Origin of the sequence: Streptomyces sp. HPF1205, from assembly GCF_020400825.1 — a bacterium.
Classification (GTDB): Bacteria; Actinomycetota; Actinomycetes; order Streptomycetales; family Streptomycetaceae; genus Actinacidiphila.
In genome coordinates, this window is the sequence record NZ_JAINVH010000007.1 from 1 (window position 1) to 230,686 (window position 230,686).

Genomic DNA, 230,686 nt, shown 5'->3' on the forward strand with positions numbered 1-230,686 from the left:
GGTGGTGTTGTCCGAGGAGCGCCGCACCTGGTACAGCGGCCCGTTGTAGGCGGCGTACAGGGCGCGCGTGGTGCTGTGCGCGGCCACGCACGGCGTGCCGCCGGACGCGTAGATGTCGCACGGGCCGGACGTGGCCGCCTGCGCCGTACCGGCCGTGGCCGAAGCCCCGACCAGCGCACCCGCGACAAGGGCCGCCGCCGCCCCCGCCCGGGCCAGCACCTTCAGCGAAGGCCGGCGCGAGCGTACGGGCGTGACGGCACGCGCGCCGTCCGGTGCGGCATCGGACGTACCGCGACGTCTCACCGCCGCGAGCAGTCGTTCGACGCCTCTGCCGACTCCGGGCCGGCGCCTGAGGTCTGTGGTCCGCATGTGATCTCCCTACCGTGTGGATGCACCATGATCGACCGTCATAGTTAGCGCTAACAATCAGTGGACGCTCAAAGCGTCGTTGCGCGATGGGATTTCTGAAAGGTTTCGGGGGGAGACGGTCCTCCCAACGCCGCAGCCGTGTCAAGGGGTGCGACATCCGAATCGGACAGCGGCCCGCCGGTACGCCGCAAATCGGGTACCGCGGCCCGGCGGCGGGAAGGGATACGAGAAGGGGGACGGCAGGGGCGCGGGAGGAGTGCGCGGGGGACCCTCGGCCGACTGCCGCGGCGGCGGGCGGGGTGCGCAACTGCGCCGCGTGCGGCAAGGGTTGACAGAGCGTGGCCCGTGAGGCACGCTGCCGCCGTTGGCAGTCAGACATCCCATCTTCCCTCAGGGGAAGCGGGTTGCACGGCTCTTGTGTTGTTAGCGCTAACTACGACAGAGTCGCACATCAGCGCACTTGGCGTCCCTCCCCCCACCGCCAGGAGACCCCGATGAACAGCAGCTTCTGGTCGACCGCCGGCGTGTCCGCCCAGGCCCCGGCTCCGGCTCCGGTCGGGCGGCCTGCGGTCGGTGTCCCGCCCGCCGCCGCGGCGCCGGCTGCCGCGGCGCCGGCTGCCGCGGCGCCGGCTGCCGCGCCCGACCGTGCGCGGCAGGCACCCGCGAGGCCGCCCCGCAGGTCCCGCGCGACGCATGCGGTCCCGATCCCGGCCGGCGTGGGACCTTCACCCCGCACGTGACGGCCGGGGCCGGTGGAGACCGGCCGATACCTGCCGATACCTGCCGAACCGCGGCCGGCGACCGGCGTTCGGCGCCGGGTGGCCGCGGCCGTGGTCAGCCGCAGCCGCACCCGCGGTCAGGCGAGGGCGAGGAAGAGCTTCTCCAGTTCCGCCTCGGTCATGGGAGGCGCCGTGTCGTCAGCCGCGGCCATGCACTGGCGCATGCCGCTTGCGACGATCTTGAATCCGGCGCGGTCGAGGGCGCGGGAGACGGCGGCGAGCTGGGTGACGACGTCCTTGCAGTCGCGGCCGGCCTCGATCATGGCGATGACCCCGGACAACTGGCCCTGTGCCCGGCGCAGGCGGTTGAGTACCGACTGCGCGGCATCCTCGTCCACTGCCATTCCCATGGCCGCGCCTCCTGTCCGACGTATACGTTCACGTGTTCCCGATGGTACCCCAGGGGGTATAGGACGGGGCGGCGCCGACGGTCCCGGTCCAGGTCCCGGCGGCGGCACCGCCCCCGGGTGGTTCACCCGTGCGAGAAGCGCACGGACGGCAGCACCCGTCGCAGCCACGACGGGCTCCACCAAGCGGCGTGGCCGGTCAGCCGCAGCAGAACCGGCAGCAGCACCAGCCGTACGAGGACCGCGTCCAGCAGGACCGCCACGCCGAGCACGATGCCCATCTCCTTGGGCGGAAGCGGTCCGGACAGGGCGAAGGTGAAGAAGACGGCGACCATGACGGCGGCGGCGGCGAAGATCACCCGGCCGGAATGGGCCATGGCGCCGACCATGGCGTCCTTGACGTCCTTGCTGCGTTCGTAGTGTTCCTTGGCGGACGCGAGCAGGAAGACGGTGTAGTCCATGGCGATGGCGAAGATCATGGCGAAGAAGAACACCGGTGCCCAGCCGTCCAGGAAGCCCTGCGAGGTGAAGCCGAGCAGACCCGCGCCGTGTCCGTCCTGGAAGATCAGGCGGGCCACCCCGAAGGCGGCGCCGGTGGACAGCAGGCTCGCCGCGGCGCCGAGTGCGGCGATCAGCGGCGCCTGCAGGGCGACGAGCAGCAGCAGGAAGCCCAGGCCCAGTACCACCGCGATGACGAGGGGCGTTTTGCCGGTCAGCAGGTGCTGCAGGTCGAGGTTCTCCACCGAGGCGCCGCCGACCAGGCTGCCGTGGGGCAGATCGGCCCGCAGGCTGTCCACGGTCCGGGACAGTGCGGGGTCGGACGGGTCGACCTTCGGGACCGCCTGGATCATCGACCACCCCGAGTGGTCCGTCGCGGCCTGCGGCGGCATGACGGCGGCGATGCCCGGCGTGTGCTCGGCCGTCGCCGCGGCCCGGCCGGCCGAGGCGGACGGTACGGCGATCTGCAGGGCGCCCGGGGCGCCCGGGCCGAACGCCTGCTGCACGGCGGTGTAGCCGGTCCGGGCCGAGGCGTCGTGGGGCAGGACGTCGATGGACGGCATCGCGGTACGCAGGCCGATCACCGGGGCGGCCAGTGCCAGCAGCACGACCAGGGACGCGGCGCCGTAGGCCACGGGCCGGCGCCACAGGCGCTCACCCCAGGCCGCGAACCGCCGGGAGCGGTGCTCGCCGGCCTTGACCCAGGGCAGCGCGACCGCGTCGACGCGGTGTCCGAGTTTCGCCAGTACGGCGGGCAGCAGCGTCAACGTGGCGGCCAGGACGAAGGCGACCGCGAGCATGATGCCGCCGGCCATGGAGCGGAAGGCGGGGGAGGGCACGAGCATCACGGCCGACAGGCTGACCAGGACGGTGGCGCCGGACAGTGCGACGGCCTTGCCCGCGGTGTCCATGGTCTCGGCAACCGCCTCGACGGTGCCCCGGGAGCGTCCCACCCGGGCGCCGCGGAACCGCATGACCATGAACAGGGCGTAGTCGATGCCCAGGGCGAGGGCGAACATCATCGCGAAGTTCATCGCCCAGATCGACACCGGCGTCAGATGTGTCAGGAGTACGAGGGAGCCGGCCGAGGCGCCCAGTCCCGCCATGGTCAGCAGCAGTGGCAGCCCGGCGGCGACCAGGGAACCGAAGGCCAGGACCAGGATGACCAGGGTCACCGGCCAGGACAGGATCTCCGAGTGCATCATCGCGTTGTGGTTGGCGGTGTTGAAGTCGCTCCACAGCACGGACGCGCCCGTGGCGGTCACGGTCACGCCGTGCCCCGACAGCGCGGCCAGCGGCCCCTTGAGGTCGTCGGCCGCGCGCACCATCCCGTTCGGGTCGGCCTTGGCGCCCGCCAGGACGACGGCGGTGTGCCCGTCGGGGCTGATCGTCGCGCCCGGCCGCGGCGGTACGACGGCCGCGATCCGGGAGTCGGCTCGTACGATCCCCTCGGCCTGGTCGATCACCTGCCGCACGGCGGGGTCGCTCACCGGCCGGTCGGCGTGCACCACGACCTGGACGGCGGACGAGGCATTGCCCCCGAAGTGCTGCTGGGCGATCTGCCGCACCGCCACCGACTGGGATCCGCTCGCCTGCCATCCCGCACCCGACAGCGCCGTCTCCACCTTCGGCGCGAAGGCGCCGAGGACGGCCACCACGACCACCCACAGCAGGAAGACGGTCCTGGCGTGGGTCGCCGACCAGACACCCAGCCGGCCGAACGGCCCGGGGGAGCCGGAGGGACCGGAAGGAAGGGGTCGCAGACCCGACGAGTCGACTCCGGGTGAGGGCGAGGACGTCATGCAGCAAGCCTCCTGCGGTGGATCACGGGCGGTGCGCGTCAATACCCCTGGGGGTATCCATGGAGGCAACCGTAGACGGAGCCGGACCGTAGGCGCAAATACCCGCGGGGGTATACATGAGGCAGGGGGTCGGCCGGCCGGTGCCACGCCTCCGGGGGGCGCCTTCTTCGCGTAGGCTGGCGGATATGGACATTTCACCCATCGGGGTCGCGTGTCCGCTGTCGGGCGGGCGACGTCCCGCCCCGCTCCGTGTCCCGTTCCGCTGCCGAGGGCGGCGGTAGCGGTGGGTACCGCGTCGACCGCTTCCCGGGCCGACACCGGCATGCTCCTCACCACGGTCCGCCTGCTGCCGTTCGTGGTGCTGGTGGCGGCCGGGGCGCTGCTGGTGGTGACTCCGCCCGGGGATCATTACGGGTTGCTGCTCTCGATCGTGCCGTTCCTGGCCGCGGCGGTGCACGGTGTGTACCTCACGGCGCTGATCGGCGCGCTGACGGTGGCCCTGTACGCCGGCGTGGGCCTGTCCCGGCACGACGACGACGTCGACGTGACGCTGGTCAAGCTGGCCTTCCTCACCGCGGCCTCGGCGACGGCCGTGCTGTTCAGCCAGGCCAGAGCGAGGGAACGGCGGCTGAACAAGGCACAGGACGTCGCCCTCGGGCTCCAGCAGGGCCTGATGCCCGGCTCGCTGAACGGGAACCACGCCGTGGAGGTGTGCCACCGGTACGCGCCCACCGACAGCGAGGCGGGCGTCGGCGGCGACTGGTGCGACGTGATCCGGCTGTCCGGTGCGCGGGTCGCGCTGGTCATGGGCGATGTCGTCGGACACGGTGTCCATGCCGCGGCCACCATGGGGCGGCTGCGCACGGCGGTGCGCACGCTGGCCGATCTCGACCTGCCGCCCGACGAACTGATGTCCAGGCTGGACGACATGGCCGCGCAGCTCGCCGAGGAGGACGAGACCCGCGACCTGGGCGCGACCTTTCTCTTCGCGGTGTACGACCCGGTCCTCGGCACGTGCACGCTCGCCAGCGCCGGCCATCCCCCGCCCGCCGTGCTCAGGCCCGGCGCCGTGGCCGAGTACCCGCGGCTCGCGGAGCATCCGCCGCTCGGCATCGGCGGCACCCCGTTCACCACGACCACACTGGACCTCGCCGAGGGCACCGTGCTCGCCCTGTTCACCGACGGGCTGCTCGACCTGCGCCACCGTACGACCGACGCGGCCCTCGCGGGCGTGGCGGCGGCGCTCGGGCCCGCCGAACGGCCGCTGGCGGAGATCTGCGACGACGTCTACAGCCTCGCTCCCTCCGGCAGCGACGACGACGTCACCGTGCTCCTTGTCCGCGTGCGCGCGGTCCAGGCGGATCACGTGGCCGCGTGGGAGTTCCCCGCCGACGAGAGGTCGCCCGGCGAAGCACGGGCGGCGGCGAGCCGGCAGATGCGGGCCTGGGGACTGTTCGACGAGGTCTTCGCCACCGAGCTGGTGGTCACCGAACTCGTGACCAACGCCGTCCGCCACGCCTCCCCGCCCATCGTGCTGCGGCTGATCAGGACCGACACGCTCGTCTGCGAGGTCTCCGACGGCAGCGGCACCGCCCCGCACATGCGCCTGCCGCGCCTCCTGGACGAGGGCGGCCGCGGCCTGTTCATCGTCGGCCGGCTGGCCCGCCGCTGGGGAACCCGCTACTGCGACACCGGAAAGACCATCTGGGTGGAGCAGGCGCTCCCGGACCCGGCGAAACAGGCGGCCGGCCGCGCCGCCCCGGCCGGCGGCCCGCTTGACGGCCATGCTCTCCCGCCATGAGCCCGTGAGCCCGTACGGGTCAGGAAGCCGCCGCCCGCCCCCCGGCCACCCCCGGCATCACGTGATCGGGCCGGACGGACACGCGGGCGGAGCCGCATACAGGTGGTGAGTGCGCTCAACTGCATTGAGCAGGAAGGGAGTCAGGCGCAACGTACTTGCGCCGGCAAGGCCGACACGCCACCGTTGGTGAGGGGAGCGCGGCAGGGGGTGGCTGGTCCTTGGAGAGGACGTACAGGGCGGGGGACCTCATCGGCGGCCGTTACCGGCTTGTGGAATCCCTCGGGTCCGGTGGCATGGGGGCGGTGTGGCGAGCGCACCACGAACAGCTCGACATCGACGTCGCGATCAAGCAGCTCGCCATGTCCGGGACGGTCGAGGAGGGTGAACGCCGGCAACGAGTGGAACGAGCCCGGCGCGAAGGGCGCACGGTCGCCCGGCTGGAACCCCACCCCCATGTCGTCGGAGTACGCGACCTGATCGAGGAGGACGGTCTCCCCTGGCTGGTCATGGACCTCGTTCCGGGGTCGTCGCTCAGGGGACTCGTCCGGCGGCAGGGGCCATTGAGCGTCGCCAGGACGGTGGCCATCGCCTGCCAACTTCTCGATGCCTTGCGCGCCATCCATCAGCAGGACGTCCTCCACCGCGACATCAAGCCGGACAACGTGCTGATCAAGAAAGGCCGCCAAGGCGATCACGCCGTCCTGGTGGACTTCGGGATCGCCCTCCACACGAAGGATCAGCGGCTCACGGACACCGGGCTGGTCATCGGCACACCCGAATACCTCGACCCGGAACGGCTCACGGACAAGCCCCTCGGTCCCGGCTCCGATCTGTTCAGTCTTGGTGCCACCCTCTACTTCGCGCTGGAGGGGCGTTCTCCGTTCTCGGGGAAGAACCACCCGGCCATCCTGCATGCCATCCTCTACGAGCGTCCGTTGTCCATGCGGCGTGCCGGGCCGCTCGCACCTCTGATCACCGATCTTCTGCAGCCCGACCTGGCTGACAGGCCGAGCGTCGAAGAGGCGCTGCATCGCGCTGACGAACTGCTGCAGATCGCTTCCGCGGCCACGGCCCAGGCTCCGGACGGCGGGGCCGCAGGGAGGCGTGGTACGCGGAAGGAGGTGCCCCCGCCCCCGACCAGGGTGGACAGGCACGGGGAAGGCGGGACGAACGGCGGCGTCGGCGCGGAGGGGCCCAAGCGGAGGCAGCCCCGTCCGCTGGTCTTCGACGAGCGAGTGCCGGCGCATCTGCGCCCGGCGCTGGCGGGGTGGCTGAGCCACAGCACTCAGGGAACTCTCCGTACCCAGGTAGCTGCGAAGGTGCGCTTCACGGCTTACAAAGGCTGGGACGGTTATGTCGATTTCGGCAAGATGAGCGACCGGCAGCTCTGGGAAGCAACCGACTACGTTCTGCGGGTGGGGCCGAACTCCTTCTCCTCGCACTCCAACCCCAGGTCGGAACTTCGTGACCTCCTGGCAGTGGCGGAGGCCCCCTATCGAGTGGCCGGCAACGGAAAGCGTCTCAAACCGGCGGGATCGCCCCGGAATACTACGGGCGCGTCCCTGCTCCGGCATGTCATTTCCGTGGAGAGGCAGGCCGGCTCCGCAGGCGCCCCCGGCGATCACGACAGCGGCGATCACGACAGCGGCGATTACGAGGAGGCCGGCTTCTTCGCCACCGTTGCCGTCATGACGTTGGCCGCTGTGGCGGGCCTGGTGGGCGTGGGCGTCGTCCTCACTCCGGTGCTTCTCCCGCTGTTGTTGGGGACCGGGCACGCGGCCCTGGTGTCCGGTGATTCACCCGGGGTGCGTGTCTGGCCGACCCTCGTGGCGATCGCTCTCGACCTGGGAGGATTGGCCGCCTGGATTTACGTCCTTGACGATCTCTTCCAGGCGGAGGAGCCCTTCAAGGCCGGAATCACCGTCTTCCTCTTTACCGGCGTGACGGCCTATGCCTGCGGGTCCGCCTTCCATGGAGACCTGTCGTTCATCGACCAGTGGGGGAAAACGGTCACGGGTTGGCTGTTGCACCGCGGCTGAGGACTTCGGCGCCACGGGGTACCCGGAGATCCCGCCCCGCGACCAGGCTTTGCGTCGGCGCTGCACCGAACGGACGCAGGGATCATGAACCGTCAGCCCTCCCGACACCACCCTTTGAAGGTCAGTAACTCGCCAGCGCCTCGTCCAGATAAGCCTGCACCGCCTCGAAGAGGCCGTAAGGGACGTACCGCGGGATCTCGGCGCGGGTGCACCAGGCCAGTTCGGCGAGTTCCTCTTCGTCTGCCACGCGGGCGGTTCCGGCCACGACGCTGCAGGCGGTGTACGACATCGTGCGGTGCGTCTTCGGGTGGACTCGTGCGCCGAGGAACTTCACCGGGGCGACGGTCAGGCCGGTCTCTTCGTGTGCCTCACGTACGGCGGCCTGTTCCGGGGACTCGCCGGCCTCGATCTCTCCCGCGGGGAACTGCCAGGACAGCTGGCCTTCCTGCACACGTCGGCGGACCATGAGGACGCGGCCTTCGTGGGTGATGATTGCGGCCGAGATACCAGGGCGCTCCTCGGGGGGCTGGTCCGTCATGTCTGTTCCTCCAGAGCGGCGAGGATCGGTGGGAAGATCGTGTCGGCGGGGATGAAGCGGGTCACCGCGTCCCGGCGTGCCCACGCAACGTCGACGTTTTCGACGATGTCGGTATTGGCCGCTTCGCCGGCCAGGTAGTCGCAGAGGAAGTATTCGCACTGCACGCCCGTGAGGGGGTGGAGGCGGCTGCCGAGAAACCGCCTGATGGCGCAGTGCACGCCGGTCTCGGCGAGGGTCTCCCGTACGGTGGCTGTCTCCGGTCGCATTCCTGGTTTGATCACACCGGCCGGGAATTGCCAGGTGAGTCCGGAGGCGTCGTTGTCGCGGCGGCACACCAGAAGGACATCCCCTTGCCGCACGACGACGGCGATGGCGACGCGGAGCGGCTGCGGCTCTCGCGCTCCGGGTGGCAGGCCGGCACCGTGGTCGTCTTGGCCCCGGGACAACAGTGCGAATCTCGCGCGTACGGCCGGAACCGCTCGCTCGTACGCCTCGTCGAGCAGTTGCTGCATTTCCGCCCGTGGGATCACCGTTGGGTCGGCATGCCAGGCGGCAACCGTGCGTAAGGCTATGCCCAAGTGGCCGGCGAAGGCTTCGTTGGTCATGCGCAGAGCCGCCTGGAGGGCGCAGGCGTTGCGGCCGTTCCAGACCTTGACCACGTCCATGTGTACCTCCCCCCTCCCCATGGTCCATGCCGGAAGCGACTGCTGCACAGGCGCTGCACAGCCATTGCACCGCCCATGCATGGTGCCGGCCGCAATCGGACGGTTGACTTGCAGGCAGGCAGTCCTCTCCCCGTCAACGACTCAACCCCTCGGAAGCGACTATGTCCCGTCGAAGACCTCCTGACGTCCTGTCGAAGTTCTCGAAGAAGATTCCGACTGCCGGGAAGACGACGCCACCGCCATCGCAAGAGCATGCGAGGCACGCATCCCGTCGCGGGACGCCGACGGAGACGGGGACTGCCTGACACCGCTGGTTCGCCGGTCCGGTTCCTGACGGCAGTCGGGCGGCAGCGCTCGGCCTGGGCGCAGGTAATCTCGGGCGAAATGACGCGCTGAATGGTCGTCATATTGCTTGGCGGAAAGCTGAAAGGGAATCGATGGCCCAGGAGCAGGAACAGACGGCGGAGCGCACCCTGGTGCTCCTCAAGCCCGACGCGGTCGTCCGCGGCTTCGCCGGCAAGATCATCGCTCGCTTCGAGGACGCGGCGCTGAAGATCGTCGGCATCAAGATGAAGCGGATGGACGCCGACTTCACCCGGCGCCACTACTTCGACCTGGAGGAACGCCTCGGCACCGAGGTCTACGACCTCACGGCCGCGTTCATGCAGCAGGGCCCGGTCATCGCTCTGGTGCTGGAGGGCTTCGACGCGGTGGCGACGGTGCGCAAGATCGTGGGGAGCACGTACCCCAACGAGGCACCGGCCGGCACGGTACGAGGGGACCTTTCGCACTACAGCAAGGGCGCGAGCGTCGCCTCGGGCAAGGCCGTGGCCAACCTGGTGCACGCCTCCGGGAACCGGGAGGAGGCGGCTCAGGAGGTCGAGCTCTGGTTCGACAAGGACGAGCTCCACGACTACCGCACGCTGGCGGAGATCTTCACCTACTGAGCGGTCCGACGTCACCGATGAGACCTCGGTGCGTTGAGCAGCACAGGAGCACCACAGCACGAGAGAGGACGTCATGACCGATGAGACCCGCGCCCCTTCGGTGGGCGAACTGGAGGCCGACTTCCAGCGGGAATTAGCCGCGGACCGCTGGGCCGCGGCTGAGACGGCCTACGCCCTCGCGGTACGCAACCGGGACGCCGGCGACTGGCGGCAATCCCGTGAGTGGGTCGAGCAATGCCTTCGCCTCCTGGAGGGCTTCCCGAGCGACACCGAGGAGCAGGTGGCCACCAGGCGGGTTTCCGTCGGCGGGGTCCTGCTTCCGAACTACCTGCATGAGGGCGTCGTCCGGGACCGCTTCGGCCGGCTCGCCTGACCCTCCGCGTCCGGTACGGACGATGGTGCCGGCGGTGCGGCCGGCCCAGCCCGCGACCGCACCGCCGAGCATGAACACCACCCGACACCCGTTCTGAGCAACCGAGGCACCCCAGCGTCATGTGCCTCGGCCGGCAGAGCCATGCCTGGAAGGGCTGAACTGTTGGCCATCGAGATCGAGATGCGAGCGCGCTTCGACGAGCTCGCCCACGACCGGCTGATCACCCGCCTCGAACGCGAGGGCGAGGACCTCGGCCGCGACGACAAACGCATCTACTTCTACGTACTGCCCGACAAGCTGCTGAAGGTCACTGACAACATCGCAGCCGGATCGGCCAAGATCACGCTCAAGGCGGGCAAAATCGGTCAGGGGGCCGCTTTCCCCGAGACCGAGATCCCCATCGCCCGCGAGGACGTCGACGCGGCCGTCCGCATCTTCAACCACCTCGGCTTCGAAGGTGAGATGCACGAGGCCTTCAACCAGCGCCGCAACTTCCGCTTCCGCGGCGTCGAGATCGCGGTGAAGTGGAGCGAGGCGTGGGGGCACCACGCCGAGTTCGAGGTCCTGCTCGCCGACACGTCCGGCCAGGCCGCCCTGGACGAAGCCGAGGCTCGTATTCGCGCGGTCGCCCGGGAACTGGACGTGACCTTGATGAGCGAACAGGAGCTCGCCGACTTCACCGCCGCCTTCGAGGCAGCCGAACGCGCCCGCAAGGCCGGCGCGGAGCAACCCACCACCGTCCGCTGACTTTCCGATCGCCGCAGACCCAAGGGGGGATTGGCCGAGATGAGCACGACCCCGCCGACCGAGAGCCTGGTCGAGCTGGCCGCACGCAAGCAGCTACCGCGCCACCAATACACCGATCACGCCACCGTGCGATGGATCGAGGCTAACCGACCGGACTTCCCGCGCCACTCGACGGCCGGCCTCAGCCGCGCGTCCCAGCGGCTACTCCAACGATCCGCAACCCCGACGGACTGGTGGGCCGAGGCCCAGGTCACCGACTCCCTGCACGGCGTACGGCACGCGATGCGTACGGCGGCGCTGTCCGCACTGCTGGCCGAGGACGCCGGACTGCGCGACGAGGAGACCGCCGACCTCGTACTCGCCGCGGCCCTCCACGACTGCCGCCGCCTCCACGACCGGGACGACCGGGGACACGGCAATCGCGCCGCGCTCTGGCTCACGCGGAACGCGGACGCGGTCTGGGGGCACTTCGGTCTCACGGCCACGCCCCTGCGCATCGATCGAGCCGCGACCGCGGTCCGGCTCCACGACGTGCCGTACCCCGACTTCAGCCCCGACGACGAAGCCGACTACGCCAGGACCGGCTGGGTCTGTGACCTCCTCAAAGCCGCCGACGCACTCGACCGGTACCGCCAGCCGAAGCTTGGCTGGTGGCCGGACGCCCACCAGGTCCGCAGCGACGCCTTCGACCGTTTTCGCGCCACAGCCTTCGACCTCGTCGTGCGATCCGAGACCGCACACCTGGCAGGACTGGGCAGCGCCGGCGCCGTCTTCGAGGCGTTACGCCAGGGGGAACTGATCTCCTGATGGACTTCCTCGACACCTACCAGGAGTGGGCCGACGCCCACGTCTTCTTCGACACGGCCCTCATACCCGGTCCGGCCCGGCACTCCATCGACCCACTCGCCGCCCGGACGGCGGCATGGGAAAGCCGCCTGGTCCAGCACACGCCCAACGGGCACCTCCTGCGCGGCAACGCCCTCTTCCGCACCCTCACCAACGAGCGCACGCTGCACCTGCTGCACGTCACCCACGCGCTCGAAGAGATCAGTGAACACGGCGTCCTCCACCCCTCCGGCGGCTGCCTGGTCGGCAGCATCTACTGCGCCCCGCTCACCCCCGCGGGCAGCGGCTTCCGCATGCACAACCTCGGGGCCTACGTCCTCGACAAGGAAGCGCCGGCCTTCGTCGCGAAGACGGGCGCACCCGGCCGCAGGCCCACGCCGCTGATCTTCGAGATCACGCTGCCGGCCCAGGCGTACCGCGGCCTGGCCGGCATCGACTACCTGCGTCTGGGCTCCATCCACCTGCGGATCTACAGCCGACTTGAGTACCTGCTGTCCAAGGCCGAGCGGCACCGACTGCGCGAGACCGTTCTCAGCCGCACGAAGAACTCCACGACCTTCCTCGCGCTGGCCGCCGCGATCACCTACGAGGGCGCACGGGTGCGGCCCGAGTCCTTCCTGCGCGTGCTGGACGAGGCCATCCCCCGCCTGCCCATCCTCGGCTACCTGTACTTCGAGGCACTGGCGGAGTACCTCATGCTGCACTCGACGAGCCCGCAGACCATGCAGCGGGCCGAAGCCGGCGAATTCAACAACTGGCTGTACAAGGACATGCTGTTCGCGTCCTTCCCCCACATGGCCGGCAAGTTCGACCTCGCGAAATTCCGGCCCTCCCCGGGAGACCTGGACGCGCTCCTGGCCCGCATCGACCCCAGCGTCGATGCCTCACACGCCCGCAGCTACCTGAGCGAGCGGATCAGCTACCTGGCCGCCGCCCGCCTCTTCACGCCTGGCCAGGTCCCGGAAGCCTGGCACCACAGGCGCTGGGAATTCGACAGCCTCACGCACCAGCTCGGTCCGCTGCTCGGCCACCTGATCCACCGCGAACTGCGCACCTTCGGCCGCTACCCCGACTTCTACTTCTACTACGACCAGCACAAAGCCTTGCAGGCATGGAACTACTGGAACCACATGGACATCGTGGTCCCCTTCAACGGCACCTTCCCGAAAGGCGAGGTCGGCATCAACCCCGCGTACCCCGACCTGCAGTACCGCGTCTGGCGGGCCGAACGCGACGAAGCCGGTCACCTGCACCCGGCCGAAGAGCTGGCACTGACCATCGCGCCCCGGCTGGTGGACATCAAGCACACCCTCATGCGCAACAACAAGTGGGCGGAGCCGGCGGAGCCCGCCTCGGTGTGAGCGACGGACAGACGCGCCGACGAGCCTTTCCGGCCCCCTGGACCACCTGAGCTTTCGAACCCCGAGGAGACGCGAACCATGACCATCGATCGCGACACCGCACGTGCCGACCTGCACCACTTCGGCGCGCAGACCGCCGCCCTTCTCACGGACCCGGCGACCACGCACGGCCTCGCCCGCACGCTGCGGGCAGTCGCGAAGGAACTCGAACTCGCCCGCCACCACCGGGCCGGCCAGAAAGCCTGGCCCGACGGCCGGATCGACGAGAAGCCGGCGAAGGTGCAGATCGGCGGCGGGGCACACCGTATCGACGGCTTCTTCGACATCGACGCCGTCCCGCCGGCCGACCTTTTATGGGACGTACGGGAAGGCATCCCGCTGCACGACGCCACCGTACGGTTCCTGTTCTCCGAACACTTCCTGGAGCACGTCGACTACCCCCGCTCGGCCAAGAAGTACGCCCGCGAGACCCACCGCGTCCTCGCGCCCGGCGGTCAGGTGGTGACCGGAGTGCCGGACGCCGCGCACGTCCTCAAGCAGTACCCGGCCCCTCCGGCGGAGGCGACCGAGATGATCGAGCGCTGGTACGCGAACCGGAACTGCCGCGAGGACATCGACACGTTCCTGGACCTGATCAACTACGTCTTCCGCGACCAGGACGACGACCCCACGTACAACCCCCACTACTGGGCCTACGACTTCGAGAAGCTGGTCCAGCTGTTCACGGAAGCCGGGTTCAGGAAAGTGGAGCCCTGGCCCTTCGACCCTCGGATCGCGAACCCGAAGCGGGAGTGGGGCAGCGTGTACGTGGTGGCGACGAAATAGCTCTTTCTCCGTAGGAAGCTCGGAGCTGAACAGTGCCACCCCGACGGTCGGGGCTACGCCGGGGATCGGGAAGAGCCGAGTAATTGAGCGATGGTCAGACGGCTTCCCGGGACGCCGTCCGGAATCCCGGCGATCGAACCGATGCCGTCCAGCCCGGTCTGCCACGCGCCCGGCACGGCCGGTCCCGACACCGCCGAGAGCGGGTGCGGCGGGTCGGCGGCGAAGACGAAATGCCACACTGTCCGCCATTCGTCCATTCGTCCATTCGTCCATTCGTCCATTCGTCTTCGGTGAGCCTGAGTACACGCGCGACGTCTTCGAGGACGCCCCTTCTCAGGCCTCGTGTCAGGTGTCTGCGCTGTCGTGGCCCCTCGGCCACCGCGTCATGGTGCGTCCTCGCAAACGTTTTCTTCACATCAAACTCAACTGCCCCCGAGAGCACGCCAGTCACGCCGGACGGGACGAACCCCGGACAAATCCGGGTTCCCCGTGGGGCCGGTTGTCGGCAGTCTTGGGGAGCAGTGCGGCGGGCAAAGGGGGCTATGGGAGCCGGCGTCGCGTTCTCGCCAGGACTTCAAGGAGCCGCACATGGGATTTCTCGCCACTCGCGCCGCCGCACGCAAGGCCGCGCCGCAGTCGTTGCCAATCGGACCGTGGCTGGAGCAGGCGCGTGCCGCCACGCCGTTCGTGCCGGAGGACCGACTGCCCGCGTGGGCCGGGATCAGCACGGTGCTGACCGCGCCGGTCTCGTACAACACGAGTGTGATGCCGGACGGGCGGCACAACTCCCTTGCCAGATGGCTGCGCGAGCAGCCCTCGGTGCTGCGGTTCGACCACGGTCCATCCGGTGCCGCCACGCTGGACCTGGGCGGTGTGCGGGGGCTCGGTGAGTGGAAGCAGGACTGGTCGCTGCGCTTCACCCGGGCGCAGTCGCCAGCCGAGTGCGTCGCGGACGTTCCGGTCTACGCGACCCGGGACGGCTCGATGGTGAACGCGGAGGCGCTGGACCGGATCCGGGGTGTGCTGGCGGAGACCTTGCTGCGCGGACCTGGGCTGCGCGTACGCGAGGGCCGGCCGGACCCGGGCGGGCAGATCGCACCGGTGCCGCTGGAGTACTCGAACTCGCCCGTGGGCGGCGACTTCTTCGCCCCGCCGGACGAGTCGGCTGCGGGATCCTGGCCAGTCGCGGTGCCGTCCGCGCTGATCGTCGAGCGCGCGGGGTTCTTCCGCTTCCGTACCGGGCAGGACGCCGAGCCGGGGGTGGAACTGGTGTATCTGGCCCCGGACGGGGATCCGGCGGGCGGCGTGCTGCGGGTGCGTCCGAACGGTCCCGAGGGCTGTCTGCTGGACGCCCCGGCGGTAGCCAGTGATGTGCCGGCCCAGGTCCGCTGGAAGCGGCGGCTGGCCACGGCCCTGAACTGGCTGAGTGTGTCGCGGACCCTTTCGGCGGGCGCGCAGGACCTGGCCCGGTTCCGTGACGCGGTGGTCGGCGCCGTGGGGACGAACGCGGGATGGCAGGCGGTGTGGTCGGAGCAGGTGCCGGCGCCCGCCTGGCGGCTGGCCCCCGGCGGCGAGTTCCCGGTGTGCGTGCGGCTGCGCAGCGAACGCGGCTTCCAGGGCGCGGACTGCGGGAAGCGTGCCATGGACTCCGTGGCCGCGTTCCGGTGCGGCTACGGCTCGGTCACCGGCCGGAACACGATGTGGGGTTCGCGCCGGCCGTCCCAGCTCACCTTGGACCAGGGCCGCAGCATGCTGCCGCGGGTGCGTTTCGGCTGCCACACCGAGGAGTCGGACGCCGTCTCGGGTGCGGTGATCCCCGACCCCGCCCACTTCTGGGAGGTGCAGTGGGGGATGGTCGCGGGCTCCTGGAACGACACGGTGCTCACCGTCACCGCGATGAGCCGGATACGCGACGTTCTGCCCTACGCGCAGGAGCTCCAGGCCTACCTCGACGCGTACTGCGACCTGGCACTGGCCTACGACCCGGACATCCGGTTCACTACCGTGTACGTCACCTGCTGAGCCGGCCACCCCAACCGGCCGTCCGGCACCGCCCGGGCCGGTGCGCCGCCGCACGGCACGGGCATCCGGCACCACGCACCCGCCTCCGGCACCTGCTGTCCGGCACCCGAGGAAAGCGAGCATGGAATGAAACGAGCGGCTCTGGTGGCGGCGCTGGTCGCGACCGCCGCTGCCGCGTTGAGCGCGTGCGGTGGTTCGGGCGGTCCAGCGGACGCGAGTTCGACCACGCGGGCGTCCGCGTCCACGGCCGCCCCGGACGCCGCGCAGACGGCGGGCGCCACCGCCACCGCCACACCGGCGAGTCCGACCACGCCTGCCTGGTCGGCGCTGCCGCCCTCACCGAAGTTCTACGACGCCACGCAGACCACCAGCGACGGCTACAAGCAGACGATGCACCTGACGCTCTACCCGGCGATACCGGGCCGCGACCTGGACGTGCTCAAAGCGGCCTGGGCGGCGGTCGGCGGCAAGGGCGACATACCCTGCCTGGACGCCTCCGGCATCAGCGGGTCCACCACCGTCACCATCCCGACACAGAGCAGCGTCTACGCCATCGGACGGCTGTCGGTCGTCAACGACACGCCGGACTTCGGTGACGGCGGCATGATGTGGGACTTCGTGGCGCCGGGGCTGTCGTACGGCGCGGCGATGGGGTTTGAGTACTCCGACAAGACCGAGTGCGACGGCTTGGACTCGGGCACCCTCACCAAGCCCCACTGGACCGGCACGATCTGGGGCTCCCTGCCGGTCGTCGTCGCGTACGGCGACGTGGTCAACCCGAAGCACCCCGCCGGGGACTACGACAAGATCGCCAAGGCTCCGCTGCGCCTGCTGGAGACCGGCAACGTGCAGAAGGTCACCATCACCTCGGGCACTACGCGGCTGCCGGACGGCATCGAGCTGGTCCCGATCGACCCGGCCTGGCTCAGTGACGCCAAGACACACATCCAGAGGTAGAACCACGCGCCGCACCGGCCTCGCGGGTCACGTCAGCGGCGCGGTGAAGCCGGCGCGTCGTCGCGGAAGTGGGGAGCCGCGCAGACGGGCTGAGCCTCGAACGGGCCGGAGTGGGTGGGGCCAGGACCGCGCGTCACTGCGGCCTGTCCGGCGTCGGGTTGGTGGTCGGCCCGAACGCAGCGCTCGGGGAACAGGTCGGTCACGTGGACGGTCCGGGTGTGTTCCCCCGCGCCGACGATTACCCGGATGCCGACGAAGTAGTCGGAGAGGAATCGGCGACAGCGATCGCACGGGGTATTGCCCCGCGTCCGCAGTCACCCGCGGCCACATTTCGACGGCCAGGGCGACGCTGTTGCCAAAATCGGCACCGGACATGGAGTACTCGCACATCGTCGGGCCACGCATGTCGGGGCAGGCACCGTCTTCCGGAGAATTTGGCCGGCCATGCCCAGGGTCATGAGATCGCACGGCTGCGTGTTTCTCCGCCTTCGGTCCGGAGCCGGAGGACGACTTCGCGCCCGTGGCCGCCGCCATGGACGTGTCGGCACCCGCAGCCGGCGTCACCGCCTTGCCGGAAGCGCCGCCGTCACACGCCACCGTCCCACCCGAGCACCACGCCGACGAGTACCACCGCTGCCCGCCTCAGCCACCACCGCACGCTGATCATGGTTTCCCCCACCCCCGACCATCGGCGCCGCCGATCGTCGTCCCGAACTGCCGTGCCGCCAGTGTCGGAGCCACTGGTGCCTGGCTGAACCCGGATTCGTCCGGGGTCCGATCGGCCCGGGCCTGGGGCAAGATGTGCACGTGTCCTCGCCACCGCCTACCGCACCCTCGCCGACCACGCACGACGGGCCCGGGCGCAGAGGACTGTGGCCGTGGTGGCCGTGGTGGGGCGAGGGGACTCTGTCGACGACCGCGGCCGGCGCGGAGTTGGCCGTGGTGATCGCGTTCGTGTCGCTGCGGATCGGCACGCTGCTGGACATCCTGCCCGCGGCCCCGCACGGGCTGGCCCGGGCGTCCGACTCGGGCCTCGACGCGGCGTTGATGGGCGTCGCGCTGGTGGAGACGGTGGCGCTGTGCACGGTGGCGGTGCGTCGGCGGCGATATCCGGCAGGGTGGTGGGCGTGGCTCGACGTGGGTGTGGCGATGGCGGTCCTGCTGTGTGAGCCCTGGTATCTGCATCCCGAGGACTGGGCCGGGACATGGACGGCATGGGGCGGGGCGCTCAGCGTGAACGCGGTGTTCGGCGCGGCCATCGGTTTCCCGGCCCGGTGGCAGACCGCAGTCGCGACGTGCGGGGTCGCCACGGCTTACGCATTTCCCAGCGTAGTGTTGTCGCACGCGCACGCCTCGATCGCGGCCAGCAACCTGGTCAGCTACGCCGTGTTCGCTGTGGCGGCCCGGTCGTCGGCCACGTTCGTCCGCCGCCTGGCCCGTGACGCGGACCTCTCACGCGAGCATGCCGCGATCGCGGCCAGACAGGCCGAGCGGGACCGGCACCGGCTGCTGCTGCACGATCATGGCACGATCCTGCGCCTGCTGTCCGAACCGGGTCTTGAGCCCGCGTTGGTGGAGGCGCTGCGCCGTCAGGCCGCCGCCGGGGCGCTCCGGGTGCGGAGCTTCCTGGCTCAGCCGGATGGTGCGACGGCCGGAGCGCCGGGAACCTTGGCTGCCTTGGTGAGGCGTGCGGGGGAAAGCTTCAGCGATCTGCCGATTGATTACGCGGTGGACCTCGCGACCGACGTGATGATTCCTCCGGCGGTCGCCGACGCGCTGCAGGAGGCGCTGGCGACGGTGCTGCACAACGTGCGCACCTACGCCGCGGCCAGCCATGTCGTCGTCCACGCCGACGCCCCGCCGGGACTGGGCTGCTGGGAGGTCAGCGTCCGCGACGACGGACACGGATTCGACCAGTCCCGTCGACCGCTCGGCTTCGGGCTACGGGTACAGGTGAGCCGTGCGCTGGCCGAGGTCGGAGTGGAATCACAGATCCGGTCCGCAGTCGGCGCGGGGACCGTCGTGCTGCTGCGCGGAAGGTTGGAGGGCCAGTGAGCGCCCCTCAGGGACGAGGCGTTCCCGGAAGGGAGGGGATCCGTGTTGTCGTCGTCGATGACGACACGGTGATCCGGGAGGGACTGCCCCGCCTCATTCCAGAACTGCACGTGCACATGACGGTCAGCAGTGTGGAAGAACTACTGGCCGCGCAGCCGGAGACGGACGTCGTCCTGCTCGATCTGGTGCTGACCGGTACCGGCCGCACCGGCGTACGCCAAGGAGCGGTCGCCGTCGAAGCCGTTGCGCGAGCCGGGTACCGGGTGTTGATCTACACCAACGAGCGCCGCCGCGAGGTGCTGGTCGGCTGTATGGCAGCAGGTGCTCGGGGCGTGATCCACAAGGCGGAGCCACTGGTGGCCCTGGCCGAGGCAGTGGCGGAGGTGGCGGCCGGCCGCGTGGTCGTCACGCAGGCCCTGGTGGGGCTGGCGGAGTTGGCGGAGCGCCGGGGCACTCTGCCCAGCCTGACAACGCGGCAGCGGGAGATTCTGTCGGCCAGGGCCCGTGGGGAGACGTTCCGCAGCATCGCCGATCGGCTGTTCATCAGCAAGAAGACAGCCGAGGAGCACATGGCCGTGGTGACCGCGAAGTTCGCCGATTTCCTGCGCGACCACTCCCCCGCCGACCTGGAGCGAGAGCTGGGTCTCGGCCCTGGGGACCTCCTCGATCCCCGGTAGACAGGCAGACGTGTGCGCGCCCGTCAACCGGCCCCTGACCACCGGCCAGAAATTGTCGAACACGGCGCTGGCTGCCGTCCGCGCCCCGGTCGAGCACGGCTTCGCCCACCTCAAGAACTGGCGCGTCCTCGGCAAGCTCCGCACCGACCCGAATGGGGCGACCGCCCTGGTCAGGGCCCTGCTGGTCCTCACGAACCGCGAAGTCGCCCGCTGACCGATGATCTTCACGACAGGCACCCGCCCGCGACCAGCCCGAGTATCCCGAACCCCACGCACACCGGACCCGTGACCAACAACTTCGCGATGCACACCGCTCAATGAACGACGCCACCCTGGGCGCGGGGCCCCCGGCGAGTGCCTGGGGCGGGCCGGCAGGGGGTCCGATCCCCCTGCCGACCGTACGGCCCGTGTCCCCGCCGGAGACGCGCCCGGACTGCACCGGACCTGCGTCAGGCCGCGGCCAGCGCCTCGGTCGGGGGCAGCCGGGCCGCCCGGACGGACGGGTACACCCCGGCCGCCATACCGATGAGCAGCGCGGCGCCGAGCCCGCCGGCCACGGACGGGAGCGGGACGACCGGCGGCCAGCCCTGGAACGTGGCGTAGCCGAGGACCGCGAGGGCCCCGGCGGTCGCGCCCACCGCGCCGCCGGCCGCGGAGAGGATCACGGCCTCGGTGAGGAACTGGCCTCTGATCTGGCCGCGGTTGGCGCCCAGGGCCCGGCGCAGGCCGATCTCCCGCCGGCGCTCCAGTACGGAGATGATCATGGTGTTGGCCACGCCGATGCCGCCGACCAGCAACGCCACCCCGGCCAGGCCCAGGAAGAGGGACGAGAAGGTGTGCTGGGTGGCGCGTTTGGCGGCGAGCGCGTCCGAGGGCCGGCTGACCTCCACCAGCCCGGGCAGTTGCGGGTAGAGCGTGGCGGGCAGCACCGCTCGGACGTCTTCCAGCGCGTCCTCGCGGGCCTTGACGTACACCACCGTGGGGTGCCCGTCGAAGGCGAGGTAGTGCGCCGCGGCGGACCAGCCGACCATGACCGACTGCTCCAGCTGCGGGGTGAGCGGCATGGGGTCGAGAATGCCGATGACGGTGAACAGCCGTTTGTCGATGATGACCTGCGGCAGCGGCCCGTTCGCCGGGAGCTGCCGGAAGCCCAGCCATGAGGCTGCCTGGTAGCCGAGCACCACTGTCGGGAACCCGTCCGTGGCCGGTGAGAGGAACCTGCCGGTGTGCACCCGGCCGCCGACGGCCGGCAGCAGGTCCTCCCGGGCGGCGAGCACGCTGATGCCCACGCTGTCGCTGGGGTCGGACCGGTCGCTGCGCCGTACGTCGCGGTGGGTGTTGGCGACGGCGCTCACCTCGGTCACCGGCCCGATGCGCCGGGCCATCGCGTCCGCGTCCGGCGGCAGCAGCACCGGCGGCGTCTGATTCGGCTGCGGCTGGGCCTGGAGCAGGTTGGTGCCCAGCGCCGTCAGCTGCTCCAGCAGTCCCTTCTGGCTGGAGGCGGGGATCCCGGTGACGACGATCATCGTGGCGATGCCGATGGAGATTCCCAGCGCCGACAGGGCCGCCCGCAGCCTGCGCACCCGCAGTCCGACGAGTCCCAGCAGCAGGACGTCCCCGGGGGACAACCGCACCGGCCCGGGAGCGGTGGTGCCCGTGGTCCTTGTCCGGCTCATCGTCCGGCTCATCGTCCGGCTCATCCGGCGGCCTCCTTCGTCAGGCCGTCCCGCACCGGGTGCGGCACCCGGCCCGCGCCGGAACGGGTGTCGGCCACGATCCGGCCGTCCCGCAGCTCGACCCGGCGCGGCAGCAGCGCGGCGATCTCCCGGTCGTGGGTGATGACGGCGATGGTGGTGCCCTCCGCGTTGAGGCGGGTGAGCAGGTCGAGGACGGCCCGGCCGTTGGCGCTGTCCAGGGCGCCGGTGGGCTCGTCGGCCAGGACCAGGGCCGGGGAGTTGACCAGGGCGCGGGCGATGGCCACGCGCTGGCGTTCGCCGCCGGAGAGCTGGTGCGGAAGGTGGCGGAGGCGGTGCGCCATGCCGACGCGGGCCAGCGCCTCCTCGGCCAGCGGGCGGCGCCGGCGGCGCGGGACCCCGGCGTACAGCAGCCCGGTGGCCACGTTCTCGGTCGCGCTCAGCCCGTCGGTGAGGTGGAACTGCTGGAACACGAAGCCGAGCCAGCGCGCCCGCAGCACCGACAACCGCCGGTCGGGCAGGGTCGCGACGTCCTGGCCGGCGACCTCCACGGTGCCCTCGGTCGGCAGGTCGAGCGTGCCCATCAGGTGCAGCAGGGTCGACTTGCCCGAGCCCGACGGGCCGACGACCGCGAGCAGTTCACCCGCGGTGACGGTGAGGGAGACACGGTCGAGGGCGGTCACTCCGCCCGGGTGGACCTTGCTGGCGTCGCGCAGGCGCAGGACGTCCCGGCCGGCCGCGGGGCCCCTGCCGGAGTAGGGCACCGGCCCGGTGCCGGCGGCCTGGCCCGTCATGACGCGGTCTCCACCCGCAGGCCCGCGGTCACGCCCGGCCCGCTCACCTCGACCCGGCCGGCCGCGAACAGCCCGGTGGTGACGGCGATCAGTGTGCCGTCGGTGCGCTGCAACGCGTACCCGCCCTCCTTCAGCGCCACCAGCGCGGTAACGGGGACGGCCAGCACGCCGTGCCGGGTCGTGGTGGTGAACCGGACGGTGACCGGGGCCGCGTCCAGCGCCGCGAGGTCCTTCGGGTGCACTGGCGCGACCGTGACGTCCACGGTGGGCGGTGAGTTCGGATCCTGCTGGCCCGAACCGGCGTCGTTGGCACCGGCCTGGACCGTGGTACTGACCGCCGTCACGGTGCCGGGCACCAACCGCTCGTCCGGCAGCGTGATCGTCACCGCGGCCCCGATCCTGATGCCGCTCTCGTCGCCGGCCTCGACGGGCACGGTGATCCGGCGGCCGGTCGTGGTGACCGACATCAGCGTCTCCTGCACCGGGTCGCCCAGGTGCGCCTGGACCTGACCGATCCGTACCGGTCCGGGCAGCACGACGGCCTGCCCGACGCCCAGCGTGCCGGTCGCGGTCATCCCGATGTGCTGCTGCCAGCGTTTGACGGCAGCGGCCAGTTCCGCCGTGTACGTGGCGCCGCGGCCGTCGGTGTCCGGCGGACGGTAACCGATGTCGTACCCCAGCGCCCGCAGATTGTCGGCGACGACGGTGACGTCGCGGCCCCGCAGCGGCGCCTGCTTGCCGGACGGCGCCTTGAGCGTACGGAAGAGGGGAGTGCTGCCGTAGAGGACGACCACCGGCTGGTCGTCGGCGCGGTAGAGCGCGTGGCCGCGGGTCACCGTGGACCCGGCCGCCGCCAGCGCCGTGACCACACCGGTACCGTGGCCGGTCACCGGCGTCCGCGGGCCGAAACCGAGGGTGCCGGGCAGGCTCCGGCTGTCGGACAGGTCGGTTCTCGTCACGGTCGCGACGTGCACCCTTGCGGCGCTCGACGGGGGTTTCGGGGGCTTGCGGGCGTGGGTGTGCAGGGCGACGGCGCCCGTGGCGAGGCCGCCGGCCACGAGAAGGAGGGCGGCCAGCGAGGCTGGCCGGGCCCGGGACCGCCGGGGGCGGACGTGACCGGTGGCCCCCGGCTGGACGGGCTCCGCGCGCCCGGCCGCCGGCTCCGTCGGCAGGGGAACGCCGGACGGTGCGGGCTCAGGTGCGGAATCGGCGCCGGACGGCGCGGGTTCACCTGCGGGATCGGCGCCGGACGGCGCGGGGCGCGGGTCGCGGGGGGGTACGGACTCGGTCACGGCGCTACTTCCCCGTCCCGCCGCCGAAGGCCTGCCGCTGGCACTGCTCCTCGATCTTGCCCTCGTCCGCCGGGACTTGGGTGGTGCTGCTGTCGTAGGTCCAGCCGAGGCCGCCCGGGTCCACGCTGGTGTCCGGCACGAGATGGACCTTGACGCCGTGGGCGCGCATGCAGGAGATCTCGGCGAGCATGTCGTCCCGGTAGTGCGGGTTGAGCGCCGGGTTCAGCTCCGGCGGTTCCTGCGGGAGCTTGTTCACGCAGGCCGCGCTCGCCTGCTTGGGGACGGGATCGGCGACCGTCTTGGGCGCGCCGCCCACCGCCTCGGCGCGGCCGGTGTTCCAGTGGGCGCCATGCGCGACCAGGCACTCGTCCCACGCGTGAATCATCGCCTCGCGTTCGGCAGGCGTGTCGTCAAGGCGCTCCTGCGGTCGCGCCGAGGAGTCGCTGCCGGTGCCGGAGCTCGCTCCGTTGCCCGCGCCCGTGGAGGTGGCGGAGGTGCCAGGAGTCGCACCGGCCGCGGGATTGGTGGCCGCCGAGGAGGCCGGGAGCGAGGCGACGCCGGGATCCGTACGGCCGCCGCCCGCGCACCCGGCCAGTGCGAGCAGGCACACCGCCGCGGCGGACGCGGGGAACAGCAGGCGGCGCGGGCGCGGGGCAACGGCTGGGTGTGGAGCAACGGCCGGGCGCAGGGCAGGGGATCGGCGCGGGGCAGGGTTCGGTGACATGCCCGGGGACGCTAAGGCGCGGATGTCAGGAGATTGTCAGGAAGCCGTAGTCCTCCGGTGGTCTCCGGGCCGCCGACGCCCACGGGCGGGCCGGCGACCGGAACCCGTTCCTAGACTCGACGCCATGTGCGCACACGTGGTGGTCGCCGAGGACGACCCCAAGCAGGCGGAACTGATACGCCGTTACCTGGCGAACGAAGGTCACCGGGTGGCCGTCGTGCACGACGGCCGGGCCGCGCTCGACGAGGCCCGGGCCTGCCGGCCCGACCTGATGGTGCTGGACGTCATGATGCCGAGGGTCGACGGCCTGGACGTGTGCAGGGCGCTGCGCGCCGATCCCGCGCTGGCCGGTCTGCCGGTGCTGATGCTCACCGCCCGTTCCGCCGAGGACGATCTGCTGCTGGGCCTCGACCTGGGCGCGGACGACTACATGACCAAGCCGTACAGTCCCCGCGAACTGATGGCCCGGGTCCGTACGCTGCTGCGCCGCGCGGCCTCGACGGCCTCACCCGCCCCGGCCACCGACCCGGTGCTGCGCGTCGGCCCGGTCGCCGTCGACCCGGTGCGCCACGAGGTCAGCTGCGACGGCCGCCCCGTCGCCTGCACCCCGGGCGAATTCGCCCTGCTGGCGCTGCTCGCCGCCGAGCCGGGCCGGGTCTTCAGCCGGGCCCAGATCATCCAGCACCTGCACGGCTTCGACCGCTATTTCACCTCGCGCACGGTCGACGTACACGTGATGAACCTGCGCCGCAAGATCGAGCCCGCCCCCGAGCGTCCGGTACGGCTCCTGACGGTCTACGGCGTGGGCTACAAGCTGGTGCCGGGTCCGGACCGCACGCCCGGCGCGGACGCGCCCGCCACGCCGGGCAAGGACGCCCTCGATGGCGCGTGACGTCCCGCTGCGCCGCAGCCTGCCCGTCAAGCTGATGGTGCTCGCCACGCTCGTGGCGGCCGGCTCGATCGCCGCGACCGCCTGGCTGACCGTCCACATCACGGCCGTCGGGATCCGGCAGGAGCAGGGGCAGGCACTCACCGACGACGCGAAGGCGTACGACGTGCTGCTCGGCTGGGCCGCCACCCACCACGACTGGCAGGGTGCCGCCGGGACCGTGCGGGCGCTGGCCAAGGACACCGGGCTGCGGATCACCCTCACGGACACCCACCGCCGGGTCCTGCTGGACTCGGCGGGAAACGCGGCACCCGGATCCCGGAACTCCGCGGTGAATCCGGCGGGCCCGGCCGACGGCGGAACTCCGGCGGACGCCGCGGACTCCGGGAGGGACAAGGGCGCCGCGCTTCCCGCACAGGCGTCCGCGACAGTCGACCCCCTGGCGGTGGACACCGCCCTGATCGCCCGCACCCAGAGCCAGGCCAGGCCCGCGCCCACAGGGCTGCCGGCCGCGGTGCCGTGCCCGCGGCGCACCCGGTGCCTGCCTACGCCGGCTCCCGTGGCGCACACCGCGGAGCAGCCCCGGCAGGCCACGGCGGTGCCGCCGCCGTCCGGTACCGGCACCATCGACGCCCGAGCGGTCGGGCCGTTCCTGCTGCCGTCCGCCGAACGCGCGGACCTGCGCATCGGCGCACTGCGCATCGCCGCCTGCCTGCGCGACCGGCTGCACCTGGACGCGCAGGTGGTGAGCACCCCGAGCGGACGGCCGTACATCCGCACCGCACTGACCGGCCTGTACCTGCCCACCGACTGCAACACCAGCGCGCTCTCCAGGCCCACCCCCACCGAGACCCGTGCCCTGCGGCGGCTCGACGACCTCGCCGACACCTGCCTGCACCGCGAGGGCGCCGGGCCGGTCCGGATCGGACTGGATTTCAGCTGGACGCCGACCGGCCGGCGCACCGCCACCGGTGACGCGGCCGCCGCCTCCTGCGTGGACGCCGCCCGCCGGCAGCAGCTCACGCCCTATGTCGCCCCGCCCGCACTGCTGTTCGTCAGCAGCCCGCGCCAGCCCGCGGCCACCTTCCTCGATCTCTCCCCCGCCAACCGGGCCCGGGTCGCCGAGGTGACCGGGCTGGTCCTGCTGGTCACGCTGGCGGTCACCGCACTGGCCGGAACCCGCATGGTCCGCCCGTTGCGGGCGCTGGCGGGCGCGGCCCGGCGGATGACGGACGGCGACCTGGGCGCGCGGGTGAAGGTGACCGCCGGCGACGAGATGGGCCGGGTCGGCGTCGCCTTCAACACGATGGCCGAACGCCGCCAGGAGTCCGAGGCGTTGCGGAAGGCGATGGTCGGGGACGTGGCCCACGAGCTGCGGAACCCACTGAGCAACATCCGCGGCTGGCTCGAGGCCGCGCAGGACGGACTGGTGGTCCCCGACCGCGACCTGGTGGCGTCCCTGCTCGACGAGGCGGTACTGCTGCAGCACGTCATCGACGACCTGCGGGACCTGTCGGCGGCCGACGCGGGCGGACTGCGCCTGCACCCCGAGCCGCTGGACCTGGCCGAGCTCGTCGCCCAGGTCTCGACCGCTCACCGCGGCGCCGCCGAGGCAGCCGGCGTCACCCTGCGCACCGAAGCACCGGATCACCTACCGCTGACCGCCGACCCGGTCCGTCTGCGGCAGGCCGTCGGCAACCTGGTCTCGAACGCCGTCCGCCACACCCCGCCCGGCGGCATGGTCACCGTGCGCGCGGCGCTCTCCGGCCCCGACCGGGCGGTGATCGAGGTGGCCGACACCGGCACCGGCATCGCGCCGGCCGACCTGCCGCGTGTCTTCGACCGCTTCTGGCGCGCCGACAAGTCCCGCACCCGCCGCACCGGCGGCAGCGGGCTCGGCCTGTCCATCGTCCGCAAACTCGCCGAAGCCCACGGCGGCACCGTCACCGCCGCCAGCACTCCCGGCCGGGGCTCGGTCTTCACCCTGACCCTCCCCGCGCCCAGGGTTTCGACGTAGTCGGTGAGTGTCCGGTGCGTGATCACGCCGGGCCGGGGAGTTCCAGGGGGCGGCGGGCGCCGCGCGAGTTCCCGGTGCAAGCCCGAGCCGCAGCCCCCGCCGTGCTCCAGGAGCCAGGGAATTCAGGCGCTACAACCTCAGCACTCGATCACGTTCACCGCGAGCCCGCCGCGGGCGGTCTCCTTGTACTTGACCTTCATGTCGGCCCCGGTTTCCTTCATGGTCTTGATGACCTTGTCCAGGGAGACGTGGTGGCGGCCGTCGCCGCGCATCGCCATGCGGGCGGCGGTGACGGCCTTGACCGCGGCCATGCCATTGCGTTCGATGCAGGGGATCTGGACGAGGCCGCCGACCGGGTCGCAGGTGAGGCCGAGGTTGTGCTCCATGCCGATCTCGGCGGCGTTCTCGACCTGTTCCGGGGTGCCGCCGAGGACTTCGGCCAGGCCCGCGGCGGCCATCGAGCAGGCGGAGCCGACCTCGCCCTGGCAGCCGACCTCGGCGCCGGAGATCGAGGCGTTCTCCTTGAAGAGCATGCCGATGGCGCCCGCGGCCAGCAGGAAGCGGACGATCGCGTCCTCCTGCTCGGCCTGCGAACCGCCGCCGTCGGCGACGAAGTTGACGTAGTAGTGCAGGACGGCGGGGATGATGCCGGCCGCGCCGTTGGTCGGGGCGGTCACCACCCGGCCGCCGGCCGCGTTCTCCTCGTTGACCGCCATGGCGTAGAGCGTGACCCATTCCATGGCGTGCGCCGCCGGGTCGCCGGCGGCGCGCAGCTGGCGCGCGGACTGCGCCGCGCGGCGGCGGACCTTCAACCCGCCCGGGAGGATGCCCTCACGGGTCATGCCGCGCCGCACGCACGCCTGCATGACCTGCCAGATCTCCAGCAGGCCGGCCCGCACCTCGGCCTCCGAGCGCCACGCCTTCTCGTTCTCCAGCATCAGCGCGGAGATCGACAGCCCCGTGTCCGCCGACAGCCGCAGCAGTTCGTCGCCGGTGCGGAACGGGTGCCGCAGCACCGTGTCGTCCAGCTTGATCCGGTCCTGGCCGACCGCGTCCTCGTCCACCACGAAGCCGCCGCCCACCGAGTAGTACGTCTTCTCCAGCAGCGTCCCGCCGTCGGCGTCGTACGCGGCCAGCGTCATCCCGTTCGCGTGGTACGGCAGCGCCCGGCGCCGGTGCAGCACGATGTGCTCCGCCGGGTCGAACGCGATCTCGTGCGCGCCCAGCACGTTCAGCCGTTTCGCCGCGGTGACCCGGGCGACCTCCTCGTCGGCCCCCTCCACGTCCACCGTGCGCGGCGAGTGGCCGGACAGGCCGAGCAGCACCGCCTTCGGGGTGCCGTGCCCATGGCCGGTCGCGCCCAGCGAACCGAACAGCTCCGCGCGCACCGCGGCGGTGTGCGCGAGCAGGGCCTCGTTCTTCAGGCGGTGCGCGAAGATGCCGGCGGCGCGCATCGGCCCCACGGTGTGCGAACTGGACGGGCCTATTCCGATGGAGAACAGGTCGAACACGGAAATGGCCACGGGGTGCTCCGGGGGTGGTCGGGGGTGGAGGTGCGGTCGCCCGGGGGCGCGGGTCCCCCGGCACCGGGCCGGGGGACGGGCCGCGCCCTTCCGGGGCCGCGCCTTACGTGTACAGCGGGTACTTCGCGGTCAGCGCGGTGACCCTGGCCCGCAGCGCCACCGCGTCGTGTTCCGGGGCCAGGGCGGCCGCGATGATGTCCGCGACCTCGCGGAAGTCGTCCGCGCCGAAGCCCCGGGTGGCCAGCGCGGGCGTGCCGATGCGCAGCCCCGAGGTGACCATCGGCGGGCGGGGGTCGTTGGGGATGGCGTTGCGGTTGACGGTGATGCCGACCTCGTGGAGCCGGTCCTCGGCCTGGCGGCCGTCGAGGGCGGACTCGCGCAGGTCGACCAGGACCAGGTGGACGTCGGTGCCGCCGGACAGGACGGCTACGCCGGCCTCGGCCATGTCGGGCCGCGACAGCCGCTCGGCCAGGATCCTGGCGCCCTCCAGCGTGCGGGACTGCCGGTCGCGGAACTCGTCGGTCGCCGCCGCCTTGAACGCCACCGCCTTGGCGGCGATCACGTGCTCCAGCGGGCCGCCCTGCTGACCGGGGAAGACCGCCGAGTTGATCTTCTTGGCCAGGTCGGCGCGGGAGAGGATCACGCCGCCGCGCGGGCCGCCGAGGGTCTTGTGGGTGGTGGTGGTCACCACGTCCGCGTACGGGACGGGGGAGGGGTGCAGCCCGGCCGCGACCAGGCCCGCGAAGTGCGCCATGTCGACCATCAGGTAGGCGCCCACCTCGTCGGCGATGCGCCGGAACTCGGCGAAGTCGAGCTGCCGGGGGTAGGCCGACCAGCCCGCGACGATGAGCCGGGGCCGGTGCCGCTGGGCCAGCTTCTCCACCTCGGCCATGTCGACCAGGCCGGTGTGCTCGTCCACGTGGTAGGCGACCACGTCGTAGAGCTTGCCGGAGAAGTTGATCTTCATGCCGTGGGTGAGGTGCCCGCCGTGCGCCAGGTCCAGGCCGAGGATGGTGTCGCCGGGCGACAGCAGCGCGAACATCGCGGCCGCGTTGGCCTGCGCGCCCGAGTGCGGCTGGACGTTGGCGGCCTCGGCCCCGAACAGCTCCTTGACCCGGTCGATCGCGAGCTGCTCGATCACGTCGACGTGCTCGCAGCCGCCGTAATAGCGGCGTCCGGGGTATCCCTCGGCGTACTTGTTGGTCAGCACCGAGCCCTGCGCCTGGAGGACCGCCACCGGAGCGAAGTTCTCCGAGGCGATCATCTCCAGGGTGGACTGCTGGCGGTGCAGCTCGGCGTCGACCGCGGCGGCGACGTCCGGGTCGAACTCGTGCAGGGACTGGTTCAGCAGCGACATGGCTTCTTCCTGGTAGAGGGCCGGAAGGCGGGGCGCGCCACGAGGGCGGCGCGCCCCTGGCCGTTCCGGGCCGGCGAGGCGGGCGGGGCCGGCCGAGCGGGCGGGACGGGCGCGGCCGGCGAGGCCGGTGGGGCCGGTGGGGCGGTTACGGAACCGGCGGGGGCGCGGCCGGGCCCCGCCCGTCAGTCCGCGATGAAGGCGTCGTACTCGGCGGAGGACAGCAGCTCGGCCCCCTCGCCGTCGGCGACCCGCACCTTGAACAGCCAGCCGCCCTCGAAGGGCGCGGTGTTGACCAGCGACGGGTCGTCGGACACGTCCTGGTTGACCTCCGTCACCTCGCCGGACACCGGCGAGTACAGCTCGCTGACGGACTTGGTGGACTCCAGCTCACCGCAGGGCTCGCCGGCGGTCACCGTCGAGCCGGCCTCGGGGAGCTGCACGAACACGACGTCGCCCAGCGCGTCGGCGGCGTGCGAGGTGATGCCCACGGTGGCCACCCCGTCCTCGGGGGCCGACAGCCACTCGTGCTCCTTGCTGTAGCGCAGCTGCTCAGGATTGATGCTCATGACCGAATTCTCCCGGATGTGTAGGGGTACGGGCGCAAGGGCCGCGGCCGTACGGACGTAAAGCCTGCAGGAAGGCGGGACCGGACGCTCAGCGAGTCCGCTTGTAGAACGGCAGCGCGACCACCGTGTGCGGCTCCCGGCTGCCCCGGATGTCCACCGCGACACCCGGCGAGCCGGGGCCTGCGTGGGCCGCGTCCACGTAGGCCATGGCGATCGGCACCCCGAGGGTGGGGGACGGGGCGCCGGAGGTGACCTCGCCGATCACCGCGCCCGAGGCGTCCGTCACCGGATAGCCGGCCCGCGGCACCCGGCGGCCCTCGGCGACGAGCCCGACCAGCGTGCGCGGCGGCGTCGCCGCGGCCTTCTCGGCGGCCACCGCGAGGGCCTCGCGTCCCACGAAGTCCCCGGGCTTGTCGAACTTCACCACCCGGCCCAGGCCCGCGTCGAACGGCGTGACCCCGGCCGTCAGCTCGTGCCCGTACAGCGGCATGCCCGCCTCCAGGCGCAGCGTGTCCCGGCAGGACAGGCCGCACGGCACCAGGCCCGCTCCCGCACCGGCCGCGGTGAGCGCCTCCCACAGCCGCACGGCGTCGCCCGGCGCCACGAACAGCTCGAAGCCGTCCTCTCCCGTGTAGCCGGTGCGGGCGATCAGCGCGGACACCCCGGCCACCGTGCCGGGCAGGCCCGCGTAGTACTTCAGGCCGTCCAGGTCGGCGTCGGTGAGCGAGGCCAGGATCGCCGGGGCCTGCGGACCCTGCACGGCGAGCAGCGCGTACGCGTCCCGGTCGTCGCGTACGGACGCCTCGAAGCCGGCCGCCCGCTCGGTGACCGCGTCCAGCACCACCTGGGCGTTGGCCGCGTTGGCGACGATCATGTACTCCCGCTCGGCCAGCCGGTAGACGATCAGGTCGTCCAGGATGCCGCCGTCGGGCGCGCAGATCATCGTGTAGCGGGCGCGGCCCACTGCCAGCGCCGACAGGTGGCCGACCAGGGCGTGGTCGAGCGCCTCGCCGGCCTGCGGCCCGGTCACGGTGATCTCGCCCATGTGCGAGAGGTCGAACAGCCCGGCCCGGGTGCGTACGGCCTGGTGCTCCTCGCGCTCGCTGGTGTACCGCAGCGGCATCTGCCAGCCCGCGAAGTCGGTCATCGTCGCGCCCAGCGCGCGGTGCAGCGCGTCGAGCGCGGTACGGCGGGATTCGCTCATCGGTCGGGTGCTCCCAGGGGTTACGAGGGCGAGTACGGGTACGAGGCCACTGCGGCCTCCCCATCTGTCATCGGAACCTGAGAGGTTCACCGTGAACCCCGGACCCGGGACCACGGCTTGCACCTTGGGTGGGAGGAGCCCTGCGGCCCCTCCGCTTTTCAGATCTGCCTCGCCCGCGCGGTATCTGTGCCTGAGAGATTCAAGGGAGGACTTGCTCCTTCGGCGCCCGGCCCGCCCTGCGCGGACGGGTACGGGACTCTCCCGCGCGGCCTCCAACGGCCGGTATGCAAGTTGTGGCGCCCATCATTGCATGCCCGGCGGCCCGCGGCCGCTAGGGTGTGGCGGCAGGCCACGGCACAAGGGCGGACAAGGGTGGACATGGAGAATCCGGCGCCGTACACGGCGCCGTACATATGGCCGGCCAACGAGCTGGAAGAGGTGCTCGGCGCCAGCCTGGGCAACCCCGGGGCCACGCCCAGGCTGCTGGAGGTCCTGCGCCGGTCCCGGGTGTGGGTACCGCTGCCCAACGGCGGCGGCCCGGACGCGAGGGACCTCGACCTGCCCACCGTGGAACTGGGCGGGGCGCCCTACGTGCCGGTGTTCAGCTCCGAGCAGCAGTTCCGGCAGGCGGCCGACGGCATGTCGTGCACGGTCGCGCCCGTGCACGAGTTCGCCCGCGGGCTGCCGCCGATGGTCGGCATCGCCGTCAACCCGGGCGGGGCGGTCGGGATCCCGCTGCCGCCGGCCGCCGTGGCCGAACTGTGCCGGCCCGACCGCGGCCGCGACATGCCGTCGGGGGCCCGGGTGCGGCTGTGGGAGCCCGGACACGAGGAGGAGCCGGTCGATTTCCTGGCGGCGGCGGCCGGCGAGTTCGCGGTGACCCCGGTGGTGCTCAGCGCGCGGCGCGCGGTGGCCGTGGTCGAGGACGAGCCGCCGGCCCTGTTCGTCGGTGTGGAGCTCGACCGCTGGCAGGAGGAGGACCGCACCGCCGCCCTCGACGCCCTCGGCCGCGCGCTCGGCGCCGCCGCGCCGCCCTGGCCGGTCCACCTGATCCTGCTCGACGTGGCGCAGGACCCGGTGGGCGACTGGATGCTGGAGGCCGTGCGGCCCTTCTTCACCCGCGACTGACGACTCGACCCGCGACGGGCGGCTTCGCGACAGGTGACCGCGCTACGGGGGCTTCGTTACGGGCGGCTTCGCGACGGACGGCTTCGTTACGGACGGCCCGGCGACCCGGCGGCCTCGCGACCGGCGGCTTCACGGCCGACGACGCCGGTCACCGGGCGCGGTGGGGCCGTCGCCGGCCCGGTGACCGGCATATATGCGCCGTATAGGCCGCTTATAGACCGGACCGCTTGAGTCGATCAGCATTCCACCGGGAACACTCGACCTGATTTGATGGCGTGGCGCGCACCCGCGTGCGCCACGCCGGGCGGGCGACGGCGGAACGGGCCCGGCGACCGGCCGGACCAGGAGAAGAACCGACAGGGGAAGGGGCGGTCCCACGTGATCGCGGGCGCGCAAGGCGGCGCGGCGGCGGCCGGCCATGTGGAGCAGGTGCTGCTCCAGGTGGCACCCGGCCGCTTCGACGCATACGAGAACCTGCTCGCGTCGCTGGCCGGCGACCAGGTGTGGATGCTGCTGTGGCAGGGGTCCGCGGGGTCGCCCGACGCGCAGTACGGCAGCATGCACGTCGGCGGGCACCCGTACGCGCCCTGCTTCACCTCCCCGCGCGAACTGGCCGCCAGCGGCTGGACCCGGGACCACGAGATCGTCTCCGGGCGGGACATCGCGCTCACCCTCTACCCCGACCGGTGCGGGCTGTGGCTGAACCCGCACGCCGCGGGAGGCGGTGTCGGCATCCCCTGGCTGGACCTGCGGCGCATCGCCGTCGGCCTCGACCTGCTGCCGGCCGGCCCCCTGCAGATCACCGAACCGACCCTGCAGATACCGCAGTTCTACGCGCTGCTGGACCAGGCGGCCCACCGTACGCCCGCGGTGCGCGCGCTGCGCCGGGCGTGGGTGCGGCCCGCCCTCGGCGAGCCCTACCTGGCCATCGGGGTCGAGGTCTACGACGGTTCGCCGCAGGCGGTGGACTCGGTGCGGCTGATGATGCGGCAGGCGGTGGCCGGCGTACCGGCCGGGGTCGCCGTCTCCACGGTGGCCATGTCCGACCCGTACGACCCGGTCGCGATGTGGCTGCGCGCCTACGCCCCGCCCTTCTTCGACCGCGACTACGGTACGGGACCGGGCTGGCGGGCCCCGAGGGGCTACTGAGGGTTCCACCGGGACGCCCCCGGGCCGGCAACGCTATGTGCCGCTGACCGCCGTCGCCATCAGGCCCAGCGGGGGGCTGCCCAGTTTCAGCAGCTCGCCGTGGAAGCGGGCCAGTGAGAAACCGTGCCCCCATTTCTTGCGGGCCTTCTCGCGCAGCCGCATGATCTCCAGCTTGCCCCAGGTGTAGCGGCCGTACCCGGCGTCGAAGGTGCCGCGGCGCGCCTCCGACGCCGCGGCGGCGGGGGCGAGGTGGGCGTCACGGACGAACAGGCGGGTCGCCTCGTCGAGGGTCAGCCCGCCGGTGTGCAGGCCGATCGCGACGGTGAGGCGGGTGACCCGGACCAGGGCCTCCAGGGCGACGCCGATGGCGAAGCGCGGGTCGCGCGGGCGGAAGCCCTCCTCCAGGCACACCTCCTCGACGTAGTGCGCCCAGCCCTCGGTGAAGGCGAGGCTGTGCAGGGTGCGGCGCACCTCGCTCCGTACGCGGCGCAGGGCGCGGCCGTGCGCGAAGTGGCCGGGGGCGACCTCGTGGACGGTGATCGCGGGCAGGCTGGTGCGGGAGAAGACGCTCAGCCACTCCTCGCGTTCGTCCGCCGGCCAGTCGGGCTCGGGAGGGGTGACGTGGTACCAGGACGGCGTCTCCGGCTCGCCGGGGGCCGCCCACGTCATCATGGCCATCGCCCACCGGCGCGAGGGCGGGGCGGGCCCGACCAGGCACTCGCCGTCGAGGAAGGGCACCAGGCCGTGCGCGCGGGTGAAGTCGATGACCTCGTCGGTGAGCCGGGCGGCCTCGGGGATGACGTGCTCGGCGTCGGGGTGGTCGGCCATCAGGGCCGGGATCAGCTCGTCGACCGGCCGGTGCGGGTCCAGCGCCCGGCAGGACTCGGTGAGCAGGCCGGTCAGGCGGGCCCGCTCGCGGTCCGCGGCCTCGGCGAGATCGCCCAGGTCCACCCGCAGCCCCTCGGCGCTGCCCATGAGTGCGGCCAGCGCCTCGCCGCCGAGCCGCGGGTCCGGGTCGCCGTGCCGCGCGGCCGCCTCCAGGTGCGCCACGAGCCGCGCGTGCGCCTTCACGGCGGCGGCCTCTTCCGGACCGGCCGCCGGGTCGAGGCCGGCGGCGAGGCCACGGGCCGCCCCCAGCAGCGCCTGGGCGACCGGCGCGCTCACCAGGTCCAGCGACGCGATCGACCCACGGACGGCGTCCGGCCAGCCGGCCAAGTGCCGCGCGCGGGCCTTCCCGCGCTCCTTGCGGCGCGCGTACTCCCGGTCGTAGCAGGCGAGTTCGAGGTTGGACAGGTGCGGGTACGGGTCGCGCCGGTGCAACTCCAGCACCCCGTACTGGATCCGCAGGCTCTCCTCGAAGACCGCCAGGTGGGCCTCGTCGTGCGCGTCGGGCAGCGGCCCGGAGCGGCTCGCCGCCGCCATCGCCGTCAGCGCGCCGTGCACGCCGTCGGGCGAGAGGTCCTGCAGGCGGCCGTCGTACTCGTGCAGGCCGGCCATCTCCCGGGAGACGGGCATCATCAGGTCGCATACCGCGCGCAGCCGATCGGTCACCACCAGACCGTACCCCCACGGTACGCACGGGTAACGGACGAAGAATCGGCACATCACAGTTGCGCATCCCTTCGCCGTGAGGTCTGGCGGGTGATCGCCAAGGCACACAAGAATCCAGCGTCAGAGGCCGTGTGCCGTACAACCGCGTTTGCGTCGCGGAGCGGCCGGGCACATTGCACGACTTATGACTGAAGCCGCTACAGCGGCGGGCGCGCGCCGGTAACCCGCCGGCGAGAGGGGTCAGCTTCACCATGACCGCACCGATAGAGACCACCCCTGGGCAGGCAGAGGCACAGCCCGAAGCCATCCTCGAAGGGGCGGGAGGCGGCGCCATCGAGGGGCGCTCCCTCGGGCGGATCGCCTGGACGCGTTTCAAGCGTGACAAGGTTGCCGTCGCCGGTGGCGTGGTGGTCGTCCTGCTGATCCTGCTGGCGATCCTCGCCAAACCGATCGAGAGCATCTTCGGTCTGGACCCGAACGAGTTCCACCAGAACCTGATCGACCCGTCCACCACCGTCCCCAAGGGCGGCATGGGCGGCATGAGCCTGCACCACCTGCTGGGCGTCGACCCCCAGTACGGCCGCGACCTGCTGGCCCGCATCATCGAGGGCTCGTGGGTGTCGCTGCTGGTCGCCACCGGCTCCACCCTGCTGTCGGTGGTGCTGGGCGCGGTCCTCGGCGTGATCGCCGGGTACTACGGCGGCTGGGTGGACAGCCTGATCAGCCGGGCGATGGACATGTTCCTGGCGTTCCCGCTGCTGCTGTTCGCCATCTCGATCTCGGCCTCGCTGCAGGACGGCGCGTTCGGCCTGAGCGGGCTGCCACTGCGCATCGGTGTGCTGATCTTCGTGATCGGCTTCTTCAGCTGGCCCTACATGGGCCGGATCGTCCGCGGGCAGACGCTGAGCCTGCGGGAACGGGAGTTCGTGGAGGCCGCCCGCAGCCTGGGCGCCCGCGGGCCGTACATCCTGTTCCGCGAACTGATGCCCAACCTGGTCGCGCCGATCCTGGTCTACTCGACCCTGCTGATCCCGACCAACATCCTCTTCGAGGCAGCGCTGAGCTTCCTCGGCGTGGGCATCGCGCCGCCGCAGGCGTCCTGGGGCGGCATGCTCAACTCGGCGGTCGACCTGTTCTACGCCGACCCCGAGTTCATGATCGTGCCGGGTGTGGCGATCTTCATCACCGTGCTGGCCTTCAACCTCCTCGGGGACGGGCTGCGGGACGCGCTGGACCCGCGCAGCAAGTGACCACGGACCACGAGACACCGGTACCAGCGCCGTGCACCGCCGCGGACACCGCGTACCACCGCAACCAACGACATGGCCGGGGCGCCATCGCAACCCCGGCCGGCGAACATCACCGATCTGGGAGGCTTTCCTCGGCATGAACAGCAGAAAAGCGACAGCGGCGCTGGCGCTTGCCACGGCACTGGCCCTGGGAGCATCCGCGTGCAACAGCAGCTCCAAGAGTGACGACGGCAAGAAGTCCGGTGGTACGCAGGGTTCGTCCGCCGCGAAGGACGCCGCCCTCACCAGCATCGTGAACCCCTCCTCCGCGAAGGGGGGCACGGTGACCATGGAGAACTCCGACGTCCCGGACTCCCTGGACCCGGGCAACACGTACTACGGCTGGGTGCAGAACTTCTCCCGGCTCTACGCGCGTACGCTGCTGACCTTCAAGCCGGCCGCCGGCAAGGACGGCCTGACCGTCGTGCCCGACCTGGCGACCGGTCTCGGCCAGGCCAGCGCGGACGCCAAGACCTGGACGTACCACATCCGGGCCGGCCTGAAGTACGACGACGGCACGCCGATCACCACCAAGGACATCAAGTACGCGATCGAGCGCAGCAACTTCGCGCCCGAGGCCCTGTCCAACGGCCCGACGTACTTCAAGGCGTACCTGGCCAACGACAGCTCCTACAAGGGTCCCTACAAGGACAAGAGCCCGAACGGGCTGGCGTCCATCGAGACCCCGGACGACACCACGATCGTCTTCCACCTGTCGAAGCCGTTCGCCGACTTCGACTACCTGGCGACCTTCTCCCAGACGGCCCCCGTGCCGCAGGCGAAGGACACCGGCGCCGGCTACGTGCAGCACATCGTGTCCTCCGGCCCGTACAAGTTCGCCTCGTACCAGGACGGCGTGGGCGCGGACCTGGTCCGCAACCCGCAGTGGCAGCAGGCGACCGACCCGGTCCGCAAGGCGCTGCCGAACGAGATCAAGATCAAGTTCAAGATCGACGCGAACACGATCGACAACAACCTGATCGCGGGCAACACCACGGTGGACTCCGGCGGCACCGGTGTGCAGTCGAACACCCAGGCCAAGGTGATCAGCCCGAAGTACGCCAAGAACACCGACGACTCCTACGCGGGCGCCACCTCGTACCTGGCGATCAACCCGCACGTGAAGCCGTTCGACAACCCCGACTGCCGCAAGGCGATCGAGTACGCGATCGACAAGGTCTCGGTCCAGACCGCCATCGGCGGCCCGGTCAAGGGTGACGTGGCCACCACGCTGCTGCCCCCGACCGTCAACGGCTACAGCAAGTTCGACGAGTTCGCGACCCCGGACAACAAGGGCGACGCGGCCAAGGCCAAGCAGCTGCTGACCTCGTGCGGCAAGCCGGGCGGGTTCTCCACCAACCTGACCGCGCGCAGCGACCGCCCGGCCGAGATGGCCGAGGCGACCGCGATCCAGAACTCGCTGAAGCAGATCGGCATCACCGCCAACATCAAGAGCTTCCCGGCCGGCAAGTACTTCTCGAACTTCGCCGGTGTCCCGAGCTACGTGCACGACCACCAGCTCGGCCTGATGCTCACCGCGTGGGGCGCCGACTGGCCGACCGGCTACGGCTTCCTGGACCAGATCGTCGACGGCAGCGCCATCAAGCCGTCCGGCGGCAACAACCTCCAGGAGCTGAACGACCCGGCCATCAACAAGGCGCTGGCCGACGCGATCTCCAACACCGACGCCGCGGCCCGTACCAAGGCGTGGGGCGACATCGACAAGATGGTCGTGGACACCGCGACCGTCGTGCCGCTGATCTACCGCAAGAACCTGCTCTACCGCCCGGACTCGGCGACCAACGTCACCGTCACCCAGGCGTACCTGGGCATGTACGACTACCTGCTGCTGGGCTCCTCCAAGTAATCGGCCCTGGCAGCACCGAAGGAACACGAACACCGGAAGGCAGGTGAAGGCATCGGGGCCCGCCGGTTCGGCTGAGAACCGGACCGGCGGCCCCGGCGCCGACCCGCTGTGACTGCGTACATCATTCGACGCGTGATCGCCGCGATTTTCCTGGTGCTGGTCGTCAGCGCGGTCACCTTCTTGATCTTCTTCTGGGTGCCGAAGCTGGGCGGGCAGACCACCACGCAACTCGCCACCCAGTACGTCGGCAAGGACGCCAACCCGGAGTCCATCGCCGCGGTCAAGAAGAACCTGGGCTTCGACCTGCCGCTCTACGAGCAGTACTGGCACTTCATCAAGGGCATCGTCGCGGGTGCCCACTACAAGTTCGGGCCCGACGCGGCGTACTGCCACCGGCCCTGCTTCGGCTACTCCTTCAAGAACCACGTGGAGGTGTGGCCGCAGATCAAGCAGCGCATCCCGATCACCTTCTCGCTGGCCATCGGCGCGGCCGTGATCTGGGTGGTGTCCGGCGTGGCCATCGGCGTCGTCTCCGCGCTGAAGCGCGGCACGATCATCGACCGGCTGTCCATGGGCATCGCGCTGGCCGGCGTGTCGCTGCCGATCTTCTTCACCGGCCTGGTGCTGCTGGGCCTGTTCTCCTACAAGTGGGCGATCTGGCAGAACGTCCAGTACGTGGCGTTCACCTCCAATCCCGGCCAGTGGGCGTGGAACCTGATCCTGCCCTGGGTCAGCCTCGCCTTCCTGTACTCCGCGCTGTACGCCAGGCTCACCCGGGCCGGCATGCTGGAGACGATGGGCGAGGACTACATCCGCACCGCGCGGGCCAAGGGCCTGCCCGAGCGGGTCGTGGTCGGCAAGCACGGCCTGCGGGCCGCGCTCTCCCCGATCGTCACGATCTTCGGCATGGACTTCGGCCTGCTCATCGGCGGCGCGATCCTCACCGAGAGCGTCTTCTCCTTCAAGGGCGTCGGCGAGTACGCGGTCGAGGGCATCACCGGCAACGACCTGCCGATCGTGATGGGCGTCACCATGGTGGCCGCCACCTTCATCGTCGTCTGCAACCTCTTGGTGGACCTGCTGTACGCCGCCATCGACCCCCGGGTGAGGTTCTCGTGAGCACCGACGGCGGCGACGTGACCAAGGACGAGCGGACGAAGGCCGATTCGGTGAACGACGAGCAGGCGAGCGACGAGCGGGCGCAGGCCGGTCCGCCGCAGGACGCGCAGGTACAGGACGAGCAGGTACAGGACGAGCAGGCACAGGACGGCCCCGCGCGGACCGACCTGAGCAAGCCCGGCCCGGTGGCGGCCGCCGCCGTAAGTGAGCCGGTCGCGGTCGCCCCGGCCGCCCCCGCCGGCGACGCCTACCTGTCCGTACGCAACCTGCGCATCCACTTCGACACCGACGACGGCCTGGTCAAGTCGGTCGACGGCGTCAGCTTCGACCTGCAACGCGGCCGTACCCTCGGCATCGTGGGCGAGTCCGGATCCGGCAAGTCCGTGACGTCGCTGGGCATCATGGGCCTGCACCGCACCGCGCGGGCCCGGATCTCGGGCGAGGTCTGGCTGGACGGCAAGGACCTGGTGGCCGCCGACCCGGACGAGGTACGCAGGCTGCGCGGCCGCAAGATGGCCATGATCTTCCAGGACCCGCTGTCGGCGATGCACCCCTACTACACGGTGGGCGCGCAGATCGTCGAGGCGTACCGGGTGCACAACAAGGTGCCCAAGAAGGTCGCCGCCGAGCGGGCCATGGAGATGCTGGACCGGGTGGGCATCCCCGAGCCGCGCAAGCGGTTCCGGGACTACCCGCACCAGTTCTCCGGCGGTATGCGGCAGCGCGCGATGATCGCCATGGCGCTGGTCAACAACCCCGAACTGCTCATCGCGGACGAGCCGACCACCGCGCTCGACGTGACCGTGCAGGCGCAGATCCTGGACCTGATCCGGGACCTGCAGAAGGAGTTCGGCTCCGCGGTCATCATGATCACGCACGATCTGGGCGTGGTCGCCGAGGTCGCCGACGAGCTGCTGGTGATGTACGCCGGCCGGGCCGTGGAACGCGGCACCGCCGAGAAGGTGTTCACCGAGCCGCAGCACCCGTACACCTGGGGCCTGCTCGGCTCGATGCCCCGACTGGACCGGGAGCGCAGCGAGCGGCTGAACCCGGTCAAGGGCTCCCCGCCCAGCCTGATCAACGTGCCGTCCGGCTGCGCCTTCCACCCGCGCTGCCCGTACGCCTCGCTGAACGGCGGCTCCTCCGAGACGGTCGTCCCCGAGCTGCGGGAAGTGGCCGACGGCCACCTCGCGGCCTGCCACCTGGCGGTTGACGAGCGGACCCGGATCTGGACCGAAGAGATAGAACCGAAGCTGTGAGCGATGTTGTGAAGGGCCAGGACCCCACCGTGGCTGAGTCATCGGCGAGCACCTCGCTGGAAAAGAACGCCGCGTCCGAGCAGCCGCGCGACGCCGAGGCGTCCGCCGTGCCGCGGCAGCCGTCGGGGGAACCGCTGCTGAAGGTGACCGGGCTGGTCAAGCACTTCCCGATCACCAAGGGGCTGCTGCGCCGCCAGGTCGGCGCCGTGCAGGCCGTGGACGGGCTCGACTTCGAGGTCGGCGCGGGCGAGACGCTCGGCGTCGTCGGCGAGTCGGGCTGCGGCAAGTCGACGATGGGCCGGCTGATCACCCGGCTGCTGGAGCCGACCGGCGGGAAGATCGAGTTCGAGGGCCGGGACATCACGCACCTGGGCACCGCGGCGATGCGCCCGATGCGGCGCGACGTCCAGATGATCTTCCAGGACCCGTACTCCTCGCTGAACCCCCGCCACACCATCGGCACCATCGTGGGCGCGCCCTTCAAACTGCAGAAGGTGGCCACCGAGGCCGGGGTGAAGAAGGAGGTCCAGGGGCTGCTGGAGCTCGTGGGCCTGAGCCCGGAGCACTACAACCGCTACCCGCACGAGTTCTCCGGCGGTCAGCGGCAGCGCATCGGCATCGCCCGCGCGCTGGCCCTCAAGCCGAAGCTGGTCGTCGCCGACGAGCCGGTCTCCGCGCTGGACGTCTCCATCCAGGCCCAGGTCGTCAACCTCCTCGACGACCTCCAGGGGGAGCTCGGCCTCACCTACGTGATCATCGCCCACGACCTGTCGGTCATCCGGCACGTCTCCGACCGCATCGCGGTGATGTACCTGGGCAAGATCGTGGAGCTCGGCGACCGCGAGGCGCTGTACTCCGCGCCCCTCCACCCGTACACCAACGCGCTGATGTCCGCGGTGCCGGTGCCGGACCCCAAGCGGAAGCAGCAGCGCGAGCGGATCCTGCTCAACGGGGACGTCCCGTCGCCGATCGCGCCGCCCAGCGGCTGCCGCTTCCACACCCGGTGCTGGAAGGCGACCGAGGTGTGCAGGACGGTGGAGCCGCCGCTGGCCGCGCTGGCGACCGGGCACAAGGTGGCCTGCCACCACCCGGAGAACGCGCCGGACCAGAAGCCCGGCGAGTAGCCGGTTCACGCGTTACGGAAGGGGCGGCGCCGCGGCGCCGCCCCTTCGCCGTTCCCGGGACCGGATCCGCCTCGCTGTTCCCGGTCCAGGTCGCGGCCGGACGCCGGGGGTCAGATCTGGCCGGCCGCGCGGGCGCGCTCGGCCGCGGGCCCGATGGCCTTCACGACCGTCGCGATGTCCTCGGCGGTCGTGGTGTGGCCCAGCGAGAAGCGCAGGGTGGCGCGGGCGAGTTCGGGCGCCTGGCCCATCGCGAGCAGCACATGGCTGGGCTGGGCCACCCCGGCGGTGCACGCCGAGCCGGTGGAGCAGGCGATGCCCTGGGCGTCCAGCAGGAGCAGCAGTGCGTCCCCGTCGCAGCCGGGGAACGAGAAGTGCGCGTTGGCCGGCAGCCGGCCCTCGGGGGAGGGGTCGCCGTTGAGGACCGCGTCGGGAACGGCCGCGCGCACCCCGCGCACCAGCTCGTCGCGCAGCGCCCCCACCGTGCGGGCGAAGTCCGCCCGCCGCTCGGCGGCGAGCCGCGCCGCGGTGGCGAAGGCCGCGATGGCCGGCACGTCGAGCGTCCCGGACCGGCTGCGCTCCTGCTCGCCGCCGTGCAGCAGCGGTACGGGGGTGTCCTCGCGCCGCAGTACGAGCGCACCCACCCCGTAGGGGCCGCCGACCTTGTGCCCGGTGACCGTCAGGGCGTCCAGGCCGGCGGCGGCGAAGTCCACCTCCGTCTGGCCGAACGCCTGCACCGCGTCCGAGTGCGAGGGGATGCCGAAACCGCGCGCCACCTCGGCCAGTTCGCGTACCGGCAGGATCGTCCCGACCTCGTTGTTCGCCCACATCGCGGTAACCAGGGCGACATCCCGCGGCGCCTTCTCGATCGCCGCTCGCAGCGCCTGCGGGTGCACCCGGCCGAACCCGTCGACCTCCAGCCACTCCACGACGGCGCCCTCGTGGTCGGCCAGCCAGTGCACGGCGTCCAGCACCGCGTGGTGCTCCACGGGGCTCGCCAGCACCCGCACCCGGCGGGGATCCTCCGCGCGCCGGGCCCAGAACAGGCCCTTGACGGCGAGGTTGTCCGCCTCGGTGCCGCCGCCGGTGAACACGATCTCGCTCGGCCGCGCCCCGAGCGCCGCCGCCAGTTCCTCGCGGGCCTCCTCGACGGTACGGCGGGCCCGCCGCCCCGCGGCGTGCAGGGCGTTCGCGTTCCCGGTCACCGTCAGGTGCGCGGTCATCGCCTGTACCGCTTCCGGCACCATGGGCGTGGTGGCGGCGTGATCGAGGTAGACCATGGTGGTCCGATTCTACGTGGCACCGGCCGTGCGGGGATCGCCGGGCGGGGCCCGGGCGGCGCGAGCGCCGTGCGGGTCGGCCGGGCGGGTCAGCAGCCGCGGGGGTCAGCCGCGGGGGGCACGGGCCAGTTGGCGGGCCTGAGCGACCAGGCGGTCGCGGGAGTCCCAGACCTCGACGTCCTCCTCCAGGAGCCCGCCGGCCAGGTTGCGGGTGGAGATCGCGACCCTGAGGGGGCCGGGGGCGGGCTTGGCGCGCAGGTGGACGGTCAGTTCGAGGGTGGGCGTCCAGCCCTTCAGGCCCAGGTCGAAGGCGGTCGGCGGCAGGGCGTCGACGGCGAGCAGCAGGGAGAGCGTGTCGTGCTCGCGCCCGTCGGCGAGGCCGAGCCATCCGCGCATCCGCCCGGCGCCGGAGGGCGCCCCCACGGCCCACCCCGCGGTGGCGGGGTCGAGCCGCAGGTCGAGCCGGTCGAGGATGGCTGTCGTGCCGGTGACGGGACCGGCTCCGGCCGGCGCGTCCTCGGATCCCACGCAGCTCTCGTACGACGGCATCGCGGGCGGCAGCGCGGAGGTCAGGACCTGCGGGGGCAGGGCGTCGAGGTCCGCGTACCCGGCGATGACCCGGATCCGCTCGACCTCGCGCCCCTCCTCGTCGGTCTGGAACAAGGACGCCTGCCCGGTGGCCATCGTCCGCCCCGTCCGCACGGTCTGCGTCCTGATCACGGCCGGCCCCGGCTGCGAGGCCGTCAGGTAGTGCGCGGTGATCGTGATCGGGTCCGGGTGCGGCAGCTCCTCGCGCAGCGCCCGCGCGAGGACCGCCAGCAGGTACCCCCCGTTGACCGCGGCTATGATCGCCCACCCCGCCGACAGGTGCGTGTCGTACGTCCCCGGCTCCTCCGGCCGGGCCACGACCGCGGTGTCCCGGTCGAACTCGCTGTCCCCGATGGCCGCGCGGGCCGCTGCATATGCCATGAGCCGTAGGTTACCCATCAGTAGGCGCCGGTTGTAAAGTCCTCCCCGGCGCAACGCTGAGCAAGCGCTCAGTTCTTCCCGGCCGCCAGGAGGCCGGGCGCGGGCGCCGTCCCCCCGCGCAGCGCCCGCGTCACCTCGGCCACCCGCCGCCCCAGCGCGCTCGCCGTGCGCAGGTCGGTGGCGGGCGGCGCGGCGTCCGGTCCCGCGTCCACGTCCGACTGGGCCATCGCCCCCAGCCAACTGCCCAGCCGGTTGAGCTCCTCCGGCGAACCCGCGGCCGTGCGCCAGCCCGCCTGCTCCGCCAGGCCGACCCAGATCATCCCGTGCTGCGCGGCGAACACGGCCAGGTCGACCAGGGTGTTGAGCTTGTCCCCGCTCATGGCGCCGCTGTTGGTGAACCCGGCCGCGACCTTGTCCCGCCAGCGCATCCCGTCGTTCATCGGCTCGCTGGTCAGCTCGGCGAACCGCTTGAAGGCCGCCGACGGGCCCCCCATGTACGTCGGCGTCCCGAACACGATCGCGTCCGCCGCGTCCAGGGCCCGCCACAGCGACGCCTCACCCGGATCGTCGACCACGAGCAGGTCCGCGACCGTCCCCGGCACGCTCAGGGCGCCGTCCGCGACCGCCCGCGCCTGCCGGGCGGTGTGCCCGTATCCGCTGTGGAAGGCGACCGCGATCCGCACCGCGTCCGCCGCCTTTTGGTTCACGGTCATGCCGTTGCACTCCTTGCTGCTCGTTGCCGTTCGTTGCCGCTCGGCCGTCCGAGGGCATGCGAAGGGCCGGTCCCGCCGCGGGGAGAAGCGGCTGGGCACCGGCCCGGTAGACTGACGGACGTCGAGGTCACAGGCGCCGCACACCCGCCACGAATCCGTCACCGCGTATGACGAAACGGCGCAGGGAAAGGTGACCGATGGACGAGCGGGAAGTTCTGGCCGGGCGTTTCGAGGCCGACCGCGGCCGGCTGCGGGCGGTCGCGTACCGCATGCTCGGCTCGCTCAGCGACGCGGACGACGCCGTGCAGGAGACCTGGCTGCGGCTGCACCGCGCGGACGCCTCGGGCGGCGGCCGGGTGGAGAACCTGCCCGGATGGCTGACCACCGTGCTGGGCCGGGTGTGCCTGGACATGCTGCGCGCCCGCCGGGCCCGGCGCGACGACCCGGCCGGGAGCGACGTGCCCGCGGCGGCCGACGGCGTGGGCGACCCCGAGGAAGAGGCCCTGCTGGCCGACTCGGTGAGCCGCGCGCTGCTGGTCGTACTGGAACGGCTGTCCCCCGCCGAGCGGGTCGCGTTCGTGCTGCACGACCTGTTCGCGGTGCCCTTCGACGAGATCGGCCCCGTCGTGGGCCGCTCCCCGGTCACCGCCAAGAAGCTCGCCAGCCGCGCCCGGTCGCGGGTCAGGGGCGCCGACGCGGCCGGCGGCACCGACCGCGCGACCCACCGGCGGGTGGTGGAGGCGTTCCTGGCCGCCGCCCGGGGCCGGGATCTGGCCGGACTGCTCGCCGTCCTCGACCCCGATGTCGTACGGCGGGCCGACCCCGCCGCCCTGCCGCCCGGCGTGCCCGCCGAGATCCGGGGCGCCCGGGCCGTGGTCGAGGAGACGGTGCTGCTCGCCGAACGCTCCGCCTTCGCCGAACCCGCCCTCGTCGGCGGCTCGGTCGGCCTCGTCGTGGCCCCCTACGGCCGCCTGGCCCTCGCCCTTGCCGTCACCGTCGAGCACGACCGGATCACTTCGTACGAGGTCGTCGCCGACCCGGCCCGGCTGGCCCGGCTCGACCTCGCGGTGCTGGACCTCCCGGCGGAGGCGGCCTGAGCGGCCTCGGCGACCTGGCCCGCGCGGGTACGCCCGGCGCCCGCGCGGGCGGGCCCGGGGACCGTCAGGGCGCCGAGTCCTTCACCCTCGGCGAGATGGCGTAGGCGTGGGTCGGCGAGGTGGAGTGCGGCGGATGGGGCGCGGTCGTGACGCGGCCGTAGGCGTCGACGCCTATCACGTCGTCGAATCGGCTGACCTTCGCGCACTTGCCCTTGTCGCTGCCCAGTTGCGAGTTCGCGCCGTCGAGGGCGGACTTGCGCTGGGTGTTCGAGGCCTCGGTCCTCGCGCCGGGGAAGGTCGTGCCGGTCGTCCAGTCGGAGCCGATGACGAGGACGACGCCGGGGACCGACGCGCTCTGCCGCAGGTCCTTGGCGGGTATGCCCAGCGCGTTGGCGACGGCCCGCGCCTGCGCCGCCTGACCGGCGGGGTAGGTGAGGGAGGTCGTGGCCGCCGGGGCGCCGGTGACGGCGGAGGTCCGCTTGCTGAAGCCGCGGTCGGTGAGCTCGCCGGCCACCGCCGACGCGCGGCCCTTGACCAGCACGCCGTCGACCGCGGCGCCGTTGCGGACCTGTACGGCTATCGAGGAGGGCGGCACGGTGGGCGCGGCCGACGCCGTGGGGGAGGCGGACGCGGCGACCTTGCCGCCGCCGGGGGTGGTCAGCGACTGGTCGGAGGCGATGGTACGGAACAGCGCCGACGCCCCCGGCTGCACGAGGTGCGTCTCGTAGACGCCGTTCACCTTCGCGTCGGCGGTCTGGAGCGTGGCGAAGGTGACCCGGCTGGTCGGGACCTTGTTCAGGTCCTCGCCCAGGCCGGCCAGCCGGGTGAGGGAGTGCAGCGACTTGTCCACCGTCAGCGACTTGGTCGCCGCGTTGGCGAGCCGCCACATCTTGGTGGGGCTGCCGAGCGTCCCCTCGTCCTTGAGCTTGTTGAGCAGCGCGGTGAGGAAGATGTGCTGGCCCTCGGTCCGGCCGCGGCTGTCGCTGGAGTCGCCGAAACCGTGCCGGGTGCGAAGGAACTCCAGCGCCGCCTCGCCCTTGAGGACGTGCGGCCCCGCCTTGAGCTTGAGGTGGCTGTACGGGTCGTAGACGTTGGCGTCGACGCAGACCTTGACGCCGCCCACCGCGTTGGACATGGACACCACGCCGGTGAAGTCGACCATCATGAAGTGGTCGATGGGGATGCCGGTCAGTTCGTGGACGGCGACCACGCTGCACCCCGGGCCGCCGGCGAGAGCCGTGTTGATCATCACGTTGTGCTGCGGGCCCATGCTCCGGTGGTCGTTGTCGTGGCAGCCGCTCCAGTCCGCGCGAAGGTCGCGCGGCACGCTCATCACGGTGGCGTTGGAGCGGTCCGCGGATATGTGCACGACCATCTCCACGTCCGCGCGCTCCCCGCCGGCCTCCTTGCAGGCGCCGCCGAGCTTGCAGTCCTCGGCGCTGTTGCGGCCGTCGGAGCCGATGACCAGGATGTTGATGGGTGTGCGCCCGAAGGCGTCCGGCTTCTCGTGGCCCGCGCCGTCCTTGCCGTTCGCCGACAGGTCGTCGGTGTGGATGTTGCTGTTGAGCTTCCAGTACACATAGGCCGCCGCACCGCCCGTCGCCAGGACGACGAAGCCCATCACCAGTCCGATGATCTTCAGTGCCCGCCGCCCGCGCCGCTTCCCGCCACCGCGGGCCGCCTTGCGCGCCGCCGCCCGCCCGCCGGGCGGCGGGGCCGCCGCGCCACCGGACCCGGAGCCCGCTCCCGCTTCCGTGCCCCGACCCGGTCTCGCTCCCGGTCCCCCCGGCGGAGCCGCCTGAGGGGCCGGGGCGGGGTCGGGCCCGGCCGGACGCGCGCCGGCGCGGCGCCGGCCGGCACCGTGGCCCCGCCCGGCGCCGTGGCCGCGGTGACCGTGGGTGGGCTCGCTCATGCTCGTATCCCCTGTGACGTCGGACCCAGGCGGGCTGGGACGGCCGAGTCGGCCGCCCTGTACGACCCCTCAAACCTCCGACTGGTTGCATTCCGCTCACGATCACGGCGCCGCGACGCCCCCCCCGCCGGACACCGGCGAAGGGGCCGGGACCTGCGGCGGATCCGAGCCGGGCCCGAGCCGGGGCGCGGGCGCGGGCAGGGGCCGGGCCCGGGCCCCGGCGGCCGGGGTCACGGACCGCCGGCCGTTCCGTCCGCGGGGGTGCCGAGGCGGCCGGCCCGCCCGCGGCCGGTGACCGCGCTAACCCATCCACCGCCCGTCGCGCATGACGGTCCGGCCGCGCAGTTCGGGCTCGCCGCGCCAGGCCTGGACGGTCCTCGGGACGACCCGCAGGTAGACGAAGGGGTCCGCCTCCGTGCGCGGGTCCCAGCCGAATTTGGCGGTGTAGGCGTCGGCCGCCTCGGCCGGCGCCTCCCGGCCGGGGAAGCACCGGGCCTCGCCGTGCAGCAGCACCACGTCGAAGGAGTCCGGCAGCGCCAGACGTACGCGCGGCTCCTCGCGGACGTTGCGGACCGTGGCGGACGCCGCGCCGGTGGCCGTCCACACCGCGGTCCCGTCCCACAGGAACCACAGCGGCACCTGGTGCGGACCGTGTTCGGGATGAGCCGTCGAGACCCACAGGTCGCGCTCGGCGGCGAGCCGTGCCAGGGTGTCGCGCCGGCGCTCGGACGGTGTACGACGAGATGTTTCCGCGTTCTCCACGGGCATCGACGCTAGCCGTCCGGTGTGCGCGGCACATGAGCCGCGGGACCTACGCCCGGCGACCGAGGGCCGCGCCGGCCGTCGGCCCGCGGCCAGGAAGCCCGGAGGGACCCGCGCTCACCGGTCGGGCGCGTCGCTCCCGCCGGGCACCTCGAAAAGGTGGACGGAGCCCGGGACCTCGGCGAAGCCGCCCACGCGAACGACGGGGCCGACGGGTCCGGTGGAGCCGGCCGGGGCGGGGTGCGCGGTCGCGGTGATCGTGGCGGGGGCGCCGAGCCGGTCGCCCATGTCGACGGTGAGGTCGGCGGCGCCGCGGCCGGCGAGGTGGGCGGCCAGGCAGGCGGTGCTGTTGGCGTTGGCGATGTCCTCGGGGACACCGATCGACGGGGCGAACATGCGGGCCGCGAGCCGGCCGGAGGGGGAGGGCGGGGAGTAGGCGTAGCACCCCAGCAGGCCGAGCCGGTCGCAGGCTTCCCGCAGCTGTCCGGGGTCCGGGGCGAGCGCGGCCAGCGCGCCGCGCGACCGTACGGGGACCAGCAGCCGCCACCGTCCCACCGAGGCGGCCCGCGGTGCCGAGGCCAGTTCGTCCGCGCCGATCCCGAGCGCGGACAGCACGAGGCCGCTCTCGGCGGCCGCCGGTTCGCGCAGGTTCACGGGACCGGGGTCGAAGTCGGCCATGAGCCGCCCTCCCCGCCGTACGCATCGGCCGTCGAACACGCGGCCCGCGGTGCGCAGGCGGGCGCGGTGGCCCGAGGTTTCCGCCGTACCGTCCCGTGCGGCCAGGTACGCCAGCGCGGCTACCGTCCCGTGGCCGCACGCGGGCAGTTCGCCCTCGGCGGTGAAGAAGCGCAAGCCCACCTCGGGGCCGCCGGGCGCGGCCCGCGCGCCGCGGTCCGGGGGTACGGAGACGAAGACGGCGTGCGAGGTGCCCGTGGCCGCGGCCACCCGGCGGCGCTCCTCGTCGCTCAGCGGCGCCTCGTCCAGCACGGCGGTGGGGCTGCCGCCCGCGCCGTCGCGCAGGCAGGCGCGCACGATCGTGACGGGCAGCCGGCCGCCGCTCACCGGTGGCCGCCGCGGGGACCGGTCGGGATCACGCCCGTACAGTACCAACCGCCGTACCGACCGCCGTGGCAGGACCGGGCCGCTGCGGCCGGGGGGCCGCGGGGCGGGCCGTTACCCTGGTCGGGTGAACGACTTCAAGAAGCTGCGGGTGCTGGCGGCCATGAGCGGCGGCGTGGACTCCGCGGTCGCGGCCGCCCGGGCCGCGGAGGCGGGCCACGACGTGACCGGCGTGCACCTGGCGCTGTCGGCGAACCCGCAGAGCTTCCGTACCGGGGCGCGCGGCTGCTGCACGGTGGAGGACTCCAGGGACGCGCGGCGCGCCGCCGACGTCATCGGCATCCCCTTCTACGTGTGGGACCTCGCCGAGCGGTTCCGCGAGGACGTGATCGAGGACTTCGTCGCCGAATACGCGGCCGGGCGCACCCCCAACCCGTGCCTGCGGTGCAACGAGAAGATCAAGTTCGCGGCGCTGCTCGACAAGGCGCTCGCGCTGGGCTTCGACGCGGTCTGCACCGGCCACTACGCGAGCGTCGTCACCCGGGAGGACGGCACCCGCGAACTGCACCGCGCCGCCGACGCCGCCAAGGACCAGTCGTACGTCCTCGGCGTACTCGACGAGCGGCAGCTCGCGCACGCGATGTTCCCGCTCGGCGACACGCGGACCACCAAGGACGAGATCCGGGCCGAGGCCGAGCGGCGCGGCCTGGCGGTGGCGAAGAAGCCGGACAGCCACGACATCTGCTTCATCGCCGACGGCGACACCCAGCGGTTCCTGGCCGAGCGGCTCGGCCGCGCGCAGGGCGCGATCGTGGACCGGACGGGCGAGCGCCTGGGCACGCACGAGGGCGCGTACGGCTTCACCATCGGCCAGCGCAAGGGCCTGCGCATCGGCCGGCCCGCGCCGGACGGCAAGCCGCGGTACGTCCTGGACATCTCGCCGGTCGACAACACCGTCACCGTCGGCCCCGCCGAGGCGCTCGACGTGACGGGTCTGACCGCCGTGCGCCCCCGGTGGTGCGGCAACCCGCCGGCCGGCCCCGCCGCGTACACCGCGCAGACGCGCGCGCACGGCGCGGACGTGCCCGTGACCGCCGAGCTGCGCGGCGACGAGCTGCGCGTTTCCTTCGCCGAGCCCGTGCGCGGCATCGCCCCCGGCCAGGCCGTCGTGCTCTACGACGGCACACGGGTCGTCGGCTCGGCCACCATCGCCGCCACGTCCGGGCCCGCGCAGGTGGCGGCCGGGGCGTCGGCGAAGGCCGCGGCCGGGGTCCCTGCGACGTCGAAGGCCGCGGTGGGGGAGTGAACATCGGGGTCTTCCTCTCGGCCGCGGACCTGGGCGAGCGGTACACCGTGCCGGCCAAGGAGTTCGGGCGCCTGATCGGCGAGGGCGGGCACACCCTGGTGTGGGGCGGGTCGGAGTCCGGGCTGATGAAAGCGGTCGCGGACAGCGTCCAGGAGGCCGGCGGGCGGCTGGTCGGCGTCTCGGTCACCTTCCTGCACCACGTGGCCAGGACGAACGCCGACGAGATGGTCGTCGCCCGGGACCTCGCCGAGCGCAAGGCCGAGCTGCTGCGCCGCTCCGACGCGATCGTGATCATGGTCGGCGGGACCGGCACCCTGGACGAGGCCACCGAGATCATGGAGCTGAAGAAGCACGGGCTGCACGCCAAACCGGTGGTGCTGCTCAACACCGCCGGTTTCTACGACGGCCTGGAGCTGCAGCTGCGCAGGATGGAGTCGGACGGCTTCCTGCCGGTGCCGCTGGACGAGCTGCTGTACATCGCCGACGACGGGCGGGACGCCCTGGCGTACCTGCGAAGCCGCCTGGAGGAGCGGCCGGCCGGACCGGAGCCCGCCGTGGCCGTCCAGGCCGCGGAACTCTCGGAGTTCGGGGACGAGGACGAGGAGGACCAGCGGTGAGCGTCCATCTCGTCACCGGGGCCGGATCCGGCATCGGCGGCGCGGTCGCCCGCAGGCTGCTGGAGCGCGGCGACGAACTGTGGCTGCTGGCGCGCGACGCCGGCCGGGCCAGGGAGCTGGCCGGGCGCTTCCCGGGCGCGAGGACGCTGGTCGGCGACCTCGCCGAGCCGGCCCGGCTGTCGTGGGCGCTCGGCCACCAGTCCCCGCCCGACCGCCTGGACTCGCTGCTGCACGTCGCCGGCACGGTCGAACTCGGCGCGGTCGGCGACCTCACCCCCAAGGTCTGGAACGAGACCCTCGCCGTCAACCTCGTCGGCCCCGCGGAGCTCACCCGCCTCCTGCTGCCCCAGCTGCGCCTCTCGCGCGGCCACGTCGTCCTGGTCAACTCCGGCGCGGGCCTGGCCGCGCACGCCGAGTGGTCCGCCTACGCGGCGAGCAAGCACGGCCTGCGCGCCCTCGCCGACTCCCTGCGGGCCGAGGAACACGCGAACGGCGTCCGCGTCACCTCCGTCTACCCCGGCCGCACCGCCACCCCGATGCAGGAGAAGGTCCACCGCCAGGAGGGCAAGCCCTACGACCCGGCGCGCTGGATCGACCCGGAGTCGGTGGCGACGGCCGTGCTCGCCGCCCTCGACCTGCCGCGCGACGCCGAGGTCACCGACCTGACGGTACGGCCGGGCCGCTGAGCGGCCCCCGCGTGGCGCCGGGCGCCGGGGCGGGCGCCGGCTGTCCTACGCTGCGGGCGTGACTGGGAAGAGCGAGTTCAAGCCGGCCGAGGGCACGGCGACAGGGGTCGGGTCGATGCCGGGCGGCGACGCCCGGGAAGCGGCGAAGGTGGCCACGGAAGCGGTCGAGGGCATGCCGTTCCTGGCCGAGCTGCCCGCGCGCGGGCCGGGCGCGGACATGACCGGGCGGACCCTGGGGATGCTGGTCGAGCTGTACGCGCGGCTGGAGCCGAGCGGGTGGCGGTTCGGCGACCGGCCGGGCCGCGACACCCGGCGGGCCCGGGCCTGGCTGGGGGAGGACCTCGACGCCCTGGAGGAGTTCACGCAAGGGTACGAGGGCCCGCTGAAGGTGCAGGCCGTCGGCCCGTGGACGCTCGCGGCGGCGGTGGAGCTGAGGAGCGGGGAGGCCGCCCTGCGCGACGCCGGCGCCTGCCGGGACCTGGCCGCCTCCCTCGCCGAGGGCCTGCGCGCGCACCTGGCCGACGTACGCCGCCGCGTCCCGGGCGCCGACATCGTCCTGCAGCTCGACGAGCCGTCCCTGACCGCGGTGCTCAGGGGGGAGGTCCGCACCGCCAGCGGCTACCGCACCTACCGCGCGGTGGACCGGGCCGTCGCCGAGGGCACCCTGCGGGACATGATCGAGGCGGCCGGCACTCCCGTCATCGTCCACTCCTGCGCCCCCCAGGTGCCCTTCGCGCTGCTGCGCCGGGCCGGGGCCGCGGGTGTCTCGTTCGATTTCGCACTGCTCACGGAGAGTGAGTGGGACGCCTTCGGGGAGGCCGCCGAGGCGGGCACCGCGCTGTTCACCGGTGTCGTGCCGGGCACGGATGCCCCGTTGTCGGACCCTGCCGGTAGCGTCAGTGGTGTTCGGGCGCTGTGGCGCAGGCTGGGGCTGGTGCCGGAGGCTTTGGCGACCTCCGTCGCCGTGACCCCGTCCTGCGGCCTGGCGGGGGCCTCACCGGCCTATGCCCGTGCGGCGCTGGCGCACTGCGTGAGGGCCGCGCGCTCGCTCGTCGACAACCCGGAGTGAGAGGACGACAGACGTGGCAGCCGTTGAGGACGCCGGCTCGGTGGACATCCCCGCCGAGGCCCGGGAGCAGCACGCACGCCTGGCCGAGCAGATCGAGGAGCACCGCTTCCGGTACTACGTGAACGACGCCCCGGTCATCAGCGACGCCGACTTCGACCGGCTGCTGCGCCGGCTGGAGGCGCTGGAGGACGAGCACCCCGGCCTGCGCACCCCAGACTCGCCCACCCAGAAGGTCGCCGGGGCGTACGAGACGGAGTTCACCTCCGTCCAGCACCGCGAGCGCATGCTCTCGCTGGACAACGCGTTCGCCGAGGAGGAGCTGACCACCTGGGCCGACCGCGTCGCCGCCGAGCTGGGCCCGCCGGACAACGCGCACTCGCCGTACCACTTCCTGTGCGAGCTGAAGGTCGACGGCCTCGCGGTCAACCTCACGTACGAGAACGGGCGGCTGACCCGCGCCGCCACCCGCGGCGACGGCCGCACCGGCGAGGACATCACGCCCAACGTGCGCACCATCGCCGACATCCCCGACCGGCTCGCGGGCGACACCGTCCCCGACCTGGTGGAGATCCGCGGCGAGGTCTACTTCCCCGGCGAGGAGTTCGAGGCGCTCAACGAGCGGCTGGTGGCGGCCGGCGAGAAGCCGTTCGCCAACCCGCGCAACGCGGCGGCCGGTTCGCTGCGCCAGAAGGACCCGCGGATCACCGCGAGCCGCCCGCTGCGGATGGTCGTGCACGGCGTCGGCGCCCGCACCGGCTTCGACATCGCCCGCCAGTCGCAGGGGTACGAGCGCTTGCGCGAGTGGGGCCTGCCGACCTCCACCCACTTCAGGGTGCTCGGCTCGCTCGCCGAGGTGCGGGACTTCATCGACTACTACGGCGAGCACCGGCACGACGTGGAGCACGAGATCGACGGCGTCGTCGTCAAGGTGGACGAACTCCCGCTGCAGGGCCGCCTCGGCTCCACCTCGCGGGCGCCGCGCTGGGCCATCGCCTGGAAGTACGCCCCCGAGGAGGTCAACACCAAGCTGGTGGACATCCGCGTCGGCGTGGGCCGCACCGGGCGGGTGACGCCGTACGCGGTGGTCGAGCCGGTCACCGTCGCCGGCTCCGAGGTCGAGTTCGCCACCCTGCACAACCAGGAGGTGGTGAAGAAGAAGGGCGTCCTCATCGGCGACACCGTGGTGCTGCGCAAGGCGGGCGACGTCATCCCGGAGATCCTCGGACCCGTCGCCGACCTGCGCGACGGCAGCGAGCGGGAGTTCGTGATGCCGTCGCGGTGCCCGGACTGCGGCACCGCCCTGCAGCCCATGAAGGAAGGGGACATCGACCTGCGGTGCCCCAACGCCCGCTACTGCCCCGCCCAGTTGCGCGAGCGCGTCTTCTACCTGGCCGGCCGCCGCAGCCTGGACATCGAGGGGCTCGGTTACGTGGCGGCGGTCGCCCTGACCCAGCCGCTGGACGCCGAGCCGCCGGTGAAGGACGAGGGCGACCTGTTCTCGCTGGACGTCGAGCGGCTGCTGCCCATCCGCTCCTACGTGCTGGACCAGGACAGCGGTCTGCCCAAGCGCGACCCGGAGACCGGCGAGGAGAAGATCGTCACCTTCTTCGCCAACCAGAAGGGTGAGCCCAAGAAGAACACCCTGCTGATGCTGGACAACATCGCCGCCGCCAAGCAGCGGCCGCTGGCCCGGATCCTCACCGGACTGTCGATCCGGCACGTCGGCCCGGTCGCCGCCGAGGCGCTGGCCCGGGAGTTCCGCGACCTGGACCGGATCCGGGACGCCGCCGAGGAGGAGCTGGCGGCGGTCGACGGCGTCGGGCCGACCATCGCCGCCTCCGTCAAGCAGTGGTTCGCCGAGGACTGGCACCTGGCGATCATCGAGAAGTGGCGCGCGGCCGGGGTGCGGTTCACCGAGGAGGGCTCCGACGAGGGACCCCGCCCGCTGCAGGGACTCACCGTGGTGGTGACCGGGACGCTCGCGGGCCACACCCGGGACGGCGCGAAGGAGGCGCTGGGCGCCGCGGGAGCCAAGGTCACCGGTTCGGTCTCCAAGAAGACGGACTTCGTGGTCGTCGGCGACAACCCCGGAAGCAAGTACGACAAGGCCGTGTCGCTCAAAGTGCCGGTGCTGGACGAGGAAGGATTCGGAGTACTGCTCGAACAAGGTCCCGAGGCCGCCCGGGAAGTCGCCGTCAATCCGGCCGAACCCGGGGGTGAATAAGCCCCGAAAGGGCTCGAAGAGTATGTGAACGGCGCGCCGACGAAGCGCGAACCCGGTCCGAACGGGGTCCGAACATCCCGCAGATGTCACCCGATCGGCCGATTTCGGAACAGCGCGACGCCGCAGGTCGCAATCCGGCAACCGAAGCCGATCCGTGCCCGAGGGGGCGTCAGGCGGCCTACTGTTGAGAGGCGCGCCCGCCGGCCTGACCATCCAGCGGCCTCAGCGGGACTTCTCGCGGGCAACGGCGCGGTGCGGAGCCGGTTCCTCCGGTTCCAGCGGGCTGAAACCGGCTTCACCGGGCTGTGAGAAGGACGGACGGGCATGGAACCGACGGAGAGCGCCGGAGCGGCGCCGCTGCCCAGCAGCCCTGCCGCGTCCGTACTCCCCGCCCCGCCAGGACCTGTTGTGGGCGTCGCCGTGCCCGTCGCGGCGGCCGTGGCGCTCACCGCGGGCATCACCCGGATGACGGATCGCGGCCACGCGCTCTTTCCCGGTGGCACCACCGGGTGGGCGTTCGCGATCCTGACCGGCATCATCGTCGGCCATCTGGTCGCCATGGGCCGCGACCGCTGGTGGGGCGGCACCGGCTCCGGCGCCGCGCTCACCCTGGCCATGCTGCTGCTGTACGGGTGGGTGCCCGCCGTCCTGGTCAGCCTCGCCGTGGTGGCGCTGGTCGGCGCCGCCCGCCGGCACCGCTGGCGGCAGGCCGCCCTGCACGGCGCCATCGACGTCCTCGGCATCGGCGCCGGCGCCCTCGTCCTGCAACTCCTGGGCCACCACCCCTCGGTGGAGCGGCCCTGGGAGCCCGACGAGTGGACGCTGTCGGCGGCGCCGGTCGTCGCCCTGGCCGCGCTGGCCTACCTCGCGGCCACCCGCGTCCTGCTGTGGTGGGCGTTCGCCCCCCGCCACGGCGGGCTGCCCACCGTGGCCCGCACCGCGCTGCTGCGGCAGGGCATGGTCGGCGTCGCGCTGCTCGGCATCTCGCCGCTGATCCTCGTCGTCGCCTGCGACATGCCCGCGGTGGTGCCGCTGTTCGCGGTGCCGCTGATCGCCCTGGACTCCACGCTGTGGATCGCGCACGCCCGCGCGGAGGAGCAGTTGCGCGACCCGCTGACCGGCCTGCCCAACCGCCAGTGGCTGCTGGAGCGGGCCCGGCAGGCGCTGGACACCGCGCGCGAGAGCGCCAAGGGCGGCACCAAACGGGGCCGGACGGGCATCCGCCGCTTCGGACCGCGCCGGGCCGGTGCCCGGCAGGCCGCGCCGCGCCGGGCGGCCCTGCGCCGGGCCCGCGACCCGTACCGCGTCCTGGGCGCCGAGACCGACGCCCAGGACAGGGTCGCGCTGATCCTCATCGACCTCGACAAGTTCCGGTCCGTCAACGACACGCTCGGCCACCTGGCGGGCGACCGGCTGCTGCTCCAGATCGCCGACCGGCTGCGGCTGGCGCTGCCGCGCGGCGCCGAGGCGGCGCGGCTGGGCGGCGACGAGTTCGCGGTGCTGCTGCCGTCCTGCCCCTCGCCGACCCGCGCCCAGCGGATCGGCCGCGCGCTCGTGGCGGCGCTCGGCTCACCGATCGGCCTCGACGGCCTCACCCTGGTGCTGGAGGCGAGCGCCGGGGTGGCCGTCTTCCCCGACCACGCGCTGGACGCGGAGGGGCTGCTGCGGCGGGCGGACGTGGCGATGTACCAGGCCAAGCGGGACCGCAGCGGTGTCGAGGTCTACGAGGCCACCCGCGACGCGAACACCCCCGACCGGCTCGGGCTGCTCGGCGACCTGCGGCGGGCCCTGGACTCCGGCCAGGTCGAGCTCCACTACCAGCCCAAGGTCCGCTTCGACGGCAAGGTGGCCGGCCTGGAGGCGCTGGTGCGCTGGGTGCACCCGGAGCGCGGGCGGGTCAACCCCGAGGAGTTCATCGCGATGGCCGAGACCTCCGGGCTGATGCCGCAGCTCACCGAGTACGTGCTCGACACCGCGCTGGCGCAGATCGCCCGCTGGCGGCGGATGGGCCTGGAGGTGCCGGTCGCCGTCAACGTGTCGCCGCGCGACGTCCACAGTCCGGGCTTCGCCGGGGCGGTGGCCGCGCGGCTGGCCCGGCACCAGGTGCCGCCCGGCTCCCTGCAACTGGAGATCACCGAGCACGTGCTGCTGGAGGACCCGCAGCGGGCCGCCGACACCTTAAACGGCCTCACCGGGCACGGCGTGAAGATGTCCCTGGACGACTTCGGCACCGGGTACTCCTCACTGGTCCACCTGCGGCGGCTGCCGGTCAGCGAGCTCAAGATCGACCGGTCCTTCGTCGCCCGCCTGGTGGCCGACGCCGAGGACGCGGAGATCGTCCGGTGCACGGTGGACCTCGCCCACTCCCTCGGGCTCCTCGTGGTCGCCGAGGGCGTCGAGGACGACGAGACATGGGAGCGGCTGCGGGACCTGCGCTGCGACGCCGTCCAGGGCTGGCTGGTCGCCGCGGCCATGCCCCCCGAGGAGGCGACGAGCTGGCTGCGCGCCCGCGGCGAACGCGGCTGGCAGCGCCCGGCCGCCGCCCTGCCGGCCCCGCAGGACCTCCCTCCCGGACACACCAGGGAACACCCTGAACGCCTCGAACGCTCCGAACGCCTCGAACGCCGCGAACCCGCCGACCACCGCGCGGAACACGCCCGCGTCCCCGGCGCGACCGGCCGGCTGAGCGGCTGAGCGGCTGAGTGGCTGAACGTCCGAGCGGTTGAGCGGCTGAGTGGCTGAACGTCCGAGCGGTTGAGCGGGCTGAACGACCGGCCGCCCGAAGACCCGCGGGAGCAGCGGCGCACCCGGGCGGGGCGCGCGGGCGAAGGCAGGACCCGGGCGGCGGCCGGGGGCGAGGGCAGGACGCGGGCGCAGACGGCGACCCGCCCGGCGCGGCCGGGGCCCCGGGCAATCGTTTAGCGGTCAGCCCGTGCGGGCCCATAGGATTGGGCCACAATCGTCATCTCAACCCCCAGAGGACCCCTGCATGGCTGGCATCACCCGCGAGGAGGTCGCTCACCTGGGGAAGCTCGCACGACTGGAGCTTTCCCCCGAGGAGCTGGACCACTTCGCCGGACAGCTCGACGACATCATCGGCGCCGTCGCGCGGGTGGCCGAGGTGGCCGGCGAGGACGTACCGCCGACCTCCCACCCGCTGCCCCTGACCAACGTGATGCGCCCGGACACCGTGCGCCCCGGGCTCACCGCCCAGGAGGCACTGGCGGCGGCGCCCGCGCAGGAGCAGCAGCGGTTCAAGGTGCCGCAGATCCTCGGGGAGGACTGAGATGACCGACATCACCAGGCTGACCGCGGCCGAGACCGCCGCGAAGATCGCGAGCGGTGAGCTGACCGCCGTCGAGGTGACCGAGGCCCACCTGGCCAGGATCGACGCCGTCGACGAGAAGGTGCACGCCTTCCTGCACGTCGACCGCGAGGGCGCCCTGGCGCAGGCCAGGGCGGTGGACGACAAGCGTGCCAAGGGCGAGCCGCTCGGCCCGCTGGCCGGCGTCCCGCTGGCGATGAAGGACATCTTCACCACCAAGGGCGTGCCCACCACCTGCGGCTCGAAGATCCTGGAGGGCTGGATCCCGCCCTACGACTCCACGGTGACCACCCGGCTGAAGGAGGCCGGCGTGGTGATCCTGGGCAAGACCAACATGGACGAGTTCGCGATGGGCTCCTCCACCGAGAACAGCGCGTTCGGCCCGACCGGCAACCCGTGGGACCTCACCCGCATCCCCGGCGGCTCCGGCGGCGGAAGCGCCGCGGCCCTGGCCTCCTACCAGGCGCCGCTGGCCATCGGCACCGACACCGGCGGCTCCATCCGCCAGCCCGCCGCCGTGACCGCGACGGTCGGCGTGAAGCCCACGTACGGCGGGGTGTCCCGGTACGGGATGGTCGCCTTCTCCTCGTCCCTGGACCAGGGCGGCCCCTGCGCCCGCACGGTCCTGGACGCCGCCCTGCTGCACGAGGTGCTGGCCGGGCACGACCCGCTGGACTCCACCTCCATCGACGCGCCCGTCCCGCCGGTCGTCGAGGCGGCCAGGAACGGCGACGTCAAGGGCCTGCGGGTCGGCGTGGTCAAGGAGTTCGGCGGCGAGGGCTACCAGGCCGGCGTGGTCCAGCGGTTCAACGAGTCGGTGGAACTGCTGCGCGAGCTCGGTGCCGAGGTCGTGGAGATCTCCTGCCCCTCGTTCACCTACGCCCTGGCCGCGTACTACCTGATCGCCCCCTCGGAGTGCTCCAGCAACCTGGCCCGCTTCGACGCGATGCGGTACGGCCTGCGGGTCGGCGACGACGGCACCCGCTCCGCCGAGGAGGTCACCTCGCTGACCCGCGAGGCCGGGTTCGGCCCCGAGGTCAAGCGCCGGGTGATCCTGGGCACGTACGCCCTCAGCTCCGGCTACTACGACGCCTACTACGGCTCCGCGCAGAAGGTCAGGACCCTCATCACCAAGGACTTCGAGAAGGCGTTCGAGGCGGTGGACGTCATCGTGTCGCCCACCACACCGACGACGGCGTTCCCGATCGGTGAGCGGGCAGACGACCCGATGGCGATGTACCTGGCCGACCTGTGCACCATCCCGGCCAACCTGGCGGGGAACGCGGCCATGTCGCTGCCCTGCGGCCTCGCGCCGGAGGATGGTCTTCCGGTGGGGCTGCAGATCATCGCGCCCGCACTCAAGGACGACCGGCTCTACCGGGTCGGCGCCGCCGTAGAGGCCGCCTTCGTGAAGAAGTGGGGCCATCCGCTGCTCGAGGAGGCACCGCAGCTGTGAGCACCGTGAAGAAGACCACCTCGCCGTCGGGCAAGGACAAGGCCAAGGGCAAGAGCAAGCCGGCCACGTACCTGGCCATCGGCAGCACCCTGTTCGCCGCGTTCAGCAACATCAAGAAGGTCCGCTCGGCGCGCGGCGAGGGCGACACCCTGCAACTGGTCGACGCCGTCATCCGGGTGGCCGCCGTGGCCACCGGCGTCGCCCTGCTCGTCCGCGAGCTGCGCCAGGGCCACGACGACGTCCTGACGGACTGACGACCGGACGCACTGAGAAGGTAGAGGGAACTGTGACCGTCACGGATCTGCTGTCCTACGACGACGCGCTCGCGGCGTACGACCCGGTGATGGGCCTGGAGGTCCACGTCGAACTGGGCACGGCGACCAAGATGTTCTGCGGCTGCGCGACCGAACCCGGCGCCGAGCCCAACTCGCAGGTGTGCCCCACCTGCCTGGGCCTGCCCGGCTCGCTGCCCGTGGTCAACGCCACGGCCGTGGAGTCCGCCGTCAAGATCGGCCTGGCGCTGAACTGCGAGATCGCCGAGTGGTGCCGGTTCGCCCGGAAGAACTACTTCTATCCGGACATGCCGAAGAACTTCCAGACCTCGCAGTACGACGAGCCGATCGCCTTCAACGGCTACCTCGACGTCCAGCTGGAGGACGGCGAGGTGTTCCGGGTGCACATCGAGCGCGCCCACATGGAGGAGGACACCGGCAAGTCCACCCACGTCGGCGGCGCCACCGGGCGGATCCACGGCGCCACGTACTCCCTGCTGGACTACAACCGGGCCGGCATCCCGCTGATCGAGATCGTCACCAAGCCGATCGAGGGCGCGGGGGAGCGGGCCCCTGAGGTCGCCAAGGCGTACGTCGCCGAGCTGCGCGAGCTGATCAGGGCGCTCGGCGTCTCCGAGGCGCGCATGGAGCGCGGCCAGATGCGCTGCGACGTCAACCTGTCGCTGCGGCCGCGCGGCGAGCGCGCGTTCGGCACCCGCAGCGAGACCAAGAACGTCAACTCGCTGCGCAGCGTGGAGCGGGCGGCCCGGTTCGAGATCCAGCGGCACGCCGCGGTCCTCTCCTCCGGGGGCACGATCGTGCAGGAGACCCGGCACTTCCACGAGGAGGACGGCTCGACCACCTCCGGGCGGGTCAAGGAGGAGGCCGAGGACTACCGGTACTTCCCCGAGCCCGACCTGGTGCCGGTGGCCCCGGCCCGGGACTGGGTCGAGGAGCTGCGGGGCGGCCTGCCCGAGCTGCCGCGGCTGCGCCGGGGGCGGCTGCAGGAGGAGTGGGGCATCTCCGACCACGAGATGCAGTCGGTGCTCAACGCCGGGGCGATCGACCTCATCGTGGCCACCATCGAGGCGGGCGCGGACGCGGCCTCCGCCCGCAAGTGGTGGATGGGCGAACTCGCCCGGCACGCCAACGAGGCCGGCGTCGAGCTGGCCGAGGTGGCCATCACGCCCGCCCAGGTGGCCCGCGTCTCGGCGCTGGTCGCCGCGGGCGACCTCAACGACAAGCTGGCGCGGCAGGTCATCGAGGGCGTGCTGGCCGGCGAGGGCGACCCGGACGCGGTGGTCGAGCGGCGCGGCCTGAAGGTCGTGTCCGACGACAGCGCGCTCGGCGCGGCCGTGGACCAGGCGATCGCGGACAACGCCGCGATCGCCGACAAGATCCGCGGCGGCAACCTGGCGGCGGCCGGCGCCCTCATCGGCGCCGTGATGAAGCTGACCCGCGGCCAGGCCGACGCGCGCCGGGTGCGCGAGCTCGTCCTCGACAAGCTCGGCGTGCAGGGCTGACCACCGACCCGGCGACCGGCCCGACCACCGGCTCGGCCACCGGCCCCGGAAACGGACATAACGGTCTGCGTGTAAGGCAGTTGTAAAGGCGGCACCCCTCGACGGGGTGCCGCCTTTATGCGTACCAAACACCCATCAGGTTCCCTCTCGTGACTGTTGTGAGGAACCGCACGAACCACCCAAACGATCTCTTCCGGCTGGCACAGTGGAGCGGACGTACCGACAGGGGGATGCCCGGTCGTCCGACCACAACGCATTCGTCTGCTGGGAACGGAAGAGGCAATGGCCGCACTCGCCCGATGGTGCCTACGCCGCCGCCTCGTCGTCGTTCTCCTGTGGGTCGCCACCCTGGGCGGGCTGGCCGCGGCGGCGGCCGTCGCGGGCCCCGCGTACTCCCGGCACTACGACGTCGGCGGCACCGAGGCGGGCCACGCCTCCGACCTGCTGCGCCAGGCGTTCCCCGGCCAGGCGGGCGACAGCGACACCATCGTCTGGCACACCCGGCACGGCGGCGTCAGGGCACCGGCCGTCGAACAGACCATGACCCGGGTCCTCGACCGCGCCAGGACCCTGCCCGGCGTGAGCGCCGTCGACAGCCCGTACGGCAGCGACGGCGCCGGCCGGATCAGCCGGGACGGCCGCACCGCGTACGCCACCGTCACCTTCGCGCAGGACGCCGAGAGCGTGAGCGCCGGCCAGGCCAGGGCCCTGGTGGCCACCGCCACGTCCGCTCGCGGCCCGGACCTCGACGTGCAACTGGGCGGCGAGGCGGTCGGCACCACCGAGACAGCCGGCGCCCACCTCAGCGAAGTCGTCGGGATCGCGGTCGCCGCCGTGGTGCTGCTGGTCGCCTTCGGGTCGTTCGCCGCGATGCTGCTGCCGCTGGCGACCGCGGTGATGGGCGTCGGCACCGCGTACATGGCGGTGGTGCTGCTCGGCCACGCCATGACCGTGGCGGACTTCGCGCCCATGCTCGGCATGCTGGTCGGCCTCGGCGTCGGCATCGACTACGCGCTGTTCATCGTGACCCGTCACCGCCGCGGCCTCAAAGGAGGCCTGACCGTCACCGAGTCGGCCGAACAGGCGCTTTCCACCACAGGGCGCGCGGTGATCTTCGCCGGCGGCACGGTGTGCGTGGCCCTGCTGGGCATGCTGGTGCTGGGGCTGGGCTTCCTGGTCGGGGTCGCCGTCGCCTCCTCCCTCACCGTGCTGCTGACCGTCGCCGCCTCGATCACCCTGCTGCCCGCCCTGCTCGGCTTCATCGGGCCGCGGGCGCTCAGCCGGCGCGAACGGCGGCGGCTGGCCGAGCACGGGCCCCGGCCCGAAGTGCCCAACGGGGTCGCCGCGCGCTGGTCGGCGTTCGTGGAGCGGCACCCGCGGGTGCTGGCGACGGCCGCCGCCGCCGTCGTCCTGCTCCTGGCGCTGCCCACCCTCACCCTGCACCTCGGCACCTCCGACCAGGGCAACGGCCCGCGCACCGCCACCACCCGGCAGGCGTACGACATGCTCGCCGAGGGCTTCGGGCCCGGCAGCAACGGCCCGCTGACCCTGGTCGCGACCGCCGCGCCCGCCGGCGCCGGCCGGGCGGCCGTACCCACCGCCGCCGACCGGCTCGCCCTCGACCGCCTCCTCGACCGCCTCCCCGGCACCCTGCGGCACACCCCCGGCGTCGCCTCGGTCTCCGTCGGCGGCACCGACCGCGCCGGCGGCACCGGGGTGATCACCGTCGTCCCCGACAGCGCCCCCCAGTCGGCCGCCACTTCGCACCTGGTCGAGCGGCTGCGCCACCAGGTGCTGCCGGCCGCCGAGAAGGGCACGGGGCTGAAGGTGTACGTCGGCGGCATCACCGCGGGCTACGACGACTTCGCCGCCGTCGTCGTCGGCAAACTGCCGCTGTTCGTCGGGTGCGTCGTCGGGCTCGGCTGCCTCCTGTTGCTGCTCGCGTTCCGCTCCATCGGCGTCCCCGTCAAGGCCGCGGTGATGAACATCGCCGCCGTCGCCTCGTCCTTCGGGGTGGTCACCGCGATCTTCCAGTGGGGCTGGGGCAGCGAGTGGCTGGGGCTGGGCCGGGCCGGGCCCGTCGAGCCGTTCCTGCCGGTCATCATGGTCGCGGTGCTCTTCGGGCTGTCCATGGACTACCAGGTGTTCCTGGTCAGCCGGATCTACGAGGAGTGGCGCGAGACCCGCGACAACCGCGTCGCGGTGCGTGTCGGCCTCGCCGAGACGAGCCGGGTGATCAACTCGGCCGCGGTCATCATGATCGCCGTCTTCCTGGCCTTCGTGCTCAGCGGCGACCGGGTCATCGCGATGTTCGGCATCGGCCTGGCCTCGGCGGTCGCGCTGGACGCCTTCGTCCTGCGCACCCTGCTGGTGCCCGCGCTGATGCACCTGCTGGGCGCCGCCAACTGGTGGCTGCCCGGCTGGCTGGAGCGGCGGCTGCCCCGGTTCAGCATCGAACCGGTCGCCACCGCCGCCCCCGCCCTCACGGTCTGCGAGGTGTGCGCCGCGCGCTGCGGCGGTCAGTGCACCAGCGTCGGGTTGGCCAGCACCGCCGTACCGCAGCCGTCGCCGTTGTCGTTGGCCGCCCACTCCACGCGCAGCCGCAGCGCCCCGGACACGTTGAAGTCCTCCTGATAGGGCTTGCCCAGCGTGAGCTGCTTCTGGAACAGCTGGTTGCCGTCCGCCTTGACGGTGACCAGCACCGGCAGGTTCTTGCCGTTGTCGTCCAGGCCGAGCGTCACCTTGAACTCGCTCCAGTTGCGCCCGAGGTTGTACTCCGTGTAGCCGCTGCCGCCGAAGCAGGTGTTGGTGACCAGCGCGTTGTAGTACTGGGTGCCGTTGACCGCCGCGTTCTGGGTCTCGAACGAGTCGTTGCCGTCCACCGGGTTCTCCGTGGTCAGCAGTTCTGTGGTGCCCGGCGTCATGGTGACCTCGCTGGTGGGCGTGTCCGTGGCCGAGGGGTCGCTGGACGTGTCGGTGCCCGGCGTCTGGGCGGCGGCCGACGGCGAGGACTGGGCGGGGGTGCGGGACGGCGGGTTCGCCGGGGCGGACGTGTGCTGCTTGGCGGAGGCGTTGTCGTCCTTCTTGCCGTGCCCGGACAGCGCCACCCCCGCGTACGCGCCGCCGCCGATCAGCAGCGCGGCCACCACCAGCGCGCCGATCACCTGCGGCTTGCGGCTGCGCCGCTCGGCCGCGCCGCCTCCGGAACCGCCCTTGCCGCCGCTCCCGCCGCCGTCGCCCGAGGGCGGCAGGCCGCCCGAGCCGAGGACGGCCGTCCGCTCCGACCGGCCGGCCTCCTCCGGTTCCGACCTGGGAAGCGGTGTGGTGGGCCCGGTCGCCTCCCGCGCGTCAGCGGCGGGCGCGGCCTCGCCGGGCACGGACCGCGGCCCGGACGCGGGCCCGGCGTCCGCCCCGGACCCGGGCCCGGAATCCGGTACGGCCTCCCGTACCGGCTCGGGTATCGGCCGCGCGGCGGACTGCTGCTGTACGGCGGCCTGCTGTATGGGTGGCTGCTGCACGGCGGGCTGTTGCTGTACGGGCGGCCGGTCCGGCTGCCGGGGCGGCTCGGCCGCCGGCGGGGTGTGCGCGGGCGGCGGGGTGTACGCCGGGACCGGCGGCGCCGCGGGCGCGGCCGGCACCACCGGGTCGGCGACGGTCGGGGCGACGCCGCCGGGCGCGTGCGCCGGAGGCGGCGGCGTGGCCGGAGCGGGCGGGACCGCCGGGGGAGCCGACGGCGTCTTCGGGGCACCCATAGGCAGGGGCGGCCGGGTGGTGGTCGAGATGACCGCGGGCCGCAGCTCCTTGACCCACGCGCCCAGCGAGTCGGGCCGCTGCGCCGGGTCGACGGCGAAGATCGAGGCGATCCTCGCCGCCTTGTCCTCGTCGAGCATGGTCAGCTCGGGCAGGTCCAGCAGGGCCGCCCGCAGCGTCTCCGGCATGGTCGCCGGGGACAGCCCGCTGAGCAGGAAGTAGGCGATCGCGCCGAACGCGTACCGGTCGGTCGCCGGGGTCCGCTTGCCCTCGAACACCTCGGGCGCGGCGAATCCGGGCGTGAACCACACCTCGGCGGTCTGGTGGTCGGCGGTGAGCTTGCTCAGGCCGAAGTCCACCAGCGTCGCCTGGCCGTTGGCGTCGATCATGACGTTGCCCGGCGACAGGTCGCCGTGCACGACCGTACGTCCCGAGGGCGTGGCCGTACCGCTGTGCAGCCAGTCCAGCACGTCGGCGAGCTGCTCCAGGCAGCGCACCGCCTCGCGCCGCTCGGCCGGTGTGGCCAGCGCGCGCTCGGCCCGCCAGTCGCGCAGGTCCAGGCCCTCCACGTGGTTCATCACCAAGTAGAGTGCGCGGCCGCCGGTGCCCTCCCCCGCCGCTCCCGCGGGATGCGCCGAGGGCCCCTCGAAGTGCTCGCGGATGCCCACCACGCCGAGGCGGTGCACAAAGCGCAGCAGTTCGGCCTGCTCCCGCCACTTCTCGCTGATCTTCGCGAACATCTCCTGCGACAGTGTCTGCCGCGCGTCCAGCACCTTCACGACGACCGGTTCGGTCGCCCCGCTGAGCTCCAGCTCCGCCAGATACAGGACCGCCTCGCCGCCGCGGCCGATCGACCGGAGCAGCCGGTATCGGTCGGGTGCGTTGTCCGGGCCGATGTAGAGACCGGTGTCAACCACGTGCGCCTTATCCCTCCCTGCTCCCTGGGCGGTGACCTGAATCCACCGGCGTCCAGGGGGAGTTCAGGGTCCCGCGCGTGTCGTCGGGCGGTCAAGCCGCGTTGCAGGCCCGTGACACGCGCAGCACGAGGTTGCGGCGTAAGGCACCTCAGTGGCTCCTGAGCCGTTTCTAAGGCCCCCTCATCCGCACGGCGGCGGCCTGCTGAGTACCCGGCTGAGTACCCGGGCGTCCATCGCGGCCCCGAAGTTCGGGAAGGTGCCCGATGTGGCGGACCCCCCTGGGAAACGAAGCTTGAGTCAGCAAGGAAGCCGACAAGAAAAGGGCAACGGCCCGAAGGGGAGATCCGGATGTTCGCGTACGAACTCCACCAGGAACGCCACAACGACCTCCGGCACCGCGCCGACCACTGGCGGCTGCTGCGGGAGGTCAAGGCCGCCCGCACGGCACAGCGCCGGGCCCGCCGGGTCACGTCCGGGAGCACGGCACGGTCCGATACCGAGGGGGCGTCTTCCCCGCACGGTTCCCTCGGTTCCCCCGGATCGCCCGGCGCGGTCCGGCGCGCGCGCCGCCCGCGCCCGGCGGCATGAGTACGGCGGGTGCCGTCGCCACGGCGGCCGTGACCGCGGGCGCGGCGGGCGCACGGGATGCGGCCGCGGTCGGCGCACGGGATGCGGCCGCGGTGGCCACACGGGATGCGGTGACCGCGGCCACGGGGGGCGCGGTCACCGCACTGCGCGGCCGGGTAATCGGTGTCCCGTCCAGGGGCGGCCGTGACATCCTCGGGACTGTGCAGACCCAAGTGCTCAGCCCAGTGTTCATCGGCAGGGACGCCGAGCTGAACCGCCTGGCCGCAGCGCTCGCCGCCACCCACGGCGGCGAGCCGCAGGCGGTGCTGATCGGCGGCGAGGCGGGGGTGGGCAAGACCCGGCTCGTCGAGCGGTTCCTGGCCGCGGTGCGGGAGACGGGCGCCGTGACCGCGGTGGGCGGCTGCGTGGAGATCGGCGCGGACGGACTGCCGTTCGCGCCGGTCGCGACCGCGCTGCGCGATCTGCACCGCACGCTCGGCGCGGAGCTGACGGCCGCCGTCGCCGGACAGGAGAACGAGCTGGCCCGGCTGCTGCCCGACCTGGGCGAGAACGGCGGCGCGGTCCGCGACCCGCACGACGAGGAGGGCCGGGTCCGGCTGTTCGAACTGACCGCCCGCCTGCTGGAGCGGCTCGGCGCCGACCGCACCCTGGTCGTGGTCGTGGAGGACCTGCACTGGGCCGACCGCTCCACCCGCGAGCTGCTCGCGTACCTCTTCCGCTCGCTGCAACGCGCCCGGGTGCTGGTCGCCGCCACCTACCGCACCGACGACATCCACCGCCGGCACCCGCTGCGGCCCTTCCTCGCCGAGACCGACCGGCTGCGCACGGTGGACCGGATCGAACTGCCCCGGTTCAACCACGACGAGGTGCGCCGCCAGCTCGCCGCGATCCTGGGCGCCGAGCCCGAGCGGGCCGTGGTGGACCAGATCTTCGCCCGCTCCGACGGCAACCCCTTCTTCGTCGAGGAGCTGGCCTGCAGCGTCCGCAAGGGCTGCGCCCCCGTCGGCATCAGCGACTCCCTGCGCGACCTGCTGCTGGTCCGGGTCGAGGCGCTGTCCGACGACGCCCAGCGGGTCGCCAAGTTCGTCGCCGAGGGCGGCAACGCCGTCGAGTACCGGCTGCTGGAGGCGATCTCCGGCCTCGACGAGGACCGCCTGCTGGACGCGCTGCGCACCGCCGTCGGCGCGAACATCCTGCTGCCCACCGAGAACGGCGACGGATACCGCTTCCGCCACTCCCTGGTCCGCGAGGCCGTCGGCGACGACCTGCTGCCCGGCGAGCGCAGCCGTATCAACCGGCACTACGCCGAGGCCGTCGAGGCCGACCCCACGCTCGTACGTGCCGACGAGCGCGCCGCCCGCCTGGCCAGCTACTGGTACGCCGCCCACGACCCCGCCAAGGCGCTGCCCGCCGTCCTGCGCGCCTCCGTCGAGGCCCGGCACCGGCACGCGTACGCCGAGCAGTACCGGCTGCTGGAGCGGGCGCTGGAGCTGTGGGACGACACACCGCGTGCCGTACGCGACGAACTGCGCCCGATGGACTACGCCGAGTCCTACCCCCAGTGCGGCTGCGACCCCGACGCCCCGCTGAGCTTCCTCGACCTGCTCGCCGAGGTCACCGTCGCCGCGCGGATGGGCGGCGAGCGGGAGCGGGCGTACGCGATCGCCAAGCGCGGCCTGAAGCTGATGGAGCGCGACAAGGAGGACGACCCGCTGCGCGCGGCCTGGTTCTGGGCCCAGCGGTCCCGGCTGACCGAGGACCTCGGCCGCGGCGACGGCTGGGAGGAGCTGTCCCGGGCCCGCGAATTGGTACGGGGGCTGCCGCCGTCCGCGGCCCAGGCCGAGGTACTGGCCAGCATCGCCGGCTGGATCATGATCCACAAGTCCGGCGCGGAGGGCATCGCCATCGCCCGCCGGGCCGTCGACCTCGCCCGGCTGTCCCGGGCCCGCGACACCGAACTCCACGCCCGCGTCACCCTCGGCCTCCTCCAAGCGGACGCCGGCGACGTCGAGGCCGGGATCGCCGAGGTCGAGGACGTGCGCCGGCTCATCGGCGAGCAGCAGGTCCCGCCCGGCATGATCGCCCGCACCTACGGCAACCTGTCCTCCGTCCTGGAGAGCGCCGGCCGCTCCGAGGAGGCGCTGCGGGTGGTCCGCGAGGGCAAGCGCCTGACCGGGATGGGGGTCTCCCGCCTCACCAGCTCCTGGATGCTGATCAACGAGGCCGAGTCGCTGATCTCCCTGGGCCGGTACGAGGACGCCGCCGTGCCCCTGGCCGCCGCGGACCGCGCCATCGACAAGTCCTACCTGCGGGCCGGCCTGGAGATCATGAGCGGCTTCCGGGCGCTGGCGATCGGCGACACCGGCGCGGCGGCCCGGCACCACACCGCCGCCCTGGCCGGCATCGTCCACGACACGCAGCCCCAGCACATCCTGCCGGTCCGCACCCTGGCCATCCAACTGGCCGCCGCCCAGGGCCGGTTCGCCGACGCGCGGCGCGAGCTGCTGGCCGGGCTCGCGGCGGGGTTCCCGGCCGGCACCTCCCGCTTCGCCTGGCCGACGCTCGCGATCGGGGCGGCGGCGGAGGCCGACGGCCCGGGCGCCGAACCCGGCGTCCTGGAACGGATCAGGGCCACGGCCCGCGAACTGCCCCGGCCGGTACCGCTGTACGAGGCGTACGCCTTCCTGGTCGACGCCGAGCTCGCCCGGGCCGAGGGCCGCGTCGAACCCGAACTGTGGGCGGTCGCCCAGGAAGCGTTCGCCAAGGAGGAGCGGCCCGTCGAACTGGCCGCCGTGCGGTACCGCCACGCCGAGGCCCTGCTGGCCTCCGGCGGCGCGGAGTTCCGCGAGCGCGCCGGGTGCCTGCTCGCCGAGGCGCACGCCGTCGCCTCCGAGGCGGGCGCGCGCCCGCTGGCCGACAGCGTCACCAGGCTCGCCCAGCGCGCCCGCCTCACGCTCCACCACCCGGCCGCCGCCTCGGGTGCGCCGGCCGACCCGGCCGACCCGCGCCTCACGGCCCGCGAACGCGATGTGCTCCGCCTGGTCTCGGAGGGCCGCACGAACCGCCAGATCGCGCAGGCCCTGTTCATCTCGCCGAAGACGGCGAGCGTGCACGTCTCCAACATCCTGGCGAAGCTCGCGGTCTCGACCAGGGGAGAGGCGGCGGCCACCGCGCACCGCCTGGGCCTGTTCGCCGACTGAGCGGCGCCGACGCGCCGAGCGGGGGGAGTGCCGGGCGGGCGGGGGCGGCGCGCGTCGGGGGGTGCGGGTCGGGCGCGCGGGTGCGGGCGTGAGGCGCGGGGCGCGCGGGGTGTCGCGCGGGCGTGAGGCCCGGGCGTGATGCGCGGGCGCCGGGCGGGTGTCGCGCCCCGCGCGCCGGGGGCGTGCGGGCGGCGCCGCGCGGCACGCCCGCGGCTGCCGGCCGGTGCGCGCGAGCCGGGTCAGCTCACCTCGACGCGGAGGATGCGGTCGTCACCCGGATGGGGCGTGCCGCGCCCGTCGGTGTTGCTCGTGGTCACCAGCAGCGTGTGGTCGTCGAGCGCGACCACCGTCCGCAGCCGCCCGTACTTCTTGGTGAGGAACGCCTGCGGGGCCGCCGCCGCGGTGGTGCCGCGCAGCGGGACGCGCCACAGGCGCTCGCCCTTGAGCGAGGCCACCCACACGCAGCCGCCCGCGTAGGCGATCCCGCTGGGCGACGCCTGGTCGGTGGGCCACTGGGCGACGGGGTCGACGTACGCCGGGTTGTGGGCGATGCCCTCGACGACCGGCCAGCCGTAGTTCCTGCCCGGCTGGATGTAATTGAGCTCGTCCCACTTGTCCTGGCCGAACTCCGAGGCCCACAGATGCCCGGCCGGGTCCCAGGCCAGCCCCTGGACGTTGCGGTGGCCGGGGGAGTAGACCAGCGATCCGGGGACGGGGTTGTCCTGCGGCGGCTGCCCGTCCGGGGTCATGCGCAGGATCTTCCCGCCGAGCGAGGACATGTCCTGGGCCAGCGGGCGGTCGCCCGTCTCGCCGGTCCCCGCGTACAGCATCCCGTCAGGTCCGAACGCGATGCGCCCGCCGTTGTGGATGGTCCCGCTCGGAATGCCGCGCAGGATCGTGTCGGGCGCCCCGAGCTGCTCGCCCCGGGGCCGCGACGGGTCGTAGATCATGCGCGCGACCCGGTTGTCCGAGTCCGTGGTGAAGTACGCGTAGACGAGCTTGTCGGACCCGAAGTCGGGGGAGACCGCGAGCCCCAGCAGGCCGTTCTCACCGCCCTGCGTGTGGGTGACGCCGGGCACGGTGCCGACCGGGGTGACCGTGCCCTTGTCCACGTCGACCCGGGAGATCGTGCCGCTGTCGCGGGAGCCGACCAGGAGTGTGCCGTCGGGGAGCGCGGCCACGCCCCAGGGGCTGGTGAGGGAGGTGGCGACGGTGCCCGTCACCTTCGCCGTGCCCGTGGCGGGCGCGGCCGAGGGCGTGTCGCCGGGCGAGGCGGTCGCCTGGGCCGAACCGGTGCCGGACGCGGAGGGAACGGGGGCCGGTGCCGACGCCCCGCCGGACCTCGCCGGGGGCGAGACCAGGGGCGACACCTTCCCGCCGCCGCCCCCGCACCCTCCCAGGACCACGGCGGCCACCGCGGCGGCGGCCAGGGCCCCGGCGGCACGGTTTCGGGCGGCGGCGGTACTCACGGCTGGACCTCGCAACGTCACGGCTCCCTCTCGTCCAGCCAAGCACACCACACGGCGCCCCGCCCCCGCGTGACTTTCCCGATCATGCGGCTCGCGCCGTGAGGGGCGTGGGTCGGCGCGGGCGGCCCGCTCAGTCCCACGAGCCCCTGGCCGGGGGCAGGGCGGCGATCTCCGCCATGTCGGCCGCGGTCAGCCGCAGGTCCGCGGCGCCCGCGTTCTCCGCGACCCAGCGGGAGGACTTCGCACCGGGGACCGCGACCACCGCGGGGCCCTGGGCCAGCGCCCAGGCGAGGGCCACCTGCGCGGCCGTGGCGCCATGGCGCCGGGCCACCCGCCGCAGCCCGGCGACGATCGGCTGGTTGGCGGCCATCATCTCGGCGGTGAAGCGCGGGTGGCGGGCCCGCACGTCGTCCGGTTCGAAGCCCTCACCGGGGGTGAGCGTGCCGGTGAGGAAACCGTTCCCCAACGGCATCGCGGCAAGGAAGCCGATGCCGCGCGCACCGCACCACGGCAGCAGGCGGTCGAGGGCCTCGGGCGCCCACACCGACAGTTCGGCCTGGACGCAGGTGACCGGGAACACCTGCTGGGCGCGGACGAGCTGACGCAGCGTCTCGTCGTACAGCCCCGAGCCGGCGCGCCGGTCGGCCCGCGCGCCCACCGCGCACAACCCCAGTGCGCGCACCTTCCCGGCCGCGACCAGCTCGGCCATCGCGCCCCACGTCTCCTCGATGGGCACCTCGGGGTCGACCCGGTGCAGCTGGTAGAGGTCGATGACGTCGGTCTGCAGGCGGCGCAGCGAGGCGTCGCAGGCCCGGCGCACGTACCCGGGCCTGCCGTTGGCCACGATGTGCTGGTCGCCCACCAGCAGGCCGCACTTGGTGGCGACGAACGCCTCCTCACGGCGCTCCTTGAGCACCCGGCCGAGCAGCAGTTCGTTGGTGAACGGGCCGTACATGTCGGCGGTGTCCAGCAGTGTCGCGCCGTGGTCGAGCGCGGTGTGCACCGCCCGCAGCGATTGCTCGCCGTCCCGTCGCGAGGCGGAGTACGCCCAGGTCATCGGCATGCACCCCAGTCCGACCGCGCCCACTCCCAAGGCCGCCGCCCCGACCGTCCTGCGCTCCACCCGCCCGACCTCCCTCAAGCGCCCCCACTGTGTCATAGCCTCCTGACCATGACCGACACACCCACCACGGCCGGCCCGGGAGGCGACCGCCCGCAAGTGTGGCTGTCCGTACCGCCCGACGGAATCGACGGACTGCCCGACACGTACGAGTACCTGTTCTGGGACGGCACCGGCCCGGACTTTCCCGGCGACCCCGGCGAGGCCGTCTTCTACGTCGTCCCCTACATGAAGGGCCCGACCGCAGGCGCCCTCCCGCTGCCGCGCATGCGCAACGTACGCGTGGTGCAGACCCTGACCGCCGGAGTGGACACCATCGTGCCCCACCTGCGTGAACTGCCGCCCGGCGTGCGACTGTGCAACGCCCGCGGGGTGCACGAGGCCAGCACCGCCGAGCTCGCCCTGGCCCTGATCCTCGCCTCGCTGCGCGGCATCCCCCGCTTCGTGCGCGGCCAGGACAACGAGAAGTGGTACGCGGGCTTCTACCCCGCGCTGGCCGACCGCACGGTGCTCATAGTCGGGTACGGGTCGATCGGCGCCGCGGTCGAGGACCGGCTGCTGCCCTTCGAATGCGAGGTGCTCCGGGTGGCCAGAGGGGCGCGTACGACGGCGCGCGGCCCGGTGCACGCCGTGGACGAGCTGCCCGCGCTCCTGCCGCTCGCCGATGTCGTCGTCGTGACCACTCCGCTGACCGAGCAGACCCGCGGACTGGTCGACGCGTCCTTCCTGGCGGCCATGAAGGACGGAAGTCTGCTGGTCAACGTGGCACGCGGCCGCGTCGTGGACACCAAGGCGCTGCTCACCGAGACGGAATCGGGCCGGCTGACCGCGGCACTGGATGTCACCGACCCCGAACCGCTGCCGCCCGGGCACCCGTTGTGGCACGCGCCCGGCGTGCTGATCAGCCCGCACGTCGGCGGGAGCACCTCCGCGTTCCTGCCCCGCGCCCACCGTCTGATCCGTTCCCAGCTCACGCGGTTCGCGAGCGGCCGGCCGCTGGAGAACGTGGTCGCGACGAGCTGACGTCCGCAGCCGCCACGGGCCGCCCGTGACCCTGGCATACGCCTCCGGACCAGGCGTCCCGCCCGCCGGGCGTGACTGGCACCGGGTGACTGCGAGCGGTATTCAACAACCCTCTTTCTGATTACGCTCAGTAGAAAACCCCTGTCGCTGAGTGACGACCCTGGTGTATCGTCCCAATCCGGGGGCACGTAGCAACCGTGAGAGTGCGGAGTGCGACGTTGGGAACGACGAGCAAGTGAGGGGGGCGACGGGCGATGCACGGCGCACACCTGACCACCACCGCGCGGCCCGCTGGACCGCGCCGACGAGACCTGGCCCGGCGATGAGCGCCACCGGAGCGGTGCTCGCCGCGCCGAAGGCCCGCGGGGCCAGGGCCTGCCTGCTGCCGCAACTCCTGGTCGCCCTGCTGTGCGGCGGCTATACCGTCGGCGCCGCCCTGGGCTGGGGCTGCGGCGAAGTCTCCCTGGTCATGGGCGACTTCGGGCTCGCCGCCGGTTCCGCGAGCGCCTGCGTGTCCGCGCTGCTGTACGCCCGCCGGGTCGCCGGTCCCGCCCGGCCCGCCTGGGTGCTGTTCGCGCTGTCCTCCGCCATGAGCGCGCTGGGCAACTCCATCTGGGGGTGGTACGAGGTGGTGCTGCGCGAGCCCGTGCCGCAGCCCTCGGTCGCCGACTTCTGCTTCCTGATGTTCGCCCCGCCCGCCATCATCGGCCTGCTGGTCCTGGCCAAGCGCCCGGTGACCAGGGCCGGCTGGGTCTGCCTGACCCTGGACACCTGGCTGATCGGCGGCTCGCTGCTCACCCTGTCGTGGAGCCTGGCGCTGGCCAGGACCGCGTCCGACGACGGCCCCAGCACCGCCCGCACCGCGCTGTCGCTGGCGTACCCGCTGCTGGACATCGTGCTCGTCAGCATGGTGCTCGCCCTGCACTTCCGCCGCTCGGCGGTCAACCGCGCCGCGGTCAACACCGCCATCGCGGCCCTGGCCCTGACCGTGCTGTGCGACGCGCTGTTCACCTCTCCGCTGCTGCGCGCCCACTACCGCTCCGGCCAGATCCTCGACGCCGGCTGGTTCGCCGGCAGCCTGCTGATGGCGTACGCGCCCTGGGCGGGCCCCCGCCGGCCGCAGCCGCGGCGGACCGGCGCCACCACCCGCAAGGTCGCCGGCTCGCTCACCGCCCTGACCCCCTACCTCGCCGCGGCCGTCTGCACCCTCGGCATCCTCTACAACGTCATCACCGGCCAGAAGTGCGACCGCGTGGTGCTCTTCACCGGCTGCACGGTCGTCATGGCGCTGGTGGTGCGCCAGGGCATCATGCTGCTCGACAACATCGCCCTCACCCAGGAGCTCGCCCAGAAGGAGAACCACTTCCGCTCCCTGGTGCAGGGCTCCAGCGACGTCATCATGATCGCCGCGCCCACCGGCGTCCTGCGGTACGTCAGCCCCGCCGCGCAGGGCGTCTACGGCCGCGACCCGGAGGAAATGGTCGGCACCGAGCTCGCCGCCCACATCCACCCCGGCGACCTGGGACGCGTGGTGCACGAGGTGCGCCGCTTCCTCGCCGCGCCGCCCGGCGAGGAACCCGCCACCCGTATCGAGTGCCGCATCCGCTCCGGGCACGCGAGGGACCGGGGGAAGGACCGGGCGGGGGACGGCGCCACCGACGGCGCCGGCCCGGCGGCCCCGCCCGGCGACGAGGCGGGCTGGCTCCACGTCGAGTCGAGCGTCAAGCGCTACCAGGGCGGGCTGATCTTCAACAGCCGCGACGTCACCGAGCGGGTGCGGCTGCAGGCCCAGCTCCAGCACAACGCCTCGCACGACCCGCTGACCGACCTGCCCAACCGGGCACTGTTCACCGAGCGGGTGGACCGCGCCCTCGGCGGCCGCCGGGCCGGCGACGGGCGGGCCGCGGTGCTCTACGTCGACCTCGACGGCTTCAAGGCCGTCAACGACACCATCGGCCACCAAGCGGGTGACGACCTGCTGGTCCAGGCCGCCCACCGGCTGCAGGCCGCCCTTCGCGCGGGCGACACGGCCGCCCGTCTCGGCGGCGACGAATTCGCGGCCCTCATCACCGGCCCCGAAGGGGGCGGGACCGGCGAGCGGCAGGTCAGGGAGATCGCCGACCGGCTGCGGGCCGTGCTGAGCGAGCCGTACCCGATGCCGGGAGCCCCGGGCGACGAGATGCGGGTCGGCGCCAGCGTCGGCGTGGCCTTCGCCGAACCCGGCATCGGCCCCGCCGAGCTGATGCGCCGGGCCGACCTGGCGATGTACCGGGCCAAGCAGGGCGGTAAGGGCCGGGTGGAGCTGTACGCACCGCAGCCGCCGGCCGAGGCCGTCCGCCGCACCGAGCGGGCGGACCGGCTGCGCCGGGCCCTGGACGACGGCGAGTTCACCCTGCTGCACCAGCCGGTGGTCGAGCTGTCCGGCGGCCGGATCACCGCTGTGGCGGCCCAGGCCCGCCGACGGGCCGGCCACGGCGCCCCGGCCGTCCCGGCCGATTTCAGCGGCGTGCAGTTCACCGCGGCCGGCCTCCCCGCCGTCGACTTCCGCGCCGCGGAGTCCGGAGATGCCGAGTTCGCAGCCGCCGAGTTGGCAGCCGCCGAGTTGGCAGCCGCCGAGCCGGGCGCCGAGGGGGCGCGCGAGGAGAGCGGCCGGGAGTTAGAGCCGGGGCGGCTGCTGGAGCGGGCCGTGGCACAGGCCGCGCTGCGCTACGCCGCGGGCCACCGCATCCCCGTCTCGGTGCGGCTGCCCGCCCGCCGGCTGCTCCACCGCGACCTGCCCCCAGGCGCCTTCGCCGCCCTGCTCGACCGCCACCAACTGCCGCCCGGCGGCCTGCTGCTGGAACTGGCCGGCGGCGACCCCCGCATCACCCACGAGGAGCTGGCGCACCGCCTCGCCGCGTTGCGCCGGCTCGGCGTGCGGATCGCCCTCGGCGGCTTCGGCGCCGCGTACGGCGGCCCGGCGGCCCTGTGCCGCCTCCCGGTGGACGAGATCAGGCTGGACCGCCTGCTGTGCGAGGGTGTGGCGGAGTCCCCCCGGCTGCAGAAGATCACCGGGGGTCTGCTGCGGATCGCCGCCGACCTGGGCGTGCGGACCGTCGCCGAGGGCGTGGACCGCCCGGAGCAGGTGCTGGCGCTGCGCGCCCTGGGTTGTGCCCAGGGCGTGGGCATGGCCTTCTCCGGCCCGCTGGACGAGCACCGGCTGCGCGGCGCGCTCAGCCGCGGCCGCTTCCCCGTACCCCGGGAGGCGGAATCCGCCGCGCGGGATTCCCCGCCCCCCGGAGGCCCCGCGCGGGACCTCGTACGGCGGGAAACCCCACGTGAACAGGTCGCCTCGCGAGCGGTGCCGTCAGCCACACGGCGTTCGAATGCTGAGACGCCGGTCCCACCGGCTTGACACCCCCCGGGGCACCGGAGGAGGGTCGACCCCATGCGCACCCGAATTCTCGTACTTGGAAAGCGCGTCGGCTGACCGAGACCCCGCAGTCTCGCACCCACCGGCGCGCTCCCCTCGCTTGCCTGACGGCACGAGGGGTTTTTTGTTGTCCGGCCCCCAGACAAACCCTCATCTTCGAGAGAAGAGAACGCAGATGACCGAGCAGGCCACCGGGTCCCACCATCCGCAGCAGCGGACCCGCAGCGCGGCGCCCGCCGCCGCCCCCGCCGAGCGCGTGACGGGCGCACAGGCCCTCATCCGCTCCCTCGAGGCCGTCGGGGCCGACACCGTATTCGGCATCCCGGGTGGCGCGATCCTGCCGGCGTACGACCCCCTGATGGACTCCTCCCGGGTGCGCCACGTCCTGGTCCGCCACGAGCAGGGCGCCGGGCACGCCGCCACCGGCTACGCCCAGGCCACCGGCAAGGTCGGCGTGTGCATGGCCACCTCGGGGCCGGGCGCGACCAACCTGGTCACCCCGATCGCCGACGCCCACATGGACTCGGTGCCGATCGTCGCCATCACCGGACAGGTCGCCTCGAAGTCCATCGGCACCGACGCCTTCCAGGAGGCGGACATCTGCGGCATCACCATGCCGATCACCAAGCACAACTTCCTGGTCACCGAGGCCGCCGACATCCCGCGCACCATCGCCGAGGCGTTCCACATCGCCTCCACCGGCCGCCCCGGCCCGGTGCTGGTCGACATCGCCAAGGACGCGCTGCAGAACGAGACCACCTTCTCCTGGCCGCCGCAGCAGGACCTGCCCGGCTACCGCCCGGTGACCAAGCCGCACGCCAAGCAGATCCGCGAGGCCGCCCGGCTGATCAACGAGGCCAGGCGCCCGGTGCTGTACGTCGGCGGCGGCGTGCTCAAGGCGCGCGCCACCGCCGAGCTGCGCATCCTCGCCGAGCTGACCGGCGCCCCCGTCACCACCACCTTGATGGCGCTGGGCGCGTTCCCCGACAGCCACCCGCAGCACCTGGGCATGCCCGGCATGCACGGCAGCGTCGCGGCCGTCACCGCCCTGCAGCGCGCCGACCTGATCGTGGCCCTCGGCGCCCGCTTCGACGACCGCGTGACCGGCAAGCTGGACACCTTCGCGCCCTTCGCCAAGGTCGTGCACGCCGACATCGACCCGGCCGAGATCTCCAAGAACCGGGTGGCCGACGTCCCGATCGTCGGTGACGCCCGCGAGGTGCTCGCCGACCTGATCGTCGCCGTCCAGGCCGAGCACGAGGCCGGCCACAAGGGCGACTACAGCGAATGGCGCGAGCAGCTCGACTCCTGGCGCGCGACCTACCCGCTCGGCTACGACCTGCCCGCCGACGGCAGCCTGTCCCCGCAGCAGGTCATCGAGCGCATCGGCGAGCTCGCCCCGGACAACACGCTGTACGCGGCGGGCGTCGGCCAGCACCAGATGTGGGCCGCCCAGTTCATCAAGTACGAGAAGCCCGGCACGTGGTTCAACTCCGGCGGCGCCGGCACCATGGGCTACGCGGTGCCCGCCGCCATGGGCGCCAAGGCCGGCTGCCCCGACGCGACCGTGTGGGCCATCGACGGCGACGGCTGCTTCCAGATGACCAACCAGGAGCTGGTCACCTGCGCCCTGAACAACATCCCCATCAAGGTCGCCATCATCAACAACGGCGCCCTGGGCATGGTCCGCCAGTGGCAGAACCTCTTCTACGGCGAGCGGTTCTCCAACACCGTGCTGCACGACGGCGCCGAGGGCGTGCCCGGCTCGGCCCGCGGCGTCGGCTCGGTCCGCAACCGCGGCACCCGCGTCCCGGACTTCGTCAAGCTCGCCGAGGCCATGGGCTGCGTGGGCCTGCGCTGCGAGTCCCCGGCCGATCTGGACAAGGTCATCGCCGAGGCCAACGCGATCAACGACCGTCCGGTCGTGGTGGACTTCATCGTGCACGAGGACGCCATGGTGTGGCCGATGGTCGCCGCCGGCACGTCCAACGACGAGATCATGGCCGCCCGCGACGTCCGCCCCGACTTCAGCGACGAGCTGGACGACTGAGGCCCCGCGAAGGCACGAGAGAGGCAACGGTTCAGACCATGTCCAAGCACACGCTGTCCGTCCTGGTGGAGAACAAGCCCGGCGTCCTGGCCAGGATCACCGCCCTGTTCTCCCGGCGCGGCTTCAACATCGACTCGCTCGCCGTGGGCACCACCGAGCACCCGGAGATCTCCCGGATCACCATCGTCGTCAACGTCATCGACGAGCTGCCGCTGGAACAGGTGACCAAGCAGCTCAACAAGCTCGTCAACGTGCTGAAGATCGTCGAGCTCGACCCCGCCGCGGCCGTGCAGCGGGAGCTGGTGCTGGTGAAGGTGCGCGCCGACAACGACACCCGCTCGCAGATCGTGGAGATCGTCCAGCTCTTCCGCGCCAAGACCGTGGACGTCTCGCCCGAGGCGGTCACCGTCGAGGCCACCGGCAGCGCGGACAAGCTGGAGGCCATGCTGAAGATGCTGGAGCCGTTCGGCATCAAGGAGCTGGTCCAGTCCGGCACCATCGCCATCGGCCGCGGCGCCCGCTCCATCACCGACCGCAGCCTGCGCGCCCTCGACCGGTCCGCGTAGCCCACGCCCGGTGGCCGCCCCGCGGCGGCCACCGGCCACCGGGCACCCGCCACCCGCCGCACCCGCTCGCGGCATCCGCCGCGCCGCCGCGGCCACCCGCCCGGGTGAGACCGCGCCCGCATCGCGAGACCCCGGAACGCACCCGCGCCCACCAGTCGTACGGTGGGCCGTACAACCCGAACCAAGGAGAGACCAGAAGTGGCCGAGCTGTTCTACGACGACGACGCCGACCTGTCCATCATCCAGGGCCGCAAGGTCGCGGTCATCGGCTACGGCAGCCAGGGCCACGCCCACGCGCTGTCGCTGCGCGACTCGGGCGTCGACGTCCGCGTCGGCCTGCACGAGGGGTCGAAGTCCAAGGCCGAGGCCGAGGAGCAGGGCCTGCGCGTCGTCACGGTCGCCGAAGCCGCGGAAGAGGCCGACGTGATCATGATCCTGGTCCCGGACCCGATCCAGGCCCGTGTCTACGAGGAGTCGATCAAGGACCACCTCAAGGACGGCGACGCCATCTTCTTCGGCCACGGCCTGAACATCCGCTACGGCTTCATCAAGCCGCCGGCCGGCGTGGACGTCTGCATGGTCGCCCCCAAGGGCCCCGGCCACCTGGTGCGCCGGCAGTACGAGGAGGGCCGCGGCGTCCCCTGCATCGCCGCGGTGGAGCAGGACGCGACCGGCAAGGCGTTCGCGCTGGCCCTGTCGTACGCCAAGGGCATCGGCGGCACCCGCGCCGGCGTCATCAAGACCACCTTCACCGAGGAGACCGAGACCGACCTGTTCGGCGAGCAGGCGGTGCTGTGCGGCGGCACCGCCGCGCTGGTCAAGGCCGGTTTCGAGACGCTGGTCGAGGCCGGTTACCAGCCGGAGATCGCGTACTTCGAGTGCCTGCACGAGCTCAAGCTGATCGTCGACCTGATGTACGAGGGCGGCCTGCAGAAGATGCGCTGGTCGGTCTCCGAGACCGCCGAGTGGGGCGACTACATCTCCGGCCCGCGGATCATCAACGAGAACACCAAGGCCGAGATGAAGAAGATCCTCGCCGAGATCCAGGACGGCTCCTTCGCCAACAACTGGATCGCCGAGTACAACGCGGGCCTGCCGAGGTACAACGAATACAAGAAGGCCGACGAGAACCACCTGCTGGAGACCACCGGCCGCAAGCTCCGCAAGCTGATGAGCTGGGTGGACGAGGAGGCGTAAGCCCTGGTCCGCGAGCTCACCCGTACGGGCCCCCGGCCGCCTCGCGCCGGGGGCTTTGTACGAAGCGAAGCAACCCCTCCGGGTGATACTTCCATTTCGGCGAAGGCCGCGGTTCGCACCGCCGATACACTCCCTTAACAAGCGCGTCAGGCTCACAGCGTCGTGCGTCTTCCACGCGGCAAGCCATCCCCGCCTCCCTGGAGCGGTCGCACGGGACCGGCCGCCCACGAAGGACAAGTGAGGACCACGTGAGCCAGAAGCCTGTCGTACTCATCGCAGAAGAGCTGTCGCCCGCCACGGTCGACGCCCTGGGCCCGGACTTCGAGATCCGGCACTGCAACGGCGCGGACCGGGCAGACCTGCTGTCCGCGATCCCCGAGGCCGACGCCATCCTGATCCGCAGCGCCACCAAGGTGGACGCCGAGGCCATCGCCGCCGCCCGTAAGCTGCGGGTGGTCGCCCGGGCCGGCGTCGGCCTGGACAACGTCGACGTGGCGGCCGCCACCAAGGCCGGCGTCATGGTCGTCAACGCGCCGACCTCCAACATCGTCACCGCCGCCGAGCTCGCCTGCGGTCTGATCATCGCCACGGCCCGCAACATCGCGCCGGCCAACGCGGCGCTCAAGGCCGGCGAGTGGAAACGCAACAAGTACACCGGCGTCGAGCTGAGCGAGAAGACCCTCGGCGTCGTCGGCCTCGGCCGCATCGGCGTCCTGGTCGCCCAGCGGATGTCCGCCTTCGGCATGAAGGTCGTCGCCTACGACCCGTACGTGCAGCCGGCCAAGGCCGCGCAGATGGGCGTCAAGCTCCTCACCCTCGACGAGCTGCTGGAGACGTCCGACTTCATCACCGTCCACCTGCCCAAGACCCCCGAGACCCTCGGCCTGATCGGCGACGAGGCGCTGCACAAGGTCAAGCCGTCGGTGCGGATCGTCAACGCCGCCCGCGGCGGCATCGTGGACGAGGAGGCGCTGGCCTCCGCGCTCAAGGAGGGCCGGGTCGCGGGCGCGGGCCTGGACGTGTACGCGAAGGAGCCGTGCACCGACTCGCCGCTGTTCCAGTTCGACAACGTGGTGGCCACCCCGCACCTGGGCGCCTCCACCGACGAGGCCCAGGAGAAGGCGGGCATCGCGGTCGCCAAGTCGGTACGGCTGGCGCTGGCCGGCGAGCTGGTGCCGGACGCGGTCAACGTCCAGGGCGGGGTCATCGCCGAGGACGTCAAGCCCGGCCTGCCGCTGGCCGAGAAGCTCGGCCGGATCTTCACCGCGCTGGCAGGCGAGGTCGCCGCCCGGCTCGACGTCGAGGTGTGCGGCGAGATCACCCAGCACGACGTCAAGATCCTCGAACTGAGCGCGCTCAAGGGCGTGTTCGAGGACGTCGTCGCCGAGACGGTCTCCTACGTCAACGCGCCGCTGTTCGCCCAGGAGCGCGGGGTCGAGGTCCGCCTGACCACCAGCTCCGAGTCGCCCAACCACCGCAACCTGGTCACCGTCCGCGGCACCCTCGCCGACGGCAGCGAGGTCTCGGTCTCCGGCACGCTCGCCGGCCCCAAGCACCTCCAGAAGATCGTCGCGGTCGGCGAGTACGACGTCGACCTGGCGCTCGCCGACCACATGGCCTTCCTGCGGTACACCGACCGCCCCGGTGTCGTCGGCACCATCGGCCGCATCCTGGGCGAGGTCGGCGTCAACATCGCCGGCATGCAGGTCGCCCGCGCGGCCGCCGGCGGCGACGCCCTGGTCGCCCTGACGATCGACTCGACCATCCCGGCGGGCGTCCTGACCGACATCGCCTCCGAGATCGGCGCGAGCTCGGCCCGGCCGGTGAACCTGACGGACTGACCGCGGGACGTAGGAACGTACGTCAACGTCAACGTCGTGGCCGCTCTTCACTCGTTTGAAGGGTGGCCACGGTCTTTCCCTCCAACGCGTGTTCGCCGTGCGCAACCATGCCCGGTATGGATGATGTTCAGCGGCTCGACGAACCTCTGCCCGCCTGGATCCTGCCGCCCCCGGGCGGATTCTGCAGCGACGACCTCGACCACCTCCCCGACCTGCCGCCGCACACCGAGCTCATCGACGGGGCTCTGGTATTCAGGGGAGGACAGAGGTCCTGTCACTCATCGGCATCGAGCCGGGTCGCAGGTGTACGTGCCGATCGCGTGCCGGGGAGCCGAGGCCCGTCGCGGCACATGACTCTCGTACTGAGTCACTGCGACCTGTCCGAGCCTACTTCGTCATGGATACCCCCGCGGGCGGCGTCCTTCACCGGTGACGAGCCCGGTTGTCCGGCTGACGACGTCGTCCTCGCCGGACTGTGGCTCCGCTCCGGGGCGGGCATCCCGTATCTCTGGCTGGTCGAACGCGGCGCGACGGGCCGACCGACGGTCCACCTGTACGAAAGGGACGGCGTCACGGGCACGTACGTCGTGACCGGTGTCCACCACGACCACCTCAAGCTCTCCGTCCCCTTCACCATCGACATCGACCTCACCGAGATCGACGACATGTAGGACGGCCGGGCCCGTGCGGCCGACGTTCTACAGGCGCGCCGCCTTCAGGGCCATGTGCAGCAGCAGGCGGGCCTCGCCGTCGGAGAGGTCGAGGCCGGTGAGCTGCTCGATGCGCGAGAGGCGGTAGTAGAGGGTCTGGCGGTGGATCGCGAGGGCGGTGGCGGTGCGGCCGGCCTGGCCCGCGTGGTCGAGGAAGACCTCGGCCGTGTGCGCCAGTTCGTGGTGGGCCGGGGTGAGGAGGGGGGCCACCGCGGGGTCCGGGGGAGTGCCGGAGGGCAGCGCGGTCAGCAGGCGGTACGGGCCGAGGCCGGCCCACTTCGCGATCGGGCCGAGCAGCGGCTGGGCGTGCGCGGCCCTGGCCGAGTCGACCGCCTCGCGCCAGGCCTCGGGCAGCTCGGCCAGGAAGGCCCGGCCCCCGCTCACCCCGGCGACGGCGTCGGCGGCCCCCACCTGGTCCAGCAGCCGCGCCGCGGCCGTACGGGCCGCCGCCAGCAGATGCGCCGACCGCAGCCGTACGAGCAGGGCGATCAGCTCACCGCGCGCCACCGCGCCGGCCGCCCCGCGGGAGGCGGGCACGCGTGCGAGCGCCGCCGCCGACGGGATGCTGCGCAGGCCGGGCAGCTCGCTCGGGGCCTCCGCCTCGCCGCCGTCCGCGGACTCGCGCCCGGCTGGCAGCCGGACGCACACCATCGCGTGCGCCTCGTCCGCGTCCGGGCCCAGCGCCGTGCGCAGCGCGTCCTCCGCGGAGTCACGGGCGGCCCGGTTGCTCGCAGTGAGCAGCGCGCGCAGGGCGCGCCCCGCCTCCGCGCCCGCCAGGGACAGCGCGGCCAGCCGCTCGCCGATCCGGGCGGCCACCGCCATGGCGGCCCGGAGCTGCTCGGGGGTGTGCTCGGCCTCGTCCAGCAGCCACACGTAGCCGTAGACGAAGCCGCCGTGCCGCACCGGCAGGCACAGCCGGCCCCGCAGCACGCCTGCCGCGGGCGCCGCCGGGATGCGGACCGGGCCGGTCGCGTGCGCGATCCCGTACCGCTCGAACCAGGCGCGGACCTCGGCGGTGGAGCGGCGGGTCAGGATGGACCGGGTGCGGACCGGGTCCATCGCGGCCGCGTCCTCGCTGTCGTGCACCCCGAAGGCGATCAGCCGGAAGTCCCGGTCCTCCAGCGTCGCGGGCGCTCCGAGAAGCGCCGACACCTCGTCCACCAGCTCCTGGAAATCACCGTACTCACCGGCCACACCGCCATTGTCCCTCATCCCCCTCATACATCTGTATGAGGGACGGCCCGGTGATGCGTGACAGGTGTCGATGGCCGCCGGGGTAAGCGAACCCTAGATTCACGCTGACGGGCTCGCTCGCCGGCGACCCCGGCCCCGCGCGTCCGCCGCACCTGCCGATCCGTCCTCCGCCTGCGGCGGGGGCACCCAAGTCCGCGCCCAAGGAGATCCCAGTGCTCGGTCCCGTGCTGCTCGCCGCCTCGCGCAGCGACCGTATGCGCCGCGCCGTCGCCGCCGCCCCCGTCACGCGCCCCGTGGTGAACCGATTCATCGCGGGCGCCGACCTGGACCCGGCCATGGACACCGTCCGCGCCCTCACCTCCGCCGGCCTCGACGTCACGCTCGACCACCTCGGCGAGGACGTCACCGACCGGGCCACCGCGCACGCCACCCGCGACGCCTACCTGCGGCTGCTGGAGGCACTGCGCAAGGAGGACCTCGGCCCGCGCGCCGAGGTCTCGGTCAAGCTCTCCGCCTTCGGCCAGGCCCTCCCCGACGGCGGCCACGACATCGCGCTGGCGGGCGTGCGCGAGGTCGCCGCGCTGGCCACCGACATCGGCACCACCGTCACTCTCGACATGGAGGACCACACCACCGTCGACTCGACGCTGGCCATCCTCCACGAGCTGCGCCGCGACCACCCCGGAACGGGCGCGGTCCTGCAGGCGTACCTCTTCCGCACCGAGGACGACGCCCGCGCGCTGGCCACCGAGGGCTCCCGGGTGCGGCTGGTCAAGGGCGCCTACAAGGAGCCCGCGCGGGTCGCCTTCCAGAACAAGCGCGAGGTCGACAAGGCGTACGTGCGCGCCATGCGGATCCTGTTCGCGGGCCCCGGCCACCCCATGGTCGGCTCGCACGACCCCCGGATGATCGCCATCGCCCAGGAACTGGCCGCCCGCAACCACCGCGCGCCCGGCTCGTACGAGTTCCAGATGCTCTACGGCATCCGCACCGCCGAGCAGCGCCGCCTCGCCGAGGCGGGCGAGCGGATGCGCGTCTACGTGCCGTACGGCGCGGACTGGTACGGGTACTTCATGCGCCGGCTGGCCGAGCGCCCGGCGAACCTCGCCTTCTTCCTGCGCTCGTTCGCGCCCGCGGGCCGCTGACCGACGCGGTGCCGCCCACCCCACCCCGTACCGCCGCCGAACCCTCTCACAAGGAGAAACCCCTCATGGACGCTGTGACCCAGGTCCCCGCGCCGGTCAACGAGCCGGTGCGCACCTACGCGCCGGGCAGCCCCGAGCGGGCCCGGCTGGAGCAGAAGCTGAAGGAGCTGGCCGGCAACCCGGTCGACCTGCCGGTGTTCATCGGCGGCGAGGAGCGCATGGGCGGCGGCGAGCGCTTCGACGTCGTGCAGCCGCACAACCACGGCGCGCGCCTGGGCACGTACGCCAACGCGACCGCCCAGGACGCGCGCGACGCCGTCGACGCGGCGCTCGCGGCCGCCCCCGCCTGGCGCGCGATGTCCTTCGACGACCGCGCCGCGATCTTCCTGCGCGCCGCCGAACTGCTGGCCGGGCCCTGGCGCGAGACGCTGGCCGCCTCCACCATGCTCGGGCAGTCCAAGACCGTGCAGCAGGCCGAGATCGACAGCCCCTGCGAGCTGGTCGACTTCTGGCGGTTCAACGTCCACTACGCCCGGCAGATCCTCGCCGAGCAGCCGGCGGCCAACTCCCCGGGCGTGTGGAACCGGCTGGACCACCGCCCGCTGGAAGGTTTCGTCTACGCGATCACGCCCTTCAACTTCACCGCGATCGCCGGCAACCTGCCCACCGCGCCCGCCCTCATGGGCAACGTGGTGCTGTGGAAGCCGTCCCCGACCCAGACCCACTCCGCGGTGCTGCTGATGCGCCTGCTGAAGGAGGCCGGGCTGCCGGACGGCGTGATCAACCTGCTCACCGGCGACGGCATCGCCGTCTCCGAGGTCGCCCTGGTCCACCCGGACCTGGCCGGCATCCACTTCACCGGCTCCACCAGGACCTTCCGCCACCTGTGGCGCACGGTCGGCGAGAACATCGAGCGCTACCGGTCCTACCCGCGGATCGTCGGTGAGACCGGCGGCAAGGACTTCGTCGTCGCCCACCCCTCCGCCGACCCCGCCGTGCTCAAGACGGCGCTGACCCGCGGCTCCTTCGAGTACCAGGGCCAGAAGTGCTCGGCCTCCTCCCGCGCGTACATCCCGCGCTCGCTGTGGGAGGGCGGCTTCAAGGAGGAGTTCGCCGCCGAGGTCGACGGCATCACCATGGGCGACGTCACCGACCTGTCCAACTTCATCGGCGCCCTCATCGACGAGCGCGCCTTCGCCAAGAACAAGGCCGCGATCGACCGGGCCAAGGCCGACCCGGACGTCGAGATCGTGGCCGGCGGCACCTACGACGACTCCGTCGGCTGGTTCGTCCGCCCGACCGTCCTGGTCTGCGCCGACCCGGCCAACGAGGTCTTCCGCGAGGAGTACTTCGGCCCGATCCTGGCGGTGCACGTCTACGAGGACGACCGGTTCGACGAGATGCTCGACCAGATGGAGTCGGTGGCGGCGTACGCGCTGACGGGCTCGGTCATCGCCAACGACCGCGCCGCCGCGGCCCACGTCATGGACAAGCTCCGGTTCGCCGCCGGGAACTTCTACGTCAACGACAAGTCGACCGGGGCCGTCGTCGGCCAGCAGCCCTTCGGCGGCGGGCGCGCCTCGGGCACCAACGACAAGGCCGGCGCCGCCCAGAACCTCATGCGCTGGACCTCGACGCGGGCGATCAAGGAGACGCTCGTGCCGCCCACCGACTACCGCTACCCGCACCAGGGTTAGGCCCGGGGGTCCCTGGGCCCCTTGGCTGAGTGGCCCCAGGGCCGAGGTCCCGGACCCCGCCCGGCCGGTCCGTACCCTGCCCGGCCGGTCCGTGCACCGCCCGCCCGTACACCCCCGCGCACGGCCCCTGCTCACCGGTCCTCCATCCGGTGAGCAGGGGCTTTGCCGTTGCGCGGCCCTCCTTCGAGTGAAGTCCGTCTCAGATAGTAGGAAGTCCGAGTAATTGTGGCGACAGGACGGCCCGGCTGCCCTAGCGTTGTAGGGAGCCGAACGTCTCGCTCCATCCAGCGAGCGGCGGACCGGGCCCCGCGGACCACCCTCCCGCGCCTCGCCCCTCCGCCCCGTTCCGTGGCGAACCCCTCACCCCAGCGATGTCTCCTGGAGTTGATCACCATGGACGAGACCGCCCGCCAGAACGCCCAGCGCGCCCTCCAGCGCTCCCTCGACCGCCGTGACAACGGGGGCAGCACGGGCCACGAATAAGCCGCCGCCCGGGAGCGGGTCCTGCCTGCCGGACCAGCATGCGGACAGCCGTGTCAGCAGGTGGAACCCCGGAGTAGGGTTCGCGCATGTCTCGCAGCATCAGCCTCGCAGTGATCCCCGGTGACGGAATCGGCCAGGAAGTCGTGACGGAAGGGCTGAAAGTCCTCGCCGCGGTCCTCCCGCAGGACGTCAAGCTGGAGACCAGGAGCTACGACTTCGGCGCCAAGCGCTACCACGCGACCGGCCAGACCCTCACCGACGGCGACCTCGCGGAGCTGAAGGCGCACGACGCCATCTTGCTCGGCGCGATCGGCGACCCGTCCGTGCCGTCCGGCGTACTGGAGCGCGGCTTCCTGCTCAAACTGCGGTTCGCCTTCGACCACCATGTGAACCTGCGTCCCAGCAGGCTCTTCCCCGGCGTGCCCACGCCGCTGTCCGGACAGCCCGACATCGACTTCGTGGTGATCCGCGAGGGCACCGAGGGCCCGTACACCGGCAACGGCGGTGCGATCAGGACCGGCACCGAGCACGAGGTCGCCACCGAGGTCAGCCTCAACACCGCCTACGGCATCGAGCGCGTCGTCCGCTACGCCTACGAGCGCGCCCAGGCCCGCCCGCGCAAGAAGCTCACCCTGGTGCACAAGAACAACGTCCTGGTGCACGCCGGCCGCCTGTGGAGCCGGATCTTCGAGGCGGTGGGCGCGGAGTACCCCGACGTCACCACCGACTACCTGCACGTGGACGCCGCGACGATCTTCCTGGTCACGCAGCCGGAGCGGTTCGACGTGATCGTCACCGACAACCTCTTCGGCGACATCATCACCGACCTCGCCGCGGCCGTCTCCGGCGGCATCGGCGTGGCCGCCAGCGGCAACATCAACCCGTCGGGCGCGTTCCCGTCCATGTTCGAGCCGGTGCACGGCTCGGCCCCGGACATCGCCGGCCAGTCGAAGGCCGACCCGACCGCGACCGTCCTGTCCGTCGCCCTGCTGCTGCGGCACCTCGGCTTCGAGCCGGAGGCCGCGCGGATCGACGCCGCCGTCCAGGCCGACCTCGCCGGGCGGGCCGGGCAGCCGGCGCGGTCCACCGTCGAGATCGGCGACGCGCTGGCCGCGCGGGCCTCCGCCTGATACGAGCCCGGCCGCCAGGCCGGCACGACCGCTGCGGGAGGCCCGGCCGTCCCCGGGCCTCCCCGGCACCCCGCACTTCCGGCACCCCGTACCCCGCGAAGCGCCCGCACGTCCGGCACCCCGCATTCCCGGCATCTCCCGTACTCCCCGGCATAGGTCGCACGCCCGCGCCTTGTGATAATCAGAGGCGGGGGCCGCGGTATGAGGGAGAACTCGGACGTCCTACTACTTCGGTCCACTTCGGTTCTCAATTCGGTTCTTACCAGCCCGGGACCACCCCGTGACGACGGCGAAACGGTGAAGGACACTGACATGACGACGCCAACGATCGAGCTCAAGCCCTCCGCGCATCCCCTCTCCGACGCCGAGCGGCAGGCGATCCTCGCCAGCCCCGGCTTCGGCCGCCACTTCACCGACCACATGGTCACCATCAAGTGGACCGAGGGCCGCGGCTGGCACGACGCCCAGCTCGTTCCGTACGCGCCGCTGTCGCTCGACCCGGCCAACATGACGCTGCACTACGCCCAGACGATCTTCGAGGGCCTCAAGGCGTACCGCCAGCCCGACGGCGGCGTCGCCACCTTCCGCCCCGAGGCCAACGCCCGCCGCTTCCAGGCGTCCGCCCGTCGCCTGGCCATGCCGGAACTGCCCGTCGAGACGTTCATCGACGCCTGCGACGCCCTGGTGCGGCAGGACCGCGCCTGGGTGCCGGACGAGGGCGAGACCTCCCTCTACCTGCGGCCCTTCATGTTCGCCACCGAAGTGGGCCTCGGTGTCCGCCCGGCCAACGAGTACCTCTTCCTGGTCATCGCCTCCCCGGCCGGCGCCTACTTCTCCGGCGGCGTCAAGCCCGTGTCCGTCTGGCTCTCCGAGGAGTACGTGCGGGCCGCCCCCGGCGGCACCGGCGCCGCCAAGGCCGGCGGCAACTACGCCGCCTCCCTGGTCGCCCAGGCCCAGGCCATCGAGCACGGCTGCGACCAGGTCGTCTGGCTCGACGCGATCGAGCGCCGCTGGATCGAGGAGATGGGCGGGATGAACCTGTACTTCGTGTACGGGGACGGGTCCGCGGGCAGCCCCAGGCGAATCGTCACTCCTGAGCTGTCCGGGTCCCTCCTGCCCGGCATCACCCGCGATTCCCTGCTCACCATCGCCACCGACCTCGGCTACGAGGTGGCCGAGGGCCGCATCGGCGTGGACGACTGGCGGCGGGGGAACGAGGACGGCTCCCTCACCGAGGTCTTCGCCTGCGGCACCGCGGCGGTCATCACGCCCGTGGGATCCGTGAAGTCCACCCGCGCGGACTGGACCGTCGCCGACGGCGAACCCGGCGAGGTGACCATGCGGCTGCGCGGCGCCCTGCTCGACATCCAGACCGGGCAGGCCCCCGACCCGCACGGCTGGATGCACCGGCTCGGCGCCTGACGCGCCCGGCCGGGCGGCGGTGTCCCCGTCCCGGTTTCGGACGAGCCCCCTCCCGGATGATGAGACACATTCGGGAGGAGCCGTCCGGTGTGCAACACTGACCTCGTGTTCTCGCTGGCCCCGATGATTATTGGCAGCAGGCACGCCGGTCCGCGGTGACCGGTTCCGTCGAACCCCAACGGAACGCTCACCGTGTCCCAGACCCGCGTGCAACCCTTCGCTTCCCGCGAGGGGTTTTTTCGTTTCCGGCTCACCCACGCCGGAGGCGACGTACGTGGAGTCGGTGCTTCCGGGAGGCCATGGCGCCCCCGGGGGACTTCCCGCTCTCACCCGACAGGAGTACGCAGGCCATGACCGCGGAACTGGACGACAGCTTTCACGTCTTCGACACCACGCTGCGCGACGGCGCCCAGCGTGAAGGGATCAACCTCACCGTCGCCGACAAGCTGACGATCGCCCGGCACCTGGACGACTTCGGGGTGGGCTTCATCGAGGGCGGCTGGCCGGGCGCCAACCCGCGCGACACGGAGTTCTTCGCCCGGGCGGCGACCGAGCTGGAACTGCGCCACGCCACCCTCGTCGCGTTCGGGGCCACCCGCCGGGCCGGTACGAGCGCGGCCGAGGACCCGCAGGTCAAGGCGCTGCTCGACGCCGGGGCGCCGGTGGTCACGCTGGTCGCCAAGTCGCACGACCGCCACGTGGAGCTGGCGCTGCGCACCACGCTGGAGGAGAACCTGGAGATGGTGCGGGACACGGTCGCCTACCTCTGCGCCCAGGGCCGCAGGGTGTTCGTGGACTGCGAGCACTTCTTCGACGGCTACCGGGCCAACGCCGAGTACGCGCTCGCGGTCGTGCGTGCCGCGCACGAGGCCGGCGCGTCGGTGGTCGTCCTGTGCGACACCAACGGCGGCATGCTGCCCGCCCAGGTGCAGGCGGTCACCGCGGACGTGCTCGCCGCCACCGGGGCCCGGCTGGGCATCCACGCCCAGGACGACACCGGGTGCGCGGTCGCCAACACGCTCGCCGCGGTGGACGCGGGCGCCACCCATGTCCAGTGCACCGCCAACGGCTACGGCGAGCGGGTCGGCAACGCCAACCTCTTCCCCGTCGTCGCCGCCCTGGAGATCAAGCACGGCCGCCGGGTGCTGCCCGAGGGCGCGCTGGGCGAGATGACCCGGATCTCGCACGCCATCGCCGAGGTCGTCAACCTCCCGCCGTCCACCCATCAGCCCTACGTGGGCGTGTCGGCGTTCGCGCACAAGGCCGGGCTGCATGCCTCGGCCATCAAGGTCGACCCCGACCTCTACCAGCACATCGACCCCGAGCGGGTCGGCAACACCATGCGGATGCTGGTCTCCGACATGGCCGGGCGCGCGACGGTGGAGCTGAAGGGCAAGGAGCTCGGCATCGACCTCGGCGACGACCGCGAGCTGGTCGGACGGGTCGTGGAGGCGGTCAAGGAACGCGAGCTGAAGGGCTACACGTACGAGGCCGCCGACGCCTCGTTCGCACTGCTGCTGCGCGGCGAGCTGGACCGGGCCGCGGCCGGCCGGCCGCGCCGCTTCTTCCGTACCGAGTCCTGGCGGGCCATCACCGAGGACCGGCCCGACGGCACCCACGCCAACGAGGCCACGGTGAAGCTGTGGGCGAAGGGCGAGCGCATCGTCACCACCGCCGAGGGCAACGGCCCGGTCAACGCCCTGGACCGGGCCCTCCGGGTGGCGCTCGAACGCATCTACCCCCAACTGGCCTCGTTCGCCCTGGTCGACTACAAGGTCCGCATCCTGGAAGGGCGCTACGGCACCGACTCGACCACCCGGGTTCTCATCACCACCACCGACGGCAGCGCCGAGTGGTCCACCGTCGGCGTCGCCGACAACGTCATCGCCGCCTCCTGGCAGGCCCTCGACGACGCCTACGCCTACGGGCTGCTGCGGGCCGGCCTGGAACCGCACGAGTAGTCCCGCCCGCCGCACGCGGCCACCGAAACGGCCACCGAAGCGGCCACGGAAACCGGTCGCCGGGGCGCCCCGCCGCCAGTAAGGTGCCCCGGTGACCCGATCACCCCACGACGTCGTCGTACGCGAGGCGCGGCCGCAGGACGCCGCCGCCATCGCCCACGTGCACACAGCCTCGCGTGAGGCGACCATGCCGTACCTGCCGCCGCGCAAGCGGACCGACGCCGAGGTGGAGGCGTGGGTGCGGGACGTCGTACTCCCCTCGTCGCGGGTGTGGGTGGCCGAGGCGGACGGGGAGCTGGTCGGGTACGCGGCGGTCGCGGACGGCACCTTGAACGCGCTGTACCTGCTCGCGCACGCGCGGCGGCAGGGGATGGGCACACTGCTGCTGGCCGAGGCGCGGCGGGCGTGCCCGCGGGGGCTCGACCTGTTCGTCTTCCAGCGCAACACCGACGCGCGGGCGTTCTACGAGCACCACGGCTTCACGGTGGTCGACACGAACGACGGGTCCCGGAATATGGAGCGCGAACCCGATATGACGATGCGGTGGGAGCCGGTGACCAACGGCACACGTACTGACGGGTAACCACCCGGGCCGCCCGGTCATAGGGTGAGCGCGGCAGGTGCGTGTGCGCGCGTGCCCGGCAACTCCCCACCCTCGACCGACAACCCGGGAGAACGTATGCGCTCGGCGAAGGACTTCTTCCGCCCGCTGGCCGTGGGGGCGCCCGCCCCCGTGCGCGAAGTGCCGTTCCGGCCCTCACGGATGATCCACTTCTTCGACCCCGGCAACGAGAGGATGGCGGCCAAGGTCCCCGCCCTCGCGCCGCAGGTGGACGTGCTGCTCGGCAACCTGGAGGACGCCGTCCAGGCGGACCGCAAGGAGGCGGCGCGGGCCGGACTGGTGGGCATCGCCAAGGCGACGGACTTCGGCGGCACCCAGCTGTGGACCCGCGTCAACAGCCTGGACTCGCCCTGGGCGCTGGACGATCTGCTCACCCTGGTCACCGAGATCGGCGACAAGCTCGACGTCGTCATGGTGCCCAAGGTCGAGGGGCCCCAGGACATCCACTACGTGGACCGGCTGCTGGCCCAGCTGGAGGCCAAGGCACGGATCGGGCGCCCCATCCTGGTGCACGCCATCCTGGAGACGGCCACCGGCGTCGCCAATGTCGAGGAGATCGCCGGCGCCAGTCCCCGGATGCAGGGCATCTCGCTGGGCCCGGCCGACCTCGCCGCCAGTCGGCGGATGAAGACCACCCGGGTCGGCGGCGGCCACCCCGGCTACCTGGTCCGCGAGGACCCCAAGCCCGGCGACGGGCCCCGCGCCACGTACCAGCAGGACCTGTGGCACTACACCATCGCCCGCATGGTCGACGCCTGCGCCGCGCACGGGATCCTGCCGTACTACGGGCCGTTCGGCGACATCCAGGACCTGGCCGCGTGCGAGGACCAGTTCCGCAACGCCTTCCTGCTGGGCTGCGTCGGCGCCTGGACGCTGCACCCGGCCCAGATCGCCGTGGCCAAGCGGGTGTTCTCGCCGGAGCCCGAGGACGTCGCCTGGGCGCGGCGGGTGATCGACGCCATGGGCGACGGTACGGGGGCGGTGATGATCGACGGCAAGATGCAGGACGACGCCACCTACAAGCAGTGCCTGGTGGTGTCCGAGCTGGCGGACGCGCTGGCCGCCCGCGACCCCGAACTGGCCGACGCGTACGCCGCCGCCGAGAAGGAGAACGCCCGATGAGCGACACCGCCCCGCGTCCGCGCCGCTCCGTGCTCTACATGCCCGGCGCCAACGAACGCGCCTTGGAGAAGGCCAAATCCCTTCCCACCGACGCCCTCATCCTCGACCTGGAGGACTCCGTCGCCCCCGACGCCAAGGAGGAGGCCAGGAAGCGGGTCGCGGCCGCCGCGGCGAGCGGTGAGTACGGCTACCGCGAGGTGACCGTCCGGGTCAACGCGCCCGGCACCCCGTGGCACGCCGACGACCTGCGGGCGGCCGCCGAGGCCGGTCCCGACGCGGTGGTCGTCCCCAAGGTGGACCACCCCGACACGGTCAGGGCGGTCGAGGCCGCGCTGGAGGCGGCCGGCGCCCCGGACCGTACCGCCGTCTGGGCGATGATCGAGACACCGGTCGCGGTGTTCGGGGCGCGGGCCATCGCGGCGGCGTCCGAGCGGCTGACGGTCCTGGTCATGGGCACCAACGACCTGGCCAAGGAACTGCGCGCCGAGCACGTGCCGGGCCGCGAGCCCCTGCTCACCGGCCTGTCCCTCGCCCTCCTGGCCGCGAGGGCGACCGGAAAAGTGATTTTGGACGGTGTCTACAACGACGTGCAGGATCTGTCCGGCTTTGAGGCCGAGACCCTCCAAGGCCGGCGGCTGGGCTTCGACGGCAAGACGCTGATCCACCCCAAGCAGATCGAAGCGTGTAACAGGATCTTCTCACCGGCGGACGCCGACGTGGAACGCTCGCGCCGTATCATCCGCGCGTTCGAAGAGGCCACGTCACAGGGCCGCGGAGTGGCCACCGTGGACGGCAGGATGATCGAGAATCTGCATGTCGAGGAGGCCCGGCGGGTGCTCGCGCTGGCGGGGGCGATCGCCGGACGCTGAGCCGCGATTCTAAAGCCGCGCTAAATCCGGCGGCCGGAACGGACAAATCGCGGGGTCCCGGCCATGTGGCGCGGGACCCCGCTCACGTGCGGTTCTGTGGGGATCCACCAGTAGGAGTCGGCGGACACTGTACAAAGTCGCTGCTCCGTTCCCGACCCCCCACTCGTACTGTCGGTACATGACCATTTCGCAAGAGGTGCCTGTCGAGGCGAACGACGCCCGCGGGCGTGTGGCCGAGCTTCACGCTATCCGTGAGGAAGCGCGGCGCGGTCCGAGCGAGAAGGCGACACAGGCCCAGAAGGCCAAGGGCAAGCTGACGGCTCGTGAGCGGATCGACCTGCTGCTGGACGAGGGGTCGTTCCACGAGGTGGAGCCCTTGCGGCGGCACCGGGCGAGCGGGTTCGGCCTGGAGCTCAAGCGTCCGTACACCGACGGTGTGATCACCGGGTGGGGCACGGTCCACGGGCGCACGGTCTTCGTCTACGCCCACGACTTCCGGATCTTCGGCGGCGCGCTCGGGGAGGCGCACGCCCAGAAGATCCACAAAATCATGGACATGGCGATCACGGCGGGCGCACCGCTGATCTCCCTCAACGACGGTGCCGGCGCCCGTATCCAGGAGGGCGTCTCGGCCCTGGCCGGGTACGGCGGCATCTTCCAGCGCAACACCCGCGCCTCGGGCGTCATCCCGCAGATCAGCGTGATGCTCGGCCCCTGCGCGGGCGGCGCCGCGTACTCCCCGGCGCTGACCGACTTCGTGTTCATGGTCCGCGAGACCTCGCAGATGTTCATCACCGGCCCGGACGTCGTGCAGGCCGTCACCGGCGAGGAGATCAGCCAGAACGGGCTGGGCGGCGCCGACGTGCACTCCACCGTCTCCGGCGTCGCGCACTTCGCGTACGACGACGAGCAGACGTGCTTGGAGGAGGTGCGCTACCTGCTGTCGCTGCTGCCGCAGAACAACCGGGAGAACCCGCCGGCGGTGGAGTGCCACGACCCGGCCGACCGGCGCGGCGACGTGCTGCTCGACGTGGTGCCGGCGGACGCCAACCGCTCGTACGACATGCACAAGGTGATCGAGGAGATCGTCGACGAGGGCGAGTACCTGGAGGTCCACGAGCGCTGGGCCACCAACATCATCTGCGCCCTGTCCCGGCTGGACGGCCAGGTGGTGGGCATCATCGCCAACCAGCCCGCGTCGCTGGCCGGCGTGCTGGACATCGAGGCGTCCGAGAAGGCCGCCCGCTTCGTCCAGATGTGCGACGCCTTCAACATCCCGCTGGTCACGCTGCTGGACGTGCCGGGCTTCCTGCCCGGCGTCTCCCAGGAGCACGGCGGCATCATCCGGCACGGCGCGAAACTGCTGTACGCGTACTGCAACGCCACGGTGCCGCGGATCTCGCTGATCCTGCGCAAGGCGTACGGCGGCGCGTACATCGTGATGGACAGCCAGTCCATCGGCGCGGACCTGACCTTCGCCTGGCCGACGAACGAGATCGCGGTGATGGGCGCGGAGGGCGCCGCCAACGTGATCTTCCGGCGGCAGATCGCCGGCTCCGACGACCCGGACGCGACGCGGGCACGGGTGGTCAAGGAGTACAAGGCCGAGCTGATGCACCCGTACTACGCCGCCGAGCGCGGCCTGGTGCACGACGTGATCGACCCGGCCGAGACCCGCGAGGTGCTGATCTCCTCGCTGGCGATGCTGCGGACGAAGCACGCCGACCTGCCCTCCCGCAAGCACGGCAACCCGCCGCAGTGACCCGTTCCCCGCGACCGGGCGACCCGACGACCCGATGACCCGTGACCCGATGACCCGATGACCCGATGACCATGGAGACCACAGTGAGCACCTCCGCCGATTCCCTGGTGCGTGTCGAGAAGGGGCACGCCGAGCCCGAGGAGGTCGCGGCACTCGCCGCGATCCTGCTCGCCCGCGCCGCCGCGGAGCCGGCCGGCGGGCACCGCGGGACGCCCGCCCGCTCGGTCGCCGGCTGGCGCCGCCTGGAGCGCGCCCGCGGCTTCCGCGCGCCCCACTCCTGGCAGGGCTGAACCGCGGCGCCGCGCCCCGGCACACGCGACGGGCCCCGTACTTCCACCGCGGAAGTACGGGGCCCGTCGCGTGCCCGCGGGCCGTGCGGGCGCCTACCGCAGCCTGGCCATCAGCGCGTGCTCGACCAGTGTGATCAGCGCGCTCTTCGCCTCCGCCCGGTGCCGGGCGTCGGTGGTGATGATGGGCGCCTCCGGGCCGATCTGGAGGGCCTCGCGCACCTCCTCGGGGCCGTACGGCTGGTGGCCGTCGAAGCCGTTGAGGGCGATGACGAACGGCAGGCCGCTGTTCTCGAAGTAGTCCACCGCCGGGAAGCAGTCCGCCAGGCGGCGCGTGTCGACGAGCACGATCGCGCCGATCGCGCCGCGCACCAGGTCGTCCCACATGAACCAGAACCGGTCCTGGCCGGGTGTGCCGAACAGGTACAGGATCAGGTCCTCGTCCAGCGTGATGCGGCCGAAGTCCATGGCCACCGTCGTGGTGGTCTTGTCCGGCGCGTGCGTCAGGTCGTCGATGCCGGCCGACGCGGAGGTCATCACGGCTTCGGTGCGCAGCGGGTTGATCTCCGAGACGGCACCGACGAACGTGGTCTTGCCCACGCCGAAGCCACCCGCCACCACGATCTTCGCCGACGTGGTGGCGCGGGCCGGGCCGCTAGAGCTTCCGAAGTCCACTGAGCACCCTTTCAAGCAGTGTCACATCTGGCTGACCGCCCGCGGACTCGTCGCCGCCGGGCTGGTGGATCGCGACCAGCCCCGCCTCGGCCAGGTCCGCGACCAGGATGCGGACGACGCCGAGCGGGATGGTCAGCAGCGCGGAGATCTCCGCCACCGACCTGACCTCCCGGCACAGCACGCAGATCCGCTGGTGTTCCGGCAGTTGGCCCCGCAGCCGGTCGGCATCGGCGGTGGTGCTGACCAGCGCCTCGATCGCCAGCTGGTAGCGGGGCCTGGTCCGGCCGCCGGTCATCGCGTACGGGCGCACCAGGCCGGAGGGGGGCCGCGACTGGCGGCCGCCCGGGCCCCCGCCGTTCCCGGCCCCGCCGGGCGAGCTCCCACCGGCGGTGGGAGCCGTTCGCAGCGGGGACCGCGGTGGCGCGTACGGCTCGATCCGCGGCTGCCGGTGCTGCGGCCCGGGTTCGGGAGTGGGCGCGGAGGGGAAGGCATACGGGTTCGCGGGCTGCTGGTGCCGGTCGCCGTACGGATCTCCGCCGGGAGACGTGCTCACGGATCCTCCTCCTGGTACCGCCGCTGTGTCGTCCGAGCGCCTGGCAGGTGCCCGGACGAGGCCGCGGGTTCCGTCAGTTGAGCAGGCTGCCCTGCAGTTCGGCCCTGAGGTCCGGGGTGAGTACGGTGCCCGCTCGGTCGACGAGCAGGGCCATTTCGTATCCGACGAGGCCGATGTCGCACTCGGGGTGGGCGAGTACGGCCAGGGAGGAGCCGTCGGAGACGGACATGATGAACAGGAAGCCGCGTTCCATCTCGACCACTGTCTGGTTGACGTTCCCGCCCTCGAAGATGCGGGAGGCCCCGGCGGTGAGGGAGGTCAGGCCTGAGGCGACGGCGGCGAGCTGGTCGGCGCGGTCGCGCGGGAATCCGTCGGACATCGCGAGCAGCAGGCCGTCGGCGGAGACCACAACGGTGTGGGACACCCCGGGGGTGTTGTCCACGAAGTTGGTGATCAACCAGTTCAGGTTCTGTGCCGCCTGGCTCATCGGACTCAACTAACGCTCCTGGTTGTGGGGGCCGCCGAACCGGCTGTCGGTGGCCTGGCCGTTCGTGTCAGTTCCAGCAGTGCGCCCTTGCTGGACGCCACGCCGCAGATTACTCAACCTGCCGCGGACGTCCTCCGGTGCGCGGGAGACCTGTGGGCCGCCCTGCGGGGTCTGCGCCGCGGCACCCGGGACCAGATTGGCCCGGGGGACGCGGCGGGGCAGGCCGGAGGGGGTGACCCCGCCTGCCTTGGGCTCGCGGACCTGCTCGGCCCGCTGCCAGTGCTCGTCGTTGGTGGACCGCCAGCCGCTGTCGTCCGGTTCGGCTTCGGCTGGTGGCTCGGCTGACTCCTGTGCGGGCTGCTTCGGCTGTTCCTGCGACGAACTGTCCTGCCGACGCTCGCGGCGGGGCAAGCCTGCGTCCGTCAGCGAAGGCGAGACTACGCTCTCCCGCGGTGCTTGCGGGAGCGGCGTTACCGATTCCGTTACCTCCGGTTCAGCCGCGGGCCAGTCGTCCTGAGCGGCCGGGTAACCGGGGAACCGCGGGGTGTGACCGGGCTGCTCGTCATACCCGGGATCGTACGCCTGTGCGGCGAAACCGTTCTCCTCGTAGCCCGCGGGCTGCTGCGGGAAGGCGGCGCCGTCCTGTGCGTAGGCGCCGTCCTGCGCGTAGGTGCCCTCCTGCGGGTAGCCGCCGTCTTCGGCGTAGCCGGCCTCCTGCGCGAAGGCCGGGCCGTCGGGCTCGGTGAAGTTCCCGGTCCTGAAGCCCTGCTCGTACGCCTGCTGCTGGTACGCGGGGTCGTAGCTCTGGTCGTAGCCCGTTTCGTAGCCCTGGTCGAAGGCGGCGGCCGGTGCGCCCGGCTGCTCGTACGGCGCGTCCGGCTGCTCGTACCCCTGGCCGCCGAAACCGGGCTCGTACGGCTGTTCCCCGTACTCCGCCGGCTCCTGCCGCTGGTGGGGCAGCTCGGCCTCCTCCTGCGGGGTTCCGGCGGCCGCTTCGAGCTGGGCGCGGCGCTCCTCGCGCATCAGGGAGCGGCCCACCGGGTTCAGCGACTCGTAGCGCGAGTCGTCGAAGCCCAGCTCGGCGGCGGTGCGGCGGCCCGCCGCGGCGGCGTCCTCGTCGTGCTCGGGGACGATCCGCGAGACCGTGAAGTCCCGGTCCTCCTCCACCCGCGGCTCCTCGCCGCCACCGCCGTGGGTGATCGGCTCGGGCAGCATCACCAGCGACGTGGTGCCGGCCTGCTCGCCGGAAGGCCGCAGCTGGACCCGGATGCCGTGCCGGTCGGCCAGCCGCCCGACCACGAACAGGCCCATCCGCTTGGCCACCTCGACGTCGACCGTGGGCGGGTTGGCCAGCTTGTGGTTGATGTCGGCGAAGTCCGCCGTCGTCAGGCCGATGCCGCGGTCGTGGATCTCGATCATCACCCGGCCGTCCGGCAGCCGGGTCGCGGTCACCCGGACCTTGGTCTGCGGCGAGGAGAAGGTGGTGGCGTTCTCCAGCAGCTCGGCGAGCAGATGCACCAGGTCGGTGACCGCGCTGCCGTGGATATCCGTCTCCGGGATGCCCACCAGCTCGATCCGCTCGTACGCCTCCACCTCCGAGGCGGCCGCGCGCATCACGTCCACCAGCGGCACCGGCTGGTTCCACTGGCGGGCCGTCTCCTCGCCCGCCAGGACCAGGAGGTTCTCGCCGTTGCGGCGCATACGGGTGGCCAGGTGGTCGAGGTCGAAGAGGTTCGCGAGCTGCTCGGGGTCGCCCTCGTTGTTCTCCAGATCGGTGATCAGGGTGAGCTGGCGCTCGATGAGGCCCTGGTTGCGCAGGGACAGGTTGGTGAAGATCGCGTTGACGTTGCCGCGCAGCAGCGCCTGCTCGGCGGCCAGCCGCACCGCCTCCCGGTGCACCTGGTCGAAGGCGCGGGCCACCTCGCCGATCTCGTCCCGGGTGTTGATCGGGATGGGCGCGACTTGGGTGTCCACCCGGCCGGGGTCGGTGCGCGAGAGCTGGTCGACCAGGGCCGGCAGCCGGGTCTCGGCGATGTCGAAGGCCGCGCCGCGCAGCCGGCGCATGCTGCGGCTCATCGAGCGGGCCATCATCGCCGCCAGCACGAAGGCCAGGATCAGGGCGGCGACCACGATCGCGGAGTTGACGATCGCGTCCCGCCGGGCGTTGTCGGCGATCTTCTTCGCGTCGTGCGCGGCCTGGGCGGCCAGGGCGACCTCGACCGTGCGGTAGGCGTCGAAGGACAGCGTGGAGGCGCCGAAGTAGGAGTCCGCCGTGATGCCCTCGGCGCGGAGCTGGGCGGCGGTGCGGCCGGGCGTCGCGATCTCGGTGACCATCTTGGTCAGGTCCGGCGGCACGACGAACGCGGTGTGGGCGGCCTCCGCCTTGCGCTGCGCGTCGGCCGTCGCGGCCTGGCCCTTCTTCTGCGCGGCGTCCTGCGCGTCCTGCAGCCGCGCCTGGTCGGCCGCCGTGCCACCGCCCTTGAACTCCTCGAGCGCGATGCCCTGGAGGTACTCGTACGAGCCCAGCGCCGTCTTCTGCTGCGCCAGCTCCTTCGGCGGCACCGGCTTCTCCACCAGGATGTGGGTGCCGATCGACCGGGTCAGCGACTCGGCCGCCTTGGCCAGCGAGACGGCGTACAGCGTCCTGCCGTACGCGGTGATGTTGCTGGTGCCGTAACCGAGTTCGTTGGCCAGCTCCATCAGCGGGTGCTGGATCTTCACGTACCATTCCTCGGTTTGCACACCGGGCAGCTGCCGGGTGTACGCGGCCTTGCGCAGCGCCGGCAGTTGCGGCTCCACCTGGCGGAAGTTGGCCACCCGGCGTTCGAGGTCGGACGTGTGCGGCATGCCGGCCGCGGCGTCGTCGAAGGTCTTGGCGGCGGCGTCGGTGGCGTCGCGGGCCGCGGTGACCGCGGGATCGTCACGCCTGCCGGCCAGCAGCGGAACCGCCGTGATGTCCCGCTCGTTGATCAGGGCGGTGCTGTACGCGGCGGCCGCCCGCACCAGGTTCGCGGTGCGCACCGCGTCCTGGGCCTGTCGCCAGGTGTCCCGCGAGCTGTTCACCCGGAAGCCGCCGAAGACCAGGGCGACCAGCACGGGGACGAGGAGGATGACGTTCAGCCGGGTGGCCATCCGCCAGTTGCGCATGGACCACCGGCCGCCCGGGTCGGGCAGCGGCGCGGTCTCGACGGCCGCCGGGTCCGCCGGCCCGCCGCGTGGCTGCGGCCCTGGGCGCTGGGGCGGCGTGAAGTTGCCCCGCGGGCCCTGTCCGGTGCCCGCCTCGGCTCGCCTGGTGTTCCTCACTGGACCAACAACCTCTCGGCGACGGCGTCACGACAGCCGTTCGTACTCTTGGGTTCTGCGAATTCCAGCACGTCATGGCGGTGCTAGCCAAACGTTCCGGAGATGGGGACTGGTGTGCGAACGGGCAAAGTAAAACGGGCATAAGCCTAAAGCATCGGCAAACCATATGACAGACGTGCGCGCAATGGCACCGGGTGAGCGCGAGCCGTGTTCGTTGACCGATGAAACTCCCCCGAAATGTTATGAAGACGGGGACCCGCCGTGTCCTGCGACACGGTGGGTCCCCGTCTTCCGATACCGCCCACGATCTGGCAACTTCCCGGCGGCGGAGGGCAGTTGCCATGTCCCGCCGCCCGGGCCGTCCGGAGGCTACTTCAGCCGCGCGAGCAGCGCGTGCTCGACCAGTGTGATCAGCGCGCTCTTCGCCTCCGCCCGGTGCCGGGCGTCGGTGGTGATGATGGGCGCCTCCGGGCCGATCTGGAGGGCCTCGCGCACCTCCTCCGGCCGGTAGGGCTGGTGCCCGTCGAAGCCGTTGAGGGCGATGACGAACGGCAGGCCGCTGTTCTCGAAGTAGTCCACCGCCGGGAAGCAGTCCGCGAGCCTGCGGGTGTCCACCAGCACCACGGCGCCGATCGCGCCGCGCACCAGGTCGTCCCACATGAACCAGAACCGGTCCTGGCCGGGCGTACCGAACAGGTACAGGATCAGGTCGTCGTCCAGCGTGATGCGGCCGAAGTCCATGGCCACCGTGGTGGTGGTCTTGTCCTGCACATGGCTCAGGTCGTCGATGCCCGCCGACGCGGAGGTCATCACGGCCTCCGTGCGCAGCGGGTTGATCTCCGACACCGCGCCGACGAACGTGGTCTTGCCCACGCCGAAGCCCCCCGCCACCACGATTTTCGCGGAGGTCGTGGACCGCATCGGCGGCGCGCCGTACGCGGCCTGCGGCTGCGGCCTAGAGCTTCCGAAGTCCACTGAGCACCCTCTCAAGCAGAGTCACATCCGGCTGGCCGCCTGCCTCGCCGGTACCCGGCTGGTGGATGGCGACCATCCCCGCCTCGGCGAGGTCGGCCACGAGGATCCGGGCCACGCCGAGCGGAATGGCGAGCAGAGCGGAGATCTCGGCCACCGACTTGATCTCCCGGGTCAGGTGGCATATCCGCTGGTGTTCGGGGAGCAGCCCCGCATACTGCACCGGGTCCGCGGTCGTGCTGACCAGCGCCTCGATGGCGAGCTGGTAGCGGGGCCTGGTGCGGCCACCGGTCATGGCGTACGGCCGCACCAGCGGCTGGTCGCCTTCCACCCCGTACGACGCATGGTGGGGAGCGCCGTACGGGCCCGGCGAGGCGGGTGGCGGGGTCATGAGGGTCCTCCGTGTCCGGGCAGTGCTGTGGCTGGTGGTGCCGTGCTTCGCTGATGCGGAATGACGGGAACGTGCGGTTGACGCTTCGAGGAGGCTAGGCGTCGCGGTTCGTGCGGATTTCTCTGTGCGTGTTTCTCAGCGCGTGTTTCTCAGTGCATGAGGCTGCCCTGGAGCTCGGCCCTGAGGTCCGGGGTGAGTACGGTGCCCGCTCGGTCGACGAGCAGGGCCATTTCGTATCCGACGAGGCCGATGTCGCACTCGGGGTGGGCGAGTACGGCCAGGGAGGAGCCGTCGGAGACGGACATGATGAACAGGAAGCCGCGTTCCATCTCGACCACTGTCTGGTTGACGCTGCCGCCCTCGAAGATGCGGGAGGCCCCGGCGGTCAGGGAGGTCAGGCCTGAGGCGACGGCGGCGAGCTGGTCGGCGCGGTCGCGCGGGAATCCGTCGGACATCGCGAGCAGCAGGCCGTCGGCGGAGACCACAACGGTGTGGGACACCCCGGGGGTGTTGTCCACGAAGTTGGTGATCAACCAGTTCAGATTCTGTGCCGCCTGGCTCATCGCACTCAACTAACGCTCCTGGTTGTTCGTGCCAAAGCCGCGGCCGTCGGTGCTGCCGCCGGCCTGGCGGCCTTGCTGGATACCCCTACGGAGGCTGGTCAGGCGACCGCGGACGTCGTCGGGGGCCCGGGAGACCTGCGGACCGCCCTGGGGCGCCGGCGGCTGCGCGGCGCCGCCCGGTACCAGGTTCGCCCGCGGCACCCGGCGGGGCAGACCCGAGGGGGTCACGCCGCCCGCCGAAGGTTCGCGCACTTGCTCGGCCCGCTGCCGCAGCGCGTCGTTGGGCGAGGTGCGCCAGTTCGGGGTCTCGCGGGGCAGCGGCTGGGCGACCGGCGCGGCAGGCGCCGCCTGGCCCGCCGGGGCGCCGTTCGGCCGCTGCGGACCGCCCGCGCCGGGTCCGGTGGTACGGGGCCGCTGCGGCGGCGCCGTACGGCCCACCGGACGCGGCGGCGGGGCCTGCTGGCCGCGACCCTGGTCCACGTGGATCGCCTGCATGCGCTCGGCCTGACCGGTGCGGAACCAGTCCGACTCCATGGAGGCGAAGATCGGCGTCGGCTCGTCGCCGCGGGTCGGCGCGGGCGGCAGCGCCATCGGCTCGACGGCCGGCGGGAGCTGCGGCTCGGGCCGCTGCGGCGGGCGCTGCCGGCCGGGCTGCGGGAGGGGGAACTGCCCGGTGTCGCCCTCGGTGGCCGGCTGCTGCGGCACCGGGTACTGGCCCGAGGTGTCCGCCGCGGGCCCCTGGTCGCTGCCGGGACCGGGCAGCGGCTGCGAGCCGGTGTCGTACCGGTCGCCGGAGCCGTCCTGGCCGGGCGTCCAGCCCGGGGTGCCCTGCGGGCCGCGCGGGCCGCGCTGCGGCAGCCCGCCGCGCGCGGGCACCGGCCCGGGCATCTGCGGCACGGGGAACTCCCCGGTGCCGTCCTCGCGGATCGGCGGGAACTGCGCGGTGTCGCCGGGGCCGCCCTGCAACGGGGCGAGCGGGAACCGCCCGGTGTCGCCCGGCCGGCCGGCACGGCCCGGGACCGGGAACTCGCCGGTGTCCCCGGGGCCGTTCTGGCCGCCCTGGAGGGGACCGCCCTGGAGGTTCTGCGCCGGGGTGTTCTGCAGGGGGCCGTTCTGGACCGGGCCGTTCTGCGCCGGGCCGTTCTGGCCGCCCCGGCCGGGCATCTCGAACTGGCCGGTGCCGTACGGGTCCTGCTGCGGGCCGCGGCCCTGACCGTAGGTCCGGCCGTAGTCCTGGTCGCCGGCCGGTCCGCCCTGCGCCGGTCCGCCCTGCGCGGTCGGCGCGAAGTCGTCCTCGCGGATCGGCGGGAACTGCGCGGTGTCGCCGGGGCCGCCCCGCAACGGGCCGGCCGGGGCGCGGCCGGTGTCGCGCGGGCCGTTCTGCCCGGGGCGCGCGGCCGGGCCCGGCTGCCCGCCGAAGACGTCGGAGCGGAATCCGTTCGGACCGGTGGACTGGGCCTGCGGGGGCGGGAAGCCGCCCGGCTGGGCTCCCGCGCCGTAGGCGGCGGGGGCGCCGGGGACGCCCTGGCCGGGACCCTGCGGTCCGCCGGGACGGCCGGGCTGCTGCTGCCCCTGGCCGGGACCCTGCGGTCGACCGGCGGGACCCTGGCCCTGGCCCTGGGCGGGAGCGCCGGGGCGCCCGCCGAACAGGTCGGGGGACTGCTGCGGGAACTCCGCGGTCGGGGTGGCCCCGGAGGAGTCGAAGGCGTCGAAGGACGGCATCGCCTCGACGTCCTCGTGGCCGCGAGGGGTGTCCATCAGGCCGCGGTCGTCCGGGAAGTCCTGCGAGCCGTCGGAGGCCGCCCAGCGGGGCGTGCCCGGCTGCTGCGGTCCGCCGGGGCGGCCGCCGCCCGTGCCCGCGCCGATGGCCTGCCGCGGCGCGCCGCCGCCGACCTGGCCGCGCTGCTGGCCGGCGCCCGCCGCGCGGGGGGAGTTGCCGAAGGCGTTGGCTATGCCCGAGCCGCCGCCCGCCGCGGGAGCGCCCGCCGGACGTCCGCCGGCGGGGGCCTTCGGCGCCGCGCCGCCCTGCGTGACGTCCACCGGCAGCATGACCAGCGCCGTCGTACCGCCGGAGTCCGAGGGGCGGAGCTGGATGCGGATGCCGTGCCGCAGGGACAGCCGGCCGACCACGAACAGGCCCATGCGGCGGGAGACGGACACGTCCACCGTCGGCGGGTTCGCCAGCCGCTCGTTGATGTCGGCCAGGTCCTCGGGGGACAGGCCGATGCCGGTGTCGTGGATCTCGATCAGCACGCGGCCGTCGGGCAGTGAGTGGCCGGTGACGCGGACCTTGGTCTGCGGCGAGGAGAACGAGGTGGCGTTCTCCAGCAGCTCGGCCAGCAGGTGCACGAGGTCGTTGACGATGCGGCCGGTGACCTCGGCGGACGGCACCGAGGTCAGCTCGATGCGCTCGTACTGCTCCACCTCGGACGCGGCGGCGCGCAGCACGTCGACCAGCGGCACCGGGCGGGTCCACCGGCGGCCCGGCTCCTCACCGGCGAGGACCAGCAGGTTCTCGCCGTTGCGGCGCATACGGGTGGCCAGGTGGTCCAGCTTGAACAGCGAGGACAGCTGGTCCGGATCCGCCTCGCGGGACTCCAGCTCGGAGATCAGCGACAACTGGCGCTGGATGAGGCCCTGGCTGCGGCGGGAGAGGTTGGTGAACATCGCGTTGACGTTGCCGCGCAGCAGGGCCTGCTCGGCGGCGAGCCGTACCGCCTCGCTGTGGACCTCGTCGAAGGCCCGGGCCACCTGGCCGATCTCGTCGCGGCTGTTGATGCCGATCGACTCGACCGAGGTGTCCACGTCCTGCGGGTCGGACTCCGACAGCTGCTTGACCAGCTCGGGCAGCCGCTTCTGGGCGACGTCCTGGGCGGTCTGCTGCAGCCTGCGCAGCGAGCGGATCATCGAGCGGGCGACGACGAAGGCGCCGACCACGGCGACACCGAGGACCAGCAGGATGATCGCGCCGGAGATCAGCGCGGAGCGCTTGGCCTCGTCCTGCAGCTTGAGCGCCTTCTGCTGCATCTCGTTCAGCAGCGAGCGCTCGATCTGGTTCATCGCCTGGATCTTGGTCTTCGCGGCGTCGTCCCAGTCCAGGTAGGACATGTCGATCTTGTTGATCGCGTTCTGCGAGGCCGCGATCCGCCGCCGCACCGTCTCGTGCGCGGAGATGATGTCGTTGCCGCCCTGGATGGGCTTGAGCAGGTCGGCGCTGGCCGGACCGTAGATCTTCTGGAACTTGCTGATCTGGGTGTCCTCGTCGGAGGCGGCCCAGCGCACGGTCTGGAAGTCGGTCGGGCTCAGCGTCTTGCCATGGGCGAACGCGGCGCTGATCACCGCCCGCTGGATCGACTCGTACTCCTTGGCGGAGGAGAACGCGGCCAGCGAGCGGGTGCTCTGGATCATCTCCGGGTTGTTGGTCGCCTGCGCCATGTCCTGGGACAGCGACAGCAGGTTCTGCACCAGGCCGTCGTACTCCGAGACCGTCTGCGCGATGCCGGCGCCGTCGGTGTACGCCTCGTCGCGGATCTCCGCGAGGTTCGACAGCTGGGTGCCGATCGCCAGCAGGGTCGCGCGGACGCCCTTGAAGACCGGGTCGCTGTCCGAGACGTTGTCGCTGGCGACCTTGTAGAGGTGCAGCTCGCGGTCGGTGGCCTGGCGGGAGGCGGCGACGGCGTCGTTGCTGCGCTGACCGGCGGTGATCGGGCCGGCGGAGGCGTCGCGCTCCTCCTGGAGCGCGGCGGCCAGGTCGGTCGCGTGCTCGGTGATGTCGGTCAGCGTCGCCATGTGCTTGAGCTGGTTGATCTTGTCCAGCGAGCTGACGATGCTGTTCGCGCCGAGCGCCGAGGCGGTGACCACCGGGAGGGCGAGCAGGGAGACCAGCCGTGTGCTGATGCGCCAGTTGCGCATGGCTATACGGGGACCCGGTTTGCCCTCCAGCCCGGTGATCCGGCCCGCCTCGATGCCGCTGGGCATGTTCGACCGTCCGGTGGCCGCAGCGCTCCCCGGCGTGGCGGCTCCGGAGTCGCCGGCCGCCTGACCGGGCGTGCTGCCGGCCCCGCCGGGCTGCTGCTCCGGGTCACCCGCAGCGCCGCTGTCCCTCTTGAAACGTCCCTGCACTAGCGTCGCAACCTCTGGACCAGGCGTCCCCCGCGTGAAGCGGACAGGACGGTGTCGAGTCGTGGGGGCTCGGACCGCCCCGGGTCGCGGGGTGGCCGTCGGGCCCTTCACCGCTGCTCGGTGCTCGTACGCGCCCCCTGCGCGACGGCTCGATGTGATGCTGCGGTCCGGGGAATTCCAGCACAGTGCCGGATCTATCAACAAGGCCCGTAGCCGACCTGTTGGAATGTGTCACTCGGTGCGTCGGGCCAAGTACGGAGCGTGGAGCCACGAACCGGTCGAAACGTGCGGATCCCGACATGGCGGGCGAGCCCGGGCGGACCCGGCCCGGTGGCCGGGCTCCGTCCGTCACGGGTGATGTGTCGTCATACGGGTTCGATGTCCGGCTTGCGGCGGGCGCCGAATCGTCCGGAACACGCCTTGTGCGACTCGCTTCGTGAGCAAAATCACAGCCCGTCAGATGTTGGTGCCACGGAGAACGGGGAACAGGCGCGACTACCCTGAGCCTTTACAAAAGCGGCGTACTGTCCACCGTTCCGCGCCACGCGCGGAGCCCCGAGTCCCGAGGTCCCCACGGCCCATGAAGACCACGCTGATGCACCGTCAGACGATCGCCAACCCGCGGCGCACCACCCTCGCGCACCTGAAGGACGCGAGCGAGCTGCTGGGCGGCGCGGCGGCCGCCGGGAGCGACGCCGGATCCGGTGAGGGCGCGCAGGCCGGTGCCGTGCCCCGCGTGCTGCCGAGCCGTACCGCGAACCCCCGCCGCACCGTACTCACCGAGCTGCCGCCGACCACCCTCGCCCCCTGACCCGCCGCCGCCCGCCGGTCCCGCGCCGCCGTCCGGCCTTCGCGAGCCCTTCGGGACGTACCCGTTGACCTGCGCCTTTCGTGCGGTCGGGCGGAAGGTTCCCGGCCGCTAGGCTGAAGACATGCGCATCGCCAGGTTCTCCATCGACGGGAACGTCGCCTTCGGCGCGGTCGAGGGCGACCCCGCAGGCCCGGACGGTCCCGGCGGGACCGGCGGCACCGAGGGGCTCGTCCTCGACATCATCAAGGGCGTCCCCTTCGCGGACTTCGAGCTGTCGGGTACGAAGGTGCCGCTGGACAAGGTGCGGCTCCTGCCGCCCGTGCTCCCCAGCAAGGTCGTCGCGATCGGCAGGAACTACGCCGAGCACGCCGCCGAACTGGACCATGAGGTCCCCGCCGCGCCCTGGGCGTTCTTCAAACCGTCAACCTCGGTCATCGGTCCGGGTGACCCGATCGTGTACCCCTCCTTCTCCCAGGAGGTCCACCACGAGGCGGAACTGGCGGTCGTCATCGGCCGGTTGTGCCGCGAGGTGCCGCGCGAACGGGTCAAGGACGTCGTCCTCGGCTACACCTGCGCCAACGACGTGACCGCCCGGGACGCCCAGCGCACCGAGAAGCAGTGGGCCCGCGCCAAGGGCTTCGACTCCTCGTGCCCGCTCGGCCCCTGGATCGAGACCGGACTGGACCTCGCCGCCGCCTCCGACCTCGCGATCACCGCGACCGTCAACGGCGAGCTGCGCCAGGCCGGCCGCACCGGCCAGATGATCAACTCGATCGAGGACCTGATCGTCAACATCACCGAGGCGATGACGCTGCTCCCCGGCGACGTCGTGCTCACCGGAACCCCCGCGGGCGTCGGCCCGCTGCTCCCCGGCGACGAGGTCGCCGTCACCATCGAAGGCATCGGCACTCTCACCAACAAGGTGATCTCGCGTGGCTAGCGCAGCAACTCCCACGGGCGTCCGCGTCCGCTTCTGTCCCTCGCCGACCGGCAACCCGCACGTGGGCCTGGTCCGCACCGCCCTGTTCAACTGGGCCTTCGCCCGCCACCACCAGGGCACCCTCGTCTTCCGCATCGAGGACACCGATGCGGCCCGCGACTCCGAGGAGTCCTACGCGCAGCTCCTCGACTCCATGCGCTGGCTCGGCCTGGACTGGGACGAAGGCCCCGAGGTGGGCGGTCCGTACGCGCCGTACCGGCAGTCGCAGCGGATGGAGATCTACGCCGACGTCGCCCGCCGCCTGAAGGAGGCCGGGCACGCGTACGACTGCTACTGCACCAACGAGGAGCTGGAGGAGCGCCGTGCCGAGGCCCGCGCCGCCGGCCGGCCCTCCGGGTACGACGGCAAGTGCCGCACCCTGAGCGACGAGCAGGTGGCCGCCTACCGGGCCGAGGGCCGTACCCCCATCGTCCGCTTCCGCATGCCCGACGAGCCGATCACCTTCACCGACCTGGTGCGCGGCGAGCTGACCTTCACCCCGGAGAACGTGCCGGACTACGGCATCGTCCGGGCCAACGGCGCCCCCCTCTACACCCTGGTCAACCCGGTGGACGACGCCCTGATGCGGATCACGCACGTGCTGCGCGGCGAGGACCTGCTGTCCTCCACCCCCCGCCAGATCGCGCTCTACCACGCGCTGACCGAGCTGGGCGTGGCCGACGGCGTGCCCGCCTTCGGCCACCTGCCCTACGTCATGGGAGAGGGCAACAAGAAGCTGTCCAAGCGCGACCCGGAGTCGTCGCTGAGCCTGTACCGCGAGCGCGGCTTCCTGCCCGAGGGCCTGCTCAACTACCTGTCACTGCTCGGCTGGTCGTACTCCGCCGACCAGGACGTCTTCTCGCTGGCCGAAATGGTGGCGGCGTTCGACATCGCCGACGTCAACGCCAACCCCGCCAGGTTCGACCTGAGGAAGGCCGAGGCGATCAACGCGGACCACATCCGCCGCATGGAGCCCAAGGCGTTCGCCGAGGCGTGCGCGCCATGGTTGCGGGCTCCGTACGCGCCCTGGGCGCCGGAGGCGTTCGACGAGGCCGCCTGGCAGGCCATCGCCCCGCACGCGCAGACCCGGCTCACCGTCCTGTCCGACATCACCGCCAACGTCGACTTCCTCTTCCTGGACACTCCCGTCGAGGACGAGGCCTCGTGGGCCAAGGCGATGAAGGAGGGCTCCCGGGAGCTGCTGCGCACCGCCCGGGAGAAGCTGGCCGGGGCCGACTGGTCGGCCCCGGAGCCGCTGAAGGAGGCGGTGCTGGCGGCCGGCGAGGAGCACGGCCTCAAGCTCGGCAAGGCCCAGGCGCCGGTACGCGTCGCCGTCACCGGCCGCACGATCGGCCTGCCGCTCTTCGAGTCCCTCCAGGTCCTCGGCCGCGAGCGCACCCTGGCGCGCATCGACGCGGCCCTGGAGAAGCTGGGCGGCTGAGGACCCGGCCCCTCGTCGCCGTGCCGCGCCGAGGGGGACGGCCTTAGGCTCGGAGCATGGCGATCCGAGCCGTTGTTTGGGACATCGACGACACGATCTTCGACTACGCCGGCGCCGACCGGACCGGCATGCGCAACCACCTGGAACACGAGGGCCTGCCCGACTGGTGCGACACCGTCGAGCGGGCCCTCGTGTGCTGGAAGGAGCTCACCGAAGCGCACTGGCGGCGGTTCGCGGCCGGCGAGTGCGACTTCCAGGGGCAGCGCAGGGACCGGGTCCGCGACTTCCTGCGGCTGCCCCTGAGCGACGAGGAGGCGGACGCCTACTTCCAGCGGCACGCCGCGCACTACGAGGCCGCCTGGGCGCTGTTCCCGGACACCGTGCCCGCCCTGGACACCCTCGCCGGCCACCGGCACGCCGTGCTGTCCAACTCTGCCTTCGTCAACCAGGACCGCAAGCTGCGCGTCCTGGGCGTGCGGGACCGTTTCGAGGCGCTGCTGTGCGCGGCCGAACTGGGGGTCTCCAAGCCGGAGCCCGCGGCCTTCCACGCGGCCTGCCAGGCGCTGGGGCTGGCGCCGCACGAGGTGGCGTACGTGGGCAACGAACCGGACATCGACGCGCGCGGGGCCGTCGAGGCCGGGCTGCTGGGCATCTGGCTGGACCGGCTGGACATCGGGGGGCGGCCGGACCTGACGCGGATCACCGGGCTCGCCGAACTGCCCGGGCTGCTCGGCGGCGATACCCGTTTTGGAGCCGTGTCCCGCATCGGGTAATGTTCTTCCTGCGCCGCCGGAGAGGGCAAGAAGCCCGGGCCGGTGATCGCAAAGCCTGACGAAGCCCCCAGCAGGGGGTTGCGTTTTGGTGGGGTATGGTGTAATTGGCAGCACGACTGATTCTGGTTCAGTTAGTCTAGGTTCGAGTCCTGGTACCCCAGCGCAGCACACTGCGCAGCAAGTTTCTGTGCGAGCCCCCGTTGTGTAGCGGCCTAGCACGCTGCCCTCTCAAGGCAGTAGCGCCGGTTCGAATCCGGTCGGGGGTACTGTGTCCTGACAAGGACATCCAGGCCCGCCCCCGTTGTGTAGCGGCCTAGCACGCCGCCCTCTCAAGGCGGTAGCGCCGGTTCGAATCCGGTCGGGGGTACGCATCACGGCATCTGCCACGAGGAAGCCCGCCGCACCAGCGGCGGGCTTCCTCCGTGTCGCGACCCTGCTCCGCAACGGTCGCGGCGGCGCTCGGCCGGCCGGGCACGGCACTCCGAGCGCCGCCTCGGCGACGTGGGCCCCGCGGGGGCGGCCGGTCAGCCGGTACGGCGCAGCGCCTCGGTGAGGCGCCCGGCCGCGTCCACCACCGCTTGTGCGTGCATCCGCCCCGGGTGCCGGGTCAGCCGCTCGATGGGGCCGGAGACGGACACCGCCGCCACCACGCGGTTCGACGGCCCGCGCACGGGAGCCGAGACCGAGGCGACCCCGGGCTCGCGCTCACCGATGGACTGCGACCAGCCGCGCCGGCGCACCCCGGACAGCGCGGTCGCGGTGAAGCGCGCCCCCTGCAGGCCGCGGTGCAGGCGCTCGGGCTCCTCCCAGGCCAGGAGCACCTGCGCGGCCGAGCCCGCCTTCATCGGCAGGGTGGAGCCGACCGGGACCGTGTCCCGCAGTCCGGACAGCCGTTCCGCCGCGGCGACGCAGATCCGCATGTCGCCCTGGCGCCGGTAGAGCTGCGCGCTCTCCCCGGTCAGATCCCGCAGGTGGGTCAGTACGGGGCCGGCGGTCGCCAGCAGCCGGTCCTCGCCCGCCGCGGCCGCCAGCTCGGCCAGCCTCGGGCCCAGGATGAAGCGGCCCTGCATGTCCCTGGCCACCATCCGGTGGTGTTCGAGCGCGACCGCCAGACGGTGCGCGGTGGGGCGGGCCAGGCCCGTGGCGCCGACAAGCCCGGCCAGGGTCGCAGGGCCCGATTCCAGGGCGCTGAGCACCAGAGCCGCCTTGTCGAGAACGCCGACGCCGCTAGTGTTGTCCATGCAACGATACTCCCGTCTCACACTATGAAACGCAAGTTCAATTTTCGTGGAGAAGCGTCAGGCTGGTCACACAGCTCCCACACCGCAGGACTCACACGCACACGAACAAGCCCGCACCGCCGCGGGCCGGAGGGACAGCGATGGGTAGGACACTCGCCGAAAAAGTCTGGGACGACCACGTCGTCCGCCGCGCCGAGGGCGAGCCCGATCTGCTCTTCATCGATCTTCACCTGCTGCACGAGGTGACCAGCCCGCAGGCGTTCGACGGACTCCGGCTCACCGGGCGCAAGGTGCGGCGCACCGACCTGACCATCGCCACCGAGGACCACAACACCCCGACCCTCGACATCGACAAGCCGATCGCCGACCCGGTCTCGCGCACCCAGCTGGAGACGCTGCGCAAGAACTGCGCCGAGTTCGGCGTGCGGCTGCACCCGCTGGGCGACGTCGAGCAGGGCGTGGTGCACGTGGTCGGCCCGCAGCTCGGCCTGACCCAGCCCGGCACGACCGTGGTCTGCGGCGACTCGCACACCTCCACGCACGGCGCGTTCGGCGCGCTGGCCTTCGGCATCGGCACCTCGCAGGTCGAGCACGTGCTGGCCACCCAGACGCTGCCGCTGGCCCCGTTCAGGACGATGGCCGTGACCGTCGACGGCGAACTGCCCGAGGGCGTCACCGCCAAGGACCTGATCCTCGCCGTGATCGCCCGGATCGGCACCGGCGGCGGCCAGGGCTACGTCATCGAGTACCGCGGCTCGGCGATCGAGAAGCTGTCGATGGAATCCCGGATGACCGTCTGCAACATGTCGATCGAGGCGGGCGCGCGGGCGGGCATGATCGCCCCGGACCAGACCACCTTCGACTATCTGCAGGGCCGCCCGCACGCCCCCAAGGGCGAGGACTGGGACGCGGCGGTGGCCTACTGGAAGACCCTGCGGACCGACGAGGACGCCGTCTTCGACCACGAGGTGCGGATCGACGCGAGCACCCTGGCGCCGTTCGTCACCTGGGGCACCAACCCCGGCCAGGGCGCCCCGCTGAGCGCCTCCGTACCCGACCCCTCCTCCTTCGCCGACCCCAGCGACCGGCTGGCGGCCGAGAAGGCGCTGGAGTACATGGGCCTGGCCGCGGGCCAGCCGCTGCGCGAGGTCGCCGTGGACACCGTCTTCGTCGGCTCCTGCACCAACGGCCGGATCGAGGACCTGCGGGCCGCCGCCTCCGTGGTACGCGGCCGCAAGATCGCCGACAGTGTGCGGATGCTGGTCGTACCCGGGTCGGTCCGGGTCGCCCTCCAGGCCGTCGAGGAGGGCCTGGACAAGGTGTTCACCGAGGCGGGCGCCGAATGGCGGCACGCGGGCTGCTCGATGTGCCTGGGCATGAACCCGGACCAACTCGCGCCCGGCGAGCGCTCCGCGTCCACCTCGAACCGCAACTTCGAAGGCCGGCAGGGCAAGGGCGGCCGTACCCACCTGGTCTCCCCGCAGGTCGCCGCGGCCACCGCGGTCCTGGGGCACCTCGCCTCGCCCGCCGACCTGTCCGACGCCCCTGTCCTCGCGGAGGTCTGAGCACCATGGAAGCCTTCACCACCCACACCGGCCGGGCCGTGCCGCTGCGCCGCAGCAACGTCGACACCGACCAGATCATCCCCGCCCACTGGCTGAAGAAGGTCACCAGGACCGGGTTCGAGGACGGCCTGTTCGAGGCGTGGCGCAAGGACGAGACCTTCGTCCTCAACGCCCCGGAGCGCAAGGGGGCCACCGTCCTGGTGGCCGGCCCCGACTTCGGCACCGGATCGTCCCGTGAGCACGCCGTGTGGGCGCTGCAGAACTACGGGTTCAAGGCCGTGATCTCCTCGCGCTTCGCCGACATCTTCCGCGGCAACTCGCTGAAGAACGGCCTGCTCACCGTGGTGCTGCCGCAGGACACGGTGGAATCGCTGTGGAAGCTCACGGAAAGCGACCCCGGCGCCGAGATCACCGTGGACCTGGTGGCCCGCGAGGTGCGCGCCGACGGGATCACCGCGGCCTTCGAACTCGACGACAACGCCCGCTGGCGGCTGCTGGAAGGGCTCGACGACATCAGCCTGACCCTCGCCAACGAGTCGGACATCGCGGCCTTCGAGGCCCGCCGGCCGTCCTTCAAGCCCAGCACCGTGCGGGTCTGACCCCCGGACCCGTCCGTATCCGCCCGGACCCGTCCGTACCCGCCGTACCCGCCGTATCCGCTGTCCGAAGCGCCCCCCGCCCCTCCTGCCGCAGGCAGGAGACCCGGCGGGGGGCGCTTTCGCATGTCCGGGGGCGCGCCCGCGCACACCCCGCCATGGGCCCTGTGAAACGGCTCCGGAGCACCCGGTTGGCCCTGTCGCCCCCGACAACTCGCCGCAGATGGCACAATCGACGCATGGAACGCGATGGCCAACTCGACCTCTACCGGGTGGTCGCCGCGCGTCTGAAGCAGGCGCACGCGCGCGTCGCGAGTCCCGAAGTGCCGGATGCGACACGGCGGGAGTTGAGTCGGCGGCTGCTCGCGGTGACCGCCGCGGCGAAGCACGATCTCGCCGACGCGGCACGGCGTCTGGACGTGTTAACGGCTGAGTTGGACGAGCTCGGAATCCCCGATCGGTGATCACGCGGAGCACTGAGTTCGTTGCGGCACAAGGGTGATTCGCCCGTTTCGTATTTGATTTGCGGTATATATCCGCCTAGCGTGCGAAATCAGCCCGTACTCATTCGCCGGGCAAGTTTCCGAAGGGGAAGACGTGAACAAGGCGCAGCTCGTAGAAGCGATTGCCGACAAGCTAGGCGGGCGCCAGCCCGCCGCGGACGCGGTTGACGCGGTTCTCGACGCGATCGTCCGCGCGGTGGTGTCCGGCGACCGGGTGTCGGTGACCGGGTTCGGTTCGTTCGAGAAGGTGGAGCGTCCGGCCCGCTACGCCCGCAACCCCCAGACCGGGGAGCGGGTCCGGGTCAAGAAGACCTCCGTACCGCGGTTCCGCGCGGGGCAGGGCTTCAAAGACCTGGTCAGCGGCGCGAAGAAGCTCCCGCGTGGCGGCGAGGTCGCCGTGAAGAAGGCGCCCAAGGGCAGCCTGAGCGGCGGCGCGGCCGCCACGGCGCGTACGACCACCAAGAAGGCGGCCGCCAAGAAGACCACCAAGGCGGCGGCCAAGAAGACGACGGCGGCCGCCAAGAAGGCCACCACCACGGCGAAGAAGGCGACCACCAAGAAGGCGGCGGCCAAGAAGACGACCGCCAAGAAGGCCCCGGCGAAGAAGACGACCGCCAAGAAGGCCCCGGCCAAGCGGACCTCGACGCGCAAGCGCGCCGCCGCCAGGTGATACGCGGGACCCGCCACCGGCCACCCTCACGCGACGGGCCGGGCACCCCTGAAGGGGAGCCCGGCCCGCGTCCATTGCCGGGGTCCCCGCGGGTCGCGCCCCCGCCGCTTCCCGGCCGCCGGCCCCCTTCCCGGCCGTCCGGGAGGCGCCCCTCAGGCCCACGGGCCCGCCGGCCTACCCGTCCTGCGGGTCGGGGAAGGTCTGCAGCGTCACGAACACCACCCGCCGGGACGCGCCCGAGCCCTCGGTACGGATACGGACGCGCTGGCCGGGCCGCAGCAGCCGCAGCCGGCCCGCGTCGAAGGCGGCGGCGTCGAACCCCAGCGGCGTCCCGTCGTCGAGCAGCACGCTTCCGGTCCGGGTGGCCGGGTCGAAGGTGAACGCGGTGGCCTGCATGGCCTCAGCCTAGGCCCTGCCCCGCACATGACGCCGTCCCGCCCGGAAGAGGCCGCGGTACCTGGTGCTCCGTGAGAGCCCCGCCGCCAGGCGCCGGGGGAGCGGGCGGCACGTGCCGGACGGCGCCCGGCGCCTCGTACCGGGCCGGCTCGCCGTCGGCGGCGAAAAAGGCCGCGGTCCGGGGGCCGAGGCCGAGCGCGCGGGCGGCGCGCAGGTCGTCGGCGGTGTCGACGTCCTGGCGCACCGAGGGCACGCAGGGGAGGGTGATCTCGCGGGCGCCCGAGGCGAGGTGGCGGGCGCGGGAGGGGCCGCCGAAGGCCGGCGCGAGCGCGAGACCCGCCGGAGCGGCGAGCAAGGTTGTCCCCACGCCGGCCGCGTCGGCCAGAAACGCCCGCGTATGCGCCCGAACGGCCTCGGACAGCACCGAACCGAGCTCGGCGGGCCGCAGAGCCGGGAGATCGCCGTTCAGGGCCGCGACCGGAGCCCGCGGAAGGCGCTCGCGGATCCGCTCGGCGCCGTACCGCAGGGCCGCGTTGAGCCCCGCGCCCGGCATGTCGGCCGCCACCAGCGCCCCCAGGCCCGCCAGCTGAGCGGCGGCGGTCGCATCGTCGGTGACCACCGTGACGTCCGCCACCTGTTCGCAGGCCAGCGCCGCCGCGACCGTGTCCAGGGCGAACGCCAGCGCCAGCGCGGGCCGTACCGCGCCCACCGCGCCGGCCAGCCTGCTCTTGGCGACCGCCAGTGGCTTCAGCGGCACGACCAGGGACCACTTCTCGGTGATGTCCACCCCGCCATTGTGGGGCGGGCGGGCCGCCGGGACCGGCGCGGGGTCCGCCGCGACGGAAGACGGGCACGGGTGCCCCCCTCGGCCGCCACCGGTGGCGTTAACCTCTCGGTACCGCCATCCTTGGCGGCCGAACGCGCGCCGCGCCACCGTGCGGCGCCGACGCGACGAAGAGGAGTCCGGGTGTCCCGCCGCAGAATCGGTTTCTGGTACCGCCTGGCGGCCGTCATCGTGAAGCCGCCGCTCATTGTGCTGATGAAGCGCGATTGGCGGGGAATGGAGCACATTCCGGCCGAGGGCGGATTCCTCACGGCGGTGAACCACAACTCGCACATCGACCCGTTCGCCTATGCGCATTTCCAGTACAACACCGGCCGTGTCCCGCGCTTCCTGGCCAAGGCGTCGCTGTTCAAGCCGCCGGTCGTCGGCCACTTCATGCGCAGCACCGGCCAGATCCCGGTGGTGCGCGCCACCGCCGACGCGGCCGTCGCGTTCCACGCCGCCGTCGACGCGGTCAACAAGGGCGAGTGCGTGGTCTTCTACCCCGAGGGCACCCTCACCCGCGACCCCGGCATGTGGCCCATGGTCGGCAAGACCGGAGTGGCGCGGGTCGCCCTGCTCACCAAGGCCCCGGTGATCCCCATCGCCCAGTGGGGCGCCAACGAGCTGCTGCCGCCGTACGCGAAGAAGCCCGCCCTGCTGCCCCGCAAGACGCACCGCGTCCTGGTCGGCCCCCCGGTGGACCTCAGCGCGTACTACGGCAAGGAACCCACCGCCGAGGTGCTCCGCGAGATCACCGAGACGATCATGAACGCGGTCAAGGACCTGCTGGCCCAGCTGCGCGGCGAACCGGCCCCCGACCACCTCTACGACCCGCGCAAGGCGACCCGCGAGGCCCGGACCGAACCGGCGACCGAGGCCCGGACCGAACCGGCGACCGAGGCCCGGACCGAACGGGAGACGGAACCCGGGGCCGAGGCGGGGGTCCCGCCCGGGGCCGGGGAGCCGGCGCCGACAGGGCCCGGGGCCGAGCCGCGCGCGGGAGCCGAGAAGCCGGCCCAGGCGCGGGCCGAGGCGCCCGCCTCCGCGCCGAACCAGGCGCAGGAGGGCGCATGACGGTCCGCTGCGCGGTCTTCGGCACCGGCTCCTGGGGCACCGCCTTCGCGACGGTGCTCGCGGACGCCGGCTGCGAGGTGGCGCTGTGGGGCCGCCGTCCCGAACTCGTCGCCGCCATCAACGCCGGCCGCGCCAACCCCGAGTACTTCCCCGGCCTCGAACTGCCGCGATCGGTCACGGCCACCGCGGATCCCGCCGAGGCCGCCGCCGACGCCGAGTTCGTGTTCCTGGCCATCCCCTCCCAGTCGCTGCGCGCCAACCTCGCCGCCTGGGCGCCATTGCTGCGACCCGACGCCGTCCTGGTCAGCCTGATGAAGGGCATCGAGCTGGGCACCGCCAAGCGGATGAGCGAGGTCATCGAGGAGATCGTCGTCAAGTCGGCCCCCGACGGCGCCTCGAAGCCGGCCGCCGACGGCGCCTCGGCCGCCCACGGCCGGATCGCCGTGCTGTCCGGACCCAACCTCGCCGGCGAGATCGCCGCCCGCCAGCCCGCCGCGTCCGTGGTCGCCTGCCGGGACGAGGCCGTGGCCCGCCGCATCCAGGCCGCGTGCCACACCTCGTACTTCCGCCCGTACACCAACACCGACGTCGTGGGCTGCGAACTCGGCGGCGCGGTGAAGAACGTGATCGCGCTCGCGGTCGGCATCGCCGGCGGCATGGGGCTGGGCGACAACACCAAGGCGTCGCTGATCACCCGCGGCCTGGCGGAGACCACCCGGCTGGGGCTGGCGATGGGCGCGGACCCGTACACCTTCGCCGGGCTGGCCGGGATGGGCGACCTGGTGGCCACCTGCTCCTCGCCGCTGTCCCGCAACAACACCTTCGGCCGCAACCTGGGGCGCGGCATGAGCCTGGCGGAGACCATCGCGCACACCCGGCAGACGGCGGAGGGCGTCAAGTCCTGCGAGTCCGTCGCCGACCTGGGCCGCAGGCACGGCGTCGACATGCCGATCACCGAGACGGTGGTCGACATCGTCCACAACGGGAAGCCACCCTTGGTAGCCGTCAAGGAGTTGATGTCACGCTCCGCGAAGCCTGAACGGTAAGGTCAACGCGATATGAGCAACGTGCAGAAATTCGAGCGCAAGCCGCGGGTCGCCATCGTGTTCGGCGGGCGCAGCTCCGAGCACGGGGTGTCCGTGGTGACCGCGGCCAGCGTGCTGCGCGCCATCGACCGCGACAAGTACGACGTCCTCCCCATCGGCATCACCACCGAGGGCCGCTGGGCGCTGACCGCGGACGCCCCCGAGCGGATGGCCATCGACAACCGCCGGATGCCCAGCGTCGAGCAGGTCGCCGACCACGAGGGCGCCGTCGTGCTGCCCGTCGACCCCGGCAACCGCGAGGTCGTCTACAACGAGCCGGGCAGCGTGCCCAAGGCGCTCGGCGAGGTCGACGTCGTCCTCCCGGTGCTCCACGGCCCCTACGGCGAGGACGGCACCCTCCAGGGCCTGCTGGAACTCTCCGGCGTCCCGTACGTCGGCGCGGGCGTCCTCGCCTCCGCCGTCAGCATGGACAAGGAGTACATGAAACGTATCTTCACCTCCTACGGGCTGGCCGTCGGCCCGTACACGGTGATCCGGCCGCGCGAGTGGGAACGGGACGCGGCAGCCGCCCGCGACCGGGTGCTGGCCTTCGCCGCCGAGCACGGCTGGCCGCTCTTCGTGAAGCCGGCCAGGGCGGGCTCCTCGTACGGGATCAGCAAGGTGGCCGGCCCCGGCGACCTGGACGCGGCCATCGAGGAGGCCCGCGGCCACGACCCCAAGGTGATCGTCGAGGCGCAGCTGCGCGGCCGCGAGATCGAGTGCGGCGTCCTGGAGTTCGAGGACGGCCCGCGCGCGTCCGTGCCCGCCGAGATCCCGCCGGCCGCCGACCACGAGTTCTACGACTTCGAGGCGAAGTACATCGACTCGGCCGAAGGCATCGTGCCCGCCCCGCTGACCGCCGCGCAGACCGAGGAGGTGCAGCGGCTGGCCGTCGAGGCGTTCGAGGCCGTCTCGTGCGAGGGCCTGGTCCGCGCCGACTTCTTCCTGCTGGACAGCGGCGAGTTCGTGATCAACGAGGTCAACACCCTGCCCGGGTTCACCCCGATCTCGATGTACCCGCGGATGTGGCAGGAGAGCGGCGTCGGCTACACCGAGCTGATCGACCTGCTCCTCCAGGCCGCCCTGCGCCGCTCCACCGGCCTGCGCTGAGGCCCGGCCCGCGCCGACGCCCGGCGTCCGGGAGCGGCCGCCGAGGGTCCCGGAGGGCTCAGACCCCCTCCGGGACCGTGCGCTTGACGGCCGGCGCCAGGTCCGCCAGCGGGCCCGCGTCGTGCGCGTACTTCTTCGGCAGTGTCACCTCGACGTACGCCTTGCGCAGCGTCGTCGTCATCCGCACCGAGCCGTCCGGCCGGGCCTCGTACGACCAGGAGACCCCGTCCACCTCGGCGCCGAGCGTATTGACGTCGTCGTCCGCGGCCGGCCGCGGCACCCCGCAGCGCAGGACGACGGGCGGCGACCCCCACCCGGCGATCAGGTCGGAGGACGGTTTGAGATCATGCCGGGGGAGCCCGCCGACCCTGGCCGGCAGCTCCGCGTGGAGCGCCCGGCAGTACGCCGCGACCCGCGCGTCGGGAACCGGCACGGCGATGGCGTCGTCCGTCCCCGAGGCGGAGGACGCGGAGACGTAGACCGCCGCCGCGGATCCCACTGCGACGGCGGACACGGCGATCAGCACGGCCCGGCGGTAGAGCATCACCGGGTGAGCATAGTCGGGGGCTAGATATGGACCACGGGGCAGGTCAGGGTGCGGGTGATGCCATCGACCTGCTGGACTCTGGCCACCACCATGCGGCCCAGTTCGTCGACCGTGTCCGCCCGGGCGCGCACGATGACGTCGTACGGGCCGGTCACGTCCTCCGCCTGGATCACTCCGTCGATCTTGGAAATCACCTCCGCTACCGCCGAGGCCTTCCCGACCTCGGTCTGAATGAGGATGTACGCCTGTACCACGGAACCTCCAGGGCGGCTTCGAGGATCATGTGGGAAAGGGGACGCCACGTTATCGCGTCGCCGTGCGCGGCGGGGAGACCCGCGCGGTACCTGGCCCCCGTATTGCCGGGAAACACACACGCCTGCGGGTGCGCGGCGCGACCGAAGGGGAACTCGATATGAAGGGGACTGTGGGCGAGTTGGGGGAGTTCGGGCTCATCAGGGAACTGACCTCCCGTCTCACCTCGACCCCCGCCGTTCTGCTCGGTCCCGGCGACGACGCCGCCGTGGTCGCCGCGCCGGACCGCCGCGTGGTGGCCACCACCGACGTGCTGCTGGAGGGCCGGCACTTCCGCCGCGACTGGTCCACCGCCTATGACGTCGGCCGCAAGTCCGCCGCCCAGAACCTCGCAGACATCGCCGCCATGGGCGCGGTGCCCACCGCCGTGCTGCTCGGCCTCGTCGTCCCCGCCGACCTGCCCGCGACCTGGCCCGTCGAGCTGATGGACGGCATCCGCGACGAGTGCCACGTCGCGGGCGCCGCGGTGGTCGGCGGCGACGTCGTCCGCGGCGACGGCATCACCGTCGCCATCACCGCCTTGGGTGACCTGCGCAGCAGGACCGCCGTCACCCGATCGGGAGCCCGCGCCGGCGACGTCGTCGCGGTCACCGGCTGGCTCGGCTGGTCGGCGGCCGGTTACGCCGTCCTCTCCCGCGGCTTCCGCTCACCGCGCGCCTTCGTCGAGGCCCACCGCCGCCCCGAGCCCCCGTACCACGCCGGACCCGCGGCCGCCGAACTCGGCGCCACCTCGATGACCGACATCAGCGACGGCCTGGTCGCCGACCTCGGCCATGTCGCCGCGGCCAGCGGCGTGGACATCGACCTGCGCTCGGCCGACATAGACGTCCCCGCCCAGATGGCGGACATCGGCCAGGCCGTCGGCGTCGACCCCCTGCACTGGGTGCTCACCGGGGGAGAGGACCACGCCATCGTCGCCACCTTCCCCCGCGACGTGAAACTGCCGGCCCGCTGGCGGGTCATCGGCCGGGTCGGCGCCCAGGCCGGGCGCGCCCCGCAGGTGACGGTGGACGGCGCGCCCTGGGAGAAGGCGGGCGGCTGGGACCACTTCGGGAAAGACGCGTGAGGGGCCGCGGATGAGCGGGCACACGCCCGCCCGCGTGCTCACCGTCGCCGGCTCCGACTCCGGCGGCGGCGCGGGCGTCCAGGCCGACCTGAAGACGATGCTCGCGCTCGGCGTGCACGGCATGAGCGTCGTCACCGCCGTGACCGCGCAGAACTCGCTCGGCGTCCAAGGCGTCTGGGACCTGCCGGAGGAGGCGGTACGCGCCCAGTTCCGCGCGGTCGTCGACGACATAGGCGTCCAGGCGGTGAAGACCGGCATGCTCTCCTCCGCCCGGCTCACCGCGGTGGTCGCCGACCTGCTCACCGGCATCGGCGCGCCCGTGGTCGTCGACCCGGTCGGCGTGTCCAAGCACGGCGACCCGCTGCTCGCCGAGGAGGCGCTGGACCTCGTACGGACCCGGCTGCTGCCCGCCGCCACCGTCGCCACGCCCAACCTCGACGAGGTGGCCCGGCTCACCGGCGTCGTCGTCACCCGTGAGGAGGACATGCGGACGGCCGCCCGCGCGGTGCTCGCCCACGGCCCGGCCTGGGCGCTCATCAAGGGCGGCCACCTGGGTGCGGGCCACGACGCGGTCGACCTGCTCAGCGACGGCGCCACCGAGCACTGGTACCGCTCGCCCCGCCTGCCCGCCGTCCACACCCACGGCACCGGCTGCACCCTCGCCGGCGCCATCGCCTCCCATCTCGCCCTCGGCCGGACCGTCCCGCGGGCGGTCGCCCTGGCCAAGGACTACGTGACCGGCGCCATAGCGGCGGGCTTCCCCCTGGGTGCGGGCATCGGCCCGGTGGACCACGGCTGGCGTACGAGACCGGGCGCGCCGGAAGGCCACCCGGGACCCGGAAGCTGAAGTGCAGGGCGCCGCGAGCCCGGGCGCCGGGAGCCGGGGCGTCGCGAGCCCGGGTGCCGGCAACCAGGGCGCGGACACTGAAAAGCCGATCCGCCCGAGGGCGGATCGGCTTCAGACGGCAACAAGGCTGCGCTTGCTACGACGTACGTGCGTACGCGCAGGTCAGGGTCAGCGCGTGACCTTGCCGGCCTTGATGCACGAGGTGCAGACATTGAGCCGCTTCGGCGTCTTCCCGACGACCGCACGCACGCGCTGGATGTTGGGGTTCCAACGACGCGGGGTACGGCGGTGCGAGTGGGAGATGCTGTTGCCGAAGCCCGGCCCCTTGCCGCAGACGTCGCAGGTGGCAGCCACGGGTCACTCCAAAGACTTCAGATGCATGTACGAGGAAATTCCCGGGACCTCCCGGGCAACCGGAGCAGCATACAACGCTGGCTCCCGTACAACGAAATTACCACGGCCCGCCGGCCGTCCCGCCCTCCCGGCCCGGTCACGCCGCCCGCACGGCCCCCGGCGGGCCCCCGCCGGCAGCGACGGGCCGGGTCGGGGCCACCGCACGGATAGGCTCACCACGTCCCGTTCAGCCACTCCGCAGGAGGACCGTTGCCGCCCTCGCTCGACGCCGCCGCGGTGCGCACCTGGTGCCGGTTGTCACTGGAGGCGCTGGGGCGGGCGCGGGAGGAGATCGACGGCATCAACGTCTTCCCGGTCGCGGACGGCGACACGGGCACGAACGTCTTCCTCACCGTGGAATCCGCCGCACAGGCGGTCGAGGCCGTGTTCGAGGCGCACGCCTCCGGCGGCTCGCGCCCCACCCTCGGGGAGGCCTTCCGCGCGATGTCCCACGGCGCGCTGATCGGCGCCTGCGGGAACAGCGGCACGATCCTCGCCCAGCTCCTGCGGGGCATGAACCAGGCCGTCGCCTCCGCCCACGAGAGCGCCGAGGCCGTGGACGACGCACAGGCGGCGGCCACGGTGCGGCGGGCGCTGAAGGTCGCGGCGGCGGCGGCGTACGAGGCGGTCGCCCATCCCGTCGAGGGCACGATGCTCACCGTGGCCACGGGCGCGGCAAAGGCCGCGGAAGCCGCCGCCGGGGGGCTCGCCGACGTCGTGCACGCCGCCCATTCCGGCGCGACGGCTGCGCTCGCCGTGACCACCGCTCAGCTCGACCCGCTGCGCCGCGCGGGTGTCGTGGACGCCGGTGGCCTCGGCCTCGTCGCGGTCCTCGCCGCCTTGTGCGAGGCGCTGACCGGCCAGGCTCCGCGCGCGACGGTTACCGCCGTCCCGCCCGCGACGGCCACCGCGGCCCCGCCCGCGACTTCCACCGAAACCCCGCCCGGGGCCGTCACCGAAGCCCCGTCCGCGACCGCCGCCGAAGCCTCACCCGCGGGGGCGGCCACCGCCCCCGCCGCCCCGGAGCCCTGCCCGGCCGACGTCCATGCCGCCCCCGGCGGACCCGCCTTCGAGGTCGTCTACCTCCTGGAGGCCGACGCCGAGGCCGTCCCGGCGCTGCGCCGCCGCTTGGACGCGCTCGGCGACTCGCTCGTGGTGGTCGGCGGGGACGGGCTGTGGAACGTCCACGTCCACGTGGACGACGCGGGCGCGGCCATTGAGGCGGGCATCGAGGCCGGACGCCCGTACCGCGTCAAGGTCACGCACTTCGGGGACCAGACCGGGCGGCCGGAGCCGGGAGCGGGGACCGCGGGGCGCGCGGTCGTGGCCCTGGTGGCCGGCGACGGCATGGCCGAACTGTGCGAGCGGGCCGGCGCGACCGTGGTCCCCGTACGCCAGGGGGAGCGGCCCGGCAGCGGCGAGATCGCGGCGGCCGTCCGCCGGGCGTCGGCCCGCGAGGTCGTCCTGCTGCCCAACGACGCCGAGCTGCGCCCGGCGGCCGCGGCGGCGGCCGAACAGGTCAGGGCCGACGGCGTCCGCGTCGCCCTCATCCCCACCCGCTCCCCGGTCCAGGGCCTGTCCGCGCTCGCCGTCCACCAGCCCAACCGCCGCTTCGACGAGGACGTGGTCGCGATGACCTCGGCGGCCGGCGCCACCCGGTACGCCGAGCTCGCCGTCGCCGAGCGCGAGTCGTGGACCATGGCCGGGGTCTGCCAGGCCGGCGACGTGCTGGGCCTGATCGACGGGGACGTCGCCGTCATCGGCCGCGACCTGCCGCGGACCGCGGCGACCGTGCTGGACCGGATGCTCGCGGCGGGCGGCGAACTCGTCACCCTCGTCCTGGGTGCCACCGCCCCGCCCGGCCTCGCCGACCGCCTCGAAGCCCACGTTCGCGAGCACCACCTCGCGGTGGACACGGTCCGCTACGAGGGCGGCCACCACTCCTGCCCGCTGCTGATCGGCGTCGAGTAGGCCGAGCAGGCCGCGTACGTCGCGTACGTCGCGTACGTCGCGTACGTCGCGTACGTCGAGCAGGACGCCGGGGCCCGGCGCGGGCGGCGCACCGCCGTACTGTCCGACCCGTGCGCCAAGATGGAGGGCGATGGCTGCCACCGGAACCCTGGAAGAACCCCTGCGCAAGCTCGTCGGCGACCGCACCGCGAAGGTGCTCGGCGAGCACCTCGGCCTGCACACCACCGGCGACCTGCTGCACCACTACCCGCGGCGGTACGCGGAGCGCGGGGAGCTGACCCGCCTGGCCGACCTGCCGGTGGACGAGTACGTCACCGTGGTCGCGCAGATCGCGAAGGCCGACAAGCGGACGTACGGCGGGGGCTCGGGGGTGCGGCTGGAGGTCGTGGTCACCGACGGCAGCGGTTCGCTGACCCTGGTCTTCTTCAGCAAGGCCGCCCACGCGCACGCCCACCGGCTCATCCCCGGCCGGCGCGGCATGTTCTCCGGCAAGGTGACCGTCTTCAACCGGGTGCGCCAGCTCGCCCACCCCGACTACCAGCTGCTGGACGCCGACGACGGCAAGGAGGCGGTCGACGCCTTCGCGGGCCGGCTGATCCCGCTGTACCCGGCCGTCAAGCAGATCACGTCCTGGCGGATCGCCCAGGCCGTCGACACGGCCCTGAACTCGCTCGCCGCCACCGGCTGGGACGGGGTGGCCGACCCGCTGCCCGCCGAGCTGCGGCACGCCAGGGGCCTGGCTCCGCTGCCCGAGGCGCTGGAGAAGGTCCACCGTCCCCGCAGCAAGGCCGACATCGCCGCCGCCAGGACCCGGCTGAAATGGGACGAGGCGTTCGTGCTGCAGGTCGCGCTGGCCCGGCGCAGGGCGGCGGACTCGGCGCTGACCGCCGTCCCGCGCAAGCCCGGCGACGACGGGCTGCTGACCGCCTTCGACGCCAGGCTGCCGTTCACCCTGACCGAGGGCCAGCGGGCCGTCACCGAGGAGATCTTCGCCGACCTGGCCACCGAGCACCCCATGCACCGGCTGCTGCAGGGCGAGGTGGGGTCCGGCAAGACGCTGGTGGCGCTGCGCGCGATGCTCGGCGTGGTGGACGCCGGCGGCCAGGCCGCGATGCTGGCCCCCACCGAGGTGCTGGCCCAGCAGCACCACCGGTCGATCACCGAGATGATGGGCGACCTCGCCGAGTCCGGCATGCTCGGCGGCTCCGACCTCGGCACCAAGGTGGTGCTGCTGACCGGCTCCATGGGCGCCGCGGCCCGCCGCCAGGCGCTGCTCGACCTGGTCACCGGGGACGCCGGGATCGTCGTCGGCACCCACGCCCTGATCGAGGACAAGGTGCGGTTCCACGACCTGGGCCTGGTCGTCGTGGACGAGCAGCACCGATTCGGCGTCGAGCAGCGCGACGCGCTGCGCGCCAAGGCCGAACGGCCCCCGCACCTGCTGGTGATGACCGCCACCCCGATCCCGCGGACCGTCGCCATGACCGTCTTCGGCGACCTCGACACCTCCGTGCTCGACCAGCTGCCGGCCGGCCGCTCCCCGATCGCCTCCCACGTCGTACCGGCCGCCGAGAAGCCGCACTTCCTGGCCCGCGCCTGGGAGCGGGTGCGGGAGGAGGTGGCAGGCGGCCACCAGGCGTACGTGGTGTGCCCGCGCATCGGCGACGAGGAGGACGCCAAGGCCGAGGAGAAGGCCGCGAAGAAGGCGCCCAAGGGGGAGAAGGGCGAGAAGGGGGAGAAGGCGGACGACGCCGAGCGCAGGCCGCCGCTGGCCGTGCTCGACGTCGCCGAGGCACTCGCGGCCGGCCCGCTGCAAGGGCTGCGGGTCGAGGTGCTGCACGGGCGGATGGCGCCCGACGCCAAGGACGAGGTGATGCGGCGGTTCGCGGCCGGCGAGGTCGACGTCCTGGTCGCCACCACCGTCATCGAGGTGGGCGTCAACGTGCCGAACGCGACCGTGATGGTCATCATGGACGCCGACCGCTTCGGCGTCTCCCAACTCCACCAGCTGCGCGGCCGGGTCGGGCGCGGCTCGGCGCCGGGACTGTGCCTGCTGGTCTCCGAGGCGCCCGAGGGCACCCCCGCCCGCGGCCGGCTGGACGCCGTGGCCCGCACCCTGGACGGCTTCGAGCTGTCCGAGATCGACCTCCAGCAGCGCCGCGAGGGCGACGTGCTCGGCCAGGCCCAGTCCGGCTCGCGCTCCTCCCTGCGGATGCTGGCCGTGATGGACGACCGCGAGGTCATCGAGGCGGCCCGCGAGGAGGCCACCGGGATCGTCGCCGACGACCCGGAGCTCACCCGCCACCCGGCGCTGCGCGGCGCCCTGGACAGCCTGCTGGACGCCGAGCGGGAGGAGTACCTCGACAAGGGGTGACCGGGGGCGACCGGTGCCGCGGCCGGGAGGCGGCGAGGGGAGCGGCCGGTCGCGGCGCGCACCCCGCGGGGTAGTGTCGGGCGCGTGAGCAGGTCATGACCCGAGTGATCGCAGGAGCCGCCGGAGGGCGGCGGCTGGCCGTCCCGCCCGGCACCGGTACCCGGCCGACGTCGGACCGGGCCAGGGAAGCGCTGTTCTCCACGTGGCACTCGCTGCGCGGCCCCCTCGACGGCGCCCGGGTCGCCGACCTGTACGCCGGCTCCGGGGCGGTGGGCCTGGAGGCGCTCTCCCGCGGCGCCGCCCACGTCCTGCTGGTCGAGGCCGACCCGAGGGCGGCCCGCGTGGTCCGGCAGAACATCGCGGCGCTCGGCCTTCCGGGCGCCGAACCGCGCACCGGCCGCGCCGAGCAGACGGCCGCCGCGCCCGCGCCCGGGCAGCCGTACGACATCGTCTTCCTCGACCCGCCGTACGACACGAGCGACGAGCACCTGCGGGAGATCCTGCTCACACTCCTGGCCAACGGGTGGCTGGCCGCCGACGCCCTGGTCACCGTGGAGCGCAGGACCCGGGGCGGGGAGTTCGGCTGGCCCGGGGGCTTCGAGGGCTTGCGTTCCCGGCGCTACGGCGAGGCGACTCTTTGGTACGGTCGCGCCGCCCAGGTCACCGCCGGGTCATGAGCCCGCCGTACCGATCCGGGGCCGCCACGACCGGCGCCCGGAACGCACCGACCACGAGCGAGGAGCCACACTTGCGCCGCGCAGTCTGTCCGGGGTCCTTCGACCCCGTCACCAACGGACACCTCGACATCATCGCCCGCGCCGCGCGGCTGTACGACACCGTGCACGTCGCCGTGATGATCAACAAGTCGAAGAAGGGCCTGTTCTCCATCGAGGAGCGGATCGCCCTGATCGAGGCGGTCACCGCGGACCTGGACAACGTCAAGGTCGAGTCGTTCCACGGGCTGCTGGTGGACTTCTGCAAGGAGCGCGACATCCCCGCCATCGTCAAGGGCCTGCGGGCGGTCAGCGACTTCGACTACGAGCTGCAGATGGCCCAGATGAACATCGGGCTGACGGGCGTCGAGACCCTCTTCGTCCCCACCAACCCGGCCTACAGCTTCCTGTCCTCCAGCCTCGTCAAGGAAGTCGCCCAATGGGGCGGCGACATCTCGCATCTGGTGCCGCCGCCCGTCCTGGACGCGCTCAACGCGAAGCTCCGGCAGCAGTAGAGTCTGCGTCGTGGACGTCCAGAAGAAGCTCGACGAGATCACCGCCACCGTCGCGAACGCGCGGTCCATGCCCATGTCCGCCTCCTGCGTGGTCAACCGGGCCGAGCTGCTGGCCATGCTGCGGGAGCTCTCCGAGGCGCTCCCCGACTCCCTCTCGCAGGCCCAGGAGCTGCTCGGCGACCGCGAGCAGATGGTCGCCGAGGCGCGCGCCGAGGCCCAGCGCATCATCGAGTCGGCGCACGCCGAACGCGGCTCGCTGATCTCCGACACCCAGATCGCCCGCCAGTCCCAGGACGAGGCCGAGCGCATCCTCGCCGAGGCCCGCCGCGAGGCCGACGAGATCCGCGCCGAGGCCGACGACTACGTCGACAGCAAGCTCGCCAACTTCGAGGTGGTCCTCACCAAGACCATCGGCTCCGTGGACCGCGGCCGCGAGAAGCTGCTCGGCCGCGACCCGTACGCCGGCGACGACCAGGGCTACGCGGAGGACGATCCGGACGCCCCCGAGCGCAGCAGCGACCCCGAGACCCTGCGCCGCCGCGCCGACGAGTACGTCGACGCCAAGCTCGGCGCCTTCGAGGCCGTGCTGACCAAGACCCTGGAGGCCGTCGGCCGCGGCCGCCTCAAGCTCACCGGCCACAACCCGATCGACGACCTGGCCGCGCACATCGCCGCCCAGGACGCGGTGGACGACGGCCCGGACGCCGGCGGCCACCGGCAGCAGTCGGACGCGGAGTATCTGGCCGGGCTCGCCGCCCCCGCAGCGCCGGAGCAGGCCGACCTGTCGCAGTACGGCTACGAGGCGCCCGCCGCCCAGCCCGCCCAGGACGGCTACGGCTATCCCCAGCAGCCCGGCTACGACTACCAGCAGGACGCGTACGCCCAGCAGGGCGCATACGCCCCCGACCCCTACGGCGCCCAGCCCGGCTACCCGCAGCAGGAGGCGGCCGGCTACGACTACGGCGGGCCGGTTTACGAGCAGCAGCAGTACGGCGCCGAGATCCCGTACCAGCAGGGCGGCCACCAGGACCAGGGCCACGGCTACGGGCAGCAGCAGCCCGCGGCGCTGGACGAGACGAGCTTCTTCGACACCGGGATGATCGACCTGGCGCGGCTGCGGGAGCTGGAACAGGGCCGCTGACCGGGGCCGCCGGCACCTCGTTTGGGTGCGGGCGGCGCGTCCAGTATCCTGTCAGCTCCAGCCGTGTGAATCGCCGGCGCTTTGGCCTGCCCGCCCGCAAGGAGCGGCGCGAGCCGTACCGATGAAAGCAGGATGCCCTGAACACCCGCCTCGACCCGCGCGACCCGCTCGTGTTCGACACGCATGAGCTGGGCCGTCGTCCTGGTGCGATGAAGAAGGTCACCCGCGAGGTCCCCGCGCCCAAGGACCTGGGCCTCGTCGGGGTCATCGGTGTGCCGGAGGGCGCCACGGTCACGCTGGAGCTCCGCCTCGAATCGGTGGTCGAGGGCGTGCTGGTCACCGGCACCGCCCACGCCCCGGTCGCGGGGGAGTGCGTACGGTGTCTCGACCCGGTCGAGCGCGAGCTGGACGCGGAGTTCCAGGAGATGTACTCCTACCCCGACGCCGACACCAGGACCGCCCGCAGGGACGAAGCCGGTGACGACGCCGAGGGCGCCATGGACGCCGACGTGCTGTACCTCGAGGACGACCTGATCGCCCTCGAACCCGTGCTGCGGGACGCGGTGGTGCTCGCACTGCCGATGCAGCCGGTGTGCCGGGACGACTGCCCCGGCCTGTGCCCCGAGTGCGGGGCCAGGCTGGCGGACGACCCGGAGCACCAACATGAGGCCACCGACATCCGTTGGGCGGCTTTGCAGGATTTCCGAGCGAACGGCGCCGACCCGGGCGCCGACGAGAACCAGGAGAAGTAGCCGTGGCTGTTCCCAAGCGGAAGATGTCGCGCAGCAACACGCGCCACCGCCGTTCGCAGTGGAAGGCTGCGCCCGTGAGCCTGGTGGCGTGCGAGCGCTGCCACGAGCCGAAGCTGCAGCACATCGCGTGCCCCAGTTGCGGCACCTACAACCGCCGTCAGGTCCTCGAGGTCTGATCGGCAGGTGACAGGCCCAGTGTCCACGTCCTCGAAGCCCGACGCATCCGCGTCGCCCCAGGCGAAGCAGGCCGCAACGGACAAAGCCTCGTCCCACACGCTCCTGGAAGGGCGGCTCGGCTACAAAGTCGAGCCCGCCCTTCTGGTGCGTGCGCTGACCCACCGCTCGTACGCCTACGAGAACGGCGGGCTGCCCACCAACGAGCGGCTGGAGTTCCTGGGGGACTCCGTGCTCGGTCTGGTGGTCACCGACACCCTCTACCGCACCCACCCCGACCTGCCCGAGGGCCAGCTGGCCAAGCTGCGGGCGGCAGTGGTCAACTCCCGCGCGCTGGCCGGTGTCAGCCGCGGTCTGGACCTGGGCGCGTTCATCCGGCTCGGCCGGGGCGAAGAGGGCACCGGCGGCCGGGACAAGGCGTCCATCCTCGCCGACACCCTGGAGGCGGTGATCGGGGCGGTCTATCTCGACCAGGGCCTCGACGCGGCCTCCGAACTCGTCCACCGGCTCTTCGATCCCCTGATCGAGGAGTCGTCCAACCTCGGCGCCGGCCTGGACTGGAAGACGTCCTTGCAGGAGCTGACCGCGACCGAGGGACTGGGCGTCCCGGAGTACGTGGTCACCGAGACCGGCCCCGACCACGAGAAGACCTTCACGGCTGCCGCCCGTGTCGGCGGTGTCGAGTACGGCACCGGCACGGGCCGCAGCAAGAAGGAAGCGGAGCAGCAGGCGGCCGAGGCCGCCTGGCGTGCCATCCGGAAGAGTTCGGCGTCTTCCGGGGGCTGAGCGCCGCGAGGGTTCGCCGGGAACGGCCGGGGGCGCGGCGCGTCCGGGCATCGCCCGGGAGGCGCCGCGCCCCCGGCGGACCGTAAGGAGTACGCGTGCCGGAACTGCCGGAGGTGGAGGTCGTCCGCCGCGGCCTGGCCCGATGGGTCTCGGGCCGGAAGGTCGACGAGGTGACCGTCCTGCACCAGCGCAGCGTGCGGCGGCACCCGGCGGGCGCGGAGGACTTCGCCAAGCGCCTCCAGGGCGCCGTCCTCGGCCAGGCGCACCGCAGGGGCAAGTACCTGTGGCTGCCGCTGGCCGACGACCTGAGCATGGTCGCGCACCTGGGCATGAGCGGCCAGTTCCTGGTCCGCCCGGCGGGGGAGCCCGCCGAGACGCACCTACGGGTGCGCATCACCTTCGCGGACGCCCTCGGCACCGAGCTGCGGTTCGTCGACCAGCGGACCTTCGGCGGCCTGTCGCTGCACGAACCCGTGCCGGGGGACCCGGAAGGGCTGCCGTACCCCCTGGCGCACATCGCGCGGGACCCGATCGACCCCGCTTTCGACGACGACGCCTTCCACGCGGCGCTGCGCCGCAAGCGCACCACCATCAAGCGCGCTCTGCTGGACCAGTCGCTGATCAGCGGGGTCGGCAACATCTACGCCGACGAGGCGCTGTGGCGCACCAGGCTGCACTACGAGCGGCCGACGGCCGGCATGACCCGGCCGCGCACCGCGGAGCTGCTGACCCACATCCGCGAGGTGATGGGCGACGCCCTGGCGGCCGGCGGCACGAGCTTCGACAGCCTGTACGTGAACGTGAACGGCGAGTCGGGGTACTTCGACCGGTCGCTTGACGCCTACGGCCGCGAGGACCGCCCCTGCCGCCGCTGCGGGACGCCGATCCGGCGGCGGCCCTGGATGAACCGCTCCAGCTACTTCTGCCCGCGCTGTCAGCCGGTGCCGCGCGCGTCGTAGGCCCGCCGCGCGGCCAGCACCTCGGGCATACGGCCCTCGACGAAATCGATCAGATCGAGCAGCCGGCGCGCTGTCAGCGTTCCCAGCGGCGTGAGCCGGTACTCGACGTGCGGCGGGTTGGTGGGCTGCGCCTCCCGGATGACCAGGCCGTCGCGTTCCAGGGTGTGCAGCGTCTGGGAGAGCATCTTCTCGCTCACCCCGGAGACCTTGCGGCGCAGTTCGTTGAATCGCAGCGTGTCGTCGTACAGGGCGCCGAGCGTGAGACTGCCCCAGCGGCCGGTGACGTGCTCCAGGGTGCCGCGGGAGGGGCAGTCCTTGGCGAACACGTTGAATGCCGCCTCGCCCTCGTCCGCGCACGCGCCACCGGGCGCCGCCGCGCGCTCGATCGTCTCCAAGGGCTCTGCCATGGGAGGAAGCATACCTTCAGCGAGCGCTAACTGGCAGGTTGCGCTTTCGATAAGTTAGTGCTCAACTGAGGTTGTCCGAACGCGGACGACCTGCTTCCGGGGGCCTCCCCGCAGGCCCCGTACCCCACGCCATAGGAGACGTCTGTGTCCACCCCTGCCCGTACCCCTGTCGTCGCCGTCGCCTACCACTCCGGTTACGGCCACACCGCCGTCATCGCCGAAGCCGTACGGGACGGCGCGGCCGCCGCGGGCGCGGTCGTCCACCTGATCAAGGTCGACGAGATCACCGACGAGCAGTGGGAGCTGCTCGACGCCGCCGACGCCATCGCGTTCGGCTCGCCCACCTACATGAGCACCGCCTCCGCGGCCTTCCACGCGTTCGCCGAGGAGTCCTCCAAGCGGTGGTCCGGCCACTCCTGGAAGGACAAGCTCGCGACGGGCTTCACCAACTCCGGCTCCAAGAGCGGCGACAAGCTGAGCACGCTGCAGTACTTCTCGCTGCTCGCCGCCCAGCACGCCATGACCTGGGTGAACCTCGGTCTGCACCCGGGCTGGAACGTCTCCGGCGGCTCCGAGCACGACCTCAACCGCCTCGGTTTCTTCCTGGGCGCCGGCGCGCAGACCAACAACGACGAGGGCCCCGACGCCGTCCACAAGGCCGACGTCGCCACCGCCGAGCACCTGGGCCGCCGCCTCGCCGAGGCCGCCCGCGTCCAGATCGCCGGCCGCGCGGCCCTGGCCGCCTGACGCCGGTCCCGCCCGCTTGATGCGAGCCGCGCCCGCCCCGGCCGGCCCCCGTCGCCGCGCGAGCCGCCCCGGCCGGCCGGGTCAGCGGGTCAGTAGCCGAAGTCCTGCGTCCACCAGGGGCCGCCCGTGCCGAAGTGGATGCCGACGCCCAGCGTCTTGTAGTCGCAGTTGAGGATGTTCGCCCGGTGGCCGGGGCTGTTCATCCAGGCGTCCATCACCGCCTGGACGTCGGCCTGGCCCCGGGCGATGTTCTCGCCGCCCAGATCGGTGATGCCCAGCTTCTTGGCGCGGTCCCAGGGGGTGTTCCCGTCCGGGTCGGTGTGGTCGAAGAAGCCGCGGGCGGCCATGTCGTCGCTGAAGTTCTGGGCCAGCCGGTCCAGCGCCGAGTCCGCGGTCAGGGGGGAGCACCCGGCGCTCGCCCGCTGCTGGTTGACCAGGGAGAGGATCTGCGCCCGCGCCGCGGCGACCGCGTCCGTAGTGGCGGATCGGCTCGCGGTGGGCTGCGCGCGCGGGGTCGCCGTAGGGGTGACCACCGGCACGGTCACGGCGGCGCTGGTACGGGTGGGGCTCGGCGCCGCCGTGGTCGGCACCGCGGTGGCCCGGGAGGGGGACATGGACGGGTGGGCCGCCCTGGTCGTGGCGCCGCCCGACGGGGACGCCTGGGGGGCCGGGGCCGTGGATCGGCCCGGCGTCGGGGTCGTCGTCCCGCCCAGCGGCGAGGGTATGTCGCTGCCGTCCTGGCCCGGGGCGGGCCCGTCGGCCTGGGTGTCCGAGCCGTTGCCGTCGCCGCCCCCGAACGGTCCGTGCAGCGAGCCGCCGACCCCGGACAGCAGCCCGGAGGAGGCGGCCACCGCGCCCACCGCCATGGCGGCGGACGAGGCCAGCAGGCCGGTGCGTATCGGGTGGTGCTTGCGTCGGCCGCGATGGCCGCGGGGGCCGGGCTGCGGCGCCGCCGCTTGCGCGTGACGGCTGTGACGCCCCATGGGCCGCACTCCTCACTGGCTCACTGGCTCGGTGACGCGCGTGAGCCATTCATCCGAACAGGTGAACTCCTGTCGGGGGGCGACTGTAGCGAAAGACGCCGGAGTGTGAAGTGATACGGCAGACACCGGGGGGATAGCGTGCCCACATGAATGAGAATGTCCGGCTCACCGCCTGGGTGCGCGGCCGGGTGCAGGGGGTCGGCTTCCGGTGGTGGACACGCGCGGCGGCCCTGGAGATCGGCGGCCTGTCCGGATACGTGAGCAACCTCGCCGACGGCCGGGTCCAGGTGGTGGCCGAGGGCGACCGCGGGCGGTGCGAGCGCCTGCTGGGCGCGCTGCGGGACGGCGACACGCCCGGGCGCGTCGACGGAGTGACCGAAATCTGGGGCGGGCCCAGAGGCGGATACGGGGGATTCGAAATCCGCTGAGCACAACTGGTTGCCATATGACGAAGCCCGTGTCAGGCTGCCCCCAGCGAGAATGATCTCGCTGTCCCACGGGCAGCCCGCGGCGCGTCGCGCGCCGTGCTTTCTGAGGCGCACCCGACGGCTGGGCTGTGATCGTGTTGACCGTGCCCATATTTGGTGAGACGCTGGAAGCCCCGCGCATCGTGGCTCCACAGGATGCTACAGGTCACGGCTCATACACCCTGCGCGGGAGCGTACCCCTCACCCACGACCCATACCGTACAGGTCGGTCACTCAGCGTGGAGGACCATCCATCATGGCAAAGGCGCTTCTCGGTTACGTCGGCGGTCCCGACCCGCGACTCCTCGCCGAGATGCGAAGGCTGCAGCAGCGTGTTCAGGACCTGGAATCCGAGCTCCTCCGGATGCAGGCTCAGAACGACGCGCTGACTGCTGTCGCGTCGCGTGAAGAGTCGCTGCTCGACAACATCGACGTGGCTCACGGCGAGCCCGTTCTCGCCTGACCGGTTCACCCCGCCGGACAGGTGCGTACGGATCGCCTGAGATAATTGCAAGGGACGCTTCGGCGTCCCTTCGTCGTTCGGCCCCCGTGACCCGGCCGAACCGGTGCCCTGATGGCCGGCGCCCCTCGCGGCGCCCTGCGTCAGTGTGCTGTGACCCGCGTGCCGCGCCTCCCCGGACCCCGAACCGCCCCGTGCTTACGTCCTTTGTGCCCTGCGCATTCCTCGGTGAAACCGCACGGCCCTAGTAGAGTCGACCGGCGTGCACCTGAAGAGCCTCACGCTGCGCGGCTTCAAGTCGTTCGCCTCCGCGACGACGCTGCGCTTCGAACCCGGAATCACCTGCGTGGTCGGGCCCAACGGCTCCGGCAAGTCGAACGTGGTCGACGCGCTGTCCTGGGTCATGGGCGAACAGGGCGCCAAGTCGCTGCGCGGCGGCAAGATGGAGGACGTCATCTTCGCCGGCACCACCGGCCGCCCCCCGCTGGGCCGCGCCGAGGTGTCGCTGACCATCGACAACTCCGACGGTGTGCTGCCCATCGAGTACACCGAGGTCACCATCACGCGGATCATGTTCCGCAACGGCGGCAGCGAGTACCAGATCAACGGCGACACCTGCCGGCTGCTGGACATCCAGGAACTGCTGTCCGACTCCGGCATCGGCCGCGAGATGCACGTCATCGTCGGCCAGGGCCAGCTCGATTCCGTGCTGCACGCCGACCCGATGGGCCGCCGCGCCTTCATCGAGGAGGCCGCGGGCGTCCTGAAGCACCGCAAGCGCAAGGAGAAGGCGCTGCGGAAGCTCGACGCCATGCAGGCCAACCTGGCCCGCGTCACCGACCTGACCGGCGAGCTGCGCCGTCAGCTCAAGCCGCTCGGCCGCCAGGCCCAGGTCGCCCGCCGTGCCGCCGTCATCCAGGCCGACCTGCGCGACGCCCGGTTGCGGCTGCTCGCCGACGACCTGGTGACCCTGCGCGAGGCGCTGCGCGCCGAGGTCGCGGACGAGGCCGCGCTCAAGGAGCGCAAGGACGCCGTCGAGGCCGAGCTGACGGCCGCCCTGCAGCGCGAGGCCCGGCTGGAGGAGCAGGTCAAGGCCCTCACCCCGCGGGTGAACCAGGCCCAGTCCACCTGGTACGAACTCTCCCGGCTCGCCGAGCGGGTCCGCGGCACCGTCTCGCTGGCCCAGCAGCGCCACCGGCACGCCACGAGCCAGCCCGCCGAGGAGCGCCGAGGCCGCGACCCGGAGGACATGGAACGCGAGGCCGCCCGTATCCGCGAGCAGGAGGCGGAACTCACCGAGGCCCTGGACGCCGCGCGCCGCGCCCTGGACGACACCGTCGGCCACCGCGCCGAGCTCGAACGCCGGCTCACCGAGGAGGAGGCCCGGCTCAAGGCCGCCGCCCGCGCCATCGCCGACCGCCGCGAGGGCCTGGCCCGGCTCAGCGCCCAGGTCAACGCGGCCCGCTCCAAGGCCGGTTCCGCCGAGGCCGAGATCGGCCGGCTCACCGCCGCCCGTGACGAGGCCCGCGAGCGCGCCGAATCGGCGCAGGCCGAGTACGAGGAGCTGAGCGCCCAGGTGGAGGACCTGGACGCGGGCGACACCGAACTCGAATCCCGGTTCGAGGCCGCGCGTGCGGAACAGGCCGCCGCCGAGGAGGCGTTCTCCGCCGCCCGTGACGCGGCCACCGCCGCCGAGCGCGCCACCGCCGCCATAGCGGCTCGCCGCGACGCCCTGGCCCCCGCCCTGCGCCGCAAGGACGGCACCGGCGCCCTGCTCGCCGGGGCCGAACCCGGGACCGGGCCCGGGAACGGAGGCGGCGAGGGGGACCGGCTCGCCGGAGTGCTCGGCTCGGCCGCGTCCTTGCTGCGCATCACCCCCGGCCACGAGGTCGCCGTCGCCGCCGCCCTGGGGGCCGCCGCGGACGCCGTGGCCGTCACCGGCCCCGCGGCGGCGGCCGAGGCGCTGCGGCTGCTGCGCAAGGAGGACGCGGGACGCGCGGCCCTGATCCTGGCCGGCGCTCCGGAGGCCGACCCGCCGGCGGCGCCCGGCGCGCTGCCCGCCGCCGCCGACCTGCCGCCGGGCACGCGGTTCGCCACCGACCTGGTGACGGCCGGCAGCGACCTGCTTCCCGCCGTGCGCCGGCTGTTGCACGCCGTGGTGGTCGTCGGCTCGCTGGAGGAGGCCGAGGCGCTGGTGGTGCGCCATCCCGGCCTCACCGCCGTGACCGCCGAGGGCGACGTGCTGGCCGCGCACACCGCGGTCGGCGGGTCCGCGAAGGCGCCCAGCGTCCTGGAGGTCCAGGCCCAGGTCGACGAGGCCACCGCCGAGCTGGAGCGGCTGGAGGCGCGGTGCGCCGCGCTGGCCGAGCGGCAGCGCGAGGCGAAGGAGCTGCGGGCCGCGGCCGCCCGTACCGTCGAGGAGCTGGCACAGCGGCGCCGGGCCGCCGAGAAGGAGAAGTCCTCGGTCGCCCAGCAGCTCGGCCGGTACGCAGGCCAGGCGCGGGCCGCCGCCGGGGAGGCCGAGCGGGCGGCCGCCGCCGTGCTCCGCGCCGAGGAGACGCTGGCCGCCGCCCGCGAGGAACTGGAGGAGCTGTCGTACCGGCTCGGCGAGGCGCAGGCGGAGCCCGGCGAGGAGGAGCCCGACACCTTCGCGCGCGACCGCCTCGCTGCCGACGGTGCCAACGCGCGTCAGACCGAGATGGAGGCGCGCCTCCAGGTCCGTACCCATGAGGAACGGGTCAAGGGACTGACCGGGCGGGCCGACGCGCTGGACCGGGCCGCGCGGGCCGAGCGGGAGAGCAGGGCCAGGGCCGAGCGGCGCCGGGCCCGGCTGGAGTACGAGGCGTCGGTCGCCGAGGCCGTGCTGGCGGGCGCGCGCGGCCTGCTGGCCTGCGTCCAGGTCTCGCTGGCCCGCGCCGAGGCCGAACGGGTGGCCGCCGAGCAGGCCAGGGCCGCCCGCGAGGCCGAACTCGGCGGGGAGCGGCGGCGCGGCCGCGAGCTGAAGGCCGAGCTCGACAAGCTCACCGGCGACGTCCACAAGGGCGAGGTGCTGGGCGCCGAGAAGCGGCTGCGGATCGAGCAGCTGGAGGCCAAGGCGCTGGAGGAGCACGGCATGGAGCCGGCCGGCCTCGTCGCCGAGTACGGCCCCGACCAGCTCGTGCCGCCGTCGCCGCCCGCCGAGGGCGAGACGCTTCCCGAGGACCCGGAGCACCCGCGCAACCAGCCGCGCCCTTATGTCCGCGCCGAGCAGGAGAAGCGGCTGAAGGCGGCCGAGAAGGCGTACGCCCAGCTCGGCAAGGTCAACCCCCTCGCGCTGGAGGAGTTCGCCGCCCTTGAGGAGCGGCACAAGTTCCTCACCGAGCAGCTGGAGGACCTCCGCAGGACCCGCGCCGACCTGCTGCAGGTGGTCAAGGACGTCGACGAGCGGGTCGAGCAGGTCTTCACCGCGGCCTTCCACGACACCGCGCGCGAGTTCGAGGGCGTCTTCTCCCGGCTGTTCCCCGGCGGCGAGGGCCGGCTGCTGCTCACCGACCCCGACAACATGCTCACCACCGGTGTCGAGGTTGAGGCGCGCCCGCCCGGGAAGAAGGTCAAGCGGCTGTCGCTGCTGTCGGGCGGCGAGCGCTCGCTGACCGCGGTGGCCATGCTGGTGTCGATCTTCAAGGCCCGGCCGAGCCCGTTCTACGTGATGGACGAGGTCGAGGCGGCGCTGGACGACACCAACCTGCAACGACTGATCCGGATCATGGAGGAACTCCAGGAGAGCTCGCAGCTCATCGTGATCACGCACCAGAAGCGCACGATGGAGGTCGCCGACGCGCTGTACGGGGTGTCGATGCAGGGCGACGGCGTGTCCAAGGTGATCAGCCAGCGGCTGCGATAGGCAGGCTTTCCCTTTCGACCTGTGAACGTGGCGGACGGGTCACGCGTCCCGCGCCGGGCATGATCCTCCCCTTTTACATGTATGGGCCAATTTTTGAATTCGAAACTTGTAGGCATACTCTCCGGAATGCTGCCCATACGTTCGAGTGATGACTGGCGCGATCCGACGCCGGCCCCGGGCCGGTTCCGGCCGCCGCGGTCACCGCACGAAGACCGGACCCTCATGTGAGGGCTCACCGCCGAGCCCGAGGAGAGCACTGTGACCAGCACCGCACGAGCCGCCGGGGCGGCGGACCACGCCACGCTTCCCGAGCATCTCGGCCACGTCGTCTTCATCGCCGCCGCCGCCGCGATGGGCGGCTTCCTCTTCGGCTACGACAGCGCGGTCATCAACGGTGCCGTCGAGGCCATCCGCTCCAGGTACGGCATCGGCTCGGGCACGCTGGCGCAGGTCATCGCCATCGCCCTGATCGGCTGCGCGGTCGGCGCCGCCTACGCCGGCCGGATCGCCGACCGCATCGGCCGCATCCGGTGCATGCAGATCGCCTCCGTGCTGTTCGTGGTCAGCGCGGTCGGATCCGCGCTGCCGTTCGCGCTGTGGGAGCTGGCCCTCTGGCGGATCATCGGCGGCTTCGCCATCGGCATGGCCTCCGTCATCGGCCCCGCGTACATCGCCGAGGTCTCCCCGCCGGCCTACCGCGGGCGCCTGGCGTCCTTCCAGCAGGCCGCGATCGTGCTCGGCATCGCCGTCTCCCAGCTCGTCAACTGGGGCATCCTCAACGCCGCCCACGGCGACCAGCGCGGCCACCTGATCGGCCTGGAGGCCTGGCAGGTGATGCTCGGCGTCATGGTGATCCCGGCCGCGCTGTACGGGCTGCTGTCCTTCGCCATCCCCGAGTCGCCGCGCTACCTGCTCGGCGTCGGCCGCGACAAGGACGCGCGGGACGTGCTCGCCGACGTCGAGGGCGAGGGCACCGACCTGGACGCGCGCGTCCGCGAGATCCGTACCGCCATGCGGCGCGAGCACAAGGCGAGCTTCCGCGACCTGCTCGGCTCCCGCTTCGGATTCCTGCCCATCGTCTGGATCGGCATCGGCCTGTCGGCCTTCCAGCAGCTCGTCGGCATCAACGTGGCCTTCTACTACTCCTCCACGCTGTGGCAGTCGGTCGGCATCAACCCGAGCAGCTCGTTCTTCTACTCCTTCACCACGTCGATCGTGAACATCATCGGCACGGTCATCGCGATGATCTTCGTGGACCGGATCGGCCGGCGGCCGCTGGCCCTGATCGGCTCGGCCGGCATGGCCGTCGCTCTCGCCCTGGAGGCCTGGGCCTTCTCCAGCAAGCACGGCGACACCCTGCCCGACACGCAGGGCACGGTCGCGCTCATCGCCGCCCACTGCTTCGTCCTCTTCTTCGCCCTGTCCTGGGGCGTCGTGGTGTGGGTCTTCCTCGGCGAGATGTTCCCCAACAGGATCCGCGCCGCCGCGCTCGGCGTCGCCGCCTCGGCGCAGTGGATCGCCAACTGGGCCATCACCGCGAGCTTCCCGAGCCTGGCCGACTGGAACCTGTCCGGCACCTACGTGATCTACTGCTGCTTCGCCTTCCTGTCGATCCCCTTCGTGCTGAAGTTCGTCAAGGAGACGAAGGGCAAGGCGCTGGAGGAGATGGGCTGATCCCGCTGCGGGCAGCCGGCTGGAGCGCCGGGCCCCAACAGGGATACTGGTCGGGTTATGGAAACCGTGATCCTTGCCGTCGTCATCGCCCTGGTCGTGATCCTCGCCGCCGGTGGACTGGTGATCGGCAGCCGCCGCAAGAAGCGGCAGCCGCCGGCCGCCCCGCCGAGCGCCCCCCCGAAGATCACCGCGCCTCCCGCCGAACCGCACGTCGGGGAGGAGGCCGAGGCCCCGCCGGAGGAGTCCCGCCGGACCATCGAAGAGGTCGTCCTGCCCGGCCCGGCCACCGCGCCCGACGCGGTGGAGGAGGTGCAGGTCCCGCCGCTTCCGCAGATCGAGCTGCCGGAACCGTCCGCCGGCCGGCTGGTACGGCTGCGCTCCCGGCTGTCCCGCTCCCAGAACTCCCTGGGCAAGGGCCTGCTCACCCTGCTGTCCCGGGAGCGGCTGGACGAGGAGACGTGGGAGGAGATCGAGGACACCCTCATCACCGCCGACGTCGGCGTCACCCCGACCCAGGAGCTGGTGGAACGGCTGCGCACCCGGGTGCGGGTGCTGGGCACCAGGACGCCGCAGGAGCTGCGGACCCTGCTCCGTGAGGAGCTGATCACCCTCGTCGACCCCACCCTCGACCGCACCCTGCACACCGAGAGCCACGAGGAGTCCCCGTCCGTGGTCCTGGTCGTGGGCGTCAACGGCACCGGGAAGACCACCACGACGGGCAAGCTCGCCCGCGTGCTCGTGGCCGACGGCCGCAGCGTCGTCCTCGGCGCGGCCGACACCTTCCGCGCCGCCGCCGCCGACCAGCTGCAGACCTGGGGCGAGCGGGTCGGCGCCCGTACCGTACGCGGCCCCGAAGGCGGCGACCCGGCCTCCATCGCGTTCGACGCGGTCAAGGAGGGCATCTCCGAGGGCGCCGACACCGTACTGATCGACACCGCGGGACGGCTGCACACCAAGACCGGCCTGATGGACGAGCTCGGCAAGGTCAAGCGGGTGGTGGAGAAGCACGGCCCGGTGGACGAGGTGCTGCTGGTCCTGGACGCCACCACCGGCCAGAACGGGCTGGTCCAGGCCCGCGTCTTCGCCGAGGTCGTGGACATCACCGGCATCGTCCTGACCAAGCTCGACGGCACCGCCAAGGGCGGCATCGTCATCGCCGTCCAGCGCGAACTCGGCGTCCCGGTCAAGCTCGTCGGCCTCGGCGAGGGCGCCGACGACCTGGCCCCGTTCGAACCCGACGCCTTCGTGGACGCGCTCATCGGGGACTAGCCGCCGCCACGGCACAGGCCGTCGGCGGCCGGCCGTGATGCCGTACACGTAAGCGGCGATGCCGTATACGTAAGCCGTATACGTAAGCCGTATACGTAAGGGGCGCCCGGCACAGCGGGCGCCCCTTACGTGCGCCAAGGCGGCGGGTACGCCGTCACGCGTACGCCCTGCCCCGGTGGCAGGCGTAGGCGAGCGTTCCCAGGAGCAGCCTGGCCTCCGGAGGCTGCGGGGCGGCCTCGGGCCGCGGCTCGCGCAGCCAGCGGACCGGGCCGAGGCCGCCGCGGTCCGACGGGGGAGCGGTGACGTGGTCCCCGGGGCCGAGGCAGCGCAGGTCCAGCAGGGCGTCGTCCCAGCCCATCCGGTACAGCAGGTGCGGCAGCTCCGCGGCCGCGCCCGGCGCGACGAAGAACTGCGCGCGCCCGTCGGGGGTCAGCAGGACGGGCCCGAGGTGCAGCCCCATCCGCTCCAGCCGGACCAGCGCCCGCCGGCCCGGCGCCTCGGGGACGTCGAGCACGTCGAACGACCGTCCGGCGGGCAGCAGCACCGAGGCCCCGGGCACCTCGGCCCACGCCCGCGCCGCCTGCTCGAAGTCCGCTCCGGCCGGGACCTCGTCGGCGAAGGGCAGCGGATGGGCGCCGGGCGCCGCGCAGCCCGCGTCGCCGCAGGAGCACGCGCCGCCGCCCCTCGACGCGCGTGCCCCGGGCGCCACCGCCCAGCCGCACCGCGCGGTGTACTCCGCGACACAGGTGCACACAGCGGCCTGTGTGCGGCGCCGCGCGCCCGTCCGCACACCGGTAAGCGCCGCTACCCGTGCGGCATTGCGCGCCCCGGTCCGCTGCCGCCGCAATTCCCGCGTGATGTCCCGCGTGCCGCCGCTCATGAAGACCGTGAAGACCATGACTCCTCCAACGCGGCGCCGTCGCCGATGGTTACGCACCCGCCTGACCTCGCCCAACCGCCATGTGTCAAGTGAATCGTCTGTTGCGCGAGTGGAGTTCATCCAAAGGGGTGGCGAATGGTGGCGTTTCCGCGCGGACGGTCACCGGATGGGTAACCATGGGATTACGTTCGGTGCGTGAGCCAACGGCTGTGTCCGGCATGCCCTCCGGGCCCGGCCGCGGGTGATGCGCGCACCGCACCCGTCCGTACCCCCCACCGCCCGGGCCCCACCGGCGGCACCGCGTCAGCCTGCCGCCACCGATCCGGCGATACGGACGACAGGACCCAGCGGACCCTGGTATTGAAGGGTTCGACACAGCGGGATGGGGGCTTGACGTGGGCGCCGCAGCCGAGAAGCAGCCCAACGCACAGCTGAGTTCGTGGTTCGTGCGCAGCGGCTGGTCGAAGGGCGAGCTGGCACGCCAGGTGAACCGGCGCGCCCGCCAGATGGGCGCCCACCACGTGAGCACGGACACCTCCCGGGTGCGCCGCTGGCTCGACGGCGAGCAGCCCCGCGAGCCCATCCCGCGCATCCTGTCCGAGCTGTTCTCCGAGCGCTTCGGCTGCGTGGTCCCCGTGGAGGACCTCGGCCTGCGCAGCGGCCGGCAGCCCCCCGCGGGCGGCGACGTCGACCTGCCGTGGGCCGGCCCGCAGACGGTCCAGCTGATCAACGAGTTCTCCCGCAGCGACCTGATGCTCGGCCGCAGGGGCTTCCTCGGCGCCTCCCTCGCGCTGTCCGCCGGCCCCGCGCTGGTCGAGCCGATGCAGCGCTGGCTGGTGCCCACCGCCGGAGCCGTCCTGCCGCCGGCCGTGCCGGCCGCCGCGGACCGGGACGCCGGGCGGCCCAGCCGCCTGTCCGGCCAGGAACTGGACCTGCTGGAGTCCACCGCCGTGATGTTCCGCGAGTGGGACAACCAGTGCGGCGGCGGCCTGCGCCGCAAAGCGGTCGTCGGCCAGCTCCACGAGGTCACCGACCTGCTCCAGGAGCCCCACCCCGAGCGCACCGCCCGGCGGCTGTTCCGCATCACCGCCGACCTCGCCGCCCTGGCCGGCTGGATGAGCTACGACGTGGGCATGCAGCCCACCGCCCAGAAGTACCTGGTGCTGGCCCTGCACGCGGCCAAGGAGGCCGGCGACCGCCCGCTCGGCGCCTTCGTGCTGTCCTCCATGAGCCGCCAGATGATCCACCTCGACCGGCCCGACGACGCCCTGGAGCTCATCCACCTCGCCCAGTACGGCAGCCGCGATTCGGCCACCGCCACCACCCAGTCGATGCTGTACGCGCTGGAGGCCCGGGCGTACGCCGCCCTGGGCCAGGTCAACAAGTGCCACCGCGCGGTCCGGATGGCCGAGGACGCCTTCGGCGACTCCCGGCCCGCCGAGGACCCCGCCTGGATCGCCTTCTTCACCGAGGCCGAGCTCCACGCCGAGAACGCGCACTCCTACCGCGACCTCGCCTACGTCGCCGGCCGCAGCCCCACGTACGCCTCCCTCGCCCACCCCGAGATGGAGCTCGCCGTCAGCGGCTTCGCCGACGACCCGGTCCACCAGCGCGCCTACGCGCTGAACCTGGTCGGCATGGGCACCGTCCACCTGCTGATGGACCAACCGGAGCAGGCCGCGCACTTCACCGGCCACGCCCTGAGCGTCGCCAAGCGGATACGGTCCGAGCGGGTCAACACCCGCATCCGCAGGACCACCGACAGCGCGGTCCGCGATTTCGGCGACGTACCCGAGGTCGCGGCTCTCGCGGACCGGCTGGCGGTCGAACTGCCGGAAGTCGCCGAGTCCGCCTGACGCCCGAAGCGGAATCCGCCGAAGCGACCCGCACCCCACCCGTATACATCCTTCACCGAACCGGGGAGCGGTTCATCTCCGCGTAACATCCGCGACTTCTTCGTCACGGCGGCGAAACACGGTGCGGCATCGACCGAAACCCGGCTGAGCCAATCTCGTGGCGAAAACCGGCCCACACCTGCTCCGCCCGCACGGGCCGTCCGGATGACAGAGGAGACGCCGATGGCACCAGCCATCATGACGCTGGCCGCGGATGCGCCCAAGCTCGACACTGGAAGTACGGCGTTCATGCTGATCAGCGCCGCTCTCGTGATGGTGATGACCCCTGGTCTCGCCTTCTTCTACGGGGGCATGGTGCGTGTGAAGAGCGCCCTGAACATGCTGATGATGAGTTTCATCAGCCTGGGGATCGTCAGCATTCTGTGGACGCTCTACGGCTTCAGCCTGGCCTTCGGCTCCGGCACCGGATTCATGGGCGGAACGCACTGGTTCGGCATGCGCCACATAGGGATCACCGAACTGTGGCCCGGATACGGCATTCCGGTCTACGTATTCGCCGTGTTCCAACTCATGTTCGCGATCATCACCCCGGCCCTGATCAGCGGCGCCCTCGCGGACCGCGTCAAATTCACCGCCTGGTCGCTGTTCATCACGCTGTGGGCGACGATCGTGTACTTCCCGGTGGCGCACTGGGTGTGGGCGTCCGACGGCTGGCTGTTCAAGAAGGGCGTCATCGACTTCGCCGGCGGTACCGCGGTGCACATCAACGCGGGCGCCGCGGCCCTCGGCGTCATCCTCGTCATCGGCAAGCGGCACGGCTTCAAGCGCGACCCGATGCGCCCGCACAACCTGCCGCTGGTGATGCTCGGCTGCGGTCTGCTGTGGTTCGGCTGGTTCGGCTTCAACGCGGGCTCCTGGCTCGGCTCCGACGGCGTCGCCGCGGTCGCCTTCACCAACACCCAGGTGGCCACCGCCGCCGCCATGATCGGCTGGCTGGTCTACGAGCGCCTGCGCCACGGCTCCTTCACCACCCTCGGCGCCGCCTCCGGCGCGGTCTCCGGCCTGGTCGCCATCACCCCGGCCTGCGGCTCGGTCTCCCCGCTCGGCGCCATCCTGCTCGGCCTGGTCACCGGCGCCATCTGCGCCGCCGCCGTCGGCCTGAAGTACCGCTTCAACTACGACGACTCCCTCGACGTGGTCGGCGTCCACATGGTCGGCGGCATCGTCGGCTCGCTGTCCATCGGCTTCCTGGCCACCGGCGGCGTCGGCCAGACCGCCAAGGGCGTCTTCTACGGCGGCGGCTGGCACCAGCTCGGCCTGCAGTTCATCGGCGTCGGCTCGGTCCTGGGCTACTCGCTGGTGTGCGCGGCCGTCCTCGCCAAGCTGATCGACATGGTCATGGGCTTCCGCGTCACCGAGGACGAGGAGATCACCGGCGTCGACCAGGTGCTGCACGCCGAGACCGCGTACGACTTCGCCGGTGTCGCCGGCGGCAGCCACGGCATCCTCCCGGCCGGCGGCATCAACGAGGCGGGCACCGCCAGTAAGAAGGTGGACGCGTGAAGCTCATCACCGCGGTCGTCAAGCCGCACCGGCTCGACGAGATCAAGGAAGCCCTCCAGGCGTTCGGCGTGCACGGCCTGACCGTCACCGAGGCCAGCGGGTACGGCCGGCAGCGCGGCCACACGGAGGTCTACCGGGGCGCGGAGTACACCGTCGACCTCGTGCCCAAGATCCGCATCGAGGTCCTCGTCGAGGACGCGGACGCCGACGACCTCATAGAGGTCGTGGTCAAGGCGGCCAGAACCGGCAAGATCGGAGACGGCAAGGTGTGGAGCCTCCCGGTCGACACCGCCGTACGGGTCCGCACCGGAGAGCGCGGACCGGACGCGCTCTGACGTCCCAGGCCGCAGCCGAGGCCCGCAGCCGGGCCCCGGCCGAGACCACGGCCGGGGCCCGGCGTCCGCCGCCACCGCGGCCCGCCGCCGGCCCCCGACCTCACCGACCGCTGGAGAACGAGTGACCGAAAGCGTCGAAGCGCCGGACGGCGGATACGCGGCGGCCCGCCTGCGCCTCCTCACCCAGGAGGCGCAGGCCGGGCCGCCGCGCCGCGCCGCGCTGGCCTCCCTCACCGACCGCTGGCTCGCCTCCTTGGCGGCCGAGGCCGCCGAGGCCACCGGCATGGGGGGCACCTCCCACGCCGCAGGCCGTGGGGGAGGCTTCGCCCTCGTCGCGGTCGGCGGCTACGGCCGCGGCGAGCTCTCCCCGCGCAGCGACCTCGACCTGCTGCTCCTCCACGAGCCGGGCGACTCGGTCGCCGCCCTCGCCGACCGCATCTGGTACCCGGTGTGGGACCTGGGCGTCGCCCTCGACCACTCCGTCCGCACCGCCGCCGAGACCCGCAAGGCCGCCGCCGAGGACCTCAAGGTCCAGCTCGGCCTGCTGGACGCCCGGCACATCGCCGGCGATCCCGCCCTCACCTCGGGGCTGCGCAGCGCCGTCCTCGCCGACTGGCGCAACCAGGCGCCCGGGCGGCTGCCCGCCCTGCGCGAGATGTGCCAGGAACGCGCGGAACGCCAGGGCGAGCTGTCCTACCTCCTCGAACCCGACCTCAAGGAGGCCCGCGGCGGCCTGCGCGACGCGACCGCCCTGCGCGCGGTCGCCGCCTCCTGGCTCGCCGACGCACCCCGCGAGGGCCTGGAGGACGCCCGCACCCGCCTGCTGGACGCCCGCGACGCCCTCCACCTGGTCACCGGGCGCGCCACCGACCGGCTCGCCCTCCAGGAGCAGGACCAGGTCGCCGCCGAACTCGGCCTGCTGGACGCCGACGCCCTGCTCCGCCAGGTCTACGAGGCCGCCCGCCGCATCGCCTACGCGGCCGACGTCACCTGGCGCGAGGTCGCCCGGGTGCTGCGCGCCCGCGAGTCCCGGCCCCGCCGCCGCGGCATCCTCGGCCGCGGCCGCGCCTCCGCGGCGGCCGATCGGACCCCCGAGCGGGTGCCGCTGGCCGAAGGCGTCGTGGAGCAGGAGGGCGAGGCCGTCCTGGCGCTGGCCGCCAAGCCGGAACGCGACCCCGTACTGCCGCTGCGGGCCGCGGCCGCCGCGGCGCAGGCCGGGCTGCCGCTGTCCATCCACGCGGTGCGCCGCCTGGCCGCGACCGCCGCGCCGCTGCCGGTGCCGTGGCCCGCCGAGGCCCGCGAGCAGCTCCTGACCCTGCTCGGCGCCGGCGAGCCCACCGTGCCGGTGTGGGAGGCGCTGGAGGCCGAGGGCCTGGTCACCCGGCTCCTGCCGGACTGGGAGCGGGTCCGCTGCCGCCCGCAGCGCAACGCCGTGCACCGCTTCACCGTCGACCGCCACCTGGTGGAGACCGCCGTCCAGGCCGCCGGGCTCACCCGCCGGGTCGGCCGCCCCGACCTGCTGCTGACCGCGGCCCTGCTGCACGACATCGGCAAGGGCTGGCCCGGCGACCACAGCGAGGCCGGGCAGACAATCGCCCGCGACATGGCCGCCCGCATCGGCTTCGGCCCCGCCGACGCCGACACCCTCGCCCTGCTGGTCCGCCACCACCTGCTGCTGATCGACACCGCCACCCGCCGCGACCTGGACGACCCGGAGACGGTGCGCGCCGTCGCCGAGACCGTACGGGACACCTGCACGCTGGAGCTGCTGGCCGCCCTCACCGAGGCCGACGCCCTGGCCACCGGGCCCGCCGCCTGGAGCACCTGGCGCGCGTCCCTGCTCGCCGACCTGGTCGAGCGCGTCGCCGGCGCCCTCGACACCGGCGCCCTGCCCGTCACCACCGACCGCGAGCCCACCACGGAGGAGGAGCGGCTGGCCATCGAGGCGGCCCGCACCGGCGGTCCCGTGCTGGCGCTGCACGCGCACAGCGAACCCGACGCCGAGGGCGAGGACCGCACCGAGACGCTCGGTGTGGAGCTGCTGGTAGCCGTGCCCGACCGGCCCGGCCTGGTCGCCCTGGCCGCCGGGGTCCTGGCCCTGCACCGGCTCACCGTGCGGGCCGCCGACCTGCGCTCCGTCGACCCGATCGGCGAGGGCCCTGTCGCGCTGCTCAACTGGCGCGTCTCGGCGGAGTACGGAGCCCTGCCGGAGGCCGCCCGGCTGCGCGCCGACCTGGCCCGCGCCTTCGAGGGCACCCTGGACATCGAGAGCCGGCTCGCCGAGCGCGAGGCCGCGTATCCCAGGCGGCGCGGCATCGCCCCGCCCCCACCGCGCGTCACCGTCGCCCCCGCGGGCACCTCCCAGTCCGCCACGGTCCTGGAGGTCCGCGCCCACGACGCCCCCGGCCTGCTCCACCGCATCGGCCTCGCCCTGGGCGCGACATCGGTCACCATCCGCTCCGCCCGCATCTCCACCCTGGGTGCCAACGCCGTCGACGCCTTCTACGTCGTCGGCAAGGACGGCAGCCCGCTGCCCGACCCCCACGCCCAGGAAGTGGCGAGACAGGTGGAGGCGCGGCTGCGCTGACAAGGCGCCCGCCGGATGCGATCCCGCCCTCGTCCGTCGTGTATCCGGTGGGCGAGGGCGCCTTCGTGCCGCGTCCGGATACCCTGGAGGACGATTGCCCCCGCCCCCGACCGCAAGGATCTGCGACCACCGTGTTCGACACTCTGTCTGATCGCCTCGCGAACACCTTCAAAGGACTCCGGGGCAAAGGGCGTCTCACTGAGGCGGACATCGACGCCACGGCGCGCGAGATCCGCATCGCGCTGCTCGAAGCGGACGTGGCCCTGCCGGTCGTGCGTGCCTTCATCGCCAACATCAAGCAGCGGTCGCTGGGCACCGAGGTGTCCAAGGCGCTGAACCCGGCGCAGCAGGTCGTCAAGATCGTCAACCAGGAGCTCGTCGCCATCCTCGGCGGGGAGACCCGCCGTCTGCGCTTCGCCAAGCAGCCGCCGACCGTGATCATGCTCGCCGGCCTCCAGGGCGCCGGCAAGACGACGCTGGCCGGCAAGCTCGGCCGCTGGCTGCAGCAGCAGGGCCACACCCCGCTGCTGGTCGCCTGCGACCTCCAGCGCCCCAACGCCGTCAACCAGCTCAGCGTGGTCGCCGAGCGCGCGGGCGTCGCGGTCTACGCGCCCGAGCCGGGCAACGGCGTGGGCGACCCGGTGAAGGTCGCACGGGACTCGATCGAGTACGCCACGTCCCGCCAGTACGACATCGTCGTGATCGACACCGCCGGCCGCCTGGGCGTCGACCAGGAGATGATGCAGCAGGCCGCCGACATCCGGGACGCGGTCCGCCCGAACGAGATCCTCTTCGTGGTCGACGCCATGATCGGCCAGGACGCGGTCAACACCGCGGAGGCGTTCCGCGACGGCGTCGGCTTCGACGGCGTGGTGCTGTCCAAGCTGGACGGCGACGCGCGCGGCGGCGCCGCCCTGTCGATCGCGCACGTCACCGGCAAGCAGATCATGTTCGCGTCGAACGGCGAGAAGCTCGACGACTTCGACGCCTTCCACCCGGACCGGATGGCCTCCCGGATCCTCGGCATGGGCGACATGCTCTCGCTCATCGAGAAGGCCGAGCAGACCTTCTCGCAGGCCGAGGCCGAGAAGATGGCGGCCAAGCTGGCCAAGGGCCCCAAGGAGTTCACCCTCGACGACTTCCTGGCGCAGATGGAGCAGGTCCGCAAGATGGGCTCGATCTCCAAGCTGCTCGGGATGCTGCCGGGGATGGGGCAGATCAGGGACCAGATCAACAACCTCGACGAGCGGGACGTGGATCGCACGGCCGCGATCATCAAGTCGATGACGCCCGCCGAGCGGGCCGATCCGCACATCATCAACGGCTCGCGCCGGGCGCGTATCGCCAAGGGCTCCGGGGTCGAGGTCAGTGCGGTGAAGTCGCTCGTGGAGCGGTTCTTCGACGCCCGCAAGATGATGTCGCGGATGGCCCAGGGCGGCGGGATGCCCGGTATGCCGGGGATCCCGGGCATGGGCGGCGGCCCCGGCCGGCAGAAGAAGCAGCAGAAGAAGGGCAAGGGGTCGCGGCGCAGCGGCAACCCGATGAAGCGCCTCCAGGAGGAGCAGGAGGCCGCCGCGCGCCGCGAGGAGCGGGCGGGCAGCGCCTTCGGCGGCGGCGCCGTGCCCGAGGACTTCGAACTGCCCGCGGAGTTCAAGGACTTCCTGCCGCCGAAGTAGGCACCGCGCAGGCGCGGCCCGGGTGCGCTCGGCACCTGGGCGCGCCCGCGACAAAGGATGCGGGTCGGGCGGGCCGGCGGGTGGTTACGGAGGACGGGCCGACGGGCGCGTCCTCCGTCCACGACAATGGGTCCATGCGAGTGACGATCCGCGAACCCCGACCCAGTGACGCCGACGCCCACCGCGCGGCGGTGCTCCGATCGGCCGCCCACCTGAGCCCGTGGAATCCGGTGGACCCCGACGGCTTCCACGAACTGCTCCGGCAGCAGGGCCCCCAGTTGCGGACCTTCCTGATCATCAACGAGGAGGACGGCGGCCTGGTCGGCAAGTGCAACGTCGCCAACATCGTGCTCGCCCGCTTCCGCAACGCCACCCTCGGCTACGACAGCTACCTGCCGTACAACGGGACCGGCCGGATGAGCGAGGGCATGCGGCTGATCGTCGACCGCTGCTTCACCACCCGTCCCGACGGCCTGGGGCTGCACCGGCTGGAGATCAACGTCCAGCCGGACAACAGCCGTTCCATCGCCATGGCCAAGCGCCTCGGCTTCCGCCACGAGGGCTTCTCCCCGCGCATGCTGTACCTCAACGACGCCTGGCGGGACCACGAGCGCTTCGCCCTCACCGCCGAGGAGTGGCCGGGCCTGACCGGGTAGCGCGGACGCCGGGGCCGGCGGGGGTGGCGAGGGCGCGGCGGGTCAGGTGCGGGCGACCACGTAGCGGAAGACGTTGTCCATGCGGACCGTGCCGTCGCCTCGCCGGTAGGGGTGCAGGGCCTCGGTGATCTCCTTCTCGACCTGCTGCCGGTCGCTCGCCTCGACGGCCGCGTCGAACAGGCCGGTGGACAGCAGGCCGCGCACCGCGCTGGAGGCGTCGCAGTAGCCGAACGGGCAGGAGACGCGGCCCGAGCCGTCGGGACGCAGACCCGCGGAGCGGACCATGTCCTCCAGCTCGTCGCGGCCGCCGAGCCGCCCCACGAAGGCGGCCGCGCCCGGCTCGGCGCGCCGGGTCACCGACCGCACCACGCGGGAGGTGGCGCAGCGTTCGGGCGGCCCCCAGCCGGCCAGCACGACGGCGGTGCCGCGCGGCGCCCAGTCCGCCACCGCGGCCAGCGCGGGCCGCACTTCACCGGCGGGCATCGCCGGGTCGAAGGCCGTGACGAGGTCGTAGCCGCCGTACCCGAGGTCGTCGCCCAGGGTCTGCGCGGTGCCGCGGAGCAGTCTGGTACGGGCCGGGCCCGCGTGCCGGACGCCCCGGTTCGGCTCGGGCAGCAGCCGCTGCCGGGCCAGCGACAGCCGCCTGGCGTCGAGGTCGCAGCCGGTGACGGCCGCGCCCCTGGACGCCGCCAGCAGCAGCGCCAGGCCGGAGCCGCAGCCCAGGCCGAGGATCCGGCTGCCGGCGCCCACCTCCAGCCGCTCGTAGACGGCCTCGTAGAGCGGAACGAGCATGCGTTCCTGGATCTCCGCCCAGTCCCGCGCCCTGTCCTCCGCGTCGGGCCGGTGTCCGCGATAGAGCACAGGTGTCATGGAAGCCCCAATCAGCCGCGTCGTGCCGGTCGCTTGCCCGTGGTCTGCCGTCCCCCCTGCGGTCGGTCGTTCCCCCACCGGTCGTCGTCGCGGTGGCCGCGCGATTCCCCGTGGCCGCCCGGTCACCCACTGTCGCCGGACGAGCGCGCGGCGAACCCGTGACAGCGGTCGTTCCCGCCGCACTCGCCGCACTCGTCCCGAAAGCCAGACAACTGCTGAATCGCCGCTCCGTCCAGGGGCCTGAAGCACCGTCTTTGTTAACTTCCGGGGACGGGCGGGGGACAGGCGCCTCCGTCTCGCGGCCGGCCGCCGATTCACGCTCGGGGCACGGCGGGCCGTACCATCGCCTCCATGGCAAAGGCTCCCATTCTCACGCCTCGGGCGGACGACTTCCCGCGCTGGTACCAGGACCTCATCAACAAGGCCGAGCTCGCCGACAACGGCCCGGTGCGCGGAACCATGGTCATCCGCCCCTATGGGTACGGTCTGTGGGAGCGCATGCAGGCCGACATGGACGCGCGGATCAAGGCGGCCGGCGCGCAGAACGCGTACTTCCCGCTGTTCATCCCGCAGGCGTACCTGACCAGGGAAGCCGAGCACGTGGAGGGCTTCGCGCCCGAGCTCGCCGTCGTCACCCATGGCGGCGGCAAGGAGCTGGAGGAGCCGGTCGTCGTACGTCCCACCTCCGAGACGATCATCAACGAGTACTTCTCCAAGTGGGTGCAGAGCTACCGCGACCTGCCGCTGCTGATCAACCAGTGGGCGAACGTGGTCCGGTGGGAGCTGCGGCCGCGGCTGTTCCTGCGCACCTCGGAGTTCCTGTGGCAGGAGGGGCACACCGCGCACGCCACCCAGGAGGACGCCCGCGACTTCGCCGCCCGCATCCAGCGCGACGTATACGGCGACTTCATGGAGAACGTGCTGGCCATGGACGTGGTGCTCGGCCGCAAGACGGTCAAGGAGCGGTTCGCCGGCGCCATCAACACCCTCACCCTGGAGGGCATGATGGGCGACGGCAAGGCACTGCAGATGGGCACCAGCCACGAGCTGGGCCAGAACTTCGCCAAGGCGTTCCACACCCAGTACCTGTCCAAGGACGGCAACCAGGAGTACGTCTGGCAGACCTCCTGGGGCAGCACCACCCGCATGATCGGCGCCCTGGTGATGATGCACGGCGACGACAACGGGCTGCGGGTGCCGCCGCGGCTCGCCCACGTCCAGGTCGTCGTGCTGGCGATCAAGGACGACGACGCCGTGGTCGCCAAGGTGCGCGAGATCGGCGAGCGGCTGCGCGAGGCGGGGCTGCGGGTGGTGGTGGACGACCGTACGGACACGCCGTTCGGGCGCCGCGCGGTCGACTGGGAGCTCAAGGGCGTGCCGCTGCGGGTCGAGGTCGGCCCGCGCGACCTGGAGCAGGGCACCGCGATGGTGGCCCGGCGCATCCCGGGGGGCAAGGAGCCGGTCGCGCTCGACGCCTTGGAGGCGATGCTGCCGAAGGCGCTGGAGGAGGACCAGGCGCGGCTGCTGCAGGAGTCCCGCGAGCGCCGGCTGTCGCGAACGGTGGACGTCACGACCGTCGAGGAGGCCGCCGAGGCGGCCGCCACCGGCTGGGCCCGCATCCCCTGGGCGACCCTCGGTGTCGACGGCGAGGACGCCCTCGCGCAACAGGGTGTTTCGGTACGGTGTCTGGTGGGTGAGGACGGTTCGGTGCCGACGCGGGACGACGCGCCGGGAACCCTGGCCATCGTGGCGAGGGCCTACTGAGCCGCCGCGGCGTCCGCTGACCGAAATCGACCGCACGGACATCGTGCGGAATACGCCGTACGTCCTCGCTTGGGGCGGGTGCGCGAGTTCATCACTGACCTCCGCACCCGCCCTTGTCCGTGCGGTCTACGCGCATCATCCCCATCACCCGCCATCATCCGGAACTGACCGATCAGTGCAAATTAATTGCGCTAGCCCTAAATCGGAACACCGGGCCCACCCTGGTCGTTGTTACGGCGTGAGCACGACACCACCTGTTCTCGCCGCCGAGCTGGCAGTCGCCTGGGCCGACATTCAACGGCACCACCCCGAGCTGCCCGACCTGGCCGCGCCCGAGTCCCTCATCGGAGAGTCCTCGTCCGCCTGCGGCACCGAGCTCTCCTTCGACAGGCTGCTGCACGAGGCCGTGCACGGAATCGCCGCCGCCCGCGGTATCCGGGACACCTCGCGCGCCGGCCGCTACCACAACCGCAGATTCCTGGCGATCGCCGACGAGTTGGGCCTCGACCACGCCGAGGAGCCCCACCCGAGCAGCGGCTTCTCGCTCGTGGTCATGCGGCCGGACACCCGCAAGCGATATCGGGGCACCATCGACCGGCTGCAGCGGGCCCTGAAGGCGCACACCGTCGCCACCACCGAGGACACCGCGCGCTCCTTCCGCGGGCCGGCCGCGCGGCACGGCTCCTCGGGCGGCGGCGTGCGGGTCAAGGCGGTCTGCGACTGCGGGCGCAACGTCCGCGTCGTCCCGTCCGTGCTCGCGCAGGCGCCGATCATGTGCGGGGCGTGCGGCCAGCCGTTCCGCATCCCGGAGGTCGTCGGGGCGGCCTGAGGCCAAGGGGGAGGGGGGCCGGCGGGCGGCGGGCGGGACCGGGCCGTGGCTGCCGGGGTGTGCGTGCGGCCGTCGGGACCGGGCCGGCCGGGGCATGCGTGCGGCCGTCGGGACCGGGCCGTGGTGGCCTGAGCGTGCCCGGGAGTGTGGCAGAATGGTCAGCTGAGAACTCGACAGCCGTGCAGGAACCCTCTCTCCTTCGGCTGACGCGTCCGTCGGGCACCCGACTCCACAACCCCACGTGGCTGTTCGCCGTGCCCAACCACGTCAACACCAGGAGAACCCACTCCCGTGGCAGTCAAGATCAAGCTGAAGCGTCTGGGCAAGATCCGTTCGCCTCACTACCGCATCGTCGTCGCCGACTCCCGTACCCGCCGTGACGGCCGGGCCATCGAGGAGATCGGCCTGTACCACCCGGTGCAGAACCCCTCGCGCATCGAGGTCGACTCGGACCGCGCGCAGTACTGGCTGTCGGTCGGCGCGCAGCCGACCGAGCCCGTGCTCGCCATCCTGAAGCTCACCGGCGACTGGCAGAAGTACAAGGGCGAGCCGGCCCCCGCCCCGCTGCAGCAGCCCGAGCCCAAGGCCGACAAGCGCGCCCTGTTCGAGGCGGCCGCCAAGGACACCGCGGGCGAGCCGAAGGGTGAGGCCATCACCCCCAAGGCGAAGAAGGCCGACAAGAAGGCCGATGACGCCGAGGCCGCCGCCCCGGCCGAGTCCACCGAGGCCTGAGCATGCTCGAGGAGGCCCTTGAGCACCTCGTGAAGGGCATCGTCGACAACCCCGACGATGTGCAGGTGGACATGCGGAACCTGCGCCGCGGCAGCGTGCTGGAGGTCCGGGTGCACCCCGACGACCTCGGCAAGGTCATCGGCCGCAACGGCCGTACGGCCCGCGCGCTGCGCACCGTCGTGGGCGCCCTCGGCGGCCGCGGCGTCCGCGTGGACCTCGTGGACGTCGACCAGGTGCGCTGAGGCACCGACAGGAGTACCGGCGCGGGCCGGGAGCGGGACGTCAGCCGACGTCGCCGCTCCCGGCCCGCGCCGTATCGTCGTAGGAACGGGAGCAGGAGCGTCACGTGCAACTGGTAGTGGGCAGGATCGGCCGCGCCCATGGGATCAAGGGCGAGGTCAGCGTCGAGGTGCGCACCGACGAGCCCGAGCTGCGGCTCGCGCCCGGCGCCGTACTGGCCACCGACCCCCCCTCGGCCGGCCCGCTGACCATCGCGACCGGGCGGGTGCACAGCGGTCGCCTGATGCTGCGCTTCGAGGGCGTCCACGACCGCAACGGCGCCGAGGCGCTGCGCAACACCCTGCTGATCGCCGAGGTCGACCCGGACGAGACCCCGGAGGACCCCGAGGAGTTCTACGACCACCAGCTCATCGACCTGGACGTGGTCACCACCGACGGGCGCGAGATCGGCCGCATCACCGAGATCAGCCACCTGCCGTACCAGGACCTGCTGGTGGTCGAGCGGACCGGCGGCGGGGAGGTGCTCATCCCCTTCGTCTCCGAGATCGTGCCCGAGATCGACCTCGCCGCGCAGCGCGCGGTGATCGACCCGCCGCCCGGGCTGCTGGACGAGGCCGACGCGGTGACGGCGAGCGCGGCGGGGGAGGGCGCCGAGGAGGGCCGCGGGACCTCTCCGGCGACCGGTTCCGCGTCCGGCGAGGACGCCGGCTGATGCGGATCGACGTCGTCACGATCTTCCCCGAGTACCTGGAGCCGCTGAACGTCTCGCTGGTCGGCAAGGCCCGGGCGGCCGGGCGCCTCGGCGTCCACGTCCACGACCTGCGGCGATGGGCGTACGACCGGCACAACACGGTGGACGACACGCCCTACGGCGGCGGACCGGGCATGGTCATGATGACCGGGCCGTGGGGCGCGGCCCTCGACGAGACGCTCGCCGACGGGTACGAGGCCGGCGCGCACGAGCCCCTGCTCGTCGTCCCCACCCCCAGCGGCCGGCCGTTCACCCAGGCCATGGCCGTCGAGCTGTCCCGCCGCCCCTGGCTGGTGTTCACCCCGGCCCGTTACGAGGGCATCGACAGCCGGGTCACCGCCGAGTACGCCACCCGGCTGCCCGTCCTGGAGGTCTCCATCGGCGACTACGTCCTGGCCGGCGGCGAGGCGGCGGTCCTGGTGATCACCGAAGCGGTCGCCCGGCTGCTGCCCGGCGTGCTGGGCAACGCGCAGTCGCACGCCGACGACTCGTTCGCCCCCGGCCCGATGGCCGATCTGCTGGAGGGCCCCGTCTACACCAAGCCGCCGTGGTGGCGGGGGCGCGGCATCCCCGAGGTGCTGCTCAGCGGCCACCACGGCAGGATCGCGCGCTGGCGGCGGGACGAGGCGCTGCGCCGCACCGTGGCCAACCGGCCGGACCTGATCCGGCGGGCCGACCCCGCGGCCTTCGACAAGAAGGACCGCGAAATGCTCAGCATCCTGGGGTGGCAGCCCGGACCGGACGGCCGATTTGGGCCGAACCCCGAGGCCGTGACAGAATGAGCGGCTGTTGCCTGTCCGGCGCGCGCCCCTGCCACAGGGGGACAAGACGCCCGCCGGGGCCGGGCCCCACCCACTGAGACGTTCCGTCGATGACCTGTGGCATCGGCGAGGAAGCAGATACCGATGACCAACCTGATCGAGAGCCTCAACGGCGCCTCCCTGCGCACCGACATCCCGGCGTTCCGGCCCGGCGACACCGTCAACGTCCACGTGCGCGTCATCGAGGGCAACCGCTCCCGTGTGCAGCAGTTCAAGGGCGTCGTGATCCGCCGCCAGGGCGCGGGCGTGAGCGAGACCTTCACGGTCCGCAAGGTCAGCTTCTCGGTCGGCGTCGAGCGCACCTTCCCGGTGCACACCCCGATCGTGGAGAAGATCGAGGTCGTCACCCGCGGCGACGTGCGCCGCGCGAAGCTGTACTACCTGCGCGACCTGCGCGGCAAGGCGGCGAAGATCAAGGAGAAGCGCGACAGCTGAGCACGGCCCCGCTTTCCCGGGCGGGCCGGATAGCATCAGCCCCCGATGGACAGCGAAGCAGTCGTTCCGGAGCGCGACCGTTCCCCCGCCGCCGCGAAGGCGGATCCGGGGGAACGGTCGCGTTCCGTCGTCCCGGACCGCGAGGCATCCGAAGCCATGGCCGCCGATTCCGGCGACGCGGACTCCGGTGACACGGCCTCCGCCGCCGGGCCCGCGGCCCGGCTCCCGGCGTTCACCCGGTGGTGGGCGGAATGGGGCCGTACGGTCCTGCTGGGGCTCGGCTGCGCCGTTGTGCTGGTGCTCGTCAGCCAGTACGTGGTGGAACCCTTCCAGGTGCCCAGCGGGTCCATGGAGGGCACGTTGCGGGTCGGCGACCGAGTGCTGGTCGACAAGCTGGCGTACCGTTTCGGCGGCACACCGCGGCGGGGAGACGTGATCGTGTTCAACGGCGAGGGGTCGTTCACGCAAAACGGCGGGACGGACTACGTGAAGCGGGTCATCGGCATAGGCGGCGACCGGGTCACCTGCTGCGACCCGCGGGGCCGGTTGACCGTCAACGGCCACCCGCTGGACGAGACCTACCTCCATCCGGGTGACAGCCCGTCCCGGGTGCCGTTCGACATCGTGGTGCCGCAGGGGAGGCTGTGGGTGATGGGCGACCACCGCGACGACTCCCGCGACTCCCGCGACCATCTCGGCGATCCGGGCGGCGGCACCGTCCCGGTCGGCCGGGTGATCGGCCGCGCCGAGTGGATCGCCTGGCCGGTCGGCCACTGGACGCGCCTGCGCAGGCCCGCCGCCTTTGCCGCGATCCCCGCGGTCCCGGCAGGCGCTCATGGGTAACAGGGGACGGCCCCGCAAGGGCTACCACAAGGCGGGACCGCCGTCCGACGCGCGGCCCGGCCAGGCGCCGGGCGCCGGTGAGGGCCCGCACGCCGGCACGGACGCGGGCTTCGGCCCCTTCGGCCCCTTCGGCGGCGACCGCGAAGGCGGGGACGGTGCGGGCGGCGGCCATGGCGCGGACGGCGCCGCATCCGGCACCGCATCGGGCAGCGGCACCGGATCGGGCACGACCGCCGACGCCCCGCCGCACCGGCTCACCGGCACCACGCGGATCGAGCGGCGCAAGCTGGCCCGGAAGGTGCGCCGCAAGCGGCGCCGGTCGCTGGTCAAGGAGGTGCCGCTCCTCGTCGGGGTGGCGCTGCTGATCGCGCTCGTGCTCAAGACGTTCCTGCTGCAGGCCTTCGTCATCCCGTCCGGGTCGATGGAGCAGACCATCCGTATCGGCGACCGGGTACTCGTCGACAAACTGACCCCGTGGTTCGGCGCCGAGCCCCACCGGGGGGACGTCGTCGTCTTCAAGGACCCCGGCGGCTGGCTGGCGAACGAGCCCCAGCCGAAGCCCGACCCGCCGGTCGTCAAGCAGGTGAAGGAGTTCTTCACCTACATCGGGCTGCTGCCCGCCTCCGGCGAGCAGGATCTGATCAAGCGGGTCATCGGCGTCGGCGGGGACACCGTGGCCTGCTGCGACTCCCAGGGCAGGATCACCGTCAACGGCACGCCGCTGACCGAGCCGTACCTCTACGCCGGCAACCCGCCGTCCATGATGACCTTTACGGTCCACGTCCCCCCGGGACACCTGTGGGTGATGGGCGACCACCGCTCCGATTCGGCCGATTCCCGGTCCCACATGACGTCGGCCGGCGGGGGAACGATCCCGGAGAGCCTCGTGGTCGGCCGGGCCTTCGTCATCGCCTGGCCGTTCGACCACTGGAGACGGCTGAAGGAGCCGGGAACGTACGCGTCCGTGCCCGCCCCTGGCGCGGCCGGGACGCGCCCCACAGGGTCGGCCACTAGGGTGGGCCGGGCCAACAACGGTCAAAGATCGAGCCGACTACCGACTCCTGCGGAACTCCCGCTCGTTATGGGAGTGGCGGGCCTGCGCCGGAAACGGGGCGGGCGGCGGTCTGGAGTGAGGAGTGGATGTGGGGGACCTGGTGGTCGGTGCACGGTCTGGATCCGGCGAGCCCGAGAAGGGGGATGTCGCGGTGCCCCAGGTACCTCCTGCCGACGATGTGACGGGCGCGGCCGGTCCGCCGCCCGGGTACGCCCCGATCGGCGACCGGGCGGAGAGCGGCGGCCTGCCCCTGAACGGGATCGGCGGTCCTCCGGCGAACGGGGCCCGTCAGGCTCCGGGCACGCCCGGAGCGCCGGACGGCGCGGCGTACGGGGTGCCCGGCGCCGCGGGTGGCGCGCCGGCGCCCGGCACCCCGGACCCGACGGAGGAGCCGCTTCCCTACGGCGTTCCCGGCGCCAAGGACGACGCGCGTCCTGATGACGGCGGCGACCCGGCCGATCCCTCCGGCCCCTCCTCCGGCTCCGGCGGGTCGGACGGCGACGGCGACTCCGGCCGGCACGCGTCCTCCCCGCGCGGCAAGCAGCAGCGCTCCTTCTGGAAGGAGCTGCCGCTGCTGGTCGGCATCGCCCTGGTGCTGGCCCTGCTGATCAAGACCTTCCTGGTCCAGGCGTTCTCCATCCCGTCGGACTCGATGCAGAACACCCTGCAGCCGGGCGACAGGGTGCTCGTCGACAAGCTGACCCCGTGGTTCGGCTCCAATCCCTCCCGCGGCGAGGTCGTCGTCTTCCACGACCCGGGCGGGTGGCTGCCGGAGAACCCGCCGCCCAGCCACAACCCCGTGGTGCGGGCCGTGCAGAGGAGCCTGAGCTTCATCGGCCTGATGCCGTCGGCCGACGAGAAGGACCTGATCAAGCGGGTCATCGGGGTCGGCGGCGACACCGTGGAGTGCAAGGGCACCGGCCCGCTGCTGGTCAACGGCAAGCCGCTCAACGAGCCGTACGTCCACCCCGGCAGCACCGCCTGCTCCAAGGACGCGCCGTTCAAGGTCGTCGTCCCCAAGGACCGCATCTGGGTGATGGGCGACAACCGCCAGAACTCGCTGGACTCCCGCTACCACATGCAGCTCCCCGGCGGCGGCACGGTCTCCGACAAGCAGGTGGTGGGCCGCGCCATCGTGGTGGCCTGGCCGATCAACCGCTGGGCGACGCTCGGCATCCCCAGCACCTTCTCGCAGCCGGGGATCAGCGCGGCCGGCGCGGCGGCCCCCGCGGCGGCCGGCCTGGCGGGCGCGGTGCCGCTGGTGCTCATCCGCCGCAGGCGGTTGCTGAAGCGGCTGGACGAGCCGGCCGGGACGACGCCCCCGGACGAGGGCTGACCCGGGGGCGTACCGCCGGGTAGGGTTCCGATCCATGAGTGCCACGAGCAGCAGCACCGGCGCGATAGCCGGTGTGAGGAGCAGGGACGGCCGCGGAAGTGGTCGCGGCCGTCTGGGGAACACGCTCTCGGGGATCGCCGTGGCCCTGGGCTGCGTGCTGTTCCTCGGCGGTTTCGCCTGGGCGGCCTTCATGTACCGCCCGTACACCGTGCCCACCAACTCCATGCAGCCCACCGTGCGGCCCGGCGACAAGGTGCTCGCGCAGCGCGTCTCCGGCTCGTCGGTGCACCGGGGCGACGTGGTGGTCTTCAAGGACCCGCTGTGGGGCGACATGCCCGAGGTCAAGCGGGTAGTCGGCGTCGGCGGCGACAAGGTGGCCTGCTGCGACAGCCAGGGCCGGCTGACGGTCAACGGCACACCGGTCCGGGAGACGTACCTCGACCACCCAGGCCGTGCCTCGCTGACCGGCTTCTCGACCGTCGTGCCCAAGGGCGAGCTCTTCCTGCTCGGCGACAACCGCGACGTCTCCCAGGACTCCCGCATCCGCCTCCAGGACGCCCAGGGCGGCTCGGTGCCGGCGAGCGACGTCAAGGGCCGGGTGGCCGCCACGGCATGGCCGACGGGCCGAATGGGCATGCTGAGCCGTACGCCGGCGTTCGACGCGCTGGCGGGCGGCGGGGCCTCATCGGCCGGGCCGCTGGAATGGCTAGTGGTCATGGTCGTCGCCGGGGTGGTCCTCATCCTGGGCGGCGCCGCCTACGGGCCGGTGGCGAAGCTGCTGAGCCGGCGGCGGTGAGCGGAAGGGATCCGGGCGGGGCTGTGTTGAGCCGGACATGGAGCGGGACGAGGCGGCGGCCGTGCGGGACGGCCCGGCCGTGAGCGTGGCCGGGACCGGCACAACGGGCACGGGCACGGCGGGCGCCGGCGGCCGTGCCGCCGAGGTCACCGACACCGGCCCTGGTGACACCGGCACGGGCCCGCCGAGGCGGCGGGCCTCGCGGGTGGTGCTGCTCGACCCGGCCGACCGTATCCTCCTGCTGCACGGCTTCGAACCGGCCGATCCCTCGGTGACCTGGTGGTTCACCCCGGGCGGCGGTGTGGAGGACGGCGAGAGCCTGACGGCGGCGGCGCTGCGCGAGGTGGCGGAGGAGACGGGGATCACCGACGTGCGGCTCGGGCCGGTGCTGTGGGAGCGGACCTGCTCCTTCATGTTCGACGGGCGCCGGTGGGAGCAGGACGAGTGGTACCACCTGGGCCGTACCGATACGGTCGGCCTGGACACCAGCGGGCAGACGGACCTGGAGCGGCGCAGTGTGACCTCGCTGCGCTGGTGGACGTGCGGGGAACTGCTGCGCACTCGTGAGACGGTGTATCCCACCAAGCTCGCCGAGCTGCTGCGTACGCTGCTCGACGAGGGCCCTCCGCAATCCCCGATCCCCCTGGGGACGGAACGCGACTGACGCACAATGGGGGGCACGTACGGCTGAAGGGGAACATGCCATGAGCGCCGAGGACCTCGAAAAATACGAGACCGAGATGGAGCTGAAGCTCTACCGGGAGTACCGCGACGTCGTTGGCCTGTTCAAGTACGTGATCGAGACCGAGCGCCGGTTCTACCTCACCAACGACTACGAGATGCAGGTGCACTCGGTACAGGGCGAGGTGTTCTTCGAGGTCTCGATGGCGGACGCCTGGGTGTGGGACATGTACCGGCCGGCCCGCTTCGTGAAGCAGGTCCGCGTGCTGACGTTCAAGGACGTGAACATCGAGGAGCTGAACAAGGCGGACCTCGACCTGCCGTCCGACGACTCCGGCTTCAACGGCTGACCCCGGCGAGTTATCCACAGGCGCCCTGACAAGATCGACTCGGGTGTGCCGCGCTCTGTCACAGTGAGTGACGGAGGTGGTACGCATGAACGCGCGAGGTGCGCTGGGGCGGTACGGCGAGGACGTGGCGGCACGTACGCTGCGGGACGCCGGGCTGACCGTGCTCGTCCGGAACTGGCGCTGTGGCCGGCGGGGCGAGATCGACATTCTGGCGTCCGAGGGGGACGCCCTGGTGGTGTGCGAGGTCAAGACCCGGCGCGAGGGTGACTTCCAGCATCCGATGGCGGCGCTGACCGTCCGCAAGGTGGCGCGGCTGCGCTCGCTGGCCGAGCGATGGACCGCGGAACACGGCGGGACGCCGCCGGGCGGGGTCCGCATCGACCTGATCGGTGTCGTCCTCCCGGCCCGCGGCGCGGCCCGCGTCGAACACGTCAGGGGGGTGGCGTGATGGGGTTCGCCCGGACGTGCTCGGTGGCGCTGATCGGCGTCGAGGGCGTGGTGGTGGAGGTCCAGGCCGACCTGGAGCCGGGGGTGGCCGCCTTCGCGCTGGTGGGACTGCCCGACAAGAGCCTGGTGGAGAGCCGGGACCGAGTGCGCGCCGCGATCGTCAACAGCGACGAGACCTGGCCGTCGAAGAAGCTCACCGTGGGCCTGAGCCCGGCGTCCGTACCCAAGGGCGGCTCGGGCTTCGACCTGGCGGTGGCCTGCGCGGTGCTGGCCGCGGGCGGCCGGATCGCCCCGACCGCCATCGCCGACCTGATGATGATCGGCGAGCTGGGCCTGGACGGCCGGGTCCGGCCGGTGCGCGGGGTGCTCCCGGCCGTGCTGGCCGCCGCCGACGCAGGGTACCGGCAGGTGGTGGTGCCCGAGCAGAACACCGCGGAGGCGTCGCTCGTGCCCGGGGTCGCCGTCCTCGGGGTGCGCAGCCTGCGGCAGCTCGTCGCGGTGCTCAACGACGAGCCGGTCCCGGCGGAGGACGAGGAGGACGCGGACGCCGGGCGTCCCGACCCCATGCTGGCCGGGCTCACCGGCGGCGGCGTCGGCACCGGGATCACCACGATCCTGGGCGGCGGCTCGGCCGCCCGCGGATCGGCGGACGGGCCCGACCTCGCCGACGTGGCCGGGCAGCGGGCGGCCCGGCTCGCCCTGGAGGTCGCCGCGGCCGGGGGACACCACCTGTACCTGAAGGGACCACCGGGCGCGGGGAAGACCATGCTCGCCGAGCGGCTGCCGGGCATCCTGCCCCCGCTGACCAGGCAGCAGTCCCTGGAGGTCACGGCCGTCCACTCGGTCGCGGGGATGCTCCCACCGGGCCGGCCCCTGGTCGACATCCCGCCCTACTGCGCCCCCCACCACTCGGCGACCATGCCGTCCCTGGTCGGCGGCGGCAGCGGACTGCCGAGGCCCGGCGCGGTCTCGCTGGCCCATCACGGGGTGTTGTTCCTGGACGAGGCGCCGGAGTTCAGCGGCCAGGCGCTGGACGCGCTGCGGCAGCCGCTGGAATCGGGTCACGTGGTGGTCGCCCGCGCGGCCGGGGTCATGCGGCTGCCGGCCCGGTTCACGCTGGTGCTGGCGGCGAACCCGTGCCCGTGCGGTCGCTGGTCCACCCTGGCCGGCGGTTGCGACTGCTCGCCGACAGCGGTCCGCCGCTACCAGGCACGGCTGTCGGGGCCGCTGCTGGACCGCATCGACCTGCGGGTCGACGTGGACGCGGTCACCCGGTCCGACCTGATCGACCACGGCGGCGGCGAGTCGACCGCCACCGTGGCCGCCCGGGTCCTGGAGGCCCGCGCCCGCGCCGCCGCCCGATACGCCGGCACCCCGTGGCACACCAACGGCGAGGTGCCCGGCCACGAGATGCGCACCCGCTGGCACGCGGCCCCCGGCGCCCTGCACGCCGCCGAGCGCGACATGGAGCGGGGCCTGCTCACCGCCCGCGGCCTGGACCGGGTGCTGCGGGTCGCCTGGACCATCGCCGACCTGGCCGGGCACGCCCGCCCGGAGGCCTCGGACGTCCTGCAGGCACTCCAGTTGCGCACCGGGGTCGCCCGGGGCGCGGTCATGGCGGGGCAGCGGTGAGGGGCAGCACCGGGCGGGCCGGTGAAGAAGAGGCACTGCGGGCGGTGTACGAGGGCGGCCGGCTGACCGGAGGCGCCCGGGTTTGGGCCACGACGAAGGGAGGCGGCGAGGCCGACGCCCAGCCAGGCGGCGAGTCAGGCGGCGGGCCGGAAGGCGGGGCAGGCGGCGGGGCAGGCGAGGGGTCCGGCGGGGCGGCCGGTGGCCGGGCCCCGGGGGAGTGCGCGCCCTGGCAGGAGCGGCTGGCGCGGGTGGCCCTGACCAGGGTGGCCGACCCCGGCGACAAGGTGATGGGCCGGGCGGTGCGGGAGCTCGGCGCGGGCGAGGTGTGGCGCGCCGCCCTGGCCGGGAGGCCGCTGCCGGGAGCTCGCCAGGAGCGCACCGAGCGCTATGCGATCAAGGCGGCGCACGCGGACCCCGTGGCGGACCTGGTGGCGGTGCACCGGGTGGGCGGGCGGTTCCTGTGTCCAGGGGAAGGCGACTGGCCCGGGCAGCTGGACGATCTGGGGGACGAGCGGCCACTGGGCCTGTGGGTGCGCGGCCCGGCGAGCCTGCGGCTGTGGGCACTGCGGTCGGTGGCCGTGGTGGGCGCCAGGACGTGCACCGACTACGGCCGCCACATGGCGGTCCTGCTGGGCGCGGGACTGGCCGAGGCGGGCTGGGTGGTGGTCTCCGGCGCGGCGTACGGGGTGGACGGCGCGGTCCACCGCAGCACCCTCAACGCGGGCGGCGCCACGATCGGCGTCCTCGCCTGCGGGGTGGACGTCCCCTATCCGCGGGGCAACGCGGACCTGATCGACACCATCGCCGAACGGGGCCTGCTGCTGGGGGAGCTGCCGCCGGGAGACCATCCGACCCGGGTGAGGTTCGTGCTCAGGAACCGGGTGATCGCCGCGCTCACCCGCGGCACGGTGGTGGTCGAGGCGAGGTACCGCAGCGGTTCGCTCATCACCGCCCGCCGCGCCGCCGAGCTGGGCAGGGTGACGATGGGTGTGCCCGGGCCGTGTACGAGCCGGATGTCGGAGGGGGTCCACGAAATGCTCCGCGGTGACGCCGTACTGGTCACCGACGCAGCCGAGGTGGTGGAGATGGTGGGCAGCATCGGGGCCGACCTGGCGCCGGCGCGCCGCGGGCCCGTGCTGCCGCGGGATCTGCTGCGGCCGGCCACCGCGCGGGTGCTGGACGCGCTGCCCGGCCGGGGAGGCGCCAGGGAGGAGGAGATCGCGCGGGCCGCCGGGGTGGGACGGGCCGACACGCTCGGGCGGCTCCTCGAATTGCAGGCCCTGGGTTTCGTGACGCGGGACGCGGACGGCTGGGCGTTGGTCCGTACCGCGCGCGGCGGGCCGCCCGACCGGACCCGTTGACGCTATCGACACACCATCAGGTGACAGGACAGCGCCATGACCTGGGGTGTTGTCGGGAGGGCCCGCGGCAGGGCGGCCGGGTGCGCATCATTGCCCCTGGGACCGGCCGTCCACCCGGGCCGGATCCCGTGCCCCGTCAGGTGACCTCGCGTCCGCACAGGAACGTATCTGCGCATGTCCCACACGGATGCCGTAGCAATCAGCGACACTATGGTCACGCTACGCTCGCGGAGGTTCGATTTCCCGCCCACTTCACGGCAGAACGGCTCAAAAGGACGCATGACCCAGCACACCCCCGGGTCCGAAAGGGCGACGGCGGCGACCGCCGCCCCCACCACCCCTGGGCCCGCCGCCCCCGCCTCGCTCGACGCGTTGTGGCGGACCTACAAGGAGACGGGGGACGCCCGGCTGCGGGAACAGTTGATCCTGCACTACTCGCCGCTGGTGAAGTACGTGGCCGGCCGGGTGAGCGTGGGACTGCCCGCCAATGTGGAACAGGCGGACTTCGTGTCCTCCGGGGTGTTCGGCCTCATCGACGCCATCGAGAAGTTCGACCCGGACCGCGCGATCAAATTCGAGACCTACGCGATCACCCGGATCCGCGGCGCCATGATCGACGAGCTGCGCGCGCTGGACTGGATCCCCCGCTCGGTGCGGCAGAAGGCCCGTGCGGTCGAGCGGGCCTACGCCACCTTGGAGGCCAAGCTGCGCCGGACGCCCAGCGAGCCCGAGGTCGCCGCCGAGATGGGCGTCGGACTGGAGGAGCTGCACGGCGTGTTCAGCGCGCTGTCGCTGGCCAACGTGGTCGCCCTCGAAGAGCTGCTGCACGTCGGCGCCGAGGGCGGCGAGCGCATCAGCCTGGTCGACACGCTGGAGGACACCGGGGCCGACGACCCCGTCGAGGTCGCCGAGGACCGCGAGCTGCGCCGCCTGCTGGCCCGCGCCGTCAACACCCTGCCCGAGCGCGAGAAGACCGTCGTCACGCTCTACTACTACGAGGGCCTCACACTCGCCGAGATCGGCCAGGTGCTCGGCGTCACCGAGAGCCGGGTCAGCCAGATCCACACCAAGTCCGTCCTTCAACTGCGGGCAAAGCTCGCCGACGTGGGGCGCTGAGAGCGGGCTCCGACCTCTTACAGTGGGGGAATGCCCAGGATTCGAGCGGCCTCGGTGGCCGAACACCGGAGCATGCAGCGCCGGGCCCTGCTGGACGCGGCGCGTTCGCTGCTCGCCGAGGGCGGCACGGAGGCCCTGACCTTCCCCGCCCTGGCCGAGCGGACCGGACTCGCGCGCTCCTCGGTCTACGAGTACTTCCGCTCCCGCGCCGCCGTCGTCGAGGCGCTCTGCGCGAGCGACTTCCCCGTATGGGCCGCCGAGGTCGAGGCCGCGATGGAGGCCGCGCCGACCCCCGAGGCCCAGATCGAGGCCTACGTCCGCACCCAGCTCGCCCTGGTCGGCGACCGCCGCCACCGCGCCGTCGTCGCGATCTCCGCGGGCGAGCTGGACGCCGGCGCCCGGGAGAAGATCCGCGCCGCCCACGGCGGCCTCGTCGCCATGGTCGTGGCCGCCCTGCAGTCACTCGGGCACGACGAGCCCCGGCTGACCGCGATGCTGCTGCAGGGCGTGGTGGACGCCGCCGTCCGCCGGATCGAACTCGGCGCCGCCGAACCGCCCGAGCGGATTGTGACCGCCGCCGTCCGCATGGTCCTGCACGGCGTCAGCCGGTGACCGCCGAATAGACCGGCAGCAGCCTGGACGGCCCTGACCGCAGCAAGGCGGGCGGCAGCAAGGTCAGCGGGTCCAGGTAGGCGCCGTCGCGCAGCAGACCCCAGTGAAAGACCCCGCAGTGCGGGACCGGGCTCGCACGGCAGCGGGGAGGGGCACCCGTCACGACACCGACCCGCTCACCCGCGGCCACGACCGCGCCGAGCGGGACCGTCGCGCGCACCGGCTCGTACGTCACCCGCAGCCGCCCCGGCAGTGCGACCACCACCACCGGCGTCCCGCCGACCTGTCCGGCGAAGGCGACACGGCCCGCCGCCGCGGCCCGCACCGCCGTGCCCGGGCCCGCCCGCAGATCCACCCCGCGGTGCCCCGCGCCCCACGGCGTCGCGGGAGGCTCGAAGCCGCGCAGCACCACCGGCCGACCCCGCGGGCCCCGGCCCGCCACCGGCCAGCAGCGCCCGCCCGCGCACCCGACGGCCCCGCCGGGCGGAACACCGGCCACCGCGAGTACCTCCCGTAACGGGGCCGCCGCCGCACCCGTGACCGCCGCGCGCGTCCCCGTCCCCGCCGCGCCGCCGACGGCCGTACCGCTCGCGGTCGCGCCCGTGACCGCCAGCACCGCCATGAACCACAACACCGTGATCGTCATGCGTCCACGATCCCGCACTCCGCCCGCCCCGCGACGATCATGGTCGTGGCCTGTGGAAAACCCCGGGTGTCGCCCGGCAGTCCGCCGGTCCCGTACACTTTCCCTGGCGATCCGGGTCACCGGGTCGACTTCGCACGCCCCGCCACCCACCCGTCGTCAAGCGGGCGGTGGCCGCGCCCCTCGGTCCCTCGTGGCACGGCGCGCCGGGGCGTCAGGGGCGACCGCCGTCCGGTGGTCGCTGTATAACCGAGTACCTCAAGGAGTACGGCCATGGCCGTCGTCACGATGCGGGAGCTGCTGGAGAGCGGCGTCCACTTCGGGCACCAGACCCGCCGCTGGAACCCGAAGATGAAGCGCTTCATCTTCACCGAGCGCAACGGCATCTACATCATCGACCTGCTCCAGTCGCTGTCGTACATCGACCGCGCCTACGAGTTCGTCAAGGAGACCGTCGCGCACGGCGGTTCCATCATGTTCGTCGGCACCAAGAAGCAGGCGCAGGAGGCCATCGCCGAGCAGGCGTCCCGCGTCGGCATGCCGTACGTCAACCAGCGCTGGCTGGGCGGCATGCTCACCAACTTCTCGACGGTCTACAAGCGCCTGCAGCGCCTCAAGGAGCTCGAGGAGATCGACTTCGAGGACGTGGCCTCGTCCGGCCTGACCAAGAAGGAGCTCCTGGTCCTCTCCCGCGAGAAGGAGAAGCTGGAGAAGACCCTGGGCGGCATCCGCGAGATGCAGAAGGTGCCCAGCGCCGTCTGGATCGTCGACACCAAGAAGGAGCACATCGCCGTCGGTGAGGCGCGCAAGCTCCGCATCCCGGTCGTCGCCATCCTCGACACCAACTGCGACCCCGACGAGGTCGACTACAAGATCCCGGGCAACGACGACGCGATCCGCTCCGTCACGCTGCTCACCCGCGTGATCGCCGACGCCGTCGCCGAGGGCCTCATCGCCCGCTCCGGTGCCGCGCTGAGCGACAAGAAGGCCGAGGGCGCCGCCGAGCCGCTCGCCGAGTGGGAGCGGGACCTGCTGGAGGGCGAGAAGAAGGCGGAGGCCCCCGCCGACGCCGCTCCGGCAGCGGAGACCGCGCAGGCCGCGGAGACCGCCGAGGCGCCCGCCGCCGAGGCCCCGGCCGCCGAGGGCGACGCCCAGCAGGGCTGAGCCCGCGCGCCCGGCGCCCGGGCACTCGCGTGGCCCAGTGCCCGCGCCCGGCGCGAGGGCGGCCCCCGGGCCGCCCGGCCGGGGCGACCAAGAGAACCGCGCGTGACGACGGCGGGGGCACACGCCCCCGCCGTTCACCCGTAGATCCACCGACCATTCGGGAAGAGACTCAAACCCATGGCGAACTTCACCGCCGCCGACGTCAAGAAGCTCCGCGAGCTGACCGCCGCGGGCATGATGGACTGCAAGAACGCCCTCAGCGAGGCCGACGGCGACCTGGAAAAGGCCGTCGAGATCCTGCGCGTCAAGGGCCAGAAGGGCGTCACCAAGCGCGAGGGCCGCTCGGCCTCCAACGGCGCCGTCGTCTCCCTGATCGCCGACGACAACGCCGAGGGCGTGCTGCTCGAGCTGAAGTGCGAGACCGACTTCGTCGCCAAGGGCGACAAGTTCGTCGCCGTCGCCGACGCCATCGCCGCCCACGTCGCGGCGACCAAGCCGGCCGACATCGAGGCGCTGCTGGGCTCGGAGATCAAGGACGGCCAGACCGTCCAGGCGTACGTGGACGAGGCCAACGCCACCCTCGGCGAGAAGATCGTCCTGGACCGCTTCGCCCAGTTCACCGACGGCTACGTCGCCTCCTACCTGCACCGCACGAGCCCGGACCTGCCCCCGCAGGTCGGCGTCCTGGTCGAGCTGGACAAGGCCGACGCCCAGACCGCCAAGGACGTCGCGCAGCACATCGCCGCCTTCGCGCCGAAGTACCTCAGCCGCGACGAGATCGACGCGACTACCGTGGACAACGAGCGCCGGGTCGCCGAGGCCACCGCTCGCGAGGAGGGCAAGCCCGAGGCCGCCCTGCCGAAGATCGTCGAGGGCCGGGTGAACGGCTTCTTCAAGGAGAACGTCGTCCTGGAGCAGGCGTTCGCCAAGGACCCGAAGAAGACCGTCCAAAAGGTGCTCGACGAGGCCGGTGTCACGCTCAAGCGGTTCGCCCGCTTCCGTGTCGGCGTCTGACCACCCAATGACCGACGGCCCGCTAGGGTCGTGAGCGGCCGGCCGCCCGCCGGCGGCCGCGGATGTGACGAGGAGGCCATTGCCGTAGCGGGAACCGGAACCCCCGAGGACCCAACGGCAATGGCCTCCTTTGTACGTGCACGAGGAGAACCCATGGACGAAGGCGCCCCCAAAGCCACCCCCGCCCCCGCGACAGCGAATGCCCGCAGCGGTGTCGCCCCCCGCCGCTACCTGCTGAAGCTGTCCGGCGAGGCGTTCGCCGGCGGCGGCGGGCTCGGTGTCGATCCCGACGTCGTGCACGCCATCGCCCGGGAGATCGCCGCCGTCGTCCGGGACGGTTACGAGATCGCGCTGGTCGTCGGCGGCGGCAACTTCTTCCGCGGCGCGGAGCTCCAGCAGCGCGGCATGGACCGGGCACGCTCGGACTACATGGGCATGCTCGGCACGGTGATGAACTGCCTGGCGCTCCAGGACTTCCTGGAGAAGGAAGGCATCGAGACCCGGGTGCAGACCGCCATCACCATGGGGCAGGTGGCCGAGCCGTACATCCCGCTGCGGGCCGTACGGCACCTGGAGAAGGGCCGCGTCGTCATCTTCGGCGCCGGCATGGGCATGCCGTACTTCTCCACCGACACCACCGCCGCCCAGCGCGCCCTGGAGATCGACGCCGCCGCCATGCTGATGGGCAAGAACGGCGTGGACGGGGTGTACGACTCCGACCCCAAGCACAATCCGGACGCGGTACGGTTCGACGCGCTGGAGTACGGCGAGGTCATCGCACGGGACCTGCGGGTCGCCGACCTCACGGCGATCACCCTCTGCCAGGACAACAAGCTGCCGATCCTGGTGTTCGAGCTGCTCGCCGAGGGGAACATCGCGCGGGCCGTCAAGGGTGAGAAGATCGGCACACTGGTCAACGACCAGGGCACCCGGGCGTGATGAGTTTCCCGTCACAATGGCGTCGGCCGTCACAACGACGTTCGCCGTCACACTGACGTCCGCCTTCTGAAACCAGGAGCACATGGTGATTGAAGAAACCCTCCTCGAAGCCGAGGAGAAGATGGAGAAGGCCGTCGCCGTCGCCAAGGACGACTTCGCGGCGATCCGCACCGGCCGTGCGCACCCGGCGATGTTCAACAAGATCGTGGCCGAGTACTACGGCACCGTCACCCCCATCAACCAGCTCGCCTCCTTCGCGGTGCCCGAGCCCCGGATGGCCGTGATCACCCCCTTCGACAGCTCCAGCCTGCGCAACATCGAAGAGGCGATCCGCAACTCCGACCTCGGCGTCAACCCGAGCAACGACGGCCGTATCATCCGGGTGGTCTTCCCGCAGCTCACCGAGGAGCGCCGCCGGGAGTACATCAAGGTCGCCAAGGCCAAGGGCGAGGACGCCAAGATCTCCATCCGCAGCGTCCGCCGCAAGGCCAAGGAGACCCTCGACAAGCTCGTCAAGGACGGCGAGACCGGAGAGGACGAGGTGCGCCGCGCGGAGAAGGAGCTCGACGACACGACCGCCAAGTACGTGGCCCAAGTCGACGAGCTGCTCAAGCACAAGGAAGCGGAGCTGCTGGAGGTCTGACCCGGCCCCGGCACGCCGCTCCGTACACCCCGTGACCCGTGCCCGCACCCCCACCGATCCTGCCGTGACCCCCGACTCCGACCCGACGACGCGAGGCGAAGCTCCGTGAACGACTCTTCCTGGGGCGCTTCGCCACGCGCCGGTCACGCGACGGCGGGTTCCGCGGCGGACGGCACGGCGGGGCCCGCGGTGGAGCACGGCACCTGGAGGAACACGTCCGCCATGCCGCCACCGCCGCCCGCCGCACCGCCGTCACCGCCTCCGGGCGCGCCCGCTCCCAAGAAGTCCGCGGGCCGCGACCTGCGGGCGGCGATAGGGGTCGGGGTCGGCCTCGGCGCCGTCATCGTGGTGGCGCTGTTCATCGTCAAGGCGGTCTTCGTCGGCGTGGTCGGCGCCGCCGTCACCGTGGGCCTGTGGGAGCTGACCTCGCGGCTCGCGGAGCGCAAGGGCATCCGGGTGCCGCTGGTCCCGCTCGTGGCCGGCGGCATCGCGATGGTCGTGGCGGGGTATGTGCGCGGCGCCGAGGGCGCCTGGGTGGCGATGGCGCTGACCGCGCTGGCGGCCCTCGTCTGGCGGATGGCCGGGCCGCCCCACGACTACCTGCGGGACGTCACAGCCGCCCTTTTCGCCGCCTTCTACGTCCCCTTCCTCGCCACGTTCGTGGTCATGATGCTCGCCGCGGACGACGGCCCGCGCCGCGTGCTGACCTTCCTGGTGCTCACCATCGTCAGCGACACCGGCGCCTACGCGGTCGGCTGGCGGTTCGGCAAGCACAAACTGGCGCCCCGCATCAGCCCCGGCAAGACCCGCGAGGGCCTGCTCGGCGCCATCGCGTTCGCCATGCTGGCCGGCGCCCTCCTCATGCAGTTCGCCATCGACGACGGCCAATGGTGGCAAGGCCTCCTCCTGGGCCTGGCCGCGGCCGTCAGCGCCACTCTCGGCGACCTCGGCGAGTCCATGATCAAGCGCGACCTCGGCATCAAGGACATGGGCACCCTGCTGCCGGGCCACGGCGGCATCATGGACCGCCTGGACTCGCTGCTGCCGACGGCGCCCGTGGTGTGGCTGCTGCTGGTGATCTTCGTCGGCCAGGGCTGACGGCGCCGCGGACCCTGCCCCGCGCCCGTTCGAAGCACGGCACCTGGCCCGCGGCCTCACGCGGCCTCACGCGGCTTCCCGCGCTCTCACGCGGCCTCCCGCGCCCTCACCGGGCGGCGGCGAGGTGGGTGGTGTAGAAGCCGGTGAGCTTGTCGACGGCGAGGTCGACGTACTCCTTCTTGTCGTACATGTCGACGTGGCTGGCGCCCTTGATCCAGTGGATCTCCTTGGGGCCGGTGGCGCGCTGGTGGGCCTCGACGGCCATCCAGGCGGTGACGGCGCGTTCGCCGATGATCTGCAGCATGGGGCGGGGCCCGATCAGCGGGACGGCGAGGAAGGCGTCGTGGAGGGACATCCTGTCGATGCTCTCCCAGGCGAGGGTCTTCGCGGAGCGCTCGTGCTCGCCGCGCGCCGTGCAGTAGTACTCGAAGCCCTCGACGCCGTGCTCGCCGCCGAGCGCACGGGCCTGCTCCGCGGTCTGCGGGAACATGGTCATCGCACCGGGGTCCTCGCCCCGTGCGGCGGCGCTGCGGGCCGCCGCGGCGGCGTCGAGCAGCGACTGGAAGACGGCCGGGTCCTGGGTGCCGTCGGCGCCGAGGCGGAACTGCCGGGCGGGCTCGGCCGTGGACACGGTGGCCACGGCCTTCACGCGGTGGTCGCCGCCGGTGGCGGCCAGCGAGTAGCTGCCGGAGGCGCAGATGCCCAGCAGACCGATGCGGTCGGTGTCGACCTCGTCCCGGGTGGTGAGGTAGGAGACGGCGGCCTTGAAGTCCTCCACGCGCTGGGCGGGGTCCTCCAGGCCACGGGGCAGGCCGCCGGACTCGCCCTGGTAGGCGGCGTCGAAGGCGAGGGTGACGAAGCCGCGCTCCGCCATCCGCCGCGCGTACGTGCCGGAGGTCTGCTCCTTCACGCCGGTGCCGGGGTGACCGACCACGAGCGCGGGAAGCCGGCCCGGCGCGGGCGCGTCGGGGGTGTAGAGGTGGGCGGCGATGGGGATGCCGGCGCTGTCGAAACGGACGGTGGTGCGGGCCATGAGGGCACTCTCCTCGCAGACGGGGATGACGTGACGAAGACGTCGACGACGTGAACGGGGCCCCGGCGGTGCGGGCCGGGGGCCGTACCCCGCCGGGCACCTCCCACGTTCCGCCGGGTTCCGCGGGAGCGGGAGAGACAGGTTTCTGCCTGGGAAAGGATCTGCCCCCCCATGCATGTGCCGCGCTCGTGCCGGGGGCGTGACACTGAGGGCATGACCTCGGACTCCGACGCCCGCGCCCTGGGAGACTTCCTCAAGGCCCGCCGGGCCCAGCTCGCGCCGCGCGACTGCGGCATTCCGGAGACGGACTGCGCCCGCAGGGTCGCCGGACTGCGCCGCGAGGAGGTCGCCCGGCTCGCCGCCATCAGCGTGGACTACTACACGCGGCTGGAACAGGGCCGCGTCCGGGCGTCCGTATCCGTGCTGACCACCCTGGCCCGCGCCCTGCGCCTCGACGACGACCAGCAGCGGTACCTCTACGAACTCGCCGGACGGAGCGACGCCCGCCCGCGCCGCCGCCGGCCGGTCCAACGCCCGCGTCCGGCCATGCGGCGCCTGCTCGACCAGCTCACCGGGACACCCGCACTCGTCCTCGGCAGACGCCTGGACGTCCTGGCCTGGAACCCCGCCGCCGCTGTCCTCTACACCGACTTCGCCGCCCTCCCGGCGAACCGGCGCAACTACATGCGGCTGCTGTTCACGCACCCGGTGGTACGGGAGCTGCACCGGGACTGGGCCCACGACGCCCAGGAAGCCGTCGCCGCGCTGCGCATGGAGGCCGCGGGCGACCCCGACGATCCCGAGCTCGCCCAGCTCGTCGGCGAACTGTCGCTGCAGGACCCCGACTTCCGCTCGTGGTGGGCCGAACACCGCGTCAACAGCGCCAGCTACGGCACCAAGCGCTACCGCCACCACCTGGTGGGCGACCTCACCCTCGACTGCGACACCTGGGCCAGCCCCGACGGCTCAGGGCAGCGCCTGATGGTCCTGACGGCCGAACCCGGCAGCCCCTCCCACGACGCCCTGCGCATCCTCACCTCGTGGACCGCCCCGCAGCCGGGCACCGACCGGACACGGGACACGACCCGATGACCGTCCCGGGCCGTCCGCAGGCCGCCCAGGGGCCTTCCCGCGGGCCGCGGCAAGTGCGACGGCGATGAACGACGGCCGCCACCGGCCGGCCCCGAAGCGCTCCGAGCAGGGCACCGGCGCGGGTCTGCGACACTGGTAGGCATCATGCCTGCACCAGGAGAACTCACCTTTGCCGTGCCGCGCGGAGCCAAGACGCCGCCGCGGCATCTCGCCGACCTGTCGCCCGCCGAGCGGAAGGAGGCGGTCGCGGCGCTGGGGGAGAAGCCGTTCCGGGCCAGGCAGCTCTCGCAGCACTATTTCGGGCGGTACGAGGAGGATCCGGCGGCGTGGACGGACATACCCGCGGCCGCCCGCGGGAAACTGGCCGGTGACCTGCTGCCGGAGCTGATGACGGTCGTGCGGCACCAGACGTGCGACGACGGGGACACCCGCAAGACGCTGTGGCGGCTGTTCGACGGGACCCTGGTGGAGTCCGTGCTCATGCGCTACCCGGACCGGGTGACCATGTGCATCTCCTCGCAGGCCGGCTGCGGCATGAACTGCCCCTTCTGCGCAACCGGCCAGGCCGGCCTGGACCGCAACCTCTCGACCGCGGAGATCGTGCACCAGATCGTCGCGGGCATGCGCGCCCTGCGCGACGGCGACCTGCCCGGCGCGGGCGCCACCGGTACCGAAGGCGCCTCCCGTACCGAGGGCGCGGCCGGACCGGCGCGGCTGTCCAACATCGTCTTCATGGGCATGGGCGAGCCCCTGGCCAACTACAAACGGGTGGTCGGCGCCATCCGCCGCCTCACCGACCCCGAGCCGGACGGCCTGGGCCTGTCCCAGCGCGGTATCACCGTCTCCACCGTCGGCCTGGTGCCCGCCATCCACCGGTTCGCCGACGAAGGCTTCAAGTGCCGTCTCGCGGTATCCCTGCATGCCCCGGACGACGAGCTGCGCGACACCCTGGTGCCGGTCAACACGCGCTGGAAGGTCCGCGAGGTGCTGGACGCGGCCTGGCGCTATGCCGACGTCTCCGGCCGCCGCGTCTCCATCGAGTACGCCCTCATCCGCGACATCAACGACCAGGCGTGGCGCGCCGACCGGCTGGGCAGGCTGCTGAGGAACCACCGGGCGCACGTCAACCTCATCCCGCTCAACCCGACGCCCGGTTCGAAGTGGACCGCTTCCCGACCCGAGGACGAGCGGGCGTTCGTCGCGGCCCTGGAGGCGCACGGCGTGCCCGTGACCGTGCGCGACACCCGCGGGCAGGAGATCGACGGCGCCTGCGGCCAGCTCGCGGCCACCGAGCGCTGAGCGGGCCTGCCGGTGCCCGGCAGGCCGCGGATGACCTGCTGATACGGTGAGCGAGCAGTCGTACAAGAGAACATTCCGACAGGGGAGCGCCTGAGACGGCGCTGAGAGTGCGGCCGGCCCTCGCGGCCTTCCGGCAGTGGCCGGAAGGCGTGAGGCCAGGCCGCAGACCCTCGGACCTGATCCGGGTCATACCGGCGTAGGGAGTCAGCGCATGAAGACCATCCGTGGGCGTGCCGTGGGCGCGCTCGTCCTCGCCACCGCGTGCGCCACCGCGCTTGCCGCCTGTGGCGGCGGCTCCGGTTCGGGCTCCGGCTCGCCCGACGGCTCGCACGGCGGCTCGGGGAAGGGCGCCGGATCCAAGACGGTCACCCTCGTCAGCCACGACTCCTTCGCCGCGTCCAAGTCCGTGCTCGCCGAGTTCACCAAGGAGACCGGTTACACGGTCAAGGTGCTGCGCGGCGGCGACGCGGGCGCCGCCGTCAACCAGGCGATCCTCACCAAGGACCACCCCCGGGGCGACGTCTTCTTCGGCGTGGACAACACCCTGCTCTCCCGCGCCCTGGACAACGGCCTGTTCGACTCCTACACCGCCAAGGACCTGGACCGGATCCCCGCCGACGTCCAACTGGACGCGGCCGGGCACCGCGTCACCCCGATCGACTCCGGCGACGTGTGCGTCAACTACGACCGCGCCTACTTCACCGCCCACCACCTCGCCCCGCCGCAGACCTTCGCCGACCTCGTCAAGCCGCAGTACAAGAACCTGCTGGTCACCGAGAACGTCGCGACCTCCTCGCCGGGCCTCGCCTTCATGCTCGGCACCGAGGCCGCCTACGGCGACGGCTGGCAGTCGTACTGGAAGCAGCTCAAGAAGAACGGTGTCGAGGTCGTCGACGGCTGGGAGCAGGCCTACGACAACCGCTTCTCCGGCTCCGCCACCGGCAAGAAGGCCAAGGGCGACCGCCCGCTCGTCGTCTCCTACGCGTCGAGCCCGCCCGCCGAAGTGGTCGGCGTGACGCCGGAGCCCGCCGAGTCCCCCGTGGGTGTGTCCACCGGAACCTGCTTCCGCCAGATCGAGTTCGCCGGGCTGCTGCACGGCGCGAAGAATCCGGCCGGCGGCAAGGCACTGATCGACTTCATGATCGGCAAGGCCTTCCAGGAGGACATGCCGCTGCAGATGTACGTCGACCCCGTCCGCCGGGGCGCCGTCGAGCCGCCGGTCTTCGTCAAGTACGGCGCCCGTGTCGCCCACCCTGAGACGGTCGCGCCCGCCACCATCGCCGCCGAGCGGGACGGCTGGGTCAAGGCATGGACCTCGATCGTCCTGTAGCCGAGAAGGGCGCCGAGAGCGGTGCCGAGGGCCGCGCCGGCAGCCGCGCCGATCGCCTCCGCAGCCGTGCGGCCGCGGCACGCGGCAGCGCGACGCGCCTGGCCCTCATGGCGCTCCCGCTCGCCTTCTTCGCGGTGTTCTTCGCCTATCCCGTCGCCTCGATCGTCGGCCGCGGGCTGCGGGAGGGCGGCACCTGGCACCTCGGCCGCACAGGCGACGTGCTGGGCGACCCCTCGATACGGCACGTGCTGTGGTTCACCTGCTGGCAGGCGGCCGCTTCCACCGCGCTGACGCTGGCCGTCGCACTGCCCGGCGCCTATGTCTTCGCCCGGCTGGCCTTCCCCGGCAAGCGGCTGCTGCGGGCGCTGGTCACCGTGCCCTTCGTGCTGCCGACCGTGGTCGCGGGCGCGGCGTTCCTGGCCCTGCTCGGCCGGGACGGCCTGGCCGACAGACTGTTCGGCGTGCGGCTGGACACCAGCGTGTGGGCCATCCTGATCGCGCACGTCTTCTTCAACTACGCCGTGGTGGTACGGACCGTTGGCGGCCTGTGGGCGCAGCTCGACCCCCGGCAGGAGGAGGCGGCGCGGATGCTGGGCGCGAGCCGGCTGCGGGCCTGGCGGCAGGTGACGCTCCCCGCGCTCGGCCCGTCCGTGGCCGCCGCCGCGCTCATGGTGTTCCTGTTCACCTTCACCTCCTTCGGTGTCGTGCAGATCCTCGGCGGCCCCACGTACTCCACCCTCGAAGTCGAGATCTACCGGGAGACCGCCGAACTCCTCGACCTGCGGACCGCCGCCGTCCTGACCCTGGTCCAACTCGCCGCCGTGGGCGCGATCCTGGCGGTGCACGCCCGGACGGTACGGCGCGCGGAGTCCGCGCTGCGGCTGGTGGACGCCGCCGGCACCGCGCACCGGCCGCGCGGCGGGGAGAAGACCCTGCTCGGGGCGGTCCTGGCGAGCGTCGCCCTGCTGATCCTGCTGCCGCTGGGCGTGCTCGCCGCCCGCTCCCTCGACCCGCCCGGCGGCTACGGCCTGACGTACTACCGCGCCCTGGCCTCCACCGACTCCACCAGCGGCACCTTCCTGGTCCCGCCGCTGGAGACCGTCTGGAACTCGCTGCGGTACGCCGTCGCCGCCACGGTCATCGCGCTCGCCGTCGGCGGCCTGGCGGCGGCTGCCCTCGTCCGCCGGGCCGGCCGCCTGCTGCGCGCCTTCGACGCCCTGCTGATGCTGCCGCTGGGCACCTCGGCCGTCACCGTGGGCTTCGGGTTCCTCATCACGCTCGACAAGCCGCCGCTCGACCTGCGCGACTCCTGGCTGCTGGTGCCGCTCGCCCAGGCGCTGGTGGGCGTGCCGTTCGTCGTACGCGTCATGCTGCCGGTGCTGCGGGCCGTCGACCACCGGCTGCGGGAGGCCGCCGCGGTGCTCGGCGCCTCACCGGTGCGGGTCCGGCGGGAGATCGAGCTGCCCTTCGTCGCGAGGGCGCTGGGGATCGCCGCCGGGTTCGCGTTCGCGGTCTCGCTCGGCGAGTTCGGGGCGACCGTGTTCATCGCGCGGTCCGACAGCCCCACCCTCCCGGTGGCCGTCGCCCGCCTGCTGAGCCGGGCCGGCGACCTCGACTACGGCCAGGCCATGGCGCTCAGCACCATTTTGATGCTGGTCTGCGCCGCCTCGCTCCTCGTGCTCGAAACGTCCTGGCTGCGCCGGGCCGACCCCCGGCGATCCGCCGATCCCGCGGGAGGTTTCTGAACGATGGGCGAGCCACTGCTGCGGCTGGAGGCCGCCACCGTACGGTTCGGTGGGCGGACCGCGCTGGACGCCGTGGACCTGGAGGTCGCCGAGCACGAGATCGTGTGCGTGCTCGGGCCCAGCGGCGGCGGCAAGTCGACGGCGCTGCGCGCGGTGGCCGGGCTGCAGCCGCTCGACGGTGGCCGGGTGCTGCTGGACGGCGCGGACCAGGCGGGCGTCCCGGCGCACCGGAGGGGCGTCGGGCTGATGTTCCAGGACCACCAGCTCTTCCCGCAGCGGGACGTCGGCGGCAACGTCGCCTTCGGACCGCGCATGCACAAGGTGCCCAGGGAGCGCAGGGAACGGGCGGTGGCCGAACTCCTCGACCTCGTCGGCCTGCCCGGCGCTCAGCGGCGGGCGGTCGCCACGCTGTCGGGCGGCGAGCAGCAACGGGTCGCCCTCGCGCGGGCGCTGGCCCCCGAGCCGCGTCTGCTCATGCTCGACGAGCCGCTCGGCCAGCTCGACCGGTCGCTGCGGGAACGGCTCGTCGTCGAACTGCGCCGCCTGTTCGGGCAGTTGGGTACGACGGTCCTGGCCGTCACGCACGATCAGGGCGAGGCGTTCGCCCTCGCGGACCGGGTGGTCGTCATGCGGGACGGACGCGTGGCCCAGACCGGCACGCCGCTGGAGGTCTGGCAGCGGCCCGCCTCGGAGTTCGTCGCCCGCTTCCTCGGCTTCGACAACATCACCGGGGCGACCGTCAGCGCAGGGACGGCGGCGACCGACTGGGGCACGGTGGGCGTCGCCGACGGCACCCCGGACGGGCCGTGCCTGCTGCTCGTACGGCCGACCGGCGTGCTGCTCGGGCCGCCCGGGGACGGACTGCGCTGCGAGGTCACCGGCCGCACGTTCCGCGGCGGTCACGTGGCCGTCCTCCTGCGGCCCGAGCGCGGGCCCGCCCTCGAAGCGGAATGCGGCCTGCGCGACGCCCCGGCGGAGGGCTCCTCGGTCGGCGTGACCTTCGCCCCGCAGGACGTCGTCGTCCTCCCGGCGCCCGGCCGCTGAGCACCCTGCCGCTGAGCGCCTGAGCGCCGGGTCACCGAGCGCCGGGCGCGGAACGCGAGGCCGCGAACCGGCGGCGGCCCGGCGGCGTCCGCACCCCCCGCCCCGGCCGGGCCCGACTGCCTTACCGTGGCGTCGGCAGCGTGGCCAGCGCGGCGACCAGGAGTGCGACCGGGGCGAAGGCGAGCAGCAGCACGGCCGCGCGCAGGGCCACCGCCGTGCGCACGAGCGACGAGGGGCCGCCGAGTTCGCGAAGCAGTGTGGTCGTCGGGGTGCGGGCGTGGGCCGACGCGTGGAACGCGAGGCCGGTGGTGGCCAGGACGCACATGACGATGAGGCAGACGGCGAAGGCGCTGACGGGACCCACCGCGTGGTGGACGTCGTAGGCGGACACGGCGACGGCGGCCGTGGCGGCGAGAAGGCCCAGCGGGCGGCCGATGAGCGGAGCCTCGGACTGGAGGGCGCGACCGGCCAGGAGGCGGGCGGCACCGGGGCGGTGGAAGGCGAGGACGCGGCCGCAGAAGTGCGCCACGCCCGGCCCCGCGAGCATCACGCCGGCCGTGGTGACCGCCCAGCCGCAGACCGCCATCGGCGGGATGACCCCGAACCCGCTGGGCAACGGCACCTCGTGGCCTGCGGGCGCGGTGATCTGGACGGCCAGTCCCACCGCGGTCAGCGCGACCCCCCACGGCAGCGTGCCGGCCGCGCCGCCCTCCCGCTCGGGCGGGGGCCGCAGGGCCGCCGCCCCGGTCGCAGCCGCCGCGACGGGTACGAGGGCCAGCAGCGTGGCCGCCCCGGCCAGCGGCAGCGGTTTGCCGGGCGCGAGCACCCCCGATTCCACGCCTCCGAGGGGCTCGCCCGTCACGTCGCCCCGCATCTGCAGGAAGGCCGCCAGGGCCAGCAGCGAACCGAAGGCGCTCACCACCGCCGTGTTCACCGCGGAGAGCACCACCACCCCGGTCCGCCCCAGGCCGACGGCCGCCAGCCCGGTGCGCGGCCACCCCTCGGGCTGCGCCCGCCCCACCGCGGAGGCCAGTTGCACGGTCGCCACCACCGGCAGCAGACACCACGCTAGCCGGACCAGGGCGTCGTAGGCGCCTTGCTGCGGATGCGCCAGCGCCCAGCCCAGCGCGGACAGCAGCAGCAGGCCCGTACCGGCCGAGGCGGCCGCCACCAGCGCCCACCGGCCCAGCACCGCGGCGCCAGAGCCGCGCAGTACCCGCAGACCCAGCGTCATACCGAGGCCGGCCAGGGGTTCGCGGTGCCGTCGGCCTGCGCGGGCATGGGCGCGCCGGGACGCCCGTCGATCAGCGCCATCGTACGGTCGGCGTGCGCGGCGATCTCCGGGTCGCTGGTGGCGAGGACCACGGTGATGCCGTGCGAGCGGGCCGCGCTGGCAAGGGTGCGCAGGACGTGGGCGCGGTCGGCGCGGTGCAGCGGAGCGGTCGGCTCGTCGGCGAACACCACCGACGGCTTGCCGACCAGCGACCTGGCCACCGCCACCCGCTGGCGCTGCGCCTGCAGGAGGTCGGCCGGCCGCTTGCGGGCCACCGAGCCGATGTCCAGCCGCTCCAGCCACTCCCGGGCGGCCGCGCGGGCGGCCCGGGAGCCTTCCCCCCGCATCATCAGCGGCAGCGCCGCGTTCTCCCACACGGTCAGCTCCGGCACGAGCTGCGCGCCGCTGCCGATCCAGCCGAACCGCTCCCTGCGCAACTGCTCACGGGCCGGCCCCGGCAGCGTGTGGACGGGCACGCTGTTGAACCAGACCTCGCCGCCGTCGGGTACGACCTGCCCCGACAGGCACCGCAGCAGCGTGGACTTGCCGGCGCCGCGCGGTCCCAGGACCGCGAGGATCTCGCCGCCGCGCACATTGACCGAGACACCGAGCAGCGCGGGCGAACCCCGGTAGGAGTGGCGCAGGGCGCGGGCCCAGAGCACGTCGTTGTCGGGCGGGGCCACCATGCCGTCGTACCTCCGCGAGTCGTTCCCCCCGGGTGCGCTGACACTGCGTCAAACGAGCCGGGGAGAGGCCGGTCACTCCCCGGCACCGTAGGCAGGCCGTCCCGGAGCGCCCGGCAGGCGCGGCGACCGGGGCTGCCGCGTCCTCCGTACGGACGAGGAGCGCGGGCCGGCCCGGACGGCGCGCGGACCCGGACCGTGGACCGCGGGCGCACCCGGGGCGCGCGTCAGGGGTGCGGACCGGGAGTCGGCACGGGGTGCGGGCCAGACGCCGGCACAGGGTGCGCACCAGGCGCCGGGATGCGGCCCGATCGGGGCCGTCAGGGGCCCGCACCCTGGGGCGCGGGGAGAGGCCGGAAACGCCCGGCCGGGAACGGGCCGCGCACGCTAGGATGCGTACATGCGTCTATCGCCATGTCTCGGCTGGTGGCGCTCCGATCAGGAGCGGCCACCGATCTGACATGCGCAGGGCCGTTCGGAAGGACGGCCCTTTCCTTTCCCTGGGACCTGGGGTCGCACCCTCCCGACGGCGACACGCCGACCCCCCCAGGAGACCTGATGAACACCGCAGTCCCGACCACCCCGACCGCCTCCGCGCCCACCGACGCGATCGACCTCTCCGTCGCGCGGGCACGCAGCACGGTGCTGGAGGACCGGATCCGCGAGGATCCCGGCCGATTCCGCGTGCTCACCGGCGACCGGCCCACCGGGCGCCTGCACCTCGGCCACTACTTCGGCACCCTCCACAACCGGGTACGCCTGCAGAACCTCGGCGTGGAGATGTTCGTCCTCATCGCCGACTACCAGGTCCTGACCGACCGCGACGTGGCGGACAACCTGTCCGGAATCGTCGAGGAACTCGTCCTGGACTACCTGGCCGTCGGCATCGACCCGGAACGCAGCACGATCCTCACCCACAGCGCCGTCCCCGCGCTCAACCAGTTGCTGCTGCCTTTCCTCAGCCTGGTGTCCGTCGCCGAACTGGAGCGCAATCCCACGGTCAAGGACGAGATCGCCCATTCGCGGCAGAGCTCCGTCAGCGGCCTGATGTTCACCTACCCCGTCCACCAGGCCGCCGACATCCTGTTCTGCAAGGCCAACCTGGTACCGGTCGGTCGCGACCAGCTTCCGCACCTGGAGACCACCCGGACCGTCGCCCGCCGCTTCAACGACCGCTACGGCGCGGGCACCGCCGTGTTCCCCCAGCCCGACGCCCTGCTGTCGAGCGCTCCGCTGCTGCTCGGCACGGACGGCGGCAAGATGAGCAAGAGCCGGGGCAACGCCATCACCCTCGCCGCCGACGCCGACGAGACCGCCCGCCTGATCAAGGGGGCCAGGACCGACGCCGAGCGCCGTATCGCCTACGACCCGGCCACCCGCCCCGAGGTCTCCTCCCTCCTCCTCCTGGCGGCCCTGTGCCAGGGCCGGACCCCCGAGGAGGTCGCCGCCGACATCGGCTCCGCGGGAGCGGCCGCGCTGAAGCGGACCGTGACCGAGGCGGTCAACGACTACCTGGCCCCGATCCGGGCCCGCCGGCAGGAGTACGCCCAGGACCGCGCCTACCTGCGCCGGATCGTACGCGAGGGCAACGAGCGCGCCACGGCCATCGCCGAGCGCACCCTCGCCGAGGTGCGCGCCGCCATGAACAGCCTGTTCTGAACGACGGCCTGTTCGATGCGGCGGCCCGTTGCGAACGGCGGCCCGTTCCCAGGGACGGCCCATGGCGAAGGACGGACCGTCGCGAACGGCGACGCCGGCACCGCCGATCGCCTTCGCCACGGCGTCCGGTCCTGCGGTTAAGCTGGGAACGTCTCACCCAGTGGACACCGGGCCGCGGCACGGGCTCGCGGACAGCACTGGCGGCACGGGCGCGCGGACACCCCTCGCGGCACCGGCCGGCAGCACCGACTCGGACCGACTCGTAGGACCAGGGAGAAGCGCCGTGACCGAACTCCGTACTCTTCGCAACTACGTCGACGGAGAGTTCCGCGACGCCGCCGACGGACGCACCACCGAGGTGATCAACCCGGTGACGGGCCAGGCGTACGCGAAGGCACCGCTGTCCGGCCGGGCCGACGTGGACGCGGCGATGGCCGCGGCCAAGGCGGCGTTCCCCGGCTGGCGCGACACCACCCCCTCCGAGCGGCAGAAGGCGCTGCTGAGGATCGCCGACGCCGTGGAGGCGCGGGCCGCCGAACTCGTCGCCGTGGAGAGCGAGAACACCGGGAAGCCGCTCGGCCTGACCGCGAGCGAGGAGATCCCGCCGATGGTCGACCAGATCCGCTTCTTCGCGGGCGCCGCGAGGATGCTGGAGGGGCGCTCCGCCGGCGAGTACATGGAGGGCATGACATCCCTGGTGCGCAGGGAGCCGGTCGGGGTGTGCGCCCAGGTGGCGCCCTGGAACTACCCCATGATGATGGCCGTGTGGAAGTTCGCGCCCGCCATCGCCGCGGGCAACACGGTGGTCCTCAAGCCGTCCGACACCACCCCCGCCTCCACGGTGCTGCTCGCCGAGATCATCGGTGAGATCCTCCCCAAGGGCGTCTTCAATGTCATCTGCGGCGACCGGGACACGGGCCGCCTGATGGTCGAGCACCCGGTGCCCGCCATGGCGTCCATCACCGGCTCGGTCCGGGCCGGCATGGAGGTCGCCGGATCCGCAGCCAAGGACCTCAAGCGGGTCCACCTGGAGCTCGGCGGCAAGGCGCCGGTCGTCGTCTTCGCCGACGTCGACATCCCGAAGGCGGTCGAGGACATCACGGTCGCCGGGTTCTTCAACGCCGGCCAGGACTGCACGGCGGCCACCCGCGTCCTGGTGCACGAGTCGATCCACGAGGAGTTCACCGCCGCCCTCACCAAGGCGGCGGCCGCCACCAAGACCGGCCTGCCCGACGACGAGGACGTGCTCTACGGTCCGCTCAACAACGCCAACCAGCTCGCCCAGGTCACCGGCTTCCTGGAGCGGCTGCCCGCGCACGCCAAGATCGAGACCGGCGGCCACCGGGTCGGCGGGACCGGCTTCTTCTTCGCCCCCACCGTCGTCTCCGGGCTGCGCCAGGACGACGAGATCATCCAGCGCGAGGTGTTCGGCCCGGTCATCACCGTCCAGTCCTTCACCGACGAGGACCAGGCCGTCGAGTGGGCCAACGGCGTCGACTACGCCCTCGCCTCCTCGGTGTGGACCAAGGACCACGCCCGTGCCATGCGCATGTCCAAGCGCCTGGACTTCGGCTGCGTCTGGATCAACACCCACATCCCCCTGGTCGCCGAGATGCCCCACGGCGGCTTCAAGCAGTCGGGCTACGGCAAGGACCTGTCCGGCTACGGCTTCGAGGACTACACCCGCGTCAAGCACGTGATGACGTCCCTGGACGGGTGAGCGTCCGCCTCCTTGTGCGGCACGACGGCCCCGGCGTTCTCGAACACGCGCCGGGGCCGTGGCGCGTGTGTGCGACACGGACCGTAACCGAGTGCGGCGCGTGTCGTTGAACCACACGGCCGCGCGCCGCGCGCGGCGGGGAGGAGCACGGCCGTGACCGCGATGCTGACCGACAGGATCGAAATGGCCGAGAGCGATGAGCAGACTCTGGACGAACTGTTCGACCGTCTGGAGCGGATGCCTGTCCCCGAGGGCTACAAGGTCGAGATCGTCGGGGGGACAATTTTCATGTCGCCGAAGCGCAAGACGCACTGGGACATCATTTTCGATGTGGCCGAGCAGCTCCGTGCCCGGTATGCGAGGAAGCGGCTGACGTCCGACGTCCTGTACCACTTCCCCGGGGAGCTGAACGGGTTCTGCCCGGACCTCGCGGCACTCAAGGAGGACGCCAAGCCGGACGACAAGGGCTACTACTCCTGCCACGACATCGAGTTCGTCCTTGAGGTGATCTCGAAGCCGACGGCCCACAACGACTACGGTCCAAAGAAGGGCGTCTACGCGGAGGTCGACGTACCCGTCTACCTCATCGCCGACCCCTGCACGGGGCGCTGCCACCTGTACCTGGACCCGAAGGACGGCGACTACCGGGCGGAGGTCATAGTCACCTTCGGCCTGCCGGTGGACATGTCGAACACGGTGGTCGGACTGAGCATCAGCACCGAGGAGTTCACCGCCTGAGGCGGCGTGCCGTCAGGATCCGCTGCAGCGCGTCCAAGCGGTTGGTGGTCACCGCGTCCACGCCGAGTTCCAGCAGGCGGGACATGGACCGTCCCCAGTCCGCTGTCCAGGCCGCGACCATGAGGCCGTGGTCGCGGGCGAAGGCGACGGTGGGGCGGTCGACAAGGCCGAAGCGGAGGTTGAGCCAGCGCGGTTCGACCTCGTCGATGAGCGCGCGGGAGGGGCGGCGCGAGGTCTTCCAGGTCATGGCGATCTCGGCCCCCGGGTCGAGCGCGCGGACCGCCAGCATGGCGGGCAACTCCCCGCAGTAATACACGCGGTCGGCGACACCGGCCTCGCGGACGGCGGCCACTGAGGGCGCGGCCTGATCCGCCGCCGTAAGGTCGATCAACATGCGGGGAGCGGCGGGCGCGTCCGCCGGATCCCCGTCCCGGTCCGGAAGCGGCTCCGCGGACCCCGGGAAGCCGCGCAGCTCCGCCAGGCCCTCCGCCAGCGTCGGCACCCCGTCACCCGTCAAGTCGCGCACGTCCCCGGCGGTAAGGGCGGCGACCGGCGCGTCGTACCCCCACAGCCGCTCCAGCGTCGGGTCGTGCAGCAGCACCGGCACCCCGTCGCGCGTCACCTTCACGTCGACCTCCACCACATCGGCGCCCTTGCGCAGGGCCGAACGCACCGAGGGCAGAGTGTTCTCCCGGAAGTGGTACGGATCGCCGCGATGGGCGACGGCGAGCGCCACCCCCGTCAGCCCCAGGCCGCCGTGTAGGCGTCGATCTCGGCGGTCAGCCGCGCCTTGCCGGCCGTGTCCATGAAGGACACCTCGACCGCGTTCTTGGCGAGGGCCGCCACCCCCGCCGGATCGAGGCCGAGCAGCCGGGCCGCGACCTCGTACTCCGTATTGAGATCCGTGCCGAACATCGGCGGGTCGTCGCTGTTGACGGTGACCAGCACGCCCGCCTCCACGAAGGCGGTGATCGGGTGCTCCTCCAGGGCGGCCACGGCACGGGTGGCGATGTTGGAGGTCGGGCACACCTCCAGCGGGATGCGGTGCTCGGCGAGGTGGGCCAGCAGCCGCGGGTCCTGGGCGGAGCTGGTGCCGTGGCCGATGCGCTCGGCGCCCAGCTCGTTGATCGCGTCCCACACGGTCTGCGGACCGGTGGTCTCGCCCGCGTGCGGCACGCTGTGCAGACCGGCCGCCCGCGCCCGGTCGAAATACGGCTTGAACTGCGGCCGGGGCACCCCTATCTCCGGTCCGCCCAGCCCGAACGACACCAGGCCGTCCGGCTGCAGGTCCAGCGCCAGCCGCGTCGTCTCCTCGGCCGAGACCAGGCCGGCCTCGCCCGGGATGTCGAAACACCAGCGCAGCGTCACCCCGAGCTCCGCCTCCGCCGCCTTGCGGGCGTCCTCTATCGCCTCCATGAACGCCTCACCGGGAATGCCGCGCCGCGTCGAGCTGTACGGAGTGACGGTCAGCTCGGCGTACCGCACGTTCTGCCGGGCCAGGTCCCTGGCCACCTCGAAGGTCAGCAGCCGTACGTCCTCGGCGTCGCGGATCAGGTCCACCACCGCCAGGTACACCTCGATGAAGTGCGCGAAGTCCCGGAAGGTGAAGAAGTCCGCGAGCGCCGACGGGTCCGCCGGAACCTTGGATCCCGGGTGCCGGGCCGCCAGCTCGGCCACGATCCGCGGCGACGCCGAACCCACGTGGTGCACATGCAGCTCGGCCTTCGGCAGACCCGCGATGAATGCGTCGAGCCCGCCACGGGCGGCGGCCGCCTGGCCGGGTGCGATGTCGGGCATGCTGCGTCCTTCGTCCGGTACGGGTGCGGATTCATCGTAGACGCCCGCCCACCCCGCCCACCCCCCGCCCGTCACGCCTTGCGCCGGCTCCGCACCCCGAGCGTGTAGGCGGCGTCGATGGCTTCCCCTTTCCAGGTCCACACCAGCTTGAGCGCGAGCGCAGCCAGGCACGCCAGAACGAGCCGCCGATCCACCCGGGGGTCGTGGACGGTGACGGTCATGTGCTCCGCCTTCGGGCCGTCCACGCCTACCGTGAAGCCTTCACAATCGGGAGCGCTGTACTGAAGGAGCAAATGGCGACCGCGCACTGGAACCCACACCGGGATGAACTCGCCGATGAGCTCCACGGCCTTGTTCACCGGTCGGAATGCTCGCTCCGTTTCCTCGTCGGCGGCTCTTCCGACCAGCGGAGGCAGCCCCTGCTGGACTACGCGCCACGTCGTGGGAGCAGTGGAGACTCCAGCCCTCATACCACCGGTCAGCGGGTGGATGTCGGAGTCGGCCCTCGCGCCGGCAGTGGTGTTAACGATGCCGATCGGTACGTCGTCGGCATCGACGGCACCAGTCTCGGTCAGTGTGCCCGCTAGTGTCTGCAGCCCGGTTCCGGTGAGCAGTTGGTAGGACGAGCGCTTGCGCAACGGGCCTACCTTGACCATCCGGGCCACCGGTGGCTGTCCGTCGGACCAGAGGATGTCCGCGATGGTCCGGTTGAAGTGCAATGTGAATGCGGTACTGAACGACGTCAACGCCTCCAGCCCGGCGGCTTCCTCGTCAGCCATGGTGTTCCTCCGCGGAGCGGGCGCCAAGACCGTTGACCGCCGAAGTGCCCTGCATGTTCGAGGATCGGCTGAAGCCGACCATTGCTGCGGGGGAGAACGAAGTATGTGACCCGATCGTCCGACTCACCACGCGTTGACCACGCTGGGCTGTGACAATACGCAATTCCTCTTCGAGCAGGTGCTTGATGTCCTCGACTTCAGCCCCTCCTTCAAGGCGCCGGTAGATCTCGCGGGCGATCGCCTGCTGTTCAGGGGTCTGAGCCATCAGCATTGCGGTTCTGAATCGCTCTGACATTTCGGGGGCATCTTCCGCGTGAAAGGTCTCACTTGTGCGATCGGGGTGATAATCATTCATGGTTGATTGTCTTCCTGCTTGTCAAGGGGTCGGGAGCATGGACATCCGGGCCGCTCCCTGCCGAGGGTCCCAGGCGCCGACTTTTTCGAACTCGAAGCCCCATTGGCGCTCCTGGTCGAGAAGGCTCTCGACCTGGTTGTAGACGTGGAACCGCGCGAAGGTGTTGATCACGGAAGTGATATCCGTCTCGACCTTGGAGACGGCCGCCCTGATCTGCCCGAAGATCTTGTGGATCTCCTTGATGCCGAAGATGATCCCCTTGATGATTTTGTGGATCTTCCACATGGTCCACAGACCGGCCACCACATCCACCACGGGGTCCTCGGGGCCACCGCCGACCGCCTCGATGACCTCGTCGCCCTCGACGGTCTTGACCAATTCGTGGGCTTCCTTGTTGATGAGGCGCGTAACAGCCTGCAGGGCTGCCTCAACGAGCCCTGAGATGGCGTAAAAGCCATCACGCAGCAGATCTGACACGACTTGGGCTGCGTCACCGAGTCCGCCAGAACCCATGGTCCAGCGGAACATGAGCGAGTCGAAGGCTGTACCGGCCTGGCCGGACCACTCTCCGCCGAGGCGCACGGATCCCTTACGGGACGTGCCAGTCACTGTGTAAATTCCGCTCGCCAGTTGGCTGTACGACTCCTGCAGATACTGCAAGCGGCCGTAATTCCCGGTGATAGGTTTGATCAGGAGTTCCACGAGACTGTGGCCGGTGAAATGATGGAAGAGGTCGTCGGCCATTCCCAGAATCCTGCCGCTGTAATTGCCGACCGTGGCCCCTGCGTTCATCGGGGTTCGGCCGGCTTCAACCCACCCCCTGAGCCTGCGCTCCCGTTGCAGCCCCGCTGACCCCTCGTCCGTGCCGTGGCCCAGCATGGTGAGCTGCAAAGCGATGTTCCTCGCTGTCGCGTCTCCCGCCGGGTCCAGGTGCTTGGGGTTCAGGTCGGGGGGTTCGTCGGTGAAGTCGCCCAGGTGGCGGAAGCCGGGGATGGTGGCGAGGTCGGGGAAGTGGGGGAGGGGGGTGCCGTAGAGGTGGGTGAAGGTGCGGGTGGTGAGGTGTTCGTGGGTGGCGTAGTCGGTGGCGGTCGCGCGGGCTTTGGCGGCCACGCCCGCCATGCCGGACGAGCACCGCTCAAGTCTGGCGCTGAACTCCGCGGCCAGGCGTGGGACGAGGTCGCGGATCGGGCGGACGAGCAGGCCGTCGAGGTCCGAGGCGTCGTGGCAGTGGGCGGTGACCCAGTTGCCGAGTTCCTTGAAGTGGGCGGCCTGGGTGTCCATCAGGCTCGCGTAGCTGTCGAAGTCTCCCCCGGGCGGAACCTTCAGCTTGCCGGTCATGCCTCCCCTTCACCTGTCCGCCGGTGGTGCTCCCACCACCCCGTACAACTGCTGCTGTCGCTCAGTGTGTTGATGGAAGCACATATGGTGACCGGACGAGGGAGGGCGGTTGGCGGGGAGCCGGTGGGGGTGCGGGCGTGGGCCGGGGCCGGTGGGGTTTTCGCGGCCCGCGCCCGCACTCGAAAGGGTTACGCCTTGCGCAGGCGCCGGAAGAGGGAACCCGCCTCCGTGGCTTCCCGGCGCGGTGTCTCCATGACCTTCAGGGCGAGCGCGGCCAGGCAGCTCAGGATCAACCGGCGGTCCACGCGCGGATCGTGGACGGTGACGTCGAGCCGGGACTTGCGGGAGGTGAGGGTGACGGTGAAGCCCGCGCAGCCGGCCGCGCTGAACCGGAAGGTCATCGGCGCCAGGTAGTCCGGCACCTTGACGCCGAAGCCGAGGCGGTCCATCGCGTCGGTGACCTTGTTGTAGCTCAGCCGCGCCCCCGGGTCCGTGCCCTCGGCCACCAGCGGCGGGAGGCCCGGCTGCACGACGCGCCACTTGGTGGGGTTGTCCGAGGCGTACGTGGTCAGGCCGCCGCTGAGCGGGTGGATCTCGCTGTCGGCCTTCCGGCCACCGCTGAGGTTCACGATGCCGACCGGCGCGCCACCGGCGTCGAGGGCACCGCTCGCGGACAGCGTCCCGGCGGCTGTCTTCAGGTCCGGGCCCGTGAACAGCTCGTACGCGGCCCGTTGGCGCAATGCGCCGGCCTTGGTCATCCGGGCCACCGGCGGCGAACCGTCGGCGGTCCGGATGTCCAGGGTGGTCCGCTCGCTGCTGAGCGTGACCTCCGCGCTGAACGAGGTGAGCGACTGGAGTTCGGCCGCCTCGTCACCAGCCACGGCCGTCCTCCTCGGCGCGCGTGCCCAATCCGCCGACCGGACCGTTGTCCCGGGTGTCCCGCCGCCGGCCCCCGCCGCCCACGACTCCTGCCGGCCCGCCGGGGCCCGGGTCGTCCGCCGCGGCGACCGGCCGGCCGTTGCGCTGGGCGACGACGATCCGCATCTGCCGCTCGATCAGATCCTTGATGTCGTCGACCTCCGCGCCCTCCTCCAGGCGCCGGTAGATCTCCTTGGCGGCGGCCTGCTGCTCGGGCGTCTCGGCCAGTGCCATGGCGGCCAGGAACCGCTCGCTGGGTCCGGGGACGTCCTCGTCGTCGGCCGGGCCGCCCGGGCCGCCCGGGCCGCCGGAGTGCGAGTGGGAGTGGTAATTGCTCACGGTCGTTCGTCCTTCCAGCCGTCAGGGGGACGGCAGAACAGCAATCCGGGCGGCACCCAGCTTCGGGTCCCATCCGCCGGTCTTCTCGAACTCGAAACCCTTCTGCCGCTCCTGGTCGAGCAGGCTGTTGATCTGCCCCTGGATGTCCAGCGGCTGGGAGAACGACTTGATCACGGCCTCGACGTCCGAGATGATCTTCGACACGGCCGTCTTGATCTTTTCGTAGATCGCGTGGATCGCCTTGATCGCGGAGATGATCCCCTTGACGATCCGGTAGATCTTGTACATGGTCCACAGGCCGGCCACGATGTCGGCGACCGGGTCCTCCGGGCCGCCGCCGACCGCCTCGATGGCCGCGTCGCCTTCCGCGGTCTCGACGAGCTGCTTCAGTTCGTCGTTGATGAGGCGGGTGATGGCCTGCAGGGCGGCCTGCACCAGGGCGCACACGGCGTAGTAGCCGTCCTTGAACACGCCCGCCACGACCTTGGCCGCGTCGCCGATCCCGCCCTCGCCCATCGTCCAGCGGAACATCAGCGAGTCGAAGGCGGTGGCGGCGTCGCCGGTCCACTCGCCGCCGAGCCGCACCGAGCCCTTCCGGCAGGTGCCGGTCACCGTGTAGATGCCGTCGCCGAGCTGGTCGTACGCCTCCTGAAGGACCTTCAGCCGGCCGTAGTTCCCGGTGATCGGTTTGAAGAGGAGCTCGACCAGGCTCTCGCCGGTGAAGTGCTTGAAGATGCCGTCGGCCATGCCGAGGATCTTGCCGCTGAGGTTGCCCGTGCCCTTGATGCCGGGCGTGCCCGAGGTGATTCCGGTAGCCGCCTGGACGCCCTTGGAGCCCGGGTCGGAGCCGAAACCGAGCAGCTTGAGCTGGGTCTCGATGTTCTTCGCCGTGACGTCTCCTGCCTCGTCCAGGTCGCCCGCCTTGAGCCCCGGGGACTCGTCCGTGAAATCGCCCAGGTGCTGCAGGCCGGGGACGGTGCCGATGTCGGGGAAGCCGGGGAGGGCCGTGCCGTAGATGCCGGCGAAGCTGTGGGCGGTGGCGTGCTCGTTGTCGGCGTAGTCCGTGGCGGTTTCGCGGGCCTTGCCCGCCACGCCGCTCATGCCCGTCGCGCACTGGGAGAGCTTGCCGCTGAACGCCGACGCTATCTTCGGGGCCAGTTCCTGGATCGGGAGGACGAGCAGGCCGTCCAGGTCCGAGGCGTCGTGGCAGTGGGCGGTGACCCAGTTGTCGAGTTCCTTGAAGTGCCCCGCCTGCTTGTCCATCAGCCCGGCGTAGCTCTTGAAATCGCCTTGCGGCGGAACTTTCAGGTCCGTCATGTGTTGTCCTGTCCCTCCGGCCGGCGGTGCCGGAGCGGCTCCCCCGCTCAGTGATTCCCGCCGCCCAAGTAACCCTGTCACTCCTCGCATTGACGCACCTACGCCTTTCGGCGGTTTCTTCACTGATCCTTCGCCGTCTTCGAACGTGCCTTGTCGGAGGGGCCGGCGTGACGGTCCATGGGCATGCTCGTGCTGATCGCGGGCGAGAGTCCGCGGTCTTGATCATCCGACGGGGCGAGCCGGCCGGTTTCGCTGGTTCTTCCGCGTCGCCGGCCCGGTGCCGCCCACGATCCGGTCCATGGTGGAGTCCGAGATCGCGGAACGGATCGCGGTGCGACGAGCGGAGCCGGACACACTGGAAAACCGGCTGGTCAAGCAGCTTGAGCAGGTGCGAGCCGGGCGGGACGAACTCGCCATCGCGGAACGGGTCGGGCAACGGATGGCCGAGCAACTCGTCGCGGAGACGGCGGCCGAGCCGGCGAAAGCGCAGCAGGGCAGCTACTGCTGGGTGACAAGAGCGCGGGCTGTGGCCGCGGGGCCGGCGCCGGGGGTGGGGCCGGGCATGTCGTAGTTGGAGAGGAAGACCGCCGTCCAGTCCAGGTCCGGGAACCAGTCAAGGTTGGTCCAGACACCGGGCGCCGCTCCGCTGTGGCCGACGGCCCAGTGGCCGTTGACGATGTCGGTGGTGGTCGCGTACGAGTCGAAGGGGAACTGGACGGGAGCGCCCGACTGGGCGGGTATCGGCGGCCTGGGCACCTTGGGGCTGAGAGTGAGCTCTGTGTGGACGGGGTCGAGCAGCTTGTGGCTCAGCAGGGCGCGCTTGAAGCGGACCAGGTCCGGTGCGCTCGCCAGGGCGTTCCCCGCGGGGGAGCCGATATAGGAGAACGGGCCGTCAAGGGCGTCGACACGTTGCCCGGAGGGCTGGTTCTGCGAGGTGTACGGGTGGGCGATGCGCCGGTCGTCCCGCCACTGGGACGCGGTGTAGAAGTCCGAGGCGGTCATGCCGGCCGGGCCGAAGACGTGGTCGCGGACGTAATCGTAGTAGGACTGGCCGGAGACCTTCGCGACGATGGCACCCAGGACGTGGTAAGCGGAGTTGCTGTACTGCCCCCTGGTGCCCGGGACGAAGGCCAGCGGAGCCTTCCGGATGAACTCCAGGGTCCCGTCCATTACCTGCTCGGGGCTGGTCCAGGTGAACGACACTTCGAAGAACCCCGGGAGCTGCGTGTAGTCGCCCATCCCGGAGGTGTGGGTGAGCATGTGGTGGATCATGACGCTGCCGGCGATGTCCGCCGGGAAGCCGTCCAGGTACGTGCCCAGGGTCGCGGTGTACGCGATCTTGCCCTGCTGAGCGAGCTGGGCGACGGCGACGGCGGTGAAGATCTTGGTGATCGAACCGAGGCAGAAGATGGTGTCGGGCCCGTTGGGAATGGCCCGCTTCTTGTCGGCCATACCGTAGGACCGCGCCAGCACCGGGCTGTCGCGGTGCATCAGGAGCACGGTTCCGGAGAAGGTGTCGTCCTGGGCGAGCCGCGCGATGAGCCGGTCGAATTCGCCACCGGGCCGCAGCCCCGGCGGTATCGGGCCCGACGGCGGAAGGCCACCGGTGCCTGCCGCCGGGGCGGAGCCGTCCGGACCGGTCGTCCCGCGCGTGGCGGCGGCGACCCAGGCACGGCCGGCTGTGAGGGGGACGGCACCGAGCAGCCCGAGTATGGAGCGGCGGCCCACCCGGCGCCTGCGGTGCCCATCGGGAAGGAGATCACGTTGTGTCATGCGATCACCTTGCTGCGCGGGGTGCTGCGGGCGCGTCTGCCCTGGGTCACATCATCGGGTCTGTCGCGAGTCGTACGCCGTCGGCCGCCTGCGTCTTACGACAGACGCGCTGCCGCCGGGCGGTCCGTAGACTCCCGGAATCATGAGGATGCAACCGGCGGCTGTGCTCCGCGGACCGGAGCGCGGGGCCGCGGAGCGGACAGGCGTGGGCGCTGTCGTGCGGGCCATCGTGCCCACGCAGGTCACGGGGGACGCGGCACTGGCCTGTGTGCTGTTCGCGGTGTGCCTCGTGGTGAACGACCCGCGAGCGGTCGTGACCGCGGCGTCCGCCGGGCCGGTCGACGGTGCGGTGCGGGGGCCGGCCGTGGTCTGGCTGTGGTGGACGGCCACCGCGGCCGTGCTGGCCGCCGTCACGTTCCGCAGACGCCTTCCGGTGACGATGTTGGCCGTCTGCACGGCTGCCACCGTGGTGCATGTCGTCCTGGCGGTGCCCCTCATGGTCGTCGACACCGGCGTGCTGGTCCTGCTGTGCGCGGTCGCCGCCCACCGGGGCCGGGCGGTGTCGGTGGCGGCGCTGGCTGTACTGATCGCTCTGGTCGCTGGGTGGAGCGCGTACTACGCGAGCCACGGACGGCTGGCTCCGGGCCTGCCCATGACCGTGGTCCAGGTCTTCCACCGGCCCCATCCCGAGGCCGAGGAGGTCGCCGGCGGCCCGGTCGACGTCAGTACCCAGCGGCGCGATCCCTCGGCGAACGGCTGGAACACCGTGTCCGTGTACGGCCTCGCGCTTGCGGCCGCCTGGTCGACCGGCTATGGCGCCCGCAACCGCCGCGCGTATCTGGGTCAGCTCCACCAGCGCGCACAGGATCTGGAACGCGAACGCGACCAGCGGGCGGCCCTCGCCGTCGCCGCCGAACGCGCCAGGATCAGCCGCGAGATTCACGATGTCGTCGCGCACGGCCTGTCCGTCATCGTGATCCAGGCCCAGGGAGCAGCCGCCGCGCTCGACGACGACCCCGCCGAGACCAGGGCCGCGCTGGAGGCGGTCGTCACGATCGGCCGCGACTCACTCGCCGACATGCGCCGGGTGCTGGCCGCGACGAGCGGGCCGGGTGAGCGGGCCGCGATGGGCGAGGACGGCGACGACTGGCGCCCGCCGCCCGGACTGGTTCGGCTCCCCGCGCTGCTGGACCGGCTGAGCCAAGCGGGCACGCAGGTGCGGCTGCGTATCGAGGGCAGCCCCGCCGAACTGCCGGCGGCGGTGGACCTGTCGGCGTACCGGATCGTCCAGGAGGCCCTGACGAACACCATCAAGCACGCTGGGGCCGGTGCCGTGGCGGACGTCCTCGTCGCCTACGGCCCGACCAAGGTCTGCGTCGAGATCCGCGACGACGGTCGCGGACCGCAGCCGGCCGCGGGCGAACTCGATGGCGCCGACCGGCCCATCGGCGTAGGCGACATGAACCGCAGCGGCGCCCACGGTCTGCGCGGAATGCGGGAACGCGCCAGGTTGCTCGGCGGGACCTTCACGGCGGGGCCGGGTCTGCACGGCGGTTTCGTCGTACGGGCTGCCCTTCCGATCCACAGGCCCGTCCTGGCGGCGCATGGGGCCGACCGGGCGCACGCACCTGGCGATCGCGCGGGCGTTCCGGAATCCGGCCTCCAGGACCAGCGCACATGATCAGCATCCTGATCGTCGACGACCAGGCGCTGGTCCGGACCGGCTTCCGACTGATCCTGGAACGGGCACCCGACATGCGGGTGGTCGGCGAAGCCGGCGACGGCGCGCAGGCCGTCGCCATGACCGCCGAACTTCGCCCGGACGTCGTGCTGATGGACATCCGCATGCCCGAGGTCGACGGAGTCGAAGCGACCCGCCGGATCTGCCGGGACATGGCCGCGGCGCGGACCCGCGTGCTGGTTCTGACCACCTTCGACCTGGACGAGTACGTCTACGCCGGACTTCTCGCCGGCGCCAGCGGGTTCCTGCTCAAGGACACCCTCGCGCCTGAACTGCTCTCGGCCGTCCGGGCCGTGGCCCGCGGCGACGCGGTCGCGGCACCCAGCGTGACCCGCCGGCTTTTGGAACGGTACGTGGCGACCGCGCCCGCGCGGACCGACCCCGGCGGTGGCCCGAACCCACTGACCGAGCGGGAGACCGAAGTGCTCGTGCTCATAGCCCGTGGTCTGTCCAACGCTGAGATCGGCGGCCGCCTCCACCTGACCGAAGGCACCGTCAAGACCCATGTCAGCCGGGTACTGGCCAAGCTGGGACTTCGTGACCGAGTCCAAGCCGTTGTCCACGCCTACGAATCCGGGCTGGTCCGGCCCAGTGACACCGGGTCCCCCGCCTGACAGGTGGCTCGGGCGAGCCGCCCGCTCCCCGCATGACGGCGAGACGCGCTGGTACTCCGGTGGCGGCGTGTCCTCGGTCACGCCGGGCTCACGGTGCGGGACCAGCAGCACCGCGCGGGCCGCTACGTGCGCCTTCGCCGGCTCGGCCGCAAGGTCATGACCGCGAGCACGATGTGACGCACGTCACTTTGATAGTCGGGTATTCGGGTGAGAAGTCGCGTCACCGATCCGGCGCGCGGCCCTCTCCTCCGTGAACGCGGGCATCACTTCGCGAACGGAGGGCCCGGTATGGGCGGCATGGGGGGGATCGGCGGCATGGGTGGCATGGGTGGCATGGGCGGGACGGGGGGCGCGGTGGAGTGGCTGGTGTCGGCGGCAGCCGATCCGCAGGGGTGCCGGTGGGAATGGGAGCGCAGCCCCCACGGGGTCACGCTGCTGCCCGCCGGGCGGGTGTGGGACGTGCTGATCCTGCCCGGCGCGCTGGGCAGCCGCGCCCTGGACGTGCTGACGCTGCTGCCGGACCGTCCGGGCCCGGTGCTGGCGGACTCCGGGGACGCCAGGACGGGGTTCTTCGTGCCGCCCGGGACAGCGGCCGGGTGGTTGGGTACGGGGGTGCGCGCGGCGGGGCGCGGGACATGGATCGTGGTGCCGTACCCCGGGCGGCCGGCGGGGAAGGTCCGCTGGCTCGTCCCGCCGGACGGCACCGGGCACCTGACCGACCCGGTCGTGCTGGAGCTGGCCATGCACGAGGCGGTGGCCCTGCTGGCCGGCGGCGGCTGACGCCGGCGGCCGACGGCGGTGGTCCGAAAAACAGGGTCGGCCGCCGCCGGGGCGGCGAGCTTGTGACCCGGCGCCCGGCGTGGTGACACTGGCCGCAGGAGACGACGAAAGGGTCGGATCGTGACGAGCACCCGCATCACCCACTGGATCGCCGGCCGGCCCTGGAGCGGCGGCGCCGAGCGCCGCGGCGACGTGTACGACCCGGCCACCGGCAAAGTCACCGGGCAGGTGGACTTCGCCGACTCCGCCGTCGTCGACCAGGCCGTCGGCGCCGCCCTCGCGGCCTTCCGGGACTGGCGGAGCACCTCGGTCGCCAAGCGGGCCGGCGTGCTGTTCGCGTTCCGCGAGCTGCTCAACGCCCGGCGCGAGGAACTCGCCGCGATCATCGTCTCCGAACACGGCAAGGTCCACTCCGACGCGCTCGGTGAGGTCGCCCGCGGCCAGGAGGTCGTCGAGTACGCGTGCGGCATCCCGCACCTGCTCAAGGGCGGCTTCACCGAGCAGGCCTCCACCGGCGTCGACGTCTACTCGGTCCGCCAGCCCCTCGGGCCGGTCGCGGTGATCTCACCGTTCAACTTCCCGGCGATGGTGCCGATGTGGTTCTTCCCGCTGGCCGTCGCGGCCGGCAACACGGTGGTGGTCAAACCGTCGGAGAAGGATCCGTCCGCAGCCAACTTCCTGGCCGCCCTGTGGCGCGAGGCGGGCCTGCCCGACGGCGTCTTCAACGTCGTCCACGGCGACAAGGCGGCCGTCGACAGGCTGCTGGAGCACCCCGACATCAAGGCGGTCTCCTTCGTCGGCTCCACCCCGGTCGCCCGGCACGTGTACGAGACGGGCACCCGCCACGGCAAGCGGGTCCAGGCGCTGGGCGGCGCCAAGAACCACATGCTGGTCCTGCCCGACGCCGACCTGGACCTGGCCGCCGACGCGGCCGTGAACGCCGGCTTCGGAGCGGCAGGCGAGCGCTGCATGGCCGTGTCCGTGCTCGTCGCCGTCGACCCGGTCGGCGACGAGCTGGTGACGCGGATCAAGCGCCGGATGGCGTCGCTGACCGTCGGTCCCGGCAGTGCGCCCGCCTCCGAGATGGGGCCGCTGGTCACCGGCGCCCACCGCGACAAGGTCACCTCGTACCTCGACGCGGGTGTCGCGGAGGGCGCCGAACTCGCCGTCGACGGCCGCGGGCACCCGGTCACCGGCGACACCGGCGCCGACGGCTTCTGGCTGGGCCCCACCCTCTTCGACCGGGTCCGCCCGGGCATGTCCGTCTACGACGACGAGATCTTCGGCCCGGTGCTGTCGGTCGTGCGCGTGCCCTCCTACGACGACGGGCTCGCCCTGATCAACGCCAACCCGTACGGCAACGGCACCGCGGTCTTCACGCGCGACGGCGGCGCCGCCCGGCGCTTCCGGCACGAGGTCGAGGTCGGCATGGTCGGCGTCAACGTGCCGATCCCCGTACCCGTCGCCTACTACTCCTTCGGCGGCTGGAAGTCCTCCCTGTTCGGCGACACGCACGCCTACGGCGAGGACGGCGTGAAGTTCTTCACCCGCGCCAAGACGGTCACCCAGCGCTGGCCCGAGCCGTCCCCGGGCCCCGGCGGGCAGGGCCCTCGCGGCGGCATCGACCTCGGCTTCCCGACGAACGGGTGAGGGCGGCCGCCCTACGGTGACCGGCGGGACACCGTGTTGGCCGCCGCCACCCACGGCAGCAGGACCGCCGCCAGGCACCAGCTCCCCAGCACGTCCAGCGGCCAGTGGTAGTCGCACCACACCAGGGCCGCGCCCACGGCGGCGATCAGCAGCGAGGTGCCCGCGACCAGTACCCGGCGCAGCACCGCGCGGCCCAGCCACGGCAGCACCAGCAGCAGGGCGGCCCCGTAGGCCACCGACGAGGTCGCGGTGTGGCCGGAGGGGAAGTAGCCGTAGCCGCTGGGGTCCGGGCGGGTCAGGCCCGGCGGGGGGCGGTGCACGGCGGTCTTCACCGTGGTGACGACCAGGGGGAGGACGGCCATCACCACCGCGCCGGCCAGTGGCGGCAGCCACCAGCGGGCCAGGCCCGCGCGGAGCCCGAGCCACGCGGCGGCGGCCACCGCCGCCACCAGCACCGGCACCGCGACCTGGATGTTTCCGAGCTTGCACAGGTCGTGCGCGGGGGTGCTCGCGCCGCCGTGCCGGGCGGCCGCGGCCAGGACGGCGCGCAGGAGCCGGCGGTCGGGGCGGATCAGCGGGCCGTGGGAGGTGACCTGCCACGTCAGAAGGGCGAACAGGACCAGGCCGACGGCGGCGGTCGCGTACAGAAAAGTCAGCCGCCCCGGAACAGGGGGGAGAGTTCCGGGGCGACCAGGGCGATCGCCGAACCGTCCGTCCCGGGGGGTGTGGAACGAACGGCCGACGGATCGGCGAGATTCGCCGGGGCCAGCCTCGGACCCGGCGTGTTCGTGCGCGAGGGCACTGCCGTGCCGGTGATGGGGATTCACCGGCGCGTTGTCGCCCGTGGCTTTCTGGGGAGTCCGCCACGTGCGGGGTGTTCGTCGAAAACGGTACGGCAGGAAAGCGCTGCCAGGACCGCTGATCACCCGTCCGCCATCAGGCCCGCACACCTTCTTCACGCCCCCGTCTCCGGCCGCGGCAGTGCCGGTGTCACACCCCGGCCAGGGCCTCCTCCAGGATGTCGAGGCCCTCGTTCAGCAGATCCTCGCCGATGACGAGCGGCGGGAGGAAGCGCAACACGTTCCCGTACGTCCCGCAGGTGAGGACGATCAGGCCCGCCGCGTGGCACGCCTTGGCCACGGCCGAGGTCACGGCCGCGTCCGGCTCCTTGGTGCCGGGGCGGACCAGTTCGATCGCGATCATGGCGCCGCGCCCGCGGACCTCGCCGATCACCGGGAACTTCTCCCGCATCGCGTGCAGCCGGGGCGTCATGATCTCCCCGATCCGCCGCGCCCTGGCCGGCAGGTCCAGCTCCCGCATGGTCTCGATCGCGCCCAGCGCCGCCGCGCACGCGACCGGGTTGCCGCCGTAGGTGCCGCCGAGCCCGCCCGTGTGGGCCGCGTCCATGATCTCGGCGCGGCCGGTCACCGCGGCCAGCGGGAGCCCGCCGGCGATGCCCTTGGCGGTGGTGATCAGGTCCGGCACCACGCCCTCGTCCTCGCAGGCGAACCACTGGCCGGTGCGGCAGAAGCCGGTCTGGATCTCGTCCGCGACGAACACGATCCCGTTGTCCTTGGCGAACCGCGCCATCCGCGGCAGGAAGCCCTTGGCCGGCTCGATGAACCCGCCCTCGCCCGCGATCGGCTCGATGATCATCGCGGCCACGTGCTCGGGACCGATCTGCTTGGTGATCATGTCGATGGCCTGGGCGGCGGCCTCCTCGGCGGCGTTCTCCGGCCCGGTCAGCCAGCGGTAGCCGTACGCCAGCGGCACCCGGTAGACCTCGGGCGCGAACGGCCCGAAGCCCTCCTTGTACGGCATGTTCTTCGCGGTCAGCGCCATCGTCAGGTTGGTGCGGCCGTGGTAGCCGTGGTCGAAGACGACGACCGCGGGGCGCTTGGTGTAGGCGCGGGCGATCTTCACCGCGTTCTCCACCGCCTCCGCGCCGGAGTTGAACAGCGCCGACTTCTTGGCGTGGTCGCCGGGGGTCAGCTCGGCCAGCTGCTCGGCCACCTCCACGTACCCCTCGTACGGGGTGATCATGAAACAGGTGTGGGTGAAGTCGGCGAGCTGGGCCGAGGCGCGCCTGACCACCGCCTCGGCGCTGTTGCCGACGGAGGTGACGGCGATGCCGGAGCCGAAGTCGATCAGGCGGTTGCCGTCGACGTCCTCCACGATGCCGCCGCCGGCCCGGGCCACGAAGACCGGCAGGGTCACCCCGACCCCGTCCGCGACCGCCGCCGACTTGCGGGCCAGCAGTTCCCGGGACTTCGGCCCCGGAACGGCGGTGACGAGTCTGCGCTCCTGCGGCAATGCGGTCATGGCGGCCGGTCTCCCTCGTACTCGGGTCTTTCATCGCAGGCTAGGCTCCCCTTCGCGGGGCGCGCATACGCCGCCGGGTCGCACTCGGGCACCCGTATGCGCCGCCGCGTCCAGTGCGCGCGACCGCGGGGCCCGCCCGTGCCGCACCCCTGTGCCGCCCTCGTCCCGCCATGATCCTTTTACCCGGGTAGCCGCTCCACTACATTGAGCATCGTCGAGGACGAGGGGCGAGGGGCACGCGACCGATGGACGCCAAGGACTACCAGGGCACACAGGGGCACGGTCGCGACGTGCCGCCCAGGCCCGCCCACGCTCCCGTGCCGCGCCCCACCGCGCCGCCGCCCGCGCCCCCGCGGCAGGCGCCGCCGGTGTCCGCCGTCGAGCGCTGGCTGCGCGCCCCCCGGGTGTCCGACGCGCCCGGCGTGTACGCGTACGAGCACGTGCCCAAGGAGCCCGACGATCCCGACCGCGTCACCGACCGCCGGCTGATCGGCGGCGCCGTGCTGTCGTTCCTGACCGGCGCGCTGTTCTGGTCGCTGCTGGACAACGGCTACATCCCGCTGTGGCGCAAGCCGCTGACCCTGCTCACCCCGCGGGACTGGTGGAACGGCGGCGGCCTGTCCCGCCCCGAGGCCGTGGCAGCCAACCTCTACACCCTGCTGTGGACCGCCCTGATCGCCTACTACTTCGCCCGCCTGGGCAACTGGGCCGAGGTGCTGCGCCGCTACCTGCGCACCCCCGGGCAGCGGGCCCTGGCCTCGCTGGCGGCCGGCGTCGTGGTGTGGGAGCTGAGCTGGAAGGGCTACGTGCCGATCCTCGGCACCGTGCTGCCGCTCGTGCCCGCCTCATGGATAAGGGGCGGCGGCGACCAGAACACCGCGGCCGTGGTCACGTACACGATCTACACCCTCGTGGGCCTGCTGATCGCCTGGCCGTGCGCCAAGTACGGCCGGTGGGCCGACCTGCTGCGCGGGGAAACGGGCGGGCCCGCGCGGCCGGGCACCCCGCCCCCCGCCCCGCGCGCCGCCGGCCCGGCGCAGGCCGCGGGATGGGGCCCGGGCGGCCCGCCCCAGGGCACGCCCGTCCAGGCGGCGCCCGCGGCCTCGCCCGCCGAGTGGCCCGAACTGCGCGCCGCGGGACGCTTCGACGCCGCCGACCTGCTGGCCCGCGAGGTGGGCCTGGGGCGGATGAACGACGTGGACTGCGTACGGATCCGCAACGCCTGGGACGCGGTGCGCGACCGCCACGAGGGCGCCGAGGAGTTCACCGACACCGTGCTGCGGCTGGGCGGAGCGGCCTGCGTCCACCCCTCGGGCGACCGCGACCTGCCGCGCCGCGCCGCCGAGCACGACCTGCTCGGCGCCCAGGTCAGGATCGGCCGCGGACTGGCGGACAAGCGCAACGGCTACCAGTACCGCGGCTCGGACATGGCGCTCGACCCCGGCCTGCTCGGCACCGGGCTGCTGGTCGTCGGCCCGCCGGGCGCGGGCAAGACCCGCCGGGTGATGCTGCCCGTCACCGAGTCGCTGTGCCTGCAGGCCCTGACCGGCACGGCGGCCGTGGTCGCCATCGGCAGCGCCGACGCCGACCTCGGGCCGCGCGAGTCGTACGACGTCGTGATCGCGCCCGGCGACCCGTCCTCGCGTTACGACCTCGACCTGTACGGCGGCGCCGACGACCCCGACCTGGCCGCCTGGCTGCTGGCCGAGGCCCTGATCGACGGCCCGGAGCCGGAGCAGCGGCGGGCCGCCACCGCGCTGGGCCAGCTCCTGGGCCCGTACCGCGCGGCACACGGCCGGTTCCCCTCCGTTCCCGTGTTGCGCGAGCTGCTGGACGGCGTGCCGCACGTGTACGCGGCCCTGCGCGACGCCGTGGACGCGGCCGGGGCCCCGGCGCTCGTGCGCGAACTCGACGCGAGGGAGCGGCAGTCGGCCCGCCCCGGCGACATCGGCGGCGAACTCGCCGACCGGATCGCGCTCCTCGACCGGCCCGCCTTCGCCGGCTTCTTCGACACCTCCGGGCGCACCCGGCCGTTCTCCATGCAGGCCCTCGCCCACCCCCTGCGGGTACGGGTCGAACTGCCCGAACGCGGCCACGCCCAGGCGTCCCGCATCCTGGTGCGGCTGCTGCTCGCCCAGTTCACCAGCGCCGTCCTCGCCCGGCGCGACCGCTCGCTGTTCGCCTGCGTGGTCGTGGACGACGCCGGCCACGCCGTCACGCCCGGCACCGTACGCGCCCTGGCGTCGCTGCGGTCCGCGCACGCCGGCATGGTGCTGGGCCTGCGCACCCTCGACGACGTACCCGAAGGCGTCCGCGGCCCTCTGGTCGCCTCGGTCGGCTGCCGGATGGCCTTCGCCGGCATCACCCCGTGGGACGGCAGGTTCTTCTCCGAGGCGTGGGGCACCACCCGGGTCGAGACCCGCGACATCACCCACACCCCCGACCTGTCCGGCGGCACCTTCCGGCGGGCCGGGCGGGGCGTGCGGCGGCTGTTCACCGGCGAGACCGTCACCACCGAGTCCGTGACCGTCCGCGAGGTCGAACGCGAGCGCTGGTCCGCCTCCGACCTGGCCCACACCGTGCCCGCCGGGCACGCCGTCCTCTCGCTCAGCACGGTCCGCGGCGAGTACGCCGCGCCCGTGCTGCTCGACCTTCGTGGCTGAGGGGAGCACGGGGATGTACGGTGCGGCACAATTGGGGCTGCCGACCGCTACCGGCCGGACAACGCCGGCGGCCCGGCGCCCGGCCGGCCGCCCCACCGGCCCACGGCCCCCACAGCAACAGGTACGCATGCCCCTCACACTCGCGTCGCTCGCCCAGCACTCCGCACTGAAGCTCACCGTCCTCGCCGGAGAAGGCGAGCGGCTGGCCGCCGTGGTGCGCTGGGTGCACACCAGCGAACTGGACGACCCCGGGCCGTACCTGGAAGGCGGCGAACTGCTGCTGACCACCGGCCTCAAGCTGGAGATCGACGACGGGCGGGCGATGCGCGGCTACGTACGGCGCCTCGCGGCGGCCGGCGTCGTCGGCCTCGGCTTCGGCGTCGGGGTCGGCCACGACGAGGTGCCGCGCTGCCTGGTCGACGCGGCCGCGCACGAGGGCCTGCCGCTGCTGGAGGTGCCGCGCCGCACCCCCTTCATCGCCATCAGCAAGGCCGTCTCCGCGGCCCTGGCCGCCGAGCAGTACAAGGCGGTCACCGCGGGCTTCGAGGCGCAGCGCGAACTCACCCGGGCGGCCCTGGCACCCGACGGGACGGCCGCCCTGCTGGCCCGACTGGCCGCCCACCTCGACGGCTGGGCCGCGCTGTACGACGCGTCCGGCGCCGTCCTGGCCGCCGCCCCGGAATGGGCCGGGCGGCGGGCGGCGCGGCTCGCCGGCGAGATCGACCGGCTGCGCGACACCCCGGCCCCGGCCAGCGCCGCCGTCGCCGGCCCGGCCGGCACCGAGGACCGCGTGGAGCTGCAGTCGCTCGGCACGGGCCGCCGGCCGCGCGGCTTCCTCGCCGTCGGCACCGAGGAGCGGCTCGACACCGCGGCGAGGTACGTCGTCAACGCCGCGGTCGCCCTGCTGACGCTCTCACTGGAGCAGTCCCGCACCCTCCAGGACGCCCAGGCCCGGCTGGCCGCCGCGCTGCTGCGGATGCTGCTTGCGGGCGAGCCCGGCCACGCCCGCAGCGTCGCCGGACGGCTCTACGGCACCTTGTTCGAGCACCCGCTGCGGCTGCTGATCGCCGAACCCGCCGAGACGGGCAGCGCCCCGGAGGCCGTCGCTCTCCTGGCCGAACGCGCCGAGACCGCCGCCGCCCGAGCGGGCGAGCCCCTGCTCACCGTCCGCGACGGCTCCCGGCTGCTGCTGCTCGCCGCCGAGGACGCCCTGTGCCTGGCGAGCGCCGCCGAACTGGCCGAGAGCTCGGCCGGTGTGGCCGCCGGCCTGTCCGCCTCCGTCGACCCGGCAGGCGTGCCCGAGGCCCACCGCCAGGCGGAGCGCGCCCTGGCCGTCGCCCTGCGCCGCGGCCGCAACCTCGTCGAACACGGAGAGGTCGGGGCCGGCTCGGTCATGCCGCTGCTCGCCGACGAGGCCGTCCGCGCCTTCTCCGAGGGCCTGCTGCGCCCGCTGCGCGAGCACGACGCGACCGCCCGCGGCGACCTGGTCGCCTCCCTCGCGGCCTGGCTGTCCCACCACGGCCAGTGGGACGCGGCTGCCGCCGACCTCGGCGTCCACCGCCACACCCTCCGCTACCGCATGCGCCGCGTCGAGGAGATCCTGGGCCGCTCCCTGGACGACCCCGACGTGCGGATGGAGCTGTGGCTGGCACTGAAGGCGGGGGCGTAGCACCGGGAGCTCACGTCTCCGGCAGGCTACGCAGGAGTTCGTGGCGCATCGCGGCGGCGAGCCGGGCCTGAGCGTCCTGCGCCTCCTGCGGCCGCCGGGCCAGACGGGACCGGGCCATGAGAGCGGTCACCCGGTCCTGGTGGGGGGTGGACGAGCCGTGCAGGCGGTTCAGAAGGTCCTGCGCCTCGTCCACGGCGTCGCGCGCGTGACGCGGCGAGCCGTCCAGGAACCAGGCCAGGGCGAGGTGGAGGAGGATCCGCGGCAGCAGCGGGCTGTTCCGCCCGTACGCGTCCGTGACGGCCTCCCGGGCCGTTTCCAGGACGGAGGCGGCTCTCCCGAAGCGCCCGCCGGCGAGTGCCAGGCGGCCCTCGACCGTCATCCGGCGCGAGAGGAGGTCGGCGCGCCGCCTGCGCGTGGCAAGACGCTCGTCGAGCTCGTTCAGGGTCCTCATGACGGCCAGGGGGGCGCTGTACGGCCCGCCGCCCGAGGCGTGCCACAGGCCGCCGGTCTCCCGCACCAGCAGGGCCTCCACGTAGCGCTCGGTGAGCTCCGCGAAGACCTCGGCGTACTCGGCGGGCACCGAGGCCAGGAGTTCGGCCGGCGACTCGGGCCGCCCGTCCGGCGTCTGCCACATCCGCCAGCGGGCCATCTGGACGACGGAGACGGTGTTCACCGGGGTGTCCGGTACGAGGGGTGCGGGGTCGCGCCCCGCCGGGCCGCGCGGACCGGCCGCGGACCGGAGGGCCCCCGCCTCGGCGCCGCCGGGGTCGCCCGGACCGGCGGGAGCCATGCCGGGTTCTCCGGTCAAGTCGTCGACCACCAAGGCGACTTCCGCCATGAGCAGCGCGTGCCGACCCTGGGCCAACCGGGCCTCGGTGAGGGAGGCCGCGTCGGCTCCGTCCGCGGGCATGCCGACCAGCCCCCGCATCTGCGACAGATGCCGCGCCGCACCGGACAGGTCACCGCCCGTCAGGCGCTGCCGTATCCGCTCCTCCAGCAGCCGCAGGGCGAGGCCCCGGTCGGCTGCCGCGGCCCCCTCCGCCGCCCTCGACTCGACCTGCGCCGCCGCCAGGTCACCGGTCAGCAGCGAGAGCCGGGCCCGGGCCAGCACAGCAGCGGCGGCCCGGGGAGACTCAGCCGGCTCCCCGTGCAGGATTTCGTTCCACACCAGCCGGCTGCCGACGACGTCCCCGCGCGCCGTCCTGACCCGCAGATGTGCCATGGACAGCCGCGCCCTCGCGTCCGTGTACCGAACGTCCCCGAACAACGCCGGCGACGATTCGGCCTCCCGCAGCACCCCCCCGGCCTCGTCGTAGCGCCCGCGCACCAGCAGGTACGCGATCCAGCGCGTGAGCACGGCACGTGCCCGGCCGGCGGCTTCCTCCGCCGCGGAGCGGTACGTCAGCCCAAGGACGACCGTGGGCAGTGGCCGCGCCCCCTCCTCCAGGACCCGGTACGGCACCCAGGTCGCCGGGTCGGCAGTGGGCTCGGGGCACACCAGGCCCAGAATCCCGAGCAGCCGGGACTCGCACGCGCGTTCGTGGGTGCCGTTCAGCGCCACGTCCTCCGTGCGGGAGCGGGACAGGCGCCCGTCCGGCAGCCGGCTCAGCCTCCCGGAGGCGATGTGGCGGCCGACCGACTCCTGGTCGTGGGGAGCCAGGAGGGACAGCGCCTCCCGTGAGACGCCGTTCGGGCCGTCCGCCAAGCGGGAGACGAGCCACAGCAAATCGTCACCCTGCCAGCGCAGTTCGGGCGCGTACGCCCCGGCCGGCCCCGGCTCGGGGGTCCCGGGCCGGGGCCGGCCGGAGCGGGTCCCGGGCGCCGTGCCGCCGTCCGGCCGCTCCGGGCCGGCGAGTTCCGCGAGCAGCGCGCGCACGTCCCACAACTGCTTCAGGTCGTCACCCTTCGAGGCGGTGGCCAGCAGGCCCCTGCCGTCCGGTGCCGTGAAGCCGGCGACGGCGGTGAAGCGGCTCGGGTCGGCGGTCAGCAGGCAGCGCCGGTTCGCCCCGGCGACCTCCCACAGCCGGATCGCCCCGTCCCGGCCGAGCGCGACCAGGACATCGCTCCGGTCGCGGCCGGGGACGGTGGCCAGTGACACGGCGTCGGCCGGCATGCCGGTCAGCCACGGCGGCAACGGGAGCTCTTCGAACGTGGCCGCGTCCAGCAGCGCCACGGAGCCGCTCGCGGTCACGGCGAGCCCGTACCACCCGCCGTCCGCGGCGGTGAAGAAGGTGAGCGCGACGCACCGGCGCAGGCGACTGGTGGGAGGGCCGTCCATCTTGAGCCTGCCCGCCCGCCACAGGCGTACCGGCACGGCCTGCCCGAACGTCACGAGGACGTCCACGCCGTCCGGGCCGGTGAAGGCCGCCAGCCCCTCGATCGCGCGGTCTTCGGCGCCGGCGATCGCGGAGGTGACGGTGGACCGCCGTCCCCTCGTCCCGAGGTCGTACACCGTGACCTCGCGGCTGCCGTCGGCGACCGCGATCGAGGGGGCGCCGGACTCGTCACGGAGGGCCGCGAGGGAGGTGACGCGGCCGGAATGGGGCAGCGCCGCTCCTGGAGCCGCCGGCCCCTGGACCGGCTTGCCCTGGTGGTCGGGGGGCCAGACCCACCGGTTCAGCCGCACCGGCGCCACCTCGTCGGAGTCGGCGACCCACGTCGAGCCGTTCGCGGCCAGACCGGCCAGGTGGTGCTCGGACCCCGTCGGACGCCACCACTGATCCAGCGGCTTGGGGCGGTTGGCGCGCAGTCCCAGCTCGCGGGCGAACAGCAGCCGGACGTCCATGCGCGTCAATTCGTCGGGCATCACGGGCAGCCGCCGCGCCAGTTCGCGGATGCGGCGCTCGGCGTCCGGGTCGCGGTCGAGCAGACCGGGGGCCGCGTGCGCCAGCAGGTAATCGGCGATCTCGGACGGGCTCAGGGGACCGAGGGTGAGGACGGCGAAGTTCTCGTGCAGCCGGCCCTCCGCCGCGGACTCGGTGGTGATGACCACGGATCCCCGGCCGAACCACGGGATGAGCGGGTCGAAGTCGCGCGGGTCCCGGTCCGGCGGCAGACCCTCGTAGACCAGCAGCCAGCCGGGATGGTCGGCGAGGAGGTGCCAGGTGCCGCGCCACGGAGCGCGGTCGGGGTCCCCGGCCAGGGCGGCCCGCAGGGCGGCGACGCCCCTCCTCATGGCGCTCTCGCTCGTGGCGTCGATGACGTGCACGAGGCTGTGCCGGGCGCCGTACCTGGCGACGTACTCCTTGACCAGCCGGCGGCGCCCGGAGCCCGGCGGCCCCTGCAGGACGGCGACCGCCGAGAGGTCCTGTGCCTCAGCCCCGGCCGGATCGCCCGGTGGTCCGGCGCCGGGGGCCAGGGCCGCGCCGAGCATGTCGAGCAGCCGTGCGCCCCCGGCCATGGGTTCCGGCTCGCCCCGGCGGGTCGGAACCGGCAGCACCGGGTTGAGCAGGTCGGGGCGCGGGACGGCCGGGGTACGGGCCGGAGGGCGGCCCGGGGCGGGCGTCCCGGTCTCCGGAGTACGCGGGGCGGGCGCCGGCGCCATCCCTTCCGGCAGCGGGATGCGCGCGCCCGCGGCGGCGGCCAGTCGTTCGGCGAGGGCGCGGTGGTGGCCGCCGGCGCCGCTGAGCACCGCGACCGCGACCTCGGTGAACGGCAGGCTCGTCTCGGGCAGGTGCCGCCCCGGCGGCAGAGCAGGGCCGGTGCGGGGGCCGTTCGCCGCCCCCTGGTCCCCGGCCGCGCCCCCGGCACCGTTCGCCGGCGCGGCCAGCGCGCGGAAGTCGAGAGTGCCGCCGAAGGTGGCCGCGACCCGGCCGGAGACCTTCGCCAGGACGTCCTCCAGCACGTGCAGGGACTCGGTGCGGGTCAGCTCCGCCAGCAGTTCCTCGCGTACGCCGGGCACGAAGTCGTAGACGACCTCGTCCGGGTCGGCGGGCCCGGCCGCGCCGCCGCGGCGCTCGACGATGCCCGACAGGAACACCTCGGCCAGGTCGGTCTGCCCGGACCCCGGCATGGTCGCCTGCTGGACCAGCCGCATCACCGGCAGGCTGAGCGGCGCGGCGGCCAGGTGGCAGGCCAGCCGGAAGGCCCGCGGGGAGCACCCGGCCCGGAAGCGCGCGACCCGCTCGCCCGCGTCGGCCGGCGGGGCGGCGGCCGGTGACCGCCGGGGCCTGGCCACCCCGCGTACGGGAGCGGCGAGCATCGGCGCCCACCCCGCAACGCGCCCCGCGATCAGCCCCGCCCAGGGCGCGAGCCACCTGCCGTCCACCTCCATGACCGGCAACCACCGCACGGGGGAGGGCTTTACGAGTCTTTCGGGCGTGGGCGGTGAGAGGGGCGGCGGGCCGCCGGTCCCGGCGGCGGTGGGGTACGTGGTGGGGTACGTGGGGCCGGGCGCCCGCGGCGCGGGCGTGTCGCCGGGACCGGCCGCCGACGTGGTCCCGGCGGGGCGCAGGTGGCCGGGGAGGGGCACCTGGGGGCGGACCTCGGGGACGGGGCGGGCGGCGTCGGGGACGCGGAGCTCGACGGGGAAGGCGCGCAGGGCGGTGCGGTGCCACAGGCGGCGGGGGAGGACCTGCAGGGCGGCCGCGGGGCGTTCCGCGGCGACGCGGGCGAGGAAATCGGGCAGCCGGTCGCCGTACCAGGCGGGGCCGACGCCGTCGGTCAGGACGAGCAGCACCCTGCGGCCGGAGGGGTCCTCCAGGGGGCCGGGCCAGCGCAGCGCCTTCGCCGGCTCCGCTTCCGCGTGCCGGCGGCGGAACGCGGACAGCCGGGGCACCGGCCGGTCCGTGTCGAGCGACCAGCACCGTACGCCCGCGAAGGCGCCGTGCCGCTCCAGCACGGTGCACAGCTCCGCCGCGAGGCCGTGCCAGACGGCCATGGTCGCGCCCGTGTCCACCAGCAGGTCCAGCCGGAAGCGGCGTTCGCTCGCCGGGCGCCACACCGGCATCAGGCGGGCTCCCGCGTCGGCGGGCCGCCCGATCGCCGCCTCGCCCGTGGCCTGCGCGGTCGCCTCCTCGTCCAGCAGCGCGGAACCCGGCGAGTCGACCGACTGGCGCAGCGGCCGCAGGGCGCGGGCCAGGTCCAGCGTGCCGGTGAGCGCGGGCGGCCGCGTCACCCGTACGACGTGCCCGGCGCCGGATCCCGCCGTCTCCGGCCCGGCGTCCGGGCGCATGGGGTGCAGGCCGACCTTGGGTTCGGGGGCGCGTCCGGACGCGGCGGGCGGCCCGGCGTCCGGACGCCTTGAGGCCGGTGGCCGCGGCGCCGGAGGACCGGCCGCGCCCCGGTCCCGCACATCGCGCGGCCGAGGCGGCGTCACAGGCTGCCCAGGTCCGTCCCCGCGAGGCTCACCCGCGTCGGCGCTGCCGGCGTCCGGCGGGCCGAGCCCGGCGAGCCGCGCCATCCACAGCACGTCGGCCAGGTCGGCGGCGGAGGGGCCGCCGTCCTGCCGCTCCGCCCCGCCCAGCAGCCCGAGCAGCGCCTCACGCAGCCCGCCACGGCCGTCGGCACCGCCGGAAGGGTCGGCGCCCTCAGCACCGCCTGCCCCCGTACCGCCGTCGCCCCCGCCGCCGATGTCCGCCGGACCGTGCGGATCCTCCGGGCGCGGCGGTGGTCCGCCGCGGCCGTCGGCACCCGTAGCGCCGTCGCCTTCGCCGGCGGTGTCCGCGGGACCGTGTGGATCCTCCGGGCGCGGCGGTGGTCCGCCGCGGCCGTCGGCCCCCGTACCGCCTTCGCCTTCGCCGGCGGTGTCCGCGGGACCGTGTGGATCCTCCGGGCGCGGCGGTGGTCCGCCGCGGCCGTCGGCCCCCGTACCGCCTTCGCCTCCGCCGCCGATGTCCGCCGGACCGTGCGGATCCTCCGGGCGCGGCGGTGATCCGCCGCGCCGCTCGCCCGTCCCGCCGTCCTCTCGCATCCCAGCCCTCGTTCCGCGTCCCCGGCCCTCGCCCCCCGCCTCAGCCCTCGTTCAGCGGCCGCAGCAGCACGTCCTCGACGACCTCGCGGTCCTGCGGGCGGCCCCAAAGGCCGCGCCCGGCCATCAGAAGGGCGTTGAGCAGCTGGTCGTTGGCGAGTTCGGCGCCGTCCTCGCGCCGGCGGCGCAGGAACTCGGCGATCAGCGCGGTACGGGTGGGCTCATCGGGGGAGCCGTCGCCGAGGTGGGCGGCGACCATGGCGGCGAGGCGGTCCCCGTCCGGCGGACGGATCTCCAGGCGGACGCAGCGGCGCAGGAAGGCCGCGGGGAACTCGCGTTCCGCGTTGCTGGTGAGCACGGTCAACGGGAACTGCGCGCAGCGGACCACGCCCTCCGTGACCGTCGCCGTCCGCGAGCCGTCGGCCGTCATCACCTCCTGGTCGCCGGGGCCGAGCCTGGCCAGTTCCGGGATCGCGAACTCGCCCTCCTCGAAGACGTTCAGCAGGTCGTTCGGCAGGTCCAGATCGCTCTTGTCGATCTCGTCGATGAGCAGCACCCGAGGGTGCCGCCATGGCAGCAGCGCGGTGCCGAGCGGGCCGAGCCGCAGGTAACGGCCGATCGCCGGGGCCTTCGCGCGGTCGCCCACCATGCCCGCGTCGTGCAGCCGGCCGATCGCGTCGTACGCGTACAGGCCGTCGCGCAGGGTCGTCCGGCTGGTGATCGGCCAGCGCAGCACCGGGCCGAGACGCAGTTCGTGCGCCACCGCGTAGGCCAGGGTCGACTTGCCGACGCCGGGCTTGCCGGTGACCAGCAGCGGGCGGCGCAAGTGCAGCGCCAGGTTGACCAGTTGGATCTCCCGCTCGTCGGCCTGGTACGCGGCGGCCTGTCGGTCGCGGCCCAGCCGGCGGGCGGTCGCCCCGGTGGTCTCGGCCTCGTCGGCGGGCGGCAGCGGCGGCTCGTCGGCGCCGGGCACGGCGAAGGAACGCCACGAGGGCGCATCCGGCAGGCGCGTGATGCCGTCGTGCGGGACGCCCGTACCCCGGTACACCCACCAGGGTTCGCTGTTCGCCGTCACCTCAGCGCTCCTCACCGTCGAACTCTTGGTCCCGCTCACCGTCGTACCCGCCCCCGTCGCCGTGTCTGCCCCGTACCGGCCGCCCCGTCTCCGGGACCCCGCGCCGTCCTCACGCCATCCCCGCGAACGGCATGTCCTGGTCGGCGTCCACGCAGTAGGGGTCGTCCCACAGCAGCGTGATGTTGTTGCGCACGTCCGCCTCCCCGGCCGTCCTGCCCTGCCTGCGGCAGTGGTGAACGGTCTCCGGCAGGTCGCGCAGCCGCTTGGGGGAGTGGTCACGCAAGGCGTCGAGCAGTTCCGCCGGGTCGCCGCGGTCGCGGCGCCAGACCATCGCCGGGACGCCCTCCATGAACAGCGCGTCGCTCACGGCCGCCTTGTTGCGCGCGGTGAGCCGGTCGTACGGCTCGCTCAGGCCGAGGCAGGCCAGCTCGGGCCGCTGGGCCAGCCACCGGATCAGCGCGGGCACCGGCCCCTCGTCCAGCGGCGGCCAGGCGATGCGGTCCAGCGGGTCGCCGCCGGTACCGCCGGTACTTCCCGCGCCTCCCGCGCCCGCCTCCCGCGCCTCGCCGTCCCGGCCCGCCAGGCCGTCCTCGCCGTTCCCGTCGCCGTACTCCGGCGGGTCCTGGCACAGGTGGTCCCAACGGCGCCGCCACGGGCCCTGGTCCAGCCAGTGGTCGCTGTAGCGTTCGAGGGAGCGCACGACGACCGGGTGGTGGCGGCCCAGCGGGGTCTGGGACGGCCCGGCCGACCACAGTTCCGCGCGGTGGCCCAGCAGTGTCGCCGGCAGCAGGAACTCCACCCGCACCTTTCCCTCGGCCGCCCGCACCTCGCGGGCCAGCTCCCGCCAGCCGGTCATCCGCGCGCTGCCCACGTCGGCCAGCGCGCTGCGGGGGAACGGGGCGGTCGGCTCCAGCGACCTGACGTGCTCCAGCGGCCCGTCCTCGGCGGGCAGGCGGTAGTACGCGGCCCACATCTGGTACTGCTCGTCGGCGACGTGCGGCGCATCCACCGGTTCCACCCGGATCTGCACGATGAGCCGGCCGCCGACCGCGGCCCGGCGCGGAGGCGGGCCGAGTGCCGTCAGCAGGTCGCGCAGCGGATCCAGCCGCCGCCTGTCGCCGGGCAGCGTCCTGTCGTGCGCCACCGCGTGCAGGAAGCGCAGCAGCGGCTCGCCGTCCTCGGGCCGCGGCCCGCGACCCGGGGCGCGGCGCCGGTCCGACAGCCGCAGCAGGATCTGCGGCAGCGTCTCGCGGCCGGTCAGGCCACCCGTGCCGCGGACGCCCGCCGGGACGTGGTGGACCAGCCGCTCGGGCCCGGGCAGCTCCGGCACCCCGTACAGCGCCCGCACCAGCTCCACCGCCTCCCCGGACGGCAGCGGCGACACCCCGTTCAGCGCGCACACCGTCAACTCCACCCAAGCGAGCGCCCGGTCGTCGGGGTACGCCTCGCGCAGCGCCTTCGCCAGGGCGTCGAGCGCCGCCACGGGATCCGGCCGCGTCTCGACCGCCCGCACGATCGCGGCCAGGTGGTCCCTGGCCCTGTCGTGGTACGGCACGTCCAGGGGGAACCGCGCGGCCCCGCCCGGCTCCGGGTACGGGGCCGCGGCCGCGTCCATCCGCTCCAGGAGGTCGGTCCTGGCCGCGGGGCGGGCGAGCGCCGGGAAGCGGCCGAGCAGATCGGCCAGCAGCCCGGCGGCCCCCGGCGGCCACGGAGAAGCGGCGGCCGGCGGCCACACCGGATCGGCGGTGGTCGGCGGCAATGGCGGCGGATCGGTGGCCGGCGGCATTGGCGGCGGGTCGGTGGTCGGCGGCCCGGGCGTCGGGTCGGCGGTCGGCGGCCAGGGTGCGGGTGGCACCGCGGTCGGCGCGGCAGGGTCCGGTACGGCCGCGTCCTGGCCGCGGACCGCGTCCTGGCCGCCGGCCGTGTGAGCCGGTGCCGTCGTGCCCGGGGCACCCGCTGCCGGCACGGGTACGGCGGCCCCGTCGGGCACGGCGACACCGTCGGCCCCGTCCGGCCCGCCGAGCCCGGCGCGCGCGTCGTTCCGCGCCCGCTCGTCGCCGCCCTCGGCGGCGTCCCGCGCGGCCGCCTTCGCGGCCTTGGCCAGCATCCGCTTCGCCCAGCTCTTGTCCGCCATGCCCATCCCCGTCCTACGCGCCTCCCCGGGCCGCCGGTTCACCGGTCGCCCGCACGACCAGCTCCCGCAGGCCCTCCAGCGCCCGGTCGTACGGCACGACTTCCTCCATCGCGGTGAACAGCGCGGTGAACGCGGCCCGTTCGTCCCTGAAGCGGCGGCAGGCGGCGACCAGTTGGAAGAGGTGCTCGCGGCGGGACGGGCGGTCGCCGACCTCGAAGGAGTACGGCAGGCCGAGGTGGTCGCCCATGCGGTCGGCCAGGTCGTAGCGGGCCTCGGGGCGGGTGAGCGCCGGGAAGGCCATCAGGGCGTCGACGAATTCGGCGTCGGAGGGCGGGGCCGCGGTCGCGGGGAGCGGATCCGCCGGGACGCCGAGCAGCGCGCGCAGCGCGGTGACGGGTGTGAACCAGCCGCCCTGCGCGTCCGCGTACGACCGGCTGCCCTTGAGGACGCCCGCGACAAGGCCGTCGCCGTCCACCAGCATGCTGCCGCTGAAGCCGTCGCGTACGCCGTCGCCGAGCACCCGCAGGTAGCCCGCCGAGCGGGCGCCGACCCGTAAGGACAGCGTGTCGGGCTGCACGCCCGGCGTCGGCGTGTGCAGCGAGTAGCCCACGGCCGTCACCTCTGTGCCGGGTGGCGGGTCCGCGGCGGCGGTCACCGCCACGGCGTGCCCTGCGGGCACCGGACCGCGCAGCAGCGCCAGGTCCGGGTACGGGTGGAAGCGCGCGTGGCCGGCCAGGGGAGGGTGCGCCTCGATCCCGCCGGCCGCGACCTCGTACGACCCGCCCTCCCACGCCACCCGTACGGCCCCCGCCACCCCGGCGACCACGTGCGCGGCCGTCACGACGAGCCCCGGCGCGGCGAAGAAGCCGCTGCCCAGGAAGTCGGCGCCGCGGTGCAGGGCGACGGCGGCGGCGCGCCCCGGGTCGGCGTCGGGCGTCACGCGGCGGGTCCCGCGCCGGGCGCGGCCTGGGCGTCCGTATCCGTGCCACCGGAGCCGGAGCCGGAGCCGGAGCCGGAGCCGGAGCCGGAACCAGCATCGGCATCGGCATCGGCACCGGTTCCCGGCCCGGAGCCGCCCGGCGGCGCGGGCGCGAAAGGCGCCGTGGCCGCCGCCGCCCGGCGGGCCGCCAGGTCCCACGACAGCCGGACCGTCAGGCCCGCCTCGGCTCCCGCTTCCGCGATGATGCCGAGCAACTGGCCCGACTTCACCGCGAGTTTCAGGCCGAACTCGACCTCGAAGGCGTCCGGGGCGCCTGCCGCGCCGCCCTCGGTGACCGTCCGCTCGGCCCACCGGCCCACACCGCGCACGGTCTCGCGCACCTGGTCGAGGGTGAGGGCCACCGCCGAGCCCAGTTCCGCGGCCCTGCCGCGCACCCCCACGTCCCCGTAACCGCCGGTCTCGGCCTCGTGCGCGAAGGGCACCTCACCGACGATCTCCGCCTGGACGGTCGAGCCGTCGCCGAGATCGATCCTCACCGTTTCTGCCAAGGCGTTCTCCTCCCCCGGCCAGCAGGATAGCCGCGGCCGGGGGCCCGTCCGGGGCCGAACCCGGTGTGCTGGCCAAACCGTAGTGCCGTCGCGGCACCGTACTACGCCGTGGACAACGCCTCACCCGGATGGCCGCACCTACCGTGAACGAGCCGAACGGCGTACCGGGACGTGTCGCGGGACGTGACGCCGGACGGGACGCGGGACGGGACGAGACGTGACGAGAGAGGGCGGACCGAGGATGACAACGGCAAGCGCGGCGCACCCGCAGGCGTTCTGGCTGGCGGGTCGCGCGGCCACCGGCGAGGAGAGCGCCGAGGTCACCAGCCCCTGGGACGGCGCGCTCGTCGGCACGGTGAGCGTGCCGACCGACACGCAGGTCGAGGAGGCGGTGGCGGCGGCGCACGCCGCGCGTGACGAGTTCGGCCGGACCCCGGCGCATGTACGGGCGGCCGCCCTCGACCACGTCTCCCGGCGGCTGGCCGAGCGCGCCGAGGAGATCGCCCGGCTGATCACCGCGGAGAACGGCAAGCCGGTCAAGTGGGCCCGCGGCGAGGTCGCCCGCGCGGTGTCGGTGTTCCGCTGGGCAGCCGAGGAGGCCCGGCGGTTCAACGGCGGCGAGGCGCAGCGGCTGGACACCGACCCGGGCGGCACGGGCCGGCTCGCGCTGACCCGCCGCTTCACCCGCGGCCCCGTCCTGGGCATCGCCCCCTTCAACTTCCCGCTCAACCTGGTGGCCCACAAGGTCGCCCCGGCCCTCGCGGTCGGCGCCCCGATCGTCCTCAAGCCGGCGCCCGCGACCCCGCTGTCGGCCCTGCTGCTCGGGTCCCTGCTCGCCGAGACCGACCTGCCCGCCGGCGCCTGGAGCGTGCTGCCGGTGCCCAACGACCGGATGCCCGCCCTCGTGCGGGACCCGCGGCTGCCGGTGATCTCCTTCACCGGCTCCGACACGGTCGGGTACGCGATCGCCGACTCGGTGCCGCGCAAGCACGTGACCCTGGAGCTCGGCGGCAACGCGGCCGCCGTCGTCCTCGCCGACTGGGCCGGCGACGCGGACCTGGACTGGGCGGCGAGCCGCATCGCCACCTTCGCCAACTACCAGGCCGGCCAGTCCTGCATCTCCGTGCAGCGGGTCATCGCGGACGCCTCCGTCTACGACGCCCTGGCGGAGCGGGTGGTGGCCAAGGTACGCGAACAGGTCACCGGCGACCCCGGCGACCCGGCCACCGACGTCGGCCCCCTGGTCAGCGAGGCCGCCGCCGAACGGGTCGCGGCCTGGGTGGACGACGCGGTCGCCAAGGGCGCCAAGGTCCTCACCGGCGGGACCCGGCAGGGCGCGAACTACGCCCCCACCGTGCTCGCCGACCTCCCGGCCGACGCCGTCCTCGCCACCGCCGAGGCCTTCGGCCCCGTACTGTCACTCCACCGGGTGAACGGCCCCGACGAGGCCTTCGCGGCCGTCAACGACTCCCGCTTCGGTCTCCAGGCCGGCGTCTTCACCCACGACCTCCAGCTCGCCTTCCGCGCCCACCGCGCCCTGGAGGTCGGCGGCGTCGTCATCGGCGACGTCCCCTCCTACCGCGCCGACCAGATGCCCTACGGCGGGGTCAAGGACTCCGGCACCGGCCGCGAGGGGGTCCGCTCCGCGATGACCGACTACACCTACGAACGCGTCCTCGTCCTCACCTCTTTGGACCTGTGAACCTCTTCGGATCTGTAGGCGGCTCGCGCCCCCGCGAAGGCCGCGGTGCGCGCCCCCGGGCCCGCCATGAGCGCCCGGGGCCGCGGGGGAGGGCGCGAGCCTGCCCGCAACGAATGGTGGGGTCGCCGGAATTCGGGTAGTACGGACTAGTAGCACCGGTCGGTAACCGGCTACCCGGAGGTGACGCAACCGTGTCCGCACCCCCCGTCGCACGCAAGGTGTCCGAGCGCGAAGCCCGTCAGGTGGCCGAGGCCGCCAGGGAGCAGGACTGGCGCAAGCCCAGCTTCGCCAAAGAGCTGTTCCTCGGCCGCTTCCGCCTCGACCTGATCCACCCGCACCCGCTGCCCGCGCCGGACGCCGTGGCCAAGGGCGAGGCCTTCCTCGCCCGGCTGCGCGAGTTCTGCGAGACGAAGGTGGACGCGGCGCGGATCGAGCGGGACGCCCGTATCCCCGACGAGACCATCCTCGGCCTGAAGGAACTGGGCGCGTTCGGGATGAAGATCGACGAGGCGTACGGCGGCCTCGGCCTCACCCAGGTGTACTACAACAAGGCCCTGGCGCTGGCGGGCACCGCGAGCCCCGCCATCGGCGCCCTGCTGTCGGCCCATCAGTCGATCGGCGTACCGCAGCCGCTGAAACTGTTCGGCACCAAGGAGCAGAAGGAGCGGTTCCTGCCGCGCTGCGCCCGTACCGACATCAGCGCCTTCCTGCTCACCGAGCCGGACGTCGGCTCCGACCCGGCCAGGCTCGCCACCACCGCGGTCCCGGACGGCGACGACTACGTGCTGGACGGCGTGAAGCTGTGGACCACCAACGGCGTCGTCGCCGACCTGCTCGTGGTCATGGCCCGGGTGCCCAGGTCCGAGGGGCACAAGGGCGGCATCACCGCCTTCGTCGTCGAGGCGGACAGCGAGGGCATCACCGTCGAGAACCGCAACGCCTTCATGGGCCTGCGCGGCCTGGAGAACGGCGTCACCCGCTTCCACCAGGTCCGGGTCCCCGCGGCCAACCGGATCGGCCCCGAGGGCGCCGGCCTGAAGATCGCCCTGACCACGCTCAACACCGGCCGCCTGTCGCTGCCCGCGGGCTGCGTCGGGGCCGGCAAGTGGTGCCTGAAGATCGCCCGCGAGTGGTCCGCGGCCCGCGAGCAGTGGGGCAAGGCGATCGCCGAGCACGAGGCCGTCGGCGCCAAGATCGCCTACATCGCGGCGACCACGTTCGCCCTGGAGGCGATGGTCGACCTGGCCTCCCAGATGGCCGACGAGGACCGCAACGACATCCGCATCGAGGCCGCGCTCGCCAAGCTGTACGGCTCGGAGGCCGCCTGGACGATGGCCGACGAGCTCGTCCAGATCCGCGGCGGACGCGGCTTCGAGACCGCCGAGTCGCTCGCCGCCCGCGGCGAGCGCGCGGTCCCGGCCGAGCAACTGCTGCGCGACCTGCGGATCAACCGGATCTTCGAGGGCTCCACCGAGATCATGCACCTGCTGATCGCCCGCGAGGCGGTGGACGCGCACCTGTCCGTGGCCGGCGACCTCATCGACCCCGACTCCTCGCTCGGCGACAAGGCCAGGGCGGGCGCCAAGGCCGGCGGCTTCTACGCCCGCTGGCTGCCGGGGCTCGTCGCCGGGCCGGGCCAGCTGCCCACCTCGTACACCGAGTTCGGCGACCTGGCCACGCACCTGCGGTACGTGGAGCGCAGCGCCCGCAAGCTGGCCCGCTCCACCTTCTACGCCATGTCCCGGTGGCAGGGCCGGATGGAGCTCAAGCAGAACTTCCTGGCCCGGATCGTGGACATCGGGGCCGAGCTGTTCGCGATGAGCGCGGCCTGCGTACGCGCCCAGCACCTGGCCGCGACCACCGACCACGGCCCGGACGCCCGGGTCCTGGCCGACACCTTCTGCCGCCAGGCCCGGGTCCGTACCGACGAGCTCTTCGCCCGGCTGTGGACCAACACCGACGGCCCCGACCGCGCCCTGACCAAGGCGGTCATGCGCGGCGGCCTCACCTGGCTGGAGGCGGGCATCGTGGACGCCAGCCGGGAGGGCCCCTGGATCGCCGACACCACGCCCGGCCCGTCCGCGGCCGCCAACGTCCACCGGCCCGTCCACTGAGGCCGTACGGGGGGCCCGCGGGAACGGCTCCGGCCGCTCCCGCGGGCCGCCGGGCCGTGCCCGCCCACTGGACCGGCGCCGCCACGGGCAGGACACAATGACCCCATGACGGACGCACTCGCAGACCCGCACTACAGCCCGTACACCGGTCCGGGGAGCTCCGGCGAGCCGCGAGGAGGCGGCCCCCGGGACATCGTGATCCTCGGCTCCACGGGATCGATCGGCACCCAGGCGATCGACGTCGTCCTGCGCAACCCCGGCCGCTTCCGGGTGGTCGCGCTGTCGGCGGCGGGCGGCCGGGTGGAACTGCTGGCCGAGCAGGCGCACCGGCTCGCGGTGCACACGGTCGCGGTCGCCGACGAGTCCGCCGTGCCCGCCCTGCGCGAGGCGCTGTCCGCGCGGTACGGGACGGCCGCGCCGCTGCCGGAGATCATCGCCGGTCCGCGGGCCGCCACCGAGGCCGCGGCCCTGCCGTGCCACTCGGTGCTCAACGGCATCACCGGATCGATCGGGCTGCGCCCCACGCTGGCCGCGCTGGAGGCGGGCCGGGTGCTCGTACTGGCCAACAAGGAGTCGCTGATCGCCGGCGGCCCCCTGGTCAAGGCCGTGGCCAAACCCGGCCAGGTCGTGCCCGTCGACTCCGAGCACTCCGCGCTGTTCCAGGCGCTGCGCGGCGGCGCCCACCGCGAGGTGCGCAAACTGATCGTCACCGCGTCCGGCGGGCCGTTCCGCGGCCGCACCCTGGAGGAGATGGCGGACGTCACCCCCGAGCAGGCCATGGCGCACCCCACCTGGGACATGGGCCCGGTGATCACCATCAACTCGGCGAACCTCGTGAACAAGGGCCTGGAGGTCATCGAGGCCCACCTGCTGTACGACATCCCGTTCGACCGCATCGAGGTGGTCGTCCACCCGCAGTCCTACGTTCACTCGATGGTGGAATTCGTCGACGGCTCCACCCTCGCCCAGGCGAGCCCGCCCGACATGCGGATGCCGATCGCGCTGGGCCTCGGCTGGCCGGACCGGGTGCCGGACGCCGCCCCCGCGTTCGACTGGTCCAAGGCGTCCACCTGGGAGTTCTTCCCGCTGGACGAGCGCTCCTTCCCGTCGGTCGCGCTGGCCCGCCACGTGGGCGCCCTCGGCGGCACGGCGCCCGCGGTGTTCAACGCGGCCAACGAGGAGTGCGTCGAGGCCTTCCGTGCCGGACGCCTGTCGTTCACCGGCATCATGGACACCGTCGCCCGCGTGGTCGGGGAGCACGGCACCGCGGCGCCGGGAACCTCCCCGACCGTCGAGGACGTCCTCGAAGCGGAGACCTGGGCCCGTGCCCGGGCCCGCGAACTGGCACAGGCATCGGAGGCAGCAGGCGTATGACGGCCCTCATGACGGTCCTCGGCATAGTCGTCTTCGCCGTCGGCCTGATGATCTCCATCGCCTGGCACGAGCTGGGACACCTCTCCACGGCCAAACTCTTCAAGATCCGCGTGCCCCAGTACATGGTCGGCTTCGGCCCCACCATCTGGTCCCGGCACAAGGGCGAGACCGAGTACGGCATCAAGGCCATCCCGCTCGGCGGCTACATCCGCATGATCGGCATGTTCCCGCCCGGCCAGGACGGCCGGATCACCGCCCGCTCCACCTCCCCGTGGCGCGGCATGATCGAGGACGCGCGCTCGCAGGCGTACGAGGAGCTGCTCCCCGGCGACGAGACGCGGATGTTCTACACCCGCAAACCGTGGAAGCGGGTCATCGTCATGTTCGCCGGGCCGTTCATGAACCTGATCCTGGCCGGCGCGCTGTTCCTCGGGGTCTTCATGGGCTTCGGGATCTCCATGCGCACCACCGTGGTCAGTCAGGTCAGCGACTGCGTCATCTCCCAGGCCGACACCTCCAAGCGGAACCCGGACAACCCCTGCCGGCCCAGCGACCCGGTCGCGCCCGCCAAGGCCGCCGGCCTCAAGGCCGGGGACAAGTTCGTGGAGTTCGACGGGCGGCCGGTCAAGGACTGGGCGCAACTGTCCAAGGACATCAGGGAAAACCCCGGCCGGCAGGAGACCGTCGTCGTCCTGCGTAAGGGGCAGCGGGTCACCCTGCACCCGGTCATCACCACCAACACCGTCGCCAAAACCGACAGCGACGGCAACTACGTCGACGGCACGGTGAAGGCCGGCTTCCTCGGGTTCAGCCCCGCGAGCCACATCCAGCCGCTCGGCTTCGCCGACTCCTTCCAGCACATGGGGGACATGGCAAGGCAGGGCGTGGACTCCCTCGTCAGCCTGCCCAAGCGGATCCCCGACCTGTGGAACGCGGCCTTCAACGGCGGCCAGCGCAAGCAGGACTCGCCGGTGGGCGTGGTGGGCGCGGCCCGCATAGGGGGCGACGTGTTCGCCCTGAAGGCGCCGGCCATCGACCGCGTGATGTTCATGGTCACCCTGGTCGCCGGGTTCAACCTGTCGCTGTTCCTGTTCAACATGCTGCCGCTGCTGCCGCTGGACGGCGGCCACATCGCCGGCGCGCTGTGGGAGTCGCTGCGCCGCAACACCGCCCGCGTCTTCCGCCGGCCCGACCCCGGGCCGTTCGACGTGGCCACTCTCATGCCGATCGCGTATGTCGTGGCCGGGATATTCCTGTCCTTCACCCTGCTGGTACTGATCGCCGATGTGGTGAACCCGGTCAAACTGAGTTCGTGATGCCCCGAGCCGGGTGAGTGTCGTGGGCGGGTTGCCGTAGTCTCGATGCCGGAGCCCGCCCACGCCGGGACCTAGATCCACACCATGGGGATGCCACGCAGATGACCGCGATTTCGCTCGGTATGCCGGATGTTCCGATCAAGCTCGCCGAACGGCGCAAAAGCCGTCAGATCCAGGTCGGAACGGTCGCAGTGGGCGGCGACGCACCCGTGTCCGTCCAGTCCATGACCACCACCCGCACCTCCGACGTGGGCGCGACCCTCCAGCAGATCGCCGAGCTCACCGCCTCCGGCTGCCAGATCGTCCGGGTCGCCTGCCCCACCCAGGACGACGCGGACGCCCTCGCCACGATCGCCAGGAAGTCGCAGATCCCGGTCATCGCGGACATTCATTTCCAGCCGAAGTACGTCTTCGCCGCCATCGACGCCGGCTGCGCCGCGGTCCGCGTCAACCCCGGCAACATCAAGCAGTTCGACGACAAGGTCAAGGAGATCGCCAAGGCCGCCTCGGCGGCCGGCGTGCCGATCCGGATCGGTGTCAACGCGGGCTCGCTGGACAGGCGGCTGCTGGAGAAGTACGGCAAGGCCACCCCCGAGGCGCTGGTGGAGTCCGCGCTGTGGGAGGCGTCGCTGTTCGAGGAGCACGGCTTCCACGACATCAAGATCTCCGTCAAGCACAACGACCCGGTCGTCATGGTCAACGCCTACCGGCTGCTGGCACAGAAGTGCGACTACCCGCTGCACCTCGGCGTCACCGAGGCCGGGCCCGCGTTCCAGGGCACCATCAAGTCCGCGGTCGCCTTCGGCGCGCTGCTCTCCGAGGGCATCGGCGACACCATCCGCGTCTCGCTGTCCGCGCCCCCGGCCGAGGAGGTCAAGGTCGGCATCCAGATCCTGGAGTCGCTGGGCCTGCGCCAGCGCCGGCTGGAGATCGTCTCCTGCCCGTCCTGCGGCCGCGCCCAGGTCGACGTCTACAAGCTCGCCGACCAGGTGACGGCCGGCCTGGAGGGCATGGAGGTGCCGCTGCGGGTCGCCGTCATGGGCTGCGTCGTCAACGGCCCGGGCGAGGCCCGCGAGGCCGACCTCGGTGTCGCCTCCGGCAACGGCAAGGGCCAGATCTTCGTCAAGGGCGAGGTCATCAAGACGGTGCCCGAGTCCAAGATCGTGGAGACCCTCATCGACGAGGCGATGAAGCTGGCCGAGCAGATGGAGAAGGCGGGTGTCGCCTCCGGCGAACCCGAGGTCACGATCGCCTGATCCCCCCTGCGGGGCGCAGCGCAGGGGGGTGCCCCCAGGCGAAGCTCCGGCGGACCCCGCGCCTCTGGGTATTCCGGGCTTGCCCGGCAGGGTATGCGCAGGCGTGGGGTGCGCCCGGTAGGGGCGCGGGGTCCCCCAGGGCCAACGCCTGGGGGCGCCCCCAGCGCGGGCAACCGACCACCGGCCGGTGGTCCGGGTGCGCCAGCGGTTGCCCCTTTGGGGCGGTGGCGACGTGCGGCCCGGTGCGGGGTGGCCGGGCAGTGCCCCGCGCGGCACGCGCGGCCCTGGGTACTCCGGGTGCGCCCGGCGTGGCGTGCGCGGCCTTGGGTACTCCGGGCGTGCCCGGGGGATCGGGGGGCACGCCCGCAGGGCGGGGGCGCTTGCGGCGAACCCGCCGCCCATCCGCTCCGCCCCTGCGAGGTAAAGTGCGGAAACCATCCTTCGCCGTCGCCCGCGGCCCGTTCGGTGAGGCGCCTTCTTGTTGACCCACCCGACTGCCCGAGTCCTCGACCCCGGTGATCTCGACGCGGCCCTCGCGGTCCTCGACCGCGACCCGGTGGCGAACGCCTTCGTGACCTCACGGGTCAACGTCGCCGGCCTGGACCCGTGGCGGCTCGGCGGCGAGATGTGGGGCTGGTACACCGGCGGCAGACTCACCTCGCTGTGCTACGCCGGCGCCAACCTCGTCCCCATCTGCGCCACGCCCGAGGCCGTCCGCGCCTTCGCCGAGCGCGCCCGCAGGGCGGGCCGCCGCTGCTCGTCCATCGTCGGCCCCGCCGGGCCCACCGCGGACCTGTGGGCCCAACTGGAGCCGCACTGGGGCCCGGCCCGGGAGATCCGTACCCACCAGCCGCTGATGACCACCAGGTCGCTGCCCGCGGACGTCACGCCCGACCCGCTGGTGCGCCGGGTCCGCCGGGACGAGATGGACGTGATCATGCCCGCCTGCGTGGCGATGTTCACCGAGGAGGTCGGCGTCTCGCCGCTGGCCGGCGACGGCGGACTGCTCTACCAGGCCCGGGTGGCCGAACTCGTCTCCACCGGCCGGGCGTTCGCCCGTATCGAGGACGGCGAGGTGGTCTTCAAGGCCGAGATCGGCGCGGTCACCCGGCACACCTGCCAGATCCAGGGCGTGTGGGTCGCGCCCGCGTACCGCGGCCGCGGCCTGTCCGAGACCGGCATGGCCGCCGTCCTGCACTACGCGCTGCGCGACGTCGCGCCGGTCGTCAGCCTCTACGTCAACGACTTCAACACCGCCGCCAGGGCGGCGTACCGGAGGGTGGGCTTCACCGAGGTCGGCGCATTCATGAGCGTGTTGTTCTGAGCAGCGGGTAGGGTCGACGGGCATGGGAAACGTGCAGGTCGCCCCGTGCGATCTCGCCGCTCACGTCGACGAGGCGCTGGGCGTGCAGGCGGTCGCCTTCGGGCTCGGTCCCGACGAGGTCGCGATCCGGCGGCAGATCGTGCTGCGGCACCTCGCCTCGCCGGGTGCCAGGGCCTTCGCCGCGTACACCGACGACGGGCGCATGGTCGGCTTCGTCTACGGCCAGCCCAACGACCGCTCGCACTGGTGGTCGAGCGTCGTGCAGCCGTACCTGCGCGACCGGGGCAACGACTTCTGGCTGGACGACTCCTTCGTCATCACCGAGCTGCACGTACTGCCCGCGTTCCAGAACCAGGGCATCGGCCGCCGACTGATCACGCGGATCACCGACACCGCCGACCAGCCCCGCTCCATCCTGTCGGCGATCGACGGGGACAGCCCGGCCCGCCACCTCTACCGCCACCTCGGCTACCAGGACCTGGCCCGCCCGGTGCACTTCCCCAGCGCCACCCGTCCGTACGCGGTCATGGGCGCCTGGCTGCCGCTGCGCCGGAAACTGCCCGCGCAGGCCGGCGAACCGGGCGCGTAAACCGTTCCCGCCGCCGCCGCGGTGCCCGCTATCCTCGCCGGACCCCCTCGGCCACAGGAGGCCCGCCATGGTTCTGCGCATGTCCCGGCTGCTGGTCAAGACGCTGCGCGACGACCCGGCCGACGCGGAGACGACGAGCCACAGGCTGCTCGCGCGGGCCGGGTACGTACGCCGCTCGTCGGCCGGGATGTGGAGCTGGCTGCCGCTGGGCAAGCGGGTCCTGGACAACGTCACCCGGATCGTGCGCGAGGAGATGGACGCCATCGGCGGGCAGGAGGTCCTGCTGCCCGCGCTGCTGCCCCGCGAGGCGTACGAGGCGACCGGCCGCGCCGCCGAGTACGGCGACCTGCTGTTCCGCCTCACCGACCGCAAGGGCACCGCGTACGTCCTCGGCCCCACCCACGAGGAGGTCTTCACGCGGCTCGTGAAGGACCAGG

Annotated in this window: 192 protein-coding genes, 3 tRNA genes, 3 pseudogenes and 2 riboswitches (1 of these 200 cut by a window edge); of the genes and pseudogenes, 135 read left to right on the forward strand and 63 right to left on the reverse strand. The window is 72.8% G+C overall.

Features of this window, described 5'->3' with window-relative positions:
- From K7G61_RS09995 to K7G61_RS10005, 3 genes are all read right to left on the reverse strand, one after another.
- A partial coding sequence (locus tag K7G61_RS09995; RefSeq protein ID WP_308190620.1) for an arabinofuranosidase catalytic domain-containing protein occupies nucleotides 1–369 on the reverse strand: 369 nt, incomplete at its 3' end.
- Between the two features lie 856 nt (nucleotides 370–1,225).
- Nucleotides 1,226–1,492 (reverse strand): metal-sensitive transcriptional regulator, encoded by a 267-nt coding sequence (locus K7G61_RS10000; protein ID WP_225846563.1) that lies wholly within the window; start codon nucleotides 1,490–1,492, stop codon nucleotides 1,226–1,228.
- Between the two features lie 128 nt (nucleotides 1,493–1,620).
- The gene (locus K7G61_RS10005) at nucleotides 1,621–3,795 is read right to left on the reverse strand and encodes an MMPL family transporter (RefSeq protein ID WP_225846368.1); all 2,175 of its coding nucleotides are present in this window, start codon (nucleotides 3,793–3,795) and stop codon (nucleotides 1,621–1,623) included.
- Between the two features lie 283 nt (nucleotides 3,796–4,078).
- Here K7G61_RS10005 and K7G61_RS10010 point away from each other — a divergent pair, with 283 nt between their 5' ends.
- Both K7G61_RS10010 and K7G61_RS10015 read left to right on the forward strand, forming a co-directional pair.
- A complete protein-coding gene (locus K7G61_RS10010; protein ID WP_225846369.1) occupies nucleotides 4,079–5,596 on the forward strand; it encodes an ATP-binding SpoIIE family protein phosphatase in 1,518 nt (505 codons plus the stop codon).
- A gap of 269 nt (nucleotides 5,597–5,865) precedes the next feature.
- Nucleotides 5,866–7,635, forward strand: coding sequence for a serine/threonine-protein kinase (locus tag K7G61_RS10015; protein ID WP_225846564.1), 1,770 nt, complete (start codon nucleotides 5,866–5,868; stop codon nucleotides 7,633–7,635).
- A 121-nt stretch (nucleotides 7,636–7,756) separates the two neighbouring features.
- Here the strand turns inward: K7G61_RS10015 and K7G61_RS10020 are convergent, their stop codons facing one another.
- Complete coding sequence (locus K7G61_RS10020) at nucleotides 7,757–8,173, reverse strand: NUDIX hydrolase (RefSeq protein WP_225846370.1); 417 nt, start codon at nucleotides 8,171–8,173, stop codon at nucleotides 7,757–7,759.
- Entirely contained in the window at nucleotides 8,170–8,838 is a 669-nt protein-coding gene (locus K7G61_RS10025) for an NUDIX hydrolase (RefSeq protein WP_225846371.1), read from the reverse strand. Before K7G61_RS10025 ends, K7G61_RS10020 begins: the two co-directional genes overlap by 4 nt.
- 437 nt (nucleotides 8,839–9,275) lie before the next feature.
- On the opposite strand from K7G61_RS10025, the gene K7G61_RS10030 reads away from it, so the two are divergent.
- The 6 genes from K7G61_RS10030 to K7G61_RS10055 all read left to right on the forward strand — a co-directional run bounded on the left by K7G61_RS10030 (nucleotide 9,276) and on the right by K7G61_RS10055 (nucleotide 13,937).
- The gene (locus K7G61_RS10030; RefSeq protein ID WP_225846372.1) at nucleotides 9,276–9,785 is read left to right on the forward strand and encodes a nucleoside-diphosphate kinase; all 510 of its coding nucleotides are present in this window, start codon (nucleotides 9,276–9,278) and stop codon (nucleotides 9,783–9,785) included.
- A 73-nt stretch (nucleotides 9,786–9,858) separates the two neighbouring features.
- A complete protein-coding gene (locus tag K7G61_RS10035) occupies nucleotides 9,859–10,158 on the forward strand; it encodes a hypothetical protein (protein WP_225846373.1) in 300 nt (99 codons plus the stop codon).
- A gap of 162 nt (nucleotides 10,159–10,320) precedes the next feature.
- Entirely contained in the window at nucleotides 10,321–10,905 is a 585-nt protein-coding gene (locus K7G61_RS10040; RefSeq protein WP_225846374.1) for a hypothetical protein, read from the forward strand.
- A 39-nt stretch (nucleotides 10,906–10,944) separates the two neighbouring features.
- Entirely contained in the window at nucleotides 10,945–11,712 is a 768-nt protein-coding gene (locus K7G61_RS10045) for an HD domain-containing protein (protein WP_225846375.1), read from the forward strand.
- The gene (locus tag K7G61_RS10050; protein WP_225846376.1) at nucleotides 11,712–13,112 is read left to right on the forward strand and encodes a hypothetical protein; all 1,401 of its coding nucleotides are present in this window, start codon (nucleotides 11,712–11,714) and stop codon (nucleotides 13,110–13,112) included. Before K7G61_RS10045 ends, K7G61_RS10050 begins: the two co-directional genes overlap by 1 nt.
- A gap of 78 nt (nucleotides 13,113–13,190) precedes the next feature.
- Nucleotides 13,191–13,937: a methyltransferase domain-containing protein gene (locus tag K7G61_RS10055; RefSeq protein WP_225846377.1), complete on the forward strand. Its 747-nt coding sequence runs from the start codon at nucleotides 13,191–13,193 to the stop codon at nucleotides 13,935–13,937.
- Between the two features lie 53 nt (nucleotides 13,938–13,990).
- On the opposite strand, the gene K7G61_RS10060 is transcribed toward K7G61_RS10055, so the two are convergent.
- Complete coding sequence (locus K7G61_RS10060) at nucleotides 13,991–14,218, reverse strand: hypothetical protein (RefSeq protein ID WP_225846378.1); 228 nt, start codon at nucleotides 14,216–14,218, stop codon at nucleotides 13,991–13,993.
- Between the two features lie 307 nt (nucleotides 14,219–14,525).
- Between K7G61_RS10060 and K7G61_RS10065 the strand changes: the two genes are divergently transcribed.
- The 5 genes and pseudogenes from K7G61_RS10065 to K7G61_RS10090 form a co-directional block, all read left to right on the forward strand.
- Nucleotides 14,526–15,959: a hypothetical protein gene (locus K7G61_RS10065; RefSeq protein ID WP_225846379.1), complete on the forward strand. Its 1,434-nt coding sequence runs from the start codon at nucleotides 14,526–14,528 to the stop codon at nucleotides 15,957–15,959.
- Between the two features lie 126 nt (nucleotides 15,960–16,085).
- Nucleotides 16,086–16,916: a hypothetical protein gene (locus K7G61_RS10070; RefSeq protein ID WP_225846380.1), complete on the forward strand. Its 831-nt coding sequence runs from the start codon at nucleotides 16,086–16,088 to the stop codon at nucleotides 16,914–16,916.
- Between the two features lie 939 nt (nucleotides 16,917–17,855).
- On the forward strand, nucleotides 17,856–18,971 hold the full coding sequence (locus K7G61_RS36920; protein ID WP_225846381.1) for a sensor histidine kinase: 1,116 nt from the start codon (nucleotides 17,856–17,858) through the stop codon (nucleotides 18,969–18,971).
- Complete coding sequence (locus K7G61_RS10085; protein WP_225846382.1) at nucleotides 18,968–19,648, forward strand: LuxR C-terminal-related transcriptional regulator; 681 nt, start codon at nucleotides 18,968–18,970, stop codon at nucleotides 19,646–19,648. The genes K7G61_RS36920 and K7G61_RS10085 overlap by 4 nt, the downstream gene beginning before the upstream one ends.
- A gap of 25 nt (nucleotides 19,649–19,673) precedes the next feature.
- A pseudogene (locus K7G61_RS10090) lies at nucleotides 19,674–19,862 on the forward strand (transposase family protein); the annotation flags it as partial.
- Between the two features lie 235 nt (nucleotides 19,863–20,097).
- Here the strand turns inward: K7G61_RS10090 and K7G61_RS10095 are convergent.
- The 4 genes from K7G61_RS10095 to K7G61_RS10110 all read right to left on the reverse strand — a co-directional run bounded on the left by K7G61_RS10095 (nucleotide 20,098) and on the right by K7G61_RS10110 (nucleotide 24,152).
- On the reverse strand, nucleotides 20,098–21,348 hold the full coding sequence (locus K7G61_RS10095) for an ABC transporter permease (RefSeq protein WP_374204101.1): 1,251 nt from the start codon (nucleotides 21,346–21,348) through the stop codon (nucleotides 20,098–20,100).
- Complete coding sequence (locus K7G61_RS10100) at nucleotides 21,345–22,136, reverse strand: ABC transporter ATP-binding protein (RefSeq protein ID WP_225846384.1); 792 nt, start codon at nucleotides 22,134–22,136, stop codon at nucleotides 21,345–21,347. Before K7G61_RS10100 ends, K7G61_RS10095 begins: the two co-directional genes overlap by 4 nt.
- Nucleotides 22,133–23,194, reverse strand: a complete 1,062-nt coding sequence (locus K7G61_RS10105) for a peptidoglycan-binding domain-containing protein (RefSeq protein WP_225846385.1) — start codon at nucleotides 23,192–23,194, stop codon at nucleotides 22,133–22,135. The genes K7G61_RS10100 and K7G61_RS10105 overlap by 4 nt, the downstream gene beginning before the upstream one ends.
- A 238-nt stretch (nucleotides 23,195–23,432) precedes the next feature.
- Nucleotides 23,433–24,152, reverse strand: coding sequence for a hypothetical protein (locus K7G61_RS10110; protein ID WP_225846386.1), 720 nt, complete (start codon nucleotides 24,150–24,152; stop codon nucleotides 23,433–23,435).
- Nucleotides 24,153–24,276: 124 nt separating this feature from the next.
- On the opposite strand from K7G61_RS10110, the gene K7G61_RS10115 reads away from it, so the two are divergent.
- Both K7G61_RS10115 and K7G61_RS10120 read left to right on the forward strand, forming a co-directional pair.
- Nucleotides 24,277–25,044, forward strand: coding sequence for a response regulator transcription factor (locus K7G61_RS10115; RefSeq protein WP_225846387.1), 768 nt, complete (start codon nucleotides 24,277–24,279; stop codon nucleotides 25,042–25,044).
- Nucleotides 25,034–27,058, forward strand: a complete 2,025-nt coding sequence (locus K7G61_RS10120; RefSeq protein ID WP_225846388.1) for an ATP-binding protein — start codon at nucleotides 25,034–25,036, stop codon at nucleotides 27,056–27,058. The genes K7G61_RS10115 and K7G61_RS10120 overlap by 11 nt, the downstream gene beginning before the upstream one ends.
- A gap of 137 nt (nucleotides 27,059–27,195) precedes the next feature.
- Here K7G61_RS10120 and K7G61_RS10125 read toward each other — a convergent pair whose 3' ends face one another.
- The 4 genes from K7G61_RS10125 to gcvT all read right to left on the reverse strand — a co-directional run bounded on the left by K7G61_RS10125 (nucleotide 27,196) and on the right by gcvT (nucleotide 31,708).
- Nucleotides 27,196–28,581 (reverse strand): L-serine ammonia-lyase, encoded by a 1,386-nt coding sequence (locus tag K7G61_RS10125; protein WP_225846389.1) that lies wholly within the window; start codon nucleotides 28,579–28,581, stop codon nucleotides 27,196–27,198.
- 103 nt (nucleotides 28,582–28,684) lie between these two features.
- Nucleotides 28,685–29,938, reverse strand: a complete 1,254-nt coding sequence (gene glyA, locus K7G61_RS10130) for a serine hydroxymethyltransferase (protein WP_225846390.1) — start codon at nucleotides 29,936–29,938, stop codon at nucleotides 28,685–28,687.
- A gap of 182 nt (nucleotides 29,939–30,120) precedes the next feature.
- Nucleotides 30,121–30,504, reverse strand: coding sequence for a glycine cleavage system protein GcvH (gene gcvH, locus K7G61_RS10135; RefSeq protein WP_225846391.1), 384 nt, complete (start codon nucleotides 30,502–30,504; stop codon nucleotides 30,121–30,123).
- Between the two features lie 88 nt (nucleotides 30,505–30,592).
- Nucleotides 30,593–31,708 (reverse strand): glycine cleavage system aminomethyltransferase GcvT, encoded by a 1,116-nt coding sequence (gcvT, locus tag K7G61_RS10140; protein ID WP_225846392.1) that lies wholly within the window; start codon nucleotides 31,706–31,708, stop codon nucleotides 30,593–30,595.
- A gap of 168 nt (nucleotides 31,709–31,876) precedes the next feature.
- Nucleotides 31,877–31,982: riboswitch (glycine riboswitch) on the reverse strand.
- Nucleotides 31,983–32,086: 104 nt separating this feature from the next.
- Here gcvT and K7G61_RS10145 point away from each other — a divergent pair.
- Both K7G61_RS10145 and K7G61_RS10150 read left to right on the forward strand, forming a co-directional pair.
- Nucleotides 32,087–32,836: an enhanced serine sensitivity protein SseB gene (locus K7G61_RS10145; protein ID WP_225846393.1), complete on the forward strand. Its 750-nt coding sequence runs from the start codon at nucleotides 32,087–32,089 to the stop codon at nucleotides 32,834–32,836.
- A 378-nt stretch (nucleotides 32,837–33,214) separates the two neighbouring features.
- Nucleotides 33,215–33,985 carry an enhanced serine sensitivity protein SseB C-terminal domain-containing protein gene (locus tag K7G61_RS10150; RefSeq protein WP_225846394.1) on the forward strand — a complete coding sequence of 257 codons (771 nt, stop codon included), beginning with the start codon at nucleotides 33,215–33,217 and terminating at the stop codon, nucleotides 33,983–33,985.
- Between the two features lie 33 nt (nucleotides 33,986–34,018).
- On the opposite strand, the gene K7G61_RS10155 is transcribed toward K7G61_RS10150, so the two are convergent.
- Nucleotides 34,019–35,536, reverse strand: a complete 1,518-nt coding sequence (locus tag K7G61_RS10155) for a DUF885 family protein (protein WP_225846395.1) — start codon at nucleotides 35,534–35,536, stop codon at nucleotides 34,019–34,021.
- 251 nt (nucleotides 35,537–35,787) lie between these two features.
- Between K7G61_RS10155 and K7G61_RS10160 the strand changes: the two genes are divergently transcribed.
- From K7G61_RS10160 to K7G61_RS10180, 5 genes are all read left to right on the forward strand, one after another.
- Nucleotides 35,788–36,786, forward strand: coding sequence for an ABC transporter permease (locus K7G61_RS10160; protein WP_225846396.1), 999 nt, complete (start codon nucleotides 35,788–35,790; stop codon nucleotides 36,784–36,786).
- A gap of 136 nt (nucleotides 36,787–36,922) precedes the next feature.
- Nucleotides 36,923–38,692 carry an ABC transporter substrate-binding protein gene (locus K7G61_RS10165; RefSeq protein ID WP_225846397.1) on the forward strand — a complete coding sequence of 590 codons (1,770 nt, stop codon included), beginning with the start codon at nucleotides 36,923–36,925 and terminating at the stop codon, nucleotides 38,690–38,692.
- A gap of 108 nt (nucleotides 38,693–38,800) precedes the next feature.
- Nucleotides 38,801–39,811, forward strand: a complete 1,011-nt coding sequence (locus K7G61_RS10170) for an ABC transporter permease (protein WP_225846398.1) — start codon at nucleotides 38,801–38,803, stop codon at nucleotides 39,809–39,811.
- Between the two features lie 185 nt (nucleotides 39,812–39,996).
- The gene (locus tag K7G61_RS10175; RefSeq protein WP_374204110.1) at nucleotides 39,997–41,070 is read left to right on the forward strand and encodes an ABC transporter ATP-binding protein; all 1,074 of its coding nucleotides are present in this window, start codon (nucleotides 39,997–39,999) and stop codon (nucleotides 41,068–41,070) included.
- A gap of 107 nt (nucleotides 41,071–41,177) precedes the next feature.
- A complete protein-coding gene (locus K7G61_RS10180; protein WP_225846567.1) occupies nucleotides 41,178–42,194 on the forward strand; it encodes an ABC transporter ATP-binding protein in 1,017 nt (338 codons plus the stop codon).
- Between the two features lie 110 nt (nucleotides 42,195–42,304).
- On the opposite strand, the gene K7G61_RS10185 is transcribed toward K7G61_RS10180, so the two are convergent.
- The 3 genes from K7G61_RS10185 to K7G61_RS10195 form a co-directional block, all read right to left on the reverse strand.
- Nucleotides 42,305–43,471, reverse strand: a complete 1,167-nt coding sequence (locus tag K7G61_RS10185; protein ID WP_225846399.1) for a cysteine desulfurase family protein — start codon at nucleotides 43,469–43,471, stop codon at nucleotides 42,305–42,307.
- 105 nt (nucleotides 43,472–43,576) lie between these two features.
- The gene (locus tag K7G61_RS10190) at nucleotides 43,577–44,440 is read right to left on the reverse strand and encodes a thioesterase family protein (RefSeq protein WP_225846400.1); all 864 of its coding nucleotides are present in this window, start codon (nucleotides 44,438–44,440) and stop codon (nucleotides 43,577–43,579) included.
- 68 nt (nucleotides 44,441–44,508) lie between these two features.
- On the reverse strand, nucleotides 44,509–45,153 hold the full coding sequence (locus tag K7G61_RS10195) for a flavodoxin family protein (RefSeq protein WP_225846401.1): 645 nt from the start codon (nucleotides 45,151–45,153) through the stop codon (nucleotides 44,509–44,511).
- 197 nt (nucleotides 45,154–45,350) lie between these two features.
- Between K7G61_RS10195 and K7G61_RS10200 the strand changes: the two genes are divergently transcribed.
- Entirely contained in the window at nucleotides 45,351–46,250 is a 900-nt protein-coding gene (locus K7G61_RS10200; RefSeq protein ID WP_225846402.1) for a sigma-70 family RNA polymerase sigma factor, read from the forward strand.
- A gap of 64 nt (nucleotides 46,251–46,314) precedes the next feature.
- Here K7G61_RS10200 and K7G61_RS10205 read toward each other — a convergent pair whose 3' ends face one another.
- From K7G61_RS10205 to K7G61_RS10215, 3 genes are all read right to left on the reverse strand, one after another.
- The gene (locus tag K7G61_RS10205) at nucleotides 46,315–47,871 is read right to left on the reverse strand and encodes an LCP family protein (RefSeq protein ID WP_225846568.1); all 1,557 of its coding nucleotides are present in this window, start codon (nucleotides 47,869–47,871) and stop codon (nucleotides 46,315–46,317) included.
- A 591-nt stretch (nucleotides 47,872–48,462) separates the two neighbouring features.
- Nucleotides 48,463–48,924, reverse strand: coding sequence for a pyridoxamine 5'-phosphate oxidase family protein (locus K7G61_RS10210; RefSeq protein ID WP_225846403.1), 462 nt, complete (start codon nucleotides 48,922–48,924; stop codon nucleotides 48,463–48,465).
- Nucleotides 48,925–49,041: 117 nt separating this feature from the next.
- On the reverse strand, nucleotides 49,042–49,986 hold the full coding sequence (locus K7G61_RS10215; protein ID WP_225846404.1) for a PhzF family phenazine biosynthesis protein: 945 nt from the start codon (nucleotides 49,984–49,986) through the stop codon (nucleotides 49,042–49,044).
- A 124-nt stretch (nucleotides 49,987–50,110) separates the two neighbouring features.
- Between K7G61_RS10215 and mnmA the strand changes: the two genes are divergently transcribed.
- The 11 genes and pseudogenes from mnmA (at nucleotide 50,111) to K7G61_RS10270 (ending at nucleotide 65,095) form a co-directional block, all read left to right on the forward strand.
- On the forward strand, nucleotides 50,111–51,289 hold the full coding sequence (mnmA, locus tag K7G61_RS10220) for a tRNA 2-thiouridine(34) synthase MnmA (protein ID WP_308190621.1): 1,179 nt from the start codon (nucleotides 50,111–50,113) through the stop codon (nucleotides 51,287–51,289).
- Nucleotides 51,286–51,801: pseudogene (locus tag K7G61_RS10225) on the forward strand (TIGR00730 family Rossman fold protein); the annotation flags it as partial. The gene mnmA and the pseudogene K7G61_RS10225, both read left to right, overlap by 4 nt.
- A gap of 101 nt (nucleotides 51,802–51,902) precedes the next feature.
- On the forward strand, nucleotides 51,903–52,592 hold the full coding sequence (locus tag K7G61_RS10230) for an SDR family oxidoreductase (RefSeq protein WP_225846405.1): 690 nt from the start codon (nucleotides 51,903–51,905) through the stop codon (nucleotides 52,590–52,592).
- A 115-nt stretch (nucleotides 52,593–52,707) separates the two neighbouring features.
- On the forward strand, nucleotides 52,708–53,661 hold the full coding sequence (locus K7G61_RS10235; RefSeq protein ID WP_374204111.1) for a methionine synthase: 954 nt from the start codon (nucleotides 52,708–52,710) through the stop codon (nucleotides 53,659–53,661).
- Nucleotides 53,662–53,674: 13 nt separating this feature from the next.
- Complete coding sequence (ligA, locus tag K7G61_RS10240) at nucleotides 53,675–55,885, forward strand: NAD-dependent DNA ligase LigA (protein WP_225846407.1); 2,211 nt, start codon at nucleotides 53,675–53,677, stop codon at nucleotides 55,883–55,885.
- 324 nt (nucleotides 55,886–56,209) lie between these two features.
- The gene (locus K7G61_RS10245) at nucleotides 56,210–58,579 is read left to right on the forward strand and encodes a bifunctional diguanylate cyclase/phosphodiesterase (RefSeq protein ID WP_308190622.1); all 2,370 of its coding nucleotides are present in this window, start codon (nucleotides 56,210–56,212) and stop codon (nucleotides 58,577–58,579) included.
- A gap of 295 nt (nucleotides 58,580–58,874) precedes the next feature.
- Nucleotides 58,875–59,171: an Asp-tRNA(Asn)/Glu-tRNA(Gln) amidotransferase subunit GatC gene (gatC, locus tag K7G61_RS10250; RefSeq protein ID WP_225846408.1), complete on the forward strand. Its 297-nt coding sequence runs from the start codon at nucleotides 58,875–58,877 to the stop codon at nucleotides 59,169–59,171.
- A gap of 1 nt (nucleotide 59,172) precedes the next feature.
- Nucleotides 59,173–60,666, forward strand: coding sequence for an Asp-tRNA(Asn)/Glu-tRNA(Gln) amidotransferase subunit GatA (gene gatA / locus K7G61_RS10255; protein ID WP_225846409.1), 1,494 nt, complete (start codon nucleotides 59,173–59,175; stop codon nucleotides 60,664–60,666).
- Nucleotides 60,663–60,920, forward strand: a complete 258-nt coding sequence (locus K7G61_RS10260; RefSeq protein ID WP_225846410.1) for a hypothetical protein — start codon at nucleotides 60,663–60,665, stop codon at nucleotides 60,918–60,920. The genes gatA and K7G61_RS10260 overlap by 4 nt, the downstream gene beginning before the upstream one ends.
- Before the next feature lie 32 nt (nucleotides 60,921–60,952).
- Nucleotides 60,953–62,461 (forward strand): Asp-tRNA(Asn)/Glu-tRNA(Gln) amidotransferase subunit GatB, encoded by a 1,509-nt coding sequence (gene gatB / locus K7G61_RS10265; RefSeq protein ID WP_225846411.1) that lies wholly within the window; start codon nucleotides 60,953–60,955, stop codon nucleotides 62,459–62,461.
- 282 nt (nucleotides 62,462–62,743) lie between these two features.
- Complete coding sequence (locus tag K7G61_RS10270; protein WP_225846412.1) at nucleotides 62,744–65,095, forward strand: MMPL family transporter; 2,352 nt, start codon at nucleotides 62,744–62,746, stop codon at nucleotides 65,093–65,095.
- Here the strand turns inward: K7G61_RS10270 and K7G61_RS10275 are convergent.
- Complete coding sequence (locus K7G61_RS10275) at nucleotides 64,981–67,128, reverse strand: protein kinase (protein ID WP_225846413.1); 2,148 nt, start codon at nucleotides 67,126–67,128, stop codon at nucleotides 64,981–64,983. The genes K7G61_RS10270 and K7G61_RS10275 overlap by 115 nt on opposite strands.
- 584 nt (nucleotides 67,129–67,712) lie before the next feature.
- Here K7G61_RS10275 and K7G61_RS10280 point away from each other — a divergent pair.
- Nucleotides 67,713–70,916, forward strand: coding sequence for a helix-turn-helix transcriptional regulator (locus K7G61_RS10280; RefSeq protein WP_263984180.1), 3,204 nt, complete (start codon nucleotides 67,713–67,715; stop codon nucleotides 70,914–70,916).
- 239 nt (nucleotides 70,917–71,155) lie between these two features.
- Here the strand turns inward: K7G61_RS10280 and K7G61_RS10285 are convergent, their stop codons facing one another.
- Together K7G61_RS10285 and K7G61_RS10290 are read right to left on the reverse strand one after the other, a co-directional pair.
- On the reverse strand, nucleotides 71,156–72,385 hold the full coding sequence (locus K7G61_RS10285; RefSeq protein ID WP_225846414.1) for a sorbosone dehydrogenase family protein: 1,230 nt from the start codon (nucleotides 72,383–72,385) through the stop codon (nucleotides 71,156–71,158).
- Nucleotides 72,386–72,515: 130 nt separating this feature from the next.
- On the reverse strand, nucleotides 72,516–73,508 hold the full coding sequence (locus K7G61_RS10290; RefSeq protein ID WP_225846572.1) for an aldo/keto reductase: 993 nt from the start codon (nucleotides 73,506–73,508) through the stop codon (nucleotides 72,516–72,518).
- Nucleotides 73,509–73,556: 48 nt separating this feature from the next.
- On the opposite strand from K7G61_RS10290, the gene K7G61_RS10295 reads away from it, so the two are divergent.
- The 7 genes from K7G61_RS10295 to K7G61_RS10325 all read left to right on the forward strand — a co-directional run bounded on the left by K7G61_RS10295 (nucleotide 73,557) and on the right by K7G61_RS10325 (nucleotide 84,265).
- Nucleotides 73,557–74,528 carry a 2-hydroxyacid dehydrogenase gene (locus K7G61_RS10295; protein ID WP_225846415.1) on the forward strand — a complete coding sequence of 324 codons (972 nt, stop codon included), beginning with the start codon at nucleotides 73,557–73,559 and terminating at the stop codon, nucleotides 74,526–74,528.
- A gap of 322 nt (nucleotides 74,529–74,850) precedes the next feature.
- Entirely contained in the window at nucleotides 74,851–77,922 is a 3,072-nt protein-coding gene (locus K7G61_RS10300; protein WP_225846416.1) for a bifunctional diguanylate cyclase/phosphodiesterase, read from the forward strand.
- A gap of 193 nt (nucleotides 77,923–78,115) precedes the next feature.
- Nucleotides 78,116–79,990, forward strand: a complete 1,875-nt coding sequence (locus K7G61_RS10305; protein WP_225846417.1) for an acetolactate synthase large subunit — start codon at nucleotides 78,116–78,118, stop codon at nucleotides 79,988–79,990.
- A 38-nt stretch (nucleotides 79,991–80,028) separates the two neighbouring features.
- Nucleotides 80,029–80,556: an acetolactate synthase small subunit gene (gene ilvN / locus K7G61_RS10310; protein ID WP_225846418.1), complete on the forward strand. Its 528-nt coding sequence runs from the start codon at nucleotides 80,029–80,031 to the stop codon at nucleotides 80,554–80,556.
- Between the two features lie 198 nt (nucleotides 80,557–80,754).
- On the forward strand, nucleotides 80,755–81,753 hold the full coding sequence (gene ilvC, locus K7G61_RS10315; RefSeq protein WP_225846419.1) for a ketol-acid reductoisomerase: 999 nt from the start codon (nucleotides 80,755–80,757) through the stop codon (nucleotides 81,751–81,753).
- Nucleotides 81,754–82,001: 248 nt separating this feature from the next.
- Nucleotides 82,002–83,594: a phosphoglycerate dehydrogenase gene (gene serA, locus K7G61_RS10320; RefSeq protein WP_225846420.1), complete on the forward strand. Its 1,593-nt coding sequence runs from the start codon at nucleotides 82,002–82,004 to the stop codon at nucleotides 83,592–83,594.
- Nucleotides 83,595–83,944: 350 nt separating this feature from the next.
- The gene (locus K7G61_RS10325) at nucleotides 83,945–84,265 is read left to right on the forward strand and encodes a hypothetical protein (RefSeq protein ID WP_225846421.1); all 321 of its coding nucleotides are present in this window, start codon (nucleotides 83,945–83,947) and stop codon (nucleotides 84,263–84,265) included.
- Nucleotides 84,266–84,292: 27 nt separating this feature from the next.
- Here the strand turns inward: K7G61_RS10325 and K7G61_RS10330 are convergent, their stop codons facing one another.
- Entirely contained in the window at nucleotides 84,293–85,516 is a 1,224-nt protein-coding gene (locus K7G61_RS10330; protein WP_225846422.1) for a CdaR family transcriptional regulator, read from the reverse strand.
- 194 nt (nucleotides 85,517–85,710) lie between these two features.
- Here K7G61_RS10330 and K7G61_RS10335 point away from each other — a divergent pair, with 194 nt between their 5' ends.
- The 10 genes from K7G61_RS10335 (at nucleotide 85,711) to K7G61_RS10380 (ending at nucleotide 98,001) form a co-directional block, all read left to right on the forward strand.
- A complete protein-coding gene (locus tag K7G61_RS10335; RefSeq protein WP_225846423.1) occupies nucleotides 85,711–86,643 on the forward strand; it encodes a proline dehydrogenase family protein in 933 nt (310 codons plus the stop codon).
- A 65-nt stretch (nucleotides 86,644–86,708) separates the two neighbouring features.
- Nucleotides 86,709–88,340 (forward strand): L-glutamate gamma-semialdehyde dehydrogenase, encoded by a 1,632-nt coding sequence (gene pruA, locus K7G61_RS10340; protein ID WP_225846424.1) that lies wholly within the window; start codon nucleotides 86,709–86,711, stop codon nucleotides 88,338–88,340.
- Nucleotides 88,341–88,909: 569 nt separating this feature from the next.
- Nucleotides 88,910–89,953: a 3-isopropylmalate dehydrogenase gene (locus K7G61_RS10345; protein WP_225846425.1), complete on the forward strand. Its 1,044-nt coding sequence runs from the start codon at nucleotides 88,910–88,912 to the stop codon at nucleotides 89,951–89,953.
- 312 nt (nucleotides 89,954–90,265) lie between these two features.
- Complete coding sequence (locus K7G61_RS10350) at nucleotides 90,266–91,375, forward strand: branched-chain amino acid aminotransferase (protein ID WP_225846426.1); 1,110 nt, start codon at nucleotides 90,266–90,268, stop codon at nucleotides 91,373–91,375.
- Between the two features lie 350 nt (nucleotides 91,376–91,725).
- Nucleotides 91,726–93,336, forward strand: a complete 1,611-nt coding sequence (cimA, locus tag K7G61_RS10355) for a citramalate synthase (protein ID WP_225846427.1) — start codon at nucleotides 91,726–91,728, stop codon at nucleotides 93,334–93,336.
- A 91-nt stretch (nucleotides 93,337–93,427) separates the two neighbouring features.
- Nucleotides 93,428–93,919 carry a GNAT family N-acetyltransferase gene (locus K7G61_RS10360; protein ID WP_225846428.1) on the forward strand — a complete coding sequence of 164 codons (492 nt, stop codon included), beginning with the start codon at nucleotides 93,428–93,430 and terminating at the stop codon, nucleotides 93,917–93,919.
- A gap of 96 nt (nucleotides 93,920–94,015) precedes the next feature.
- On the forward strand, nucleotides 94,016–95,080 hold the full coding sequence (locus K7G61_RS10365; RefSeq protein ID WP_225846429.1) for a CoA ester lyase: 1,065 nt from the start codon (nucleotides 94,016–94,018) through the stop codon (nucleotides 95,078–95,080).
- Complete coding sequence (locus K7G61_RS10370; RefSeq protein ID WP_225846430.1) at nucleotides 95,077–95,949, forward strand: CoA ester lyase; 873 nt, start codon at nucleotides 95,077–95,079, stop codon at nucleotides 95,947–95,949. The genes K7G61_RS10365 and K7G61_RS10370 overlap by 4 nt, the downstream gene beginning before the upstream one ends.
- A gap of 178 nt (nucleotides 95,950–96,127) precedes the next feature.
- Nucleotides 96,128–97,711, forward strand: a complete 1,584-nt coding sequence (locus tag K7G61_RS10375) for an acyl-CoA carboxylase subunit beta (protein ID WP_225846431.1) — start codon at nucleotides 96,128–96,130, stop codon at nucleotides 97,709–97,711.
- Between the two features lie 71 nt (nucleotides 97,712–97,782).
- A complete protein-coding gene (locus K7G61_RS10380; protein WP_225846432.1) occupies nucleotides 97,783–98,001 on the forward strand; it encodes an acyl-CoA carboxylase epsilon subunit in 219 nt (72 codons plus the stop codon).
- Between the two features lie 93 nt (nucleotides 98,002–98,094).
- Here the strand turns inward: K7G61_RS10380 and K7G61_RS10385 are convergent, their stop codons facing one another.
- The 8 genes from K7G61_RS10385 to K7G61_RS10420 all read right to left on the reverse strand — a co-directional run bounded on the left by K7G61_RS10385 (nucleotide 98,095) and on the right by K7G61_RS10420 (nucleotide 109,064).
- Entirely contained in the window at nucleotides 98,095–98,673 is a 579-nt protein-coding gene (locus K7G61_RS10385) for an ATP/GTP-binding protein (protein ID WP_225846433.1), read from the reverse strand.
- Nucleotides 98,654–99,226, reverse strand: coding sequence for a DUF742 domain-containing protein (locus K7G61_RS36925; RefSeq protein ID WP_225846434.1), 573 nt, complete (start codon nucleotides 99,224–99,226; stop codon nucleotides 98,654–98,656). Before K7G61_RS36925 ends, K7G61_RS10385 begins: the two co-directional genes overlap by 20 nt.
- Nucleotides 99,227–99,299: 73 nt before the next feature.
- Nucleotides 99,300–99,713, reverse strand: a complete 414-nt coding sequence (locus tag K7G61_RS10395; RefSeq protein ID WP_205355888.1) for a roadblock/LC7 domain-containing protein — start codon at nucleotides 99,711–99,713, stop codon at nucleotides 99,300–99,302.
- Nucleotides 99,714–99,722: 9 nt separating this feature from the next.
- On the reverse strand, nucleotides 99,723–103,016 hold the full coding sequence (locus K7G61_RS10400) for a nitrate- and nitrite sensing domain-containing protein (RefSeq protein ID WP_374204102.1): 3,294 nt from the start codon (nucleotides 103,014–103,016) through the stop codon (nucleotides 99,723–99,725).
- 369 nt (nucleotides 103,017–103,385) lie between these two features.
- Nucleotides 103,386–103,937 carry an ATP/GTP-binding protein gene (locus K7G61_RS10405; RefSeq protein ID WP_037913673.1) on the reverse strand — a complete coding sequence of 184 codons (552 nt, stop codon included), beginning with the start codon at nucleotides 103,935–103,937 and terminating at the stop codon, nucleotides 103,386–103,388.
- A gap of 34 nt (nucleotides 103,938–103,971) precedes the next feature.
- The gene (locus K7G61_RS10410; RefSeq protein WP_225846435.1) at nucleotides 103,972–104,379 is read right to left on the reverse strand and encodes a DUF742 domain-containing protein; all 408 of its coding nucleotides are present in this window, start codon (nucleotides 104,377–104,379) and stop codon (nucleotides 103,972–103,974) included.
- Between the two features lie 149 nt (nucleotides 104,380–104,528).
- Nucleotides 104,529–104,942 (reverse strand): roadblock/LC7 domain-containing protein, encoded by a 414-nt coding sequence (locus tag K7G61_RS10415; protein ID WP_205043647.1) that lies wholly within the window; start codon nucleotides 104,940–104,942, stop codon nucleotides 104,529–104,531.
- A 9-nt stretch (nucleotides 104,943–104,951) separates the two neighbouring features.
- Nucleotides 104,952–109,064, reverse strand: a complete 4,113-nt coding sequence (locus K7G61_RS10420; RefSeq protein ID WP_225846436.1) for a nitrate- and nitrite sensing domain-containing protein — start codon at nucleotides 109,062–109,064, stop codon at nucleotides 104,952–104,954.
- Between the two features lie 580 nt (nucleotides 109,065–109,644).
- Between K7G61_RS10420 and K7G61_RS10425 the strand changes: the two genes are divergently transcribed.
- The 7 genes from K7G61_RS10425 (at nucleotide 109,645) to K7G61_RS10455 (ending at nucleotide 113,435) form a co-directional block, all read left to right on the forward strand.
- Nucleotides 109,645–109,875 (forward strand): hypothetical protein, encoded by a 231-nt coding sequence (locus K7G61_RS10425; RefSeq protein WP_225846437.1) that lies wholly within the window; start codon nucleotides 109,645–109,647, stop codon nucleotides 109,873–109,875.
- Nucleotides 109,876–109,996: 121 nt separating this feature from the next.
- Nucleotides 109,997–110,815 (forward strand): fumarylacetoacetate hydrolase family protein, encoded by an 819-nt coding sequence (locus tag K7G61_RS10430; protein ID WP_225846438.1) that lies wholly within the window; start codon nucleotides 109,997–109,999, stop codon nucleotides 110,813–110,815.
- Nucleotides 110,808–112,295, forward strand: a complete 1,488-nt coding sequence (gene gltX / locus K7G61_RS10435; RefSeq protein ID WP_225846439.1) for a glutamate--tRNA ligase — start codon at nucleotides 110,808–110,810, stop codon at nucleotides 112,293–112,295. The genes K7G61_RS10430 and gltX overlap by 8 nt, the downstream gene beginning before the upstream one ends.
- Before the next feature lie 56 nt (nucleotides 112,296–112,351).
- Nucleotides 112,352–113,068, forward strand: coding sequence for an HAD family hydrolase (locus K7G61_RS10440; protein WP_225846440.1), 717 nt, complete (start codon nucleotides 112,352–112,354; stop codon nucleotides 113,066–113,068).
- Nucleotides 113,069–113,157: 89 nt separating this feature from the next.
- A tRNA-Gln gene (locus K7G61_RS10445) sits at nucleotides 113,158–113,229 on the forward strand.
- A 32-nt stretch (nucleotides 113,230–113,261) separates the two neighbouring features.
- Nucleotides 113,262–113,334, forward strand: a tRNA-Glu gene (locus tag K7G61_RS10450).
- A gap of 28 nt (nucleotides 113,335–113,362) precedes the next feature.
- Nucleotides 113,363–113,435, forward strand: a tRNA-Glu gene (locus K7G61_RS10455).
- A gap of 157 nt (nucleotides 113,436–113,592) precedes the next feature.
- Here K7G61_RS10455 and ndgR read toward each other — a convergent pair.
- Nucleotides 113,593–114,309 carry an IclR family transcriptional regulator NdgR gene (gene ndgR / locus K7G61_RS10460; protein WP_225846441.1) on the reverse strand — a complete coding sequence of 239 codons (717 nt, stop codon included), beginning with the start codon at nucleotides 114,307–114,309 and terminating at the stop codon, nucleotides 113,593–113,595.
- 140 nt (nucleotides 114,310–114,449) lie between these two features.
- Here ndgR and leuC point away from each other — a divergent pair, with 140 nt between their 5' ends.
- The 4 genes from leuC (at nucleotide 114,450) to K7G61_RS10480 (ending at nucleotide 117,643) form a co-directional block, all read left to right on the forward strand.
- Nucleotides 114,450–115,874, forward strand: a complete 1,425-nt coding sequence (gene leuC / locus K7G61_RS10465) for a 3-isopropylmalate dehydratase large subunit (RefSeq protein ID WP_225846442.1) — start codon at nucleotides 114,450–114,452, stop codon at nucleotides 115,872–115,874.
- 5 nt (nucleotides 115,875–115,879) lie between these two features.
- The gene (gene leuD, locus K7G61_RS10470) at nucleotides 115,880–116,473 is read left to right on the forward strand and encodes a 3-isopropylmalate dehydratase small subunit (RefSeq protein ID WP_225846443.1); all 594 of its coding nucleotides are present in this window, start codon (nucleotides 115,880–115,882) and stop codon (nucleotides 116,471–116,473) included.
- Nucleotides 116,474–116,709: 236 nt separating this feature from the next.
- Nucleotides 116,710–116,934: a hypothetical protein gene (locus K7G61_RS10475; RefSeq protein ID WP_225846444.1), complete on the forward strand. Its 225-nt coding sequence runs from the start codon at nucleotides 116,710–116,712 to the stop codon at nucleotides 116,932–116,934.
- Between the two features lie 133 nt (nucleotides 116,935–117,067).
- Nucleotides 117,068–117,643 (forward strand): HU family DNA-binding protein, encoded by a 576-nt coding sequence (locus tag K7G61_RS10480; protein WP_225846445.1) that lies wholly within the window; start codon nucleotides 117,068–117,070, stop codon nucleotides 117,641–117,643.
- A 174-nt stretch (nucleotides 117,644–117,817) separates the two neighbouring features.
- Here K7G61_RS10480 and K7G61_RS10485 read toward each other — a convergent pair whose 3' ends face one another.
- Both K7G61_RS10485 and cofC read right to left on the reverse strand, forming a co-directional pair.
- Nucleotides 117,818–118,039: a hypothetical protein gene (locus K7G61_RS10485; RefSeq protein ID WP_225846446.1), complete on the reverse strand. Its 222-nt coding sequence runs from the start codon at nucleotides 118,037–118,039 to the stop codon at nucleotides 117,818–117,820.
- Nucleotides 118,040–118,043: 4 nt separating this feature from the next.
- Nucleotides 118,044–118,826: a 2-phospho-L-lactate guanylyltransferase gene (cofC, locus tag K7G61_RS10490; protein ID WP_225846447.1), complete on the reverse strand. Its 783-nt coding sequence runs from the start codon at nucleotides 118,824–118,826 to the stop codon at nucleotides 118,044–118,046.
- A 180-nt stretch (nucleotides 118,827–119,006) separates the two neighbouring features.
- Here cofC and K7G61_RS10495 point away from each other — a divergent pair, with 180 nt between their 5' ends.
- The 3 genes from K7G61_RS10495 to K7G61_RS10505 are packed head-to-tail and all read left to right on the forward strand — an operon-like array spanning nucleotide 119,007 to nucleotide 122,134.
- A complete protein-coding gene (locus K7G61_RS10495; protein WP_225846448.1) occupies nucleotides 119,007–119,939 on the forward strand; it encodes a 1-acyl-sn-glycerol-3-phosphate acyltransferase in 933 nt (310 codons plus the stop codon).
- On the forward strand, nucleotides 119,936–120,985 hold the full coding sequence (locus K7G61_RS10500) for an NAD(P)H-dependent glycerol-3-phosphate dehydrogenase (protein WP_225846449.1): 1,050 nt from the start codon (nucleotides 119,936–119,938) through the stop codon (nucleotides 120,983–120,985). The genes K7G61_RS10495 and K7G61_RS10500 overlap by 4 nt, the downstream gene beginning before the upstream one ends.
- A 12-nt stretch (nucleotides 120,986–120,997) precedes the next feature.
- Nucleotides 120,998–122,134 carry a D-alanine--D-alanine ligase family protein gene (locus K7G61_RS10505; RefSeq protein ID WP_225846450.1) on the forward strand — a complete coding sequence of 379 codons (1,137 nt, stop codon included), beginning with the start codon at nucleotides 120,998–121,000 and terminating at the stop codon, nucleotides 122,132–122,134.
- 58 nt (nucleotides 122,135–122,192) lie between these two features.
- Here the strand turns inward: K7G61_RS10505 and K7G61_RS10510 are convergent, their stop codons facing one another.
- Nucleotides 122,193–122,678, reverse strand: coding sequence for a DUF3515 domain-containing protein (locus tag K7G61_RS10510; RefSeq protein WP_225846574.1), 486 nt, complete (start codon nucleotides 122,676–122,678; stop codon nucleotides 122,193–122,195).
- A gap of 23 nt (nucleotides 122,679–122,701) precedes the next feature.
- A complete protein-coding gene (locus K7G61_RS10515; protein ID WP_031518955.1) occupies nucleotides 122,702–122,935 on the reverse strand; it encodes an Lrp/AsnC family transcriptional regulator in 234 nt (77 codons plus the stop codon).
- A gap of 158 nt (nucleotides 122,936–123,093) precedes the next feature.
- Here K7G61_RS10515 and K7G61_RS10520 point away from each other — a divergent pair, with 158 nt between their 5' ends.
- Together K7G61_RS10520 and thiD are read left to right on the forward strand one after the other, a co-directional pair.
- Nucleotides 123,094–124,059 (forward strand): thiamine-phosphate kinase, encoded by a 966-nt coding sequence (locus tag K7G61_RS10520; RefSeq protein ID WP_225846451.1) that lies wholly within the window; start codon nucleotides 123,094–123,096, stop codon nucleotides 124,057–124,059.
- 10 nt (nucleotides 124,060–124,069) lie between these two features.
- Nucleotides 124,070–124,906 carry a bifunctional hydroxymethylpyrimidine kinase/phosphomethylpyrimidine kinase gene (gene thiD / locus K7G61_RS10525; protein ID WP_225846452.1) on the forward strand — a complete coding sequence of 279 codons (837 nt, stop codon included), beginning with the start codon at nucleotides 124,070–124,072 and terminating at the stop codon, nucleotides 124,904–124,906.
- A 168-nt stretch (nucleotides 124,907–125,074) separates the two neighbouring features.
- Here the strand turns inward: thiD and rpmB are convergent, their stop codons facing one another.
- A complete protein-coding gene (rpmB, locus tag K7G61_RS10530; protein WP_205355731.1) occupies nucleotides 125,075–125,260 on the reverse strand; it encodes a 50S ribosomal protein L28 in 186 nt (61 codons plus the stop codon).
- A gap of 249 nt (nucleotides 125,261–125,509) precedes the next feature.
- Between rpmB and K7G61_RS10535 the strand changes: the two genes are divergently transcribed.
- The 9 genes from K7G61_RS10535 (at nucleotide 125,510) to mutM (ending at nucleotide 134,684) form a co-directional block, all read left to right on the forward strand.
- Entirely contained in the window at nucleotides 125,510–127,270 is a 1,761-nt protein-coding gene (locus K7G61_RS10535) for a DAK2 domain-containing protein (RefSeq protein WP_225846453.1), read from the forward strand.
- Nucleotides 127,271–127,400: 130 nt separating this feature from the next.
- The gene (recG, locus tag K7G61_RS10540) at nucleotides 127,401–129,644 is read left to right on the forward strand and encodes an ATP-dependent DNA helicase RecG (RefSeq protein ID WP_225846454.1); all 2,244 of its coding nucleotides are present in this window, start codon (nucleotides 127,401–127,403) and stop codon (nucleotides 129,642–129,644) included.
- 95 nt (nucleotides 129,645–129,739) lie between these two features.
- A complete protein-coding gene (gene rsmD, locus K7G61_RS10545; RefSeq protein WP_225846455.1) occupies nucleotides 129,740–130,321 on the forward strand; it encodes a 16S rRNA (guanine(966)-N(2))-methyltransferase RsmD in 582 nt (193 codons plus the stop codon).
- A gap of 71 nt (nucleotides 130,322–130,392) precedes the next feature.
- Complete coding sequence (gene coaD / locus K7G61_RS10550; protein WP_225846456.1) at nucleotides 130,393–130,872, forward strand: pantetheine-phosphate adenylyltransferase; 480 nt, start codon at nucleotides 130,393–130,395, stop codon at nucleotides 130,870–130,872.
- Nucleotides 130,873–130,882: 10 nt separating this feature from the next.
- The gene (locus K7G61_RS10555; protein ID WP_225846457.1) at nucleotides 130,883–132,013 is read left to right on the forward strand and encodes an ATP synthase F0 subunit B; all 1,131 of its coding nucleotides are present in this window, start codon (nucleotides 130,883–130,885) and stop codon (nucleotides 132,011–132,013) included.
- A 209-nt stretch (nucleotides 132,014–132,222) separates the two neighbouring features.
- Nucleotides 132,223–132,765 (forward strand): DUF177 domain-containing protein, encoded by a 543-nt coding sequence (locus tag K7G61_RS10560; protein WP_225846458.1) that lies wholly within the window; start codon nucleotides 132,223–132,225, stop codon nucleotides 132,763–132,765.
- Nucleotides 132,766–132,767: 2 nt separating this feature from the next.
- Nucleotides 132,768–132,941 (forward strand): 50S ribosomal protein L32, encoded by a 174-nt coding sequence (gene rpmF / locus K7G61_RS10565; protein WP_069465182.1) that lies wholly within the window; start codon nucleotides 132,768–132,770, stop codon nucleotides 132,939–132,941.
- Nucleotides 132,942–132,948: 7 nt separating this feature from the next.
- The gene (gene rnc / locus K7G61_RS10570) at nucleotides 132,949–133,725 is read left to right on the forward strand and encodes a ribonuclease III (RefSeq protein WP_374204103.1); all 777 of its coding nucleotides are present in this window, start codon (nucleotides 132,949–132,951) and stop codon (nucleotides 133,723–133,725) included.
- 95 nt (nucleotides 133,726–133,820) lie between these two features.
- The gene (mutM, locus tag K7G61_RS10575; RefSeq protein WP_225846459.1) at nucleotides 133,821–134,684 is read left to right on the forward strand and encodes a bifunctional DNA-formamidopyrimidine glycosylase/DNA-(apurinic or apyrimidinic site) lyase; all 864 of its coding nucleotides are present in this window, start codon (nucleotides 133,821–133,823) and stop codon (nucleotides 134,682–134,684) included.
- Here mutM and K7G61_RS10580 read toward each other — a convergent pair.
- Nucleotides 134,660–135,091 carry a helix-turn-helix domain-containing protein gene (locus K7G61_RS10580; protein WP_225846460.1) on the reverse strand — a complete coding sequence of 144 codons (432 nt, stop codon included), beginning with the start codon at nucleotides 135,089–135,091 and terminating at the stop codon, nucleotides 134,660–134,662. The two genes, mutM and K7G61_RS10580, sit on opposite strands and share 25 nt — an antisense overlap.
- Before the next feature lie 144 nt (nucleotides 135,092–135,235).
- Between K7G61_RS10580 and K7G61_RS10585 the strand changes: the two genes are divergently transcribed.
- A complete protein-coding gene (locus K7G61_RS10585; RefSeq protein ID WP_225846461.1) occupies nucleotides 135,236–135,838 on the forward strand; it encodes a flavodoxin family protein in 603 nt (200 codons plus the stop codon).
- A gap of 89 nt (nucleotides 135,839–135,927) precedes the next feature.
- Here K7G61_RS10585 and K7G61_RS10590 read toward each other — a convergent pair whose 3' ends face one another.
- A complete protein-coding gene (locus K7G61_RS10590; protein ID WP_225846462.1) occupies nucleotides 135,928–136,821 on the reverse strand; it encodes a CAP domain-containing protein in 894 nt (297 codons plus the stop codon).
- A gap of 146 nt (nucleotides 136,822–136,967) precedes the next feature.
- Here K7G61_RS10590 and K7G61_RS10595 point away from each other — a divergent pair, with 146 nt between their 5' ends.
- The 5 genes from K7G61_RS10595 (at nucleotide 136,968) to ftsY (ending at nucleotide 144,574) form a co-directional block, all read left to right on the forward strand.
- Nucleotides 136,968–137,249, forward strand: coding sequence for an acylphosphatase (locus K7G61_RS10595; protein WP_225846463.1), 282 nt, complete (start codon nucleotides 136,968–136,970; stop codon nucleotides 137,247–137,249).
- A gap of 295 nt (nucleotides 137,250–137,544) precedes the next feature.
- Nucleotides 137,545–137,751 carry a hypothetical protein gene (locus tag K7G61_RS10600; protein WP_225846464.1) on the forward strand — a complete coding sequence of 69 codons (207 nt, stop codon included), beginning with the start codon at nucleotides 137,545–137,547 and terminating at the stop codon, nucleotides 137,749–137,751.
- Between the two features lie 259 nt (nucleotides 137,752–138,010).
- Nucleotides 138,011–141,631, forward strand: a complete 3,621-nt coding sequence (gene smc / locus K7G61_RS10605) for a chromosome segregation protein SMC (RefSeq protein WP_225846465.1) — start codon at nucleotides 138,011–138,013, stop codon at nucleotides 141,629–141,631.
- Between the two features lie 258 nt (nucleotides 141,632–141,889).
- Nucleotides 141,890–143,305 carry a sugar porter family MFS transporter gene (locus tag K7G61_RS10610; protein WP_225846466.1) on the forward strand — a complete coding sequence of 472 codons (1,416 nt, stop codon included), beginning with the start codon at nucleotides 141,890–141,892 and terminating at the stop codon, nucleotides 143,303–143,305.
- Between the two features lie 57 nt (nucleotides 143,306–143,362).
- The gene (ftsY, locus tag K7G61_RS10615; RefSeq protein WP_225846467.1) at nucleotides 143,363–144,574 is read left to right on the forward strand and encodes a signal recognition particle-docking protein FtsY; all 1,212 of its coding nucleotides are present in this window, start codon (nucleotides 143,363–143,365) and stop codon (nucleotides 144,572–144,574) included.
- Between the two features lie 154 nt (nucleotides 144,575–144,728).
- Here ftsY and K7G61_RS10620 read toward each other — a convergent pair whose 3' ends face one another.
- On the reverse strand, nucleotides 144,729–145,472 hold the full coding sequence (locus K7G61_RS10620) for a bifunctional DNA primase/polymerase (protein ID WP_225846468.1): 744 nt from the start codon (nucleotides 145,470–145,472) through the stop codon (nucleotides 144,729–144,731).
- Nucleotides 145,473–145,960: 488 nt separating this feature from the next.
- On the opposite strand from K7G61_RS10620, the gene K7G61_RS10625 reads away from it, so the two are divergent.
- From K7G61_RS10625 to K7G61_RS10650, 6 genes are all read left to right on the forward strand, one after another.
- Nucleotides 145,961–147,310 (forward strand): hypothetical protein, encoded by a 1,350-nt coding sequence (locus K7G61_RS10625; protein WP_374204112.1) that lies wholly within the window; start codon nucleotides 145,961–145,963, stop codon nucleotides 147,308–147,310.
- A gap of 222 nt (nucleotides 147,311–147,532) precedes the next feature.
- On the forward strand, nucleotides 147,533–148,873 hold the full coding sequence (locus K7G61_RS10630; protein WP_225846470.1) for an ammonium transporter: 1,341 nt from the start codon (nucleotides 147,533–147,535) through the stop codon (nucleotides 148,871–148,873).
- Nucleotides 148,870–149,208, forward strand: coding sequence for a P-II family nitrogen regulator (locus K7G61_RS10635; RefSeq protein ID WP_225846471.1), 339 nt, complete (start codon nucleotides 148,870–148,872; stop codon nucleotides 149,206–149,208). Before K7G61_RS10630 ends, K7G61_RS10635 begins: the two co-directional genes overlap by 4 nt.
- A 121-nt stretch (nucleotides 149,209–149,329) precedes the next feature.
- The gene (locus K7G61_RS10640) at nucleotides 149,330–151,795 is read left to right on the forward strand and encodes a [protein-PII] uridylyltransferase (RefSeq protein WP_225846472.1); all 2,466 of its coding nucleotides are present in this window, start codon (nucleotides 149,330–149,332) and stop codon (nucleotides 151,793–151,795) included.
- A gap of 131 nt (nucleotides 151,796–151,926) precedes the next feature.
- Complete coding sequence (ffh, locus tag K7G61_RS10645; protein WP_225846473.1) at nucleotides 151,927–153,471, forward strand: signal recognition particle protein; 1,545 nt, start codon at nucleotides 151,927–151,929, stop codon at nucleotides 153,469–153,471.
- 134 nt (nucleotides 153,472–153,605) lie between these two features.
- Entirely contained in the window at nucleotides 153,606–154,127 is a 522-nt protein-coding gene (locus K7G61_RS10650; RefSeq protein ID WP_225846474.1) for a GNAT family N-acetyltransferase, read from the forward strand.
- Between the two features lie 42 nt (nucleotides 154,128–154,169).
- On the opposite strand, the gene K7G61_RS10655 is transcribed toward K7G61_RS10650, so the two are convergent.
- A complete protein-coding gene (locus tag K7G61_RS10655) occupies nucleotides 154,170–154,997 on the reverse strand; it encodes a class I SAM-dependent methyltransferase (RefSeq protein WP_225846475.1) in 828 nt (275 codons plus the stop codon).
- A gap of 351 nt (nucleotides 154,998–155,348) precedes the next feature.
- On the opposite strand from K7G61_RS10655, the gene proS reads away from it, so the two are divergent.
- The 18 genes and pseudogenes from proS (at nucleotide 155,349) to K7G61_RS10745 (ending at nucleotide 170,797) form a co-directional block, all read left to right on the forward strand.
- Nucleotides 155,349–156,761: a proline--tRNA ligase gene (proS, locus tag K7G61_RS10660; protein ID WP_225846476.1), complete on the forward strand. Its 1,413-nt coding sequence runs from the start codon at nucleotides 155,349–155,351 to the stop codon at nucleotides 156,759–156,761.
- A gap of 238 nt (nucleotides 156,762–156,999) precedes the next feature.
- The gene (locus K7G61_RS10665; RefSeq protein ID WP_225846477.1) at nucleotides 157,000–157,590 is read left to right on the forward strand and encodes a hypothetical protein; all 591 of its coding nucleotides are present in this window, start codon (nucleotides 157,000–157,002) and stop codon (nucleotides 157,588–157,590) included.
- Between the two features lie 291 nt (nucleotides 157,591–157,881).
- Nucleotides 157,882–158,322 carry a 30S ribosomal protein S16 gene (rpsP, locus tag K7G61_RS10670; RefSeq protein ID WP_225846478.1) on the forward strand — a complete coding sequence of 147 codons (441 nt, stop codon included), beginning with the start codon at nucleotides 157,882–157,884 and terminating at the stop codon, nucleotides 158,320–158,322.
- Nucleotides 158,323–158,324: 2 nt separating this feature from the next.
- Entirely contained in the window at nucleotides 158,325–158,564 is a 240-nt protein-coding gene (locus tag K7G61_RS10675) for an RNA-binding protein (RefSeq protein ID WP_222963587.1), read from the forward strand.
- Nucleotides 158,565–158,668: 104 nt separating this feature from the next.
- Nucleotides 158,669–159,274, forward strand: coding sequence for a ribosome maturation factor RimM (gene rimM / locus K7G61_RS10680; RefSeq protein ID WP_225846479.1), 606 nt, complete (start codon nucleotides 158,669–158,671; stop codon nucleotides 159,272–159,274).
- Nucleotides 159,274–160,095: a tRNA (guanosine(37)-N1)-methyltransferase TrmD gene (trmD, locus tag K7G61_RS10685; protein WP_225846480.1), complete on the forward strand. Its 822-nt coding sequence runs from the start codon at nucleotides 159,274–159,276 to the stop codon at nucleotides 160,093–160,095. The genes rimM and trmD overlap by 1 nt, the downstream gene beginning before the upstream one ends.
- Before the next feature lie 123 nt (nucleotides 160,096–160,218).
- Complete coding sequence (rplS, locus tag K7G61_RS10690) at nucleotides 160,219–160,569, forward strand: 50S ribosomal protein L19 (protein WP_225846481.1); 351 nt, start codon at nucleotides 160,219–160,221, stop codon at nucleotides 160,567–160,569.
- A 45-nt stretch (nucleotides 160,570–160,614) separates the two neighbouring features.
- A complete protein-coding gene (gene lepB / locus K7G61_RS10695; protein ID WP_225846482.1) occupies nucleotides 160,615–161,412 on the forward strand; it encodes a signal peptidase I in 798 nt (265 codons plus the stop codon).
- A pseudogene (gene lepB, locus K7G61_RS10700) lies at nucleotides 161,405–162,628 on the forward strand (signal peptidase I); the annotation flags it as partial. The gene lepB (K7G61_RS10695) and the pseudogene lepB (K7G61_RS10700), both read left to right, overlap by 8 nt.
- A gap of 172 nt (nucleotides 162,629–162,800) precedes the next feature.
- The gene (gene lepB, locus K7G61_RS10705; protein ID WP_225846483.1) at nucleotides 162,801–163,802 is read left to right on the forward strand and encodes a signal peptidase I; all 1,002 of its coding nucleotides are present in this window, start codon (nucleotides 162,801–162,803) and stop codon (nucleotides 163,800–163,802) included.
- Between the two features lie 34 nt (nucleotides 163,803–163,836).
- Nucleotides 163,837–164,598: a signal peptidase I gene (gene lepB / locus K7G61_RS10710; protein ID WP_225846484.1), complete on the forward strand. Its 762-nt coding sequence runs from the start codon at nucleotides 163,837–163,839 to the stop codon at nucleotides 164,596–164,598.
- 85 nt (nucleotides 164,599–164,683) lie between these two features.
- The gene (locus K7G61_RS10715; protein WP_374204113.1) at nucleotides 164,684–165,262 is read left to right on the forward strand and encodes an NUDIX hydrolase; all 579 of its coding nucleotides are present in this window, start codon (nucleotides 164,684–164,686) and stop codon (nucleotides 165,260–165,262) included.
- Nucleotides 165,263–165,302: 40 nt separating this feature from the next.
- Nucleotides 165,303–165,629: a DUF2469 domain-containing protein gene (locus K7G61_RS10720; RefSeq protein ID WP_018562949.1), complete on the forward strand. Its 327-nt coding sequence runs from the start codon at nucleotides 165,303–165,305 to the stop codon at nucleotides 165,627–165,629.
- A gap of 85 nt (nucleotides 165,630–165,714) precedes the next feature.
- On the forward strand, nucleotides 165,715–166,077 hold the full coding sequence (locus K7G61_RS10725; protein ID WP_225846485.1) for a YraN family protein: 363 nt from the start codon (nucleotides 165,715–165,717) through the stop codon (nucleotides 166,075–166,077).
- The gene (locus K7G61_RS10730; protein WP_225846486.1) at nucleotides 166,077–167,708 is read left to right on the forward strand and encodes a YifB family Mg chelatase-like AAA ATPase; all 1,632 of its coding nucleotides are present in this window, start codon (nucleotides 166,077–166,079) and stop codon (nucleotides 167,706–167,708) included. Before K7G61_RS10725 ends, K7G61_RS10730 begins: the two co-directional genes overlap by 1 nt.
- On the forward strand, nucleotides 167,705–169,069 hold the full coding sequence (gene dprA, locus K7G61_RS10735) for a DNA-processing protein DprA (protein ID WP_374204104.1): 1,365 nt from the start codon (nucleotides 167,705–167,707) through the stop codon (nucleotides 169,067–169,069). Before K7G61_RS10730 ends, dprA begins: the two co-directional genes overlap by 4 nt.
- 279 nt (nucleotides 169,070–169,348) lie before the next feature.
- On the forward strand, nucleotides 169,349–170,185 hold the full coding sequence (gene whiG / locus K7G61_RS10740; RefSeq protein ID WP_225846487.1) for an RNA polymerase sigma factor WhiG: 837 nt from the start codon (nucleotides 169,349–169,351) through the stop codon (nucleotides 170,183–170,185).
- A 54-nt stretch (nucleotides 170,186–170,239) separates the two neighbouring features.
- A complete protein-coding gene (locus K7G61_RS10745) occupies nucleotides 170,240–170,797 on the forward strand; it encodes a TetR/AcrR family transcriptional regulator (RefSeq protein WP_225846577.1) in 558 nt (185 codons plus the stop codon).
- Here the strand turns inward: K7G61_RS10745 and K7G61_RS10750 are convergent.
- Nucleotides 170,787–171,443, reverse strand: coding sequence for a peptidoglycan DD-metalloendopeptidase family protein (locus K7G61_RS10750; protein ID WP_225846488.1), 657 nt, complete (start codon nucleotides 171,441–171,443; stop codon nucleotides 170,787–170,789). The two genes, K7G61_RS10745 and K7G61_RS10750, sit on opposite strands and share 11 nt — an antisense overlap.
- Nucleotides 171,444–171,713: 270 nt before the next feature.
- On the opposite strand from K7G61_RS10750, the gene rpsB reads away from it, so the two are divergent.
- The 5 genes from rpsB (at nucleotide 171,714) to K7G61_RS10775 (ending at nucleotide 176,298) form a co-directional block, all read left to right on the forward strand.
- Complete coding sequence (rpsB, locus tag K7G61_RS10755) at nucleotides 171,714–172,604, forward strand: 30S ribosomal protein S2 (protein ID WP_225846489.1); 891 nt, start codon at nucleotides 171,714–171,716, stop codon at nucleotides 172,602–172,604.
- A 177-nt stretch (nucleotides 172,605–172,781) separates the two neighbouring features.
- Entirely contained in the window at nucleotides 172,782–173,618 is an 837-nt protein-coding gene (tsf, locus tag K7G61_RS10760) for a translation elongation factor Ts (RefSeq protein ID WP_225846490.1), read from the forward strand.
- A 153-nt stretch (nucleotides 173,619–173,771) separates the two neighbouring features.
- Nucleotides 173,772–174,557 (forward strand): UMP kinase, encoded by a 786-nt coding sequence (gene pyrH, locus K7G61_RS10765; RefSeq protein ID WP_225846491.1) that lies wholly within the window; start codon nucleotides 173,772–173,774, stop codon nucleotides 174,555–174,557.
- A gap of 85 nt (nucleotides 174,558–174,642) precedes the next feature.
- Nucleotides 174,643–175,200 carry a ribosome recycling factor gene (gene frr / locus K7G61_RS10770; RefSeq protein WP_225846578.1) on the forward strand — a complete coding sequence of 186 codons (558 nt, stop codon included), beginning with the start codon at nucleotides 174,643–174,645 and terminating at the stop codon, nucleotides 175,198–175,200.
- 105 nt (nucleotides 175,201–175,305) lie between these two features.
- Nucleotides 175,306–176,298: a phosphatidate cytidylyltransferase gene (locus K7G61_RS10775; protein ID WP_374204105.1), complete on the forward strand. Its 993-nt coding sequence runs from the start codon at nucleotides 175,306–175,308 to the stop codon at nucleotides 176,296–176,298.
- Between the two features lie 106 nt (nucleotides 176,299–176,404).
- Here K7G61_RS10775 and K7G61_RS10780 read toward each other — a convergent pair whose 3' ends face one another.
- Nucleotides 176,405–177,331 (reverse strand): alpha/beta hydrolase, encoded by a 927-nt coding sequence (locus tag K7G61_RS10780; protein ID WP_225846493.1) that lies wholly within the window; start codon nucleotides 177,329–177,331, stop codon nucleotides 176,405–176,407.
- A 213-nt stretch (nucleotides 177,332–177,544) separates the two neighbouring features.
- Here K7G61_RS10780 and K7G61_RS10785 point away from each other — a divergent pair, with 213 nt between their 5' ends.
- The 5 genes from K7G61_RS10785 to K7G61_RS10805 all read left to right on the forward strand — a co-directional run bounded on the left by K7G61_RS10785 (nucleotide 177,545) and on the right by K7G61_RS10805 (nucleotide 183,841).
- Entirely contained in the window at nucleotides 177,545–178,423 is an 879-nt protein-coding gene (locus K7G61_RS10785; RefSeq protein ID WP_225846494.1) for a helix-turn-helix domain-containing protein, read from the forward strand.
- Between the two features lie 144 nt (nucleotides 178,424–178,567).
- Entirely contained in the window at nucleotides 178,568–179,722 is a 1,155-nt protein-coding gene (gene rlmN, locus K7G61_RS10790) for a 23S rRNA (adenine(2503)-C(2))-methyltransferase RlmN (RefSeq protein WP_225846495.1), read from the forward strand.
- Nucleotides 179,723–179,792: 70 nt separating this feature from the next.
- Nucleotides 179,793–179,942, forward strand: a riboswitch (TPP riboswitch).
- Nucleotides 179,934–181,052: a thiamine ABC transporter substrate binding subunit gene (locus K7G61_RS10795; protein ID WP_225846496.1), complete on the forward strand. Its 1,119-nt coding sequence runs from the start codon at nucleotides 179,934–179,936 to the stop codon at nucleotides 181,050–181,052. (Overlaps the previous riboswitch by 9 nt.)
- Complete coding sequence (locus K7G61_RS10800) at nucleotides 181,031–182,797, forward strand: ABC transporter permease (RefSeq protein ID WP_374204106.1); 1,767 nt, start codon at nucleotides 181,031–181,033, stop codon at nucleotides 182,795–182,797. Before K7G61_RS10795 ends, K7G61_RS10800 begins: the two co-directional genes overlap by 22 nt.
- Nucleotides 182,798–182,812: 15 nt before the next feature.
- Complete coding sequence (locus K7G61_RS10805; protein WP_225846580.1) at nucleotides 182,813–183,841, forward strand: ABC transporter ATP-binding protein; 1,029 nt, start codon at nucleotides 182,813–182,815, stop codon at nucleotides 183,839–183,841.
- A gap of 121 nt (nucleotides 183,842–183,962) precedes the next feature.
- Here K7G61_RS10805 and K7G61_RS10810 read toward each other — a convergent pair whose 3' ends face one another.
- Together K7G61_RS10810 and K7G61_RS10815 are read right to left on the reverse strand one after the other, a co-directional pair.
- Entirely contained in the window at nucleotides 183,963–185,075 is a 1,113-nt protein-coding gene (locus K7G61_RS10810; RefSeq protein WP_225846497.1) for a hypothetical protein, read from the reverse strand.
- Complete coding sequence (locus K7G61_RS10815; protein ID WP_225846498.1) at nucleotides 185,072–185,800, reverse strand: ABC transporter ATP-binding protein; 729 nt, start codon at nucleotides 185,798–185,800, stop codon at nucleotides 185,072–185,074. The genes K7G61_RS10810 and K7G61_RS10815 overlap by 4 nt, the downstream gene beginning before the upstream one ends.
- Nucleotides 185,801–186,355: 555 nt before the next feature.
- On the opposite strand from K7G61_RS10815, the gene trpS reads away from it, so the two are divergent.
- The 3 genes from trpS to K7G61_RS10830 all read left to right on the forward strand — a co-directional run bounded on the left by trpS (nucleotide 186,356) and on the right by K7G61_RS10830 (nucleotide 189,914).
- Complete coding sequence (gene trpS / locus K7G61_RS10820) at nucleotides 186,356–187,456, forward strand: tryptophan--tRNA ligase (protein WP_225846499.1); 1,101 nt, start codon at nucleotides 186,356–186,358, stop codon at nucleotides 187,454–187,456.
- Between the two features lie 283 nt (nucleotides 187,457–187,739).
- Complete coding sequence (locus K7G61_RS10825) at nucleotides 187,740–189,176, forward strand: gamma-aminobutyraldehyde dehydrogenase (RefSeq protein ID WP_225846500.1); 1,437 nt, start codon at nucleotides 187,740–187,742, stop codon at nucleotides 189,174–189,176.
- A 162-nt stretch (nucleotides 189,177–189,338) separates the two neighbouring features.
- Entirely contained in the window at nucleotides 189,339–189,914 is a 576-nt protein-coding gene (locus K7G61_RS10830; protein ID WP_225846581.1) for a Uma2 family endonuclease, read from the forward strand.
- On the opposite strand, the gene K7G61_RS10835 is transcribed toward K7G61_RS10830, so the two are convergent.
- From K7G61_RS10835 to K7G61_RS10870, 8 genes are all read right to left on the reverse strand, one after another.
- Nucleotides 189,904–190,665 (reverse strand): glycerophosphodiester phosphodiesterase family protein, encoded by a 762-nt coding sequence (locus K7G61_RS10835; RefSeq protein WP_225846582.1) that lies wholly within the window; start codon nucleotides 190,663–190,665, stop codon nucleotides 189,904–189,906. The genes K7G61_RS10830 and K7G61_RS10835 overlap by 11 nt on opposite strands.
- On the reverse strand, nucleotides 190,656–191,711 hold the full coding sequence (locus K7G61_RS10840; RefSeq protein ID WP_225846501.1) for an adenosine deaminase: 1,056 nt from the start codon (nucleotides 191,709–191,711) through the stop codon (nucleotides 190,656–190,658). Before K7G61_RS10840 ends, K7G61_RS10835 begins: the two co-directional genes overlap by 10 nt.
- A 71-nt stretch (nucleotides 191,712–191,782) precedes the next feature.
- Nucleotides 191,783–192,490 (reverse strand): hypothetical protein, encoded by a 708-nt coding sequence (locus K7G61_RS10845; RefSeq protein WP_225846502.1) that lies wholly within the window; start codon nucleotides 192,488–192,490, stop codon nucleotides 191,783–191,785.
- Nucleotides 192,483–192,845: a hypothetical protein gene (locus tag K7G61_RS10850; RefSeq protein WP_225846503.1), complete on the reverse strand. Its 363-nt coding sequence runs from the start codon at nucleotides 192,843–192,845 to the stop codon at nucleotides 192,483–192,485. The genes K7G61_RS10845 and K7G61_RS10850 overlap by 8 nt, the downstream gene beginning before the upstream one ends.
- A 21-nt stretch (nucleotides 192,846–192,866) precedes the next feature.
- On the reverse strand, nucleotides 192,867–194,183 hold the full coding sequence (locus tag K7G61_RS10855; RefSeq protein WP_225846504.1) for a WXG100 family type VII secretion target: 1,317 nt from the start codon (nucleotides 194,181–194,183) through the stop codon (nucleotides 192,867–192,869).
- A gap of 188 nt (nucleotides 194,184–194,371) precedes the next feature.
- The gene (locus K7G61_RS10860; protein WP_225846505.1) at nucleotides 194,372–195,064 is read right to left on the reverse strand and encodes a hypothetical protein; all 693 of its coding nucleotides are present in this window, start codon (nucleotides 195,062–195,064) and stop codon (nucleotides 194,372–194,374) included.
- On the reverse strand, nucleotides 195,054–195,440 hold the full coding sequence (locus K7G61_RS10865) for a hypothetical protein (protein ID WP_225846506.1): 387 nt from the start codon (nucleotides 195,438–195,440) through the stop codon (nucleotides 195,054–195,056). The genes K7G61_RS10860 and K7G61_RS10865 overlap by 11 nt, the downstream gene beginning before the upstream one ends.
- A 21-nt stretch (nucleotides 195,441–195,461) precedes the next feature.
- Nucleotides 195,462–196,757, reverse strand: a complete 1,296-nt coding sequence (locus K7G61_RS10870) for a WXG100 family type VII secretion target (protein ID WP_225846507.1) — start codon at nucleotides 196,755–196,757, stop codon at nucleotides 195,462–195,464.
- A 298-nt stretch (nucleotides 196,758–197,055) separates the two neighbouring features.
- On the opposite strand from K7G61_RS10870, the gene K7G61_RS10875 reads away from it, so the two are divergent.
- Nucleotides 197,056–197,328: a hypothetical protein gene (locus K7G61_RS10875; RefSeq protein WP_225846508.1), complete on the forward strand. Its 273-nt coding sequence runs from the start codon at nucleotides 197,056–197,058 to the stop codon at nucleotides 197,326–197,328.
- Here the strand turns inward: K7G61_RS10875 and K7G61_RS10880 are convergent.
- Complete coding sequence (locus K7G61_RS10880; RefSeq protein ID WP_225846509.1) at nucleotides 197,256–198,530, reverse strand: serine hydrolase; 1,275 nt, start codon at nucleotides 198,528–198,530, stop codon at nucleotides 197,256–197,258. The two genes, K7G61_RS10875 and K7G61_RS10880, sit on opposite strands and share 73 nt — an antisense overlap.
- 142 nt (nucleotides 198,531–198,672) lie before the next feature.
- Here K7G61_RS10880 and K7G61_RS10885 point away from each other — a divergent pair, with 142 nt between their 5' ends.
- From K7G61_RS10885 to K7G61_RS10900, 4 genes are all read left to right on the forward strand, one after another.
- Nucleotides 198,673–200,211 (forward strand): sensor histidine kinase, encoded by a 1,539-nt coding sequence (locus K7G61_RS10885; protein ID WP_225846510.1) that lies wholly within the window; start codon nucleotides 198,673–198,675, stop codon nucleotides 200,209–200,211.
- Complete coding sequence (locus tag K7G61_RS10890; RefSeq protein ID WP_225846511.1) at nucleotides 200,208–200,885, forward strand: response regulator transcription factor; 678 nt, start codon at nucleotides 200,208–200,210, stop codon at nucleotides 200,883–200,885. The genes K7G61_RS10885 and K7G61_RS10890 overlap by 4 nt, the downstream gene beginning before the upstream one ends.
- 333 nt (nucleotides 200,886–201,218) lie before the next feature.
- Complete coding sequence (locus tag K7G61_RS10895) at nucleotides 201,219–201,665, forward strand: hypothetical protein (RefSeq protein ID WP_225846583.1); 447 nt, start codon at nucleotides 201,219–201,221, stop codon at nucleotides 201,663–201,665.
- Between the two features lie 120 nt (nucleotides 201,666–201,785).
- A complete protein-coding gene (locus K7G61_RS10900) occupies nucleotides 201,786–203,315 on the forward strand; it encodes a CoA-acylating methylmalonate-semialdehyde dehydrogenase (protein WP_225846512.1) in 1,530 nt (509 codons plus the stop codon).
- Nucleotides 203,316–203,326: 11 nt separating this feature from the next.
- On the opposite strand, the gene K7G61_RS36930 is transcribed toward K7G61_RS10900, so the two are convergent.
- Together K7G61_RS36930 and gabT are read right to left on the reverse strand one after the other, a co-directional pair.
- A complete protein-coding gene (locus K7G61_RS36930) occupies nucleotides 203,327–204,142 on the reverse strand; it encodes a phosphatase PAP2 family protein (protein WP_225846513.1) in 816 nt (271 codons plus the stop codon).
- A gap of 163 nt (nucleotides 204,143–204,305) precedes the next feature.
- Nucleotides 204,306–205,637 (reverse strand): 4-aminobutyrate--2-oxoglutarate transaminase, encoded by a 1,332-nt coding sequence (gabT, locus tag K7G61_RS10910; RefSeq protein WP_225846514.1) that lies wholly within the window; start codon nucleotides 205,635–205,637, stop codon nucleotides 204,306–204,308.
- Between the two features lie 245 nt (nucleotides 205,638–205,882).
- On the opposite strand from gabT, the gene K7G61_RS10915 reads away from it, so the two are divergent.
- Together K7G61_RS10915 and K7G61_RS10920 are read left to right on the forward strand one after the other, a co-directional pair.
- Nucleotides 205,883–208,300, forward strand: coding sequence for an ATP/GTP-binding protein (locus tag K7G61_RS10915; RefSeq protein WP_225846515.1), 2,418 nt, complete (start codon nucleotides 205,883–205,885; stop codon nucleotides 208,298–208,300).
- A 127-nt stretch (nucleotides 208,301–208,427) separates the two neighbouring features.
- On the forward strand, nucleotides 208,428–209,969 hold the full coding sequence (locus K7G61_RS10920) for a PucR family transcriptional regulator (protein WP_225846516.1): 1,542 nt from the start codon (nucleotides 208,428–208,430) through the stop codon (nucleotides 209,967–209,969).
- A gap of 10 nt (nucleotides 209,970–209,979) precedes the next feature.
- Here the strand turns inward: K7G61_RS10920 and K7G61_RS10925 are convergent, their stop codons facing one another.
- The 5 genes from K7G61_RS10925 to K7G61_RS10945 form a co-directional block, all read right to left on the reverse strand.
- Nucleotides 209,980–215,880 (reverse strand): SAV_2336 N-terminal domain-related protein, encoded by a 5,901-nt coding sequence (locus K7G61_RS10925; protein ID WP_263984191.1) that lies wholly within the window; start codon nucleotides 215,878–215,880, stop codon nucleotides 209,980–209,982.
- Between the two features lie 40 nt (nucleotides 215,881–215,920).
- The gene (locus K7G61_RS10930; RefSeq protein ID WP_225846518.1) at nucleotides 215,921–216,952 is read right to left on the reverse strand and encodes a MoxR family ATPase; all 1,032 of its coding nucleotides are present in this window, start codon (nucleotides 216,950–216,952) and stop codon (nucleotides 215,921–215,923) included.
- A gap of 109 nt (nucleotides 216,953–217,061) precedes the next feature.
- Nucleotides 217,062–219,086 carry a hypothetical protein gene (locus tag K7G61_RS10935; protein WP_225846519.1) on the reverse strand — a complete coding sequence of 675 codons (2,025 nt, stop codon included), beginning with the start codon at nucleotides 219,084–219,086 and terminating at the stop codon, nucleotides 217,062–217,064.
- A gap of 13 nt (nucleotides 219,087–219,099) precedes the next feature.
- The gene (locus K7G61_RS10940; RefSeq protein ID WP_225846520.1) at nucleotides 219,100–220,026 is read right to left on the reverse strand and encodes a trypsin-like peptidase domain-containing protein; all 927 of its coding nucleotides are present in this window, start codon (nucleotides 220,024–220,026) and stop codon (nucleotides 219,100–219,102) included.
- Nucleotides 220,023–220,574, reverse strand: a complete 552-nt coding sequence (locus tag K7G61_RS10945; RefSeq protein WP_225846521.1) for a CU044_2847 family protein — start codon at nucleotides 220,572–220,574, stop codon at nucleotides 220,023–220,025. Before K7G61_RS10945 ends, K7G61_RS10940 begins: the two co-directional genes overlap by 4 nt.
- Before the next feature lie 241 nt (nucleotides 220,575–220,815).
- On the opposite strand from K7G61_RS10945, the gene K7G61_RS10950 reads away from it, so the two are divergent.
- The 8 genes from K7G61_RS10950 to K7G61_RS10985 all read left to right on the forward strand — a co-directional run.
- Nucleotides 220,816–222,276, forward strand: a complete 1,461-nt coding sequence (locus tag K7G61_RS10950) for an aldehyde dehydrogenase family protein (RefSeq protein WP_225846522.1) — start codon at nucleotides 220,816–220,818, stop codon at nucleotides 222,274–222,276.
- A 191-nt stretch (nucleotides 222,277–222,467) separates the two neighbouring features.
- Complete coding sequence (locus K7G61_RS10955; RefSeq protein ID WP_225846523.1) at nucleotides 222,468–224,390, forward strand: acyl-CoA dehydrogenase family protein; 1,923 nt, start codon at nucleotides 222,468–222,470, stop codon at nucleotides 224,388–224,390.
- A gap of 105 nt (nucleotides 224,391–224,495) precedes the next feature.
- Nucleotides 224,496–225,764 carry a 1-deoxy-D-xylulose-5-phosphate reductoisomerase gene (dxr, locus tag K7G61_RS10960; RefSeq protein WP_225846524.1) on the forward strand — a complete coding sequence of 423 codons (1,269 nt, stop codon included), beginning with the start codon at nucleotides 224,496–224,498 and terminating at the stop codon, nucleotides 225,762–225,764.
- Entirely contained in the window at nucleotides 225,761–227,080 is a 1,320-nt protein-coding gene (locus tag K7G61_RS10965; protein ID WP_225846525.1) for an RIP metalloprotease, read from the forward strand. Before dxr ends, K7G61_RS10965 begins: the two co-directional genes overlap by 4 nt.
- A 101-nt stretch (nucleotides 227,081–227,181) precedes the next feature.
- The gene (gene ispG / locus K7G61_RS10970) at nucleotides 227,182–228,336 is read left to right on the forward strand and encodes a flavodoxin-dependent (E)-4-hydroxy-3-methylbut-2-enyl-diphosphate synthase (RefSeq protein WP_225846526.1); all 1,155 of its coding nucleotides are present in this window, start codon (nucleotides 227,182–227,184) and stop codon (nucleotides 228,334–228,336) included.
- 478 nt (nucleotides 228,337–228,814) lie between these two features.
- A complete protein-coding gene (locus K7G61_RS10975; protein ID WP_225846527.1) occupies nucleotides 228,815–229,660 on the forward strand; it encodes a GNAT family N-acetyltransferase in 846 nt (281 codons plus the stop codon).
- Between the two features lie 22 nt (nucleotides 229,661–229,682).
- Entirely contained in the window at nucleotides 229,683–230,249 is a 567-nt protein-coding gene (locus K7G61_RS10980) for a GNAT family N-acetyltransferase (RefSeq protein WP_225846528.1), read from the forward strand.
- A gap of 67 nt (nucleotides 230,250–230,316) precedes the next feature.
- On the forward strand, nucleotides 230,317–230,686 hold the 5' end (the start) of the coding sequence (locus K7G61_RS10985; RefSeq protein WP_225846529.1) for a proline--tRNA ligase. The gene runs 1,343 nt beyond the window's last position; only the first 370 of its 1,713 coding nucleotides appear in the window; its start codon is at nucleotides 230,317–230,319; the stop codon falls past the right edge of the window.

Excerpts from the sequence above, each read along its gene's own strand:
- K7G61_RS10330 (WP_225846422.1), bottom strand. The coding sequence starts at position 85,516 with ATGAGGGACAATGGCGGTGTGGCCGGTGAGTACGGTGATTTCCAGGAG.
- K7G61_RS10245 (WP_308190622.1), top strand. The coding sequence starts at position 56,210 with ATGGAACCGACGGAGAGCGCCGGAGCGGCGCCGCTGCCCAGCAGCCCT.
- K7G61_RS10065 (WP_225846379.1), top strand. The coding sequence starts at position 14,526 with ATGGGATTTCTCGCCACTCGCGCCGCCGCACGCAAGGCCGCGCCGCAG.
- rplS (WP_225846481.1), top strand. The coding sequence starts at position 160,219 with ATGACCAACCTGATCGAGAGCCTCAACGGCGCCTCCCTGCGCACCGAC.
- leuD (WP_225846443.1), top strand. The coding sequence starts at position 115,880 with ATGGAAGCCTTCACCACCCACACCGGCCGGGCCGTGCCGCTGCGCCGC.
- K7G61_RS10965 (WP_225846525.1), top strand. The coding sequence starts at position 225,761 with ATGACGGCCCTCATGACGGTCCTCGGCATAGTCGTCTTCGCCGTCGGC.
- ispG (WP_225846526.1), top strand. The coding sequence starts at position 227,182 with ATGACCGCGATTTCGCTCGGTATGCCGGATGTTCCGATCAAGCTCGCC.
- K7G61_RS10235 (WP_374204111.1), top strand. The coding sequence starts at position 52,708 with ATGCCGGGCGGCGACGCCCGGGAAGCGGCGAAGGTGGCCACGGAAGCG.
- K7G61_RS10345 (WP_225846425.1), top strand. The coding sequence starts at position 88,910 with ATGTCTCGCAGCATCAGCCTCGCAGTGATCCCCGGTGACGGAATCGGC.
- K7G61_RS10590 (WP_225846462.1), bottom strand. The coding sequence starts at position 136,821 with ATGGGGCGTCACAGCCGTCACGCGCAAGCGGCGGCGCCGCAGCCCGGC.
- K7G61_RS10145 (WP_225846393.1), top strand. The coding sequence starts at position 32,087 with ATGGAGAATCCGGCGCCGTACACGGCGCCGTACATATGGCCGGCCAAC.
- K7G61_RS10630 (WP_225846470.1), top strand. The coding sequence starts at position 147,533 with ATGGCACCAGCCATCATGACGCTGGCCGCGGATGCGCCCAAGCTCGAC.
- K7G61_RS10510 (WP_225846574.1), bottom strand. The coding sequence starts at position 122,678 with ATGCTCTACCGCCGGGCCGTGCTGATCGCCGTGTCCGCCGTCGCAGTG.
- rsmD (WP_225846455.1), top strand. The coding sequence starts at position 129,740 with ATGACCCGAGTGATCGCAGGAGCCGCCGGAGGGCGGCGGCTGGCCGTC.
- glyA (WP_225846390.1), bottom strand. The coding sequence starts at position 29,938 with ATGTCGCTGCTGAACCAGTCCCTGCACGAGTTCGACCCGGACGTCGCC.
- K7G61_RS10380 (WP_225846432.1), top strand. The coding sequence starts at position 97,783 with ATGGAGACCACAGTGAGCACCTCCGCCGATTCCCTGGTGCGTGTCGAG.
- K7G61_RS10870 (WP_225846507.1), bottom strand. The coding sequence starts at position 196,757 with ATGACGGACCTGAAAGTTCCGCCGCAAGGCGATTTCAAGAGCTACGCC.
- thiD (WP_225846452.1), top strand. The coding sequence starts at position 124,070 with ATGAGCGGGCACACGCCCGCCCGCGTGCTCACCGTCGCCGGCTCCGAC.
- K7G61_RS10415 (WP_205043647.1), bottom strand. The coding sequence starts at position 104,942 with ATGAGCCAGGCGGCACAGAATCTGAACTGGTTGATCACCAACTTCGTG.
- K7G61_RS10205 (WP_225846568.1), bottom strand. The coding sequence starts at position 47,871 with ATGGGCTTCGTCGTCCTGGCGACGGGCGGTGCGGCGGCCTATGTGTAC.
- K7G61_RS10815 (WP_225846498.1), bottom strand. The coding sequence starts at position 185,800 with ATGGTGGCCCCGCCCGACAACGACGTGCTCTGGGCCCGCGCCCTGCGC.
- tsf (WP_225846490.1), top strand. The coding sequence starts at position 172,782 with ATGGCGAACTTCACCGCCGCCGACGTCAAGAAGCTCCGCGAGCTGACC.
- K7G61_RS10350 (WP_225846426.1), top strand. The coding sequence starts at position 90,266 with ATGACGACGCCAACGATCGAGCTCAAGCCCTCCGCGCATCCCCTCTCC.
- K7G61_RS10030 (WP_225846372.1), top strand. The coding sequence starts at position 9,276 with ATGGCCCAGGAGCAGGAACAGACGGCGGAGCGCACCCTGGTGCTCCTC.
- K7G61_RS10295 (WP_225846415.1), top strand. The coding sequence starts at position 73,557 with ATGACCGACACACCCACCACGGCCGGCCCGGGAGGCGACCGCCCGCAA.
- K7G61_RS10925 (WP_263984191.1), bottom strand. The coding sequence starts at position 215,880 with ATGCGAGAGGACGGCGGGACGGGCGAGCGGCGCGGCGGATCACCGCCG.
- K7G61_RS10280 (WP_263984180.1), top strand. The coding sequence starts at position 67,713 with ATGAGTACGGCGGGTGCCGTCGCCACGGCGGCCGTGACCGCGGGCGCG.
- dxr (WP_225846524.1), top strand. The coding sequence starts at position 224,496 with ATGACGGACGCACTCGCAGACCCGCACTACAGCCCGTACACCGGTCCG.
- K7G61_RS10845 (WP_225846502.1), bottom strand. The coding sequence starts at position 192,490 with ATGGCTGACGAGGAAGCCGCCGGGCTGGAGGCGTTGACGTCGTTCAGT.
- K7G61_RS10780 (WP_225846493.1), bottom strand. The coding sequence starts at position 177,331 with ATGGCCCGCACCACCGTCCGTTTCGACAGCGCCGGCATCCCCATCGCC.
- pruA (WP_225846424.1), top strand. The coding sequence starts at position 86,709 with ATGGACGCTGTGACCCAGGTCCCCGCGCCGGTCAACGAGCCGGTGCGC.
- K7G61_RS10830 (WP_225846581.1), top strand. The coding sequence starts at position 189,339 with ATGCTGACCGACAGGATCGAAATGGCCGAGAGCGATGAGCAGACTCTG.
- K7G61_RS10020 (WP_225846370.1), bottom strand. The coding sequence starts at position 8,173 with ATGACGGACCAGCCCCCCGAGGAGCGCCCTGGTATCTCGGCCGCAATC.
- K7G61_RS10120 (WP_225846388.1), top strand. The coding sequence starts at position 25,034 with ATGGCGCGTGACGTCCCGCTGCGCCGCAGCCTGCCCGTCAAGCTGATG.
- K7G61_RS10300 (WP_225846416.1), top strand. The coding sequence starts at position 74,851 with ATGAGCGCCACCGGAGCGGTGCTCGCCGCGCCGAAGGCCCGCGGGGCC.
- K7G61_RS10305 (WP_225846417.1), top strand. The coding sequence starts at position 78,116 with ATGACCGAGCAGGCCACCGGGTCCCACCATCCGCAGCAGCGGACCCGC.
- K7G61_RS10600 (WP_225846464.1), top strand. The coding sequence starts at position 137,545 with ATGGCAAAGGCGCTTCTCGGTTACGTCGGCGGTCCCGACCCGCGACTC.
- K7G61_RS10100 (WP_225846384.1), bottom strand. The coding sequence starts at position 22,136 with ATGACGGGCCAGGCCGCCGGCACCGGGCCGGTGCCCTACTCCGGCAGG.
- ilvN (WP_225846418.1), top strand. The coding sequence starts at position 80,029 with ATGTCCAAGCACACGCTGTCCGTCCTGGTGGAGAACAAGCCCGGCGTC.
- gabT (WP_225846514.1), bottom strand. The coding sequence starts at position 205,637 with ATGACCGCATTGCCGCAGGAGCGCAGACTCGTCACCGCCGTTCCGGGG.
- K7G61_RS10060 (WP_225846378.1), bottom strand. The coding sequence starts at position 14,218 with ATGGACGAATGGACGAATGGACGAATGGACGAATGGCGGACAGTGTGG.
- trmD (WP_225846480.1), top strand. The coding sequence starts at position 159,274 with ATGCGGATCGACGTCGTCACGATCTTCCCCGAGTACCTGGAGCCGCTG.
- K7G61_RS10675 (WP_222963587.1), top strand. The coding sequence starts at position 158,325 with ATGCTCGAGGAGGCCCTTGAGCACCTCGTGAAGGGCATCGTCGACAAC.
- K7G61_RS10980 (WP_225846528.1), top strand. The coding sequence starts at position 229,683 with ATGGGAAACGTGCAGGTCGCCCCGTGCGATCTCGCCGCTCACGTCGAC.
- gatA (WP_225846409.1), top strand. The coding sequence starts at position 59,173 with ATGACCGACATCACCAGGCTGACCGCGGCCGAGACCGCCGCGAAGATC.
- proS (WP_225846476.1), top strand. The coding sequence starts at position 155,349 with ATGGCAAAGGCTCCCATTCTCACGCCTCGGGCGGACGACTTCCCGCGC.
- gcvH (WP_225846391.1), bottom strand. The coding sequence starts at position 30,504 with ATGAGCATCAATCCTGAGCAGCTGCGCTACAGCAAGGAGCACGAGTGG.
- rlmN (WP_225846495.1), top strand. The coding sequence starts at position 178,568 with ATGCCTGCACCAGGAGAACTCACCTTTGCCGTGCCGCGCGGAGCCAAG.
- K7G61_RS10160 (WP_225846396.1), top strand. The coding sequence starts at position 35,788 with ATGACCGCACCGATAGAGACCACCCCTGGGCAGGCAGAGGCACAGCCC.
- K7G61_RS10200 (WP_225846402.1), top strand. The coding sequence starts at position 45,351 with ATGGACGAGCGGGAAGTTCTGGCCGGGCGTTTCGAGGCCGACCGCGGC.
- K7G61_RS10950 (WP_225846522.1), top strand. The coding sequence starts at position 220,816 with ATGACAACGGCAAGCGCGGCGCACCCGCAGGCGTTCTGGCTGGCGGGT.
- K7G61_RS10185 (WP_225846399.1), bottom strand. The coding sequence starts at position 43,471 with ATGGTCTACCTCGATCACGCCGCCACCACGCCCATGGTGCCGGAAGCG.
- K7G61_RS10920 (WP_225846516.1), top strand. The coding sequence starts at position 208,428 with ATGCCCCTCACACTCGCGTCGCTCGCCCAGCACTCCGCACTGAAGCTC.
- K7G61_RS10405 (WP_037913673.1), bottom strand. The coding sequence starts at position 103,937 with ATGCGGTCCACGACCTCCGCGAAAATCGTGGTGGCGGGGGGCTTCGGC.
- K7G61_RS10195 (WP_225846401.1), bottom strand. The coding sequence starts at position 45,153 with ATGACCGTGAACCAAAAGGCGGCGGACGCGGTGCGGATCGCGGTCGCC.
- K7G61_RS10045 (WP_225846375.1), top strand. The coding sequence starts at position 10,945 with ATGAGCACGACCCCGCCGACCGAGAGCCTGGTCGAGCTGGCCGCACGC.
- gatC (WP_225846408.1), top strand. The coding sequence starts at position 58,875 with ATGGCTGGCATCACCCGCGAGGAGGTCGCTCACCTGGGGAAGCTCGCA.
- K7G61_RS10720 (WP_018562949.1), top strand. The coding sequence starts at position 165,303 with ATGAGCGCCGAGGACCTCGAAAAATACGAGACCGAGATGGAGCTGAAG.
- lepB (WP_225846482.1), top strand. The coding sequence starts at position 160,615 with ATGGACAGCGAAGCAGTCGTTCCGGAGCGCGACCGTTCCCCCGCCGCC.
- K7G61_RS10560 (WP_225846458.1), top strand. The coding sequence starts at position 132,223 with ATGAAGAAGGTCACCCGCGAGGTCCCCGCGCCCAAGGACCTGGGCCTC.
- K7G61_RS10885 (WP_225846510.1), top strand. The coding sequence starts at position 198,673 with ATGAGGATGCAACCGGCGGCTGTGCTCCGCGGACCGGAGCGCGGGGCC.
- ftsY (WP_225846467.1), top strand. The coding sequence starts at position 143,363 with ATGGAAACCGTGATCCTTGCCGTCGTCATCGCCCTGGTCGTGATCCTC.
- gcvT (WP_225846392.1), bottom strand. The coding sequence starts at position 31,708 with ATGAGCGAATCCCGCCGTACCGCGCTCGACGCGCTGCACCGCGCGCTG.
- K7G61_RS10475 (WP_225846444.1), top strand. The coding sequence starts at position 116,710 with ATGGAACGCGATGGCCAACTCGACCTCTACCGGGTGGTCGCCGCGCGT.
- K7G61_RS10620 (WP_225846468.1), bottom strand. The coding sequence starts at position 145,472 with ATGGTCTTCACGGTCTTCATGAGCGGCGGCACGCGGGACATCACGCGG.
- K7G61_RS10785 (WP_225846494.1), top strand. The coding sequence starts at position 177,545 with ATGACCTCGGACTCCGACGCCCGCGCCCTGGGAGACTTCCTCAAGGCC.
- K7G61_RS10505 (WP_225846450.1), top strand. The coding sequence starts at position 120,998 with ATGAGCAACGTGCAGAAATTCGAGCGCAAGCCGCGGGTCGCCATCGTG.
- K7G61_RS10485 (WP_225846446.1), bottom strand. The coding sequence starts at position 118,039 with ATGCAGGCCACCGCGTTCACCTTCGACCCGGCCACCCGGACCGGAAGC.
- K7G61_RS10840 (WP_225846501.1), bottom strand. The coding sequence starts at position 191,711 with ATGCCCGACATCGCACCCGGCCAGGCGGCCGCCGCCCGTGGCGGGCTC.
- K7G61_RS10725 (WP_225846485.1), top strand. The coding sequence starts at position 165,715 with ATGAACGCGCGAGGTGCGCTGGGGCGGTACGGCGAGGACGTGGCGGCA.
- K7G61_RS10165 (WP_225846397.1), top strand. The coding sequence starts at position 36,923 with ATGAACAGCAGAAAAGCGACAGCGGCGCTGGCGCTTGCCACGGCACTG.
- K7G61_RS10890 (WP_225846511.1), top strand. The coding sequence starts at position 200,208 with ATGATCAGCATCCTGATCGTCGACGACCAGGCGCTGGTCCGGACCGGC.
- K7G61_RS10520 (WP_225846451.1), top strand. The coding sequence starts at position 123,094 with ATGAAGGGGACTGTGGGCGAGTTGGGGGAGTTCGGGCTCATCAGGGAA.
- K7G61_RS10375 (WP_225846431.1), top strand. The coding sequence starts at position 96,128 with ATGACCATTTCGCAAGAGGTGCCTGTCGAGGCGAACGACGCCCGCGGG.
- K7G61_RS10055 (WP_225846377.1), top strand. The coding sequence starts at position 13,191 with ATGACCATCGATCGCGACACCGCACGTGCCGACCTGCACCACTTCGGC.
- K7G61_RS10875 (WP_225846508.1), top strand. The coding sequence starts at position 197,056 with ATGGTGGAGTCCGAGATCGCGGAACGGATCGCGGTGCGACGAGCGGAG.
- K7G61_RS10440 (WP_225846440.1), top strand. The coding sequence starts at position 112,352 with ATGGCGATCCGAGCCGTTGTTTGGGACATCGACGACACGATCTTCGAC.
- K7G61_RS10410 (WP_225846435.1), bottom strand. The coding sequence starts at position 104,379 with ATGACCCCGCCACCCGCCTCGCCGGGCCCGTACGGCGCTCCCCACCAT.
- K7G61_RS10655 (WP_225846475.1), bottom strand. The coding sequence starts at position 154,997 with ATGACACCTGTGCTCTATCGCGGACACCGGCCCGACGCGGAGGACAGG.
- ndgR (WP_225846441.1), bottom strand. The coding sequence starts at position 114,309 with ATGGACAACACTAGCGGCGTCGGCGTTCTCGACAAGGCGGCTCTGGTG.
- pyrH (WP_225846491.1), top strand. The coding sequence starts at position 173,772 with ATGGACGAAGGCGCCCCCAAAGCCACCCCCGCCCCCGCGACAGCGAAT.
- rpsB (WP_225846489.1), top strand. The coding sequence starts at position 171,714 with ATGGCCGTCGTCACGATGCGGGAGCTGCTGGAGAGCGGCGTCCACTTC.
- whiG (WP_225846487.1), top strand. The coding sequence starts at position 169,349 with ATGACCCAGCACACCCCCGGGTCCGAAAGGGCGACGGCGGCGACCGCC.
- leuC (WP_225846442.1), top strand. The coding sequence starts at position 114,450 with ATGGGTAGGACACTCGCCGAAAAAGTCTGGGACGACCACGTCGTCCGC.
- K7G61_RS10730 (WP_225846486.1), top strand. The coding sequence starts at position 166,077 with ATGGGGTTCGCCCGGACGTGCTCGGTGGCGCTGATCGGCGTCGAGGGC.
- K7G61_RS10595 (WP_225846463.1), top strand. The coding sequence starts at position 136,968 with ATGAATGAGAATGTCCGGCTCACCGCCTGGGTGCGCGGCCGGGTGCAG.
- K7G61_RS10850 (WP_225846503.1), bottom strand. The coding sequence starts at position 192,845 with ATGAATGATTATCACCCCGATCGCACAAGTGAGACCTTTCACGCGGAA.
- K7G61_RS10915 (WP_225846515.1), top strand. The coding sequence starts at position 205,883 with ATGGACGCCAAGGACTACCAGGGCACACAGGGGCACGGTCGCGACGTG.
- K7G61_RS10070 (WP_225846380.1), top strand. The coding sequence starts at position 16,086 with ATGAAACGAGCGGCTCTGGTGGCGGCGCTGGTCGCGACCGCCGCTGCC.
- K7G61_RS10810 (WP_225846497.1), bottom strand. The coding sequence starts at position 185,075 with ATGACGCTGGGTCTGCGGGTACTGCGCGGCTCTGGCGCCGCGGTGCTG.
- K7G61_RS10110 (WP_225846386.1), bottom strand. The coding sequence starts at position 24,152 with ATGTCACCGAACCCTGCCCCGCGCCGATCCCCTGCCCTGCGCCCGGCC.
- K7G61_RS10580 (WP_225846460.1), bottom strand. The coding sequence starts at position 135,091 with ATGGCAGAGCCCTTGGAGACGATCGAGCGCGCGGCGGCGCCCGGTGGC.
- K7G61_RS10190 (WP_225846400.1), bottom strand. The coding sequence starts at position 44,440 with ATGGCATATGCAGCGGCCCGCGCGGCCATCGGGGACAGCGAGTTCGAC.
- recG (WP_225846454.1), top strand. The coding sequence starts at position 127,401 with ATGGCTGCCACCGGAACCCTGGAAGAACCCCTGCGCAAGCTCGTCGGC.
- K7G61_RS10430 (WP_225846438.1), top strand. The coding sequence starts at position 109,997 with ATGCGCATCGCCAGGTTCTCCATCGACGGGAACGTCGCCTTCGGCGCG.
- K7G61_RS10895 (WP_225846583.1), top strand. The coding sequence starts at position 201,219 with ATGGGCGGGACGGGGGGCGCGGTGGAGTGGCTGGTGTCGGCGGCAGCC.
- K7G61_RS10025 (WP_225846371.1), bottom strand. The coding sequence starts at position 8,838 with ATGGACGTGGTCAAGGTCTGGAACGGCCGCAACGCCTGCGCCCTCCAG.
- K7G61_RS10425 (WP_225846437.1), top strand. The coding sequence starts at position 109,645 with ATGAAGACCACGCTGATGCACCGTCAGACGATCGCCAACCCGCGGCGC.
- trpS (WP_225846499.1), top strand. The coding sequence starts at position 186,356 with ATGAACACCGCAGTCCCGACCACCCCGACCGCCTCCGCGCCCACCGAC.
- K7G61_RS10115 (WP_225846387.1), top strand. The coding sequence starts at position 24,277 with ATGTGCGCACACGTGGTGGTCGCCGAGGACGACCCCAAGCAGGCGGAA.
- K7G61_RS10855 (WP_225846504.1), bottom strand. The coding sequence starts at position 194,183 with ATGACCGGCAAGCTGAAGGTTCCGCCCGGGGGAGACTTCGACAGCTAC.
- K7G61_RS10395 (WP_205355888.1), bottom strand. The coding sequence starts at position 99,713 with ATGAGCCAGGCGGCACAGAACCTGAACTGGTTGATCACCAACTTCGTG.
- K7G61_RS10270 (WP_225846412.1), top strand. The coding sequence starts at position 62,744 with ATGGCCGCACTCGCCCGATGGTGCCTACGCCGCCGCCTCGTCGTCGTT.
- cimA (WP_225846427.1), top strand. The coding sequence starts at position 91,726 with ATGACCGCGGAACTGGACGACAGCTTTCACGTCTTCGACACCACGCTG.
- K7G61_RS10795 (WP_225846496.1), top strand. The coding sequence starts at position 179,934 with ATGAAGACCATCCGTGGGCGTGCCGTGGGCGCGCTCGTCCTCGCCACC.
- K7G61_RS10650 (WP_225846474.1), top strand. The coding sequence starts at position 153,606 with ATGCGAGTGACGATCCGCGAACCCCGACCCAGTGACGCCGACGCCCAC.
- lepB (WP_225846484.1), top strand. The coding sequence starts at position 163,837 with ATGAGTGCCACGAGCAGCAGCACCGGCGCGATAGCCGGTGTGAGGAGC.
- K7G61_RS10800 (WP_374204106.1), top strand. The coding sequence starts at position 181,031 with ATGGACCTCGATCGTCCTGTAGCCGAGAAGGGCGCCGAGAGCGGTGCC.
- K7G61_RS10880 (WP_225846509.1), bottom strand. The coding sequence starts at position 198,530 with ATGACACAACGTGATCTCCTTCCCGATGGGCACCGCAGGCGCCGGGTG.
- K7G61_RS10325 (WP_225846421.1), top strand. The coding sequence starts at position 83,945 with ATGACTCTCGTACTGAGTCACTGCGACCTGTCCGAGCCTACTTCGTCA.
- K7G61_RS10935 (WP_225846519.1), bottom strand. The coding sequence starts at position 219,086 with ATGGCGGACAAGAGCTGGGCGAAGCGGATGCTGGCCAAGGCCGCGAAG.
- K7G61_RS10005 (WP_225846368.1), bottom strand. The coding sequence starts at position 3,795 with ATGACGTCCTCGCCCTCACCCGGAGTCGACTCGTCGGGTCTGCGACCC.
- K7G61_RS10095 (WP_374204101.1), bottom strand. The coding sequence starts at position 21,348 with ATGAGCCGGACGATGAGCCGGACGATGAGCCGGACAAGGACCACGGGC.
- K7G61_RS10750 (WP_225846488.1), bottom strand. The coding sequence starts at position 171,443 with ATGACGATCACGGTGTTGTGGTTCATGGCGGTGCTGGCGGTCACGGGC.
- K7G61_RS10365 (WP_225846429.1), top strand. The coding sequence starts at position 94,016 with ATGCGCTCGGCGAAGGACTTCTTCCGCCCGCTGGCCGTGGGGGCGCCC.
- K7G61_RS10035 (WP_225846373.1), top strand. The coding sequence starts at position 9,859 with ATGACCGATGAGACCCGCGCCCCTTCGGTGGGCGAACTGGAGGCCGAC.
- K7G61_RS10000 (WP_225846563.1), bottom strand. The coding sequence starts at position 1,492 with ATGGCAGTGGACGAGGATGCCGCGCAGTCGGTACTCAACCGCCTGCGC.
- K7G61_RS10370 (WP_225846430.1), top strand. The coding sequence starts at position 95,077 with ATGAGCGACACCGCCCCGCGTCCGCGCCGCTCCGTGCTCTACATGCCC.
- K7G61_RS10625 (WP_374204112.1), top strand. The coding sequence starts at position 145,961 with ATGGGCGCCCACCACGTGAGCACGGACACCTCCCGGGTGCGCCGCTGG.
- K7G61_RS10500 (WP_225846449.1), top strand. The coding sequence starts at position 119,936 with ATGACGGTCCGCTGCGCGGTCTTCGGCACCGGCTCCTGGGGCACCGCC.
- K7G61_RS10050 (WP_225846376.1), top strand. The coding sequence starts at position 11,712 with ATGGACTTCCTCGACACCTACCAGGAGTGGGCCGACGCCCACGTCTTC.